The organism is Neoaquamicrobium sediminum (genome assembly GCF_013240295.1).
Classification (GTDB): domain Bacteria; phylum Pseudomonadota; class Alphaproteobacteria; order Rhizobiales; family Rhizobiaceae; genus Aerobium; species Aerobium sediminum.
Genome location: NZ_JABETK010000001.1, coordinates 1,828,334 through 2,055,997 on the forward strand (window position 1 = coordinate 1,828,334; position 227,664 = coordinate 2,055,997).

At 64.4% G+C, this 227,664-nt stretch carries 201 protein-coding genes, 28 pseudogenes and 1 riboswitch (2 of these 230 only partly in view); of the genes and pseudogenes, 105 read left to right on the top strand and 124 right to left on the bottom strand.

Annotation, left to right across the window (positions count from 1 at the left end; translation table 11 throughout):
* The 4 genes and pseudogenes from HK436_RS08910 to HK436_RS08925 all read right to left on the bottom strand — a co-directional run.
* Positions 1-126 (bottom strand): annotated as a pseudogene (locus tag HK436_RS08910) (GNAT family N-acetyltransferase); its annotated part reaches 375 nt to the left of the window's first position; the annotation flags it as partial.
* A gap of 92 nt (positions 127-218) precedes the next feature.
* Positions 219-854, bottom strand: a complete 636-nt coding sequence (locus HK436_RS08915) for a TPM domain-containing protein (protein WP_173188955.1) — start codon at positions 852-854, stop codon at positions 219-221.
* A gap of 9 nt (positions 855-863) precedes the next feature.
* A complete protein-coding gene (locus HK436_RS08920) occupies positions 864-1,709 on the bottom strand; it encodes a TPM domain-containing protein (RefSeq protein WP_173188957.1) in 846 nt (281 codons plus the stop codon).
* A gap of 19 nt (positions 1,710-1,728) precedes the next feature.
* Entirely contained in the window at positions 1,729-2,358 is a 630-nt protein-coding gene (locus HK436_RS08925; protein ID WP_173188959.1) for a LemA family protein, read from the bottom strand.
* 140 nt (positions 2,359-2,498) lie between these two features.
* On the opposite strand from HK436_RS08925, the gene HK436_RS08930 reads away from it, so the two are divergent.
* The 4 genes and pseudogenes from HK436_RS08930 to HK436_RS08945 all read left to right on the top strand — a co-directional run bounded on the left by HK436_RS08930 (position 2,499) and on the right by HK436_RS08945 (position 5,062).
* Complete coding sequence (locus HK436_RS08930; protein WP_173188961.1) at positions 2,499-2,729, top strand: hypothetical protein; 231 nt, start codon at positions 2,499-2,501, stop codon at positions 2,727-2,729.
* 4 nt (positions 2,730-2,733) lie between these two features.
* Positions 2,734-3,618 (top strand): pyridoxal kinase PdxY, encoded by an 885-nt coding sequence (gene pdxY, locus HK436_RS08935; protein WP_173188963.1) that lies wholly within the window; start codon positions 2,734-2,736, stop codon positions 3,616-3,618.
* Positions 3,615-4,372: pseudogene (locus HK436_RS08940) on the top strand (DUF429 domain-containing protein). Before pdxY ends, HK436_RS08940 begins: the two are co-directional and overlap by 4 nt.
* A 45-nt stretch (positions 4,373-4,417) precedes the next feature.
* On the top strand, positions 4,418-5,062 hold the full coding sequence (locus HK436_RS08945; protein ID WP_173188965.1) for a carbonic anhydrase: 645 nt from the start codon (positions 4,418-4,420) through the stop codon (positions 5,060-5,062).
* A gap of 4 nt (positions 5,063-5,066) precedes the next feature.
* Here the strand turns inward: HK436_RS08945 and HK436_RS08950 are convergent.
* Positions 5,067-6,295 (bottom strand): annotated as a pseudogene (locus tag HK436_RS08950) (multidrug effflux MFS transporter).
* 33 nt (positions 6,296-6,328) lie between these two features.
* Positions 6,329-6,802, bottom strand: coding sequence for a MarR family winged helix-turn-helix transcriptional regulator (locus HK436_RS08955; RefSeq protein WP_173188967.1), 474 nt, complete (start codon positions 6,800-6,802; stop codon positions 6,329-6,331).
* A 151-nt stretch (positions 6,803-6,953) separates the two neighbouring features.
* On the opposite strand from HK436_RS08955, the gene HK436_RS08960 reads away from it, so the two are divergent.
* Positions 6,954-9,011, top strand: a complete 2,058-nt coding sequence (locus HK436_RS08960; RefSeq protein ID WP_173188969.1) for a M3 family metallopeptidase — start codon at positions 6,954-6,956, stop codon at positions 9,009-9,011.
* Positions 9,012-9,015: 4 nt separating this feature from the next.
* Here HK436_RS08960 and HK436_RS08965 read toward each other — a convergent pair whose 3' ends face one another.
* On the bottom strand, positions 9,016-9,264 hold the full coding sequence (locus HK436_RS08965; protein WP_173188971.1) for a hypothetical protein: 249 nt from the start codon (positions 9,262-9,264) through the stop codon (positions 9,016-9,018).
* 253 nt (positions 9,265-9,517) lie between these two features.
* Here HK436_RS08965 and HK436_RS08970 point away from each other — a divergent pair, with 253 nt between their 5' ends.
* Positions 9,518-11,089, top strand: a complete 1,572-nt coding sequence (locus HK436_RS08970; RefSeq protein ID WP_376769155.1) for an alkaline phosphatase D family protein — start codon at positions 9,518-9,520, stop codon at positions 11,087-11,089.
* Between the two features lie 67 nt (positions 11,090-11,156).
* Here the strand turns inward: HK436_RS08970 and HK436_RS08975 are convergent, their stop codons facing one another.
* Entirely contained in the window at positions 11,157-12,044 is an 888-nt protein-coding gene (locus HK436_RS08975; protein WP_173188975.1) for a LytTR family DNA-binding domain-containing protein, read from the bottom strand.
* 138 nt (positions 12,045-12,182) lie between these two features.
* Here HK436_RS08975 and HK436_RS08980 point away from each other — a divergent pair, with 138 nt between their 5' ends.
* The 5 genes from HK436_RS08980 to HK436_RS09000 all read left to right on the top strand — a co-directional run bounded on the left by HK436_RS08980 (position 12,183) and on the right by HK436_RS09000 (position 17,766).
* On the top strand, positions 12,183-13,373 hold the full coding sequence (locus HK436_RS08980; protein WP_173188977.1) for an acyltransferase family protein: 1,191 nt from the start codon (positions 12,183-12,185) through the stop codon (positions 13,371-13,373).
* A 163-nt stretch (positions 13,374-13,536) separates the two neighbouring features.
* Complete coding sequence (typA, locus tag HK436_RS08985; RefSeq protein ID WP_173188979.1) at positions 13,537-15,363, top strand: translational GTPase TypA; 1,827 nt, start codon at positions 13,537-13,539, stop codon at positions 15,361-15,363.
* Between the two features lie 431 nt (positions 15,364-15,794).
* A complete protein-coding gene (locus tag HK436_RS08990; protein ID WP_173188981.1) occupies positions 15,795-16,460 on the top strand; it encodes a DUF1062 domain-containing protein in 666 nt (221 codons plus the stop codon).
* Between the two features lie 52 nt (positions 16,461-16,512).
* Positions 16,513-17,124, top strand: a complete 612-nt coding sequence (locus HK436_RS08995) for a LysE family translocator (protein WP_173188983.1) — start codon at positions 16,513-16,515, stop codon at positions 17,122-17,124.
* Positions 17,125-17,151: 27 nt separating this feature from the next.
* Complete coding sequence (locus HK436_RS09000) at positions 17,152-17,766, top strand: LysE family translocator (RefSeq protein ID WP_173188985.1); 615 nt, start codon at positions 17,152-17,154, stop codon at positions 17,764-17,766.
* Positions 17,767-18,244: 478 nt separating this feature from the next.
* Here HK436_RS09000 and HK436_RS09005 read toward each other — a convergent pair whose 3' ends face one another.
* Positions 18,245-18,811 (bottom strand): peroxidase-related enzyme, encoded by a 567-nt coding sequence (locus tag HK436_RS09005; protein ID WP_173188987.1) that lies wholly within the window; start codon positions 18,809-18,811, stop codon positions 18,245-18,247.
* Positions 18,812-18,935: 124 nt separating this feature from the next.
* Here HK436_RS09005 and HK436_RS09010 point away from each other — a divergent pair.
* Both HK436_RS09010 and HK436_RS09015 read left to right on the top strand, forming a co-directional pair.
* Positions 18,936-23,702: pseudogene (locus HK436_RS09010) on the top strand (NAD-glutamate dehydrogenase).
* Between the two features lie 42 nt (positions 23,703-23,744).
* Positions 23,745-25,136, top strand: a complete 1,392-nt coding sequence (locus tag HK436_RS09015) for an MFS transporter (RefSeq protein WP_173188989.1) — start codon at positions 23,745-23,747, stop codon at positions 25,134-25,136.
* Positions 25,137-25,159: 23 nt separating this feature from the next.
* Here the strand turns inward: HK436_RS09015 and purH are convergent, their stop codons facing one another.
* The 4 genes and pseudogenes from purH to htpX all read right to left on the bottom strand — a co-directional run bounded on the left by purH (position 25,160) and on the right by htpX (position 31,049).
* Positions 25,160-26,776 (bottom strand): bifunctional phosphoribosylaminoimidazolecarboxamide formyltransferase/IMP cyclohydrolase, encoded by a 1,617-nt coding sequence (gene purH, locus HK436_RS09020; RefSeq protein ID WP_173188991.1) that lies wholly within the window; start codon positions 26,774-26,776, stop codon positions 25,160-25,162.
* A gap of 230 nt (positions 26,777-27,006) precedes the next feature.
* Positions 27,007-28,500, bottom strand: a pseudogene (locus tag HK436_RS32955) (heparinase II/III family protein); the annotation flags it as partial.
* A gap of 150 nt (positions 28,501-28,650) precedes the next feature.
* Entirely contained in the window at positions 28,651-30,030 is a 1,380-nt protein-coding gene (locus HK436_RS09030) for an RsmB/NOP family class I SAM-dependent RNA methyltransferase (protein ID WP_173188993.1), read from the bottom strand.
* Positions 30,027-31,049: a zinc metalloprotease HtpX gene (htpX, locus tag HK436_RS09035; RefSeq protein ID WP_173188995.1), complete on the bottom strand. Its 1,023-nt coding sequence runs from the start codon at positions 31,047-31,049 to the stop codon at positions 30,027-30,029. The genes HK436_RS09030 and htpX overlap by 4 nt, the downstream gene beginning before the upstream one ends.
* Positions 31,050-31,157: 108 nt before the next feature.
* Between htpX and HK436_RS09040 the strand changes: the two genes are divergently transcribed.
* The 4 genes from HK436_RS09040 (at position 31,158) to HK436_RS09055 (ending at position 33,502) form a co-directional block, all read left to right on the top strand.
* Entirely contained in the window at positions 31,158-31,379 is a 222-nt protein-coding gene (locus tag HK436_RS09040; RefSeq protein ID WP_173188997.1) for a DUF1674 domain-containing protein, read from the top strand.
* A 59-nt stretch (positions 31,380-31,438) separates the two neighbouring features.
* On the top strand, positions 31,439-31,900 hold the full coding sequence (locus HK436_RS09045; RefSeq protein WP_173188999.1) for a thermonuclease family protein: 462 nt from the start codon (positions 31,439-31,441) through the stop codon (positions 31,898-31,900).
* A 214-nt stretch (positions 31,901-32,114) separates the two neighbouring features.
* Entirely contained in the window at positions 32,115-33,194 is a 1,080-nt protein-coding gene (locus HK436_RS09050; protein WP_173189001.1) for a hypothetical protein, read from the top strand.
* Entirely contained in the window at positions 33,101-33,502 is a 402-nt protein-coding gene (locus HK436_RS09055) for a vWA domain-containing protein (protein ID WP_173189002.1), read from the top strand. Before HK436_RS09050 ends, HK436_RS09055 begins: the two co-directional genes overlap by 94 nt.
* A gap of 277 nt (positions 33,503-33,779) precedes the next feature.
* Here the strand turns inward: HK436_RS09055 and acs are convergent, their stop codons facing one another.
* Entirely contained in the window at positions 33,780-35,735 is a 1,956-nt protein-coding gene (gene acs, locus HK436_RS09060; RefSeq protein ID WP_173189004.1) for an acetate--CoA ligase, read from the bottom strand.
* 314 nt (positions 35,736-36,049) lie between these two features.
* Between acs and HK436_RS09065 the strand changes: the two genes are divergently transcribed.
* Entirely contained in the window at positions 36,050-36,322 is a 273-nt protein-coding gene (locus HK436_RS09065; RefSeq protein WP_173189006.1) for an usg protein, read from the top strand.
* A 24-nt stretch (positions 36,323-36,346) separates the two neighbouring features.
* Here HK436_RS09065 and HK436_RS09070 read toward each other — a convergent pair.
* Together HK436_RS09070 and HK436_RS09075 are read right to left on the bottom strand one after the other, a co-directional pair.
* Positions 36,347-37,380, bottom strand: a pseudogene (locus HK436_RS09070) (aldo/keto reductase).
* Positions 37,381-37,418: 38 nt separating this feature from the next.
* Positions 37,419-38,614, bottom strand: a pseudogene (locus HK436_RS09075) (MFS transporter).
* Between the two features lie 120 nt (positions 38,615-38,734).
* Between HK436_RS09075 and HK436_RS09080 the strand changes: the two are divergent.
* On the top strand, positions 38,735-39,643 hold the full coding sequence (locus tag HK436_RS09080; RefSeq protein ID WP_173189008.1) for a LysR family transcriptional regulator: 909 nt from the start codon (positions 38,735-38,737) through the stop codon (positions 39,641-39,643).
* A gap of 12 nt (positions 39,644-39,655) precedes the next feature.
* Here the strand turns inward: HK436_RS09080 and HK436_RS09085 are convergent, their stop codons facing one another.
* Positions 39,656-40,318 carry a YggS family pyridoxal phosphate-dependent enzyme gene (locus HK436_RS09085; protein WP_173189010.1) on the bottom strand — a complete coding sequence of 221 codons (663 nt, stop codon included), beginning with the start codon at positions 40,316-40,318 and terminating at the stop codon, positions 39,656-39,658.
* Between the two features lie 143 nt (positions 40,319-40,461).
* Between HK436_RS09085 and leuS the strand changes: the two genes are divergently transcribed.
* The 4 genes from leuS (at position 40,462) to HK436_RS33480 (ending at position 44,771) form a co-directional block, all read left to right on the top strand.
* Positions 40,462-43,101 (top strand): leucine--tRNA ligase, encoded by a 2,640-nt coding sequence (gene leuS, locus HK436_RS09090; RefSeq protein WP_173189012.1) that lies wholly within the window; start codon positions 40,462-40,464, stop codon positions 43,099-43,101.
* Positions 43,088-43,741, top strand: coding sequence for an LPS assembly lipoprotein LptE (locus HK436_RS09095; protein ID WP_173189014.1), 654 nt, complete (start codon positions 43,088-43,090; stop codon positions 43,739-43,741). Before leuS ends, HK436_RS09095 begins: the two co-directional genes overlap by 14 nt.
* Before the next feature lie 134 nt (positions 43,742-43,875).
* Positions 43,876-44,379, top strand: coding sequence for a lysophospholipid acyltransferase family protein (locus HK436_RS33475; RefSeq protein ID WP_376769138.1), 504 nt, complete (start codon positions 43,876-43,878; stop codon positions 44,377-44,379).
* On the top strand, positions 44,376-44,771 hold the full coding sequence (locus HK436_RS33480) for a lysophospholipid acyltransferase family protein (protein WP_376769139.1): 396 nt from the start codon (positions 44,376-44,378) through the stop codon (positions 44,769-44,771). Before HK436_RS33475 ends, HK436_RS33480 begins: the two co-directional genes overlap by 4 nt.
* A 16-nt stretch (positions 44,772-44,787) precedes the next feature.
* On the opposite strand, the gene fsa is transcribed toward HK436_RS33480, so the two are convergent.
* On the bottom strand, positions 44,788-45,441 hold the full coding sequence (fsa, locus tag HK436_RS09105; protein WP_173189016.1) for a fructose-6-phosphate aldolase: 654 nt from the start codon (positions 45,439-45,441) through the stop codon (positions 44,788-44,790).
* 90 nt (positions 45,442-45,531) lie between these two features.
* On the opposite strand from fsa, the pseudogene HK436_RS09110 reads away from it, so the two are divergent.
* From HK436_RS09110 to HK436_RS09140, 7 genes and pseudogenes are all read left to right on the top strand, one after another.
* A pseudogene (locus HK436_RS09110) lies at positions 45,532-47,711 on the top strand (primosomal protein N').
* A gap of 101 nt (positions 47,712-47,812) precedes the next feature.
* Positions 47,813-48,208 (top strand): AGROH133_08824 family phage infection protein, encoded by a 396-nt coding sequence (locus HK436_RS09115; protein WP_173189018.1) that lies wholly within the window; start codon positions 47,813-47,815, stop codon positions 48,206-48,208.
* A 256-nt stretch (positions 48,209-48,464) separates the two neighbouring features.
* Positions 48,465-49,005, top strand: a pseudogene (locus tag HK436_RS09120) (F0F1 ATP synthase subunit delta).
* On the top strand, positions 49,005-50,534 hold the full coding sequence (gene atpA, locus HK436_RS09125) for a F0F1 ATP synthase subunit alpha (protein ID WP_173189020.1): 1,530 nt from the start codon (positions 49,005-49,007) through the stop codon (positions 50,532-50,534). The pseudogene HK436_RS09120 and the gene atpA overlap by 1 nt, the downstream one beginning before the upstream one ends.
* Before the next feature lie 32 nt (positions 50,535-50,566).
* Positions 50,567-51,442, top strand: coding sequence for a F0F1 ATP synthase subunit gamma (locus HK436_RS09130; RefSeq protein WP_173189022.1), 876 nt, complete (start codon positions 50,567-50,569; stop codon positions 51,440-51,442).
* 76 nt (positions 51,443-51,518) lie between these two features.
* Positions 51,519-53,123, top strand: a complete 1,605-nt coding sequence (atpD, locus tag HK436_RS09135) for a F0F1 ATP synthase subunit beta (RefSeq protein WP_173189024.1) — start codon at positions 51,519-51,521, stop codon at positions 53,121-53,123.
* Positions 53,124-53,226: 103 nt separating this feature from the next.
* Entirely contained in the window at positions 53,227-53,634 is a 408-nt protein-coding gene (locus tag HK436_RS09140; RefSeq protein WP_173189026.1) for a F0F1 ATP synthase subunit epsilon, read from the top strand.
* Positions 53,635-54,027: 393 nt separating this feature from the next.
* Here the strand turns inward: HK436_RS09140 and HK436_RS09145 are convergent, their stop codons facing one another.
* Entirely contained in the window at positions 54,028-54,552 is a 525-nt protein-coding gene (locus tag HK436_RS09145) for a winged helix-turn-helix transcriptional regulator (protein WP_173189028.1), read from the bottom strand.
* A gap of 229 nt (positions 54,553-54,781) precedes the next feature.
* Between HK436_RS09145 and HK436_RS09150 the strand changes: the two genes are divergently transcribed.
* Together HK436_RS09150 and HK436_RS09155 are read left to right on the top strand one after the other, a co-directional pair.
* The gene (locus HK436_RS09150) at positions 54,782-55,618 is read left to right on the top strand and encodes an alpha/beta fold hydrolase (RefSeq protein WP_173190060.1); all 837 of its coding nucleotides are present in this window, start codon (positions 54,782-54,784) and stop codon (positions 55,616-55,618) included.
* Between the two features lie 223 nt (positions 55,619-55,841).
* A pseudogene (locus HK436_RS09155) lies at positions 55,842-56,989 on the top strand (serine hydrolase domain-containing protein).
* A 6-nt stretch (positions 56,990-56,995) separates the two neighbouring features.
* Here the strand turns inward: HK436_RS09155 and HK436_RS09160 are convergent.
* The 13 genes and pseudogenes from HK436_RS09160 to obgE all read right to left on the bottom strand — a co-directional run bounded on the left by HK436_RS09160 (position 56,996) and on the right by obgE (position 68,022).
* Positions 56,996-57,517 (bottom strand): RNA pyrophosphohydrolase, encoded by a 522-nt coding sequence (locus tag HK436_RS09160; protein WP_173189030.1) that lies wholly within the window; start codon positions 57,515-57,517, stop codon positions 56,996-56,998.
* A 5-nt stretch (positions 57,518-57,522) separates the two neighbouring features.
* Positions 57,523-58,119, bottom strand: coding sequence for a divergent polysaccharide deacetylase family protein (locus HK436_RS33485; protein WP_376769140.1), 597 nt, complete (start codon positions 58,117-58,119; stop codon positions 57,523-57,525).
* On the bottom strand, positions 58,116-58,703 hold the full coding sequence (locus tag HK436_RS33490; RefSeq protein ID WP_376769141.1) for a divergent polysaccharide deacetylase family protein: 588 nt from the start codon (positions 58,701-58,703) through the stop codon (positions 58,116-58,118). Before HK436_RS33490 ends, HK436_RS33485 begins: the two co-directional genes overlap by 4 nt.
* 112 nt (positions 58,704-58,815) lie before the next feature.
* A complete protein-coding gene (locus tag HK436_RS09170) occupies positions 58,816-60,144 on the bottom strand; it encodes a S41 family peptidase (protein ID WP_173189032.1) in 1,329 nt (442 codons plus the stop codon).
* Positions 60,134-60,481, bottom strand: a complete 348-nt coding sequence (locus tag HK436_RS32960) for a murein hydrolase activator EnvC family protein (protein WP_312860530.1) — start codon at positions 60,479-60,481, stop codon at positions 60,134-60,136. Before HK436_RS32960 ends, HK436_RS09170 begins: the two co-directional genes overlap by 11 nt.
* Positions 60,451-61,446 (bottom strand): murein hydrolase activator EnvC family protein, encoded by a 996-nt coding sequence (locus tag HK436_RS09175; RefSeq protein ID WP_312860531.1) that lies wholly within the window; start codon positions 61,444-61,446, stop codon positions 60,451-60,453. Before HK436_RS09175 ends, HK436_RS32960 begins: the two co-directional genes overlap by 31 nt.
* A gap of 92 nt (positions 61,447-61,538) precedes the next feature.
* Positions 61,539-62,018, bottom strand: a complete 480-nt coding sequence (gene rlmH / locus HK436_RS09180) for a 23S rRNA (pseudouridine(1915)-N(3))-methyltransferase RlmH (protein WP_173189034.1) — start codon at positions 62,016-62,018, stop codon at positions 61,539-61,541.
* Positions 62,019-62,060: 42 nt separating this feature from the next.
* A complete protein-coding gene (rsfS, locus tag HK436_RS09185; RefSeq protein ID WP_173189035.1) occupies positions 62,061-62,507 on the bottom strand; it encodes a ribosome silencing factor in 447 nt (148 codons plus the stop codon).
* 49 nt (positions 62,508-62,556) lie between these two features.
* Entirely contained in the window at positions 62,557-63,861 is a 1,305-nt protein-coding gene (locus tag HK436_RS09190) for an MFS transporter (protein WP_173189037.1), read from the bottom strand.
* Positions 63,862-63,947: 86 nt separating this feature from the next.
* Positions 63,948-64,534: pseudogene (locus tag HK436_RS09195) on the bottom strand (nicotinate-nucleotide adenylyltransferase).
* A 33-nt stretch (positions 64,535-64,567) separates the two neighbouring features.
* Positions 64,568-65,854 carry a glutamate-5-semialdehyde dehydrogenase gene (locus HK436_RS09200; protein ID WP_173189039.1) on the bottom strand — a complete coding sequence of 429 codons (1,287 nt, stop codon included), beginning with the start codon at positions 65,852-65,854 and terminating at the stop codon, positions 64,568-64,570.
* Positions 65,838-66,988: pseudogene (proB, locus tag HK436_RS09205) on the bottom strand (glutamate 5-kinase). Before proB ends, HK436_RS09200 begins: the two are co-directional and overlap by 17 nt.
* Before the next feature lie 2 nt (positions 66,989-66,990).
* Entirely contained in the window at positions 66,991-68,022 is a 1,032-nt protein-coding gene (gene obgE, locus HK436_RS09210) for a GTPase ObgE (protein WP_173189041.1), read from the bottom strand.
* A gap of 100 nt (positions 68,023-68,122) precedes the next feature.
* Between obgE and HK436_RS09215 the strand changes: the two genes are divergently transcribed.
* On the top strand, positions 68,123-68,986 hold the full coding sequence (locus HK436_RS09215) for an endonuclease/exonuclease/phosphatase family protein (protein WP_173189043.1): 864 nt from the start codon (positions 68,123-68,125) through the stop codon (positions 68,984-68,986).
* Here the strand turns inward: HK436_RS09215 and HK436_RS09220 are convergent.
* The 8 genes from HK436_RS09220 to hemN all read right to left on the bottom strand — a co-directional run bounded on the left by HK436_RS09220 (position 68,983) and on the right by hemN (position 75,692).
* Positions 68,983-70,281: a TRAP transporter large permease gene (locus HK436_RS09220; protein WP_173189045.1), complete on the bottom strand. Its 1,299-nt coding sequence runs from the start codon at positions 70,279-70,281 to the stop codon at positions 68,983-68,985. The two genes, HK436_RS09215 and HK436_RS09220, sit on opposite strands and share 4 nt — an antisense overlap.
* Positions 70,281-70,745 (bottom strand): TRAP transporter small permease, encoded by a 465-nt coding sequence (locus HK436_RS09225; RefSeq protein WP_173189047.1) that lies wholly within the window; start codon positions 70,743-70,745, stop codon positions 70,281-70,283. Before HK436_RS09225 ends, HK436_RS09220 begins: the two co-directional genes overlap by 1 nt.
* Entirely contained in the window at positions 70,746-71,882 is a 1,137-nt protein-coding gene (locus tag HK436_RS09230; RefSeq protein WP_173189049.1) for a TRAP transporter substrate-binding protein, read from the bottom strand.
* Positions 71,883-71,910: 28 nt separating this feature from the next.
* Positions 71,911-72,240 (bottom strand): OsmC family protein, encoded by a 330-nt coding sequence (locus HK436_RS09235; protein ID WP_173189051.1) that lies wholly within the window; start codon positions 72,238-72,240, stop codon positions 71,911-71,913.
* A 222-nt stretch (positions 72,241-72,462) separates the two neighbouring features.
* A complete protein-coding gene (locus HK436_RS09240) occupies positions 72,463-73,053 on the bottom strand; it encodes a GNAT family N-acetyltransferase (protein WP_173189053.1) in 591 nt (196 codons plus the stop codon).
* A 123-nt stretch (positions 73,054-73,176) separates the two neighbouring features.
* The gene (gene rpmA, locus HK436_RS09245) at positions 73,177-73,446 is read right to left on the bottom strand and encodes a 50S ribosomal protein L27 (RefSeq protein WP_173189055.1); all 270 of its coding nucleotides are present in this window, start codon (positions 73,444-73,446) and stop codon (positions 73,177-73,179) included.
* Between the two features lie 81 nt (positions 73,447-73,527).
* The gene (locus HK436_RS09250; protein WP_173189057.1) at positions 73,528-74,175 is read right to left on the bottom strand and encodes a 50S ribosomal protein L21; all 648 of its coding nucleotides are present in this window, start codon (positions 74,173-74,175) and stop codon (positions 73,528-73,530) included.
* 191 nt (positions 74,176-74,366) lie between these two features.
* Positions 74,367-75,692: an oxygen-independent coproporphyrinogen III oxidase gene (gene hemN / locus HK436_RS09255; protein ID WP_173189059.1), complete on the bottom strand. Its 1,326-nt coding sequence runs from the start codon at positions 75,690-75,692 to the stop codon at positions 74,367-74,369.
* A 165-nt stretch (positions 75,693-75,857) separates the two neighbouring features.
* On the opposite strand from hemN, the gene ccoN reads away from it, so the two are divergent.
* The 10 genes from ccoN to HK436_RS09305 all read left to right on the top strand — a co-directional run bounded on the left by ccoN (position 75,858) and on the right by HK436_RS09305 (position 86,504).
* Positions 75,858-77,480 (top strand): cytochrome-c oxidase, cbb3-type subunit I, encoded by a 1,623-nt coding sequence (gene ccoN, locus HK436_RS09260; RefSeq protein WP_173189061.1) that lies wholly within the window; start codon positions 75,858-75,860, stop codon positions 77,478-77,480.
* Between the two features lie 12 nt (positions 77,481-77,492).
* Complete coding sequence (gene ccoO, locus HK436_RS09265) at positions 77,493-78,224, top strand: cytochrome-c oxidase, cbb3-type subunit II (protein WP_173189063.1); 732 nt, start codon at positions 77,493-77,495, stop codon at positions 78,222-78,224.
* Positions 78,225-78,235: 11 nt separating this feature from the next.
* Positions 78,236-78,388, top strand: coding sequence for a cbb3-type cytochrome c oxidase subunit 3 (locus tag HK436_RS09270; RefSeq protein WP_173189065.1), 153 nt, complete (start codon positions 78,236-78,238; stop codon positions 78,386-78,388).
* Position 78,389: 1 nt separating this feature from the next.
* Entirely contained in the window at positions 78,390-79,244 is an 855-nt protein-coding gene (gene ccoP / locus HK436_RS09275) for a cytochrome-c oxidase, cbb3-type subunit III (protein WP_173189067.1), read from the top strand.
* A 170-nt stretch (positions 79,245-79,414) separates the two neighbouring features.
* Entirely contained in the window at positions 79,415-80,965 is a 1,551-nt protein-coding gene (gene ccoG / locus HK436_RS09280; protein WP_173189070.1) for a cytochrome c oxidase accessory protein CcoG, read from the top strand.
* A gap of 5 nt (positions 80,966-80,970) precedes the next feature.
* Positions 80,971-81,471 (top strand): FixH family protein, encoded by a 501-nt coding sequence (locus HK436_RS09285; protein ID WP_173189072.1) that lies wholly within the window; start codon positions 80,971-80,973, stop codon positions 81,469-81,471.
* Complete coding sequence (locus HK436_RS09290) at positions 81,468-83,699, top strand: cation-translocating P-type ATPase (protein WP_173189074.1); 2,232 nt, start codon at positions 81,468-81,470, stop codon at positions 83,697-83,699. The genes HK436_RS09285 and HK436_RS09290 overlap by 4 nt, the downstream gene beginning before the upstream one ends.
* On the top strand, positions 83,696-83,869 hold the full coding sequence (ccoS, locus tag HK436_RS09295) for a cbb3-type cytochrome oxidase assembly protein CcoS (protein WP_173189076.1): 174 nt from the start codon (positions 83,696-83,698) through the stop codon (positions 83,867-83,869). Before HK436_RS09290 ends, ccoS begins: the two co-directional genes overlap by 4 nt.
* 52 nt (positions 83,870-83,921) lie before the next feature.
* Positions 83,922-85,148 (top strand): 5-aminolevulinate synthase, encoded by a 1,227-nt coding sequence (gene hemA, locus HK436_RS09300; RefSeq protein ID WP_173189078.1) that lies wholly within the window; start codon positions 83,922-83,924, stop codon positions 85,146-85,148.
* A 120-nt stretch (positions 85,149-85,268) separates the two neighbouring features.
* Positions 85,269-86,504, top strand: coding sequence for an MFS transporter (locus tag HK436_RS09305; RefSeq protein WP_173189080.1), 1,236 nt, complete (start codon positions 85,269-85,271; stop codon positions 86,502-86,504).
* Here the strand turns inward: HK436_RS09305 and HK436_RS09310 are convergent.
* The 6 genes and pseudogenes from HK436_RS09310 to hemC form a co-directional block, all read right to left on the bottom strand.
* Positions 86,470-87,249, bottom strand: a complete 780-nt coding sequence (locus HK436_RS09310; protein WP_173189082.1) for a glutamine amidotransferase — start codon at positions 87,247-87,249, stop codon at positions 86,470-86,472. The two genes, HK436_RS09305 and HK436_RS09310, sit on opposite strands and share 35 nt — an antisense overlap.
* 6 nt (positions 87,250-87,255) lie before the next feature.
* Positions 87,256-87,734, bottom strand: a pseudogene (locus HK436_RS09315) (tellurite resistance TerB family protein).
* An 86-nt stretch (positions 87,735-87,820) separates the two neighbouring features.
* On the bottom strand, positions 87,821-89,587 hold the full coding sequence (locus HK436_RS09320) for a heme biosynthesis protein HemY (protein ID WP_173189084.1): 1,767 nt from the start codon (positions 89,585-89,587) through the stop codon (positions 87,821-87,823).
* A gap of 13 nt (positions 89,588-89,600) precedes the next feature.
* The gene (locus HK436_RS09325) at positions 89,601-91,004 is read right to left on the bottom strand and encodes a phage tail protein (protein ID WP_173189086.1); all 1,404 of its coding nucleotides are present in this window, start codon (positions 91,002-91,004) and stop codon (positions 89,601-89,603) included.
* 101 nt (positions 91,005-91,105) lie between these two features.
* A pseudogene (locus tag HK436_RS33495) lies at positions 91,106-91,827 on the bottom strand (uroporphyrinogen-III synthase).
* Complete coding sequence (gene hemC / locus HK436_RS09335; RefSeq protein ID WP_173189090.1) at positions 91,824-92,753, bottom strand: hydroxymethylbilane synthase; 930 nt, start codon at positions 92,751-92,753, stop codon at positions 91,824-91,826. Before hemC ends, HK436_RS33495 begins: the two are co-directional and overlap by 4 nt.
* A 59-nt stretch (positions 92,754-92,812) precedes the next feature.
* Here hemC and tsaD point away from each other — a divergent pair, with 59 nt between their 5' ends.
* Genes tsaD through HK436_RS09360 form a run of 5 tightly spaced genes read left to right on the top strand, consistent with a single transcriptional unit; the run spans position 92,813 to position 96,289 of the window.
* A complete protein-coding gene (gene tsaD, locus HK436_RS09340) occupies positions 92,813-93,901 on the top strand; it encodes a tRNA (adenosine(37)-N6)-threonylcarbamoyltransferase complex transferase subunit TsaD (protein ID WP_173190062.1) in 1,089 nt (362 codons plus the stop codon).
* Positions 93,898-94,914, top strand: a complete 1,017-nt coding sequence (locus HK436_RS09345; RefSeq protein ID WP_173189092.1) for an NAD(P)H-dependent glycerol-3-phosphate dehydrogenase — start codon at positions 93,898-93,900, stop codon at positions 94,912-94,914. Before tsaD ends, HK436_RS09345 begins: the two co-directional genes overlap by 4 nt.
* On the top strand, positions 94,911-95,207 hold the full coding sequence (locus HK436_RS09350) for a YciI-like protein (protein ID WP_173189094.1): 297 nt from the start codon (positions 94,911-94,913) through the stop codon (positions 95,205-95,207). The genes HK436_RS09345 and HK436_RS09350 overlap by 4 nt, the downstream gene beginning before the upstream one ends.
* Complete coding sequence (locus HK436_RS09355; protein WP_173189096.1) at positions 95,207-95,632, top strand: EVE domain-containing protein; 426 nt, start codon at positions 95,207-95,209, stop codon at positions 95,630-95,632. The genes HK436_RS09350 and HK436_RS09355 overlap by 1 nt, the downstream gene beginning before the upstream one ends.
* 36 nt (positions 95,633-95,668) lie before the next feature.
* On the top strand, positions 95,669-96,289 hold the full coding sequence (locus tag HK436_RS09360) for a class I SAM-dependent methyltransferase (RefSeq protein WP_173190064.1): 621 nt from the start codon (positions 95,669-95,671) through the stop codon (positions 96,287-96,289).
* Positions 96,290-96,308: 19 nt separating this feature from the next.
* On the opposite strand, the gene HK436_RS09365 is transcribed toward HK436_RS09360, so the two are convergent.
* Positions 96,309-96,887 carry a L,D-transpeptidase family protein gene (locus HK436_RS09365; protein ID WP_173189097.1) on the bottom strand — a complete coding sequence of 193 codons (579 nt, stop codon included), beginning with the start codon at positions 96,885-96,887 and terminating at the stop codon, positions 96,309-96,311.
* 93 nt (positions 96,888-96,980) lie between these two features.
* On the opposite strand from HK436_RS09365, the gene HK436_RS09370 reads away from it, so the two are divergent.
* Both HK436_RS09370 and HK436_RS09375 read left to right on the top strand, forming a co-directional pair.
* Complete coding sequence (locus HK436_RS09370; protein ID WP_173189099.1) at positions 96,981-97,664, top strand: response regulator transcription factor; 684 nt, start codon at positions 96,981-96,983, stop codon at positions 97,662-97,664.
* 55 nt (positions 97,665-97,719) lie between these two features.
* Complete coding sequence (locus HK436_RS09375) at positions 97,720-98,175, top strand: cyclic nucleotide-binding domain-containing protein (RefSeq protein WP_173189101.1); 456 nt, start codon at positions 97,720-97,722, stop codon at positions 98,173-98,175.
* A gap of 1 nt (position 98,176) precedes the next feature.
* On the opposite strand, the pseudogene HK436_RS09380 reads toward HK436_RS09375, so the two are convergent.
* From HK436_RS09380 to HK436_RS09390, 3 genes and pseudogenes are all read right to left on the bottom strand, one after another.
* Positions 98,177-98,982, bottom strand: a pseudogene (locus HK436_RS09380) (exodeoxyribonuclease III).
* A 127-nt stretch (positions 98,983-99,109) separates the two neighbouring features.
* Positions 99,110-99,799 (bottom strand): outer membrane lipoprotein carrier protein LolA, encoded by a 690-nt coding sequence (locus HK436_RS09385; protein ID WP_173189103.1) that lies wholly within the window; start codon positions 99,797-99,799, stop codon positions 99,110-99,112.
* 110 nt (positions 99,800-99,909) lie between these two features.
* Positions 99,910-102,543: a DNA translocase FtsK gene (locus HK436_RS09390; RefSeq protein WP_173189105.1), complete on the bottom strand. Its 2,634-nt coding sequence runs from the start codon at positions 102,541-102,543 to the stop codon at positions 99,910-99,912.
* A gap of 336 nt (positions 102,544-102,879) precedes the next feature.
* Between HK436_RS09390 and HK436_RS09395 the strand changes: the two genes are divergently transcribed.
* Positions 102,880-104,079 (top strand): multidrug effflux MFS transporter, encoded by a 1,200-nt coding sequence (locus HK436_RS09395; RefSeq protein WP_173189107.1) that lies wholly within the window; start codon positions 102,880-102,882, stop codon positions 104,077-104,079.
* A 10-nt stretch (positions 104,080-104,089) separates the two neighbouring features.
* On the opposite strand, the gene HK436_RS09400 is transcribed toward HK436_RS09395, so the two are convergent.
* Positions 104,090-105,250, bottom strand: coding sequence for a serine hydrolase domain-containing protein (locus HK436_RS09400; protein WP_244648628.1), 1,161 nt, complete (start codon positions 105,248-105,250; stop codon positions 104,090-104,092).
* Positions 105,251-105,349: 99 nt separating this feature from the next.
* On the opposite strand from HK436_RS09400, the gene HK436_RS09405 reads away from it, so the two are divergent.
* Entirely contained in the window at positions 105,350-106,237 is an 888-nt protein-coding gene (locus tag HK436_RS09405) for a LysR family transcriptional regulator (RefSeq protein WP_173189109.1), read from the top strand.
* Between the two features lie 97 nt (positions 106,238-106,334).
* On the opposite strand, the gene amtB is transcribed toward HK436_RS09405, so the two are convergent.
* The 3 genes from amtB to tesB all read right to left on the bottom strand — a co-directional run bounded on the left by amtB (position 106,335) and on the right by tesB (position 109,182).
* Positions 106,335-107,717, bottom strand: a complete 1,383-nt coding sequence (gene amtB, locus HK436_RS09410) for an ammonium transporter AmtB (protein ID WP_206680494.1) — start codon at positions 107,715-107,717, stop codon at positions 106,335-106,337.
* 28 nt (positions 107,718-107,745) lie between these two features.
* Positions 107,746-108,084, bottom strand: coding sequence for a P-II family nitrogen regulator (locus HK436_RS09415; protein WP_173189112.1), 339 nt, complete (start codon positions 108,082-108,084; stop codon positions 107,746-107,748).
* A gap of 222 nt (positions 108,085-108,306) precedes the next feature.
* Entirely contained in the window at positions 108,307-109,182 is an 876-nt protein-coding gene (tesB, locus tag HK436_RS09420) for an acyl-CoA thioesterase II (RefSeq protein ID WP_173189114.1), read from the bottom strand.
* Between the two features lie 102 nt (positions 109,183-109,284).
* Here tesB and HK436_RS09425 point away from each other — a divergent pair, with 102 nt between their 5' ends.
* Complete coding sequence (locus HK436_RS09425; protein ID WP_173189116.1) at positions 109,285-110,544, top strand: ubiquinone biosynthesis hydroxylase; 1,260 nt, start codon at positions 109,285-109,287, stop codon at positions 110,542-110,544.
* Here the strand turns inward: HK436_RS09425 and HK436_RS09430 are convergent, their stop codons facing one another.
* Together HK436_RS09430 and HK436_RS09435 are read right to left on the bottom strand one after the other, a co-directional pair.
* A complete protein-coding gene (locus HK436_RS09430) occupies positions 110,545-110,850 on the bottom strand; it encodes a YciI family protein (protein ID WP_244648630.1) in 306 nt (101 codons plus the stop codon). It lies immediately after the preceding gene.
* Between the two features lie 44 nt (positions 110,851-110,894).
* The gene (locus HK436_RS09435) at positions 110,895-111,095 is read right to left on the bottom strand and encodes a hypothetical protein (protein ID WP_173189120.1); all 201 of its coding nucleotides are present in this window, start codon (positions 111,093-111,095) and stop codon (positions 110,895-110,897) included.
* Between the two features lie 170 nt (positions 111,096-111,265).
* On the opposite strand from HK436_RS09435, the gene HK436_RS09440 reads away from it, so the two are divergent.
* The 3 genes from HK436_RS09440 to HK436_RS09450 all read left to right on the top strand — a co-directional run bounded on the left by HK436_RS09440 (position 111,266) and on the right by HK436_RS09450 (position 113,542).
* Positions 111,266-111,724, top strand: a complete 459-nt coding sequence (locus HK436_RS09440; protein WP_173189122.1) for a YbaK/EbsC family protein — start codon at positions 111,266-111,268, stop codon at positions 111,722-111,724.
* 106 nt (positions 111,725-111,830) lie between these two features.
* Positions 111,831-112,256, top strand: coding sequence for an OsmC family protein (locus HK436_RS09445; RefSeq protein WP_173189123.1), 426 nt, complete (start codon positions 111,831-111,833; stop codon positions 112,254-112,256).
* A gap of 161 nt (positions 112,257-112,417) precedes the next feature.
* Positions 112,418-113,542 (top strand): Glu/Leu/Phe/Val family dehydrogenase, encoded by a 1,125-nt coding sequence (locus tag HK436_RS09450; RefSeq protein WP_173189125.1) that lies wholly within the window; start codon positions 112,418-112,420, stop codon positions 113,540-113,542.
* Between the two features lie 57 nt (positions 113,543-113,599).
* Here HK436_RS09450 and HK436_RS09455 read toward each other — a convergent pair.
* From HK436_RS09455 to ccmA, 5 genes and pseudogenes are all read right to left on the bottom strand, one after another.
* Positions 113,600-114,198 (bottom strand): annotated as a pseudogene (locus HK436_RS09455) (DsbE family thiol:disulfide interchange protein).
* The gene (gene ccmD / locus HK436_RS32340; RefSeq protein WP_173189127.1) at positions 114,195-114,365 is read right to left on the bottom strand and encodes a heme exporter protein CcmD; all 171 of its coding nucleotides are present in this window, start codon (positions 114,363-114,365) and stop codon (positions 114,195-114,197) included. The pseudogene HK436_RS09455 and the gene ccmD overlap by 4 nt, the downstream one beginning before the upstream one ends.
* Positions 114,362-115,133 (bottom strand): annotated as a pseudogene (locus HK436_RS09465) (heme ABC transporter permease). The gene ccmD and the pseudogene HK436_RS09465 overlap by 4 nt, the downstream one beginning before the upstream one ends.
* A 79-nt stretch (positions 115,134-115,212) precedes the next feature.
* Positions 115,213-115,878, bottom strand: a complete 666-nt coding sequence (ccmB, locus tag HK436_RS09470; protein WP_173189129.1) for a heme exporter protein CcmB — start codon at positions 115,876-115,878, stop codon at positions 115,213-115,215.
* 219 nt (positions 115,879-116,097) lie between these two features.
* Positions 116,098-116,709 carry a heme ABC exporter ATP-binding protein CcmA gene (gene ccmA / locus HK436_RS09475; RefSeq protein ID WP_173190068.1) on the bottom strand — a complete coding sequence of 204 codons (612 nt, stop codon included), beginning with the start codon at positions 116,707-116,709 and terminating at the stop codon, positions 116,098-116,100.
* A 278-nt stretch (positions 116,710-116,987) separates the two neighbouring features.
* Between ccmA and acnA the strand changes: the two are divergent.
* A pseudogene (gene acnA / locus HK436_RS09480) lies at positions 116,988-119,677 on the top strand (aconitate hydratase AcnA).
* Here the strand turns inward: acnA and HK436_RS09485 are convergent.
* Together HK436_RS09485 and HK436_RS09490 are read right to left on the bottom strand one after the other, a co-directional pair.
* A complete protein-coding gene (locus HK436_RS09485; RefSeq protein WP_173189131.1) occupies positions 119,678-120,157 on the bottom strand; it encodes a cupin domain-containing protein in 480 nt (159 codons plus the stop codon).
* A 79-nt stretch (positions 120,158-120,236) separates the two neighbouring features.
* The gene (locus HK436_RS09490) at positions 120,237-120,938 is read right to left on the bottom strand and encodes a ceramidase domain-containing protein (protein ID WP_173189133.1); all 702 of its coding nucleotides are present in this window, start codon (positions 120,936-120,938) and stop codon (positions 120,237-120,239) included.
* 150 nt (positions 120,939-121,088) lie between these two features.
* On the opposite strand from HK436_RS09490, the gene HK436_RS09495 reads away from it, so the two are divergent.
* Complete coding sequence (locus HK436_RS09495; protein WP_312860578.1) at positions 121,089-121,844, top strand: DUF1223 domain-containing protein; 756 nt, start codon at positions 121,089-121,091, stop codon at positions 121,842-121,844.
* A 418-nt stretch (positions 121,845-122,262) separates the two neighbouring features.
* Complete coding sequence (locus tag HK436_RS09500) at positions 122,263-122,649, top strand: DUF2794 domain-containing protein (protein WP_173189137.1); 387 nt, start codon at positions 122,263-122,265, stop codon at positions 122,647-122,649.
* A gap of 4 nt (positions 122,650-122,653) precedes the next feature.
* Here HK436_RS09500 and HK436_RS09505 read toward each other — a convergent pair whose 3' ends face one another.
* From HK436_RS09505 to HK436_RS09535, 7 genes are all read right to left on the bottom strand, one after another.
* Entirely contained in the window at positions 122,654-123,691 is a 1,038-nt protein-coding gene (locus HK436_RS09505; protein WP_173189138.1) for a DUF6925 family protein, read from the bottom strand.
* Positions 123,692-123,704: 13 nt separating this feature from the next.
* The gene (locus HK436_RS09510; RefSeq protein ID WP_173189140.1) at positions 123,705-124,478 is read right to left on the bottom strand and encodes an ABC transporter ATP-binding protein; all 774 of its coding nucleotides are present in this window, start codon (positions 124,476-124,478) and stop codon (positions 123,705-123,707) included.
* The gene (locus tag HK436_RS09515) at positions 124,475-125,476 is read right to left on the bottom strand and encodes a FecCD family ABC transporter permease (protein ID WP_173189142.1); all 1,002 of its coding nucleotides are present in this window, start codon (positions 125,474-125,476) and stop codon (positions 124,475-124,477) included. Before HK436_RS09515 ends, HK436_RS09510 begins: the two co-directional genes overlap by 4 nt.
* Positions 125,473-126,318, bottom strand: coding sequence for an ABC transporter substrate-binding protein (locus HK436_RS09520; protein ID WP_173190070.1), 846 nt, complete (start codon positions 126,316-126,318; stop codon positions 125,473-125,475). Before HK436_RS09520 ends, HK436_RS09515 begins: the two co-directional genes overlap by 4 nt.
* A 20-nt stretch (positions 126,319-126,338) precedes the next feature.
* On the bottom strand, positions 126,339-128,198 hold the full coding sequence (locus tag HK436_RS09525; RefSeq protein WP_173189144.1) for a TonB-dependent receptor domain-containing protein: 1,860 nt from the start codon (positions 128,196-128,198) through the stop codon (positions 126,339-126,341).
* 179 nt (positions 128,199-128,377) lie between these two features.
* A riboswitch (cobalamin riboswitch) is annotated at positions 128,378-128,581 on the bottom strand.
* A gap of 43 nt (positions 128,582-128,624) precedes the next feature.
* Entirely contained in the window at positions 128,625-129,749 is a 1,125-nt protein-coding gene (gene wecB / locus HK436_RS09530) for a non-hydrolyzing UDP-N-acetylglucosamine 2-epimerase (protein WP_173189146.1), read from the bottom strand.
* A gap of 30 nt (positions 129,750-129,779) precedes the next feature.
* Entirely contained in the window at positions 129,780-130,340 is a 561-nt protein-coding gene (locus tag HK436_RS09535) for an ABC transporter ATP-binding protein (protein ID WP_173189148.1), read from the bottom strand.
* Here HK436_RS09535 and HK436_RS09540 point away from each other — a divergent pair.
* Positions 130,321-131,502 (top strand): glycosyltransferase family protein, encoded by a 1,182-nt coding sequence (locus HK436_RS09540; RefSeq protein ID WP_173189150.1) that lies wholly within the window; start codon positions 130,321-130,323, stop codon positions 131,500-131,502. The genes HK436_RS09535 and HK436_RS09540 overlap by 20 nt on opposite strands.
* On the opposite strand, the gene HK436_RS09545 is transcribed toward HK436_RS09540, so the two are convergent.
* On the bottom strand, positions 131,486-132,235 hold the full coding sequence (locus HK436_RS09545) for a hypothetical protein (RefSeq protein WP_173189152.1): 750 nt from the start codon (positions 132,233-132,235) through the stop codon (positions 131,486-131,488). The two genes, HK436_RS09540 and HK436_RS09545, sit on opposite strands and share 17 nt — an antisense overlap.
* Before the next feature lie 169 nt (positions 132,236-132,404).
* Here HK436_RS09545 and HK436_RS09550 point away from each other — a divergent pair, with 169 nt between their 5' ends.
* Positions 132,405-134,549, top strand: coding sequence for a glycosyltransferase family protein (locus HK436_RS09550; RefSeq protein ID WP_173189154.1), 2,145 nt, complete (start codon positions 132,405-132,407; stop codon positions 134,547-134,549).
* A 10-nt stretch (positions 134,550-134,559) separates the two neighbouring features.
* Here HK436_RS09550 and galE read toward each other — a convergent pair whose 3' ends face one another.
* The 12 genes and pseudogenes from galE to HK436_RS09610 form a co-directional block, all read right to left on the bottom strand.
* Positions 134,560-135,552 (bottom strand): UDP-glucose 4-epimerase GalE, encoded by a 993-nt coding sequence (gene galE / locus HK436_RS09555; RefSeq protein ID WP_173189156.1) that lies wholly within the window; start codon positions 135,550-135,552, stop codon positions 134,560-134,562.
* A gap of 108 nt (positions 135,553-135,660) precedes the next feature.
* A complete protein-coding gene (locus HK436_RS09560; RefSeq protein WP_173189158.1) occupies positions 135,661-136,944 on the bottom strand; it encodes a TRAP transporter large permease in 1,284 nt (427 codons plus the stop codon).
* Positions 136,941-137,447: a TRAP transporter small permease gene (locus HK436_RS09565; protein ID WP_173189160.1), complete on the bottom strand. Its 507-nt coding sequence runs from the start codon at positions 137,445-137,447 to the stop codon at positions 136,941-136,943. Before HK436_RS09565 ends, HK436_RS09560 begins: the two co-directional genes overlap by 4 nt.
* Before the next feature lie 66 nt (positions 137,448-137,513).
* On the bottom strand, positions 137,514-138,509 hold the full coding sequence (locus tag HK436_RS09570) for a TRAP transporter substrate-binding protein (protein ID WP_173189162.1): 996 nt from the start codon (positions 138,507-138,509) through the stop codon (positions 137,514-137,516).
* Positions 138,510-138,610: 101 nt separating this feature from the next.
* Positions 138,611-140,235 (bottom strand): annotated as a pseudogene (locus HK436_RS09575) (alpha/beta hydrolase).
* A gap of 136 nt (positions 140,236-140,371) precedes the next feature.
* Positions 140,372-141,402, bottom strand: a pseudogene (locus HK436_RS09580) (NAD-dependent epimerase).
* Positions 141,399-142,757 (bottom strand): UDP-glucose dehydrogenase family protein, encoded by a 1,359-nt coding sequence (locus HK436_RS09585; protein WP_173189164.1) that lies wholly within the window; start codon positions 142,755-142,757, stop codon positions 141,399-141,401. The pseudogene HK436_RS09580 and the gene HK436_RS09585 overlap by 4 nt, the downstream one beginning before the upstream one ends.
* Positions 142,758-143,043: 286 nt before the next feature.
* Positions 143,044-143,811 (bottom strand): ABC transporter permease, encoded by a 768-nt coding sequence (locus HK436_RS09590; RefSeq protein WP_173189166.1) that lies wholly within the window; start codon positions 143,809-143,811, stop codon positions 143,044-143,046.
* Between the two features lie 51 nt (positions 143,812-143,862).
* Positions 143,863-144,867, bottom strand: coding sequence for an ABC transporter substrate-binding protein (locus HK436_RS09595; protein ID WP_173189168.1), 1,005 nt, complete (start codon positions 144,865-144,867; stop codon positions 143,863-143,865).
* Positions 144,868-144,901: 34 nt separating this feature from the next.
* The gene (locus tag HK436_RS09600; protein WP_206680495.1) at positions 144,902-145,681 is read right to left on the bottom strand and encodes a nucleoside phosphorylase; all 780 of its coding nucleotides are present in this window, start codon (positions 145,679-145,681) and stop codon (positions 144,902-144,904) included.
* The gene (locus tag HK436_RS09605) at positions 145,672-146,424 is read right to left on the bottom strand and encodes an ABC transporter permease (protein ID WP_173189170.1); all 753 of its coding nucleotides are present in this window, start codon (positions 146,422-146,424) and stop codon (positions 145,672-145,674) included. The genes HK436_RS09600 and HK436_RS09605 overlap by 10 nt, the downstream gene beginning before the upstream one ends.
* Entirely contained in the window at positions 146,421-147,221 is an 801-nt protein-coding gene (locus HK436_RS09610; protein WP_173189172.1) for an ABC transporter ATP-binding protein, read from the bottom strand. The genes HK436_RS09605 and HK436_RS09610 overlap by 4 nt, the downstream gene beginning before the upstream one ends.
* Before the next feature lie 285 nt (positions 147,222-147,506).
* Between HK436_RS09610 and HK436_RS09615 the strand changes: the two genes are divergently transcribed.
* The 8 genes from HK436_RS09615 to HK436_RS09650 all read left to right on the top strand — a co-directional run bounded on the left by HK436_RS09615 (position 147,507) and on the right by HK436_RS09650 (position 154,140).
* Positions 147,507-147,908 (top strand): TetR/AcrR family transcriptional regulator, encoded by a 402-nt coding sequence (locus HK436_RS09615; RefSeq protein ID WP_173189174.1) that lies wholly within the window; start codon positions 147,507-147,509, stop codon positions 147,906-147,908.
* A complete protein-coding gene (locus HK436_RS09620; RefSeq protein WP_173189176.1) occupies positions 147,791-148,210 on the top strand; it encodes a hypothetical protein in 420 nt (139 codons plus the stop codon). Before HK436_RS09615 ends, HK436_RS09620 begins: the two co-directional genes overlap by 118 nt.
* 23 nt (positions 148,211-148,233) lie before the next feature.
* Positions 148,234-149,301, top strand: a complete 1,068-nt coding sequence (locus tag HK436_RS09625) for a C4-dicarboxylate TRAP transporter substrate-binding protein (RefSeq protein WP_173189178.1) — start codon at positions 148,234-148,236, stop codon at positions 149,299-149,301.
* A 111-nt stretch (positions 149,302-149,412) separates the two neighbouring features.
* Positions 149,413-149,988 carry a TRAP transporter small permease subunit gene (locus HK436_RS09630; RefSeq protein WP_173189180.1) on the top strand — a complete coding sequence of 192 codons (576 nt, stop codon included), beginning with the start codon at positions 149,413-149,415 and terminating at the stop codon, positions 149,986-149,988.
* On the top strand, positions 149,985-151,304 hold the full coding sequence (locus tag HK436_RS09635; RefSeq protein ID WP_173189182.1) for a TRAP transporter large permease: 1,320 nt from the start codon (positions 149,985-149,987) through the stop codon (positions 151,302-151,304). Before HK436_RS09630 ends, HK436_RS09635 begins: the two co-directional genes overlap by 4 nt.
* Positions 151,305-151,322: 18 nt before the next feature.
* Positions 151,323-152,099, top strand: coding sequence for a cyclase family protein (locus tag HK436_RS09640; RefSeq protein ID WP_173189184.1), 777 nt, complete (start codon positions 151,323-151,325; stop codon positions 152,097-152,099).
* A gap of 36 nt (positions 152,100-152,135) precedes the next feature.
* Positions 152,136-153,074 carry a 3,5-dioxohexanoate:acetyl-CoA acetone transferase gene (kce, locus tag HK436_RS09645; protein ID WP_173189186.1) on the top strand — a complete coding sequence of 313 codons (939 nt, stop codon included), beginning with the start codon at positions 152,136-152,138 and terminating at the stop codon, positions 153,072-153,074.
* A 55-nt stretch (positions 153,075-153,129) separates the two neighbouring features.
* Positions 153,130-154,140, top strand: coding sequence for an SMP-30/gluconolactonase/LRE family protein (locus HK436_RS09650; protein WP_173189188.1), 1,011 nt, complete (start codon positions 153,130-153,132; stop codon positions 154,138-154,140).
* Positions 154,141-154,144: 4 nt separating this feature from the next.
* Here the strand turns inward: HK436_RS09650 and doeB are convergent, their stop codons facing one another.
* The 10 genes and pseudogenes from doeB to ehuR form a co-directional block, all read right to left on the bottom strand.
* Entirely contained in the window at positions 154,145-155,152 is a 1,008-nt protein-coding gene (gene doeB, locus HK436_RS09655; RefSeq protein WP_173189190.1) for a N(2)-acetyl-L-2,4-diaminobutanoate deacetylase DoeB, read from the bottom strand.
* Positions 155,153-155,157: 5 nt separating this feature from the next.
* Positions 155,158-156,338, bottom strand: a pseudogene (doeA, locus tag HK436_RS09660) (ectoine hydrolase DoeA).
* A gap of 22 nt (positions 156,339-156,360) precedes the next feature.
* Positions 156,361-157,353: an ectoine utilization protein EutC gene (gene eutC / locus HK436_RS09665; RefSeq protein WP_173189192.1), complete on the bottom strand. Its 993-nt coding sequence runs from the start codon at positions 157,351-157,353 to the stop codon at positions 156,361-156,363.
* Positions 157,350-158,347: pseudogene (gene eutB / locus HK436_RS09670) on the bottom strand (hydroxyectoine utilization dehydratase EutB). Before eutB ends, eutC begins: the two are co-directional and overlap by 4 nt.
* 8 nt (positions 158,348-158,355) lie before the next feature.
* Entirely contained in the window at positions 158,356-159,075 is a 720-nt protein-coding gene (gene eutA / locus HK436_RS09675; RefSeq protein ID WP_173189194.1) for an ectoine utilization protein EutA, read from the bottom strand.
* An 86-nt stretch (positions 159,076-159,161) separates the two neighbouring features.
* Positions 159,162-159,601 (bottom strand): annotated as a pseudogene (locus tag HK436_RS09680) (universal stress protein).
* Between the two features lie 26 nt (positions 159,602-159,627).
* On the bottom strand, positions 159,628-160,911 hold the full coding sequence (locus HK436_RS09685) for a TRAP transporter large permease (RefSeq protein WP_173189196.1): 1,284 nt from the start codon (positions 160,909-160,911) through the stop codon (positions 159,628-159,630).
* Between the two features lie 10 nt (positions 160,912-160,921).
* The gene (locus tag HK436_RS09690) at positions 160,922-161,500 is read right to left on the bottom strand and encodes a TRAP transporter small permease (protein ID WP_312860534.1); all 579 of its coding nucleotides are present in this window, start codon (positions 161,498-161,500) and stop codon (positions 160,922-160,924) included.
* 74 nt (positions 161,501-161,574) lie between these two features.
* Complete coding sequence (locus HK436_RS09695) at positions 161,575-162,591, bottom strand: TRAP transporter substrate-binding protein (protein WP_173189198.1); 1,017 nt, start codon at positions 162,589-162,591, stop codon at positions 161,575-161,577.
* 168 nt (positions 162,592-162,759) lie between these two features.
* Complete coding sequence (gene ehuR / locus HK436_RS09700; RefSeq protein WP_173189200.1) at positions 162,760-164,145, bottom strand: MocR-like ectoine utilization transcription factor EhuR; 1,386 nt, start codon at positions 164,143-164,145, stop codon at positions 162,760-162,762.
* Positions 164,146-164,227: 82 nt separating this feature from the next.
* On the opposite strand from ehuR, the gene HK436_RS09705 reads away from it, so the two are divergent.
* From HK436_RS09705 to HK436_RS09715, 3 genes are all read left to right on the top strand, one after another.
* Positions 164,228-164,719, top strand: a complete 492-nt coding sequence (locus tag HK436_RS09705; RefSeq protein ID WP_173189202.1) for an Lrp/AsnC family transcriptional regulator — start codon at positions 164,228-164,230, stop codon at positions 164,717-164,719.
* A gap of 131 nt (positions 164,720-164,850) precedes the next feature.
* Positions 164,851-166,344, top strand: coding sequence for an NAD-dependent succinate-semialdehyde dehydrogenase (locus HK436_RS09710; RefSeq protein ID WP_173189204.1), 1,494 nt, complete (start codon positions 164,851-164,853; stop codon positions 166,342-166,344).
* 19 nt (positions 166,345-166,363) lie between these two features.
* Positions 166,364-167,743 carry an aspartate aminotransferase family protein gene (locus tag HK436_RS09715; protein WP_173189206.1) on the top strand — a complete coding sequence of 460 codons (1,380 nt, stop codon included), beginning with the start codon at positions 166,364-166,366 and terminating at the stop codon, positions 167,741-167,743.
* A 77-nt stretch (positions 167,744-167,820) separates the two neighbouring features.
* On the opposite strand, the gene rpsP is transcribed toward HK436_RS09715, so the two are convergent.
* From rpsP to HK436_RS09740, 5 genes are all read right to left on the bottom strand, one after another.
* Entirely contained in the window at positions 167,821-168,249 is a 429-nt protein-coding gene (gene rpsP, locus HK436_RS09720; RefSeq protein ID WP_173189208.1) for a 30S ribosomal protein S16, read from the bottom strand.
* Positions 168,250-168,290: 41 nt separating this feature from the next.
* Positions 168,291-168,611 (bottom strand): chorismate mutase, encoded by a 321-nt coding sequence (locus HK436_RS09725; protein ID WP_173189210.1) that lies wholly within the window; start codon positions 168,609-168,611, stop codon positions 168,291-168,293.
* 7 nt (positions 168,612-168,618) lie between these two features.
* Positions 168,619-170,190 (bottom strand): signal recognition particle protein, encoded by a 1,572-nt coding sequence (gene ffh, locus HK436_RS09730; protein ID WP_173189212.1) that lies wholly within the window; start codon positions 170,188-170,190, stop codon positions 168,619-168,621.
* A 304-nt stretch (positions 170,191-170,494) separates the two neighbouring features.
* Positions 170,495-171,187, bottom strand: a complete 693-nt coding sequence (locus HK436_RS09735; protein ID WP_173189214.1) for a DUF1236 domain-containing protein — start codon at positions 171,185-171,187, stop codon at positions 170,495-170,497.
* Positions 171,188-171,307: 120 nt separating this feature from the next.
* On the bottom strand, positions 171,308-172,552 hold the full coding sequence (locus tag HK436_RS09740) for a flavin monoamine oxidase family protein (protein ID WP_194248453.1): 1,245 nt from the start codon (positions 172,550-172,552) through the stop codon (positions 171,308-171,310).
* A gap of 152 nt (positions 172,553-172,704) precedes the next feature.
* Between HK436_RS09740 and HK436_RS09745 the strand changes: the two are divergent.
* Positions 172,705-173,519: pseudogene (locus HK436_RS09745) on the top strand (lytic murein transglycosylase).
* 47 nt (positions 173,520-173,566) lie between these two features.
* On the opposite strand, the gene HK436_RS09750 reads toward HK436_RS09745, so the two are convergent.
* Positions 173,567-174,790: an argininosuccinate synthase gene (locus tag HK436_RS09750; protein ID WP_173189216.1), complete on the bottom strand. Its 1,224-nt coding sequence runs from the start codon at positions 174,788-174,790 to the stop codon at positions 173,567-173,569.
* A 210-nt stretch (positions 174,791-175,000) separates the two neighbouring features.
* Between HK436_RS09750 and HK436_RS09755 the strand changes: the two genes are divergently transcribed.
* On the top strand, positions 175,001-176,008 hold the full coding sequence (locus tag HK436_RS09755; protein WP_173189218.1) for a hypothetical protein: 1,008 nt from the start codon (positions 175,001-175,003) through the stop codon (positions 176,006-176,008).
* A gap of 4 nt (positions 176,009-176,012) precedes the next feature.
* Here the strand turns inward: HK436_RS09755 and HK436_RS09760 are convergent, their stop codons facing one another.
* The 4 genes from HK436_RS09760 to HK436_RS09775 all read right to left on the bottom strand — a co-directional run bounded on the left by HK436_RS09760 (position 176,013) and on the right by HK436_RS09775 (position 179,401).
* The gene (locus tag HK436_RS09760) at positions 176,013-176,189 is read right to left on the bottom strand and encodes a hypothetical protein (protein WP_173189220.1); all 177 of its coding nucleotides are present in this window, start codon (positions 176,187-176,189) and stop codon (positions 176,013-176,015) included.
* Positions 176,190-176,225: 36 nt separating this feature from the next.
* Complete coding sequence (locus tag HK436_RS09765) at positions 176,226-177,578, bottom strand: TRAP transporter large permease (protein ID WP_173189222.1); 1,353 nt, start codon at positions 177,576-177,578, stop codon at positions 176,226-176,228.
* On the bottom strand, positions 177,575-178,195 hold the full coding sequence (locus tag HK436_RS09770) for a TRAP transporter small permease subunit (RefSeq protein ID WP_173189224.1): 621 nt from the start codon (positions 178,193-178,195) through the stop codon (positions 177,575-177,577). The genes HK436_RS09765 and HK436_RS09770 overlap by 4 nt, the downstream gene beginning before the upstream one ends.
* Before the next feature lie 81 nt (positions 178,196-178,276).
* Positions 178,277-179,401 (bottom strand): TRAP transporter substrate-binding protein, encoded by a 1,125-nt coding sequence (locus HK436_RS09775; protein WP_173189226.1) that lies wholly within the window; start codon positions 179,399-179,401, stop codon positions 178,277-178,279.
* A 217-nt stretch (positions 179,402-179,618) separates the two neighbouring features.
* On the opposite strand from HK436_RS09775, the gene HK436_RS09780 reads away from it, so the two are divergent.
* A complete protein-coding gene (locus tag HK436_RS09780; RefSeq protein ID WP_173189228.1) occupies positions 179,619-180,260 on the top strand; it encodes a LysE family translocator in 642 nt (213 codons plus the stop codon).
* 12 nt (positions 180,261-180,272) lie between these two features.
* Here the strand turns inward: HK436_RS09780 and HK436_RS09785 are convergent, their stop codons facing one another.
* The 8 genes and pseudogenes from HK436_RS09785 to HK436_RS09820 all read right to left on the bottom strand — a co-directional run bounded on the left by HK436_RS09785 (position 180,273) and on the right by HK436_RS09820 (position 185,618).
* Entirely contained in the window at positions 180,273-180,713 is a 441-nt protein-coding gene (locus HK436_RS09785; protein WP_173189230.1) for a hypothetical protein, read from the bottom strand.
* Positions 180,710-181,940: pseudogene (gene rlmN, locus HK436_RS09790) on the bottom strand (dual-specificity RNA methyltransferase RlmN). The gene HK436_RS09785 and the pseudogene rlmN overlap by 4 nt, the downstream one beginning before the upstream one ends.
* A 173-nt stretch (positions 181,941-182,113) precedes the next feature.
* Positions 182,114-182,617, bottom strand: coding sequence for an invasion associated locus B family protein (locus tag HK436_RS09795; protein ID WP_173189232.1), 504 nt, complete (start codon positions 182,615-182,617; stop codon positions 182,114-182,116).
* Between the two features lie 252 nt (positions 182,618-182,869).
* A complete protein-coding gene (locus HK436_RS09800) occupies positions 182,870-183,244 on the bottom strand; it encodes a YkvA family protein (protein WP_173190077.1) in 375 nt (124 codons plus the stop codon).
* 66 nt (positions 183,245-183,310) lie between these two features.
* Complete coding sequence (locus tag HK436_RS09805; protein WP_173189234.1) at positions 183,311-183,889, bottom strand: tyrosine phosphatase family protein; 579 nt, start codon at positions 183,887-183,889, stop codon at positions 183,311-183,313.
* Positions 183,886-184,263, bottom strand: coding sequence for a 4a-hydroxytetrahydrobiopterin dehydratase (locus tag HK436_RS09810; RefSeq protein ID WP_173189236.1), 378 nt, complete (start codon positions 184,261-184,263; stop codon positions 183,886-183,888). The genes HK436_RS09805 and HK436_RS09810 overlap by 4 nt, the downstream gene beginning before the upstream one ends.
* A gap of 5 nt (positions 184,264-184,268) precedes the next feature.
* On the bottom strand, positions 184,269-184,865 hold the full coding sequence (gene thpR / locus HK436_RS09815) for an RNA 2',3'-cyclic phosphodiesterase (protein ID WP_173189238.1): 597 nt from the start codon (positions 184,863-184,865) through the stop codon (positions 184,269-184,271).
* A gap of 108 nt (positions 184,866-184,973) precedes the next feature.
* Entirely contained in the window at positions 184,974-185,618 is a 645-nt protein-coding gene (locus tag HK436_RS09820; RefSeq protein ID WP_173189240.1) for an arylesterase, read from the bottom strand.
* 63 nt (positions 185,619-185,681) lie between these two features.
* Between HK436_RS09820 and HK436_RS09825 the strand changes: the two are divergent.
* The 3 genes and pseudogenes from HK436_RS09825 to HK436_RS09835 all read left to right on the top strand — a co-directional run bounded on the left by HK436_RS09825 (position 185,682) and on the right by HK436_RS09835 (position 189,923).
* Positions 185,682-186,379, top strand: a pseudogene (locus HK436_RS09825) (ABC transporter ATP-binding protein).
* Between the two features lie 10 nt (positions 186,380-186,389).
* Positions 186,390-188,939: an ABC transporter permease gene (locus HK436_RS09830; protein ID WP_173189242.1), complete on the top strand. Its 2,550-nt coding sequence runs from the start codon at positions 186,390-186,392 to the stop codon at positions 188,937-188,939.
* A gap of 204 nt (positions 188,940-189,143) precedes the next feature.
* The gene (locus tag HK436_RS09835; protein ID WP_173189244.1) at positions 189,144-189,923 is read left to right on the top strand and encodes a Bax inhibitor-1/YccA family protein; all 780 of its coding nucleotides are present in this window, start codon (positions 189,144-189,146) and stop codon (positions 189,921-189,923) included.
* Positions 189,924-189,992: 69 nt separating this feature from the next.
* Here the strand turns inward: HK436_RS09835 and HK436_RS09840 are convergent, their stop codons facing one another.
* From HK436_RS09840 to HK436_RS09865, 6 genes and pseudogenes are all read right to left on the bottom strand, one after another.
* Complete coding sequence (locus HK436_RS09840; protein ID WP_173189246.1) at positions 189,993-190,820, bottom strand: universal stress protein; 828 nt, start codon at positions 190,818-190,820, stop codon at positions 189,993-189,995.
* A gap of 120 nt (positions 190,821-190,940) precedes the next feature.
* Positions 190,941-191,576, bottom strand: coding sequence for a helix-turn-helix domain-containing protein (locus HK436_RS09845; protein WP_173189248.1), 636 nt, complete (start codon positions 191,574-191,576; stop codon positions 190,941-190,943).
* A gap of 81 nt (positions 191,577-191,657) precedes the next feature.
* Complete coding sequence (locus HK436_RS09850) at positions 191,658-192,041, bottom strand: hypothetical protein (protein WP_173189250.1); 384 nt, start codon at positions 192,039-192,041, stop codon at positions 191,658-191,660.
* Between the two features lie 88 nt (positions 192,042-192,129).
* Positions 192,130-192,741: a response regulator FixJ gene (gene fixJ / locus HK436_RS09855; RefSeq protein WP_173190079.1), complete on the bottom strand. Its 612-nt coding sequence runs from the start codon at positions 192,739-192,741 to the stop codon at positions 192,130-192,132.
* Between the two features lie 6 nt (positions 192,742-192,747).
* A pseudogene (locus HK436_RS09860) lies at positions 192,748-194,252 on the bottom strand (two-component system sensor histidine kinase NtrB).
* A gap of 118 nt (positions 194,253-194,370) precedes the next feature.
* On the bottom strand, positions 194,371-194,757 hold the full coding sequence (locus tag HK436_RS09865) for a hypothetical protein (RefSeq protein ID WP_173189252.1): 387 nt from the start codon (positions 194,755-194,757) through the stop codon (positions 194,371-194,373).
* A 309-nt stretch (positions 194,758-195,066) separates the two neighbouring features.
* On the opposite strand from HK436_RS09865, the gene HK436_RS09870 reads away from it, so the two are divergent.
* The gene (locus HK436_RS09870; protein ID WP_244648636.1) at positions 195,067-195,750 is read left to right on the top strand and encodes a universal stress protein; all 684 of its coding nucleotides are present in this window, start codon (positions 195,067-195,069) and stop codon (positions 195,748-195,750) included.
* A gap of 9 nt (positions 195,751-195,759) precedes the next feature.
* Here HK436_RS09870 and HK436_RS09875 read toward each other — a convergent pair whose 3' ends face one another.
* Complete coding sequence (locus HK436_RS09875; protein WP_206680496.1) at positions 195,760-196,650, bottom strand: N-acetylglucosamine-6-phosphate deacetylase; 891 nt, start codon at positions 196,648-196,650, stop codon at positions 195,760-195,762.
* A complete protein-coding gene (locus HK436_RS30520) occupies positions 196,596-196,859 on the bottom strand; it encodes a hypothetical protein (RefSeq protein WP_206680497.1) in 264 nt (87 codons plus the stop codon). Before HK436_RS30520 ends, HK436_RS09875 begins: the two co-directional genes overlap by 55 nt.
* 101 nt (positions 196,860-196,960) lie before the next feature.
* Here HK436_RS30520 and HK436_RS09880 point away from each other — a divergent pair, with 101 nt between their 5' ends.
* The 9 genes from HK436_RS09880 (at position 196,961) to HK436_RS09920 (ending at position 204,691) form a co-directional block, all read left to right on the top strand.
* Positions 196,961-198,250 (top strand): ABC transporter substrate-binding protein, encoded by a 1,290-nt coding sequence (locus tag HK436_RS09880; RefSeq protein ID WP_244648637.1) that lies wholly within the window; start codon positions 196,961-196,963, stop codon positions 198,248-198,250.
* An 85-nt stretch (positions 198,251-198,335) separates the two neighbouring features.
* Positions 198,336-199,217: a carbohydrate ABC transporter permease gene (locus HK436_RS09885; RefSeq protein ID WP_173189254.1), complete on the top strand. Its 882-nt coding sequence runs from the start codon at positions 198,336-198,338 to the stop codon at positions 199,215-199,217.
* The gene (locus HK436_RS09890; RefSeq protein WP_173189256.1) at positions 199,214-200,074 is read left to right on the top strand and encodes a carbohydrate ABC transporter permease; all 861 of its coding nucleotides are present in this window, start codon (positions 199,214-199,216) and stop codon (positions 200,072-200,074) included. The genes HK436_RS09885 and HK436_RS09890 overlap by 4 nt, the downstream gene beginning before the upstream one ends.
* Positions 200,071-200,946 carry an ROK family protein gene (locus tag HK436_RS09895; RefSeq protein WP_173189258.1) on the top strand — a complete coding sequence of 292 codons (876 nt, stop codon included), beginning with the start codon at positions 200,071-200,073 and terminating at the stop codon, positions 200,944-200,946. Before HK436_RS09890 ends, HK436_RS09895 begins: the two co-directional genes overlap by 4 nt.
* Positions 200,943-201,686 carry a GntR family transcriptional regulator gene (locus HK436_RS09900; RefSeq protein WP_173189260.1) on the top strand — a complete coding sequence of 248 codons (744 nt, stop codon included), beginning with the start codon at positions 200,943-200,945 and terminating at the stop codon, positions 201,684-201,686. The genes HK436_RS09895 and HK436_RS09900 overlap by 4 nt, the downstream gene beginning before the upstream one ends.
* Positions 201,687-201,712: 26 nt before the next feature.
* Positions 201,713-202,507, top strand: coding sequence for a sugar isomerase domain-containing protein (locus HK436_RS09905; protein ID WP_173189261.1), 795 nt, complete (start codon positions 201,713-201,715; stop codon positions 202,505-202,507).
* Positions 202,508-202,540: 33 nt separating this feature from the next.
* A complete protein-coding gene (locus tag HK436_RS09910; protein ID WP_173189263.1) occupies positions 202,541-202,714 on the top strand; it encodes a hypothetical protein in 174 nt (57 codons plus the stop codon).
* An 8-nt stretch (positions 202,715-202,722) separates the two neighbouring features.
* A complete protein-coding gene (locus HK436_RS09915) occupies positions 202,723-203,565 on the top strand; it encodes an SIS domain-containing protein (protein WP_312860535.1) in 843 nt (280 codons plus the stop codon).
* A gap of 22 nt (positions 203,566-203,587) precedes the next feature.
* Positions 203,588-204,691: an ABC transporter ATP-binding protein gene (locus tag HK436_RS09920; protein ID WP_173189265.1), complete on the top strand. Its 1,104-nt coding sequence runs from the start codon at positions 203,588-203,590 to the stop codon at positions 204,689-204,691.
* Positions 204,692-204,698: 7 nt separating this feature from the next.
* On the opposite strand, the gene HK436_RS09925 is transcribed toward HK436_RS09920, so the two are convergent.
* The gene (locus HK436_RS09925) at positions 204,699-205,568 is read right to left on the bottom strand and encodes a bile acid:sodium symporter family protein (RefSeq protein WP_173189267.1); all 870 of its coding nucleotides are present in this window, start codon (positions 205,566-205,568) and stop codon (positions 204,699-204,701) included.
* A gap of 119 nt (positions 205,569-205,687) precedes the next feature.
* Between HK436_RS09925 and HK436_RS09930 the strand changes: the two genes are divergently transcribed.
* From HK436_RS09930 to HK436_RS09940, 3 genes are all read left to right on the top strand, one after another.
* On the top strand, positions 205,688-206,242 hold the full coding sequence (locus tag HK436_RS09930; protein WP_173189269.1) for a sigma-70 family RNA polymerase sigma factor: 555 nt from the start codon (positions 205,688-205,690) through the stop codon (positions 206,240-206,242).
* Positions 206,239-206,961, top strand: coding sequence for an anti-sigma factor (locus tag HK436_RS09935; protein WP_173189271.1), 723 nt, complete (start codon positions 206,239-206,241; stop codon positions 206,959-206,961). The genes HK436_RS09930 and HK436_RS09935 overlap by 4 nt, the downstream gene beginning before the upstream one ends.
* 151 nt (positions 206,962-207,112) lie before the next feature.
* A complete protein-coding gene (locus HK436_RS09940) occupies positions 207,113-207,673 on the top strand; it encodes a fasciclin domain-containing protein (protein WP_173189273.1) in 561 nt (186 codons plus the stop codon).
* A gap of 130 nt (positions 207,674-207,803) precedes the next feature.
* Here the strand turns inward: HK436_RS09940 and HK436_RS09945 are convergent, their stop codons facing one another.
* On the bottom strand, positions 207,804-208,682 hold the full coding sequence (locus tag HK436_RS09945) for a hypothetical protein (protein ID WP_173189275.1): 879 nt from the start codon (positions 208,680-208,682) through the stop codon (positions 207,804-207,806).
* 203 nt (positions 208,683-208,885) lie between these two features.
* Between HK436_RS09945 and HK436_RS09950 the strand changes: the two genes are divergently transcribed.
* Positions 208,886-209,605: an O-antigen ligase family protein gene (locus HK436_RS09950; protein WP_173189277.1), complete on the top strand. Its 720-nt coding sequence runs from the start codon at positions 208,886-208,888 to the stop codon at positions 209,603-209,605.
* A gap of 2 nt (positions 209,606-209,607) precedes the next feature.
* Here the strand turns inward: HK436_RS09950 and HK436_RS09955 are convergent, their stop codons facing one another.
* Both HK436_RS09955 and HK436_RS09960 read right to left on the bottom strand, forming a co-directional pair.
* Positions 209,608-210,561: an NAD-dependent epimerase/dehydratase family protein gene (locus tag HK436_RS09955; RefSeq protein ID WP_173189279.1), complete on the bottom strand. Its 954-nt coding sequence runs from the start codon at positions 210,559-210,561 to the stop codon at positions 209,608-209,610.
* Positions 210,558-212,441, bottom strand: coding sequence for a polysaccharide biosynthesis protein (locus tag HK436_RS09960; protein WP_173190085.1), 1,884 nt, complete (start codon positions 212,439-212,441; stop codon positions 210,558-210,560). Before HK436_RS09960 ends, HK436_RS09955 begins: the two co-directional genes overlap by 4 nt.
* Positions 212,442-212,748: 307 nt before the next feature.
* Here HK436_RS09960 and HK436_RS09965 point away from each other — a divergent pair, with 307 nt between their 5' ends.
* The 13 genes and pseudogenes from HK436_RS09965 (at position 212,749) to HK436_RS31295 (ending at position 226,899) form a co-directional block, all read left to right on the top strand.
* Positions 212,749-213,312 carry a sugar transferase gene (locus HK436_RS09965; protein ID WP_244648641.1) on the top strand — a complete coding sequence of 188 codons (564 nt, stop codon included), beginning with the start codon at positions 212,749-212,751 and terminating at the stop codon, positions 213,310-213,312.
* Between the two features lie 88 nt (positions 213,313-213,400).
* Positions 213,401-213,718, top strand: a complete 318-nt coding sequence (locus HK436_RS09970) for a PAS domain-containing protein (protein ID WP_173189281.1) — start codon at positions 213,401-213,403, stop codon at positions 213,716-213,718.
* A gap of 100 nt (positions 213,719-213,818) precedes the next feature.
* The gene (locus HK436_RS31285; protein ID WP_312860536.1) at positions 213,819-214,664 is read left to right on the top strand and encodes a PAS-domain containing protein; all 846 of its coding nucleotides are present in this window, start codon (positions 213,819-213,821) and stop codon (positions 214,662-214,664) included.
* 89 nt (positions 214,665-214,753) lie between these two features.
* Positions 214,754-217,537 carry a response regulator gene (locus HK436_RS09975; RefSeq protein WP_312860579.1) on the top strand — a complete coding sequence of 928 codons (2,784 nt, stop codon included), beginning with the start codon at positions 214,754-214,756 and terminating at the stop codon, positions 217,535-217,537.
* 173 nt (positions 217,538-217,710) lie between these two features.
* Positions 217,711-218,751 carry a substrate-binding domain-containing protein gene (locus tag HK436_RS09980; protein WP_173189283.1) on the top strand — a complete coding sequence of 347 codons (1,041 nt, stop codon included), beginning with the start codon at positions 217,711-217,713 and terminating at the stop codon, positions 218,749-218,751.
* A 75-nt stretch (positions 218,752-218,826) separates the two neighbouring features.
* Positions 218,827-220,197, top strand: coding sequence for a phosphate ABC transporter permease subunit PstC (gene pstC / locus HK436_RS09985; protein WP_173189285.1), 1,371 nt, complete (start codon positions 218,827-218,829; stop codon positions 220,195-220,197).
* Between the two features lie 2 nt (positions 220,198-220,199).
* Positions 220,200-221,577, top strand: a pseudogene (pstA, locus tag HK436_RS09990) (phosphate ABC transporter permease PstA).
* Positions 221,578-221,606: 29 nt separating this feature from the next.
* Complete coding sequence (gene pstB / locus HK436_RS09995; RefSeq protein WP_376769156.1) at positions 221,607-222,452, top strand: phosphate ABC transporter ATP-binding protein PstB; 846 nt, start codon at positions 221,607-221,609, stop codon at positions 222,450-222,452.
* A gap of 29 nt (positions 222,453-222,481) precedes the next feature.
* On the top strand, positions 222,482-223,189 hold the full coding sequence (gene phoU / locus HK436_RS10000) for a phosphate signaling complex protein PhoU (protein WP_173189287.1): 708 nt from the start codon (positions 222,482-222,484) through the stop codon (positions 223,187-223,189).
* 18 nt (positions 223,190-223,207) lie between these two features.
* Positions 223,208-223,897, top strand: a complete 690-nt coding sequence (gene phoB, locus HK436_RS10005) for a phosphate regulon transcriptional regulator PhoB (protein WP_194248456.1) — start codon at positions 223,208-223,210, stop codon at positions 223,895-223,897.
* A gap of 100 nt (positions 223,898-223,997) precedes the next feature.
* On the top strand, positions 223,998-225,308 hold the full coding sequence (locus HK436_RS10010) for a vanadium-dependent haloperoxidase (protein ID WP_173190093.1): 1,311 nt from the start codon (positions 223,998-224,000) through the stop codon (positions 225,306-225,308).
* Positions 225,305-226,273 (top strand): FG-GAP repeat domain-containing protein, encoded by a 969-nt coding sequence (locus tag HK436_RS31290; RefSeq protein ID WP_244648643.1) that lies wholly within the window; start codon positions 225,305-225,307, stop codon positions 226,271-226,273. The genes HK436_RS10010 and HK436_RS31290 overlap by 4 nt, the downstream gene beginning before the upstream one ends.
* The gene (locus HK436_RS31295; RefSeq protein WP_312860537.1) at positions 226,270-226,899 is read left to right on the top strand and encodes a CRTAC1 family protein; all 630 of its coding nucleotides are present in this window, start codon (positions 226,270-226,272) and stop codon (positions 226,897-226,899) included. The genes HK436_RS31290 and HK436_RS31295 overlap by 4 nt, the downstream gene beginning before the upstream one ends.
* Before the next feature lie 12 nt (positions 226,900-226,911).
* Here HK436_RS31295 and HK436_RS10020 read toward each other — a convergent pair whose 3' ends face one another.
* Positions 226,912-227,664, bottom strand: partial view of an ROK family protein gene (locus tag HK436_RS10020; RefSeq protein WP_173189289.1) — the 3' portion only. It continues 489 nt past the right edge of the window; 753 of the gene's 1,242 nt are visible here — the last part of the coding sequence; its start codon lies beyond the right edge, outside the window; its stop codon occupies positions 226,912-226,914.

Consider the following 227,664-nt stretch of genomic DNA (forward strand, 5'->3'; position numbering starts at 1 on the left):
CGCCGTCAGCGCCCGATAGGGGATGATGCCGGCGTAGGCACCCTGCCATGCTTCATGATGCACGCCGGCGATCGCGTCTGCGTCGCGTGGTTCCGCCCGTCTGATGTCGATCGTCAGTGTATTCATGATTTGTTAAGCATAAACCGGGCGGCGGCATGGCGGCAAGAGTCCGGCTGCGCGCACGATCATTTCTCACAGGGTGTTGCCGGCCTGCCGATTCACATTTCGACGACGTGGTCGTCGAGCTCGTTGGGATTGTTCGTGCCGCCCGGGAAATGTCCGGAAAGCAGGGCGCCGGCGCGGTCGACCGCGTCCGCAAGGCCCTCGGCAAGATGGTCGGCGGCCGCGGCCGCGACAAGCCGCTCGACGATGCCGTTCCACTCTTCCTGCGGCACTTTGGCGTTGATGCCGGAATCGGCCACCACTTCGGCATACCGTTCCGCAAGCGAAACAAATATCAGGATGCCTGTCCGCTGTTCGGTGACGTGGACGTTGTGGGCGAGGAACTGCTTGAGCGCGTTGTCGTGGGCGCGCAGGTAGCGCAGCCTTCGTGGCACCAGCAGGATGCGCAGCCGTGGAACGGACCACAGCAGCAGGCAGGCGACGCCAATTGCTGCGAGTTGCGACAGCACAAGCGTCAGGTGTGGCAGGCCGAGCCAGCTCCGGTCGAGCCAGACGACCACCGGCAGGCTGACGAGCATGACGCCCAGCGCAAGCATGAAGGCTGCCGGATAGGCGTAGCTGTCGCTCGCGCGTGCGACGACGCAATAGATTTCGCCCCGGGTTTGCGCCTCGGCCTGCCGGATGCGGGCGGCCAGCGATTCATGCTGTTCGGGGGTCAGCGGCTTGGTCATCTCGTCTCCCTACCAGCTTCCCGACGCGCCGCCGCCACCGGACGAACCGCCACCACCCGAGAAGCCACCCCCGCCGGACGAAGACGACCAGCCGCCGCCGGAAGATCGTCCGGAGGAGCTTCGCGATGACTGCGTGTAGTCGAACTCCATGCCTAGCCATTTGTAGCGCTTGGCGCCGATCTTGCGGCCGAAGACGGGAGCCAGAAAGGCGAACGCGAAGGCGCCGAAGAAGAGAACGCACCAGACGAGGATGAACAGCACGACAAACCACGGCATGCCGTCGTCCTGTGCCTGATTGCGCTCGGCGCGCGCCTCGAGTTCGGCTGCGTTGCCTTCGAGGACCATGATGATGTCGTTGACGGCGCGGGTGATGCCGCCGGAAAAGTCACCCGCCCGGAAAGCCGGCACCATCGTGTTTTCGATGATGAGCTTGGAATGCAGGTCGGTGAGCGTGCCCTCGAGCCCGTAGCCGACCTCGATGCGCATTCGCCGGTCGTCGCGAGCGACCAGCAGCAGAACGCCATTGTTTTCGCCGGCCTGGCCCAGGCCCCACTGACGGAAAAGCCGGTTGGCGTATGGCTCGATGGCCTCCCCGCCAAGCGATTCGATCGTGGCGACGACGATCTGGTCCGACGATTTCTGCTCGAAAGCCTCCAGCGTGGCGACCAGCGCGCTTTCGTCGGCCGGATCGATCATGCCCGCGTTGTCGACGACGCGGCCGGTGAGCGCAGGCAGCGACTGGGCGAGCGCTGGCAGGCAGAAGAGCAGCGCGGCCACGAGAAACGCTGCCGCGCACCAGCAATGCGATGACGCGGGGACTGGCGAAAGCCGGTGCCGTTGGGGCGGGACCTGCATGGTTATGTGCGTAGCCCGCCTAGCCGTCGTTGCCGAAGTTCACCTGCGGCACCTCCAGCTTGTCCTCGGCGACTGTGAAGTTCTGGAAAGGCTCGTTGTCGGTGAACCAGATCTTGGCCCATATCATCGACGGCAGGGTTCTCAGGGACGTGTTGTAGACGCGTACCGCTTCGATGTAGTCGCGCCGCGCGACCGCGATGCGGTTCTCGGTGCCTTCGAGCTGGGCCTGCAATGCCAGGAAGTTCTGGTTGGCCTTGAGGTCGGGATAATTCTCGACGACGGCAAGCAGCCGCGACAGAGCGCCGGTAAGCTGGGATTGGCTCTGCTGGAATGCCTCGAATGCTGCGGGGTCCTGCAGTAGCTCCGGCGAGACCTGCACCTGGGTCGCCTGGGCGCGGGCCTTCACCACCGCCTCAAGAACTTCGCGTTCGTGGGCCGCATAGCCGCGCACGGTCTCGACTAGATTGGGTATCAGGTCGGCGCGCCTTTGATACTGATTGAGCACCTCGCTCCAGGCGGCCTTGGCGCGTTCCTCGTTGGTGGGGATCGTGTTGAAACCGCAGGCCGAAAGCAGCGGCAGCATCAGGGCGAGAAGCAGCGCAGACAGAGCAGGCCGTGGCAGGGAAAGGGAAATGGCGCGTGACGACATGATTCGGTCCCCGAGGTTATGGAGGCAAAGACCTTAGCGACATTCGCGCGCGGCGAAAATGCGCTATCGCAAATCTGCTTGCGCTTGTGCGCGGCGGCGCCAAGCGTCTAAGGTCCGCGCAGCCAAGGAAAGGGCCGCGGATGGGCCGGGACGACGACAGGAAAGCGGAATCGCAGCGCATCATCGGGCGCGTCGGCACCGAGAGCGAACCGACGATGGCCGGTCGCGTGAAGGACCACATGACTGGACGCGACGCCGAGGAAAAGGACTGGGCCGAATTGTGGGGTACGCGCATCGGCCGATGGTTCGGGCTCGCCTTGCTGCTCTATCTCGTCTGGTGGCTGATCGACTTCACGGCAAGTGGCGGCTGAGACAATGACAAGCGAGGGACCGGGCGGGCGCAGCGCCGTCATCGTCGTTTCCAGCCACGTCGCGCGCGGCGCGGTCGGCAACCGGGCGGCCGTATTCGCCCTGCAACAACTCGGCTTCCCGGTCTGGGCGGTGCCGACTGTGGTACTGCCGTGGCATCCGGGGCATGGAGCCGCGACAAGGATCGTTCCGGACCCGGATCAATTCGCGGCGCTGGTGCGCGATCTCGAGTCATCTCCATGGATCGGCGAAGTGGGTGCGGTCCTTTCCGGCTATCTCGGCGATGCCGATCAGGCCGTCGCCGTCGCGTCGCTGGTGTCGGCGGTCAAGGCGCGCAATCCGGAAGCACTCTATCTGTGCGACCCTGTGATGGGCGATGCCGGCGGCCTCTATGTCCCGGAGGCGACGGCTGCCGCCATGCGCGACCTGCTGATGCCGCTTGCTGACATCGCCACGCCAAACCGCTTCGAGCTCGAATGGCTTGCCGGCGAGACGCTCGGCGACAACCGCGCCATAGGACAGGCCGCGCTGCGCATGGGGCCGTCGCGAATGCTGGTCACGTCGGCTCATGCGCTGATGGCCGGCTCGATCGGCAACCTGCTGGTGACGCCGCGCGAGATGGTGCTTGCCGAGCATCGCTCCGTGCCCAAGCCGCCCAATGGCACCGGCGATCTCGCCGCTGCCCTGTTTCTGGCAAGGCTGATGGAAGGTCGCAGTGCGGAGAAGGCGCTGCAGATAACGGCGGCGTCGGTGTTCGAGGTGGTGGCGCGCGCGGTCAAACGCCAGGCCGACGAACTGATGCTGGAAACCGACGCTCAAAGCCTCGTGCATCCAATGGCAATGGTGCAGATGCGACGGCTGGTGCATCCCGACGGCGAAAGGCGTGCATGAGAAGTTGCGCCGGCGTTGACGGCTGCAAAGCCGGCTGGGTCGCGGCGATCCGCCGGCCGGACAGTACGGTGGAGGTGGCGGTCTTCGGCGATTTCGCCACGCTCGTCGATTTCCTGCCGCCTGACGCGACGATTGCCGTCGATATGCCCATCGGGCTGCCGGAGACAACCGGGAGGGGTGGCAGGGGTCCGGAACCGCTGGTGCGGCGGCATCTGGGCGCGCGCCAATCAAGCGTGTTCTCGATACCGTCGCGCGCGGCCGTGTATGCGCGGACCGGTCCTTTTATGGCATCGAAGCGTGGTACGCAGCGCATCGGCAGGCAAGCGCGGTCGCGCGTGAAACATCCGATCCGCCGCGGGGAGTTTCCATTCAGGCCTTCGGCATCTTCTCGAAGATCCGCGAGCTGGACAGATTGATGATAGGTCGTCCGGACCTGCGGGCACGCGTCATCGAATCCCATCCCGAAGCCGCATTCTGGCGCCTCAACGGCGAACAGGCGATGAGCCTGCCGAAGAAGGTGAAGGGGCGGGTCAACGCGCCGGGCATGGCCGAGCGCAAGGCGCTGCTGGCACGGTGCGGCCTGCCGGAAGCATTTGTGTCGGCCTCGCCGCCGCGCGGTGCCGCGGAAGACGACTTTCTGGATGCCTGCGCGGTGCTTCTGGTCGCCGAGCGATATGCGCGGGGCGAAGCTGTTCCATTTCCCGATCCGCCGCTTGAAGATGCACATGGCATCCCCATCGCCATCTGGATCTGAGCAAGGCGATTGCACGTCCGGCGGTTTGCGGCTAGTGGCAAGGGCATGGAACATCTGCCGCAAAGACTCCTCGAAGGCTACAGCGCCTTCATGCGTGGCCGCTACGCTGCCGAGCGCGACCGCTACCGCGAGCTCGCCCGCGAAGGCCAGACGCCAGAAACGATGGTCATCGCCTGCTGCGATTCACGCGCCGCGCCCGAGACCATATTCGATACCGGACCGGGCGAACTCTTCGTCGTCCGCAACGTCGCCAATCTGGTGCCGCCCTACGCGCCGGACGGCAAGCATCACTCAACTTCCGCCGCGCTGGAATTCGCGGTGCAGAGCCTGAAGGTCAAGCACATCGTCGTGCTTGGCCATGGGCGCTGTGGCGGCATCCAGGCAGCGCTTTCGCCAACCGCGGAGCCGCTCTCGCCGGGCGATTTCATCGGCAAATGGATGAACCTCGTCGCGCCGGCGGCGGAGACGGTAGCCGGCAATGCGATGATGACGGCATCGGAGCGTCAGACGGCTCTCGAGCGCATCTCCATCCGCTATTCGATCGCCAACCTGCGCACCTTTCCCTGCGTCTCGATCCTCGAGCGCAAGGAACGGTTGAGCCTGCATGGCGCGTGGTTCGATATTTCGACCGGCGAATTGTGGACCATGAATCCCGAGAGCGGGGACTTCCAGCGACCCGAGGTCGACTGACCCGCTATTCGGCCGGAGGCGGCTGGGTCTCGGCCGTGCGGGCCAGAACGACGCTTGCCATCGCGGGTTCGGGCAGCGAGCGCCACCACGCCCAGCACAGGATCGCCAGGATCCCGAGGCCCGGCACTACAGTGGCGATCGCAGTCACCGGATCGTCGAAGAGAGCCGCCAGCAGCCCGCCAACCAACCCGCCACCCATTTGCAGGAAGCCGCCCAGCCGCGCGCCGCGCCCGCGATGTGCGGGAAGGGTGCGAGCGATGCGGTGGACATCGCGGGCAGGATAAAGGCTGCGCCGAAGGCATAGAGCGCAACGGGCCCCATCACGATGATGAACGACGGCTCCATCACCCGCAGCAGCACCGCCAGCGCGAGGCTGCCGGCCGCGATGAAGGCAAGCCCTGCCGGCATGATGCGATAGGCGCCATAAACGCCCATCGCGCGCCGCACGACCAGAGAACCGGCGAAGAAGGCTCCCGATTGAAAGAGCATGCCGAGGCCGAACTGCGTCGGCGACAGGCCCACCCGACCCATCAGGATAAAGGGCAGCACGACGGCGAGCGTGTAGAAGGCGCCAATCGCGCCGCCCAGCGCCAGACCCGACGACATGAAGTAGCCGCTGCGCAGAAGCTGGCCATAGGAGCGGACCAGCGCGCGGGGGCGGATGCGCGAGACGTCGCGAACCACCGTTTCGACGAGCATGAAATGGATGACCAGCACGATGACGATGCCGAACAGCAGCATCAGCGCAAAGATCGAATGCCAGCCGAAAAGTTCCATCGTTATGCCGCCCAGCGTCGGCGCGAAGGCCGGGCCGATGCCGAGGATCATGCCGATCAGGTTCATGATCCGGGCCGAGCGCTCGTTGGTGAAAAGGTCGCGCACGACGGCACGCGAGATGGCAACGCCGACCGCTGCGCCGATACCCTGCAGGAAGCGGGCGGCGATCAGGAATTCGATGGTCGGGGCAAAAAGGGCCAGCGCACTCGCGAGCAGATAGATGCCCATGAAGGCGAGCGCCACGGGCTTGCGCCCGAAGCCGTCGGAGAGCGGGCCGCAGACGAGCTGGGCAAGCGCGAAGCCGGCAAAATAAAGCGACAGCGTCATCTTCACAGCCGCTTCGGTGGTGCCGAAGGCGCGCACGATCTCGGTCATGGCCGGGGTGAACAAGGCCATCGATATGGGGCCGATTGCGACAAGCAGCGCGCCGAGCAGGCTGACCCGACGTTCGCTCATCAAGGGTGCGGCGACCGGGGGTCGGATGGACGTTCATGTGCTGGAACTTCCTTTCCCGAAGTCCGGGCGCATGCCGGCCAGGGTCGTGCGCATCGTTTTCAACCCGTCGCGAATCTCTTCGAGCTGCTTAGGCGCAAGCGAGACGGAGATGTCCGTGCGCAGCTCAGCGCCAATCCTCGAAATCTCCTCAAGCACCGGCTGTGCCGCTTCCGTGACCTCGACAAGCTTGGCGCGGCGGTCGCTCGGGTCGGGGTCGCGGCGCACGAGACCATGGGCTTCCAGCCGGTCAAGATAGGCGGACAGCGTCATCGCCTCCACGCCCATGCGCTCGGCGAGCACGGTCTGCCTGACCCCACCGGCGCGGGCGGCGTTGACGAGCGTGCGCGCGTCGCCCGGCGTCAGGCCGAGGCCGCTATTGGCCGTTCGGCGGTCGAATTCGGCGCGCAGCAGGCGGGCGACATCGGTGATCAGGAAGCCGATCGCGTCTGGATCGAACCTTGCGGGCATTCGTAAGATATCCTTATTATCTCGGTTTCTTATCGGCGCGGCCCTTTGCCGTCAAGGATCGGGGCGGCGCGGCGTTGCGCTTGCGTGGCGCGGCACCTAAATCAGGCACGACGTTCCAGCGCCGTTCGCGCATTCTTCTCCGAGGTTCCGCATGTCCACCGAAGCAATCGATCTTGACCGCCATCCGCTGACGCATTGGACGGCGCCTCTCGGCCTGCCTGATTTCACGGCGATCAGCGATGATCAGTTCGCTCCGGTCTTCGACGCGGCGTTGGCCGCACATGAGACCGAGATCGCAGCGATTGCCGGCAACGAGCAGGAGCCGACCATTGCCAACACGCTGGAGGCGCTGGAGTTGGCTGGCGAGGCGCTCGGCCGGGTCTCGGCGATTTTCTGGGGTCGGGCTGGGGCGCATACCAACCCGCAGATACAGGCGCTCGAACGCGAGATCGCGCCGAAGATGTCGCGCCATTTCTCGGCGATCTACATGAACGAGGCGCTGTTCGCACGCATCGATTCGCTCTACGCGCGGCGTGACGCGCTGGGGCTCGACGCGGAGACTGCACGCGTGCTCGAGAAGACGTGGAAGCGCTTCGTCAAGGCCGGTGCGAAGCTTGGAGCCGAAGATAAGAAGAGGCTGGCAGCGATCGGCGAGAGGCTCGCTTCGCTGGGTGCGCAGTTCGGCCAGAATGTGCTGGCCGACGAGGCCGAATGGGCGCTGTTCCTCGACGATGGCGACGATCTCGCCGGCCTGCCGGACTTCCTCAAGGATGCGATGGCTGAAGCTGCCGAATCGCGTGGTCAGGCAGGGCGCTTCGCGGTCACGCTTTCCCGCTCTATCATCGAGCCGTTCCTGACGTTCTCCGCACGGCGGGACCTGCGCGAAAAAGCGTTCGCGGCTTTCACGTCGCGCGGGGAGAACGGCGGCGAGACCGACAATGGCGCGATCGTGAAGGAGACGCTGGCGCTGCGGGCGGAGAAGGCGAAGCTGCTGGGTTATACCAGCTATGCCGCGTTGAAGCTCGACGACACGATGGCGAAGACGCCCGAAGCGGTGATGGAGCTGCTGGTTCCGGTCTGGGAGAAGGCGCGCGAAAAGGCAGCTGCCGACAAGGCGGAGCTGGAGCGCATCGCGCTGGCCGCAGGCAGCAACGACAAGATCGCCGCAGCCGACTGGCGCTACTGGCAGGAGAAGCTGCGCGCGGAGAAATACGCCTTCGACGAGGCCGAGCTGAAACCCTACCTCCAGCTCGACCGGATCATCGATGCGTGCTTCGATGTCGCTAACCGGCTCTTCGGGCTGACCTTTGAGGAGAAGAAGGGCATCATCGCGGCCTGGCACGAGGACGTGCGCGTCTTCGAGGTGAAGAATGCCGACGGCTCGCATCGTGCTACCTTTCTGGCCGATTATTTCAACCGGCCATCCAAGCGCTCCGGCGCCTGGATGAGCTCGCTGGAAAGCGGCTACCGGCTAGGAGATGGGGCGTCGCCGATCATCTACAACGTGATGAACTTCGCCAAGCCGCCCAAGGGGCAGCCGGCGCTTCTGTCGATGGACGATGCGCGCACGCTGTTCCATGAGTTCGGCCACGCGCTGCACGGCATCCTGACCGACGTCACATGGCCGTCGGTGGCGGGAACCTCGGTGTCGCGCGATTTCGTGGAGCTGCCCTCGCAGCTCTATGAACACTGGCTGACAGTGCCTGAAATCCTGGAAAAGCACGCGCTGCACTATCGCACCGGCGCGCCGATGCCCAAGGCACTGCTCGACAAGATGCTGGCTGCGCGCACCTTCAACGCGGGCTTCGCCACGGTGGAGTTCACGTCAAGCGCGCTGGTCGACATGGCCTATCACGCGGAAGCGGATGCCCCGGAAGACCCTGGGGCATTCGAGGCTGAGACGCTGCGCAGGCTCGCCATGCCGGACGAGATCGTCATGCGCCATCGCACGCCGCATTTCCTGCACGTGTTCTCAGGCGACGGCTATTCCGCCGGCTATTATTCCTACATGTGGTCGGAGGTTCTCGACGCGGACGCGTTCTCGGTATTCGAGGAAACAGGCGGCGTGTTCGATCCGGAGATGGCCGGCAAGCTGCGGACCTTCATCTATTCAGCGGGCGGCTCAAGAGACCCGGAAGAACTCTACACCGCATTCCGCGGCAAGATGCCATCGCCCGAGGCGATGATGGAGAAACGCGGGCTGATCTAGCCCGCTACTTCAGGCAGGGTGCTAGGCCGCTTGCCGGGTCCGCGCAGGCAGGCTTCCTGCCGTCGCGTGGGGCGAGAGGCCCGGTGACGGACGCGAAATCAACGCCCTCGGTGCCGGGGCGGTAGGTGTCGTCGCGAAGGATATCTGTCGTATCCACCCGTGGGGCGGGCGCGGAAAGGGCAACCCCCATTCCGACCATAACGGGAATGACTGCTGCTGCGGCAAGTTTGAGAACCCATGCGGGCGTCGTCATCGTGACCTCGTGTCGATCTTCGCCACGGTAACGCACAAGCGTTAAGAATGTTTCAAGCTTTCGTTAACGCAGATGCCCGCGTCGTCGTTTTGGCAAAGCAGACAGCCGGTTTGCCGGCGCGCATGCCGTTTCCAGTCAATGGCTTTCCACAGTCACGGAACAGTCAGCAAAAATTCATGCAGCGGACAAATGCCTGCAACCTTGCTCGGGGACGTTGCCGTGGTTTCCAGCCATCAGGATGAGAGCCATGAACATGATCCCCTCCCTTAACCGGCGCAGGCTTTTGAAGAGCGCCGGCGCCACCGCCGTTCTGGCAGCTTCCGGTCTCGCGATGCCGGCGCTGTCGCGGGCGAGCAGCCGCCCGGCTTTCACGCACGGCGTCCAGTCCGGCGACGTGGATACCAGTTCGGGCATGATCTGGACCCGGACCGACCGCCCGTCGCGTGTCATGTTCGAGGTTTCGACGACCGAGAGCTTCGCCAACCCGAAGCGTCTGGCGCCGCTCGACGTGCTGCCCGACAGCGATTTCGCGGTGAAGCGCCTGCTCGAGGACCTGCCTTCCGACCAGGAGATATTCTACCGCATGGTGGCCGTCGATCTTTCGGATACGAACGCGATGTCGGAGCCTGTCATCGGCCGTTTCCGGACCGCGCCGGCGGCGCGCCGCAATGTCCGCTTCACCTGGTCGGGCGATACGGCGGGCCAGGGCTGGGGCATCGACGATCAGGGCATGTACACCTATGCGACGATGGCGGGGCACGAGCCCGACTTCTTCCTCCACTCCGGCGATACGATCTATGCCGACGGGCCGATGAAGGACGAGGTCGAGCTCGCGGACGGCACCAAATGGGTCAACAAGGTGCTTATCGACGAGAAGCGCAAGGTCGCCGAGACGCTCGACGAATATCGGGGCCAGTGGAAATACAATCTGATGGACGAGCACTGCCGCGCCCTCAACGCCGTGTGCCCGACCTTCTTCCAGTGGGACGATCACGAGGTGACCAACAACTGGTCGAGCTCCAAGGACCTTTCCGGCGACGACCGCTACAGCGAGAAGTCGGTGGGGCTGCTCACCGCCCGCGCAGCGCGCGCCTTCCACGAGATGACGCCGATCCGCTTCATGCCGGCCGAGCCGGGGCGCGTCTACCGCAAGATAGCCTATGGTCCGCTGCTCGACGTCTTCTTCCTGGACCTGCGTTCCTATCGCGGCCCCAACGGGGCTTCGATGGAAGAGGAAATGACCGACGCGTCGCGAATTCTTGGCGCGGAGCAAATGCGGTGGCTGAAGCGGGAGCTGGCGAACTCGCGGGCAACCTGGAAGGTGATCGCATCCGACATGCCGATCGGCGTGATCGTGTGGGACAATTTCATGGAGAGCAGCGGCGCGGAGGCGATCGCCAATGGCGATCATGGCCCGGCCAAGGGGCGGGAGCTGGAGATCGCCGACCTGCTGCGCTTCATCAAGAATGCCGGTATCGACAATACGGTGTGGATGACCGCCGACGTCCATTACACGGCGGCGCACTATTACGATCCGAACAAGGCGCAGTTCCAGGACTTCAATCCGTTCTGGGAATTCATCTCCGGACCGATCCATGCCGGCACCTTCGGCCCGAACGATCTCGACATGACCTTCGGACCCGAGGTGAAATACGTGAAGGCCCCTACGGCAGAACAAGGCGCCAACCTGCCGCCCTCGGCCGGGCTGCAGTTCTTCGGTATCGCGGACATCGACGGGCAGACCGAGCAGATGACGGTTCGGCTGATGGATCGCGACGATAACGAACTCTACAGCGTGACGCTCGATCCCGTGCATTCGACCTGATTTCAGGGCCTTCTGCGAAGCCGCCGCTGCCGAAAGGAGCGGCGGCTTTTGTGATACTGAAGGAACGTCAGACTCCGAGCTGGTCGCGATAGCGGCGCGAGCCCCTGATCTCCGAGCCGTCGCGTAGCCGAATGCGGAAATCACCGTCACCAGCCGGAACGATTTCGGTGACCATCGAGCGGTTGACGATATGGGAGCGGTGGACCCGCACCATGTCGACGCCTGCCTCGCGGAGCTGCTGCTCCAGTGCCGTCAGCGTCACACGCGGCAGCAGGGTCCGTCCGCCCGCGCAGATCTCGGCATAGTTGCCCGCCGCGCGCGCCCATTGCGTGGTGCCGGCGTCGATGAAGAAGGATCGGCCACCCGATTTCAACGTCAGCCGCCCGGTCTCGCGGGCCTCCGCGCGCGTAGCCGCCGCCTCGCGCCTGCTTTCCTCGACGCTGCGGGACAGGGTCGCGATGGCGATGATGCCGGCATAGGGGAACAGGTCCTTGCGGAATTCATAGACAAGATCGGTGACCGGGTCGTCGAAGAACCAGTAATTGCCGCCGAGCACCAGCGGCGCCAGCAATGTGCGCAGCAGGACCATGCCGGCGATGTGCAGCAGGGAGAACGCGACGCTCCCGGCCGCCAGTATGGCAAGCGAGCGCAGCAGTTCCCCAGGGGCCAGCGGAAACCGCCTTTCAAGCAGGATGACGAGCGGCGCCAGCGCCAGGATCGCGGCGATGCTGGTGAATTCGTAGAACCATGGCTGCAGCGGATCGACCGCCAGACCGATGCGCACGGCGTCCGTCCACCAGGAGGCGGCGTTGATCGCCGCGACAAGTGGGAAGAAGGTCAGACAGATGAGGAAGACGCGGCGGCCGATCCGGCGCTCGATCTCATCGTCGCTCAACACGTCCGGCATGGTCATGACGCGACAGGTGCTCCCGCTGGCGGCCGCCGTTCGTCCCATTCGCGCCGCCGCTGGTCACAGGTGTCGAATTGCGCCGCGCCGCTCGTCCCGCCGGCCCGGCATCCGTCACCCGGCGCTGTTCGTCGCCGCGCGCTGGTGAATAGGCTCGCTCCGCAACACAGCTTTCGGAGACAATTCATGTCCGCCCTCATTTCCGTTCCGCAATCCACGCGCCGTCACGATCTCGACTGGCTGCGCGTGCTCGCCTTCGGCGCGCTCATCTTCTACCACATCGGCATGTTCTACGTGACGTGGGGCTGGCACGTGAAGAGCGATCACGCCTCACCGTTCCTGGAGCCAGTCATGTTGCTGCTCAATCCCTGGCGTCTCGCGCTCCTGTTCTTCATCTCGGGTGTCGCGCTGCGCTTTGCTGTAGACGCGCGCGGCTTCAAGGCGCTGCTGCCGGAACGGAGCGCGCGCCTGTTCGTGCCGCTTGCCTTCGGCATGCTGGTGCTGGTCGTGCCCCAGGCCTATTTCGAGCTCTGCTACAAGGGTGAATTCCGGGGCGGCATCGTCGACTTCTATCCGCGCTATCTCGGTTTCGGGGAAGGCTTCTCGATCATCACGCCGACCTGGAATCACCTGTGGTATGTCGCCTATGTGCTCGTCTATACGTTGCTGCTGGCAGGGCTGGCGCCGCTGCTGAAAACCGTCGAAGGCAATTTCGGCGGCACCGTCACCGGCTGGCTGCGGCGGCATCCTGCAACGATCCTGCTCATTGCCGCTCCCTTCGTGTTCTACTCTCTCGTGCTCAATCCGATCTTCCCGACAACCCATGCAATGGTCGATGACTGGGCGACGCACGCCAACTATCTGACCGTGCTGCTGGTCGGCTGGTTCGCGGCCCGCAACGAGACATTCTGGTCGGCGGTCGACCGTGTGCTACCGGTTGCGGGAGCGATCGCCCTGGCGCTCGGCGTCACGATCATTGTCGCGAGGCTCAACCTCGCCGAGCTTCGCCGGATCGACGGTTTCTGGCCGGTCTTCGGCGTCGTTCGCACGATTTATGCATGGACCGTTATCATAACGTTGCTCGGTCTGGCGCGGCGGTTCCTCAATTGGACCTCGCCGGCGCTGAAATACATGACCGAGGCGGTGTTCCCCTGGTACATCCTGCACCAGACGATCATCGTGGTGGTCGGCTATGCGATGATAGGTTCGGGGTTGCCGGTATGGGGCGAGGCCAGCATCATCGTGGTCGCGACCGTCGGCGGCTGCCTGATCCTCCACGAATATGTCATCCGGCGGGTCTGGTGGCTGCGGCCGTTTTTCGGCCTGAAGCGCGCCAGCAAAGGACGCGGGGCAGCGGCAGCCAGCGCGATGGCTTGAGGAAGCCAGCCCCTCTCCCGTTTTGTGCGCGGGAGGGGCGGGCCCTTCGGCTTCGAATGCCGAAGGTTCGGCAGCCCCTTTCGCATTTGCGAAAAAGCCTGTATGAGCGCGGCAACCGAAAACGCCCGTGCCCTGCCGGGCCTGCCGAACCTCCGAGAGACCTATGAAGCTCCGCAACATCGCGATCATCGCGCATGTCGACCATGGCAAGACCACGCTCGTCGACGAACTGCTCAAACAGTCGGGCTCGTTCCGCGAAAACCAGCGCGTCGCCGAACGCGCGATGGACTCGAACGACCTCGAGAAGGAGCGCGGCATTACCATCCTCGCCAAGGCCACGTCGGTGGACTGGAAGGATACGCGCATCAATATCGTCGATACCCCCGGCCACGCCGACTTCGGCGGCGAGGTGGAACGCATCCTGTCGATGGTCGACGGCGCGATCGTGCTGGTGGACGCTGCCGAAGGCCCGATGCCGCAGACCAAGTTCGTGGTCGGCAAAGCGCTGAAGGTCGGCCTCAAGCCGATCGTCGCGATCAACAAGATCGACCGGCCGGACGCACGCCATATCGAGGTCGTCAACGAGGTTTTCGACCTGTTCGCCGCCCTCGACGCTACCGACGAGCAGCTCGATTTCCCGATCCTATACGGTTCGGGCCGCGACGGCTGGATGGCGGAAGCGCCGGAGGGACCGAAGGAAGACGGGCTGGCGCCGCTGTTCGACCTCGTGCTCAAGCACGTGCCGGAGCCGACGGTGAAGGAAGGTCCGTTCCGCATGATCGGCACCATTCTCGAGGCCAATCCCTTCCTCGGTCGCATCATCACCGGCCGCATCGAATCGGGCTCGCTCAAGCCGAACCAGGCGGTGAAGGTGCTGCACCACGACGGTTCGCTGCTCGAGAACGGCCGCGTCTCCAAAATCCTCGCCTTCCGCGGGCTTGAGCGCCAGCCGATCGAAGAAGCACAGGCCGGTGACATCGTCGCCATTGCCGGGCTTTCCAAGGGCACGGTCGCCGACACGTTCTGCGATCCGTCCATTTCCGAGCCGATGCAGGCCCAGCCGATCGACCCTCCGACGGTGACGATGTCCTTCATCGTCAACGATTCGCCGCTGGCCGGCACCGAGGGCGACAAGGTGACGAGCCGCGTGATCCGCGACCGCCTGCTCAAGGAGGCCGAAGGCAACGTCGCGCTCAAGATCGAGGAATCGGCCGACAAGGATTCCTTCTACGTCTCCGGCCGTGGCGAATTGCAGCTCGCCGTGCTGATCGAGACCATGCGCCGCGAAGGCTTCGAGCTTGCCGTGTCGCGTCCTCGCGTGGTCATGCAGAAGGACGAGGACGGCAACCTGCTCGAGCCGATCGAGGAAGTGGTCGTCGACGTCGACGAGGAACATGCCGGCGTCGTCGTTCAGAAGATGTCGGAACGCAAGGCCGAGATGGTCGAGTTGCGCCCCTCTGGCGGCAACCGCCAGCGCCTCGTCTTCCACGCGCCGACCCGTGGCCTCATCGGCTACCAGTCGGAGCTGCTCACCGACACGCGCGGCACGGCGGTGATGAACCGGCTGTTCCACGCCTACCAGCCCTACAAAGGCGAGCTGCCCGGCCGCGTCAACGGAGTGCTGATCTCCAACGACCAGGGCGAGGCCGTCGCCTATGCGCTGTTCAACCTGGAGGATCGCGGCCCGATGGTGGTCGACCCCGGCGTGAAGGTCTATCAGGGCATGATCATCGGCATCCACAGCCGCGACAACGACCTCGAGGTCAATGTGCTGAAGGGCAAGAAGCTCACCAACATCCGCGCTGCCGGCAAGGACGAGGCGGTGAAGCTGACGCCACCGATCCGCATGACGCTGGAGCGCGCGCTGTCGTGGATCCAGGACGACGAGCTGGTCGAGGTGACGCCGAAGTCGATCCGCCTGCGCAAGCTCTATCTCGACCCCAACGAGCGCAAGCGCTTCGAGAAGCAGCGGACGGCTGGCGCGGCTTAATTTTCGCTCACGGGCCGCATCGCCGCCTTCCGGCGGCTGGCCCCCGCGGGGGGCGCGCCACGAGGCGCGACGCCCGGTCGGGCTTGCAGCCTTCGGCTGATCCCGTGTGCTGTTCGACGGCTCGCCGTTTGGCGAGTCGCGCGAGCGGGCTTGCCGCCGATGCGTTCAGGGCCTATTGAAGCGCTTCCGCAACGTACGGACGCCTTGAGCTTTGCCACAGTAACGACCGGTCTCATCGTCAGTCCCCAACGGGCGCGCCAACGGCCCGCGAGATCGTCTTCGTTCGTGAGGGGCGGCGGTTCGAGACCGGTATGGCATCGCCTGCCTCCGGACACGCCGTTCCGAACATCTCCTAGCGCCGCCGCACCGAGCCTCTTTCGAGGCGTCTCGCCCCGCATGCCCCGCCGGACCCTTTTCAAGGGCAAGCGTTTATGCCGGGCACGCTGTGCATCACCTGGACCATTACATCTTCCTCCTCACCCATGCCGATACTGCCTTGCGCGCGCTGCAAAAACCAGCGCGCGTTCGCGAGCAGCGGGCGATTTCGGCTCAACGCCAACGGCAAGCGTCTCGACGCATGGCTGATCTATCGCTGCACCGTCTGTGACCAGACCTGGAACCGACCGGTGTTCGAGCGCCGGGCCCGAAACACGGTCGATCCGGCGTTGCTCGACGCATTGCAGCGCAACGATCCAGGGCTTGCGTCGAAAACCGCTTTCGACACGACCAGCATCAAGCGTTGGAAACACGGTGGCGATCACGGCCTATCGGTCGCGAAGGCGGTCGTTTCAGCCTGCGTGGCTGATGCCGCACTTCTGGAAATAACCGTACGCATGCCGTCGCCGGTGCCGGGCAAACGGTGCGACAAGCTGCTGGCGCTCGGGCTCGGCGTTTCGCGAAGCGCCGTCGGAAAGCTGGCGCGAACCGGATGGCTGACGTTCGAGCCGGCGGCGGTGAATGCTCTGGCCAGACCGGTGCGCGACGGGCAGCGGGTATGGCTCAAGCTCGACGGACTGAGCGATGCGACGCTACTTCGAGCTACCGCATCCGGACGGGCTGACACTCCGATGTCAGCAGCGTCCGCGCCGGTCGATTGACAGCGTCCGGCTTCCGGCGATGATGCGGGTTTTCCATCGGGAGGCCTGCATCGTGGACCTGGCATTTCTGATTACGGCCCTGATCGTCGTCGCATCGCCCGGCACCGGCGTTCTCTACACGCTTGCGGTGGCGCTCGGTCGCGGCGGGGCCGCGTCGGTGGCCGCGGCCTTCGGCTGCACGCTGGGTATCATACCGCATATGGTGGCCGCGATCCTCGGGCTTGCGGCGCTGATGCACACCAGCGCGGTGCTGTTCCAGATCGTTAAGTTCGCCGGTGTTGCCTACCTTTTGTGGATGGCCTGGAACACGCTGAAGGAGCGCGGCCTGCTCGATGCCCAGCCGGAACGGTCCCGGCTGTCGCATTTCGCGATCGCCCGGCGCGGCGTGCTGATCAACATCCTCAACCCGAAGCTATCGATCTTCTTCCTGGCCTTCCTGCCGCAATTCGTGCCGGCTGATGCAGCCGCGCCGACGGCCACTATGGTCTGGCTCGCCCTGATATTCATGGCGATGACCTTCGTGGTCTTCGTCATGTACGGCCAGATGGCCGCACTGGTGCGCGGGCGTGTGCTGTCGAGCCCGGTCGTCATGGCGTGGCTGCGGCGGAGCTTCGCCGCCGCGTTCGCCCTGCTCGGCCTGCGGCTGGCACTGTCGACACGGTAGATGCCCGTGATCCGGGAGGGCTGAACAATGGAACTGACTTCGCTCGTCTTCTTTGCCGGTGCCCTGCTGGTTGCAGCCGGCTCTCCCGGCCCTTCGATCGCAGCGCTGGTGGCGCGTGTGATCTCCAAGGGCTTTCGCGACGTCTTCCCGTTTCTGGCCGCGATGTGGATCGGCGAGGCGATCTGGCTGTCGATGGCCGTTTTCGGCCTCGCCTTCGTGGCGCAGTCCTTTCACATGGCCTTTGTCGTGCTGAAATGGGCGGGCGTCGCCTATCTCTGCTGGCTCGCCTGGAAGATGTGGACGGCACCCGTGACGATCCGCGAAGGCGAGATGCCGCGCGCCGAGTCGCCGTGGCGGCTGTTCATGGCCGGCATGGCCGTCACGCTCGGCAATCCCAAGATCATGATGTTCTACATGGCATTGCTACCGACCATCATCGACCTAGGCACGGTGACTCTGGTCGGCTGGGCCGAGCTGACGGCGACGATGGCTCTCGTGCTGATCGCCATAGATCTCGTCTGGGTCGCGGCAGCCGTGCAGGCCCGACTACTGTTGCGCAGCCCACGCGCCATGCGCATCGCCAACCGGGTCTCGGCGACAACCATGGCGGGGGCCGCCGCCGCGATTGCCGCGCGGTCGTGATGTTCCTTATCGGCGTCCAATGGAGCCAGAAAGTTCAGACCGACTCCAAGAGATTCATACTGTCTGACGTACCAACTTTCCAACCGGCGAAGCAGCCCAGTACTCCGCACGCGGTGCACCGGGTCCCGACGTAGAGCCAGCGAATGCCGCCCCGGTCGGGATAGATTGAAAACCCGACACCCACATTGGTGGACTCCGATCCACATTCAATGCATTTCAGACGCTCCGGCTCAGCGTCGTTCCAGTATTCGCCGCTGTCACATATGAAATGCTCGGATGCACAACTCGTACACGTTCGCCGCGCGACACTCTCATTGTCGTCCGCGTCCAAGAGAAACGCTAACGATCCGCAGTTGCATTGAGCAAACCGGAGTTCGTGAACCTCATACCCTTTGGGGGCATAGGCTACCAAGAAGCCCGCGATATCGCTCGGCTCGCTGCCAACCCACCAGGTGCCTGACGTATCTATGCTCATCGTTTACCGTGCCATGGCGTGGTATTCGGCGTTGGGGCGCATGTCGATGGCGGCCGCGACGCGGTTGGACATGTTGAAGAAGGCGGCGGTCGAGGCGATGTCCCAGATGTCGCGCTCGGAAAAGCCGGCATCGCGCAGGCCCTGCCGGTCGGCCTCCTCGATCGTGTCGGGCCGCTCGGTCAGCTTCACGGCGAAATCGAGCATGGCTTTCTGCTTCGCTGTCAGATCGGCTGCGCGATAGTTCATCACCATCATCTCGCCGAGCGCCGGGTCCCCGGAGAGCTGGCGCACCGCCGCGCCGTGGGCCGTGAGGCAGTAGTAGCAATGGTTCACCGACGACACGGCGACCGCGATCATCTCGCGCTCGAGCTTGGATAGACCCGAATCGCCAAGCATCAGGTCGTTGTACATGTCGGTGAAGGCGCGCAGCTTCTTTTCGTTGAACGCATAGGCCAGAAGCACGTTGGGCACGAGGCCAAGCTTCTCCTCGCATTTGGCGAAATAGGCCTTCGTCGCATCGGAAAGCTCGCCCTCCTGCGCCAGATCTAGCGCCGTCACCTTTTCGCCCATCGCTTCATCTCCCTTTCATCGCTTGTCTGCATATTCGCCGCGCGCCGGTGGTCAACCCGGCTCGTCAAACCGTTTTTGTCTGCTACGATACCGACAAAAGTATTATTTGGGAGAGGGAATCGCCATGGTTGCGGGCACCAGGAAGCCGACCGCCACAAAGTCGAAAACGGCTGAAGTGGAGAAGCTTGCGGCCTTCCTCAAGGCAAGGGCCCCGGCCGAAGACCTTTCCGATTACGATCCCGGCGTCTTCGAACATGCAGCGGCGCTGGCCCACGCCGCCCTGAAGCGGCACAAGCGCGGCGACAGCGTGATCTCCATCGACGAGGACCCGGCGCTCCTGCGGCACGGCCGCCCGGTTTCGGCGATCACCATCGTCAACGACAACATGCCGTTCCTGTTCGATTCGATTACCGGCGAGATCGCGGAGAGCGCCGGCGAGGCGTCGCTGGTGCTGCACCCGGTCATTCTGGTCAAGCACGACAAGAACGGGGTAGCCGATCTGGTCGGCGACGGGTCGGCTGGCAAGTCCGACCCTCACGCGGACCGCGTCAGTCTCATCCATGTGCATGTCGCCCGCATGGGCAAGGAAGCGGCGGATGCGCTCAGAGGCCGGCTGGCGCATATCCTCTCGCAGGTGCGGGCCGCCGTCAGCGACTGGAAGCCGATGCTTGCCCGGCTCGACCAGGCGATCCACGATTTCCGCTACGTGCCGGTGCCGCTCGACAAGGACGAGGTGACCGAGAGCATCGCGTTCCTGGAATGGCTGCGCGACGACAATTTCACCTTCCTCGGCATGCGCGAGTTCAAATATGTCGGGGCGAGAAGAGCGGCTCGCTCGAGCGCACCAAGAAGGTAGGCCTCGGCATTCTCGCGGACCCTGATGTGCGGGTTTTGCGTCGCGGCGCCGAGCCGGTGACCACCACGCCCGAGATCCGCGCATTCCTGCACGGGCCGGAGCCGCTGCTGGTGACCAAGGCGAACGCAAAGTCGGTCGTCCACCGGCGCATCTATCTCGATTATATCGGGGTCAAGACCTTCGACGCGAAAGGCAAGCTGACCGGCGAATTGCGGATCGTCGGCCTGTTCACCTCGACGGCCTATACGCGCTCGGTGATGAAGATCCCCTATCTGCGCTCGAAGGCCAACGCGGTCATCGCGCGGTCGGGGTTCGATCCGGGCGACCATTCCGGCAAGGCGCTCATCAACGTTCTGGAATCCTATCCGCGCGACGAGCTGTTCCAGATCAGCGTTCCGATTTTGCGCAAGCATGCGGAGGCGATCCTGGCGCTGGGCGAGCGGCCGCGCGTGCGGGCACTCTTCCGTGTCGACCAGTTCGACCGCTTCGTCTCCGTCATCGTCTTCGTGCCGCGCGACCGCTACGATTCCAACGTGCGCGAGCGAATCGGCGATTTCCTCAAGACGATCTTCGACGGACGTTTGTCGGCTTATTATCCGGCCTTTCCGGAAGGCAGTCTCGCCCGCGTCCACTTCATCATCGGCCGCTCGGGGGACAAGACCCCCAAGGTCGAGACCGCGGCGCTCGAGGCGGGTCTGCGCGCCATCGTGCGCACCTGGGACGACGCTCTGCGCGAGGCGGCCGCCGATGCCGGTGTGGCGCCGGCGATGGTCGCCATCGCCAACCGCCTGCCGCAGAGCTATCGCAACTCGTTCCCGGCAGACATTGCGCTGCGCGACGCGGGCAGGATCGCGAATGTCGGCCCTGAGAACCCCATTGCGATCGATTTTTACAGGCTTGGAGACCACACGCCCTCCGATGCCGGACTGAAAATCTATCATCACGGCATGCCGGTGGCGCTGTCCAAGCGCGTGCCTCTTCTCGAAAACATGGGCTTCCGCGTCATCAGCGAGCGCACGTTCGAGATCGAGGCCGAGGAGGGTGCGGCTCCGACCTTCGTCCACGACATGGAGCTGGTCAACGGCTTCGGGCAGCCGATCGACCTTTCCGACGGCGGCGCGTTGCTGGAGGAGGTCTTCCTGTCGGTCTGGCGCGGCGAAACCGACAACGACGCCTATGCCGCGCTGGTGCAGACCGCGGGCATGGGCGCCCATCAGATACAGCTCCTGCGGGCCTACGGGCGCTACCTCCAGCAGGCCGGCATTCCGCAGAGCCAGGATTTCATCGCTGCCGTGCTCAACCGATACCCCGACATAGCGCGGGCGCTGTTCCAGCTTTTCGAGGCGCGGTTCGACCCGGCCATGCAGAAGGAGGGTGAAGTCACCGCCCTTCACATCAAGGCGGCGATCAAGGATGCGCTCGACGCGGTGCCGAACCTCGACGACGACACGATCCTGCGCCGCTACCAGAACCTTATCGAATCCTCGTTGCGCACCAACTATTTTTCGGTTTCATCCGAAGGTCCGCGTTCGCTTGCGATCAAGCTCGATTCGCGGGCCGTTTCCGGCCTGCCGGAGCCGCGCCCATGGCGCGAGATATTCGTCTACGGCTCCGAGGTCGAGGGCGTGCATCTGCGTTTCGGCGCCGTGGCGCGCGGTGGACTGCGCTGGTCGGACCGGGCCCAGGACTACCGCACCGAGGTGCTAGGCCTCGTCAAGGCGCAGCAGGTCAAGAATGCCGTGATCGTGCCGGTGGGCGCCAAGGGCGGCTTCTACCCGCGCTTGCTTCCGACAGGCGGCAGCCGCGCCGAAATCTTCGAGGCCGGCAAGAAGGCCTACATCAACTTCATCTCGACGATGCTGTCGATCACCGACAATCTCCACGGCGACAAGGTCGTGCCGCCGAAGGGCGTGATCCGCCGCGATGGTGACGATCCCTATTTCGTGGTCGCGGCCGACAAGGGTACGGCGACGTTCTCTGACACCGCAAACGCGATCAGCCAGTCGCATGACTTCTGGCTCGACGACGCTTTCGCCTCGGGCGGGTCGGCCGGTTACGACCACAAAAAGATGGGCATCACCGCGCGCGGTGCGTGGGAGGCGGTGAAGCGGCATTTCCGCGAGATGAACCGCGACATCCAGACCGAACCCTTCACGGTGGTCGGCGTCGGCGACATGTCGGGCGACGTGTTCGGCAACGGTATGCTGCTGTCGCCCTGCATCCGGCTCATCGCAGCGTTCGACCATCGCGACATCTTTATCGACCCCAACCCGGACGAGGCGAAATCCTTCGCCGAGCGCAAGCGGCTGTTCGAGAACCCGCAGCTCAACTGGCAGGACTACAACCGCGAGGCCATGTCGGAAGGCGGCATGGTGATCCCGCGCTCGGCCAAGTCGGTTTCGCTGACCCCGCAGGCCATGAACGCGATCGGGCTCGACAAGACGACGGCCTCGCCGGCCGAGATCATGAATGCCATCCTCAAGGCATCGGTGGACCTGCTCTGGTTCGGCGGCATCGGCACCTATGTGCGCGGCGCGGGCGAGATCGAACGCCGAGGTGGGCGATCGCGCCAACGACGCAATCCGCATCATCGGCGTCGAAGTGCGGGCCAAGGTTGTCGGCGAAGGCGCCAATCTGGGCATGACCCAGCGCGCGCGCATCGAATATGGCCTCAATGGCGGGCGCTGCAATTCCGACGCGATCGACAATTCTGCCGGCGTGAATTCGTCGGACGTCGAGGTCAACATCAAGATCGCGCTGGCGGCTGCCATGCGCAAGGGCTCGCTCACACGGCCCGCGCGCGACAAGCTGCTCGCCGAGATGACCGAAGAGGTAGCGGCGCTGGTGCTCGCCAACAATTACGAGCAGACGCTGTCGATCTCGCTCACCCGCCGGCGCGGGTTGGCCGATCTTGCTCATCAGGAGCGCTTCATGCAAGCGCTGGAGGGGCGGGGGCAGCTCGACCGGGTGGTCGAGGTGCTGCCGAGCAGTGCCGCACTGGCCGAGCGCGAGGCGCGCGGCGAGCCGCTGACCCGCGCCGAGATCGGCGTACTGCTCGCCTATGCCAAGATCGTCCTGTTTGACGACATCGTGGCCAGCAAGCTGCCCGACGATCCGCATTTCCATGCCGACCTGATGGGCTATTTCCCGGCCCGCATGGCCAAGAAATATGCGACCGAAATCGAAGGACACCGGCTGCGGCGCGAGATCGTCGCGACGGTGGTTGGCAACGATGTTATCAATCGTGGCGGGCCGTCCTTCATCACGCGCATGCAGGATTTGACCGGCTGCGCGGCGGCCGAAGCCGTCGCTGCCTTCTCGGTGGTGCGCGACGGTTTCGAATTGCCGGCGCTCTACAGCGAGATCGACGCGCTCGACAACAAGGTGGACGGCAACCTCCAGCTCGAACTCTACCAGTCGGTCGGGCGGCTGGTGCATTCGGCGACCACGTGGTTCCTCAAGCACGACGACAACGCCGCCCCGCTGGGCGAGCGCATCGCGACGCTGCGCGCCGCGCGCAAGGCACTCGAGGGCCGCATCGGCGCGATGTTGCCGTCCTTTACCGGAGACCGGCTGGAGGAGCGTACCCACGAGCTGTTCAAGGCGGGCGCGCCGGAGGCGCTGGCCAAGCGTGTCGCCTTCCTGCCCATCGCTGAGTTGGTGCCAGACATTGCCCGGGTCGCGCGGGATGCAAAGTCCGGCCTGGTCGAGGCGGCGCAGGCATTCTTCGCCGTCACCGACGCTTTCCGCATCGGCCGCATCTCGGATGCCGCGCGCGCGATCACCCCGTCCGACTATTATGACGGGCTGGCGCTCTCGCGTGCCACGGAGACGATCAGCACCGCCCGCAACGATATGGCCGCCGCCGCTCTCTCCCGCTTCGGCAAGCAGACCGACCCGGTTGCGACCTGGCTGGAGGCCGGTGGCGAACGCGTCGCCCGCGTACGCGACCGGCTGCAGGCACTGACCGAGGGTGGGGAGCTCACGGTCTCGCGCCTCACGGTCGCGTCCGGCCTGATGTCCGATCTGGGATAAGAGCAACCGGGCGACGTGTCCGTCAGGATATCGGGAGGGGTGATGGTCGAGGAAACGCGCGCGCCGAAGCGCGGAATCTGGGGCTGGATGCTGTTCGACTGGGCGCAGCAGCCTTTCCACACGCTCATCATCACCTTCGTCTTCGCCCCCTATTTCGCAGCCGCCGTGGCGCCCGACGCCGCGCGCGGGCAGGAACTCTGGGGGTATGCCACCGGCATAGGCGGCCTGCTGATCGCGCTGTCGTCGCCGGTGCTCGGCGCGATTGCGGACGCCAGCGGCCCGCGCAAGCCATGGATATTCGCGTTCTCGATTCTTGGCGTGATCGGCTGCTGGGCGCTGTGGTTCGCTGTGCCCGGCATGGAGAACCTGACATTCGTGCTCCTGGCGATCGCGCTGGCGGTGTTCGGTATGGAGTTCGCAGCCGTCTTCAACAACGCGATGATGCCGACGCTGGTGCCCCGCTCCGAGCTCGGCCGGCTTTCGGGCTCGGCATGGGGGCTCGGCTATCTTGGCGGTCTCATCACGCTCGTCCTCGTGCTCGGCTTCCTCTCCGCATCGCCGGAAACGGGCCGCACGCTGCTGGGCTTCGAGCCGCTGTTCGGGCTCGATCCGGCCATGCGGGAGGGGGACCGGTCTTCAGGCCCGCTGACGGCGCTGTGGTACGTGGTGTTCGTGCTGCCGATGTTCCTGTTTACGCCCGATGTGAAGCGCAAGCCTTCGGTCTCCGGTGCGGTCAAGGAAGGGCTTTCGCAACTCGGCAAGACGCTGCGGCGGCTGCCGGGCGAGCGCAGCTATTTCAGCTTCCTGATGTCGAGCATGTTCTACCGTGACGCGCTCAATGCGCTCTATGCCTTCGGCGGCATCTATGCGGCGGGCGTGCTCGGCTGGTCGATCATCCAGATCGGCATCTTCGGCATCCTCGCCAACATCACGGGGGCGGCCGGCGCCTGGCTTGGCGGCCGCGCCGACCAGCGCTACGGCCCCAAGGTCGTGGTGAGCTGGTCGATCCTGATCCTCACCTTCTGCTGCCTGCTCGTCATTTCGACCACGCAGACGCAGGTGCTCTTCATCACGGTTGCCGAGGCCGCCGGCGGTAGCGGCCTGCCGGACATCACCTTCTATGTCGCCGGGGCGCTGATCGGCGCGGCCGGCGGTGCAATCCAGGCCGCTTCGCGCACGCTGCTGGTCGACCAGGTGGACCGCGACAAGGTGACAGAGGCGTTCGGCCTCTACGCGCTGTCGGGCAAGGCCACCACCTTCATCGGCCCGCTGGCGATCGCGTTCGCCACCGCCTTCTTCGCGCAGGAAGCTTTCGGGCTATCGACCCAGGAGGCACAGCGGCTGGGCGTCACGCCGATCATCGTACTGTTCATGATCGGGCTGGTGCTGCTGCCGATGGTCAAGAGCCGGCAATATGAGGTGGCAGGGCCCTGAGGTGGAGGGGGCGTTCGACAGCCTCAATGCCGGAAGTGGCGCACTCCGGTGAAGACCATGGCGATGCCATGCTCGTCGGCCGCCGCGATGACCTCGTCGTCGCGCATCGAGCCACCGGGCTGGATGACCGCAGTAGCGCCTGCCTCGACGGCTGCGAGCAGTCCGTCGGCAAACGGGAAGAAGGCGTCGGAGGCGACCACCGAGCCTTTCGTCAGCGGCTCGCCGGCCCCGGCAGCTTCCGCTGCATCCAGCGCCTTGCGGGCGGCAATGCGCGAGGAGTCCACGCGGCTCATCTGGCCTGCGCCGATGCCGACGGTTGCGCCGCCCCGCGCGTAGACGATGGCGTTGGACTTGACGTGCTTGGCCACGCGGAAGGCGAAGCGCAGGTCGACCATCTCGGCATCTGACGGCGCGCGCTTCGTCACCACCTTGAGGTCGAGGTCATCGACCACGGCATTGTCGCGTGATTGCACCAGGAGGCCGCCTGCGACCGACTTCGCCATGATGCCGGCGGCGCGCGGGTCCGGCAGGCCGTCGGTCACCAGCAGCCGCAGGTTCTTCTTGGCCGCGACGATTGCGGTGGCTTCGGGCGATGCCTCGGGCGCGATGATCACCTCAGTGAAGGTCTTCACGATCTCCTCCGCTGCTTCCGCGTCAAGCAGGCTATTGAGCGCGACGATGCCGCCGAACGCGGAGACCGGGTCGCAGGCAAGCGCCGCGAGATAGGCCTCGCGCAGGCTATCGCCCTCGGCGACGCCGCAGGGGTTGGCGTGCTTGATGATCGCCACGGCGGCGGTGCGCGCCGGGTCGAACTCGGCGACGAGCTCGAAGGCCGCGTCGGTGTCGTTGACGTTGTTGTAGGAAAGCTGCTTGCCCTGGAGCTGGCGGGCGGTGGCAACGCCGGGTCGCTTGTCGCCGTTGACGTAGAAACCGGCCTTCTGGTGCGGGTTCTCGCCGTAGCGCATGACGGTTTCAAGCTTTCCGCCGAAGGCGCGCCAGGCCGGAGCCTCGATGTCGAGCGCTTCCGCGAACCAGCCCGAGATCGCCGCGTCATAGGCGGCTGTGCGCGCATAGGCCTTCGCCGCCAGTTCCTGACGGAAGCGGTAGGGCGTGGCGCCGTCATTCGCGGCCAGCATCTCCGTCAGAAGCGCGTAGTCGGCGGGGTCTGTGACGATCGCCACATAGGCGTGGTTCTTGGCGGATGCCCGCACCATGGCCGGGCCGCCGATGTCTATGTTCTCGACGATCGATGCGTAGTCGCCGCCGGCTGCACGGACTTCCTCGAACGGGTAGAGATTGATGACGGCGATGTCGATCGGCCCGATGCCGTGCTCCCGCATTGCCGCTGCGTGCTCCGCATCGTCGCGGATCGCGAGAAGGCCGCCATGAACGGATGGATGCAGGGTCTTGACGCGGCCGTCCATGATCTCGGGGAAGCCGGTGATGTCTGATACGTCCTTCACCGCGATGCCCGCCCCGGCGATCGCCTTTGCCGTGCCGCCGGTCGAGACCAGCTCGATGCCAGCTTCAACGAGCGTCCGGGCGAGATCGACCAGCCCGGTCTTGTCGGACACGGAAAGCAGCGCGCGGCGCGCCTTGACGAGATCGGGAGCGGGAATGTTCTTCGAGGCGACGGCCATAAGCGGCAGGCTCCATCTTGCGGCTGTGGGGATCGGCGGGCCGTAGCACAGCGGGGCTGGAATGCAAATGACCGGACGTCAGATGCGCAGGAAGCGCCAGTGGATTTCCGGGTGTTCCGAGGCGTTGTAGGCCAGCACGATCTGGCGGCTGCGGCGCGGGCCGCCGAGGCCGGCGAAAAACAGCGATTCCTCCACCTCCGGCGCAAGTTCCTCGCAGGAGAATTCCCAACGTTCCTCGTTGCCGGGGTGGCAAGCACCAGCTCGCTGCGCTTGTTCTCGAACAGCGCGACGTCGGGGTGAAGGTGAAACCGCACGACAGTCCGGTCGCGGCCGTCGGCCCTTGCGACCTCACACCCCCGTCGGAATATGCGGTCGATACCCTCCAGCACTTCGCCGCCCGCACTCAGCGCGACCTCGCGCTCGTGATAGAGGCCGAAGCGGGCGACATAGGCGTCGTGGCGCGCGACGAAAGACTGTATGCCCGCCGAATCCATGCGTTTGCACGGGACGGAGCGTGGCCCCGAAAGCAACGGCGCGCCGATGATGCCTGCAAACCCCTGGGTCAACGCGAAGCGCGCGGAAGACGTATCGTTGAGCGTCGCGGTGGAGTGGGCCGCCGTTGAGCGCGCCAGCGGCCTGAAATCGTCGGATCCGTAGGTGTCGACACCGCAATTGACGACGAAATGGCTCCTGCCGGACGACAGCTCGAAGGACAGGCATCCCGCCTGCGCGGCATGCGACACCTCCGCCGGCGGCGGCATACCCGTGTCCGCGATGACCGTCACCCCGCCCATCGAAAGCCGCTCGTAGCCTGAATAGGGCGCGTGCAGCAGCGGCGCGCCGGCGGTATCGTCGTGGTGGAGGATCGCCGCGACCCGGTCGTGACTGGTGGCGCCCATGCCGTTGAAGCGCGCGAGCGTGCCGTCCTGGTGACGATAGAAGCGCAAAGCCGGCAGCATGCGTTCGACCGCGCCAATCAACGCTTCGGGCGGCGCCTCGGCCTGATTGGAATAGGTCTGGCGCAGTGGCAGCAAGTCCGCCAGCAATTCGAGGATGGCTTCCGGATTGCGCGAGATGTGCCCGCCGTCCGGCAGGATCTGCCGCTCCAGTTCGGCTGACAGCAGGCGCGACGCATTGCGCAGGGCCGAAGGCGGGGCAGGCAGCGAGAGGGCCGCGAAGGCAAGCGCGATGCGGGCGCGCAGCTTGTCCTCTCCGTCCGGCATTTCCGGCGCGGTTGCGCGCAGATAGCGGATCTGGACGGCAAGCGACTTGAGGAAGGCGCGATAGAACGGAAACTCCGCACCCTGCAGAACGACCGCGGAATGCTGCAGCCATGCGATCACGCGGCGGGCGGTGATGGCGGGGGTCCACGCGACACCACCGATCCGACGGCCGTGCAGGGCGATCCAGTCGCTCACCAGAGCGCGGGCATTGGCGGCCGCAAGTTCCGTTTCGGCAGCGCGCATGTGGCGCAGCCAGCGAAAGCCGTGCAGCGAGGCAAGCCAGGCGGCGCTCGGTATTTCGACGGCGAAGGGCGATGCTCCGTCCGTTTCGACCATGTAGCCCGCGAACGGGAAGCGACCGTGATAGATCTCGTGGGCGATCTGCGGGTCGGCGAGCCGCAGGTCCGGCGGAGCGATCAGCACGCGCTCAGGCGTGCGGCCGGTGAACCGCCATCGGTAAACCGGGCCGACGCGCAACCTGCCGCGCAGCCTTCGCCACATCGTCGATGCGACAAGTGCCCATATTTGCGGGGAATTACCCCTCGCAACCGCCAAGTTGTCCAACCTCCGAATCGCAGCCCCGGACCGCCGAAGTTGCCAATACACTAGATGATTCAAGAATTTATGCGAAGGCTGAAATTCTCTTGGAGATCACCCGCGACGGCGCAGGCGCGCTGCGAAAAAGCCGTCTAGGCCTGACAGGGCCGGCTCGCCGAGATCGAGACCGGCCGGCGTCGTGCGCACGGTTCCATCATCGCCTAGAAACGGGTCGGCAAAGCCAAATTCGCCGGGCTTCACGGGTTCGGGCACGGTGTCCGGGTGCGTTGCAACGAAGTCTCGAAAGAGCGCCTCGCCTTCCACCGGGTCGAGCGAGCAGTTCGAAAAGACGATAAGCCCGCCTGGCTTCACCATTTCCACCGCGCGCGCGAGCATACGCGCCTGCAGCGCGGCCAGTTTTGCCACATCCTCGGGCCCTTTGGTCCATGGCACGTCGGGATGGCGGCGAACCGTACCGGTCGAAGAGCAGGGCGCATCCAGCAGCACGGCATCGAACGCGGTCGCGGGCTCGAATACGAAGAGGTCCGAAACGACGATCTCTGCCTCGAGCCCTAGCCGCTCCAGATTGGCCGACAGACGGCGCGCGCGGTTGGCCGAGATTTCAAGCGCGGTCACGCTGGCGCCGGCGAGCGCGAGCTGCGCGGTCTTGCCGCCAGGCGCGGCGCACAAATCTGCGACCCGAAGGCCGGCGATGTCGCCAAGAAGCTGCGCGGGGATGGCGGCTGCGGCGTCCTGGACCCACCATTCGCCTTCGGCAAAGCCGGGAAGCTCGGTGATAGGGCCCTCGACCGTCCCAAGCCGCACGCCGCCTGTCGGCAGGACGGTGCCGCCCAACCGCTCCGCCCAATCCTGGGGGTTCGACTTGACGGTGAGGTCGATTGGGGCCTCGATCCGGTGGGCGGCGAGGATCGCTGCCGCCTGCGTCTTACCATAGGCGTTTTCCAGCCGCTCGACGAACCATTCCGGCGCGTCGACTGCCTTGGCCAGGGCTGCCGGCAGCGCGCGCTCCTTGCGCCGGGCGATCTCGCGCAGCACGCCGTTGACGAGCGCCGCGAAGCGGCTGGTGCGAGGATCGGACTTCGCCCGCGTGACGGCGATGTCGACGGCGGCCGAATCCGGGACGTCGAGAAACAGCATCTGGGCGGCTGCGACGTGAAGCACGTGCGAAAGCGCATGCGCGTTGGCCGGCAGCGGCCGGTCGAGGCGCGCGTCGATCAGGCCCTGGATGGTGCCACGGAAGCGCAGAGCCGTCGTCAGGATCGCACGGACCAGTGCGCGGTCGTGCATGTCGAGCGCCAGGAATTGCGGATGGCCGTTCTCGTGATCCGTCAGTCCGTCGAGCGAAGTCCGCGCGTCGACAATCGCCGCCAGCAGGCGGGCAGCCGCCTTGCGCGAAGCAAGACCGGGCGTGTCGGCGAAGGGGTCTGGCTTGCGGGCGGGGCCGCCGTGAGCGCGGCGACGACCATCCGTCACGACCTGCGGCTCCGCGGGCCCGTCGGATTGCGGCCCCACGGATTTGACTGCGGTTTTTCAGGCGCGGCAGGCGGCGGTGCCGGCGTAGGCCTGCCACCCCATGGGCCGGCCCGGGTTTCATCGCGCGTCGGCCGCGGCTGCTCCTGGGCAGGTTTTGCCGGCTGGCCGCCGCCACCGAACTCCTGGGCCATCGCGCGCAGCGCGGCGATACGGTTCTCGGTATTCGGGTGGGTCGAGAAGAGATTGTCCATCCGTTCGCCCGAGAGCGGATTGATGATGAACATGTGGGCCGTCGCCGGATTGCGCTCGGCGTCTTGGTTGTGGATCGCCTTGGCGTTGCGGGCGATCTTGTCGAGCGCGGAGGCCAGCCATATCGGCTGTCCGCAGATTTCGGCGCCGCGCCTGTCGGCGGCGTATTCACGCGTGCGGCTGATCGCCATCTGCACGATCATCGCGGCAATCGGCGCCACGATGATCGCCAGCAGCACGCCGATAATGCCGAACGGATTGTTATTGTCGCGGCTGCCGCCCATGAAGAAGGCGAAGTTGCCAAGCATCGAGATGGCGCCGGCCAGCGTTGCCGTTATCGTCATGGTCAGCGTGTCGCGGTTCTGCACGTGCGCCAACTCGTGCGCCATGACGCCGGCCACTTCCTCGCGGCTCAACCGCTGCAGCAGGCCGGTGGTGGCGGCCACCGCCGCGTTCTGCGGATTGCGGCCGGTGGCAAAGGCGTTGGGCTGCGCGTTGTCGATCAGGTAGACCTTCGGCATCGGCAATTCGGCGCGTGCGGCCAGCTCACGCACGATGCCGTAATATTCGGGTGCGTTCCGCTCGTCGACCTCGACCGCGTGGTGCATCCGCAAGACCATCTTGTCGGCGTTCCAGTAGCTGAACAGGTTCATGCCGGCAGCGATGACGAACGCGATCATCATGCCGCCCGAGCCGCCGATCATGTAGCCGATGCCCATGAAGAGCGCCGTCATCAGGGCAAGGAGCATCGCTGTGCGGATCACGTTCATGCAGAACTCCGTTTCCGAAACTGGTCGTCCCGGGTCGATCCCGCCCGGCGAACCGTCTATATGATGGGCAGCGATCAAAGGAAATTCAATGTTTCGAGGGAAAGCCGCATGCGTGACGCGCCCGTGACCGAACCATCGGAAACCCGGGACGAAACCGCGCCCAGGCCGCTGAGCGATGCCGCCCGTCGGGCGCTCGCCGAGGCAGAGGCCCGCCGCGCGCAGTCACTGAAGCGCGAAGCCGAAAGACCGAAGGAGCTCGGTGGACGCGACGGGCTCGATCCCGCCCGCTACGGCGACTGGGAGGTCAAGGGCATGGCCAGCGACTTCTAGGCTCGGGTAACAACCTAGCAGGGGTGCTTGCGCACAGATCATGATAGGAATATGATCCTATGATGACCTATGCGCGGCTCATATCGATAGCCATTTGTGTTTTCTGGTTGCTCCCAGCGTCAGCTTCCGAACTCGTGGACGGGCCGGTCAACGCACGCGTGCTGCGTGTTATCGACGGAGACACCTTCGAGGCAGAAGCGCTTGTGTGGCCGGGGCACAGGGTACGGGTTGCCGTGCGTATCCGAGGCATAGACGCGCCTGAGCTGCGCAGCCGCTGCCGCGCGGAAAAGCGAGCGGCCATGCAGGCGAAGGCCGCACTTGAGCGGCTGATTGAGGGGCGGCAGGTGGTGCTCTCGCATGTCGGCGGCGGCAAATATTACGGCAGGGTCCTGGCCGATGCGGCAATCGCGGCAGGCCCCTCGATCGCGGAAGCCCTGATTACCAAAGGTTTGGTGCGTCATTACGGGAATGGGCGTCATGTGCCATTTTGCGGCAATCGCGATGCCAGCGGCGCAAGTTGATCTGAAATGAAACACATGGATTCCGGATTGCCGACGAGGCGGTTTCTTTTGTCTCAAAACGTTAACCTGTCACCAACCACACCAACAGCTTCAGCCGGTAAAAAACATGACCTTAACGTATTTCGCGCCTTATCGACCGTGATTTCGCCCGCACCGGCCCATGGGATGCAGGGCGGTGGCGAACGATGTCACTTGTTGTGAATGGAGACAGGCGATGCGGAAGGTCGGGGGTTTCGGGCGGCTCGGAGCGCGCTTCAGGCGCAATCGCCGCGGCAATTTCGGTTTGATGATGGCTGTGACGGCACCGCTGCTGGTGCTGGCATCGGGCTACGGCCTCAACGTTGCGCAGATATCGATTACGAAGTCGAACCTGCTCGCGGCGCTGGACTCGGCGGTGACGTCCACGGCCCGCGACCTGACGACGGGCGTCATCACCAAGGATGAGGCGCGGGGCGTGGTGGAGGCCTTCCTGCTGGCCAACGGGCAGCGCGCCTATGCCGAAGAAGGCCGTTTGACGCTCGACAGCATCGTTATCGATCCTGTGGCCCGGACGGTGGAAGCAAAGGCAAGCGTGGAACTCGACCTTGCCTTCGCCCTGTTCGGGACGGCAAACCATCAGAAGATTACTGCCGAATCCGCAGCGATCTACTCCGATCGTAAGATCGAGATTGCAATGGCGCTCGACTTGACAGGCTCCATGAAAAAGGCCGGATCGGACGACAAGCTGGGTGACCTCCAGAAGGCGGCAACGAATGCGGTCAACCTGCTGCTGGGTGGCAAGAACCTAGATGACCGCGTGCGCATCGCACTCGTGCCCTACTCAAACTCCGTCAATGTCGGTTCGTCCATCGCCTACAAGTCCGTCTATGTCGAAAAGAGCAAGTCGGATCGCGGCAGGAGCGTTCCCAACACCAACCTCCTCAACCTCGTCTCCGCGCTCCTGCGTCCGGACAACTGCTCGACCGAGCGAAGAGGTGCCGAAATCTACACGGACAAGGGTCCGAATGTGGCGATGGCCAACAGGGATTATTTCCTGACAGAGTTCGCAGACGGCGATGCGGGGTATACGAAAAGCGTACGCTGCCCAGCGGCGGCCCTGGTTCCGCTGACTGCCAACAAGAAAACCCTGACCGACACCATCAATAACTTCGTTGCCGACGGCGGCACCGGGGGCATGTCGGCATTCAGTGGGCCTGGTACATGCTCTCCGACAAATGGAAGGATGTCGTCCCCGCCAGCGCGGCTGCCGGCCCCTATGACGAGGAGGAGGTCGGCAAGTTCGCCATCCTCATGACCGATGGCGAGTTCAACCTGAACTTCGCCGGAGCGACGACCGCCAATCTTGCCTATGGCAATGCTGCCGCGACGCGCTCGATCCCGCATGCAAAGCAGCTTTGCACGAACATGCGCGCCGCCGGCATCAAGATATTTACCATCGGCTTCAAACTGCCGAACGCGTCGGCGAGGGACCTGATGAAGGATTGCGCCTCGCCCGCAACCAGCGGTGTTACCTTCTTCTACGACACGTCGTCGGGTTCAGAACTCGATCAGGCTTTCAAGGCTATCGTCAGGAACATCGAGAGCCTGGCTCTGACAAAGTAAGAAAACGCAAACGGCAAGAAAAAGGGCCGCTCTTTCGAGCGGCCCTCGTGTTTCCGTTCCGTGGCGCGACCCGTGGCTGCAACCGTTGCCGAAGCTCAGGTCGCCGGCCGCGCTTCACGCGCCTGTCAGGAAGACTGCTTCCCGAAAGGACGATCCGCCGGGACCACGCTACGGAACATGGAATCACTCGACATTGGATCACCTCCTTTCAGTTCGTTGAACACATGCCCAATGTGGGACAGTCAGGACGTTTTCGCAAGTCCGCGCTTACGCGACGTCACTTCTTCTTGTTTTGTCGGTTCTCGACCAGATCGTCCACCACACCGGGATCGGCGAGCGTCGAAGTGTCGCCCAGCGCGCCGAAATCGTCCTCGGCGATCTTGCGCAGAATGCGCCGCATGATCTTGCCGGAGCGGGTCTTGGGCAGGCCGGGTGAGAACTGGATCAGGTCAGGTGAGGCGATCGGGCCGATCTCCTTGCGCACATGGGCGACCAGTTCCTTGCGCAACGCGTCGGAGCCTTCCTCGCCGGCCATCAGGGTGACGTAGCAGTAGATGCCCTGGCCCTTGATGTCGTGCGGATAGCCGACGACGGCGGCCTCGGAGACCTTGTCGTGGCTGACCAGTGCCGATTCCACCTCGGCCGTGCCCATGCGGTGGCCCGACACATTGAGCACGTCGTCGACGCGGCCGGTGATCCAGTAGTATCCGTCCGCGTCGCGCCGGCAACCATCGCCGGTGAAATACTTGCCCTTGTAGGTGGCGAAGTAGGTCTGGATGAAACGGTCATGGTCGCCATAAACCGTGCGCATCTGGCCGGGCCAGGAATCGACGATGCAGAGATTGCCGTCGGCAGCGCCCTCGAGCACGTTGCCGTCATTGTCGACGAGCTGCGGCTGGACCCCGAAGAAAGGCCGCGTCGCCGAGCCTGCCTTGAGGTCGGTCGCGCCGGGAAGCGGCGTGATCAGGATGCCGCCGGTCTCGGTCTGCCACCATGTGTCGACGATGGGTACCTTCTTTTCGCCGACGACGTTGAAATACCATTCCCAGGCTTCCGGGTTGATCGGCTCGCCGACCGAGCCCAGCACCTTCAGCGTCTTGCGCGATGATTTTTTCACATGGTCGTCGCCAGCGCCCATCAGCGCGCGGATGGCCGTTGGGGCGGTGTAGAAGATGTTGACCTTGTGCTTGTCGACCACCTCCCAGAAGCGGCCGGCGGTGGGATAGTTGGGCACACCCTCGAACATCAGCGTCGTCGCACCGTTGGCGAGCGGCCCGTAGACGATGTAGGAGTGACCGGTGACCCAGCCGACGTCGGCCGTACACCAGTAGATGTCCCCGTCATGATAGTCGAAGACGTATTGGTGCGTCATCGAGGCATAGACGAGATAGCCGCCGGTGGTGTGCAGCACGCCCTTCGGCTTGCCGGTCGAGCCGGAGGTGTAGAGGATGAACAGCGGGTCTTCCGCCTTCATCTTCTCGGGCTTGCACTCAGCCTTAACCGTGCGCACCTCGTCGTGATACCAGAGGTCGCGGCCGTCGGCCCAGCCGACCTTGCCGCCCGTGCGCCGCACCACCAGCACGTTCTTGACCATGACATGGTTTCTGGCGGCGATGTCGATCGCCTTGTCGGTGTTTTCCTTGAGCGGAATGCCGCGACCGCCGCGCAGGCCCTCGTCGGCGGTGATGACGAAGGTCGATTCGCAATCGACGATGCGGCCTGCCAGCGCGTCGGGCGAGAAGCCGCCGAAAACGACCGAATGCACCGCGCCGATGCGGGCGCAGGCGAGCATCGCGTATGTCGCCTCGGGGATCATCGGCATGTAGATGGTGACGCGGTCGCCCTTCTTGACGCCGTGCTTCTTCATCACATTGGCCAGCCGGCAGACGTGCTCGTAGAGCTCGTTATAGGTGATCTTCTTGTCGTCGTAGGGGTTGTCGCCTTCCCAGATGATCGCGACCTGATCGCCGCGCTTCTTCAGGTGGCGGTCGATGCAGTTGTAGGCGACGTTGGTCTGGCCGTCCTCAAACCACTTGATCGAGACCTTGCCGGAAAACGAGGTGTTCTTGACCTTCGTATAGGGCTTGAACCAGTCGATGCGCTTGCCATGCTTGCCCCAGAACTTCTCCGGGTTCTTCACGCTGTCCCGATACCATTTCAGATAGGTGTCGTTATCGATCAGCGCGCCTTTCTTCCACGCTGGCTGGACGCGATGAAGCTTGACTTCGGACATGAATCTCTCTCCCCGGATTGTTCAGCCTTCCCACGTGCGCGGGCCGGCAGGCGAAGGATGGTCGCCATTCGCGGCGCATTATTACCAATTCGCGCCGGGCCACAACATTAGACCTTGTGGTCAGGGTGTATGGTCAGCAGCACCTGTGCCCACGGCACTTGCGGCGGACCTGTCAGCACTCGAGTTCAATTGCTGCCAAGCCATTGGAATCGCATCATAAAACTGTTGTGAAGTGATTATAGTCCGATAGACGGCTCATCGATTTCCCGGCACACTCCGATCCTGGAGGAGACAACGGCAACGGGAGATCCATCATGTCCGAAAATGGGGAAATGGAACTGATGCTCAAGGGGTACGGGCTGACGACGGCACAGATCCTCTATCACATGCCCGATCATCCGGGCCTGCTGCAAATCTTCATCTGGCAGCACTACGACGTCGCGCCCAAATTTCCCGCCCTCTACCGTTTCATCGACTTCTGGCAGGAAAAGATCGAGGGCGCGCTGCATTCGGTGGCCTACACCCACCGAAAGCTGATTGCGCCGAACGAATGGCGCAACGTCGCCGGCGAGTTGCAACTGCACTGACCGGCGACGCTCTGGGCGCTTGTTTTAGACCGCGGGCGGATTGAGGCGGGCGAAGCCCTCCTGGCGCCAGTAGGGGAAATGCGGGTAGGGGGCGGTGACCTCGCTGGCGTCGTCCAACCTTGCGACCTGCTCCGGCGTCAGCGACCAGCCGACCGCGCCGAGGTTCTGCCTGAGCTGCTCCTCGTTGCGCGCGCCGATGATGACCGACGAAACGGTCGGGCGTTGCAACAGCCAGTTGATCGCCACCTGCGGAACGGTCTTGCCCGCCTCGCCAGCCACCTCTTCCAGCGCGTCGACGACCGGAAGAGATGCTCGTCCTCGACGGGCGGGCCGAAGCTTGCCGTATCATGCAGCCTGCTGCCTTCCGGCAGAGGCTGGCCGCGCCTGATCTTGCCGGTCAGGCGGCCCCATCCGAGCGGGCTCCAGACGAGCGCGCCGACGCCCTCGTCCCGGCCAAGCGGCATGAGATCCCACTCATAGTCGCGGCCGACCAGGGAATAATAGACCTGGTGAGCCACGTAACGCGGCCAGCCATGCCGGTCGGCGGCGGCCAGCGCCTTCATGATCTGCCATCCGGAGAAGTTGGAAACGCCGACGTAGCGGAGCTTGCCGGTGCGAACCAGGGTGTCCAGCGTCGACAGGACTTCCTCGACGGGCGTGCCCGCATCGAAGGCATGAAGCTGGAAGATGTCGATCCGGTCGGTGCCGAGCCGGCGCAATGCGTCCTCGACGCCCTTGATCAGCTTTGACCGCGACGAACCGCCGTCGTTGGGGCCATCGCCCATCGGCAGCGACATCTTGGTCGAGATCAGCACGCCGTCGCGCAATCCCTTGAGAGCTGTGCCAAGCACCTCCTCGGAGGCTCCGTTCGAGTAGACATCGGCCGTATCGAAGAGGTTCACGCCCGCTTCGAGGCAGATTTCGACAAGTCGGCGCGCTTCGGTGGCGTCGGTGTTGCCCCAGGCGCCGAACAGCGGGCCGGCGCCACCGAAGGTGCCCGCGCCAAAGCTGAGGGCCGGCACCTTGAGGCCGGAGGCTCCGAGACGTCTGTATTCCATGGTTCGAACTCCTTGCTGGGTCGTTTGTAGGGGAGGGCTTATTCTGCCGGGTCCGGGCAGGCCGGCACCGGTGCGAGAGGTGCGTCGAGCCGCTGCAGCCGCAGGGCGGCGAGGGCGACGAGCAGCGCTGCAAGCGGCACGAGGCCGGCGATCCAAGGGATCGCACCGAGACCGGGACCGTGGGCGATGATAAGACCGCCGAGACCGGCGCCGATTGCGTTGCCGAGGTTGAAGGCGGCAATGTTGAAGCTCTCGATGCCAGGCCCTGACCCGCACCCTCGGCCTTCTCCAGCACCCACATCTGCAACGGCGCGACGGTCGCGAAGGCGGCGGCACCGAGCAGCCCCACTGCGATGATGGCAAGCACGCGGTTGTGGATCGCGAAGGTCATGCCAAACAGCACGACCGAAAGAACCACGAGGCTGCCAAGCATGGTCGGCACAAGGCGCCTGTCTGCAAGGCGACCGCCGAGCAGGTTGCCCACCACGAGGCCGCCACCGAAGACGAGCAGGATCGGCGAGACGGCAGAATCCGAAAAGCCGGTGATCTGCGTCAGGATCGGCGCGATGTAGGTGAAGGCAGCGAAGACGCCGACCCAGCTCAGAACCGTGGTGAGCAGGCCGAGCAGCACAGGGCCGCGACCGAGCACGGCAAGTGCGCAGCCGGTATCTGCTTCGTCCTCCGCTTGCTCGTCAGACGGCACCAGAAAGGCGATCACCGCCAGCGCCGCGATGCCGATCAGCGTCACCGCCCAAAAGGTCGCGCGCCAGCCATAGGCCTGGCCGAGCCAGGTGCCGAAGGGGACGCCGAGGATATTCGCCACCGTGAGGCCGGTGAACATGATCGCGATCGCCGACGCCTTCCGGTGAGGCGCGACGAGGCCTGTGGCGACCACCGAACCGACGCCGAAGAAGGACGCATGCGCAAAGGCGGTCAGCACGCGCGCCGCCATCAGAGACCAGTAGTCGGGGGCCAGCGCGCAGGCGAGATTGCCGAGCGTGAAGACCACCATCAGGCTCATCAGCAGCGTCTTGCGCGGCCATTTGCCAGTGAAGGCGCCGAGCAACGGCGCGCCGGCCACCACGCCGAGCGCATAGCCGGAAATGAGCAGGCCGGCCGACGAGATCGTCACGCCGAGATCGGCACTGACTTCCAGCAGCAGGCCCATGATGACGAATTCGGTGACACCGATGCCGAATGCGCCGGCGGTGAGTGCATAGAGGGCCAGAGGCATCGGACGCTCCGTTCAAGACAGGTCATGCGCCTCGGTGGGCGCGAGACCTGAAAGATCGTGACCTCAGGCTCTGTGAACCAGCCTTGCCGTTGGCATATTTTCTGTGAAATAGATTCCACAATGGCGAGACCCGAGATCAATCGCTCCGGCGAAATGGAAGTGTTCGCGCGCGTCGTGGAAACGGGCAGCTTTTCCGCCGCTGCCCGTCAGCTTCGCATGACGCCATCGGCCGTCAGCAAGCTGATTGCGCGGCTGGAAGCGCGCCTTGGCGCGCGTCTCGTCAGCCGCTCGACGCGCAAGCTGCAACTGACACCGGAGGGGGCCGGATTCTACGAGAGCGCAACGCGTATTCTGGCTGAAATGCACTTAGCCGAGCACGAGGCCGCGGCGGGTTCCGCACCGCGCGGGCGCTTGCGCGTCAACAGCTACGTGCCGTTCGGCCAGCTCAAGCTGATACCGCTGCTGCCGCACTTTCTGGAGCGCTTTCCTGAGGTGAGCGTCGACGTCGTGCTGACCGACAATGTGATCGACCTGATGGAGGAGCGCGCCGACGTGGCGATCCGCGCCGGGCCGCTCGGCGAATCAAGCCTGATCGCGCGCAAGCTCGGCCAGAGCCCGATGGTGCTGGTGGCGGCGCCTTCCTATCTGGAAAAGCGCGGCGTGCCACAAACGCCGGACGATCTTGCCAGACACAACCTGCTCGCGTTCTGTTTCGTGCGCCATATCAGCGGCTGGCCGTTCCTTGGCGCCGGCGGCGAGACGATGGTGGTCAACCTCTCCGGCAATGCGTTGGTGAGCGACGGCGAGGCGATGCGGCACATGGCGCTTGCCGGGGCCGGCATCGCGCGGCTTGCGCGCTGGCATGTCGGACCGGACATCGAGGCCGGGCGGCTGGTCGCGCTGCTTGAGCCGTTCAATCCCGGCGATAATGAAGTGACCCACGCGGTCTATGTCGGGCAGGGCAAGCACCTGCCGGCGCGCGTGCGGGCTTTCCTCGATTTTCTCGTGGAGACGGTGCGGATGACGTGAAGGTGTTGGCCTTCAGCGCGTGCCGAAGATGGCCGAGCCGACCCGCACGCTCGTCGCGCCGAAGGCTATCGCCTTCTCGTAGTCGCCCGACATGCCTATGGAGAGTTTTTCCACGCCTCCTTCGTGCGCGAGTTTTTCGAGCAACGCGAAATGCGGTCCCGGATTCTCGTCGAAGGGCGGGATCGCCATCAGCCCCTCGATCACCAGGCCATGGACGTCGCGGCAACGCTTGACGAAGGCAACCGCCTCGCGCGGGTCAATCCCCGCCTTCTGCTCTTCGAGCCCGGTATTGACCTGAACGTAGAGGCGCGGCGCCTTGCCCTGCTTGTCGATCTCCCTGGCCAGCTCTGCGGCGATCTTCTCGCGATCGACGGTTTCGATGACATCGAACAGGGCGACCGCTTCCTTCGTCTTGTTGGATTGCAGCGGACCGATCAGGTGCAGTTCCAGATCGGGGAGGTCTTCGCGCAGCGCCGGCCATTTCGACTGCGCCTCCTGCACCCGGTTTTCGCCGAAGACGCGTTGTCCCGCCTCGATCACGGGGCGGATGTCGTCGGCACCAAAGGTCTTGGAGACGGCGACGAGCGTGACCGAGCCGGCCGCGCGGCCGGCCTCTTTCTCGGCACTGATGATGTTGGCCTTTACCGCCTCAAGCCGCGAAACCGCCTCGTTCATGGTCCAAATCCGCTGTTTTCATTGCCTGCGCGCCCGCCACGGTTGACGGGTCCGGGAAACCGTGGTGAAGGCATGGCACTTCTTTCAAGTGACCTTCACTTGGCAAGTGTGAATCCCAGCGTCTTTTAGGTGAAATTCCGGACATGGCAACCGAACGATACAATCCCCGCGCATCCGAACCCAAATGGCAGAAGGCCTGGGACGATGCGAAGCTCTTCGAGACGAAGAACGACGCGCCGGGCGAGAAGTATTACGTGCTCGAGATGTTCCCGTATCCCTCGGGCCGCATCCACATGGGCCACGTGCGCAACTATGCCATGGGCGACGTGGTCGCGCGCTACAAGCGCGCGAGGGGCTTCAACGTGCTGCATCCGATGGGCTGGGACGCGTTCGGTCTGCCGGCGGAAAACGCGGCGCGCGACAACAAGGTCAATCCGCGCGACTGGACCTACGCCAACATCGAGACGATGAAGGGCCAGTTGAAGACGATGGGCCTGTCGCTCGATTGGGCGCGCGAGTTCGCGACCTGCGACCCGTCCTACTACCGCCATCAGCAGAAGATGTTCCTGGACTTCTGGAAGGCCGGTCTGGTCGAGCGCCGCAACGCCAAGGTCAACTGGGACCCGGTCGACATGACCGTGCTCGCCAACGAGCAGGTGATCGACGGCCGAGGCTGGCGCTCGGGCGCGCCCGTGGAGCAGCGCGACCTGACGCAATGGTTCTTCAAGATCACCTCTATGGCGCAGGAGCTGCTCGACGGGCTTGAGACGCTGCCGCGCTGGCCCGAGAAGGTGAAGCTGATGCAGTCCAACTGGATCGGCGGCTCCGAAGGCCTGCAGATTCGTTGGAAGCTGGACGCTGCCTCCGCGCCCGCAGGCGAGAGCGAACTGGAAGTCTACACGACACGCCCGGACACGATCTTCGGGGCCTCGTTCATGGCGATCGCCGCGGACCATCCGCTGGCGAAGAAGGCGGCCGAGAACAATCCGAAGCTGGGCTCGTTCATCGAGGAGATCAAACGCTCCGGCACGTCGGCGGCGGAAATCGAGACCGCCGAGAAGAAGGGTTTCAACACCGGTATCCGAGTCGTCCATCCGTTCGACGATAGCTGGACGCTGCCGGTCTATGTCGCCAATTTCGTACTGATGGATTACGGCACCGGGGCGATCTTCGGCTGCCCTTCGGGCGATCAGCGCGACCTCGATTTCGCCAACAAATATGGCCTGCCCGTGGTGCCGGTCGTGAGGCCGGAAGGTGCCGATGCGGCGACATTCCAGATCACCGAGGAAGCCTTCACCGACGACGGCGTGATGATCAACTCGCGCTTCCTCGACGGGATGAAGCCGGCAGAAGCCTTCGACGAGGTCGCGCAACGCCTGTCGGGTGTGACCATCGGCGGGCGGCCCCAGGGCGAGCGCAAGGTTCAGTTCCGCCTGCGCGATTGGCTGATCTCGCGGCAGCGCTACTGGGGCTGTCCCATCCCGGTCGTCCACTGCGACGATTGCGGCGCGGTGCCGGTTCCCGCCGACCAGTTGCCGGTGCGGTTGCCGGACGACGTTTCGTTCGACAAGCCGGGCAATCCGCTCGACCATCATCCGACCTGGAAGCATGCCGCCTGTCCGAACTGCGGCAAGGATGCCCGGCGCGACACCGATACGATGGACACGTTTGTCGACTCGTCCTGGTATTTTGCGCGTTTCACCGATCCCTGGGACGAGGCCCAGCCGACGGACCTCGCCTATGTGGACGGGCCGAACGGGTGGCTGCCGGTCAACCAGTATATCGGCGGCATCGAGCACGCGATCCTGCACCTGCTCTATTCGCGCTTCTTCGCGCGGGCGATGAAGGTTACCGGCCACCTCAACAGCGTGGAGGAGCCGTTCCAGGGCCTGTTCACGCAGGGCATGGTGGTTCACGAGACCTACAGGCTGGGCAGCGGCGCCAACGGAACCTGGGTGACGCCGGCGGAGGTGAAGGTCGAGGAGACCGATGGGACGCGGCGCGCCAGCATGATCACTTCCGGCGAAGACGTCACGATCGGGCCGATCGAGAAGATGTCGAAGTCCAAGAAGAATGTCGTCGATCCGGACGACATCATCGCCGGCTACGGAGCCGATACGGCGCGCTGGTTCATGCTGTCGGATTCGCCGCCCGAGCGCGATGTGATCTGGACGGAAGCGGGCGTCGAAGGCGCGCACCGCTTCGTGCAGCGCGTGTGGCGACTGATTTCCGAGATCGCACCTGCGCTCGCCGGTGTGGCGCCTGCGCCCTCGCGGGAGGGCAATGCCGCTCCCACCTCGAAGGCCGTCCACAAGACGGTGAAGGCTGTCGGCGAGGACATCGAGAAGCTCGGCTTCAATAAGGCGGTCGCGCGGCTTTACGAGCTGGTCAACGTACTGTCGCCGCAGGTTGCGGGCGCAGGCGCAGCCGACGCGACCACCAAGGCGGCGCTACGCGAGGCGGTCGAGGCGCTGGTGCGGATGATCGCGCCGATGATGCCGCACCTGGCCGAGGAGTGCTGGGCGGCGCTGGGCGGCGAGGGTCTGGCGGCGAATCAGCCATGGCCGGAATTCGACCCCGCGCTGGTCGTCGACGACGAAATCGTGCTGCCCGTTCAGATCAACGGCAAGAAGCGCGGCGATTTGACAATCGCGCGAAACGCGGATCAATCTGCCGTCGAGGAAGCAGCGCTTGCGCTGGATGTGGTGCGTGCTGCGCTCGAGGGAAAGCAGCCGCGCAAGGTGATCGTTGTGCCGCAGAGGATCGTCAATGTCGTCATCTGATCTGGGACACGCGCACCGCACGCCCGGCCTGCGGAAGCGGTTTCTAACCCTGGTTTCCGTTCTGGGGCTGGCGGTTGTCGCCGGCTGCACTGTCCGCCCGCTCTATGGCGACGTGACTTCGGCGACCGGGCCACAGGCTTTCGCATCCGCACGGCTCGAGTCGATCGAGATCGCGCCGGTGGACGACCGCGTCGGCCAGGAAGTGCGCAACCATCTCATCTTCCTGCTCGGCGGCGGAAAGGGCCAGCCGGCATCGCCCGCCTACAAGGTGCAGCTTTCCGTACGCGTGACCGACGCGCGCGCGAGTTCGATCAACACGAGCCGCGTGAACCTCGACCCGACATCGGGCATCGTCACCGTTCAGGGCTCGTATGTGCTAACCGATTCCAGCAATGGCGAACGTATTTCAGCCGGTACGCGCTCCGTTCAGGCGCCATACGATATTCCGCGGCAGGAATTCGCAGCACTCAGGGCCGTCCGCAACGCCGAAGACAGGGCATCGCGCGAGCTCGCCGAAGTGCTGCGTCTGGCGCTTGCCCAGGAGCTGGAGCAATCCACCTCCAAGGTTGCGCCTGCAGACGTTCCCGTGAGTCCCGAGGAAGCCCAGAAGCTGGGGCAGGACGAATCCGAGGAATTGTAGGGCCAGCCGTGAACGGGCTTCAAAACGAGATGGAACCTTTCCCGATGCATGGCGTTTCAGGTTGTGGGAGAGTTCGGCCTGTCACTGCGCTGTCACTTTCCTAAGCCAGTCATGGCCCGACGGAGTGGTTGCCAATGGAATTCAGGTCGATGCCCGGTTCAGTGGTCTCAGCGCTTGAGAACGAACGAGCCGGTTCGCAAGTGAAGCATATCGTCGATCAGCTTATCGCCGAGCGCGCGACCCGGCTTTCCCGCAGCCCGCTCTGGCCGGTCCTGCGGCCGATCATCTATCGCACCTTCCACTACCGGCAGGCCGTGTCCATGGCGAACGACATCGGTCCGATGTCGGGCTGGGACGCGTTCGACTATCTGAGCCGCCTGCTTTCGCTGGACGTTACAGCGACCGGCACCGAAAACCTTCCGAAAGAGGGCGCGTTCATTCTGGCGCCTAGCCATCCGACCGGCATTGCCGACGGCATCGCGGTCTTCGACCTGCTGAAGGGATGCCGGCCCGACATGGCGATTTTCGCCAACCGCGATGCGCTGCGCGTGGCGGCCGGTTTCCGCGATCTGATCATCCCGGTGGAATGGCGCCAGGGGAGAAGTCGCACTCCAAGAGCCGCGACACGCTCGCCATGACCGCGCGCGCCTTCGGCGACGGCAAGGCGGTGGTGCTGTTCCCTTCGGGGCGTATTGCCTACTGGAACGAGGGCAAGCTGACCGAACGGCCGTGGCAGGGATCGGTGGTCGCACTTGCCCGGCGCTTCGGCGTCCCGGTCGTCCCGGCCCGCCTCACGGCGCGCAATTCCGGCCTGTTCTACCTTCTGTCGAAATATTCGACCGAACTGCGTGACATGACGGTCTTTCACGAACTGCTGAACAAGAAGCAGGACGCTTTCCGCATCACCATCGGAAAGCCGATCGCGCCCGATCTGCTCGACGGCGAGCCGGGCGAGGTCGCCGCGCTGCTGCAGCAGCACACGGTCGAAAAAATGGCGGCCGACCCGGCCGCCATATTCACGCGATCATAATCCGTAGCTAACCGGCTCAGCCGATCTTCTGGCCGGTCTTTGCCCAGTCGGCGAGGAAGGCTTCCAGGCCCTTGTCGGTCAGCGGGTGCTTGACCAGCGCCTTCAGCGTTGCCGGCGGCACGGTGGCGACGTCGGCGCCGATCAGAGCGGCCTGCTTGACGTGGTTCACGGTGCGGATGGAGGCGGCGAGGATCTCGGTGTTGAAGCCGTAATTGTCGTAGATGGTGCGGATCTCGGAGATCAGCTCCATGCCGTCGACGCCCATGTCGTCGATGCGGCCGATGAAGGGCGAGATGAAGGTCGCGCCGGCCTTGGCGGCCAGCAGCGCCTGATTGGCCGAGAAGCACAGCGTGACGTTGACGAGGCGGCCGCCGGAGGTGATCGCCTTGCAGGCCTTCAGCCCGTCGAGCGTCAGAGGCACCTTGATGCAGATGTTGTCGGCGATTTTCGACAGCACGTCGGCTTCGCGCATCATCTCGTTGTATTCGGTCGCCACGACCTCGGCAGAGACGGGGCCTTCGACGATCGAGCAGATTTCTTTGGTGACTTCCGTGATGTTGCCGCCCGATTTGAGGATGAGCGAAGGGTTGGTGGTCACGCCATCCAGAAGGCCCAAATCGTTGAGCTCGCGGATTTCCTTCACATCGGCGGTATCGACGAAGAACTTCATGGTCTCTTTCCCTGACAGTCTCGCGACGGTGGCGCCGTCGCTTCGCATTGGCCCTTGCTCTAACGCAGGAAGCGGGCAAGGTCACGTCCGATGAGCGAAGATTCGTCCAGAAACAGAATCGTTCCCGTGCTTGTGCCGATGCCGGCGGAGCGGCCCTATTCCTATGCGGTGCCCGATGGCATGGTTGTCGGCCCGGGGTCGATCGTGCGCGTGCCGCTCGGTCCGCGCGAGGTGGCGGGCATCGTCTGGGATACGCCGACCGACAGGGTCGACGCGAAGAAGCTGCGGCCGATCAGCGAGGTGTTCGACTGTCCGCCGCTGGCCGATGCTGACCGCCGGTTCGTCGATTGGGTTGCGGCCTACACGCTGTCGCCGCCAGGCATGGTCGCGCGCATGTTCCTGCGCGCGCCGGCCGCATTCGACCCCGAGCCGCCGCTGGAAGGTCTGGTCTTCGCCGGGGGCGAGCCCGAACGGGCGACAGCGGCGCGGGCTCGCGTGCTGGAACTGGCGCGCGACGGCATGGCGTGGACGCGTTCAGGCCTGGCGCATGCGGCGGGCGTCTCACTCACGGTTGTCGATGGCCTCAAGGCACAGGGTCTGTTCGAGGCGGTCAAGATTCCCCCACCGCCGGTCGTCGCCGCGCCCGACCCGGCCTATGCTACGGCCGACCTGACGCTCGACCAGCGGGATGCGGCGGGCACGTTGAGCGACAAGGCGCGTGGCGGCTTTTCCGTCACGCTGCTCGACGGCGTGACCGGTTCGGGCAAGACGGAGGTCTATTTCGAGGCGATCGCGGCGGCTGTGAAGGCTGGCCGGCAGGTACTGGTGCTGGTGCCCGAAATTGCGCTGACTGCGGCCTTCCTCGATCGCTTTCACGATCGCTTCGGCGCCAAGCCCGCCGAATGGCATTCCGATCTGTCGCCGAGGATGCGGGAGCGCGTCTGGCGGCAGGTTGCGGAAGGCCGGGTACGGGTGGTGGCCGGCGCGCGCTCGGCACTTTTCCTGCCGTTCAACGATCTCGGGCTGATCGTCGTCGACGAGGAACACGACCCGGCCTACAAGCAGGAGGACCGTGTCTATTACTCGGCGCGCGACATGGCCGTGGTGCGCGGCCATATCGGGGGCTTTCCCGTGGTGCTGGCATCTGCAACGCCGGCCGTGGAGAGCCGCGTCAACGCCGATCAGGGCGATACGAGCGCGTCGTGCTGCCGGCCCGTTTTGCGGAAGCCGCGATGCCCGACCTGCGCGCCATCGACATGCGCCGCAGCCCGCCGGCGCGGGGCGGGTTCCTGTCTCCGGTCCTGCTGGGCGAGGTGGAAAAGACGGTCGCGCGCGGCGAACAGGCGCTGCTCTTCCTCAACCGCCGCGGCTATGCGCCGTTGACGCTGTGCCGCGTCTGCGGACACCGCTTCCAGTGCCCGAGCTGTTCGAGCTGGCTGGTGGAGCATCGGTTTCGCGGGCAGCTCGTCTGCCACCATTGCGCCCATACCGAGCCGCGTCCGGAAGCCTGTCCCTCATGCGGTGCGCTCGACCATCTGGTCGCCTGCGGGCCGGGCGTGGAGCGGATCGCCGAGGAGGTGGTGGGACGCTTCCCCGACGCGCGCACCATCGTGCTGTCGTCCGACATGCTGGGCGGCGTGAAGCGGCTGCGGCTTGAGCTCGACGCGATCGCCAAGGGCGAGGCCGACATCGTCATTGGCACCCAGCTCGTCGCCAAGGGGCACAATTTCCCGAACATGACGCTGGTGGGCGTGGTGGATGCCGATCTCGGCCTTGCAAACGGCGACCCGCGCGCCGCCGAGCGCACTTTCCAGCTTCTGAGTCAGGTGACCGGCCGCGCAGGCCGCACCGGTCGCAAGAGCCTCGGCCTGATCCAGACCTACCAGCCCGCGCATCCGGTGATGCAGGCGCTCGTCTCAGGCGATGCCGAATCGTTCTACGAGCGCGAGATCGCCGAGCGCGAACGCGCGGGGCTGCCTCCATTCGGCCGGCTCGCGGCGATCATCATCAGCGCCGCAACGCGCGCCGAGGCCGAAAGTCACGGTAGGGCGTTGCGGCGCGCGGCGCCGGCTGCCGCCGACATTTCGGTGCTGGGGCCGGCAGAGGCGCCGCTCGCGCTGGTGGCGGGCCGCCACCGCTTCCGCCTGCTGATCCACGGCGAAAGGCGCTCCGACATGCAGGGCTTCGTCCGTGCGATGGTGGCGGCGGCGGAAAGGCCGCGCGGTTCGGTGCGCGTGTCGGTCGACATCGATCCGCAGAGCTTCTTGTGAGGAGGGTGCCAGGACATGCGCGCCAGCATCGTGCACTCCTGCGCGACAGCGCCTCCGGCATTCGCTAATGTCGCGTCGCGATTCGATTTGAGGGGATGATCATGGAATTCGCGTTTCCGTGGCCGGTGAGCCAGGGCGAGTGGCTGGCCTGGTCGGCAGCGGCCGTTACGCTCATCTTCGGCCTGTTGATGCTGTTCGCGCCCGGCCTCACGCTCAAGGCACTGCGCCTGCAGACGATTCCCGAGCATCCGGAGGCCGTGTCCGAGGCGCGGGCGACGATGTCCGGCTTCTATCTCGGCAGCGGGCTTGCCTGCATCCTGCTCGCGCAGCCGTTGCTGTACCTGTCGCTTGGCCTGTGCTGGGGGCTGACGGCGTTCGGCCGCATCATCTCGATGCTCTCCGACGACGGCAACACGATCTATAACTGGCTGTGGCTGGTGATCGAAATCGCGCTCGCGGGACTGGCTCTGTCGTTTGCGGTTGGCTTCATCGCCTGATTCCGCGCCAGGCTCGCACCTTCGCGCGCTGACTGCGACAAAACTGCCGCAAATCCTTACCTTTCGCCTTGTTGCGAGTCGGGAAAGCCTGTGCTAGACGGCAAGCGACTTTCGGCAGGGGGATGCGGCAAGCCCATAGTTCCGGCTGAGAAATTTCAACAAGGTCAAAGATTTAGCCAGAGTCCGATGCTCCAGCGGAAAATCTTCTGACCTGTCAGGCAGAGAGAAAAGACGGTCCGTGGCACAGTCTGGCTCGATGATCTCCGGAGTGGCCGAACGCTATGCGGGTTCGCTCCATGAACTGGCTTCACAAGCCAACTCCGTGGCCAAGGTCGAATCCGAGCTTTCGCGCTTCGAAACACTGATCGAAGGCAGCGCCGATATGCGGCGACTGATCGAGAGCCCCGTGTTCTCGGCCTGACCAGTTCAAGGCGATCTCCGCCATTGTGGACAAGGCCAAGATCACTGGCCTTACCGGCAATTTCCTGCGCGTGGTTGCGCGCAACCGCCGTCTCTTCGCCGTTCCCGGCATGATCCGCGCCTTCCGTCGCATCGCGGCCGAGGCGCGCGGCGAGGTCGCCGCCGAGGTTTCCTCGGCGCACGAACTCACCGCCGCACAGCGCTCCGAACTGACTGCCGCGCTCAAGACGGTGGCCGGCAAGGATGTTGCGGTGAACCTGACGGTGGATCCCACCCTTCTCGGCGGCATGGTGGTCAAGATGGGCTCGCGCCAGATCGACACGTCGCTCAAAACCAAACTCGCTTCGCTTAAGCTCGCACTGAAAGAGGTCGGCTGATGGATATCCGCGCCGCGGAAATTTCCGCAATTCTCAAGGACCAGATCAAGAATTTCGGCAAAGAGGCCGAGGTTTCCGAGGTTGGTCAGGTTCTCTCCGTCGGTGACGGCATCGCCCGCGTCTACGGCCTCGACAATGTCCAGGCCGGCGAAATGGTCGAGTTCCCCGGCGGCATCCGTGGCATGGCGCTGAACCTCGAAGCCGACAATGTCGGCGTCGTTATCTTCGGCAACGACCGTGACATCAAGGAAGGCGATACCGTCAAGCGCACCGGCGCCATCGTGGACGTGCCTGTCGGTCCCGAGCTGCTCGGCCGCGTGGTCGACGCCCTCGGCAACCCGATCGACGGCAAGGGCCCGATCAAGGCCAAGGAGCGCCGCCGCGTCGACGTCAAGGCGCCCGGCATCATCCCGCGCAAGTCGGTGCACGAGCCGATGTCGACCGGCCTGAAGGCCATCGACGCCCTGATCCCGGTCGGTCGTGGCCAGCGCGAGCTCGTCATCGGCGACCGTCAGACCGGCAAGACCGCGATCATTCTCGACACCTTCCTCAACCAGAAGCCGCTCAACGATGGCGACGACGAGAGCCAGAAGCTCTACTGCGTCTACGTTGCCGTCGGCCAGAAGCGCTCCACCGTCGCGCAGCTCGTGAAGGTGCTCGAAGAGCGCGGCGCGCTGGAATATTCGATCATCATCGCCGCGACCGCTTCGGATCCGGCGCCGCTGCAGTACATCGCGCCGTTCTCCGGCTGCGCCATGGGCGAATATTTCCGCGACAACGGCAAGCATGCGCTGATCGCCTATGACGATCTGTCCAAGCAGGCCGTGGCTTACCGCCAGATGTCGCTTCTGCTGCGCCGTCCGCCCGGCCGTGAAGCCTATCCGGGCGACGTCTTCTACCTGCACTCCCGCCTGCTCGAGCGCGCTGCGAAGATGAACGACGACATGGGTGCCGGCTCGCTGACCGCGCTTCCGGTCATCGAGACGCAGGCCAACGACGTGTCGGCCTACATCCCGACCAACGTGATCTCGATCACCGACGGCCAGATCTTCCTCGAAACCAACCTGTTCTTCCAGGGCATTCGTCCGGCCGTGAACGTCGGTCTGTCGGTGTCCCGCGTCGGCTCGGCCGCGCAGATCAAGGCGATGAAGCAGGTTGCCGGCTCGATCAAGGGCGAGCTCGCGCAGTATCGCGAGATGGCTGCCTTCGCGCAGTTCGGCTCCGATCTCGACGCTGCCACGCAGCGTCTGCTCAACCGCGGTGCGCGCCTGACCGAGCTGCTCAAGCAGCCGCAGTTCTCGCCGCTGAAGACGGAAGAGCAGGTCGCGGTGATCTTCGCCGGCGTCAATGGCTACCTCGACAACCTCGCCATCAACCAGGTGTCGAAGTTCGAGCAGGGCCTGCTGTCGCACATGCGTTCTGACGGTAAGGCGGTGCTCGACGCGATCCGCAAGGAGAAGGCGCTGTCGGACGACCTGCGCGCCAAGCTCAAGGCCGAGATCGACGCCTTCGCCAAGAACTTCGTCTGAGGCTTGCCGGACAAAGGGGATAGGTTAGCCTCATGGCTTCACTGAAAGACCTTCGAAACCGCATCGCCTCGGTCAAGGCGACGCAGAAGATCACCAAAGCGATGCAGATGGTCGCCGCGGCGAAGCTGCGCCGTGCCCAGGAGGCGGCCGAGGCCGCGCGCCCCTATTCGGAGCGCATGGCAGCGGTGATGGCCAATATCGGTCAGGCGGTTTCGGCGTCGGATGCGCCGCCGCTGATGGCCGGCACAGGCAAGGACGACGTGCATCTTCTGGTCGTCGCGACTGCCGAGCGCGGTCTGTGCGGCGGCTTCAACTCGCAGATCGCCCGCCTTGCCCGCGATCATGCCCGCAAGCTGCTCAGCGAGGGCAAGACGGTGAAGATCATCACCGTCGGCAAGAAGGGCTACGACATCCTGCGCCGCGACTTCGCCGACAAGATCATCGACCGGGTCGAGCTGCGTGACGCCAAGCAGGTCGGCTTCGTGCATGCCGACGGCATCGCCAAGAAGGTGATCTCGCTCTTCAACGAAGGCGGGTTCGACGTCGCAACGCTGTTCTACTCGCAGTTCAAGTCGGTCATCAGCCAGGTGCCAACGGCGCAGCAGATCATTCCCGCTTCCGCCCCGGCGGTCGACGGCGAGGCAAATGGCGGCGCCGTCTACGAGTATGAGCCGGAGGCGGGCGACATCCTCGCAGACCTCATCCCGCGCAACATTGCAGTGCAGGTCTTCCGCGCGCTGCTGGAGAATGCTGCCGGCGAGATGGGCGCGAAGATGACAGCGATGGACAACGCCACGCGCAATGCGGGCGACATGATCAACAAGCTCTCGATCACCTATAACCGCCAGCGCCAGGCGCAGATCACCAAGGAACTGATCGAGATCATTTCAGGCGCGGAAGCGCTCTAGCCGCCGACAGGCGCGGGGCCGGGCGGCCCCTGCGGCGACCGGACGGACAACAGGAACACGAAAGAGGGTATTTACGATGGCTAAAGCAGCTACCCCCAAGAAGGCCCCGGCGACCACCGCCAAGGCCGCAGCAGCGCCGAAGGCGGCTGCCACCAAAGCGGCTGCGCCCAAGGCGGCTGCTGCAAAGGCTCCGGCCGCACGCAAGGCCGCTCCGGCCAAGGCGGCGGCAACCAAGACCAGCGCCGCGCCGCGCGTCAAGGCAACCGGTGCTACCGGCAAGGTCCGCCAGGTCATCGGCGCCGTCGTCGACGTATCATTCGAAGGCGATCTGCCGGCGATCCTGAACGCGTTGGAGACCGACAACCAGGGCAACCGCCTTGTGCTCGAAGTCGCCCAGCACCTGGGTGAGAACACGGTGCGCTGCATCGCCATGGACTCCACCGAGGGTCTCGTACGCGGCCAGGCGGTTACCGATACCGGTGCCGCGATCTCCGTTCCGGTCGGCCCCGAAATGCTCGGCCGCATCATCAACGTGATCGGTGAGGCGATCGACGAGGAAGGGCCGCTCAACGCGACCGAGATGCGTCCGATCCACGCGCCCGCGCCCGAATATATCGAGCAGTCGACGGAAGCCGCGATCCTCGTCACAGGCATCAAGGTCATCGACCTTCTCGCTCCCTACGCCAAGGGCGGCAAGATCGGCCTGTTCGGCGGCGCCGGCGTCGGCAAGACCGTTCTGATCCAGGAACTGATCAACAACATCGCCAAGGCGCATGGCGGCTACTCCGTGTTCGCCGGCGTCGGCGAGCGCACCCGCGAGGGCAACGATCTCTATCACGAGTTCATCGAGTCCGGCGTCAACAAGAAGGGCGGCGGCGAAGGCTCGAAGGCGGCACTCGTGTACGGCCAGATGAACGAGCCGCCCGGTGCGCGTGCGCGCGTCGGCCTCACCGGCCTGACGGTCGCCGAGTATTTCCGCGACCAGGGCCAGGACGTGCTGTTCTTCGTCGACAACATCTTCCGCTTCACGCAGGCGGGTTCGGAAGTGTCGGCGCTTCTCGGCCGAATTCCTTCGGCCGTGGGCTACCAGCCGACGCTCGCCACCGACATGGGCGCGCTGCAGGAGCGCATCACCACCACGCAGAAGGGCTCGATCACCTCGGTGCAGGCCATCTACGTGCCGGCCGATGACTTGACCGACCCTGCGCCTGCAACCTCGTTCGCGCACCTTGACGCGACGACGACGCTGAACCGCTCGATCGCCGAGAAGGGCATCTACCCGGCGGTGGATCCGCTCGACTCGACCTCGCGCATGCTCGACCCGCAGATCGTCGGTGAAGAGCACTATGCAGTTGCCCGCGACGTGCAGCAGACGCTGCAGCGCTACAAGTCGCTGCAGGACATCATCGCGATCCTGGGCATGGACGAGCTTTCCGAAGAGGACAAGCTGACCGTTGCCCGCGCCCGCAAGATCGAGCGCTTCCTGTCGCAGCCGTTCTTCGTGGCCGAAGTGTTTACGGGCGCCCCGGGCAAGCTCGTCGACCTCGCCGACACCATCAAGGGCTTCAAGGGCCTGGTTGCCGGCGAATACGATCACCTCCCGGAAGCGGCCTTCTACATGGTCGGCTCCATCGAGGAAGCGGTCGAGAAGGCACAGAAGCTGGCTGCGGAAGCGGCTTAAGCTGGGCAATAGCGAATAGGGAGTAGCGAATAGGGAACAGGCTTCTGGCGGATTGGTTCTGAAAACCATTCCCTGTTCGTCTTTCCCTGCTCGCTAATGAAACATGGCTGAACCCTACAAATTCGAACTGGTCTCGCCCGAGCGGCTTCTGATCTCGGAGCAGGTCGAGTCGGTCGTGATTCCGGGGACGGAAGGCGAGATGACGGTCATGGCCAAGCACGCGCCGGTGATGACCACGGTCAAGCCGGGCGTCGTCACCGTCAAGCCGGTGTCTGGCGCCGAGCAGCGCTACGTGGTGTTCGGCGGCTTCGCCGACATCCTGCCGGAAGGCTGCACGTTGCTGGCCGAATCGGCCGTCGCCGTGAAAGACATCGACCGCGCGGACCTCGCACGCCGTATCCAGGAAGCGAAGGAAGACGTTTCCGACGCCAGGGACGACGAGAGCCGTACTAAGGCCGAGCAGTTTCTCGCTCAGCTCACCACGCTCGAAGGCGCTATCCTGCCCGCCTGATTGCTGGCAGCAGGGACATTATTCAAAAGGCCGGCGCAAGCCGGCCTTTGCGTATGGGGTGCCGGCATTGCCGGCTCATCTTTCCTAGGCTTGTTGGTCGGGATGCCGTCGTCATGGATGTTTCCTGCCAGTCGCCAACACTGAAGACTGGACGGAACCTCCCTGCCGTCATTCCGGCCAAGTGAGCGGAGCGACCGCCGAGCCGGGACCCATTGAGCAGCGCGGCCGGGTGACGGGTTTTCTCAGCGGGGGATGATCGGCGCGACCTCCTGAACCGGGCCGCGCCACACGGTCTCGTGGCCAATGGGTCCCGGATAGCCTTCGCTGCGCTTCAGCTTCCGGGATGACGCGGAAGAGGTGGGCGCTGCCGCCGCAGGCTCACCAGTGCGCGCCTCACGCCTCCTGCGCTGCCTTCGCTTTTCGGGTCATGACGGCCTGGTAGGCCGCTTGCAGTTCCTCGCGCACGGTTGGTGAGGCTGCGGCCTGTTCACCCGGCGCGGCGCCGATATGCTCGGCGCGCAGTTCCTGCATGAAGCGTTCCCACATGACCGGCCCGCCTTCCTCCAGAAGTTGCGCCCGGATGCTCAGTTCCTCGCTGACGGGCAGGTAGCGTCGCCCCCAGGCGCCGATATGCGCGAAGATCGGCAGCAGTTCCACGCCACGCTCCGTCAGGCTGTAGATCGCCTTCTGCTTGTGGCTCGGATCGTCGCGCTTGGAGATCACACCCTGCGCCAGCAGGCGCTTGAGCCGGTCGGCCAGGATGTTCGAAGCGATGCCCTCCTCGGAGCCATGCAGCAGCTCACGGAAATGGCGGCGATTGCCGAACATCATGTCGCGAATGATCAGCAGGCTCCATTTGTCGCCGAGAATCTCGAGCGTGAGGTTGATCGGGCAACCCGACCGATGCCGTTCATTCATGCTGCTCTCCAAAACCGATTGCAATATCGCATCAGTTATGAAATAAGACAACCGATTGCGACATGCAACTGCTAAGGCGGGGGAACGACCGGCAGCGGGCTTTACTTCCAAGGTTATTGAGGCGCGTGGGCAGGCTGACAAAGGTGCGGTGCCGTCGCTTTCACTTGCCAATCGGTCGATCGGACATGCGGGCAGAGACCCAACGGAGGAGGCGAAGGCAATGACGAAGATGATCCCCAATGGCGATGCGGAACTCGCGACTGAAGCTTTCGGTGACCCGGCGGACCCGCCCGTGCTGCTCATCATGGGCGCCATGGCGTCCATGCTGTGGTGGCCGGAGGCGTTCTGCCGGGCGCTCGCGGCGCGCGGCCGCCATGTCATCCGCTACGACAACCGCGATACGGGACTTTCGACCGGCTATGAGCCGGGAAGTGTGTCCTATTCGATGGAAGACATGGCCGACGACGCGTTTGCCGTGCTCGATGCATACGGGATCGACGAAGCCCACGTCGTTGGCATGTCACTCGGCGGTATGATCGCCCAGCTTGCCGCGTTCGGCACCCCTGATAGGGTCAGCACCCTCACGCTTATCAGCACATCGCCGATGGGTGTCGATACGGCCCGCCTGCCGGGCATGAGCGAAGCATACAAACAGCACGGCGCCGACGGCGAGAAGGTGGACTGGTCCGACCTTGGCCAGGTCATCGACTATGTCGTCGAGGATACGCGCATGATCGCCAGCACCAGGCATCCTTACGATGCTGCCGCTGCGCGGCAGTTCGTCGAGCAGGATGTCGCCCGTGCGCGAAACTTTCTCAGCACGACCAATCATTTTCTGGTCGACGCCAAGCGCGACTGGTCCGGTTGCCTGGCACGGCTGCGCGTGCCGCTGCTCGTGATCCACGGAACATCCGACCCGGTGTTCCCGGTCGAGCACGGCCGTGAGATCGCGCGGATCGCGCCGCTGTCCCGTTTCGTCGCGATCGAGGGTGGCGGGCACGAGCTCCATCCGCTGGACTGGCCACGGATGATCAACGAAATCGCAGCGCACAGCGCTGCCGAATGAACCGGAATTGTGGAGCCGAGCCATGACCAGTATAGATCGTCGCAACATGTTCAAGGCCGCAGCCGCCGGCGCCTTTCTGTCCGCCCCTGCACTTGCCGCCAGTGGCGGCGAGCCGGATCGTCAGACGGGCGCGGTGTCGACAAGCAAGGGCGCTGCGGCGTCTCCAAAGTCATCAAGCAGCAATCTTTCGGCGGAAAGGCTGGAAAGGATGAAGGCCAATCTCATGGGCCATGTCGAGCGCGGCGACCTGCCGGGCTTCGTCGCACTGGTTCACCGCAACGGCGAAACGCATGTTCTTACGGGCGGCAGGCAGGCACTCGGTGGCACGCCGATGCGGCGCGACACGATCTTCCGCATCGCATCGATCACCAAGCCGGTCACGGCCGCGGCGGCCATGATACTGGTCGAAGAGGGCGTTCTGCGGCTCGACGACCCGGTTGATGTGTTGCTGCCGGAGCTTGCGAACAGGCAGGTGTTGCGCAGCCTGGAAAGCGATCTCGCCGACACCGTTCCGGCCAATCGCCCGATTACGCTGCGGGACCTCCTGACACTGCGCTTCGGGCTCGGGGCGATCATGGTCTGGCCGAGCGCATACCCGATCCAGTTCGCCATGGAAGAGCGTGGCGTGGCCCCCGGTGTCGACCTCTTCGACGGCTCGCCGGAAGAATACATGAAACGCCTTGGCGAACTGCCGCTCGCGCATCAGCCGGGCGATGGCTGGCTCTACGATACCGGCATGCATGTCGCCGGCATCCTGTTGTCGCGCGCAAGCGGAAAGCCGCTGGGCGACCTGCTTCGTGAGCGCATCTTCGACCCGCTCGCCATGAAGGATACCGGGTTCTTCGTACCTGCCGACAAGCTCGACAGGTTCGCCACCTTCTACCACAAGGACCATCAGTCGGGCCGACTGGTCGTGCACGAGGAGCCGGTGGCTGGAGATTTTGCAAGCCAGCCGCCTTTCGAATCGGGTAGCGGGGGCTGGTATCCACTGCCGACGACTATCTCGCTTTCAGCCGCATGATGCTTGCCGGCGGCATATATGAGGGCCGACGGCTGCTGTCGCGGCCGGCCGTCGCGCTGATGACGCGCGACCACCTGAGCGCGCAACAGAAGTCCGGCCCGCACGGGGCGATGTTCTTCAACGGCAATCGCGGATGGGGTTTAGGCATCGCTGTCGATCTGCGTCGCGACGAGATCGAGATGTCGTCTGGGCGCTTCGGCTGGGATGGCGGCTACGGCACCTCGGCCTATGCCGACCCCGCCGAAGGCCTGATCGGCATATTGATGACGCAGCGGATGATGGATTCGCCGACTATGCCACTGCATTTCCGCGATTTCTGGACGGGCGCCTACACCGCGATAGACGACTGACGGGGCCTATGCGGCGAGGTGCCGGAAGGCTCCTATGACCTCTTCATAGGCCTTGCGTTTGAAGGGCACGATAAGCTCCGGCAATTCGGCCATCGGCTTCCAGGCCCATGCGTCGAACTCGGCCTCGTGCCCGCCGGGAGGCGGGTTGATGGCGATCTCGCTCTCGTCGCCGTCGAACCGGAAGGCGAACCATTTCTGTGTCTGGCCGCGATATTTGCCCTTGAGCGCGATGCCGACGAGATCGCGCGGCAGGTCGTAGTTGATCCAGTCGGGCGCTTCCGCCAGCAAGGTGACACTACGCATGCCGGTCTCCTCGTAGAGCTCGCGCATGGCTGCCGGGAGCGGGTCCTCGCCCTTGTCGATGCCGCCCTGCGGCATCTGCCAGAGCCGGTCGGTTCCCGCCATTTCGCTGTCGCTCAAAGCGATGCGGCGGCCCGCCCACACGAGCCCCTCGCGGTTCAGCACCATGATGCCGACGCAAGGCCGGTAGGGAAGGTTCTCGGGGTCGACCGTCTTGTTCTTCGTCATGGAAATCAGCCTCTCTCGGGATCTTCCGCGATTGCCGAGATCGGCACGATCTCGATGCCCCGTCGTTTCGCTTCCTCGGCCCACGTGGAAACCGCGTCCACGGTAACCTCGAAAGCCGAGCCGGTCGCGACCGCGAAACCCTTGGCGCGCGCGGTGCGCTCTGCTTCGTCGAGCTTCTTGAGGATAGCGCCGCGGTCCCGTTCGCCATCGATCGCGATATCGACGGCGGCAAAGGGAACGCCCTGTCGCCGCGCGGTGTCCGGTGCGATGCTGCGCGCCGAGGAACCGTCGTCGAGATACATCAGGCCGCGCTTGGCAAGTTCGCCGAAGAAGGGCGTCATCGCCGGCTCGCTGGTGACGAAGCGTCCGCCCATGTAGTTCATCACGCCGGTGTAGTTGGTGATGCGCGAAAGCGCCCAATGCAGCCGGTCGCGGTTCTCGACCGGATCGGCCTCCACCGTCAGCGTGTTGCGGCCCGGATCCACTGACGGGTAATCGAAGGGCTCCAGCGGCACCTGCATGACGATTTCGTGGCCTTCGCGACGGGCTGACTGCATCCAGCGGTCGAGGCTGTTGCCGCCGCTGGCGAAAGCGAGCGTCACCTCCGGCGGCAGCTTGGCGATCGCCTCCTGTGTGCCGGTCTGGGAGACGCCGAGCCCCCGATGACGATCGCCACACGGGCGCCACGGGTTCCGGACCACGGGCGCGCATAGACGTCGAAGGCCCGGCGTCCGTCGGCCGCTCTTATCGGCAGCGGGCCAATGTCCGTGTCCTCTATCAGCGCCCTGTCGGGCAGATGCGCGGTGCGCGGATTCTGACCGAGCGAGGACGGGTCGCGAATGATCACGACATTGCTGCTCTCGTCTGTATCCGACGGCTCCACCTTGATGATCGAGGGGCCATCTGCGGCCGAACGATCGGGATATGCAGCGGCGGTTTCGCTGGCTGTCGCCGTTCCGGCTTCCGGCGTTTGCTCGGGCGTCGATACGACGACCTGCTGTGGTGTGCGGAAAGGATCGTCACCCAGGGCGATGAAGCCGGCAGTTCCGAACAGGCAGAGACCGGCGAGTGCCAGAACGACCTGACCGGCGCGCAGGCGACGGTGCGTTTTTCGGCCGGCACCGCGTCTCCCGCTACCCACGCCCAGCGGCTTGTCGATGTCTTTTTCGGGAGAGGCTTTGTTCACGGGCAGCGAACGTCCTTGCGCGGGTCGATTCGTAAAACCGCGCCGGCGTCCGAGGTGGAACGCCGACGCGGATAACTGGCCAGGACCGGCGGGAAGCCGGAACCGGGATACGCTACTGGTTCAGTACTGCCTGATCGGGATCCGGCGGGAACGCAGGGTCGGTCTTGACGCCGCGCAGCAGGTCGAGCGCGTAGCCAAGCTGTATGTCGTCCTTGGGATCCGGCGGGACATAAGCGACCGAGCCCGAGCCGGTCTCGTCCTCCTCAGTACCCTTGATGTGGCCCTTCAGGTCCGACTCGCCGCGCGAGACGTCGCGTCCCTGAAGCTCTTCCGGCAGCGGCTGCTCGACCTTGATGTCGGGCGTGATGCCCTTGCCCTGGATCGACGTTCCGGCCGGCGTGTAATAGAGCGCCGTGGTGAGCCGCAACAACGCGCCGTTTTCCGCCAGCGGGATGATGGTCTGCACCGATCCCTTGCCGAAGGACTGCGTGCCCAGGACGGTGGCGCGACGGTGGTCCTGCAAGGCGCCGGCCACGATTTCCGAGGCGCTGGCCGAGCCGCCATTGATGAGAATCACCAGCGGCTTGCCGTCGATCTCGTCACCAGGGCGCGAATCGAAGCGGGTGATGTTCTTCGGGTCGCGGCCGCGCGTCGATACGATCTCGCCACGATCCAGGAAGGTATCGGTCACGCTGACGGCCTGGTCGAGCAGACCGCCCGGGTTGAGGCGAAGGTCGAGCACATAGCCGCGCAGATCTTCCGCCGGCACCTGGCTCTTGATGTCCTCGATCGCCGCCTGAAGGTCGTCGAAGGTCTTTTCCGTAAAGGAATTGATCTTCAGATAGCCGACATTCTCCTCGACGCGATGGCGTACCGCGCGCACCTTGATGATGTCGCGCACGATGCTGAGCTTGATCGGCTCCGTTGCGCCCTCGCGCAGGATCGTCAGCTCGATCGCGGTGTCGACGGCGCCACGCATCTTGTCGACGGCATCGCTGAGCGACATGCCGCGGACTTCCGTGCCGTCGATCTCCGAGATGAGGTCGCCTGCCAGCACGCCCGCGCGTTCCGCCGGGGTGCCTTCGATCGGCGCGATCACCTTGACCAGCTCGCTTTCCATCGTGACTTCGATGCCGAGCCCGCCGAATTCTCCGCGCGTCTGCACGCGCATGTCCTGCGCCGCTTCCGGGTTGAGATAGGAGGAATGCGGATCGAGCGAGGTCAGCATGCCGTTGATGGCGCTTTCGACCAGCTTCTTTTCTTCCGGCGGCGTGACGTATTGCGCCCGCACACGCTCGAAGATGTCGCCGAAGATCGCCAACTGGCGATAGGTTTCCGACCCGGCCGCATTCGCCGTCGTTCCGCCGGCGCCGTAGACTACGCTCATGGCGGACGCGCCCATCAGTGCGCCGGCAAGCAGAAGCGACAACTTACGTATCATTTCCTGTCCTTCCAGAATCGCGCTCCGCCCACCATGGGGCCGGATCGACGGGTTTTCCTTCCTTGCGGAACTCTACGTAGAGTTCCGGGCCGGCGCTTGCCTCGGCGAAGGCGACGGCGCTCACCACTCTTGTCTCGCCCATGAGGCCGACCGGCTCTCCGGCGAGGACGGATTGGCCCGGTGAAACGCTAATTCTGCCCATGCCCGCCAGAACGATATGATAGCCGTCTCCCGCATTGAGGATCAAGAGTTGGCCGTAAGAGCGGAACGGACCGGCATAGAGCACCGAACCGTTGACCGGTGCGGTCACGATTGCGGCTGAATGTGTCGCAACCATGTCCCCCTGCAATGTTGAGCCGCTATCGTCGCTTTCGCCGAATCGTTTCGCGACGCGGCCGGCGACCGGCAGGACCACACGTCCCTGCATCTGCGAAAATGGCTCGGTACTGGCCTCAAAAGCCTGGCGTGCGCCGGTTCCGTTCGGCGTATCGGTCGATTCTTCGCCCAGGAGGCCATGCGGTTCTCTTCGGCCGCCTGTCGTGCGGCGATCTCGATCTCGCCTTCAAGGGCGTCGATCAGTTCGCGCAGAGAGCTGGCCTGTCCCGCCAGCTCTTCGGCGCGCTTCTTTTCCGCGGCCAGCATTTCCTCCGATGTCGCCTGCAGCCGCTGCTTCTCCTCAAGAAGAAGTGATAGCCGTCGCTGCTCGGAGGCCTGCTCCTCTATCGTTGCCAGCAGGCGCGCCTGCTCGCTCTTGATGGTCGCGACAATGCGTGAAAGCTCCCTGAGGTCGCCGATCAGCACCTCGGTCTCGCCGCGCAGCTCAGGCACCACGGCAGCCAGCAGGATGGAACTGCGCACCGAGGCGAGCGCGTCTTCCGGGCGCACCAGGATCGCAGGCGGCGGGTTCAGCCCCATGCGTTGCAGGGCACCCAGAACCTCGGCGAGCACGCCACGCCGCTCGGCAAGCGATTCACGCAAGCCGTTTTCCTGAAGCTGAAGCGTTTCCAGGCGCGCGGCGATGTCGGCAACGTCTTGGCTGAGCTTGCGCTCGGTCTTGGCGGCCTGCACGAGCGCGGCCGAAAGGGACGCGTTGTCCTTGCGTATGGATGCGATCTCGGCTGCGATCTCCGCTGCGCGTTCCTCAGACAGCGTCAATGCCTGCGATATGCGCTCGTGTTCGAGCACGCTCGCTGCGCGGCGGGTCTCCAGTTCGGCTGAATCCTGCGCACGCGCGGCTCCTGCCGCTGCGAAGAAGAGCGTCAGCGCCGTTGCAAGGAGAAGCTGTGTGGTCCTGCCCGTCATGTCTCGCATGTCGATCAAAGTTCGAAGGCTAGCGGGGCTTCGTTAACGAACCATCAACCATGTAATGGCGGACGGCTATCCACCGACGCCGTTCAGCTTCGGTGATAGGGATGACCCGCAAGGATCGTCGCCACCCGGTAGAGCTGTTCGGCCAGCATGACCCGGACGAGCTGATGCGGCCAGGTCTGCGCGCCGAACGAGATGACCATGTCGGCAGCAGCGCGCGAGGCGGCATCGTGGCCGTCAGGTCCGCCGATTGCGAACACCGCCTGCCGCCTGCCGTCATCCCGTATTCGCGCGATGCGCTGGGCCAGATCCTCCGAGGTGGGGTTCTTGCCGCGTTCGTCGAGCAGAAACAAAGCTGCGTCGCCGCGATAGGTCTCGAGCAAGGCGGCTTCCTCGCGCCGCCGCTCGTCCACACTTCTGGCGCGGCTCTCGGCAATTTCCGAGATGCCCGAAAACTCCAGTCCGATCGCCGGACCTGCCTTGGCGAAACGCCCGAAATAGCGGTCGACCAACTCCCTCTCGGGGCCGGCTTTCATTCGACCCACGGCGTGAACGCCTATACGCATGCCTGCCTTCCCGCAGGCCCCGCCCTAAGCGGACAGGGACGGCTAGTGGAGCGTCTCATCCTCCAAGTCGGGAGCCTGCCACATCTTTTCGATGTTGTAGAATTCCCGGACCTCCGGACGGAAGACGTGGACGATAACGTCGCCCGAATCGATCAGGACCCAATCTGCATTGGCGAGGCCTTCGACGCGGGGGAGGCCGAGACCGGCATCCTTCAGCGCCTTGATCAGGTGATCGGCCACCGCCGAAACGTGGCGGTTGGATCGTCCCGACGCGACGACCATGTAGTCGCCGAGGCTGGACTTGCCCTGTATGTCGATTGAGATGATGTTTTCGGCCTTTGAGTCGTCCAGACTGGCAAGGACCGTTTCGAGGGCGCGGGAGGCATCGGCGTTGCCGCTGATCCCGGCCGGCGAAGGCTTGATTTCCGCCTTCTTCCGCAGTGCTGTTCTCAGTGTCTTTCCTTTCCGACAAGAACAAGCTCGCCGCATGCATTCGTGCACCCGGCACCCCTTAGATAGGCAGAGTCGAACAACAGTTTCAAGACATCGGGCGATTCGGGGCTTCGGTATCCTGTGCGACTGTGTCTTCGGTGTCGAAACCGAGTTCGACAGGCAGGGGAACCTGCGCCGTCATCGGCGCGAAACTTCCGGTCTCGTCGGCCGGTACCGCGGGATTTCGCGCGATACGGACGACCACGAACACGCTGAAGGCAGCACCTATGACGATGGCGATGGCCATGAAGGCGGCCGTACCGAAGACGGCGGTCAGGGCGGTACCCACCGCCGGCACGATGAAGCCAGAAACCGACCACGCAAACAGCATGGTGCTCGAGAGCGCGACGAGATCGTCCTTGGTGGCGCGGTCGTTGGCGTGGGCTGACGAAAGCGAGTAGATCGATTCCGACGCGCCGCTCCAGACCATGTAGATGACGATCATGAGCGGCAGCGCGCTGCCGTCGAAAATGCCGGCCGCGATGCCGGCCACGACAACCAGCAGCGAAGCCGCGACCAGCACATAGCGCCGGTCGATGCGGTCGGACACCCAGCCGAAGGGAAGCTGGAATATCAGCGTTCCGAGCGGCATGGCAAACATCAGCGTTGCAACCTGGCTCTGGCTGAATCCGCTGGCCGTGGCGTGGATCGGCGCGAAACCGGCAATCATCATCGAAAGCCCGCCGACGGCCAGCATGCCGGCGACGCCGACCGGCGAGATTGCCCAGGCGCGTGCGAAAGCGACGGAGGCGCGCTCCGGCGGCGGGGGCGGCGGCAATCGCGTCAGGCCCACGGGCAGGATCGACAGCGCGGTGAAGGCGATGCCTATCAGCGGTATCGATGCGCCGGAAATGTCCAGCAGTCCCATGAGCCACGAGCCGACGCCGAGCCCGACGATGTAGCTGACATAGAATATCGCCATCACACGGCCACGAACGCTGTTGGCCACGGCGTCGTTCAGCCAACTCTGGCCGACGATGAACATGCCGCAGATCGCGAAGCCGTAGAGCGCCCGCGCCGCGATCCAGAGGACAGGATGGACGCCGGCGCCGATCGAGGCGTTGGACAGCACGATCAGCGCCGAGAAGATCATGAAGGCGCGCGCATGGCCGACGCGGCGGACGAGCAGGCCGGTCAGCAGGCAGCCGGCGATGCCTCCGGCCGAAAGACCGGTGAGGATCAGGCCAGCCCAGGTGGGATCGAAGCCAGAAAGGCCGAGACGCACCGGAATGTAGGCGAACATCAGCCCGTTGCCGACGGCCGCGCAGGCCATGGACACGATGACGCTCGCCACGGCGACGAGCGTCGCGGAGCGGGGAGATTCGGTGCTGGTTGCGACTGCATCGACCATGCGGCGAAACCTGCACCCGCTTGCGGGCGCTGCGCCGCAGTAAATGCGACACAAAAGGTCTGGTCCGAGACTTCGCCGGTTCTGGATCAGCCCTTTCGGGCGGCGCGGATCGCAGTCGATGACAACAGGGAGCGCGGACCGTGGATGAACGTCCATGCAGGCGGGCGCATGCGTGCCAGCGTCCCGGCCAGCCGCTCCGGTACGCGCGCATGGTCGAAGGTCTTGGCCATCACCGACGACATGAAGGACAGCGTCGAACCGGGGCGGTCGATCACCGCGATCGGCATCGTCAGTGCGATTTCACGCCAGCGCTGCCAGCGGTGGAAATCGGCGAGGTTGTCGGCGCCCATGATCCAGACGAAATCGACCCCGGATTGCGCGCCCGTACCAGCGCCAGCGTGTCGGCGGTGTAGCGCACGCTATAGGCGGCCTCGAACGCCGTGACCTTGATGCGCGGGTCGGTGGCGATCGCCTCCGACAGCGCTATACGCTCGGCGAGCGGTGCGATCTCGCGGCCCGCCTTCAGCGGGTTGCCGGGTGTCACGATCCACCAGAGCTGATCGAGGCGCAGGCTTCGCAGCGCAATCTCGGCGACAAGCGAATGGCCGGCATGAGGCGGATTGAATGACCCGCCGAACAGCCCCACCTGCATGCGCTTCTCGACATGAGGCATGCGCAGGTGGTGGGGAGAAACGCCGTCCAGCAATTACGGCCTGACCTGACCGTTGCCGCGCACGCGGTATTTGAAAGAGGTGAGTTGCTCGACGCCCACGGGCCCCCGCGCGTGCATTCTGCCCGTGGCGATGCCGATCTCCGCGCCCATTCCGAATTCGCCGCCATCGGCGAACTGAGTGGACGCGTTGTGCAGCAGGATCGCCGAATCGATCTCGTTGAAGAAGCGCTCGACGGTGGCGGCATCCTCCGCGACGATCGCCTCGGTATGATGCGACGAATATGTGTCGATATGATCGATCGCACCGGCTACGCCATCGACCAGCTTTACCGAAATGATCGCATCCAGATATTCGGTCGACCAATCTGCTTCGGCCGCGGGCACGGCCGCGGAAAATGCCGCGCGGACTTCGTCCGTCGCCCTGACCTCGCAACCCGCATCGGCAAGCGCCTGCAGGATCGGCACAAGGTGCGTCTGGGCGACGGCGCGGTCGACCAGCAACGTCTCGGCGGCGCCGCAGATGCCGGTGCGCCGCATCTTGGCGTTGACTGCGAGCGGCACGGCCATGTCGAGCTTGGCCGAGCGGTCGATATAGAGGTGGCAGATGCCTTCGAGATGCGCGAAGACGGGCACGCGGGCCTCGTTCTGCACGCGCTCCACGAGGCTGCGACCGCCGCGCGGCACGATCACGTCGACATTGCCGCCCAATCCCTTGAGCATCTCGCCGACGGCCGCGCGGTCCGTGGTCGGCACGAGCTGAATGGCATCCGCCGGCAGGCCCGCGGCCTTGAGGCCCTCGACCAGGCAGGCGTGGATCGCGGAGGACGAGTTGATCGAGTCCGAGCCGCCGCGCAGGATGACGGCATTGCCGGCCATCAGGCACAGCGCGCCGGCATCGGCCGTCACGTTCGGCCGGCTTTCATAGATCACGCCGATGACGCCGAGCGGCGTCCTGACGCGCTCGATGTGGAGGCCGTTGGGCCGGTCCCATTCGGCGATCACGTCGCCAACCGGGTCGCGTAGCTCCGCAATGGTGCGGATGCCATCCGAAAGGGCGCGGATGCGGTCGGGCGTCAATTTCAGTCGGTCCATCATCGCAGGCGAAAGCCCAGCTTCCTCACCATTGGCGAGGTCGATGGCGTTGGCTTGCAGGATGGCATCCTCGCCGTGCCGGATCGCTTCGACCATGGCGACGAGTGCGGCATGCTTGCGCTCGGCGGTCGCCAGCGCAAGCGGTCGGGAGGCCGCGCGGGCCCTGCGCCCGATCTCCGCCATCAGGGCGGTGACGTCCTCGCTCTTTGCCTCAGGCACGTTCAGCATGGTCAACCTCCACTTCGGATGCCCGCGCCATGACCATGTCGTCGCGATGCACCATGGCGGAACGGGCCTCGTAACCCAGTACCGCCTCTATCTCGGCCGTCTTCAGGCCCGCGATCCTTACGGCATCCGGGGCATCATAGGCAACAAGGCCACGCGCGATCTCGTGTCCGGCGGGGTCGAGGATCGCCACGGTGTCGCCGCGTGCAAAGCTGCCGGAAACGAGCGTGACGCCCGCCGGCAGCAGCGATTTACCGGATTTCAGCGCCCTGACGGCGCCGGCATCGACGGTGACGCGGCCGGCCGGCTCGAGATTGCCGGCAATCCACGTCTTGTAGCCGCGCACCGGCACGGATGCGGCATCGAACCAGGTCGCCCGTTCGCCGGCGTCGATCGCCGCCAGAGGGTTGAGCCTGTCGCCGGCGGTAATCACCATAGTCGTACCGGCAATGGTCGCGATCTTGCCGGCATCGAGCTTGGTGCGCATGCCGCCGCGTGAGAACTCCGACGCAGCGGCACCGGCCATTGCCTCGATCTCCGGCGTGATGCGCTCGACGCGCGGGATGAAGCGCGCTGTCGGGTCGAGCGCGGGCGGGGCGGTGTAGAGCCCGTCGATGTCGGAAAGGAGCACGAGCAGGTCGGCGCCCATCATGGTCGCAACGCGGGCGGCGAGGCGATCATTGTCGCCGTAGCGGATCTCGCTGGTCGCGACCGTGTCGTTTTCGTTGATGACGGGCACTGCGCCCAGCTTGAGCAGCGTGGAGATGGTGGCGCGCGCATTGAGAGGTAGCGCCGCCGCTCCTCGGTGTCGCCGAGCGTGACAAGGACCTGTCCGGATTTCAGGTTCCTGCGGGCGAGTGCTTCCGCCCAGGCGCCTGCGAGCTCGATTTGGCCGACGGCCGCCGCCGCCTGGCTTTCCTCCAGCCGCAAGGTGCGCGACTGCAGGCCCAGCACGGTGCGCCCCAGTGCGATCGCGCCGGACGATACGACCAGCACCTCCGCTCCCGTGGCGGCCAGCGCACCGATGTCGTCGGCAAGCGAGGCCAGCCAATCGCGCTTCAACCCTTTTGCACGGTCTACCAGCAGCGCCGAGCCGATCTTGACGGTGATGCGGCGATAATCCTTGAGCGGGCGCATCGTTACCTGACCCAGCGTGTGTCTTCGACGGGCGCTTCTTCTGAGCGGGCGTCCTCGACGACGGCGATGAGCGCGCGCAGAGTGTCTTCCACGCCTTCGCGGGTGACGGCGGAGAGCAGGATCGGCGCGTGCCCGCAGGCGCGTTTCAAGGCAGCGACCTTCTTCTTGCGCGCGTCAGGGTCCAGCGTGTCGACCTGGCTGAGCGCGACGATCTCCGGCTTCTCCGCAAGGCCATGGCCGTAGGCCTCGAGCTCCGCACGCACGGTCTTGTAGACCTTGCCCGGATGCTCTTCCTGCGCAGAGACCAGATGAAGGAGAACGCGCGTGCGCTCGACATGGCCAAGAAAGCGGTCGCCGATGCCGATGCCCTCATGCGCGCCTTCGATGAGGCCCGGAATGTCGGCAATGACGAATTCGCGCGCGTCCACCCGCGCGACACCGAGGCCCGGATGCAGCGTTGTGAAGGGATAGTCGGCAATCTTCGGCTTGGCCGCCGTGACGGTCGCCAGGAAGGTCGACTTGCCGGCATTGGGCAGGCCGACCAGCCCGGCGTCCGCGATCAGCTTGAGGCGCAGCCAGATCGCGCGCTCCTCGCCGGGAAGGCCGGGGTTGGCCCGCCGTGGGGCCTGATTGGTCGAGGTCTTGAAATGCTGGTTGCCGAAGCCGCCATTGCCGCCCTTGGCGAGCAGGAAGCGCTGGCCGACCTCGGTCAGGTCGCAGATCAGCGTCTCGTTGTCCTCTTCGAAGATCTGCGTGCCGGCGGGCACCTTCAACGTCACATCCGTGCCCTTGGCGCCGGTGCGGTTGCGGCCCATGCCGTGGGTGCCGGTCTTGGCCTTGAAGTGCTGCTGGTAGCGATAGTCGATCAGCGTATTGAGGCCGTCGACGGCCTCGGCCCAGACATCGCCGCCACGCCCGCCGTCGCCGCCGTCCGGACCGCCGAACTCGATGAACTTCTCGCGCCGGAATGAGACCGAGCCGGCCCCGCCGTCGCCGGAGCGGATATAGACCTTCGCCTGATCGAGAAATTTCATCGGATTGACAGTCTGCTTCTTCTTCTGTTCTGGAACGGACCACTAGCGCATGTAATGCGCGGAATCACGCGCGAAAACCAGCAGCGGGGGTCGAAACGGCATGAAATGCGTCAGCTACAACATCCAGTTCGGCTTCGGCCAGGACGCCCGGTTCGATCTGGAGCGCATCATTGACGCCGTGCGCGGCGCCGATGTGATCTGCCTGCAGGAGGTGACGCGTAACAGCCCGATGAACGAAGGGCGCGACCTCGTCGCCGACATACGCAGCCTGCTGCCGGACTATTTTGCCGCCTACGGTCCCAATTTCGAGGCCGAGATCGCCAGCCACGTCAAGGATGGCAAGGCTGTCGACGTGCGGCTCCAGTTCGGCAACATGATCCTGTCCAAGACGCCGATCCTCCTGTCGCGCAACCTGCTGCTGCCGCGCACCCGCAGCTACGACAAGGTCAATCTCCAGCGTGGCGCGCTCGAGGCCATGATCGATACGCCGTTCGGCCCGGTGCGGTTCTATTCGCTGCATCTCGACCATCGCGGCGCCGATGAGCGTGCTGCGCAGCTTCGATTTCTGATGGAGCGCATGCTGTCCTACCCGCTGGAAGGTGGGGCGATCAGCGGCATCTCGGAGATGGGCTTCCCCGAACCGCCGACGCCCGAGGCCTATGTGCTGATGGGCGATTTCAACATGCTCGAAGGCTCGCCCGAATATCATATCGTTGCCGGCATGCCCGACCACGAATTTGGCACGCCACTGGTTGCGCGTTATGCCGTCGATGCCGCGCTGTGCGGGGGTGGAGACAGGCAACCGACCTGCGTCAATCTTGAAGACCCGGCTGACACAAGCATGCACAAGCGCATCGACTACTGCTTCGTGCATCCGCTGCTGGCGTCGAAGGTGAGGTCCTGCCGGGTCGACACGGAAGCGGTCGGGTCCGACCATCGTCCGGTCTGGGTGGAGCTGGGTTAGCGCATCGTCTGCGGCAGCCAGGTGGCGAGCTGCGGAAAGAAGACCAGCAGGACCACGACTGCGAGCGAGGCGGCCACGAAAGGCCAGACGCCGGCGAAGATGCGGCTTGCCGGCACGCCGGTGGCACGCTCGAGCACGAAGACGTTGAGCCCGATCGGTGGCGTGAGCATGGCGATCTCCATCAGGATCGTCAGATAGATGCCGGTCCAGATCGGGTCGTAGCCGAGTGCGATGGTAATGGGCAGCACGAGCGGCAGCGTTAGGATCAGCATGCCGAACGTGTCCATGATCGCGCCGAGCAGCAGGTAGACAAGCGCCAGCGCCAGAAGGATCACCTGCGGCGACGCGTCCAGGTCGGACACGAGGCCGACCACGGCATCCGTCAGCCGGGTCTGGACGAGAAAGCGCGACAGGATGATGCCGCCGGTAAGGATCAGGAAGATCGCAGCCGAGGTGCGGATCGTTTCCTTCAACGCATCGCGCATCATCGTCAGGCCGAGGCGGCGGCTGACAAGCGCGATGACGAGGACGCTCAGAACGCCCACGCCCGAGGCTTCGGTGGGCGTGAAGACGCCGGCATAGATGCCGCCGATGACGATAACGAAAATCACGACCACCGAAACCAGCCCCACCGCATGAGCCGAAAGAGGTCGATCGGCGACGGCGGGTTCTGCCCGGGTTGCGGCGGCGTATTGGCGGCGCTGCAGCATCACGGTCGCGACGAAGGCGAGCATAAGCACAAGGCCCGGCACGATGCCGGCGATAAAGAGCGAACCGATCGAGGTCTCGCTCCAGACGCCGTAGATGACCAGCGGCACGCTGGGCGGGATGATGATGGCAAGCGTGGCGGCACTTGCCACCGTTGCCGTCGAAAGCTTGTCGCTATAGCCACGCTTGATCATCTGCGGCACGGCGATGTTGCCCATCGTCGCCACCGCGGCGACGCTGGAGCCGGTAACGGCGCCGAAGCCGGCGGAGGCAAGCACGGTCGACACGCCGAGCCCGCCGGGCAGGCGCCGCAAGGCGCGCTGGGCCAGCGAGAAGATGTCCTCGGCCAGCCCGGCGTGGAAGATGAGCTGTCCCATCAGGATGAAGAGCGGCACGGCGATGAACAGGAAGTTGGTACCGTTGTCCCACAGTGCCAGGCCGACCTGGGTGAGGGCCTGGGAGGGGCCGGAAAGCAACGCGTAGCCGATGGTGCCGGCGCCGAGCAGGGCGTAGCCGACCGGCAGACCCAACAGGACGACGACGAGCATGGCGGCAAGCACGACGATGCCGAGCGTCAACGGGTCCATCAGCGGTTCTCTTTCAGCGCGCGGACCGCGCGGACGAACTCGGCCAGCGCCGAAAGGGCGGCTGCCAGCGTGACGAAGGCGGCGAACGGCCAGAAGCTAATGGCGATCATCTCGGCACGGTCGCCATAGCGATACATGTCGAGAGCCATCAGCAGCACCGCATAGGCAATGGCAACGGCGACCATCCCCGTCAGAAGGTGGCGCAGCGCAACCCAGAGCTGGCCGGCCCGATTGCGAAACAGCCGGTCGAGCAGGCCGACGCGGATGTGCTGGTCGGCGAGGCTGACGCCCGGCAGGGCGCCGACGACGACAAGCAGCAGCAACAGCTCCTTGACGTCGTTGCCCCACCGCAGAGGCAGGTTCAGCACGTAGCGCAGCACCACATCGGCTCCCACCAGCAAGGCCAGTCCGGGCAGAAGCAGATAGGCGACCCAGCCTTCCAGGAAGTTGACGATGCGCTGCATTTACTGGGCCGCGGGCAGCAGCCCTTCGACGGGCGTGTTGACGGTCATCTCGAAGATTTCCTCAGCGCTCTTGTCACCATATTCCGCGCCGAGGCGACGGATGTCCTCGACCAGTTCGCGTGCCGGCAGACCCTCAGCCTCGCGCGCTTCGATCCAGGTGTCGAGAACCGGCTGCAGAGCATCCTGCCAGGTCTTCTTCTCCTCGTCGGAAAGCTCGATCAGCTCGACGCCGTTGTCGGCATAGGTCTTGAGTGCCTGTTCGCGGAACTCGACGCCGAGGCGCTGGCTCACCGCATGGGCGATACTCTGCTGGAACTGGCCGAAGACCGGCTTCAACGCATCGGGCAGGCCGGCATAGGCGTCACGGTTGATGCAGGTGTCGATGTGCTGGGCGGTGAGGCCGAGGCTGGTATGGTATTTCGCCAGTTCGTAGATCTTGAACGGCACGAAACCCGGATCGACCCAGATCACCGCGTCGGCGATGCCCTGCTGGAAAGCCGTGTAGATTTCCGGGAAGGGAATGTTCAGCGTGGTGATGCCGAGCGCCTCGGCGGCCTCCGGCGGGAAGCCCTGGGCGATGACGCGCAGGCCCTTCATGTCTTCCGGCGTGCGGATCGGCTTGTTGCTCATGATGTCGGAGACGCCGGCGATCACGGTGTATCCGTAGAGCACGCCGCGGCCTTCCCATTCCGACACGAAATATTTCGGCGCCAGCTCCTGGATGATGCGGGTGGCCGCCACCGGGTTGGACGGCGTCACGAAGGGCATCTCGATCGCCTTGTGCAGCGGGAAGCCGCTGCCCTCATAGGAGGTGTAGCAGGCCGCATAGTCGCTGACCCCGTTGCGCACGGCGCGCCAGCCGTCCGCAGCGGCATGCAGGGTTCCGCCGTGATATTCCTCGATCGTCAGCTTGCCGTCGGTCGCCTCGTTCAGCCACTTGAAGCCCTTGGTCCAGACTTCCGGCACCAGCGATGCGGCCGGGTTCGGCGAGGAGAATTTCATCGTCACCGGATCGCCGTCATAGGCGATTTCCGGCTCGGCGGCCGGCACCTCGTGCGCCAGCCATTCGGCGACGGTGAACGCATGGGCGGGCGCGGCCGACAACGCCAGCGCGAGGGACAATACGAAACGACGCATGGGGAACTCTCCTGTAATGGCGTGCTGCCTATGCCCGGCGGCCGGCTACGACAGTGTCGCCGGCGCGGAGCGTGTTGCTGATGGTGCAGATGTCTTCGGCCGCGTGGATCAGGCGATCCTGAACGTCGGTGTCGAGCGGATCGGAGAAGGTGACGGAGGCCTCGAAGCGGCCGAGCCGGCTCGGCTCGCCCTCGGCCTTGATCGCCTCGACCTCGACGTCGATCTCGCCCAGTTGCCCCACATCCATGGCGCGGGCGGCGATGCGGATGCTTGCCGCGATGCAGGCGGCCAGTGCCGCTGCCTGGATTTCGAGCGGCGTGAAGCCGTCGGCCTTGGGTGAGAAGACCGCCTCGATCACCTTGTCGCGGTCGTTGGTAACGGTGCAGGAAGCGGCCGTGGCGCTATGCGCGCGGACTTTGCGGATTTGACTGCCACGATGGCCTGTTCCCTTGTTCGAATGTCAGCGGGATAGCAGGCATAGGTCTACAGGCAGAAGAAAAGAAATTCCACGTCCGAGACAATGTTTGGCACACCGTCAGCGTAAGTGTGCCCCGGCCGCGTGAGCGGCCGGGGCGATTGCTCAAACCTGTCCCCAGCTCCTGAGGCTGACCCAGGTGGCGCGGTCAAGCGCGTAGCGCTCGGTGGGTACGCGCCCGGCATAGACGGATTCCAGCATGCCCTGCCCGGAATACTGGAAACCGCATTTGTGGATCACGCGCCGCGACGCGGAGTTGATGACGCGGCAGGAGACGTACAGACGGTCGATCAGCGTAGCCCGGAAGGCGAGATCGACGAGCGCATGGGCTGCCTCGGTCGCGTAACCGCGGCCCCAGTAGGGCTCGCCGATCCAGTAGCCGAGCTCGAGCCCCTGGCTGCGCGGATGCAGGCCCGCACATCCCAGGAACGCACCGTTATCGGCCAGCGTGACGGCATAGGTGCAGCCGGCGATCGCGCCATTGCGGGTGCCTTCCAGGAAGGTGTGGGCGTGGTTCTGGGTGTAGGGGTGGGGCATGCGCCCCAGCATCTCGGCGAGTTTGCGGTTGTTGGCGAGTTCGACCAGCTCCGGCACGTCGTCCTTGTGCGGCGGGCGCAGCACGAGGCGCTCCGTCACCAGGACCGGGCAGTCTATGTGCAGACTCTCGTCCTCGACGTCTTCCTTCTCGGCAACCATGGGTCAGTCCTCCAGATGAAAATGAAAAAGGGGAGATGGCGACCCATCTCCCCTGTTCCTTTTTCCGGACTGTCCGGACACCGGTCCCGAGATGGGGCGCCGGTGTCTTGGTGCGGATCCGGCTTACTCCGCTGCTTCCGTAATCGGGTTTACCGACACGTAGGTTCGGCCATTTGCTTTGCGTGCAAAGGAAACGGCGCCTTCCTCGAGTGCGAAAAGGGTATGGTCCTTGCCCATGCCGACGTTCACGCCCGGGTGCCACTTGGTGCCGCGTTGACGGATGATGATGTTGCCGGCCACGACCGATTCGCCGCCGAACTTCTTGACGCCAAGGCGCTTGGACTCGGAGTCGCGACCGTTGCGCGAAGAACCGCCAGCTTTCTTGTGTGCCATCGTAGTGCTCCTTTGCGCCCTGACGAGCGCCTCAATCTCTCAATGCCCGCTTTCGCGGGAAATTTCAATCACCAGGCGAAATTACTTCGCCAGCTCCTTGGCCTGCTCGCGCCAGTCCTTGATCTGGTCGGCGCTGAAAGGCATCGCCTCGTCGATGCGGACGATGTCCTCGTCGGAGAGACCGGCCACCTGCTTGAAGGTGGTGATGCCCTGCTCGTTGAGCTGGCCGGCAGCCACCGGGCCGATGCCCTTGATCTCCGTCAGGTCGTCGCCCTTGCCCTTCGGCGCCTTGAACAGGGGCGCCGCGGCAGCGGTCTCGGCCTTGGCGGCTTCGGCCTTCGGAGCCTCGTCCTTCTTGGCGTCCGCCTTCGGTGCTTCCTTCTTGGCGGCAGCCTTCTTCGAGGGCTTCGCGCCGTCGGTCAGGATTTCCGAGATGCGCACCGTGGTGAGCAGCTGGCGATGGCCGCGCGTGCGGCGCGAGTTCTGGCGGCGGCGCTTCTTGAACGCGATGACCGTCGGAGCCTTGCCCTGCGCAACGACTTCGGCGGCAACCGAAGCGCCATCCACGAAGGGCGCGCCGATGGTCACGTTCTCGCCTTCGCCGAAGGCCAGCACGGAGCCGATCGTTACGATATCGCCGACTTCGCCGACCACCTTCTCGATCTTCAACACATCGTCGGCGGCGGCGACGCGGTACTGCTTGCCGCCGGTTTTGATGACTGCGAACATTATTCTGCCTTTCGCTGTTCGTCCGGCCTCCAGCGACCGCAATGCGGTCCGGCCGTCTTTTTGTCAGTCGGTTTCGGGAGTGCGTCCCACAGCGCCATGTTCGCGCAAAGAACGACCGGCGCGGAGAGACTCCACGCCGGATTTGCGGTCCCGATACAGGAGGGGCCACAGGGAGTCAAGATGAAGACGCTTCAGACGGCGGCGGAATGCCGTGCCGTGCCGCTGGCGAAATAGCGGTCGAAGCGCGCGGCGGCAAGCCGGACCAACGGGCGGCGGGCGGAAGGGATGACGAACCTCTCGCCGTCGCGCAGCAGAAGCGGTTCCGGTTCCTGCGCCATCGCGGCCGCCTCGGCAAGGATGGTTCTTGCGGCAGCGCCGAAACGCGTGGTGGCTTCCGGTACGCTGAAGCCGAAGTCGCACATCAGTCGCTCGATCGTCCAGGCGCGCAGGCGGTCGTCTTCCGAGAGGGCGATGCCTCTGGCGATCGCGAGAGAGCCCCCTCGCGCGCGCCGTTCATATTCTGCCGTGGCGGGCACGTTCTGGGCGTAGCCTTCGCGGAAGTGGCTGACAGAGGACGGGCCAAGCCCAATCAGCGTCTCGCAGTTGTCGTCGGTATAGCCCTGAAAATTGCGGCGCAGCGATCCGGCCTTTGCGGCAGCGGCAAGCGAATCCTCGGGCAACGCGAAATGGTCGAGGCCAATCGGCACGTAGCCCGCACGCTCGATCAGGCGGGCGGCCAGTTCGCATTGTGCGAGCCGTTCACCACTGTCAGGCAGCGTCGCCTCGTCGATCATCGTCTGGTGCTTCTTGAACCAAGGCACATGCGCATAGCCGAAAAGCGCGATGCGGTCGGGATGCAGTGACAGCACCTTGTCTACGGTTGCGGCGAGGCTTTCCCGTGTCTGGTGCGGCAGGCCGTAGAGCATATCGAGATTGACCGAACCAACGCCGCGATCGCGCAAGCCGTCGACCACCGCACGCGTCGCCTCGAAGCTCTGTTCGCGGTTGATCGCCTTTTGCACGCGCTCGTCGAAATCCTGGATGCCAAGGCTGGCGCGGGTCAGGCCGATCGCGGCAAGCGCATCGAGCCTCGGCTCGTCCATGTCGTTGGGATCGATCTCGACGCTGATCGAGGCGTCGGCCCCAAAAGCGAAACTCTTCCGCAGAGCCGCCATCAAGGCAACAAGGTCGGTGGGTGTCAGCAGCGTCGGAGATCCGCCTCCGAAGTGGAGCGCGGCGACCTGGGTATCGTTACCGGCCAGCGCGCCGACGGTCTCGATCTCCTTGTGCAACGCCTCGAGGAAGGCGGCGACCGGTTCGTAGCGACGTGTCTGCTTGGTATGGCAGGCGCAGAACCAGCAGAGGCGATCGCAGAACGGGATGTGCACGTAAAGCGACAGCCTTTCACCCGAAGGCAGTGCGGCGATCCAACCCTTCACCTCGTCGGCGTCCACGCCTGCATGGAAATGCGGGGCTGTGGGATAGCTGGTGTAGCGGGGCGCTGTATCTGTCTGCATGGCGCGGACCTCCGTTCGACCGCAGATGTCGCGTCACCGCCAATGCCGCGCCTTGACCTGGATCAAGGCGGCGGCAGACGCGTCAGGCGATGGGTGACAGCCGGACGCTCGCGCCATGGGTGCAGCAGCGTTCGCATGTTCATGCCGCCGACGGGGGTCCAGGGAATGAGATTCGGAGCTGCAATACCAGGGATCGGGCTGTTCGCCTTCGTAGCCCTGATAGGGGCCGCCTTCGGCGTTGACGCGCCGTTCAGGCAGCATATGTGGGTGCTGTTCTTCACGCTTGCCGCATTCACGGTGATCCTGATGCGGCGCACCAGCTTCGAGCCGGCCGTGCCGGCCGACCCGTCTACCTATATGGACGAGCCGATCCGCTACGGTTCGATCGCGACGATGTTTTGGGGCATCGTCGGGTTGCTGGTCGGCGTCGTTGTGGCGCTGCAGCTCGCCTTTCCTGATTTCAACATCGAGCCGTGGTTCAATTTCGGCCGGATGCGTCCGCTGCACACCTCGGCGGTCGTGTTCGCCTTTGGCGGCAACGCGCTGATCGCCACGTCCTTCTATGTCGTGCAGCGCACATCGCAGGCCCGCCTCTTCGGCGGCAACCTCGTCTGGTTCGTTTTCTGGGGCTACCAGCTCTTCATCGTGATGGCGGCGACCGGCTATCTGCTGGGCATCACCCAGAGCCGAGAATATGCCGAGCCGGAATGGTACGTCGATATCTGGCTGACGCTTGTCTGGGTCGCCTATCTCGTGGTGTTCCTCGGCACGATCCTGAAGCGCAAGGAACCGCACATCTACGTCGCCAACTGGTTCTACCTCGCCTTCATCGTGACGATCGCGATGCTGCATGTGGTCAACAACCTGGCGGTGCCGAGCTCGCTCCTGGGCTCGCACTCCTACTCGGCCTTCGCCGGCGTGCAGGACGCGCTGACACAATGGTGGTACGGCCACAACGCGGTCGGCTTTTTCCTCACCGCGGGCTTCCTCGGCATGATGTATTATTTCGTGCCCAAGCAGGCGAACCGGCCCGTCTATTCCTACCGGCTGTCGATCATCCACTTCTGGGCGCTGATCTTCCTCTATATCTGGGCCGGGCCGCACCATCTGCACTACACCGCGCTGCCCGACTGGGCGCAGACGCTGGGCATGGTGTTCTCGATCATGCTGTGGATGCCCTCCTGGGGCGGTATGATCAACGGCCTCATGACGCTTTCGGGCGCCTGGGACAAGATCCGCACCGATCCCATCATCCGCATGATGGTCGCAGCCATCGCCTTCTACGGCATGTCGACCTTCGAGGGCCCGGTGATGTCGATCAAGGCGGTCAATTCGCTCAGCCACTACACGGACTGGACGATTGGCCACGTGCATTCCGGTGCGCTGGGCTGGGTGGGTCTGATCTCGTTCGCCGCGATCTATCACATGGTGCCCAAGCTGTGGGGCATGCCGCGGCTCTACTCCGAACGGCTGGTGATCTGGCACTTCTGGCTCGCGATGATCGGCATCGTCATCTACGCGGCCGTGATGTGGGTGTCCGGCATTATGCAGGGTCTGATGTGGCGCGAGTACGACGGGCAGGGCTTCCTGGTCTACTCGTTCGCCGAAACCGTGCAGGCCATGTTCCCCTACTACGTCATGCGGGCGGCGGGCGGCGCGCTCTACCTCGCCGGCGCGCTGGTGATGGCCTTCAACATCGCGATGACCATCCTTGGTCACCAGCGTGAGGAGGAGCCCATCGGCGGCAGGGCCGCAAGACCCGCGCCAGCACTCCAGCCTGCCGAATAAGGAAAACGCATCATGGCTTTGATGGACAAGCACGCGATACTCGAACGCAATGCCACGCTGCTGCTGGCGGGTTCGCTCTTCGTCGTGACGATCGGCGGCATCGTCGAGATTGCGCCACTCTTCTACCTCGAAAACACGATCGAGAAGGTGGAAGGCATGCGGCCCTACTCGCCGCTCGAGCTGGCAGGTCGCAACATCTACGTGCGTGAAGGGTGCTATGTCTGCCATTCGCAGATGATCCGCCCCTTCCGCGACGAGGTCGAACGCTACGGCCACTACAGCCTGGCGGCGGAATCGATGTACGACCATCCCTTCCAGTGGGGATCCAAGCGCACCGGGCCAGATCTCGCCCGCGTCGGCGACCGCTATTCGAACGAGTGGCATGTGCAGCATCTGATCGAGCCGCGTTCCGTCGTGCCGGAATCGGTGATGCCCAGCTACGCCTTCCTGAAGGACACGCGGCTCAAGGTGGAGGATTTCTCCACGCATCTCGTCGCCAACCGGCGCGTGGGCGTGCCTTACACGGACGAGATGATCGAGAATGCCGAGGCCGACCTGAAGGCACAGGCCGACCCCAATGCGTCCACGTCCGACCTGGAAGCGCGCTATCCGAAGGCCAAGCTCGGCGACTTCGACGGCAATCCTGCGGCTCTCACCGAGATGGATGCGCTCGTGGCTTATCTGCAGATGCTTGGCACTCTGGTCGACTTCTCGACCTATGACGAAGCCGCCGGTTATCGCTGAGGGAGGGCGCGATGGACACCTATACCGCGATGCGTTCGTTCGCCGATTCCTGGGCGCTGCTCGCAATGACACTGTTCTTCATTGGCGTCGTCGTCTTCGCCTTCCGGCCGGGGAGCCGGAAACAGGCCGACCACGCCGCCCGTATTCCCCTCAAGGACGATTGAGATGAGCGACAAAAAGATCGACGACGTCACCGGCATCTCGACCACAGGCCACGAATGGGACGGGATCAGGGAACTCGACAACCCGATGCCCCGCTGGTGGCTGTGGACGTTCTACGCGACCATCGTGTGGGCGCTTGCCTACACCATCGCCTATCCGGCCTGGCCGCTCATCTCGTCTGCAACGAACGGCATGCTCGGCTATTCGAGTCGGGCCGAACTGCGCACCGAGCTCGACGGCGCCGTGGCCGCGCGCGCCGATTATGCGGCCGCCGTTGCCGCCGCGCCGGTCGAGGATATCATCGCCGACGAAGCGCTTCGCCAGTTCGCGACTTCGGCAGGTGCCGCGGCCTTCAAGGTGAACTGCGTTCAGTGTCACGGTTCGGGAGCTGCCGGGTCCGCCGGCTATCCGAACCTCAACGATGACGAATGGCTGTGGGGCGGCACGCCGGAGGACATTCGCGTCACCATCGCCCATGGCATTCGCTTCGAGGCCGACGGCGAAACGCGGTTTTCGGAGATGCCGGCCTTCGGGGGCATGCTCGGCCGTGACGAGGTGACTGCGCTGGCAACGCATGTGAAGGCGCTTGGCGAGGGCGGTGACCTTTCCGGTCCTGGCGCGGAGCTCTTCGCCAACAACTGCGCGTCCTGTCATGGCGAGGCCGGCAAGGGCGACATCACGCTGGGCGCGCCAGACCTCACCGATGCGATCTGGCTCTACGGTTCGACCAGCGCCGACATCGCCGCCCAGATCCGTGCGCCGCGGCACGGCGTGATGCCGGGCTGGATCGATCGCCTTGGCGAAACCACGGTCAAGGAACTCACCGTCTACGTCCATTCGCTCGGCGGTGGGCAGTAGGCCCCACCTTGGCCATCGCCGAGTGGGGAGCGGGTCCGGCAGGTCGCGGGGGCCTTGCCGGACCCGAGCCTTTTCGCAGGTGCGGCAAACGCTTCGCCGTTGACGTGGATCAAGGCTGTTTCGGTACAGACGCGGCATCTGGTGGGCTGCAATGCCACCGGGAGAATAGAATGTCGGGCACGATAGAGGTCGAGCGGCACGAGGCCGAAGCCGTCAACTCGGCCAAGCTGCGTCAGCCGCTCTATACCGCGCGCCGCAAGATATTCCCGAAGCGGGCATCGGGTTCCTATCGCAGCTTCAAGTGGCTGGTGATGGCGGTGACGCTCGGCATCTACTACCTGACGCCGTGGCTGCGGTGGGACCGGGGGCCGCACGCGCCGGACCAGGCGGTGCTGGTCGATCTCGCCAACCGGCGCTTCTATTTCTTCTTCATCGAGATCTGGCCGCAGGAATTCTTTTTGGTTGCCGGCCTGCTGGTCATGGCGGGGCTGGGGCTTTTCCTCGTCACGTCGACAGTCGGGCGCGCATGGTGCGGCTATACGTGTCCACAGACCGTGTGGGTGGACCTTTTCCTGGTCGTCGAGCGCGCAGTCGAGGGCGACCGCAACGCGCGCATCAAGCTTGATCAGGCTCCGTGGAGTGCGCGCAAGCTGGGCCTGCGCCTTGCCAAGCACGCGATCTGGATCGCGATTGCGGTCGCGACCGGCGGCGCATGGATATTCTACTTTGCCGATGCGCCGACGCTTTTCGTCGAGCTTTTCACGGCCCAGGCGGCGCCAGTTGCTTACATCACCGTCGCGATCCTCACCGCGACTACATACACGTTCGGCGGCCTGATGCGCGAGCAGGTCTGCACCTATATGTGCCCGTGGCCACGCATCCAGGCGGCGATGCTGGATGAGCATTCGCTGACCGTCACCTACAATGACTGGCGCGGCGAGCCGCGCTCGCGCCACGCCAAGCGCGCGCAGGCGCAGGGCATCGCCACCGGCGATTGCGTCGACTGCAATGCCTGCGTGGTCGTCTGCCCTATGGGTATCGACATTCGTGACGGCCAGCAGCTGGAATGCATCACCTGCGCGCTCTGCATCGACGCCTGCGACGGCGTGATGGACAAGCTCGGTCGCGAGCGTGGCCTGATCTCCTACGCTACGCTTGCCGACTACAACGCCAATATGGCGCTAGCCACCGGCAACGGCGCGCATGCGATCGAGCCCGCCAAAGTGCGCGATGCCGGCGGGGCGCTGTCGGAGGCGGTCGCGCATTTCCACCTTCGCAAGATCTTCAGGCCGCGCACCTTCATCTATTTCGGCGGATGGGCGCTGGTTGGGCTGATGCTGATTTACGGCCTCGTCACACGTGACAGGCTCGAGATGAACGTTCTGCACGATCGCAACCCGCAATTCGTCGTGCTGTCGGATGGGTCGATCCGCAATGGCTACACGGTCAAGCTGCTCAACAAGGTGCCAGAGGTGCGGACCGTGCTCGTCAGCCTGCACGACCTTCCGGGTGCCACCATGAACGTTGTGGGCATCGACCTGCCGGACAGCGTCTCGGTTCCGGTGACGCTCGAACCCGACCGTACGAAATCGCTCAAGATCTATGTGCGCCAGCCGCGCGAACTGGGTGCCGGCGGGGTGCAGGCACTGCGCTTCACGGTGGAGGACAGGTCGACGCTTGAGGCGGCCGACTACACCACGAGTTTCGAGAGCCCGGAGTGAATGCGATGAGGACAACCGACAGCGGCAGCCAAGGCGGGTTCACAGGCTTCCATATGCTGGCAATCATGATTGCGTTCTTCGGCGTCATCATCGCCGTCAACGTTACCATGGCAGTGACCGCAAGCACGAGCTGGACGGGGCTGGTGGTGAAGAACACCTACGTCGCCAGCCAGGAGTTCAATCGGAAGGCCCAGGAAGGCCGCGCTCAGGCCGCGCTCGGCTGGACGGCCACGCTGACGGTCAGGGACGGCGCGGTGCGTTTCTCGCTTGCGGATACTGACGGTGCGATGAAGCCGATGCAGGGTGGCACCGCTACCTTTCGCCGGCCGGTCAACGATGTGGAGGACACCGTCGTAACACTGGCCGCGGAGCCCGACGGTAGCCTCAAGGGGCCGGTCGCGCTGGCGGACGGGGCATGGATCGTCGAGGTGCAGGCCGAAGCGGGGTTGGCGCATCCCTATCGCGAAACCCGCCGCCTGAACGTACGCGACGGAGCAGTCAGATGAGCTGCTGCGCACCGGGGGCCGAAGACGTCGCTGCGATCCGGGTGGCGCTGCCGTCCGAGGAGGAGCTGCGTTTTGGCGCGCGCGATCTCGGGAACGGGGTCCGCCAAGTGGAGCTGTCGGTTCCGTCAGTCCATTGCGGGGCTTGCATCCGCACCGTCGAACACGCGCTCGACGCGCTGCCGGGGGTCGAAGGCGCGCGGGTGAACCTATCGACAAAGCGCGTCAGCATTCGCTGGCGCGGCGAGACCTTGCCGCCGATCGTCGACGCACTGGCGCGGGTTGGCTATCCGCCGAACCTCTTCGATGACGGCAGGGAAGAAAAGGACAACACGCTTTCCGAGCTGCTGCGTGCGGTGGCGGTCTCCGGCTTTGCGGCCGGCAACATCATGCTGCTTTCGGTGTCCGTATGGTCCGGCGCGGAGGGCGCGACGCGCGACCTCTTTCACTGGGTCTCGGCGCTGATCGCGCTGCCTGCTCTGGTCTTTGCAGGGCGCATCTATTACCGTTCGGCCTGGAGCGCGCTGCGGCACGGGCGGATGAACATGGACGTGCCGATCGCCATCGGCATTACATGCGCCTACGCGCTCAGCCTCTATGAAACCGTCAATAGCGGCCATCATGCCTATTTCGATGCAGCGGTGACCCTGCTGTTCTTCCTCCTGATCGGCCGCACGCTCGACCATGTCATGCGCAACAGGGCGCGCACGGCGGTGATGGGCCTTGCGAGGCTGTCGCCGCGCGGCGCGCTCGTGCTTAATGCGGATGGCAGCCGGGACTACAGCCCGCTGGAGGAAATCGAGCCCGGCATGCGGCTGCTGGTGGCTGCGGGCGACCGTATTCCGGTCGATGCGAGGATCGTGCAGGGAAGCTCCGATCTGGATTGCTCGGTGGTGACCGGCGAAAGCGCGCCGCAGGCGGTGTCGGCGGGCGAGAGCGTGCGCGCCGGCATGCTCAACCTTAACGGACCGCTGACGCTGGAGGCCACGGCACGCGCTGCCGATTCGTTCCTCGCCGAGATGGTCCGCATGATGGAAGCGGCCGAAGGCGGTCGCGCGCGCTACAGGCGCTTGGCGGATCGGGTTTCGGGCCTCTATGCGCCCGTCGTACATCTGGCTGCACTTGCCACCTTCATCGGCTGGATGATCGCTACGGGCGACTGGCACCGCGCCACCACGGTGGCGATCGCGGTGCTCATCATCACCTGCCCGTGCGCGCTCGGGCTTGCCGTGCCGATCGTGCAGGTGATGGCGGCACGGCGGCTCTTCGAGCAGGGCGTGATGGTTCGCGACGGCGGAGCGATGGAGCGGCTGGCCGAAGCAGACACGGCGGTGTTCGACAAGACCGGCACGCTGACCCTTGGCGAACCGGTGCTGACGAATGCCGCCGCGATCGAGCCCGGCGTTCTGGCCATGGCGGCGTCGCTTGCGGCCCATTCGCGCCATCCGCTGTCGCGGGCGATTGCCGTGCACGACCGCAGCGTCGTCGCCTTCAGCGATGTCGTCGAGCATCCGGGTTTTGGCGTCGAAGGGCGGGCGGATGGCCGGCTATGGCGGCTCGGACGGGCAGGCTGGGCGAGCGAAGCCGGGGAAGGCACCGTGCTTTCGCGCGATGGTGTCGCTGTCGCCGCTTTCGCCTTCGAGGACCGGCTGAGGCGGGATGCGGCCGAGACGATCTCTTCGCTCGAGGACCGGCTGGGGCCGGTAGAGATGCTGTCCGGCGACACGGAAACCGCCTGCCGTGCCGTCGCGAGCCAGCTCGGTTTAACGAAGATGTCGGCGGGGCTCTTGCCGGCCGGCAAGGTGGCGCGTATCGATGAACTTGCGCGACAGGGGCGCAAGGTGCTGATGGTCGGCGACGGCCTCAACGACGCGCCGGCGCTGGGCGCGGCCCATGTTTCTTTCGCGCCGGCGAGTGCGGCCGATGTCGGGCGCAACGCCGCCGATTTCGTCTTCCTGCGGGAAAGCCTTTCGGCGATCCCCATGGCACTCGACGTGTCGCGCCGTGCCGGCACGTTGATCCGGCAAAATCTCTTCCTGGCCATCGCATACAATGTCGTTGCGGTGCCGATCGCGGTTCTGGGTTATGCGACGCCGCTGATCGCAGCCGTTGCGATGTCGAGCTCATCCATCATCGTGATTGCCAATGCGATGCGGCTTGTCAGCCCGAGGGCCGGGGCGCGCGTCGCCGGTCGGCCGGGCATGTTCCCCAATGCGGAGACCCCACGATGAGCATGCTCCTGTATCTGGTGCCGGTGGCGCTGTTTCTGGGCGGATCGGCGTTGCTTGCCTTCCTGTGGGCGCTGCGGGCCGGCCAGTATGACGACCTCGACGGGGCGGCCGAACGCATCCTGTTCGATGACGACAGCGACGCTCGGCCGCACGGCAACAACCCCTTGTAGCTTGACCCGAAGGCCGCGTGGAACCAAAGTGGCCCGATCACAGGGATCGGCGATGAACTTCGAAGCCTTTTTTGCCACGAAGCTGGACCTTCTGCGCGAGGAAGGCCGCTATCGCGTGTTTGCAGAGCTTGAGCGCAAGGCGGGGTCTTTTCCCTCTGCGAGACGGTTCGACGGCAAGGGCGGCGGCGCGCCGGTGGGCGAGGTGTCGGTATGGTGTTCCAACGATTATCTCGGCATGGGCCAGCATCCGGACGTGATCGCCGCGATGCATGAGGCGCTGGATGCCTGCGGTGCGGGCGCCGGCGGTACGCGCAACATCTCAGGCACCAATCATTATCACGTGCTGCTGGAACGTGAGCTGGCCGACCTGCATAGCAAGGAGGCAGCACTTCTGTTTACGTCGGGCTACGTGTCCAACTGGACGAGCCTGTCGACGCTCGGCGCAAGTATACCGGGCTGCGTGATCTTTTCCGATGCCGGCAACCACGCTTCGATGATCGAGGGCGTACGCCACTCGAAGGCGGAAAAGCGCATCTGGAAGCACAATGATGTCGAGGACCTCGACCGCCTGCTTTCCGAATACGGCCCGGAGCGACCGAAGATCGTGGCATTCGAGAGCGTCTATTCGATGGACGGCGACATTGCGCCGATCGCCGATATCGTAGCGGTGGCCGAGAAGCATGGCGCGATGACCTATCTGGACGAGGTGCATGCGGTCGGCATGTACGGCCCGCGCGGCGGCGGCATTGCCGAGCGCGAAGGGTTGATGGACCGCATCACGCTGATCGAGGGCACGCTGGGCAAGGCGTTCGGCGTGGTCGGCGGCTACATCACCGGTTCGGCTGCACTGTGCGATTTCATCCGCTCGTTCGCGAGCGGATTCATCTTCACAACCGCGCTGCCGCCGCATGTGGCGGCCGGCGCGCTTGCCTCGGTGCGCCACCTCAAGCGCAGCGACGTCGAGCGGATGGGCCAGCGCGCGGGGGTGAAGAAGGTGCGCGCGCGGCTCGACGCGATCGGCATTCCGGTGCTTGCCAACCCCAGCCACATCGTGCCGGTGATGGTGGGAGATGCTGCCAAGTGCAAGTGGATCAGCGACCTTCTGCTCGACGAGCACGGCATCTACGTGCAGCCGATCAACTATCCGACGGTGCCGAAGAAGACCGAGCGGCTGCGCATCACGCCGACGCCGCTCCATACCGACGCTGAGATCGATCGGCTCGCAACCGCGCTATCAAGCCTCTGGTCGCGCTGCGCGCTGGCGCGGCAGGTGGCATAAGGCTTCCTACGGGGCTTTCGGCCAACGTGCCTGTCCGTCCATTGGTCCAGAGGGCAGAAAGTCGCGCGCAGGCGGTCAAGATGCGCTAAGTGAGAGCGTCTTTTCCTGCTTTCCGCGCCGATGACCTCCGTTTCAGCATCAGACGACCGCTTCGCCGCCTTTCGCCATTCGTCCTACCTGCGGTTCTGGGCGGCGCGGTTTCTCACGACCTTCGCCACGCAAGTGGTCTCGGTCGCCGTGGGCTGGCAGGTCTATGATTTGTCGCGCAACCCGTTCGACCTCGGCCTGGTCGGCCTGATCCAGTTTGCGCCTTCGCTGCTGCTTGTGCTGGTGACTGGCGCGGCCGCCGATCGCTTCGGACGACGGCTCATCATGTCGCTTGCGATCCTGCTGGAAGCGCTGTGCGCGGCAGCACTGCTGGTGCTGACCTTGCGCGGGCTGACCTCGGTGTCGCAGGTCTTCGTCGTTCTCGCGGTCTTTGGCATTGCCCGCTCGTTCTTTGGTCCCGCTTCCGCCTCGCTGGTCGCCAATCTCGTGCCGCCCGAGGATTTCGCCAACGCGGTGGCGTGGAACTCTTCGGCCTGGCAGACGGCCACGATCGTCGGTCCGGTCGCGGGCGGCCTGCTCTACGGTCTCGCGCCGGAAGCCGCCTACGGAGTTGCTGCCGCGATGATGGTTTCCGCCGGCGGCCTGATCCTGTCGATCCCGAAGCCGCAGCAGCATACAGAAACGGAACGCCCGTCGCTTGCCACGATATTCGCGGGCTTCAGATACATTCGCAGCGAGAAGATCGTGCTTGGCGCGATCTCGCTGGACCTGTTCGCAGTGCTGCTTGGCGGCGCGGTGGCCCTGCTGCCGGTCTATGCGCGCGACATACTGGAACTCGGGCCGTGGGGCCTGGGTCTTCTACGCGCCGCGCCCGGCATCGGCGCCATCGTCGTGGCGGTATGGCTGGCGGGGCACCCGATCCGCGACCACGCCGGTCTCGTCATGTTCTTTTTCGTCGGTCTCTTTGGGCTGTTCACGGCCATCTTCGGGATATCGACGATCCCCTGGGTGTCCATTACCGTCCTGGCATTGCTGGGCGCGGCCGACATGATCAGCGTCTATATCCGCGAGACACTGATCCAGCTCTGGACGCCGGACCGGGTGCGCGGCCGGGTCAATGCCGTCAACATGGTCTTCGTCGGTGCTTCAAACGAACTCGGCGAGTTTCGCGCCGGATCGATGGCGGCGCTCGTTGGCACCGTGCCGGCCGTGGTATTTGGCGGGATCGGGGCGATCGGCGTTGCTGCGCTGTGGGCCTGGCTGTTCCCCGAACTCAGGAAGGCTCGCCGTCTCGACGGTCGGGTGTGACGTTCGTCGCCACAGCGTGGGCGGTGGCGGGCATGCGCTGCGGCTGCCGGCCCTCGAACACCAGCCCGAGGAAATCCTCCAGCCAGCGCTTCAGCCTGATGTCCCACAGCATGCGGCCGTTCAGATGGTCGCGACCGACCTGCGCACCCGGCAGCACGAAGCGGTGTGCGCCGCGCACCACCCAGCGCTGCATCATCACCCGCGTCAGCTCGGCATGGAACTGGATGCCCCAGGCATTGCGGCCATAGCGGAAGGCCTGGTTCGGGTAATGCTCGGCTTCGGCCAGCAGGGTTGCGCCGGACGGCAGCGAGAACCCCTCGCGGTGGAACTGGTAAACCATCTCCGGCCAGTCGATCAGCCCGCTGCCGGCCTCGGTCGGCCGGATCGGATACCAGCCGATCTCAACCAGGCCGTCGTCATGCCCGGCGACCGAGCCGCCAAGATGATTGACCAGCATCTGTGCGCCGAGGCAGATGCCGAGGAAGGGCTTGTCCTCGGCCAGCGGCACCGCCAGCCAGTCTGTTTCGCGTCGGACGAACTCGCTGGTGTCGTTGGCGCTCATCGGGCCACCGAACACCACTGCGCCAGCGTGGTCCGTCAGAGTGTCGGGGAGCGGGTCGCCCAGCGGCGGCCGCCTGATGTCGAGGTGGAAGCCCGATTCGACCAGCAGCTGGCCAACCCGGCCAGGGCTCGACAGCTCCTGGTGCAGGACGATCAGGATTTTGCCCTTGTCGCGCGCCAGCATCACCCTTCAATCGCCCTGTTCGTCCTCGTCGGCGTCCTGTTCATCGCGCACGCGCTGGCGCATGAGCACCCTGTCGCGTTGCGACACGCCGATCAGCTCGGCGGTGCGCCAGACGATGTTGTCTTCCAGTTCGTGGATTTCGCCGTCGGCGTAAACCATCTCCCAAAGAATGCCGATGAATTCGATCTTCGCCGTCTCGTCTAGGCTTCGATTGAGCACACTGGTAAAGGCGAACAGATCGACCGCCTCGTTGTGGGCTTCGTCGCCGGCTTTCACGATCTCGTCGAGCTCGTTGCCGGATAGCGCATAGGAAGCGGCCAGCACCTCGCGCAGCCGTGCCCGTTCCGTCTCGTCGCGCACGCCGTCCGCATCGATGACGAAAACATCAAGGCGGCGGCGGCCACGCGCGGATCATCGGCCTTGAGGCCTCCGCCGCGCGGCTTTTCCGGCAGTGCGCTGAAGAACGACTTCAGTCTTTCGAGCATAGGCTATCGCATCCTCGCGGTGTCAGATCGGCGGTGAGGGCGGTGAGCCCCCGCCGCCTATTCCATTCCTAGCGCGAACCTGCCGGTCAGAACAACCGGAAGCGCTGCGGCTCAACTCGGTCCGCATCATCCGGATCGACACCGGGATCATCCGGAAGGCGGATGGTCTTCTGATTTGCCTCCTCCTCATCCGGCGGTGGCGCATCGAGGACGGGCGCTGGCGCGACCACGGCTGGACCGACGACCGCACTGTCCTTCTTCTCGGGCGCCGGTTTGGCTGCGGCAGGACCGGTCGCCGACGCGGGCTCCGCCGGCCTGGCGGTGGCGGAAACAGGCTTGTCTGCCGGTTCTGTCGACTTCTCGGGCTGCGGGCTTTCCGCGGACGCCTCCGCAATCGGCTTGGGAGCGGCCGGGATCGGCGCGGGTGGCGGCTCGACGACTGCGTCCTCGACCTGGTCGTCGACGGTTTTCGGAGCCTCCCTGACGGGCTCGGCCGGCGCTATGGCGCGGGGCGCGGGGCGGGGCGGTTGCGGTTCGTCGTGGAGCGATTCGACAAGCTGCGCGAGACGTTCGGCCGGCACCTTCCACTCGAAGGCGTCGAGCCGGCCGGTCACCGGCGAAACCGGAGCCCAGCGTTCGGCGACAACGCCGTCGGCTACCCATGCCGGGTCGCGCGGCGCGCGCACAGCCTTGCCGAGCAACTGGCGCACCTTGCCCTGGTCTCCTGTTTCGGCCTCCTCGACATCGGCCAGAAGGAGCCAGGACGCCTCTCGCGGATCGAGCCGTGCAGCAGCCTCGGCCTCGCGCCGCGCCAGCTTGAACTCGCCCGTATCGAGCGCCGCACGGGCAACGGCAAGGGCCGATTCGACATGGTTCTGCCGCAGCGACTGCAGCTTTTTTGCCCTCGTGAGCCGGTCATGGGTCGAATCGCCCGGCCGGGCGTGGACGTAGATGTCCGCGATCTCGGGATGTGGGTCCTTTTTCCAAGCGGACTCCAGTATCTTGGAGCCCTTCCGGATATCGGCGAGGCGGAACAACGCCCTGGCGGCGGTCGTCGCGGCCGGCACAAGCTCAGGCGCCAGGCGGTTAGCCTCGAGCGCGGCGGTCTTCGCGCCTGCGGGATCGGCATCGAGGGTTGCCATCGCCTTGGCCGTCAGGAGGACGGCCTTGCGGCGGTTCGCCGCCTCGCGCTCGATCTGCCTTGTCGACTTCTGCGCGCTGACGAGGCGCAGCGCCTCGTCCCATTCGCCGGCCTCGGTCTTTTCCTCAAGCGTCGACTCCGACGCCCATTCAAGCTGGGGTGCCGCCTCTGTCGCCTTGGCGGCATAGTGGCGCGCGGCAGTGCGATCGCCCAGTCGCTCTGCCTCCAGATAGAGCCCCCGCAGGCCGAGAAGCCGCGTCTCAGGGTCTTCGAGCATCGCCTCGAACTTGCGCCGCGCCGCCTCGTGGTCGCCTTCCAGCAGCGAGGCCTGCGCGTCGAGCAGGTGGATGAGCGGCTCCTGATCGGCGCTGATGAGCTTCATCGCCTCCTTCTTCTTGCGCCGTGCAAGCCCGGCATCTCCGGCGCCGGCGGCAATCATACCGGTCGACAGCGCCTGGTAGCCGCGATCGCGGCGGCGGACGCGGAAATAGCGGGAGACGGTGTAGGGGCTGTACCAGATGCTCTTGAGCAGCCACCACGAAAGCATCACCGCAAGCACGATCGCAGCGACGATGACAGCCGCGACCATCAGCGTGACCTGATACTGGTAGCCGCCGAAAGTGATGACGAGATCACCCGGCCTGTCGGCCAGCCAGGCAAAGCCAAGCCCCATAAGGAAGACGAGGCCGAGGAAGAAAAGGATACGCAGCATCGGATTTCCTTCCTTACTTCGCGAGCGCGGCGGCGAGCGCCTCGTCGTCGATCAGCCGGTCGGCGTTCTGGCGCGCGCGTACCTTTTCGATGAAGCCGGCGCCGGCGGCCCTGGATGGCTCCGGCAAGGCGTCATACTCGGCGAGCGCGCGTTCGTAGTCGCCTGCCTGAACAGCAGCGTCGAGCCGGGCGACGATCTCCGGCACGCCGTCGCCTTCGACCATGCCGACCGGGCGCACCTGGACGAGGCTCATCGCACTGCCCATCAGCCTGTCGATGACGCCTGCCTGCGGATCGACCGGCCGCGCGGCCGCGATCATCGCATTGGCTGCCGCATCCGCTTCTTCCGCGATCTGAGCGCGCGTCGGCACACCGTCGACTGCCAGTGCGCGCAGATCGGCGATCTGCGGTGCCTGGGGAGCAAGCGCTGCAAGGGTATCGAGTTCGGCCGTGAAGGGCACGCCGCGTTCGATCGCGGCCTTGAGCGCGGACGCGGCGATGATGACCGCCGTGGCAGGCGTTTCGGCGGCTTCGTCGACGCGGCCGCTGAGGTCTCCGATGGACTTTTCCACTGCATCGAGCCGCGTGCCCGCCGCCGCCTGGGCTTCACGAGCGGCGGCGATTTCGTCACCCAGCGCCGTCAGCCTCTCCTCCACTGCCTGCGACGGACCGGCGTCGCCAAGCGCGCTTACGGTGCCTTCAAGGGTGGCAAGCCTCTCTTCCAGCGGGGAGAGATCGACAGGGGCAGCGGCCTCGCCGCCGGGCTCCCGCGCGATGCCCGCCACTTCGCCGCTCAAGCTCTCGATCTGAGATGCGAGCGCCGCGACGCGGTCCTCGGCCTGGGATACGCGACCGCCAAGTTCGGTGCCGGAACCAGTCGCACCGCCGATTTCGCTGCGGAGTGCCGCGATTTCCTGCTCCAGGGCGTCGATGGAGGCTGTTGGGTCAGCAGGTTGCTGGCCGCTGCTGCCGGGCGCCGGCAGCAACCCGGCAAGCTGAAGCCCTCCGGCAAGCACCAGCGCGATCACGCCACCGGCGACGCCAGCGGCGAGCGCACTGCTGCGCCCGGATGAGGATGGCGCGGCGGGTGCCGCCGTGTCCTTTTCCTTGCGGCCGAAGGTCTGGCTGCTGCCGGTCGCTGCCGCTCCCGGCTTCTGCTGACTGCTTGGGGCTGCGGGTTCGGGTTGCGACTTTGCGCTGTGCGTATCCGCGCCGGAAGCTGCGCTGCTCTGGTTCGCCGGCTTGGAATCTTCGGGCTTCGGGGTTTCTGCCTTCGCGTGCTGCGGTGTTTCGGACTGCTTCACCGGATCGGCCTTCTCGGCCTCCGCCTTGGCGCGCGAGACTTCGCCGGGCGCAAGATCGATGGTCACCGGCTCCTTGCTGGTCTTCGAGTGGCGGGTTCGGGGCGTCTTGACCATTCCTGATTTCCTTCAGCCGCTGTTCGGGCAGGCGATGCCGCCGGCTCCTTCTGATCTAAAGGGCTGGATAGAAACTGAAAAGGGTTGGAATGCGACGAGGCCTACCGCTGCGACGAAAGCAGCACCATGACGCTGTCTTCGGTGGGCTTGTCGCTTACACTTGCTCGGTCGCCTACCGTCGGCTCCAGCACCTGCGCAACCTTCCGCGAAATGCAGAAAAACCGTGTTTCTTCAAAGGTATGCGAGAGTTCTCGGTTGGCCACCAACTCGTTTAGAAAGACTGCACCACGCGTCGAGAGGACTGGACACCCCCATATCCGACGCCCGGCGAAGGTCTCTATCAAAAAGTCAGTGATGTAACTGACTTTTTCAGCGCCATAGACCTCGATTACCCTCACGCTGAAGCCTCTGTCATACAGTGCTTCTGCAAAACCCCTGTGCGCTCCCTGCCGGCGAGGTGAAGGATGTGGGAGCGGATGGGCATCCGTGTCTCAATAGCCGCGGCGAGATCAATTGCGGTTCCGGCCGCGGACGTTACGAAAGCAAATCCCGACTGACGCGCCGCTTCGGCCGTTGCATCGCCGACTGCGAAAACCGGTTTGGCCGAAAGGGCGGCAAGCATTGCCGGTGACGCGTGCCGCAGGGCGTTGACGCTGGTCACCGCAACCGCATCGACGGCGTGCGGATCCGGCGCGGGTCCTGCATCCAGTGGAACGATGTGGGTCAAAGGCAGGACGACGGTCTCGAAACCGAGCGCCTCGAGGCGCGCCACCGTCTCGCTCGCGCCGGGTTCCGGCCGCGTGACGAGAACGCGCCGTTTCACGACCAGCCGTCGAAGAAGCCGGTGCCCGCTTTGGCGCGGACGCGTTCGCCGGCATCCGCGCCGAGGCTCGCCGCCTCGCTGGTCGGTCCCGAGGCATCGACTTCGTGCGCCTCGCGCCCGTCGGGTGTCAGAATCATCCCGTTGAAGGAAAGGTTTCCGCCGTCGATGCGCGCGTAGCCCGCGATCGGCGTGCGGCAGGAGCCGTCGAGTGCCGCCAGGAAGGCGCGTTCGCAGGCCAGTGCCTGCGCGGTCGGCAGGTGGTTGATCGGGGCGAGCATGGCGGTCGTGGCTGCATCGCCGATCCGGCTTTCGATGCAGATCGCGCCCTGGCCGGGAGCGGGCGGGAAGGTCTCGGCCGGCAGCAATTCGGTGATGATGTTCGCCAGACCGAGCCGGCGCAGCCCGGCGTTGGCGAGCAACGTGCCGGCCACCTGTCCCTCATCCAGCTTGCGCAGCCGCGTCTGCACGTTGCCGCGAAATATGACCACGTCTATGTCCGGCCGCAGCCGGCGGATCAGCGCCTGACGACGGAGCGACGAGGAGCCGACCACCGCGCGTTCCGGCAGGTCGGCCAGCTTTGCTGCGGCCCGGCCGATGAAAGCGTCGCGCACGTCCTCGCGCTCGAGAAAGGCGGACAGCTCCAGCCCTTCCGGCAGCGCTGTCGGCATGTCCTTGGAGGAATGGACGGCGATGTCGATGCGACCGTCGAGCAGCGCTTCCTCGATTTCCTTGGTGAAAAGGCCCTTGCCGCCGGCCTCCGAAAGCGGCCGGTCCTGAATGCGGTCCCCGCTGGTGGATATGACGACGATCTCGAAGGCTTCTTCGGGCATGGCGTGCGCCGCCATGAGCCTTGCGCACGTTTCGTGCGCCTGCGCCAGCGCCAGTGCGCTGCCGCGCGTTCCGATCTTCAAGACATCCGTTTGCATGTGCCGCTTCGTCCGTGATAGTGCCGGCCAACTCCTATCGAGGAATGACCACCACAGCAATGATCCGCATGCTCGGCATCGAAACCAGTTGCGACGAGACGGCCGCCTCCGTGGTCGAGCTTGGCGACGACGGCGCGCCCCGCATTCTATCCAACGTGGTTCTGAGCCAGATCGAGGATCATGCCGCATTCGGCGGCGTCGTGCCGGAGATCGCGGCGCGTGCGCATGTCGAGACGCTGGACGGCGTGATCGATGCGGCGCTGGACGAGGCAGGCGTGCCCCTGGGCGCGGTCGACGGCATTGCGGCGACGGCCGGACCCGGATTGATCGGCGGATTGATCGTGGGGTTGATGACGGCCAAGGCGGTGGCGGCAGCGGCCGGCAAGACGCTCCTCCCGGTCAACCATCTCGAAGGCCATGCGCTTACCGCGCGGCTGACAGACGGGCTCGATTTTCCGTATCTCCTGCTGCTGGTCTCCGGCGGCCACACGCAGGTCGTGCTGGTGCGCGGCGTTGGCGACTACGAGCGCTGGGCGTCGACCATAGACGATGCGCTGGGCGAGGCGTTCGACAAGACCGCGAAGCTGCTGGGCCTGCCCTATCCGGGCGGACCGAATGTCGAAAAGCAGGCGGCTAACGGGGATGCCGCGCGCTTTTCCTTTCCGAGGCCTCTGAAAGGCGATGCGCGGCTCGATTTCTCGTTCTCCGGCCTCAAGACGGCCGTGCGGCAGGCGGCGAGCGCCATCGCGCCGCTGTCCGAACGCGACGTCGCCGACATCTGCGCGGCTTTCCAGCTTGCGATCACCGAAACGCTGGAAGAGCGTGTCGGCCGCAGCCTCACGCGATTTCGTGAAGCATTTCCGGATCTTGCGCGGCCGGCGCTCGTGGTCGCCGGTGGCGTTGCCGCCAACAAGGCGATCCGCGCTGCGCTGGATGAACTATGCGAGCGGCACGGCATGAACCTCGTTGCGCCGCCGCTGCATCTGTGCACCGACAACGCCGCCATGATCGCCTGGGCGGGTATCGAGCGGATGCGGGCCGGATTGGTAGAGGATGACGCGATGGGCTTTGCGCCGCGATCCCGCTGGCCGCTCGATACCGGCGCGCCACCGGTCATCGGTTCGGGCAAACGCGGAGCCAAGGCATGAGCGCGCCCAAGAAGATCGCAGTGCTCGGCGGTGGGGCGTGGGGCACTGCGCTGGCCGCCACGATGGTGCGGGCCGGCAACGCGACCGCCTTGTGGGCGCGGGATGCTGAGATTGTCGCTTCGCTCAACCAGTACCGAGAAAATCCGCGCTACCTGCCGGACATCGTGCTGGAAGCGGGCATCAAAGCGACCGAAAGCCTCGATGAGGCAATCGACGGCGCGGATTGCGTGCTCGCGGTCGTGCCCGCGCAGGCCATGCGCGGTCTCCTCGCTTCACTCGCCGACCGCCTGCCGTCCGGCGTGCCGCTCGTGCTCTGCGCGAAAGGCATCGAGCGCGACAGCGGCCTGCTTCTGTCTCAGATCGCCGCCGAATTGCTGCCGCAGACGCCGATTGCTGCCCTATCGGGGCCGAGCTTTGCCACCGACGTCGCGCGCGGCCTGCCGACAGCGGTGACGGTCGCCGCCGCCGACCCGCAGCTTGCCTCGTTGCTGGCGCTGCTGCTGTCGGCGCCCGCCTTCCGCTGCTATTCGAGCGCGGATCTCACCGGCGTCGAAGTGGGCGGGGCGCTTAAGAACGTGCTGGCGATCGCCGCAGGTGCGGTATCAGGCGCAGGCCTTGGCGCCAGCGCGCAGGCAGCGATGGTGACGCGAGGCTTTGTCGAACTGCGCCGTGTCGGCGCGGCTTTCGGAGCCGAGGCGGAGACCCTGATGGGCCTTTCGGGGCTCGGTGACCTCATCCTCACCTGCGGGTCACCCCAGTCGCGCAACTTCTCATATGGTCTGGCGCTTGGGCGTGGTGAAAGCCTGGAGGGCCGGCCGCTCGCCGAAGGCGCGTCGACTGCCGGGATCGCAGCGCGGATCGCGCGCGAGAAGGGCGTGGACGCGCCGATCATTGAGGCTGTCGACCGCATCCTTCGCGGTAAGGCCAGCATCGCGGAGGCCGTGGCAGCGTTGCTGTCGCGGCCGCTCAAGAGCGAACAGGAACAACGTCAAGGCAACGGAGACCACCGATGATCTTCACTTTCATCTGCAAGGACAAACCCGGCCAGCTCGACGTGCGGCTCGCCAACCGGCCGGCGCATGTCGACTATCTGATGGCGCTGGATCGCGAGGGCGCGCTCAAGTTCGCCGGGCCGTTCCTGGGCGAGGACGGCAAGCCGATCGGCAGCCTGGTCGCGGTCGAGGCACAGGATCGCGCCGGCGCCGAGCAGATCGCGGCGGGCGATCCTTATGCCAAGGCCGGGCTGTTCGAGAGCGTCGAGATCCTGCCGTGGAACTGGATGTTCAAGGCTCCGGAGGCGAAGTGATGGCTTACTGGCTGTTCAAGTCCGAGCCCGACGCCTGGTCGTGGGACCAGCAGAAGGCCAAGGGCAAGGCCGGCGAGGAATGGACCGGCGTGCGCAACTACCAGGCGCGCAACAACATGCGCGCCATGCAGATCGGCGATCTCGGTTTCTATTACCACTCCAATGAGGGCCTGGAAGTGGTCGGCATTGTCGAGGTCTGCAAGCTGGCGCATCCAGATTCCAGCACCGACGACCCGCGCTGGGAATGCGTCGACATCCGCGCGGTGCGCGACATGCCGAAGCCGGTGACGCTCAAGGACGTCAAGGCCAATCCCAATCTCGCCGACATGGCGCTCGTGACCTCGATGCGGCTTTCCGTGCAGCCGGTGAAGCCTCACGAATGGGAAGAGGTCTGCCGCATGGGAGGTCTCGTTCCCGCGCCGTGACGCCGCCGATTTTCGCCTGGCCGGGCCGAGGCCTTCATCCGGGCGAACACGGCCCTCATCGCGCCGCCGCATGTGCCCGAAATCCGGTTGCATCTGGCCGACGAGGCCCACGACCTGTGGCAGCGGACGGAGGAAGAGCTGGAGGCGATCGGGCTGCCGCCGCCTTTCTGGGCGTTTGCCTGGGCCGGCGGGCAGGGGCTTGCACGTCATGTGCTCGACAATGCCGGGCTCGTGCAGGGACGCAAGGTGCTCGATTTTGCGAGCGGCTCCGGGCTGGTGGCGATCGCTGCGGCAAAGGCTGGCGCTGCGCATGTGCTTGCCGCCGATATAGATGCGTTTTGTGCCGCAGCCGTGCGGCTCAACGCCGCCGCCAACGGCGTGGCAGTCGATTTCACCGACAACGATCTGGTGGGGACGTCCGGGGCATGGGATGTGATCCTGGCCGGGGATGTCTTTTACGACCGGGCTTTCGCAGATCGGCTGTTGCCGTGGTTTGCGCAGATGCGGATATGTGGCTGCGAAATCCTCGTCGGCGATCCCGGCCGAGCCTATCTGCCGAAAACCGGTCTCGAAGGGCTTGCAACCTACGAGGTCCCGGTCACGCGGGCGCTCGAGGATACAGAGGTCAAGAAAACGACCGTCTGGCGATTCGGCTGATCCGTTTTGTCTCCGCAGGTCAGCGCGACACCACTATCACCGTCCTTGGCGAAAGATGCGGCAGCATCCGGGCCATGACGCGCGGGGTTATGGCCACGCAGCCCTCGGTGGGCCGAAAACCATCGCTCGCGATGTGAAAGAAGATGGCACTGCCCATGCCGCGCCTGCGCGGGGCTATGTTGTAGTTCAGCACGATGCAGCAATCGTAGAGGTTGTCGTTGCGCTGCATGCTTTCGCAGCTTGCCGGGTAAGGCAGCGTGACCGCGCGATTGTAGTTGCGGTCGCCCGGGGCGTCGCACCAGCCGTCACGCGGGCCGATTCGTCGAAGCGCAAGGCCTGAGCGCAGGTTTGCGAGCCTGCCGTGGCGGAACCATCCGTCGATCAGCCGCATCCGGCCGAGAGGCGTGGCGCCGTCGCCCTCGCGCTTGATCGCGCGGATGCCGCCGCGTCCCAGCGCGCAGGGAAACACCGTGCCGCGCCAGACGAGCAGACCTTGCGTCGGCTTTCCCGGACGCGGTCGAACCACGATCGGTGCGTTGCGCGCAAGGCCGCTTTTCGCCGCCTCATTGCGTCCACGATATTTGGGGTATGATGTCACTGTGGAACAAATCGTCGTGATATTCTTTTTCGGCGCTATGCTTCCGCATAAACCGAGGTGCGGTCAACTGCCGCCTCCAGCTACGGATAGAACATGACGTCACGCACCATCCTCATTGTCGACGACGACGCCGATCTGCGCGAAACGCTTGTGGAACAGCTTTCGCTCTACGAGGAATTCGAAGTGCTTGAGGAGGCCACCGCCGGAAAGGGCGTTCAAACGGCGCGCGGTGGCATTATCGACCTGCTCATCATGGATGTCGGCCTGCCTGACATGGACGGCCGCGAAGCGGTGAAGCTGCTGCGCAAGGGCGGGTTCAAGGCGCCGATCATCATGCTGACCGGACACGATACCGATTCGGACACGATCCTGGGCCTTGAGGCCGGGGCCAACGACTACGTCACAAAACCGTTCAGGTTCGCGGTACTGCTTGCGCGCATACGCGCCCAGCTTCGCCAGCACGAGCAGAGCGAGGACGCCACCTTCTCTGTGGGCCCTTACGTCTTCAAGCCGAGCCAGAAACTGCTCACCGACCAGAAGGGCGGCAAGGTGCGGCTTACCGAAAAGGAAGCGTCGATCATCAAATATCTCTACCGGGCCGACCAGAAGGTGGTGACCCGCGACATCCTGCTCGAAGAGGTATGGGGCTACAACTCCGGCGTCACCACGCATACGCTCGAAACACACGTCTATCGCCTTCGCCAGAAGATCGAGCGCGATCCCTCGAATGCGGAAATTCTTGTGACGGAAAGCGGCGGTTACAAGCTCGTCCCTTGACTGTTTTCCCATCGCGGCGGAAGAACCGGGTGGGGGCGCAACCGGGGACCGCGATTTGGCGCTTGACGACGATATCCGCATTTTGTCCGGCGTCAGCCTGTTTTCCGGACTGAGCGCGGAGCAACTGAGACTGCTGGCGTTCGGCGCGGAAGCCGTACGCTTTCAGGCCGGGCGCGAGATTTATCGCGAAACCGCCCCGGCGGATTGCGCCTATATCGTCATCTCCGGCAAGGTCGTTCTCTATCGTGATCACAATGGCGAATCGGTGGCCGTCTCGCGTCTGGGGCCGGGCGCGATTCTCGGTGAACTCGCATTGATCGCAGATAGCAGGCGCCTGACCTATGCCGCGGCGGAGACCGATGTGGAGATGATCAGGCTCAACCGATCTCTGTTCCGGCGCATACTGGAAGAATATCCGGAAGCCGCCGCCGACCTTCATCGGCGCATGCTCGAAGATCTCCAGGAGTTTCTCAAGAAGATCGAGCGTCTCGGCGTCAAGTTCGCCGACTAGTTTAATCCAGATCGAACGAGGCGATGACGGGCACGTGGTCCGACGGCCGCTCCCAGCCGCGGGCATGGCGTAGCACCTTGATGCCGGTCAGCGCCGGCGAAAGGTTGGGTGACGACCAGACATGGTCGAGACGCCGACCGCGATCGGAAGCCGCCCAATCCTGCGCCCGGTAGCTCCACCAGGTGTAGAGCTTTTCTTCCGGGGGATCGCCTGGCGCATGAGGTCGACCCAGTTGCCGGCGCGGCGCATCGCCTCGAAGCTGGTTGTCTCGATCGGGGTATGGCTGACCACGTTGAGAAGCTGCTTGTGCGACCAGACGTCGGTTTCCAGCGGTGCGATATTGAGATCGCCGACGAGTACCGAGGAGAGGTTGTCGGCTTCCAGCGCCGGCACGTCGTGCATCTCGGCTACGAAATCCAGCTTATGACGGAATTTCGGGTTGATCTCGGGGTCGGGCTCATCGCCTCCTGCCGGTACGTAGAAATTGTGCAGCAGGATGCGCCGGCTGCCGGCCTCGACGTGGACGGACAGATGGCGGCAGTCGCCATTGTCGCAGAAGCGGCGCTTCTCGACGATCTCGATCGGCCGCCGGGCAACGGTTGCGACCCCGTGGTAACCCTTCTGGCCGCTGATCGCGACGTGCTCGTAGCCAGCCTTGCGAAAAGCAGAGAGCGGAAAGAGGTCGTCCGGGCATTTGGTTTCCTGAAGGCAAAGCACGTCCGGCTGGTAGTCGGCCAGAAACTGCGCGACCAACGGCATCCGCAGCCGCACGGAGTTGATGTTCCAGGTGGCAATGGAAAAAGGCATGGCGGGAATCGAGTCTCAGGCAATCGGGTGCCGGACCCTGCCAGTCGAGCGCCGACAAGACAAGCCACGGCTGCGTAAGCCACCGGCCTCGGGCGCTATTCCACAGAAAGCGCAGCTTGTGCGTTCGTCAGCGGTTGTGGCTGCGCTGCTGCATCTCCTGCACCTTGCGGTGGTCGATGGCGAACACCGAAGGATCAAAAACCACGCCCTGCTCGACGTTGAAGATCATCACCGTCGTGTCCTTGCCTTGGGCATCAGTAATGGTCCACTGCCGCAACTCGAAGCTGGCAGGGTCGAACATCATCGTAATGGTCGAATCACCGAATACCGACTTGTCGGCAAGCTGGATCGTGGTCAGGTCGTCCTCTTCCTTGACGGCGCGCACCTTGTTGCCGGAGAGGTCGATGCGGTCGTCCAGCAGGAGCTTTAGCGGGGTGCGTGACAGCGGATAGATGTCTGCGGTCCGGAGCTTTGTGTTTTCAAGCACGACGGTCGTGCCGTCGGATGTCACGCGGAAGTTCGACGGCGCTTCGTAGTTGAACCGCACCTTGCCCGGACGCTCGATGTAGAACTTGCCGCCGGTCTGTTCGCCGCGCGGGCCGAACTGCACGAATTCGCCCATCATTGTGCGGACGCTGGCGAAATGGTCGGCTATGCGCTGTGCGGTCGCGGCCTGTGCGTCGGCCGTTGAAACGAACGGCCCGGTGACCTGTGCCAATGCGAGCACGCCAATGCCCAGCGCCGCGGCGCCGAGAAAGCTGCGACGCGTCATGCCAGATACCGGTTGAGCGGCAATGGTCTTCGCCATGGTGTCCATCGTATTCCGTCCTTGCTTCATGCCTTTTCAGCTAGGCGTTCAGTTGGGCCGAAATTGGGCCAGCCCGTTCCGCCCTCAAACGGGGACCGGGCCCACCGGGTTGCATCGATCTAGAACTTGTCTTCTTCCGTCGGCACGAGGATCTCGCGCTTGCCGGCGTGATTGGCTGGGCCGACGATGCCCTCCTGCTCCATTTTCTCGATGATAGAGGCGGCGCGGTTGTAGCCGATGCCGAGCCGGCGCTGGATGTAGCTGGTCGACGCCTTGCCGTCGCGCAGCACCACGGCCACGGCCTGGTCATAAGGATCTTCCGAATCCTCGAAGTTGCCGCCGGACGAACCGCCCTTGCCGCCACCACCGTCGCCATCGTCCTCGTCGTCATCTTCGGTGATCGCGTCGAGATATTCCGGCACACCCTGAAGTTTCAGGTGCCCGACCACCTTCTCCACCTCGTCGTCGGAGACGAAGGGCCCGTGGACGCGCTGGATGCGGCCACCGCCAGCCATGTAGAGCATGTCGCCCATGCCCAGGAGCTGTTCGGCGCCCTGCTCGCCCAGAATCGTGCGGCTGTCGATCTTGGAGGTCACCTGGAAGGAGATACGGGTCGGGAAGTTGGCCTTGATGGTGCCGGTGATGACGTCGACCGACGGGCGCTGGGTCGCCATGATGACGTGGATGCCGGCAGCACGCGCCATCTGGGCAAGGCGCTGCACAGCGCCCTCGATGTCCTTGCCGGCGACCATCATCAGGTCGGCCATCTCGTCGATGATAACGACGATATACGGCATCGGATCGAGATCGAGGTGCTCCGTCTCGTAAATGGCCTCGCCGGTCTCCCGGTCGAAGCCGGTCTGCACCGTGCGGGTGATCTGCTCGCCCTTCTTCTGCGCCTGCGCGACCCGCTGGTTGAAGCCGTCGATGTTACGCACGCCGACCTTCGACATCTTGCGATAGCGGTCTTCCATCTCGCGCACGGTCCATTTCAGCGCGACGACGGCCTTCTTCGGATCGGTGACGACCGGGGTCAGCAGATGCGGGATGCCGTCATAGACGGACAGTTCCAGCATCTTCGGGTCAATCATGATGAGGCGGCACTGCTCCGGCGTCATGCGGTAGAGCAGCGAAAGGATCATGGTGTTGATCGCGACCGACTTGCCCGAGCCGGTGGTGCCTGCGACCAGCACGTGCGGCATCTTGGCGATGTCGGTGATGACGGCCTCGCCGTTGATGGTCTTGCCGAGCGCCAGCGCCAGTTTGCACTTGGTCTGCTCGAAATCGCGGCTGGCCAGGATCTCGCGCAGGTAAACCGTCTCGCGCTTGACGTTGGGCAGCTCGATGCCGATCGCGTTGCGGCCCGGAACCACGGCGACACGGCAGGCAATAGCACTCATCGAGCGGGCTATGTCGTCGGCAAGGCCGATAACGCGGGAGGACTTGATGCCCGGTGCGGGCTCCAGCTCGTAGAGCGTGACCACCGGACCGGGCCGGACATGGATGATCTCGCCCTTGACGCCGAAATCCTCCAGCACGCCTTCGAGCAGTCGTGCATTCTGTTCAAGCGCGTCCTGTGACAGCGATGGGTCCCGGGCGACGTTCTTGGCCTCCGACAGGAAATGCAGCGACGGCATTTCGAAAGCGTCGGTGCCGATCAGCGAGCGCTGCGCCTCGCGCTGCACGCGGGCTCCCTGCTGCGGCCGCGCTGCCGGCGCTTCGACGCGGGTTGCCGCATCGGAGCGGAACTGGCGCACCTGGGCCTGAGCGTCGCTCGCCGGTGGGGTCGGGCGGATGACCACGTCGTCGTCGAAGTCGTCATCATATGCCTGATAGTCGTCGGAATTTCCGACGTCGAAGGGCGGTTCGACCTCGTCGAGGCGGGGCGCATTGTCGAAGCCGGGTTCGATGCGGTCGGCCCGCCGCGCGACCACAGGCATTTCCGGCATATCGTCTTCATTGTCATAGCGATCGAGAACGCGCGGGCGCGGAATGCCGGCCGTGTGACGCCTGACGAACGCCCGCGTCGACAGCCACCAATGCGTGACCGCGCCAAAGGCCGCGAGCAAGCCGCCGCGCTCGTCTTCGTCTTCCTCGAGATCGTCTTCTTCTTCCACTTCCTGCGCGCGGCGTTTGCGGGCGGGACGGCCCGAGGCTGCCGGAGCGTCTTCGTCAACGGGTCGGCGGATGATCGCCGCGCCGAAAGCAAGCAGCCACAGGGTCGGCACCGCATAGAGTGCGATGGTCAGGATCGCAGCCGCACCTGTCGGATAGCCGCCGGCGAACCAGGACGGGATCGCGAGCGCGACATCGCCGACTACGCCGCCGAGGCCGGAAGGCAGGGGCCAGGTGGGCGGCGCGCCGATGCATCCGACGATGCCGGCGGCCAGGGCCGCTCCGCCTGCCCATGCCGCTGCACGGCGCGGCATGCGGTCGACACGGCGGGCCATCAGAAGCCACGTGGCCCAGGCAAGGCCCGGCACCAGCGCGACCACGGACGAAAGGCCGAAAAACTGCATCAGCAGGTCGGAGACAACAGCGCCGGGATACCCCATCGCATTCGTGACGGGATTGTCGGTGGCATGGCTGAAGCTTGGATCGGCGACACTCCATGTGCCCAGGCTGGCGAGGCAGAAGGCAATCGCCGCCAGTCCGCCGAGCCCCGCAGCCCGCGTCAACTGGCGATGAAAGAAACCTCGCAGGCCGTAACCCGCATCGCCGATGGTCATCTGCGCTGACGCACCCGAACGCATGAGAACTCCCCGTCAAGCATGGTTTGCGCAGGCCAGGACGGCCGCGCGGAATCGAGTGCAGGTTAGGCGGTGGAGGTTAAGGCGGCATTAACCATGCGCCACCGCGCGGTGCGGTGTTGAGACCGGTCTGTTCCAGTGCGCTGACGATGTTGACCGCTCGCCGATTCCCGTCTAGCGGGTAAGATCATGAGTAGCGACATGGTTTCGATCGTAGTGGGAAGGCGCGTGGGCAAGGTGGCTTAGGCTGCCTGGCGAAAGCACCCATGCGCGGTAAGCCGGCCCCGGATGGGGCCTTTTTTATGCCTCTGAACTTGTCCGCTCCCGAAGCCGATCGTCATGTCGAAAACAACAAACGCACCACACCTCGTCACGCTGATCTTGTTGTCGGCGCTTGGAATCATCCCCATCAACATCTTCCTCCCGTCCTTGCCTGCGATGGCTGCCGAGTTCGGGGCGGGCTATGGCGTTGTCGGTCTGGCGCTGGCCGCATACGCCGCCGTTTCGGCGTGCCTGCAGGTGGTGATGGGACCGTTGTCGGACAGGTTCGGTCGAAGGCCGGTGATCCTGTGGGGGCTTGCCGTCTTCATTGTGGCCACGATCGGTTGCATCATGGTTTCCGACGTCCGGACGTTCCTCGCTCTTCGTATGGTGCAGGCCGTGATTGCGCCGACCTATGCGGTGGCGCTGGCGGCCATCCGCGACACGACCAGCAGGGAAGATGCGGCAAGCAGGATCGGTTATGTGGCGATGGCCTGGGCGCTGGCGCCCATGCTCGGCCCCAGCCTCGGTGGTTTTCTCGACCAGATGTTCGGATGGCGGGCGAGTTTCTGGTTCCTCGCAATCTTCGGCATCGGCGTGTTCGTCCTGTGCTGGTTCGATCTGCGTGAAACCAACTCCAACCCGTCCAGCACACTTGCCGAACAGTTTCGCGCCTATCCCGAATTGCTCGGGTCAAACCGCTTCTGGGCCTATTCGCTGTGCATGGCCTTCTCGATAGGCGCCTTCTACGCCTTTCTGGCCGGGGCGCCGCTTGCCGCTGCCTCTTTCGATCTGTCGCCGACGACACTCGGTCTCTACATGGGCTCGATCACGGTCGGGTTCATGTTGGGAAGTTTTATTGCAGGGCGCTTTGCGCATCGCTTTCAACTGACGACCATGCTCGTTTGGGGACGAATGGTGGCCTGCGCCGGTCTTCTTCTGGGCTTGGTCCTCTGGGCGGCTGGAGTGGCTCATGTCTGGGCACTGTTCGGTCCCTGCATGTTCGCCGGCCTCTCGAACGGCCTGTCGATGCCGGCGGCGAATGCAGGCGCGATGTCGGTTCGGCCTCATCTGACTGGCAGTGCGGCCGGTCTTGCGAGCGCCATTGCTGTGGCCGGGGGCGCCGCCATGGCGTCGATCACGGGAGCCGTTCTGACGCCGGACAATGCCCGTTACGGGATGCTGGTCGTCATGCTGGGTTCCGCGGCAATTGCCTTTGCCGCGGCCTTGTACGCAGGCCGGCTGGAGTGCGCTTCGGCGGCAGCCAGCCTTCAATAGGCTGGTTCGGTCACATAGCCGCGGCGGCGGCGATGTCCCTTGCGAATTCACCGATCATGCCTTCGTAGGCCGTGTTGGTCAGCGAGACGACTGTTCTCTTTCGTGTGAAATCGATGCCCCACCAGTTTCCGTAGACACCGCCCCACGAAACCGATCCCGGGCTCCAGGCGCTGCCCGCCGTGCCGGGATCGACCAGCACGGCACCGAGCCAGGAGGCGCCCCAGCCCGGTCCGGCCATCTGCGCCTCCGCGCCGGTGCGAGGGAGCCGGGCGGCCTGGCGGAGATCGTCGTGCAGGAAATTGCCGGTTCGGTAAGCTTCCAGGAGGGTCAGTACGTCGCTGGCGCGGCCGGCCATGCCGGCGCCGCCGGAGGGCCACGCAGTGTGCAAGTGGATGCGCCCGGGATCGAAGCGGACGCCGGGGCCCTCGACGAACGGCAACGGGACTTCCACCGGCCCGGTCATTCTCGCGGGCTGCGGGTCGGCGTCGTAATACGGAATGGCGAGATCGTCGCCGGGCCACGCAAAGGCTGCATTGAGCCCCAATGGACGGCAGACCAGTTCACCGATCGCCTTGTCGAGCGGCTCGCCAACGACTGCCTCGATCACCGCGCCAAGAACATCCGTTGCCACTGAGTAGCGCCAGCCTTCACCGGGCGCCTGATCGAGCGGCACGCTCGCAATCCGTTCGAGGTTTTCTGCCAGCGAGCCCCTGCCATCGTCGAGACCGTCGGAAATGCCCGCGCCGGCGTAGGTGCCGTCTGCCTGCTGGTTGAAGCCGTAGTCGAGCCCCGCCAGATGCGCCATCAGGTGGCTGATCCGCATATCGGCCACGGCGCCATTTGCTAGGCGGGGGCGGAAGACGGGCAGATGATCGGTCACCCTGTCCTCGGGCGAAAGGCGGCCGGCCTCCATCAACTTCAACGCCGCCATCGTCGTGAAGGGTTTCGTCACCGATGCAAAGCGGAAAGCGGTGTCGAGTTTCATCGGCAGGCCCGCTTCGCGATCGGCGTAGCCGGCGGCGCGCTCGTAAACCAGCTCACCGCTATCGGCCACGAGAACCACGCAGCCCACGATCCTTTGCTCTGCAAGGGCTTTCTCTATCGCAACGTCGATACTGTCGCCGAACCGCTGCTCCGGGTCCGGCATTTTCGGATTGGTCATCCCGGTCATTCGTCACTCCATCTTCTGAAAGGGAATGAGCGATAGATGGCGCGGCTTGATCGTGAAGTTGAGCCGATGCATTCTTCAAGCGTCATGAAGAGATGCTAAATGATTGTTCCGGAAGTCTTCCCTCTTCTGCCTGCTTTCCGAATGGTGGCTTCGGCCGGCGGCTTCACCGCGGCTTCCGGCCGGTTGGGCATGACGCCTTCGGCGGTATCCCAGAAAATCCGCCAGCTTGAAGGCATGGTTGGCGTCAGGCTCTTCGAACGCACCAGCCGCAGTGTGCGTTTGACGGAGGCAGGCGAACTTCTGTTGCGGGATACCGAAAGGGCTTTCGGTGACATTACCGACGCGCTCGACCGGGTCCGCACCGTTGGCAAGAGGCCAGCCGGCAATTTGCGCATCAACCTGTCGCGGCTGGCCGCGCAGGTCTGCATTCTGCCAAGGCTCGCAGCTTTCATCAGGGCCTACCCGGAAATCACCCTGGAGCTGACGACCGACGACCGACTGGCCGACATCGTGGCCGGCGGCTACGACGCGGGTATCCGGTTTCCGAATGCGCTGGAAATGGACATGATCGCCCGCCCCATCGGGCCAACGCTTCGACGGGTCATGCTTGCTTCGCCGGGCTATCTGGAGATCGCGGGCATTCCCGATGTGCCGGGCGACCTCGAAGGCCACCAGATCATCCGCTATCGGCTGCCGGGCAGCCAGCGGCTGGAGCCACTGACCTTCAACGTCGACGGCCAGGTGCTGCGGATCGATCCGAATCCGCGGCTGGTGCTGGACGACAACGACCATATGGGCCTGGCGGTGCGCGAAGGACTTGGCATCGCTCAACGCTTCAGGGCAACGGAACTTTCGGCTATCGAAGCGGGCGAACTGGTCGAAGTCCTGTCACGGTTCGAGCCTGCACCGGACCGTTTTCAGCTTTACTATCCGTCGCGCGGGCAGCCGCCCAAACTGCAGGCATTCATCGACTGGTTCTGCGGCTGACGGTCTCGGCGATCGACAAAAATGAGGCCCGGCGGGAACCGGGCCTCAAAGGTGCGGCGGCCTTTATGACCGCCGCTACGGGATGGGTTTCGGCGCGTCAGCGGCCCGCCGAGAACTCCGGATAGGCCTCCACGCCGATCTCCGCGAGATCGAGGCCGGCCATTTCGTCTTCGGGGCTCGCACGCAGGCCGATGGTGGCCTTGATGATGAACCAGACAACGAAGGAGGCGACCAGGGTGAACAGGCCCATGGCGACAATGCCGACGATCTGCGTGCCGAAGCTTGCGTCCGCGTTGGTGAACGGAACGACGAGCGTGCCCCAGATGCCTGCGAAGAGGTGGACGGGTATCGCGCCCACGACGTCGTCGATCTTGAACTTGTCGAGCATCGGCACGGCAAGCACAACGATGACGCCGCCAACGGCACCGATGAGGATCGCGGCGAACGGCCCGGGGGCGAGCGGCTCGGCGGTGATCGACACCAGACCGGCCAAAGCGCCGTTGAGCACCATGGTGATATCGACCTTCTTGTAGAGGATCTGGGTCAGAACCAGCGCGGCGACCACGCCCGCTGCCGCGGCAAGGTTGGTGTTGGCGAAGATACGGCTGATGTCTGCCGCGTCACCGATCGTGCCCATGGCAAGCTGGGAGGCGCCGTTGAAGCCGAACCAGCCGAGCCACAGGATGAAGGTGCCGAGAGTCGCGAGCGTCATGTTGGAGCCCGGAATGGGCTGCACGGAGCCGTCGGAGGCGTATTTGCCATTACGCGCGCCGAGCAGGATCGCACCGGCAAGGGCTGCCCAGCCGCCGACCGAGTGAACGATCGTGGAGCCGGCGAAGTCGGAGAAGCCCATCTGGCTCAGCCAGCCGCCGCCCCAGGTCCAGGCGCCGGTGATCGGGTAGAGGATGCCGGTGAGGATGACGACGAAAGCGAGGAAGGGCCACAGCTTGATGCGCTCGGCGAGCGTGCCGGAGACGATCGATGCGGCGGTCGCCACGAACACCATCTGGAAGAACCAGTCCGAGGCGGTCGAATAGCCGGTTTCAAGCAACGCCGCCGTGTCGGCGCCTTCAAGCCCGACCGGATCGAAGCTGTATGGAGCAAACGTGCCGAAATAGCTGCCGACGTCGACATACATGAGGCTGTAGCCAATGACCCAGTACATCAGGCCTGCAATCGCGTAGAGGGCGATGTTCTTGGTGAGCTGGATCGAGACGTTCTTGGTGCGCACCATGCCTGCTTCAAGCATCGCGAAGCCAGCAGCCATCCACATCACCAGGAAGCCACCCATCAGGAAGAGCAGCGTGTTGAAGATGAATGCAGTGTCGGCCGCGGCGGCAAATTGCGGCGCAGCCTCTGCGGCCTCTTCGGCCGCACCCTCGGCGGCGTCCTGCGCCCAGGCGGGCATCGCGGTGAACGCGGTCAGCGCCAGCATGCCGGCGCTCGCGCGGGCAGCTGAAACGAAGGTTGGAATTTTCATAGCAATCTCCATGGATGGTCCGTGCCGCTCAGAGCGCGTCGGTGTCTGTTTCGCCGGTGCGGATGCGCACGGCCTGATCGATGCCGTAGACGAAGATCTTGCCGTCGCCGATCTGCCCGGTCTTGGCCGCGCCGGAGATCGCCTCCACGGCCTTGTCGACGAGATCGGTGCTGACAGCGACCTCGATCTTCACCTTGGGAAGAAAGGAAACGGCGTATTCCGCGCCGCGATAGATTTCCGTGTGACCCTTCTGCCGCCCGTAGCCTTTGACTTCGGTGACAGTCAGGCCCTGGATCCCGACGGCGGTTAGCGCTTCGCGCACCTCGTCGAGCTTGAACGGCTTGATGATTGCCATCACGATTTTCATAAGGTTTCACCCTTCGCTTTTGCGGGTCCCCCGCGTTTGCCGTGACATCGCCGGTCTGCCTGGGCAGCCGAGGAGTGCCAAAGGTGAATCAAGCCGCGTGCCAGTTGCCCCGGCGCGCAGTTAACTGATTGTAAATACGTGAAAAATTCTGAGACCGGCCGACCGCCGTTCGCAGGTGCAGCAACACAATTGCCTATAAATTAGGCAATTGCACAGTATCGACTATTTCTCGCGCGGCGTGCGAAGGCGCACCAGCCCTTCCTGGGCGGTGGAGGCGATCAGCGCACCGTCGCGCGCATAAAGAAAACCCCGCGAGAAGCCTCGGGAGCCGATCGAATTGGGGCTGTCCTGCGTGTAGAGCAGCCAGTCGTCGAGCTTGTGCGGGCGATGGAACCACATTGCGTGGTCGAGGCTCGCCATCTGGATTTCGGGATCGAAGCCGATGCGCCCATGGGCGAAGGTCGACGTGTCGAGCAGGGTCATGTCCGACAGGTAGGCGAGGATGGCGGCCTGCAACCGCCGGTCGTCCGGCACCTCGCCGCTGGCGCGCACCCAGACATGCTGGCGCGGCGGCAGCTTGTCGCGCGTGGTGTAGTGCTCGATGTTGACGGGCTTGATCTCCAGCGGCCGCTCGCGCGCCCAGAACTTGCGCACCGATTCCGGCACAGTGTGGCCGGTTTCCTGAAGCAGCTCGATCTGTGAATGCAACTGTTCGGGGCCGGGTACGTCGAGCGGCATCGGCATCTGGTGCTCGAGCCCGTGCTCCTCGATCTGGAACGAGCATTCGAGCGAGAAGATCGCATGGCCGTGCTGGATCGCAGTGACGCGCCTCGTGGTGAAGGAGCCGCCGTCGCGCAGGCGGTCGACCTCGTAGACGATCGGTACCGCAGGATCGCCCGGCCTCATGAAATAGCAGTGCAGGGAGTGAACATAGCGCTCGCCATCGACGGTGCGCTGGGCTGCCACCAGCGCCTGCCCGATGACCTGGCCTCCGAATACGCGCTGCCAGCCGACCTTATGGCTGCGACCACGATACAGGTTGTGTTCAAGCTGCTCGAGGTCGAGTATGTCGAGAAGCTCCTGCATGGCCTGCGTCATCTGGTCTGTCCCCGGCAATGAAAGTCATCCGGGTTTCGACAGTTCGGCGGAACAAGTCAAGCGCGGGAGGGTTCCTGCGGATGGAAACGGAAGGGATGCGCGATGCCGGCTCGGCCCAGAAAAGATGACGACGCCCGCCTCGACGTGATCGTCGCCGGCGCCGGCTATGTTGGGCTCGCGGTCGCGGTCAGTATTGCACAGGCAAGCCCGCACCTTGCGATCGCAGTGGTGGATGCGGCCCCTGCCGGGGTCTGGCAGAAGGACGGTCGCGCTTCGGCGATTGCCGCGGCCGCCACCCGCATGCTCGGGCAACTTGGGTGCTGGGACGAGATCGAGCCCAATGCACAGGCCATGACCGAGATGGTCGTGACCGATTCACGCACTGCCGATCCGGTGCGGCCCGTATTCCTCACCTTCGACGGCGAGGTGGCGCCCGGCGAAGCCTTCGCGCACATGGTCGCGAACCGGCACCTCAATGCCGCCCTTCGACGCCGCGCTGCCGAACTCGGCATCGACATCATCGAAGGGGTGGGCGTTTCCGGCTTCGAGGCGGGTGCGCAGGAAACGCTCGTGCATCTTGCCGACGGCGTGACGTTTCGCACGCGGCTGCTGGTGGCCGCCGACGGTGTGCGGTCGCGGCTGCGCGACATGGCCGGCATCAGGACGGTGAACTGGGAGTACGGCCAGTCGGGCATCGTCTGCACGGTCGAGCACGAGCGGCCGCATATGGGCCGCGCCGAAGAGCATTTTCTGCCCGGCGGGCCATTCGCCATACTACCGCTCAAGACCGGCGAAGACGGGCGCAACCGCTCTTCCATCGTCTGGACGGAGCGGACGCAGGACGCAGAGCGGCTTGTATCCGAGGACGAGATCGTCTTCGAGGCCGAGCTGGAACAGCGCTTCGGCCTCAAGCTCGGCGAGATCAGGGTTGCGGACAAGCCCCGCGCATGGCCACTCGGGCTGACGCTGGCCCGTGATTTCGTGAAGCCGCGATTCGCGCTGGCGGGCGATGCCGCGCATGGCATCCACCCGATCGCCGGGCAGGGCCTCAATCTCGGCTTCAAAGATGCGGCAGCACTTGCGGAGGTCGTGGTCGAAGCCGACCGGCTCGGGCAGGACATCGGCGCGCTCGACGTGCTGGAGCGCTACCAGCAGTGGCGGCGCTTCGACACGCTGCAGATGGGTATTACCACCGATGTGCTGAACCGGATGTTCTCCAACGATTTCGGCCCGCTGCGCGCGGTGCGCGATTTCGGGCTGGGCATTGTCGAGCGCATGCCGCGGATGAAGGACTTCTTCATCCGCCAGGCGTCTGGACTGTCGGAGCACGCGCCGCGCCTTCTGCAGGGCGAGCCGATCTGATCAATCGTGGATGGAATAGGCTTCGCGCACCTCCACGTGGCCGGTGCGGGCCAGCGGCAACCTGCCTGCGATCTGGACAGCCTCCTCCATATCCCGCGCCTCGATCACGATCAGGCCGACAATCTGCTCCTTGGTTTCCGCGAACGGCCCGTCGGTGATCATGGGCTTGCGGCGACGGCTGCGCACCGTCTTGGCCTCATCGGGCAGGCGCAGCGCCTGTGCCAGGAACAGTTTGCCCTGGTCCATCAGTTCGCGGTCATAAGAAAGCGAATCGGCCTGCATAGCGCTGTGTTCGGCCTCGCTCATCTGCGCGAAGGCTTCCTGGGTATGATGGATCAGGCAAACGAATTTCATCGTGCATCCTCCGTTGTCGGCGTTGCATTCACGCGCGACAGCCGACCGTCGCCATCGTGTAATATCGATGCCAGCGTAAATCCCAGCAGCGCGAAAGCGAGAATCGCGAGACCAGTTCCGGCAAAGTTCCTCCGGTGGGCGCCGCGTGGTTCCTCAGCCAGTTTCCGCAAATGATCAGTCATCGGCAACAGGTCCATGATGTCGTCTCCCTTTTGCCGCGCCGGAATGGCGCGCCTGACTGGAGACGAGGTGACGCGGGACGAGTCGACATTTTTGCACGAACATTTTTTGGTGCTTGCGCGCCACCGCCGACGATTGCGATGACCAACGGGTTGCGGGGAGGCGCGACCTTGGCTAACCGAAAGCCATGAGCCTCGAATCTGTCAGCACCTTCTTCGCCGAAAAAGCCCCGGACATTTCCGTCATCGTTACCGAGCAGAGCTCTGCGACGGTCGATCTCGCAGCGACCGCGCATGGGGTCGAGCCAGCGCAGATCGCCAAGACCATCTGCCTGCGCGTGGGCGAACAGCCCATGCTGGTAGTGGCTGCCGGAACCGCGCGGCTGGACAACAAGAAGGCCAAGGCCGTTCTTGGCGGCAAGCCGCGCATGCTGGGCGCGGAAGAGGTCGTCGCCCTGACCAGCCATCCCATCGGCGGCGTCTGCCCGTTCGGGCTGCCACAGCCCTTGCCGGTCTACTGCGACGTATCGCTCAAGCGCTTCGAGGAGGTCGTGCCTGCTGCCGGCGCGATCAACGCGGCGGTGCGCATCGCGCCGGACCGGCTGGCCGCCCTGACGGATGCGCAATGGGTCGACGTCTGCCAGTAGGCAAGTTTCTGTCGCATCATGGAACGCCGGGGCCTGCTGCCCTATGTTGAAGCGGAACCGTCGCGTCCGCGGCGGCAACGCAGCTCAATTTGCCAGGGAGACCACCATGGATCGACACGCAACCGCGGTATGGAAGGGTAATCTGAAGGAAGGCACGGGTGCCATCGACCTTCAGAGCGGGGCCTTCTCAGCTCACCCATATTCATTCAAGGCCCGTTTCGAGGACGAACAGGGCAAATCGGGCACGAATCCCGAGGAACTGATCGCGGCTGCCCATGCCGGCTGCTTTGCCATGCAGCTTTCGCATTTTCTGGCGGAGAACGGCACCCCGGCTGAAAAGCTGGAGGCGAAGGCCGTCGTCACCCTGGTACCCGGCACCGGCATTACCGGCAGCGCGCTGACGCTTGTCGGCGCGGTTCCAGGTATCGACGAGGCCAAGTTCAAGGAGCTGGCAAACAAGGCCAAGGAAGGCTGCCCGGTTTCCAAGGCGCTTGGCGCCATCGACGTCACCCTCGACGCTCGCCTTGCCTGACCGATCTCGCGGGCGCGGCCGTCGGCTGCGCCCGCGACATATTCGGCAATGCTAATCGGTTGGTCCCGCAACGTAAGAACGTCTTTCCGGGCCACTTCGAAACCAAAAACCGTGCTGCCGCGCTAGAATTACACCGGAAACGCAACATCCGGGAGGAACGTATGCTGCAGACAAGGGAGGCGCGCACGCTGCGCCCAGCCACTGCTTCGTCGTCATTGAAACTGACCGACATCACCGCGAAGGCCGCGCGGCTTGCCGCCTTCGACGATCACGAACAGATCTGGCTCGGTCAGGACGACGAACGTGGTCTCACCGCCATTGTCGCGATCCACAATACCGCGCTTGGACCTGCATTGGGTGGCACGCGGGTGTGGCCGCACGCGACGTTCGACGCCGCACTCACCGACGCGCTGCGGCTTTCGTGCGGCATGACCTTCAAGTCTGCCATCGCGCGCATGCCGTTCGGCGGCGGCAAGGCCGTCATCAAGGCGGATTCGAAGACTGAAAAGACCCCGGCAACGCTCGAGGCCTATGCCGAGATGCTGGCGGCCCTGAACGGCCAGTACTACACCGGCGAAGATGTCGGGCTGACGCTGGATGACGCCAACTTCCTGCGTGAACGCACGCCGAATGTGTCCGGCACCACCGTTGGCGGCAGCGGCAACCCTTCGCCCGTTACGGCGCTCGGGACGTTTCTAGGCGTCAAGGCTGCGTTGAAGCACGCGCGCGGTTCGGATGCCGTTTCAGGCCTGCGTATCGCCGTCCAGGGGCTGGGCTCCGTTGGCTGGTCGCTCTGCGAGCAGCTTCACAGCGAAGGCGCGTCGCTGATAGTCGCCGACATCGATGCGGCGCGCGTAGCCAAAGCCGGGGAGGCTTTCGGAGCCGAGGTGGTGGAGACGGAGACGATCGTCGCGGCTGAGGCCGATCTTTTCGCACCATGCGCGCTGGGCGGCGTGCTTTCGGCCGACACGATCCCGCATATGAAGGCACGCATTGTCGCAGGTGCGGCCAACAACCAGCTCGCACGCCATGAGGATGCGGCCCATCTGATGCGGCGCGGCGTGCTGTACGCGCCCGACTACGTCATCAATGCCGGCGGCCTCATCAACGTGGCCGCCGAGCTTGCGCCGGAAGGCTACGACCGTGCGGAGGTCATGCGGCACGTGGCGCTTATCCCTGAGACACTGACAGACATTTTCCAGCGCGCCGAGGCCGAACAGCGGCCCACCAACGACATCGCGCAGGCAATTGCCGAAGAGCGTATCGCGCAGGCGCGCGCGGCCTGACAAATTCGTTCAGGGGAACCGGACGGGTGACCGCACACAGAAGGCGGCCCCGGACGGTCATCTTTTGTTCGTGACTATTCTGTCGCGAGTGCTTTTCCGGATTTCCGGCATCAGGCCGGTGACGATCGAATCCGGCGTGAACGGGCCGACATGCTTCCAGGCGATGCGGCCATCCTTGCCCACGAGAAACGTCTCCGGCACGCCGTAGACGCCCCAGTCGATCGCGGCTCGGCCATTGCCGTCGACTCCGATCTGCGCGTACGGATTGCCGAGTTCGCCCAGAAAGCGCCGGGCGTTTTCCGGTCTGTCCTTGTAGTTGAGGCCGGCTACGACGATGCGGGGATCCTGCGCCATCTGCATCAGCAGCGGATGCTCCTGCCGGCAGGGCGCACACCACGAAGCCCAGACATTGACCAATGTCACCTTGCCCTCGAACCGGGTCGAATCGAGACCGGGCAGGCCGGTACCGTCCAGCGGGGGAGGGACGTTTGCGGCGCCTCGGCGCCGATGAGTGCTGACGGGACCACTGAGTTGTCGCGGCCGGAAAGAAGCTGGGCGAGAAAGATCGCAGCAAGCGCCATGAAAAGCCCAAGCGGCAGCAGGGCCAGCCAGAGCCGCCGCGACCTGGGCCGGGCGCTTTCCGTTTCGGTGCTCATTGCGCGGCCGGCCTCGCGTCAGAGCGGCGGCGGATGCCTGCCGCCTCGAGCCGGGACAATTCACGCTTGCGGTTGCGCTGGTCGATCAGAATCCAGCCGATCAGGCCAAGGATCACCAACGCGGAGATACCATAGGCGGCAGAGACGTAGAGGGCATGCGCGCTCACGAAGCGGTCCTTTCCGCGTCGGCCGACCGGACTGCCAGCCGCCGCATCGCGATAACCCGGCGTCGCCAGATTTCCGTTCGCATTGTCATCATGTGCAAGGTGAAGAACAGCAGCGTGAAGCCGAGCGCACAGACAAGCAGCGGCCACAGCAGCGTCGGATGGATCGTCGGGCCGTCGAGCCGGATGACGGACGCCGGCTGGTGCAGCGTGTTCCACCAGTCGACCGAGAACTTGATGATGGGAATGTTCACGAAGCCGACCAGCGTGACGATCGCCGCAGCGCGCGCTGCGGGAAGGATCGTCGAGCGCGCGCGTCAGCGCGATGATGCCCAGATACATCAGGAACAGGATGAAGACGGAGGTCAGGCGCGCGTCCCAGACCCACCATGTGCCCCACATCGGCTTGCCCCAGATCGAACCGGTGGCGAGTGCAAGCAGCGTGAACGCGGCGCCGACGGGTGCGGCTGCCTTCAGCGAGACGTCGGCCAACGGATGCCGCCAGACCAGCGTGCCGAGCGCCGAGACGGCCATCAGCGAGTAGCACATCATCGCCAGCCACGCGAACGGCACATGCAGGTACATGATCCGTACGGTTATGCCCTGCTGGTAGTCTTCGGGTGCTGCGAAACCCATCCAGATGCCGGCCGCCAGTGTCAGCGCCGAAAGCGCTGCCAGCCACGGCACGAGCCGGTCGGCCAGCGCGACGAAACGGGTCGGGTTGGCTAGGTCGATCCAGCGTGTTGTCTGTGCGGTTGCGGTATCGCTCATGCGCTTTTCTTAGGCTCACGCTCGGGCGCTTGCAATTGCGGCGCATCAAACTCGCGTGAGTGTCTTCGCCGCACGGTCGTCAGTCGGACCCGCCCTTGAGAGCCAAAGCGGCTGCAAACGGCCCGATCACGGCGAAGAACAACGTCAAGGCGGCAAGAATGAGGAAGGGAGGGAGGAATGGATCGGGATCGTTGACCGCGCCGTAGGCTGCGGACACCCCGAAGATCAGCACGGGTATGGTCAGCGGCAGGACAAGCACCGATACAAGCAAACCGCCGCGCGGCAGAGCGACCGCGACCGCGGCTCCGACCGCGCCGATGAAGGCGATGGCCGGCGTGCCGACGAGCAGCGTCAGCGTCGTCGCACCGATCCCCAGCGGGTCCATGTTCATGAACAGGCCAAGCAGAGGCGAGGCGACCACCAGCGGCAGCACCGCCGCCGTCCAGTGCGCGAGGCATTTGACGAAGACGCTCAGCGCCAGCATGTGACGGCCTTCCGCCAACAGGATCACGTCCAGCGCGCCGTCCTCGCGCTCTGCCTGAAACAAACGGTCGAGGCCGAGCAGCGAGGCCAGAAGCGCGCCGATCCACAGGATGGCGGGGCCGATGCGGGCCAGCAGGTTGAGGTCCGGTCCGACACCGAACGGAACGACGGCCACCACGGCGAGGAAGAACAGGATGCCGACCAGCGCCCCGCCGCCGGCCCGGATGCCAAGGCGAAGATCGCGGACGAAGAGGGCTAGCATGGGGCTTCATGCCCTGGTCTGGGTAGGCAAATAGCAGCCTTGAGCCCTATGTTGCCCCCTCTGTCCTGCCGGACATCTCCCCCACGAGGGGGAGATCGGCAGCTTAGCGCGCACCGTTCCTACTGCAACGCCGGCGATTGGCGAAAGCCGCGCGGCCGGCTGATCTCCCCCTCGTGGGGGAGATGTCCGGCAGGACAGAGGGGGCAACGTAGGGAGCCGTCATTCCCGGTGCTCTCCCATCTTCAAAGCCTTCGCCCCTTCGAGCCCCAGCGGCAGGTGGGTGGCGGCGAGGATGATGCCGCCGTCCTCGAGATGCGCCCGCATCAACGCGGCGAATTGCCCTTCAGAAGCCTTGTCGAGCCCTGCCGTCGGTTCGTCTAGCAGCCAGACCGGACGGTAGCTGACAAGCAGCCTGGCAATCGCGATGCGCCGTTTCTGTCCGGTGGAGAGGTAGCCGTAAGGCAGGTGGCCGATCTGCGGAAGGCCCACCATGTCCAGCGCTTCGTCGATCGGAAGATGCGGCTCGCCGGCAAAGTCCTGCCAGAAATGCAGGTTCTCATCCACGCTCAGCGCTGTCTTCATCGCGTTGGCGTGGCCGAGATAGTGGCAGGCCGAGGCTATGTCTGGCCATTGCTCGCCGCCACCGTCCAGCCGAATCAGGCCGCCGCTTGCCGGCAGGAGGCCGGCGACAATGCGCAGCAGCGTCGACTTGCCGGCGCCGTTCGGGCCGGTCACGACGAGGCCTTCGCCCTCTCCGATGGCAAAGCTTACATCGGAGAAAACCGGCTCTCCGCCGCGTTCTCCCGCCAGGTTCTCGGCAATCAGCCGCATGCCTTCCAGTTCTCCGGCTGCGCCGGACCACCCGGTGCGATGCAGCAAATTCACCCCAAAGCGCTCTAGAACTATTCTACGAAATTCTCTATATGCGGGGCAACCGTGCCAGCGGTCGGCACGGGAACCATATTGCGCCGAACCAGCGCGCGCGCCGCCTTGAACGGCCGGGTCGCACGGGAACGGACAGCGGAAATGACCGTACCCGCACCTTTGCGCGTGATGAGCATGCACTGGCGTCCGTTACCCAATCGGCAACCGAACGTTAGGGATCGCACGTGTCACAATCACTCGACAGCTTCAATTGCCGCAGGACGCTCAATGCGGGCGGTGCGGAATACACTTATTTCAACCTCGTCGAGGCCGAAAAGAATGGCCTGACCGGCATTTCCAAGCTGCCCTTCTCGATGAAGGTGCTGCTTGAGAACCTGCTGCGCAACGAGGACGGCCGCTCGGTCACCAAGGAGAGCATCTCGGCGGTTGCCGCCTGGCTTACCGACAAGGGCACGGCCGGCGTCGAGATCGCCTACCGGCCGGCGCGCGTGCTGATGCAGGACTTCACCGGCGTTCCGGCCGTCGTCGACCTTGCCGCGATGCGTGACGCGATGGCCTCGCTGGGCGGCGATCCGCAGAAGATCAACCCGCTCGTTCCCGTCGATCTCGTCATCGACCACTCGGTCATCGTCGACGAGTTCGGCACGCCGCTGGCGTTCGCCCGCAACGTCGAGCTCGAATACCAGCGCAACGAGGAACGCTACAAGTTCCTGAAGTGGGGCCAGCAGGCGTTCCGCAACTTCCGCGTCGTACCGCCCGGCACCGGCATCTGCCACCAGGTCAACCTCGAATATCTTGGCCAGGTCGTCTGGACCAAGGATGAAGAGGGCGAGACGGTCGCCTACCCTGACACCTGCGTCGGCACCGACAGCCACACCACCATGATCAATGGCCTCGGCGTTCTTGGCTGGGGTGTGGGCGGCATCGAGGCCGAGGCTGCCATGCTTGGCCAGCCGGTTTCCATGCTGCTGCCGGAAGTGATCGGCTTCCGCCTCACCGGCAAACTGAAGGAAGGCGTGACCGCGACCGACCTCGTGCTGACCGTCACGCAGATGCTGCGCAAGAAGGGCGTCGTCGGCAAGTTCGTCGAGTTCTTCGGTCCGGGCCTGTCCTCGATGACGCTGGCGGACCGCGCGACGATCGGCAACATGGCGCCGGAATATGGCGCAACCTGCGGCTTCTTCCCGGTCGACAACGAAACGCTGCGCTACCTGACGACCTCGGGCCGCGACGAGGATCGCATCGCGCTGGTCGAGGCCTACTCCAAGGCTCAGGGCATGTGGCGCGAGGACGGCATTGCCGATCCGGTTTTCACCGACACGCTGGAGCTCGACTTGGGCGCCGTGGTGCCGTCGATGGCCGGCCCCAAGCGGCCGGAAGGGCGCATTCCGCTGGAAGACATCGCATCCGGCTTCGCCAAGTCGCTGGAGACCGAATACAAGAAGACCGTCGACGTCTCCAAGCGCTATGCCGTCGAGGGCGAGGATTTCGACCTCGGCCACGGCGATGTGGTGATCGCGGCGATCACCTCCTGCACCAACACATCGAACCCTTCGGTGCTGATCGGCGCGGGCCTGCTTGCGCGCAACGCCAACCGCGTCGGCCTCAAGCAGAAGCCGTGGGTCAAGACGTCGCTCGCGCCCGGCTCGCAGGTGGTGGCCGAGTATCTCGAAAAGTCCGGCCTCCAGAAGGAGCTCGACCAGATCGGCTTCAATCTCGTCGGCTTCGGCTGCACGACCTGTATCGGCAATTCCGGCCCGCTGCCGGTGCCGATCTCCAAGACCATCAACGACAAGGGCCTTATCGGCGCGGCCGTGCTCTCGGGCAACCGCAACTTCGAAGGCCGTGTGTCGCCCGACGTGCAGGCGAACTACCTCGCCTCGCCGCCGCTGGTGGTCGCACACGCGCTTGCCGGCACGGTGACCAAGGACCTGACCACCGAGCCGCTCGGCGAGGGCGCCGACGGCCAGCCGGTCTATCTCAAGGACATCTGGCCGACCACGCAGGAAATCCAGGAGTTCATCGAGAAATACGTCACGCGCGAAATCTTCGCCACGAAGTATGCCGACGTGTTCAAGGGCGACGAGAACTGGCAGAAGGTTCAGGCACCGTCCGGCGAGACCTATGCGTGGGACGACCAGTCGACCTACGTGCAGAACCCGCCTTACTTCGTGGGCATGGGCCAGAAGGCGGACGCGACAGCTCCGGTCAAGGGCGCTCGCATTCTGGGCCTCTTCGGCGACAAGATCACCACCGACCACATCTCCCCGGCCGGTTCGATCAAGGCTGCGTCGCCGGCTGGCAAGTATCTCACCGACCACGGCGTCGGCGTTGCCGACTTCAACCAGTACGGCACGCGCCGCGCAACCATGAGGTGATGATGCGAGGCACCTTCGCCAATATCCGCATCCGCAACCACATGCTCGGCGAAAACGGCAAGGAAGGCGGCTTCACGATCCACTATCCCTCCAAGGAGGAGATGTCGATCTACGATGCGGCCATGCAGTACAAGGCCGAGGGCGTGCCACTGGTGATATTCGCCGGCGTCGAATACGGCAACGGTTCGTCGCGCGACTGGGCTGCCAAGGGCACCAACCTGCTCGGCGTTCGCGCCGTGATCGCGCAGTCGTTCGAGCGCATCCACCGCTCCAACCTCGTCGGCATGGGCGTCGTGCCGTTCACGCTGGACGAGGGCACGAGTTGGGCGTCGCTGGGCCTGAAGGGCGACGAGACCGTCACCATTGACGGGCTCGAGACCATCAAGCCGCGCCAGAAGATGGTGGCCAAGGTGACCTATGCGGACGGCACGGTGAAGGACGTTCCGATCCTTTGCCGCATCGATACGCTCGATGAGCTGGACTACTTCAAGAACGGCGGCATCCTGCAGTACGTTCTGCGCGATCTCGCCGCGTAGTCACCAGCCGGGAAACGAAACGCCAAGCGCCTCGGTTTCATCGTTGATGATGCCGAGGCGCGCTTCCATCGCCGCAATTTCCTCCTGCGTGATGGTCCTACGGGCCTCGATCTCCAGGAACAGCTGCTCCAGGCCGCCCGGCGTCACGGTGGCGAACATCTGGCCTTCCTCGTCACTGATATTCACCCAGCCATGACGCACATGCGGCGGCAGCACCACAACCGAGCCGGGTGGCGCGTCGAACTCGTCGTCACCGCAATGGAAGCGATAGAGGCCGCGGATCACACGAAAGACCTCGGTCTCGCGCGTATGTGTGTGCGGTGCGGGGCCTTTTCCGGGTGGCGTGAACGTCTCCCACATGCCGAAGGCGCCGTCGGTCTCGGCAGCAGTGGCATGCACGATCATGCGCGCGCCGAAGGGCGTTCGCCCAATGCGCTCACTGCCCGGTATCGATACGACTGCGCTTGTGAAGCTGGACATGGGAACGACCTCTCCGTGTCATCCCCGATCATACCATAGTTGCGGCAAGGCGACGCTTACTGCAAAGGGGCCTGCAGGTTCATCCGGCCGACTGAATGGGTGGCCGTGCGAGCCGGGCATCGCCTGCGGCTCCATATCGCGCAACGGCTGCCAGCAGCACGCCCAGAAGGAGCCCGTTGAGCGTGTGCCAGAGGAAATGCGTGCCGAGCGGCATGGCTTCGCACACATGCGGGTCGAGTGCACGGAAGCTGACGGATACGACGAAGATGCCGGCGGCTGCCAGGTTGTACCAGCCGGCCGGGTGTCCGCTTCGCAGAACCAGCAGACCGAACACGAATAGCGCCAGGAAAGGCGGCAGATAGCCGGTCGAACCGTTGGAGGCGTCACGCAGCCAGTCTGGCACGAGCGCCGTGAAAACGCCGGCTACGACATAGAACGCCACGAACGCCATCAGTGACGACAGCCAGGGCAGGCCCATGAATCGGCGCAGGTTGAACAGGGTATAGGCAAGCGTGAAGCCGGCTATCGGCAGGATGTCGGCCCACATAGTGAGCCGGGTGGCGAAGGTGTGGAACAGGAAGGAGCCGACGCCGATCGCCACTACCCACCAGCAAAGCAATTCCGAGAAGGCGTCTTTCCCGCGCCGCCGCGTTGCGTAAAGGCCCCACAGCCCGGCCATCACGAAAGCGAGATTGGTCAGTGCATTGACGGGCTCTGACCAGAATTCCGGCCCGGTACGTTCGCAATAGAGGTCGAAACGGATCTGCAGATCGTCAAACATTCGCGGCTCCGAAGCACAGCATTGAAGATTGGTACAAAAATTTCACCGCAACGTGACTTTCCGTTGAGGGCTGCGATGCCTAATCTGCGCAGCCATCAAGAAGGGTCCGGTCGGGGACCCGACAGGGAAATTCGGAAACAACCATTGGGCGTGAACCTTCTCAGGCTGGCGACGGCCGTGCTCCTGCTTGCATTGCCCTATGGCGCGCTCGCCGAGGAAAATGTCAAGCGGCCGAAGGCTGTCGTGGAGCTCTTTACAAGCCAGGGCTGCAATTCGTGTCCGCCAGCGGACGAGACGCTAAGTCGCCTTGCGCTAGCCGGTGACGTGGTGGCTCTGGCCTACCACGTCGACTACTGGGACTATCTCGGTTGGCGCGACACGCTCGCCAGCGCCGACAACACCGCGCGCCAGCAGGAATACAACCGCGCCTTCGGGAACCGCTCAGTCTACACGCCCCAGGCGGTCGTCAACGGCCGCCAGCAGATGAATGGCGCCAAGCGCGGCAAGGTCGAGGCGGCCATAGAGCGCATGTCGGGTACCGCGGAAGGCATGGTCGTTGACGTCAAGGTCTCCTACAGCGGCGATTCGGTCATCATCGAGACCGGCGAATTGCCGCGTTCGGTCGACGAAGCACATGTCGTGCTGGTCTATTTCAATGCGGCGAGCGAGGTGGAAATCACCCGCGGCGAAAATCGCGGCCGCAACTTCACTTATCTGAACGCCGTGTCGGGCTTTCACTCGGCAGGCATGTGGCACGGCAAGAAGGCGCGGTTCGAATTGCCGATGAGCGAAGTCGCCAAGAAGGGCGCCGGCGGCTGCGCCGTGCTCGTGCAGGAGATGGTGTCGGGTGGACTACCCGGCCCGATCCTGGGCGCCGCGATCGTTACCCGTCCCCCAAACTGGTGAAGACACCGTCAGACGGTTCCCGTAAAAACAAAAACCGGCACTGGGACCAGCGCCGGTGATTGCTTGCTTTGGGATCGTCGTGCCCTTGACGTCCGGGCGTTCACCCGGAGTTGGTTCGATCCGACCTTGCCCCGTGGGCGGGGGCTTGGGGTTACAGGGCCTTGCCGGACCGAACCGTCTCAGGCAACAGGTGGATGGTCGCCACACAATGGGGCGTCAGCTTGGATAAAATGCGGCGACAATAAGGCGAGCCATCACCAATCACGACACGCCGTGGCACTTTGTGATGCAATGTGACGGAACTTTTTCGACTTCACATCGAACCCTGACGTGACCCGCGCTGGGCAACGGGGCTTGCATTTCCGGTCTGGAAGCGCGACCTTCGTATTGTCGTCGAACTGTCACGAAAGGCCACTGCATGACCGATCACGGCACCGGAGCGGAGGGTAAGGACGATTCCGCAATATTGATCCCGCTCCACGAAAGGCGGCGCGAGCGGGATGAGCTTCCGGTAACCTTTCATCGGCGAGAGCTCGATCAGATCCTGAAAATCTACGGCACCATGGTCGCGGCAGGCGAATGGCGCGACTACGCCATCGACCATCTGCGGGACCGTGCAGTGTTCTCGGTCTTTCGGCGCACCAGCGAAGTGCCGCTCTACCAGATCGTCAAGACGCCGGCGCTGGCGCGACGACAGGGCGCCTTTTCGGTGGTCGCCGCGAGCGGGATGATCCTCAAGCGCGGACATGAACTCGGCCGCGTTCTTGCCGTTTTCGACAAGCCGCTGAAGCTGGTGGGTACCTGAACGCCTAATGACCGGGCGCGTCGTCGTCGGTGTCGGCCTCGTTGCCGCCCGCCGGCTCGATCGCGGCAATCCAGCGGTTGATTTCGGCATGCGCCGCGGTATCCGAAGCCTCTGCCGTCACATGGGCCTGCTGGCGCAGGGCCAGTCGCATCGCGACGCGGCCGAGGCGCGTGCGCGGCAGACCATAGCTAGTCGGTTCGTCGGCACGTGAAACCGCCTCCAGCACCCGCGTCTTTTCGGCGACGGCTTCCGTCGATCCGAAACGGACGAGCATCTGCTGGAAGGCTTCATGCAACGCGGCGTCGAACGGGCGGTCTTCGCCCATCGCGCCGATCACGGGATTGCCGGGATGAAGCGAGCCGAGCGGCAGCAACCCTTTCGGTATCGGCGTGTTTGCCGAGTGCGTGCGACCGGTGGCGAGCAGTTTGGGTAGCAGGTGGGTGTGGGGTCCGGGCGGGGAGACGCCGCCCGTGTCCGGCCCTCCGATCTTCTGATAAACCTCGACGCGACCGATATTGGTGATCGCCACGCGGTGCGGATGGGCCGCGAGGATGGCCGGCATCGCCGGATTGCCGGGTTCGAACAGCGAGCGCCCTTCGGCCTGCCGCAAGGTTTCGAGCAGCGCCGGATCGGCAGTCCTGATGCAGAAATCGCATTGCGGCAGCGAAAGCCCCATGTCGAACAGTACGCCATCGCGGTCCTGCGGCCGCACAGCGTCGGTGTCAGGCCCTAGCTCGGTGAGAACGGTGCGGGCGGTGCGGCGTGCCGCGTGTTCCGGCAAACACAATGCGACCGCCTGCGTCCAGCGATGGGCACGCGGGCTCAGGGTTTCGTAGGCGATGGGCACGATCTCGGCGACACCGTCGGCATTGATGCGGATACCGCCTCTCGATGTAGCTCTGGCAAGGCCGGCTGCGTCGTCAACCTGCGGCTTTTCCCCTTCGTCGTGATGGAACTCGGCGATCGCGCCGAACGTGCCCATGCTCCAGCCGGAGCGCCAGTCGCAAAGATGTTCGGCAAGGAGTTGCGGCAGCTGCGTCATTGTCTTCGCCTCGTCATTCGGCCAGATCGAGCGGGTGGACGACGAGGCCGCCGCCGTCTTCGCCCAGATAGGCCTGGATGCCATATACGTCGCGCAGACGCGCGGCGGTGAGAACGTCCCGCGGCGGGCCATCGGCGACGATCGATCCGTCGGCCAAGAGAACCAGCCGTGAACACCAGCGTGCGGCGAGTCCAAGGTCGTGCAGGCACGCGATGACGCTCCGTCCCTCCTTGGCGAGCCCGGCAAACACGCGCATCAGCGTGATCTGGTGCGCGGGATCGAGCCCGGCCGTCGGCTCGTCGGCCAGCATCAAGGGCGCCTCCTGCGCCAGCGCGCGGGCGATCAGCACGCGCGCCTTCTCACCGCCTGAAAGCTCGGTGGCGCGGCGGGTTGCGAAGTCTTCGACATCCATACGCCGCATAGCCTCACGTACCGCCGCTTCGTCCGCCGCGCCGGGACGGGCGAAAGGCGGCAGGTGGGGCGCGCGGCCGAGGCCGACAAGACGCTCGACGGTTACCGGCCAGGCGATCTCGCGCTCCTGCGGCAGGTAGGAGACGAGCCTGGCGCGTTGCGCCGCGCTCATCGATGCTGCAGCCTGGCCGCCAAGCTCGATATTGCCTTGGGACGGCGTCAAGCCGAGGATGGTGCGCAGCAGGGTCGACTTTCCGGCCCCGTTGGGCCCGATAAGGCCGACGAATTCACCTTCCTCGACCGTTAGTGCCACGTCGCGCAGCACGGTCTTGCCGCCGAGTTCCGCCGACAGACTGGAAAGGGAAAGCAGCGTCACAGCATCCGCCTCCGGGTGCGCCAGACGAGCCACAGGAAGAACGGCGCGCCGACGATGGCGGTCAGCACGCCGAGCTTTAGGTCACGGCCGGGCGCGATCAGGCGGACGAGTATGTCTGCTGCAAGAAGCACTGCAGCTCCACCCAGTGCGCTGGCTGGCAGCAGGCGGGATGGCACGGCACCAACCAGCGGCCGCAGCACGTGGGGCACCACAAGTCCAATGAAGCCGATCGCGCCGGCGATCGCGGTAGCGGCGCCGACAGAAGCCGCCGTGCCGAACACGGCGAGGAACTGGACCCGGCGCATGTCGACACCCATGCTGGCGGCGGCATCCGAGCCCAGCGTGAGAACGTCGAGCGGCCGCGCCAGCATGCCAAGCATCACCCAGCCCGCCACCATGAAGGGCGCCGACAGCCACAGATGGGTCATCGAGCGGTCGGTGAGCGAGCCCAGCATCCAGAATACGATTTCGGTAGCGGCGAAGGGGTTGGGCGACAGGTTTAGCACCAGCGATGTCATTGCGCCGGCAAAGGCCGAAATCGCGACGCCTGCCAGGATGATGGTGAGCGTACCGCCGCGCTCGCCGGCCATGACGCGCAGCAGCAGCACGGCCAGCACGGCGCCCGCCAGGGCTGCAAGCGGCAGGCCGAGCGGAAAGGCAACCGAGATACCGGTGTAGATGGCGACGACGGCGCCCAGAGAGGCCGAAGCGCTGATGCCGAGCAGGCCAGGCTCCGCAAGCGGGTTGCGCAGATAGCCCTGCAGTACCGCGCCGGACAGGCCGAGGGTCGCGCCGATCATCAACCCCAGCAGCGCGCGGGGGAGGCGTATCTCACGCATCACCAGGGTCAACAGGTCGGCGTCGCCGGAGACAAGCGCCCTGATGCTCTCCCCGAAGCCGACATCCGCCGGTCCGGTGGTCAGCGAGACGAAAAACAGCGCAAGCGTTGCCGCCGCAAGCGCGCCAAGCACCGCCGCATAGCTGATGCGATCGCTCATCGCGCGGCCTCTGCATGGGCATTCGCCGCATCGCGCAGGAGTCGCGCCGCCTCGAGCGTGAAGGGCGCGCCGCATATCCAGTAGCGGTCGGGAATGCGCACCAGCCGGTCCTGCGAGGCGATCGCTGTGAAGGCGGGATGCCGGAAATTCTCATGGGCGAGGGCCGGCCGGTCGTAAGTACGTTCGCCGAGCACGACCAGATCCGGGTTGGAAAGCACGAGCTGTTCGAGCGGAAGGCGCTGGACGCCGACGATGCCGAGCCGGTCGGCGATGCTTTGCAGGCCTGCAGCCTCAATCACGGCGTTGGACAACGAGCCGTCGCCGGACGTGTAGCTGTTGGCGGAGTAGAGAGCGACTGAAAGTGGCGGTGTCGGCTCACTTGCCAGTTCCGCCAGCCCGGCATCGAGCTCCCCTATCAATTCATCCGCGCGCTGCTGCCGCCCAAGCAACTCGCCCATGCGGCGTATGTTGGCCCGCACGCCCTCGAACGTGCCTTCGGGGGCGAATTCCTCGACCCGAAAGCCCAGGCGCCGCAACATGTCGATGGTTGCCCGCGTGGTGAAAGTGCCGGCAATCACCAGGTCCGGCTGCATCAGGAAGATTTCCTCGCCGAGCCCGTGATTGACGACATAGCGTCCCGCCTCGTCGGCCAGCACGGACACGCCCGGATCGCCGGCAAGGTGCGAAACGGAATGGAGCTGCCCCTCCGCGGCCAGCAGCATGGCGAGCTGATCCGTGCAGACATTCATCGAGACGACACGGCTTGGTGCGCCGTCGGTCGCCCACGCCGGCGAGATCCCCGCAGCAATTGTCAGGGAAACGGCAAGTATGGCGCGGGCGATGAACACGACGCGTTTCCCGATCAGAATTGCCGGGTCAGGCTCAGATTGACCGTCCGGCCCAGCGCGCGGTAGCCCGCAACCGTCTCGTACGTCTCGTCGAACAGGTTCTCGACCGAGAACTTCATCGTCGACTTTTCATCGAAGCGATAGCTGGCGGACAGATCGACCGTAACATAGTCCGGCGCCCTGGTGGTGTTGGCCACGTTCGAGTGCCTGGAAGCGACGTAGAGCACCTTGGCCGACAGGTCGAGCCTGTCGGTGGCGGCAAAGTTCAGCTCCGCGCCCGCCTTGAAGCGATCGCGGTTCGGGATATGGAGCCCGTTATCGAGATTGACCGGATCGCGCACGTCGAGGGTCACCTTGCCGCTCCAGCGCTCGTCGAAAGCGTGCCAGACCGATGCTTCGAAGCCGGTGATGCGCGCACGCGCGACATTGAACGGGATATAGGTCGGCGGCATGGAGGCGATCGCGTCACGCAGCCACGTCTGGTAGAAAACGAGATCGACGCTGGTATCGGCGTTCGGCTGCCAGGCTAGCCCGACCTCGTAGGTCTGCGACTTCTCCGGGCGCAGGTCCGGATTGGAATAGCCAGGGTAATAAAGGTCGTTGAAGGTCGGGGCGCGGAAGCCCGTACCATAGGATGCGCGGCCGACGAGGCCCGGCACGAACTCGTAACTGGCGCCGATATTGTAGGTGGTCGCATCACCGAACTGCTCGTTGTAGTCGTGGCGGATGCCGCTATCGACGGTAAGCGCGCCATAGTCGAGCGAGTATTGGGCGAAACCGGCTGCAAGCGTGCGGCCCGTGACGGCTAGCGGCAAGGTGGTGTCGACGCTTTCGCGATAGACCTCGAAGCCGCCAAGCAGCGTGTGGTCGACCAGTCCAGTCGTGAAGCTCTTTTCTGTCGATGCAAGAACGCCATAGCGGGTTGTGTCAAATTCGTCCTCGCCAGGCACGCCGTCACGGAAATTCGTGCTCAGGTCCACGCCGCTCGAAAATTCAACCGTCGACGACCAGTCGTCGGTGTGGTCGAAGGTTGTACCGGCCTTGCCAGCGAAAGTCGTGGTGTCGACCTCGTTGAAGCCGGGCGCGGTGGCGTCATACTGGCTGCGGCCACGCGAGAAGAGACCGTCGGCATAGAGCCGGCCCCAGTCGAACTGCTTCGACAGCGAGAAATTGAACGAGCCCTGCATGAACCCGTCATCATCGGGTTCGTGCCCCCAGGTCGTCGGCAGGGTGAAGTCGTAGCCACGCGTGCCAAGGATGCCGCCGCCGACCGAATATTCGAGGCCGTCCACCTCGCCACGAAGGTCTGCGGATAGCTGCGCGCCCCAGGGATGGCTGACGCCCGCCGTCACGCTGCCGCAGAAATTGCGGCCGTCACCGCAGGCACCGCCGCGCTTGGTGATGACGTTGATGACGCCGCCCATCGCATCGGCGCCGTATTGCGACGAATGCGGCCCCTTGGCGATCTCGATACGCTCGATCGCCGACAGAGGAATATTGAAAAGCGAGCTGGTGCCGCTTGTTGCCGCTGCGGTGCGGACGCCATTGACCAGCACCAGCGTCTGGGTCGAGGACATGCCGCGAAGTTGCACGTTGGACGAAGCGCCCTGGCCACCGTAGCTGGTTATCGAAACGCCGGTGTAGCGCTTGAGCAGAGAGGGCAGGTCGGCGGCCGCCGAGCTTGCTATCTCGGCCTCGTCGACAACCGTCACCGACGACGTCGAACGGATCAGCGGCGTCTCGCGCCGCAGCGGCGTCGTCACCACGATCCTGTCCAGAAGTGTTGCGTCTTCGTCGGTGCCAGGTGCTGTCTGCGCCTGTGCCGTCCCACATGCGAGCGCCAGCGCGCTTGCCGTCAAAATCCACTGTCTCATGTCTGTCCCCGCTTCCAGGCAAGGGCGCTACGCGCCCCGGTTTCATCAGAACCGCAGACGGTTTCAGGCTTGAGGCTTATGACGGGCGAATGCACATCGAACCCCGGCCGTTTCCGGCATGCGGCAACTTTCGATGTCACCGCGACGGACGACCGCGCTAGGACACACCCCGTATCCTGGCTTGGGTGACTGGAACGGCAGGTCTCCTGGCTCCCGTGTCATCGCCTCCTTCCACCTTCCCGGCCGATCGAGGCCAGTGGCATGTCCGGTAGTTGGCTCAACGGTTACAGTTGCGGGGGCAGCCGCGGCATTGGCCCGCAAAGGCCGCACCGCGTTCCCATTTTCATCCGCCTCGCGGCGGAACCAGTTCCAAGATCGTGCTATCGCGTGCGAAGCCGCTCGTCAACGCAGTTGGATGCCGTTGGATCAACGGGTGTTGCCGACCCTGATCGCTTCGAGGATCCGCTGGGCGGCCTTGCCGTCCCCGTAGGGGTTGCTGATTTCGCTGACACGCCGGTAGGCATCGGGAGAATCGAGAAGCTTCTCCGCCTCGCGCACGATGACGTCGGGATCGGTTCCGACCAAACGTGCGGTGCCGGCTGCCACCGCTTCCGGCCTCTCGGTCACATCTCGGGTGACGAGCACAGGCTTGCCGAGCGACGGCGCTTCCTCCTGGATGCCGCCGGAATCGGTGATGATGAGGTGCGACCGACGCATCAGGTAGATAAACGGCAGATATTCCAGTGGATCGATCAGGAAGACGTCGTCTACGCCGGACAGGGTCTCGCGCGCGGCCTGCTGTACGTTCTCGTTCAGATGGACCGGATAGACGACCTGCACGTCGCCGCGTCGCGCCAGTCTTGCGAGCGCCTCGCACATGCGGCGCAGGCCGCCGCCGAAGTTTTCGCGGCGATGCCCGGTCACAAGCAGGAGACGTTTGGCCGGATCGAGATAGGTGAAATCCGAGGCGATCGCATTTTGCCTCGCCGCGTCGCCCTCGATCAGATCGGAGGCCATCAGCAACGCGTCGATGACGGTGTTGCCGGTAACGGCGATGCGCGAACCGTCGATCCGTTCGTCGAGCAAGGCCTGGCGCGCCTGCGGCGTCGGGGCGAAGAGCCAGCGTCCGACCACGTCGATGACGCTGCGGTTCATCTCCTCCGGCCACGGGCGCATGATGTCGCGCGTACGCAGACCCGCTTCGACATGGCCTACCGGCACCTGATGGTAGAAGGCCGCCAGCGCCGCCGCCATGGCCGTGGTCGTATCGCCATGGACCAGAACGACGTCCGGCCTGTGCTCGCGGATCACCTTTTCCATGCCCTGCAGCACACGCACGGTGATGTCGGTGAGTGACTGGCCGGGCGTCATGATGTCGAGATCGATGTCAGGCTCGATCCCGAAGATGCCGAGCACCTGATCCAGCATCGTGCGATGCTGCCCGGTCACGCAGACGAGGGTCTCGAAAGCGGAATCGGCGCGAAACGCCGCCACGACGGGCGCCATTTTGATGGCTTCCGGGCGGGTTCCGAATACGATTGCTACCTTCAAGTGCTGCTCCGCCTTTCTAGCGCCGTATCATCAGGCAGCGGGCTGCTCGGCGGATGGGTCGTCTCCGGTCGCGCCGCCGGTCTCGCTTGCCGTGAAGAAGGCGGATGCCTTCGGCACGGACCCCCTGAACGCGATCCTGCCCTTGCGCATCACGACGGCCCGTGTGCAGAGCGCGGACAGGACGGCGGTTGAATGGGAGGCCACCACGATGATGCCGCCGGACGCTGTGAACGCTTCCAGCCGCTTTTCCGCTTTCGAATGGAAACGCTTGTCGCCGGCCCCGATGACCTCGTCTATGAGGAGAATGTCGGCCTCCAGCGCGGTCATGAAGGCGAAGCCAAAGCGGGCACGCATGCCGGCGGAATAAGTGCCGACCGGCAGATCGAAGAAGTCGCCCAGCTCGGTGAATTCGACGATGTCCTCGACGACGTCGGGGATCCGCTTCGGGTCGAGCTGGTGGAGAGCGGCAAGCCGCTGGACGTTTTCCAGGCCGGTCAATCTCAGGTCGATGCCGGCGACGGGGGCGGGGTCAGGGGCTAAGAGACCGCGTCGCCCACACAGCCGGGATTTCATGTCGCCACCGCAGGTCATCGTCGCATCCGCGCACCCCTACATGCCGGAGATGCGGCTGGGTACCTCCTATCTCGCCGAGGCGCTTGCCAACCGTGGCTGGGACGTCCTTTACCTCGACCAGCCAACCTCGCTGCTCCATCTCGTGCACCCGAGATCGAGCGGCATCGCTCGCAGGAAGCTGAGAAGCGCGGCCGAAACGGCGCGCGGCCGCGAGCAGGTGTTCGCCACGCCGGCCGGCGGCAGCGTCAGGCTCCTGAGCGTCGCGGCTTGGTGGCCACATGTGAACGTTCCCGTTTTTCGCAATGCGTTCATCCTCGATCGCTGGTGGCGCCATACCTACCCTTCGATCACGCGCTACGTGGCGGCCAGCGGCTTCTCGGACGCGCGGGCCCTGCTGTTCGACAGTCCCTATTTCCATTCGCTGGGCGGCGCACTGGGGGTGCCGACGGTCTATCGCTACGCCGATCGCATCCAGTGCTTTCCCGAGGTGACGCCGGCTCTGGTGGAGAAGCAGCAGGAGGTGTTCCGCGACGCCGCGCTTGTCGTGCACACGTCCAAGGCGCTGCTCGACGATCTGGGTGGTCGCGAGGGCAAGACGCTTTACCTGCCCAACGGCGTCGACATCGACCGGTTTTACGGCTCGTGGGACGAGCCGGAGGAGTTGCGGGGCATCGCCGGGCCGAGGATCATCTACGCCGGCACGATCGGGCCATGGTTCGACTGGACAGCATTGCTGGCGGCCGCGCAGGCCTCTCCTGATCTGCAATTCGTGCTGCTGGGTAAAGTCACGACCGATCTGCCGCAGGCCTTGCCGGGCAACGTCCATCTGCTTGGCGCGGTGCCTTTCGCACGGATCCCATCGTTCCTCGCCAACTGCCAGGCGGGTATAATTCCGTTCGACGTTTCCGCCATGCCGGAACTGGTGAACGCGATAAATCCGCTCAAGCTCTATGAATACTGCGCCGCCGGCCTGCCGGTGGTGAGTTATGCATCAGCCGAGATCGAGGCGGCCGCCGGCCACGTGCGGCTTTACCGGACGCCCGGCGAATTCGCGGAAGGTGTCAAAGCGGTACTCGCCGAGGAAACCGCGCCGGCACGCGAAGCGCGTCGCGCATGGGCGGACGGAACGTCCTGGCGACGGCGTGGCGAAGAGCTGGAGCGCGCTATTCTGGCGCTGTGAGGGCCTCGCTTGCGGCCAGGCGATCGATCGCAACATCGTCACGCTCGAGCACCACGTCGAAAAGCGGCTTTGCGCGCGAAAGCAGCGGAAAACGGTTCGGCTGTGACGGCTCGACCAGAACCGTTACGAGCCCCTGCCGCCGCGCCTTGTGAAGCATGGCTGCGGCCTCGACGGTAGCGGCTGGATCGCGCAGCGTGAAGACGTGGTGCCAGCCGGGCTGGCGAGCCAGTTCATCGGTGTCGATGACGAGATGGGTCGGCTCCAGCGTTCTCCAGTCGCCATCCCACCGGTCATAGGCGAGGCAGGCATCCTTGACTGCGCCGCCCCACCTCGTGGCGATGTCGGGTCCGATCACGCCTACGAGGCGCAGCAGATCGGCACTGGTCCCGTGCAAGGTCGCTTGCCGGATGATCCTGGTGCCGACAGGCGATTCCTCGACCCGCTTGCGCAAGAGGTCGGAACCCGACGCGCCCAGCATATCGTAAAATTCGTCAGGCCGCTTTGGCAGGGCAGGCGCGTGCGCCTGCATAGGGCGCATCGCCTGCCTGATCTGGCGCAGCAACTGCGGAATGCCGCCGATCCGGCGGTTCTTGGCGAAAGCAACGAAGGCGTTGCCGAGGCGGTAGCTGTGGGAGACGCGCAACTGCGTGTTCTCGGTGGCGAGTTGGCGATTGACCTTTTCCAGCTCCCGGAGATAGCCGCCGATTTCCCGCATGCCGTTGTCGGAGCTCATCAATACAACGTCCTTCAGCGCTACCGCCGTGCGCGCATCGCCCGAACGGGCCGCATTGCGACCGGATACCGGTCCCGCGCGAAGGCAGGGGAGTTCCTTGCATCCTCGGGATGCTCTCTCTAGAGAGGCTGATGTCGCAGACATTCCTAGCGAAATCAAGAAGGCTCCCATGAAGGTCCTGGTCTACGCCAGCGTCGGACTCAACCTCATCGACGGCTCGACCATATGGGTCCAGAGCATCGTGGAAATCCTGTCGCAACAGCTCGGTTGCGAGGTGATCGTGCTCAGTCGCGACCCTCTGGCCGGCAAGGGCGTCTTGCCGGCGCTCGAGCGGCTCGAGAATGTGCGCATCGTCTGCTACGGCGACTTCGAGGCAATCGCTGCGGAACATCCGAACCCCGGCGACAGCGCCGGAATCGCGAAGATCGTCGAGCATATCGACCAGCAGGAAGGTCTGGACCGGGTCGTAGTGCGCGACATGGAAACCGCGCAGGCGCTCGTGCGCGTCGGTGGCCTGCGTGCGCGGGTCTGGGCTTATCTACTGGAAAGCCCGTCGCTCGATCTTGACGATGACCGTTCTGCACTGGCGGAACTGACGGAGAAAGCCGGAGGGCTTCTGGTCCAGTCCGATACGCAGCGGGGCCTTCTGGAAGCGGTCTTCAACGGCGCGGCAAACAAGGTGTCGGTCCTGCCGCCGATGGTGAAGCCGGTGGCGACCGAGGGGCGCCCCGCCGCATCGGGCCGCCAGCCCGTGCGCCTTGTCTATTCCGGCAAATATTCGGCCGACTGGAACGTAGAGGCATTCTTCGACATTCCGACCGCATGCCGGGCAGCCGGGCTGGAAGCCACCGTGTCGATGATCGGCGACAAGGTCCACAACGAAAAGGACGATCCGGGCTTTCGTGCCCGCATCTTGGAAAAGTTCAAGTCGACGCCAGGCATCACTTGGCACGGTGCGATGGATCGCGAGGTCGCGATGCGGGAATCCGCAGGCCACGATCTCGGCCTCTGCTGGCGTACCGACGCGCTCAACGATTCCCTTGAAATCTCGACGAAGTTCCTGGAATTCGCGAGCGTCGGCGTGCCCTCCGTCGTCAACAGGACCGCCGCCTACGAGGCACTCCTGGGCGCCGACTATGCCTATTTCGCCGAGACTATGGGCGATGTGATTTCAGCCGTGCGTGGCGTTGCCACCGATCCGGGCCGGCACGACGCGATGCGGCAGCGCTGCCTGGACCTTGCCGCAGCCTTTACCTACGAGGCCGCCGCGCAGCGCCTGCGTAAAGCTTTGCTGCTCGAAAGGCCGCGCCGCGCCGTCGGCCAGGCAAAGCCGAAGGTGATCGTCGCCTCGCATGATTTCAAGTTCATCGACACCGCGCTGAAACGGCTCGCGGAGGCCGGCGACTGCGACATCCTGCGCGATCACTGGTATTCGGCCTCGACCCATGACGAAGCCTACAGCCGCTCGCTGCTGCGCGATGCCGACATCATCTTCTGCGAGTGGTGCGTGGGTCAGGCGGTATGGTACAGCCGCAACAAGCAACCGCACCAGAAGCTCTATGTGCGGCTTCACCGCTTCGAGGCGTTCAGGCCGTTTCCACGCGAGGTGGTCGGCGACGCGCTCGACGGCGTCATTGTCGTCAGCGACCATTTCCGCGACATCTGCGTGCGGGAATTCGGCTGGAGCGGCGAGCGGATCAGCGTGCTGCCGCAATATTGCCTGGCCGATCAGCTTCGGCGTGACAAGAATCCCGGCGCGGAAAAGACGCTCGGTTTCGTCGGCATCAATGGCTATCACCACAAGCGTTTCGACCGAGCCCTCGACATCCTGCGTACCGTTCGCCGCAGCGATCCGGAGTTCCGCATGCGCGTGCGTTCCGCAATGCCGTGGGAGTTCGAGTGGATCTGGAAGGACAACGCTCCTGAGCGCGAGGCTTTCGAAACGCTTTTCCGTCGGCTGAATGCCGATCAGGATCTGCGGGACGCGGTGATTTTCGACCGGCCGGGCGCCAACATGGCCGAATGGTATCGCAATGTCGGGTTCATCCTGTCGACGTCTGAAAGCGAGGGCTGCCACACCTCGGTCGCGGAAGGCATCTGTTCCGGAGCGGTGCCGATCGTCATCGACTGGCCCGGCGCGCGGTCGGTCTACGGCGACGCGGCGGTCTTCGAGACCGTCGAGGACATGGCGCGCGCCATTCTGGCTGTCGATGCCGGCGCGCGCGCGGGGATGACCGCGATGCAGGAGACGGGTGCGCGCGATTTCGACATCGCCCGTACGGTTGACCATCTGGCGGGATGGTTTCGCGGCTGACGGGCCGCCGTCAGTCCCGTTGGTTGCGGCGTGACAACGCGCTTTCCCATGAAAGCGCATGTCCGACGATCGTGTCGAGATCGTCATAGGCCGGCTTCCAGCCGAATTCAGCACGGGCAAGGCTGGAATCGGCGACGACGGCCGCGGCGTCGCCCGGCCGGCGTGGGCCCATCTCCACGGTAAAATCCTCGCCGGAAACGCGACGCACCGCGTTGATGACTTCCAGCACGGAATAGCCGTGGTTGTAGCCACAATTGGCGATGAGGTTGCCGCCCCCGGACCGCAAGCGCTGCAGCGCCAGAAGATGCGCAGCCGCCAGATCCGACACATGGATATAATCGCGCACGCAGGTGCCATCCGGGGTCGGGTAGTCGTCGCCAAAGACGGTCAGTGCCGGCCGCTTGCCGAGCGCGGTTTCGCTGGCGACCTTGATGAGATGGGTGGCGCCGGGCGTCGACTGGCCCGTGCGTCCGCGCGGGTCCGCGCCCGAGACGTTGAAGTAGCGCAGCGCAGTGTAGGTGAAATCATGTGCGACGGCAGCGTCCCGCAACATCAGTTCGCTCATCAGCTTGGAGGTGCCGTAGGGCGATTCAGGCGCAAGTGTTGCGTCCTCGCGCACCGGCTCCAGGCCGGCTGCGCCATAGACGGCCGCGGTCGACGAAAAGATGAAGTGCTTGACCCCGCCGCGAACGGCAGCTTCGAGCAGGTTGCGGGTTTTGCAGGTATTGTTGGCGTAGTAGCCGAGCGGGTCGCTCACGGATTCGGGAACCACGATCGAGCCCGCGAAGTGGATGATGGCGTCGACGGCATGGGTTTCGATCAGCGACGCGACCAGTTCCTGGTCACCAATATCGCCGACCACCAGCTCCGCTTCCGGGGCCACGGCCCATCGAAAGCCGGTTGAGAGGCGGTCGAGAACGACCACTTCCTCGCCCGCATCGACCAGCGCCCAGACCATGTGGCTGCCGATATAGCCGGCACCGCCCGTCACCAAGACTGCCATTCGTTCAATCCTCGCCCACAGGGCTTCCACGCGCCATCGATGTCGCCGCCATGCAAATGCGGCCGGCCCGTTATGACAACACCCGATTTCGGCTGAGTTAACGGCGCATCAGAAACCGCTGATATGCGGCAGCCAGGTCGAAACGGCCGGCACGAAAGTCAGGATTAGTAACACGATGACATGAGCGATGAAGAAAGGCGGCATTTCGCCGACAAGCTCGGTCACGCGCAGCTTGACGGCGGATGAAACCACGAACAGCAGGCTTCCGACCGGCGGCGTGATAAGCCCAAGCGTCAGGTTCACGATAACGACGATGGCGAAATGGACCGGGTCGATGCCGAGCGAATGGGCGATCGGCGCGAGAATCGGCACCAGCACCATGACCCCGGGCAGCGGATCCATGAAGAGGCCGAAGGCGAGGAGCAGAACGTTGATCGCAAGCAGGAAGACGATCGGGCTCAGTTCCCAGCTCACGATGACCGCCGCAAGGGTCTGCGGCACGCTCTGGATTATGAGCACCCATGCAAAGGCGCGCGCCGCTGCGAGGATGATGAGGACGGCGATGCTGACGAGGGCCGCGCGATAGATGATGTCCGGCAGATGACGCAGCTTGAGCGAGCGATAGACGAACATGCCGCAGAGCAGGGCATAGAAGACCGCGACGACGGACGCTTCAGTGGGAGTGAAGATGCCGGTGCGGATGCCGCCGATGATGATGACGATCAGGAAGAGTGCGGGCAGCGCGTAGAGCGTGGTGCGAAGCATTTCGCGTGCGCCCGGCCGTGGCTCCGTGCTGCGGTAGCCGCGTTTGCGGCAGATGTACCAGTTGGCCGCGCACAGCATGAGCATGATGAGAAGACCGGGCAGGATGCCGGCCATGAACAGCGCGCCGACGGACACCTCCTCCACCTGCATGGCATAGAGGATCATGATGATGGAGGGCGGGATGATCGGCCCGATCACGGCTGCCGAGGCGGTGAGTGCGCCGGCATAGGACTTGTCGTAGCCGCCCTTTTCCATCATGCGCACCATCATGGCGCCGGGACCCGCGGCATCGGCCAGCGCCGAGCCGGAAATGCCTGCGAACATGGTCGAGGACAGCACGTTTGCGTAGCCGAGGCCGCCGCGCAGGTGGCCTACGAACTGCGAGGCGAAGCGCAGCAGGATGGTGGTCATCGCACCGCCGGACATCAGTTCGGCCGCGAGGATGAAGAACGGCACTGCCATCAGCGGGAAGCTGTCGAGGCCGGAGAACATCTCCTTGACCACGACGATCAGCGGGTAGCTTGAGCCGAAATAGACGGCGAGCGCTGCGGCAATCGCCATCGAGAAGGCGACCGGCACGCCGATGACGAGAAGCACGAAGAAAGAGCAGAAGAGGATCGCGATCATCCGGCGGCCCCCTCCGTCGGAACATTATCGGTCGGCAGATCCTCGCCGAGAATGTAGCTGCGCGCGATCAGCAGGAAATGCGCGATCATCAGGGCGAAGCCGATCGGCATGGCGGCATAGATATAGCTGAATGGAATGCGGGTTGCCGGCGTGAGCTGGCGGCCCATGCGGTTCATGTATTCGTAGCCGATCCACATCATGGCGACGAAAAAGCAGATCAGCAGCAGGCCGATGAATGCGCGCAGGGCGCGCTGGGGCCGGGTACCCAGGAAGTCATGCAGGTTGGTGATGGCGACATGCCCGCCGATGCGCAGCGACAGGCCCGCCCCGAGGAATGTCATCCAGATCATCAGATAGCGGGCGACTTCCTCGGCCCAGGTGATCGAGAAGTTCGAGAGATAGCGCAGCGAGACGTTGGCGAAGACGATCGACGACATCGCCGCCAGCAGCAGCACCACTACCCATTTGTTGATTGCAACGAAGATACGCTCGAAAGTGTGCATCGGCTCCCCTCCCAAAGGCCGGCGCGGATGGCCCGCGCCGGTCAGCCTGTCACGGTCGGTGGCGACCTATTTCGTCGCGATGATCCGGTCGATCAGTTCCTTGCCGTAGGTGCCGTAATACTGCTCGTAGGCGCTGCCGAGCGCGTTCTGGAACATCGCCTTCTGCTCGGTGCTCAGCTCTCCGACGTCCATTCCGGCTTCCTTGAGCTGCGCGACGCCGGAGGTCTCGACGTCGTCGACGAAGCCGCGCATGGCGGTCACGGCTTCGGACGCCGCGTTGCGGAAGATCTCCTGGTCCTCTTCCGACATGCCGTCCCAGAGCTGCTTGGAGACGAGCAGCATCGCCGGCGAATAGACGTGGCCCGACAGCGTCAGGTACTTCTGCACTTCCGACAGCTTGGCGGACGTGATGACCGACAGCGGGTTCTCCTGGCCGTCGATGGTGCCCTGCTGCAGCGCGCCGATCACCTCCGGCCATGCCATCGGGGTGGGAGCCGCGCCCAGCGCCTCGAAGGCGGTGATGTGGGTCGGGTTTTCCATCGTGCGCAGTTTCAGGCCGGCGACGTCGGCAGGCCCTGCAATGGCGTTGCGGTTGTTGGTGATGTGGCGGAAGCCCTGCTCGCCCCAGGCAAGTGCGACGAGGCCGACATCGTCGAACTTGGCCAGGATTTCCTGGCCGATCGGGCCGTCGAGCACGGCGCGGGCGTGGGCAAGGTCACGGAACAGGAACGGGATGTCGAAGACGCCGGTCTCCGGCACGAAGTTCGACAGCGTGCCGGACGAGACGATGGTCGCCTCTACGGTGCCGAGCTGCACGCCCTCGATGACCTCGCGCTCGCCGCCGAGGCCGGAGGAGGGGAAGTGGCGGAACACGTAGCGGCCATCTGTCTCGGCCTCGACGACCTCCTGCCACTTCTCGGCAGCCACGCCGTAATGCGACGTCGTCGCCAGAGCGTAGCCGAGCTTTACCTCCTGCTGCGCGTAGGCGGCGCCTGAGAAGCCGAAAACGGCCATACCGAGCGCCATGGCGGCGGGCGCAAAATGTCTGGTGAATAGGGTCATTGCCTCTTCTCTCCCTGATATGCGGGCTATGCCGCCAAGAAACCTCGACCGTTGGCTTTTCACGGTACGGTGATGGCTTATGCCAGCTTAGCAACCGAGGTTCAACGTGCTGCGAACAGTGCTTTAAGCCTTTCGACCTCGGAGGGCTGCCAGCCTTCGGGTGCGGTTACCTGCATCCACGCGTCGATATAATGTTCGGGGGCATAGACATGGCCGTAGCCCATCGGCGTGGTGGTCGCGAGGCTCATGTCGAGCGCGAGCTGCAGCAGCGTCACTATCGGATACCAGCGCAGCTCGGTCGATACGTCAGGCCCGCGTGGCCCGCGCATCCATGCAGGCTCCCGATAGACCGAAGCGGGATCGAAGAAGGTGACGGGGTCGCTGGCATATTGCAGATAGACGATGCGGATCGGCCCCCACTGCGCGCCGGGTCGCTGCTGTTGCATGCCGTTCTGGTTGGCGAACCGGATCGCGGAACCGTCTCGGAAGCGCGGCAGCCAGGCGGGCGATTGCGGGTCTCGTCCAGCCGTTGCAGCACGCCACGTCACACTGGGAAACGGGGGCCGCTCCAGAGCGCGCCCTGGAAGGGATCTCCGACGATATCGAAGATGTTGAAGGACAGGTCGGAATTGAGCGCACCGAGGCTCAATCCATGCAGGTAGAGCTTCGGGCGGGCATCGGTCGGCAGGCTGGTCCAGTAATCATAGACGACGTTGAAGAGCGCGCGTGCGGTATCCGCGCCGTAACCGGGTTCGATCAGCAGCGACAACCAGCTTGTCAGGTAGGAATACTGCACCGCCACGCTCGCGACGTCGCCGCGATGCAGATATTCGAGCATGTCCATGGCTGCCGGATCGATCCAGCCGGTGCCGGTGGGCGTTACGATGACGAGCGCGGAGCGCTCGAACGCACCGGTGCGTTTCAACTCCTCGAGCGCGAGAGTTGCCCGCTCCTCGACCGTGTCGGCCGAGTTGAGGCCGACAAACACCCGGATCGGCTCCAACGCTGCACTGCCAGTGAATGTCGCCAGGTCGGTGGCGTTCGGACCGGTCGAGACGAACAGACGCCCGGCGCGCCCCAGTTCCTCCCAGCCGATGGGCGAAGCGGCGCTACCGGTCTTGAGCGGGTCGGCAGGCGGCGCAATATCGCTTTCGATCAGTGCGTCCAGTCGCTGGAACGAGCTGTCGGCGAGACGTAAGCCATAGCGCAGCATCACGCCGTCGGCCACCGACCAGAACAGCAGGATCGCCACGGCCGCACCAAGCACGTTGGCGACACGGCGCGGGATGTAGCGCTTCAGCCATTCGGAGACGATATGGAGCGTCAGCTTGAAGAGCCGCGCCAGCATCACGATGACGATGAAGACGGCGAGCGCGATCACACCGACTTCCAACGGGCGCGAGCCTTCCACCGGCTCAAGGCCCATCAGGGCATGGATCGAATTCTGCCAGTCGGACGCGCGCCACAGGAAAGCAAACGCGGTCGCGAGCGACAGCACCGTGGCAACGGCCTTGACGATGAGCTCGACATGCGGCGCCGGTGAAGGCAGCTCCAGATAACCCCAGAGCCAGCGCGCAAAGACACCGATGCCGTAGCCTGCGGCAAAGGAAACGCCCGACAATACACCTTGAAGCGCGTAGTCCCGTGGCAGCAGGCTGGGCGTAAGGGATGCGGCGAAGAAGAGCGTGCCGAGCAGGAGGCCCACGGTGCAGAACGAGGCTACCAAAGCGAGTAATTGGCCCTGGAGCGCGGCAACTACGGTTCGTCTGTCGGTGTCCGGCGCAGTCATGCGACCATTTAAACGCCGGGGGCGCTGTTTCCTAGAATAATCGGCGGAGGTCGATGTCGCAGGGTGGCCCGGCTCAGGCGTGCTGGAGCTGGTAATAATCCATGTACCAGTCCACGAAGGCGTTGATGCCGTTCTCTAACGACGTTCGCGGTGCGAAGCCCACAGCCGCTGCAAGATCTTCGACATCGGCATAGGTCGCGTGGACGTCGCCAGGCTGCATCGGCAGCATGCGTTTGACGGCGCGCTGGCCAACGGCATTTTCGATGACGGCTATGAAGCGTTCGAGCGGCACCGGCGTATGATTGCCGATATTGTAGACGCGGTGTGGCGCAGGTCTCGTGCCTGAAGCATCTCGCGCCGGCTGAGGCGGCCGGCCGACGAGGGCTACAATGGCGTCGACGACGTCGTCGACATAGGTGAAGTCGCGTTCCATCCGGCCTTCGTTGAAGACGTCTATCGGCTCTCCCGCCGCGATCTTGCTGGTGAAGGAGAAATAGGCCATGTCCGGCCTCCCCATGGCCCGTAGACCGTGAAAAAGCGCAGGCCGGTGGCTGGAATCGCGAACAGGTGCGAATAGGCATGCGCCATGAGCTCGTTGGCGCGTTTCGTCGCTCCGTACAGCGAAACCGGATGGTCCGCCTTGTCCGCCTCGGAGAAGGGCAGTTTGGTGTTGGCGCCATAGACCGAGCTCGACGATGCGTAGATCAGGTGCTCGACCGGATGTTCGCGGCAGGCTTCCAGCACGTTGAGAAAGCCGGTCAGGTTGGCGCTGGCATAGGCTTGCGGGTTGGTCAGCGAATAACGAACGCCGGCCTGGGCCGCCAGATGAATGACGGCATCGGGCTTGAACGCCGCCATTTCCCGCATCAGGCCGGCTGAATCGGCGATGTCGATCCTGGCAAAGGCGAAGCCGGGACGGACGAGGCGATCCAGCCGCGCCTGCTTGAGCGAGACGTCGTAATAGTCGTTGAGATTGTCGATGCCGAGCACCTGAACGCCGGTGTCGAGCAGCCGGCGCGCAACATGGAACCCGATGAAGCCGGCCGCGCCGGTGACGAGGATGCGTCGGCCGCGTAGCGCCGCCGACTGTATGCCGGCATTCATTCGGCCGCGATCCCCATTCCTTCGCCGATTTGACCATATGGTGCCATATCGGTGGGGCGGCCGATGCCGACATAGGTGAAGCCATGTCGCTGTACCTCATCGGGCGGATAGACGTTGCGCAGGTCCACCAGCACGGGCGTGTGCAGCAGGGTCCGCAGCCGCGCGAGGTCGAGCGCGCGGAAGGCTTCCCATTCGGTGACGATGACGATCGCATCGGCGCCGTCCGCACAGCTATAGGCATCGGCGAAATAGGTGACGTCGGACAGGAGTTCTCGCGCCTGGCTTTCACCTTCGGGGTCGTGCGCGTGCACGATCGCGCCCCCATCCTGCAAGGCGCGGATGATCGAGAGGGACGGCGCCTCGCGCATGTCGTCGGTGTTGGGCTTGAAGGTAAGGCCCAGTACGGCGATTCGCTTGCCGCGCACCGAGCCGCCGCATGCAGCAACCACCTTGCGCGCCATCGCCCGCTTGCGCTGGTCGTTGACAGCAACGACTGCCTCCACGACGCGCATCGCGACGCCATGGTCGTTGGCGCTCTTGACCAAGGCGAGCGTGTCCTTGGGGAAACACGAGCCGCCATAGCCCGGCCCGGCATGGAGGAATTTCGGCCCGATGCGCTTGTCCAGACCGATGCCGCGCGCCACGTCCGACACATTGGCGCCGACCTGCTCGCAGAGATCGGCAATCTCGTTGATGAAGGTGATCTTGGTGGCCAGAAACGCGTTGGCTGCGTATTTTGTTACCTCCGCCGTCGGTCGTGACACGAAAACGAGTGGTGCTGCATTGAGGTAGAGCGGTCGGTAGACCTCGCCCATGACTGCCCGGGCGCGCGCATCGTCGGTGCCGATGACAATCCTGTCCGGCCGCTTGAAATCGTCGATGGCCGCGCCTTCGCGCAGGAATTCGGGATTGGAGACAACCGCGATCGAGGCTTCGGGGCGGAGTTCGCGGACGATCCGCTCGATCTCGTCGCCGGTGCCGACGGGCACCGTCGACTTGGTTGCAATGACGCCGTTTTCCGCCATCAGCGGCACGATCTCGCGCACCGCGGCGTAGATGAACGATAGGTCGGCGAATCCGTCGCCGCGCCGCGACGGTGTGCCGACGGCCAGAAAGACCACGTCGGCGCCGGGAACGGCCGATGACGCGTCGGCCGTGAAGGACAGCCGACCGGCGCGTACGTTGCGCTCGACGAGGTCCGCCAGGCCCGGTTCAAAGATCGGAATGCGCGCCTGTCGCAGCGCGGCGATCTTGCTTTCGTCCTTGTCGACGCAGATGACGTTGTGGCCGAAATCGGAAAAGCAGGCTCCGGAGACGAGGCCGACATACCCCGCGCCGATCATCACGATCTGCATCCATTCCCTCCTGGCGTCTCCACCGGGCAAAACCCGGCGCGGCAGTCGTCGCTCAGTCAGCCATCCGAACCGAGCGACAGACAAGCCGACCATCCTGATGCGTCAGGTGATTAAAGCGGCAACGGATCAGCCTTCCGCATGATGCCTTCAGGCGATAGTCGATGCGGACGAAACTTCGATGACAGGCGAAGCCGGCGCACGGGTTCCGCGCGCCGGCTCGCAGGAAACGAATGGGAAATGTGTGTCGAGGCCGAGGGTTGGCCCCGAAACAAGGGGTTGCGCCGGGTCAGCCTTCGACGGCTGGCGCCGCGCTTGCCCGGCTTTCGTGCCAGCCGAGAAGGCGCCGTTCGGCAGCGCCCAGCGCGACGTAGAGCAGGTAGCCGATCAGCGAAAGCAGTATGACAGCGACGAGTACGAGCGCGACATCCGCGGTTTCCTGGCCGAGGCTGAGCAGATAGCCCAGGCCGGCGCGCGCACCCATCAGTTCGCCGATCACCGCGGCCGTGACGGCGAGCGTGACACCGACCTTCATGCCGGCGAAGAGGAGCGGCAGCGCCTGGGGGAGCTCTATGCGCCACAGGCGCTGGAATGCGTTCATCTTGAGGATGCGGGCAAGCGCTCCGTAGTTCGGATCGATCGAGCGCAGCGCGCTCAGCATGTTCGACAGAACCGGGAAGAAGCTGACGATGGCGACAAGCACGATCTTGGGCGTCGCGCCGAGGCCGAGCCACAGCAGCAAAAGCGGCGCGATCGCAATCTTGGGCGCTGTCTGGATGAAGATGATCAGCGGGTTGAGGACCACTTCCACCATCGGGAAGCGCGTGAACAGGACCGCCGCGGCCACGCCCACCACCGTCCCGATGACGAAACCGACGACGATTTCCATCACCGTCACCGGCACGTGGCCAAACAGGCCTGCCTGCGTCGTCAGGAACCAGAATTTCTCGGCCAGTTCCAACGGTGAGGGAACCAGGTAGGAAGGCACGTCGAACAACGCGACCAGGCCCCACCAGGCAAGGATGAAGCCTGCAAGCGACAGCAGCGTTCGGATCATGACGTGTTCCTCAGAAGGAGGACCCCGGCGAGCCGGGGTCCGGTTCGCGGATCAGAGTTCGGACGGCTTTTCGACGACGAGGTCGGCAGCGTCGAACTTCTCGGGGATCGCCTCATATTCGAGAGCGGTGTCGATGGTCGTCTGCCAGGATTCGAGATTGCCATAGCCGAAGCCGTTGGCTCTGGTGTCGTCGCTCTGCCACAGCGTCTTGACGAACACCTCGTTGATGATCTCGGTGACGATCTCTTCCTGGCCGGCGAAGGTCGGCGAATATTCCTTGATGGCCATCGCGACCTCGGCGGCGACGTCACCTTCGACGATGTGCTTAAGCGCCTTGTCGAGGGCGGCGATGAAGGCCTTCACCTGCCCGGTGTTGGACGCGAGATAGCTTTCGGAGGTGACGAGCACGTTGCCCTTGGAAGGCAGGTAGTCGTCGGATGCGATCATGCCGACATCGACCCCTTCGGCCTGCAGGGCGTAGTAGCGCAGCATGGAGAAGACGATGGCGTCGACCTGGTCGGACTTGAGCGCGTCGAGGATCGCGCCGGTGCCGACGATCTCGACGTTCACGTCGTCGATCGACTTGCCTGCCTGCGCCATCATCACCTGAAGCTGGATGTAGTTCGGGCTGCCGTAGCTGGTTACGGCGACCTTCTTGCCTTCGAGGTCGGCGGGCGATTCGATGCCGCTAGACGTCTTGAAGAGCACGGCGCCGATGCCGCGCTGATAGGTCGAATGAACAACCTTGACCGGCAGGCCGTTGGCGCGGGCGGAAATCACCGCGTCGCCGTTGGGGAAGCCGAACTGGACGTTGCCGGCCGCGATGTTGTTGAGGATGTCGGCGGCGTTTGCATAAAGGAACTCGACCTCGAGGCCCGCTTCCTTGAAGTAGCCATAGTGGTCCGCGACGAACATCGGCAGGTAGTAAGGCACTGCCGCGCCGTCGATCTGGATCGTCACCTTCTCCTGGGCCTGCGCGGCGCCGAGGCCGAGCGCAAGCCCGGCGGCGACGAGCGCGCCCCTTGCGAATGCGTTGATTGTCGAAAACAGTTTCATTTCAATTCTCCTCTGGTCCTTTGCATTCAAGCTTCTATCGTCCGGCAACCGCGCGGGCGGCAGCCATTGCACCCAGACGCAGCAGGTCGCGCTGCGTCTTGTCATAGTCTTCGAGCCAGCCGTCGCTGAGGCGATGGGCGTGGACGGCAAGCACCGCCCCCGTCCGCATGCCGAGCGCATGGCCGGCAGCAAGCACGATCTCGGCTTCCATCTCGACACCGTCGGCGCCGAGCGCGGCGAGCTGGTCGAGGATCGCGGGCGTGCCGTCGCCGTCGGGGCGATCCGGTCGGCCCTGTGCCCGATAATAGCCATCGGCGGTCGCGCAGGTTCCTGGACGACCGGGCAGCCCAAGTTTGCCCCTTGCAGTATCGAGCAGCGTCACGATGCCGATGTCGGCCAGCACCCGTTCGCCGGGTTCAGCATAAAAGGCAGCAACGCCGCTGTTGCGGATCGCCTCGACGACGACGAGGAAGTTACCCAGCGCAAGGTCCGGCGCGAGCGCGCCCATGCCACCGGTGCGGATCGCGACCTCGACGCCGAGCGCGGCGAGCTCGACCATGACGATCTCGGTCGACGCGCCGCCTATGCCGGTCGAGCAGATGCCGACCGCAACGCCATCCAGCGTGCCGACGCCCATGCGGAACTCGCGGTTCTGGCCGACAATCTCGAAGTTTTCGAGCACCTCGGCAGCCTTGTCGACGCGGCCGGGATCGCCAGGCAGCAGGAATGCCTTGGGCATGTTGTCGGGGCGCGGCAAATGAGGCGGCACGTCGCCCTTCCACGGCCAGATCGCGGAGCGCTCCTTCATCGCCATGACAGCAGCCACTTCTCGGTAAGCGCGAGCGCCTGATAGACGGCGATGCCGAGCAGCGAGGTGACGAGCACCATCGCGAACAGCAACGGCGTCTTGTAGGTGGTGCCGGCGAAGACCATGAGGTAGCCGAGGCCGGTGCCGCCCGAGAGCCATTCGGCAAGGATCGCGCCGATTGTCGCCTGCACTGCCGCGACCTTCAGGCCGGCGAAGATTTCCGGCACGGCCGCGGGCAGTTCCACGCGCAGCAGCTTGTCGCGCGGCGAGAGTTTCAGGATGGCGCACAGCGCATGAAGGTTCGCCGGCATCGATCGCAGGCCGAGCATGGTGCCCACCATGACCGGGAAGAACACCAGCGATACCGTCAATACGATCTTGGAGGTGAGGCCGAGGCCAAACCACAGGATGAAGAGCGGTGCGAGCGCGATCTTCGGGGCGGTCTGGAAGAAGAAGAGGTAGGGTCCGACGATCCGCTCCACACGCGGCCATTTGCCAAGCGCGAAACCGAGCGCGAAGCCGGCCGCCGAGCCGATGGCGAAGCCGGCGACGATGATGCCGACCGTGTGCGCGAGATGCGGCCAGATGGTGCCGCCGGCAAACAATCGCACCAGCTCCTCGAACACCGCATCCGGCGGTGGCAGCACGAAGCGCGGCACGTTGAACAGCTCGACGTACCCCCACCACGCGGCGATCAGCAGCAGCGGGGTCGCGACCGTGAAGATGCGTCGCAGCGCCGTGTCGTTCACCGCAGTTCCTTTCGCAGCGTCGAAAGCCACTGGTAGAAGCGCGGATCGTCCTTGATCGCTTCCGAGCGCTGCGGCCCGAGATCGAGGTGGTGAATGGCGCTGATGCGGCCGGGGCGCGCCGACATCACCGCCACGCGGTCGGAGAGGTAGGCCGCTTCCTCAATCGAATGGGTCACAAAGACGATGGTCGAGCCGGTCTCGGCCTTGATGCGCAGCAGTTCGTCGTTCATGCGGTCGCGCGTCAGCAGGTCGAGTGCGCCGAAGGGCTCGTCCATGAGCACGATGCGCGGGCTGTAGACCAGCGCGCGGGCGATCGCGGCGCGCTGTCGCATGCCGCCCGAAAGCTCCTTTGGCAGCGACTTTTCGAAAGCCCCGAGGCCCACCAGCGCGAGCATGGCGCGCGCGCGCTCGTTGGCCTCGGCGCGCGACGTGCGAAAGACATCGAGCGGGAAACGAACATTGTCGAGGATCGACAGCCACGGCAGCAGCACCGGTTCCTGGAAGACGAAGCCGACATCGGAGCCGGCGGTCGGGGGTCCGTCGCGCCACTTCAACGTTCCGCCGGTCAGCGGCTCAAGGCCGGAGAGGATGCGCAACAGCGTCGACTTGCCGCAACCCGAGGGGCCGATGAGGCTGAGAAATTCGCCTTCGTGGATGTCGAGCGTCGTTGGTGCCAGCGCTTCGACGCTGTCGCCATGGCGCGAACGGTAGATCTTCGTCACAGCCTGCGCGCTGACGAGAACCGGAAGGCTGCTGGTCTTTTCGGCCGGTTTCAATTTTTCGACTTTATGCCCCATTGTCTCAATTATGCGACGATGCTTGCAAAATTGAACTGCCGCGTCAAATGCGTTTGCGCAGGGCCGTTCATATTTTTGTCGCGATGCAGAGCCGCATAAGCCGCGGAAATGCTGGCTTTTGCACGCCTCGCGCGAAGCGCGGTGCGACGGTGAGGCGGATTCTGCAAATCGAATCAAGCGAATCGTTGGCAGCCGCGTGCAATCACCGCGCGCATGCGACCCCGTTGACATTCGATAGCTTGGTCATATGATTTAATCAATTGACCAGTCTCTCTGGGAGGAGAAATGCTGCAGCCCGCTGCCAATGCGGAGCGCCGCGATGCCGCGGACGCGATCCTCGACGCCGCGGAAGCGGTGTTTGCGGATCACGGCTTCGCCGCGGCCACCACGCGGGCCATCGCGGACCTCGCCAAGGTCAACCTGGCGCTGATCCACTACTATTTCCGGACCAAGGAGCAGCTTTTCGAGGCGGTCTTCGTGCGCCGCTCGGACGAGATCAACGATCGTCGACGGAGAATTCTCGCGGAACTCTTCTCCGGAGATCGGAGCCAGCACTGGAGCAGATTCTGGTGGCGCTGCTGCGTCCGACCATCGAGGTCGGCCGCATGTCCAATGGCGGCGGCTTTCACTATGCGCGCATGGTGGTCAACGTCGCCAGCGGTCATGACGAGCGCTCCACCCGCCTGACCGGCATGCAGTACAACGGCATCGCCCGCGAATTCATCGATGCGATCCAGAAGGTCATGCCGGGCATCTCGCGCGAGATGGCGGTGTGGTCCTACATGCACGCCATCAACATCGCGATGCCGCTGATGGCGCGCAATCACCGCCCCGCAGTGCTTTCCGACGGGCTTTGCCGCGACGACGATCTCGACGCGGTGATCGACAACGCCGTCACCTTCATCGCCGCCATTCGCGCGCTGGCGATATCGCATGCCGTGGACGAGGCCGGCAGGCTCCGTTCCGGAAACAGCAGCACGCCCGCCTGAAGGGCTGCAAACCAGGAGGAAACATGAACACCCATCTGCGTCGCGCCCTCGTGGCCGCAACTTTCCTTGCTTCGACCGGCGTCTCCGCCCAAGCCCAGGAGGAGATCAGCGTCACGCTGGTCAACGGTCATCCGCCGGTCTTCCTGTGGGTCAAGCACCTGACCGAGACCTACATCCCCACCGTCAACAAGGCGCTGGAAGGCTCCGGCTACACGATTGCGTGGAGCGAAGCCTATGGCGGCACGCTGGCGGCCGTCGGCGGCGAGCTTGAAGCGCTCGAGGACGGGCTTGCCGAAGTCGGCGTCGTGCCGACGGTCTTCGAGCCGACCGCTTTGCCGCTTCAGAACGTCTCCTATTTCACGCCGTTCAGCACGCCGGATCCGCGCCTGGTGCTGGAAACGGTCAATGCGCTGCATGAGAGCGTGCCGGGCATGGTCGATAGCTGGGAGCGCTACGACGTCGAATATCTCGGCGGCGGATTCGCGCTCGACAACTACCTGCTGATGACCAACTTCCCGGTCGAGTCGATCGACGACCTCAGCGGTCGCCGCATCGCCGCGCCCGGGCCGGCGGTCAACTGGCTGGAAGGCACCGGCGCGGTCGGCGTGGCCGGCAACCTCACCACCTACTACAACGACATCCAGACCGGCGTGTTCGACGGCGTGATCGTGTTCCCGACGGCGGCGGCTCCGGCCAAGCTGCAAGAGGTGGCGCCGCACATCACCATCACCGACTTCGGTGCGCAGTATGCCGGCTCGGTCGTGGCCAACAAGCCATGGTTCGACGAGCAGCCGGAGGCCGTGCAGGCGGCGCTGCGCGAAGGCGCGAAAGCCTACACCGAAGCCTATCTGCAGGAGCAGAACAGCCGCGTGGAGGCTGCCCTTGCCGGCATGCAGGAAAACGGCGGCACGCTGACCACGCTGTCCGACGAGGAGAAGGCCCGCTGGGCAGCGGCGCTGCCGCAGATCGCCGACACCTGGGCCAAGGCAGCCGAGGCTGACAACCTGCCGGCGTCGGAAGTGCTGGACGCCTATATAGGCGCGCTCAAGGAAGCCGGCGCACCGCTGCCGCGCGACTGGTCGCAACGCTAGGTCGCACTGAGAGAAGCCTTCTCGACGAAGGCTTCTCCTTGCCTGTTGCCTGCCGGGCCTGTCCCGGCAGGTCTCCGCTGATCATTTCAAACCCGTTCGACAGGTGAAGACATGCTTCCCGCAACGCTCGGCGAACTGCGAACCGGCTATCGTCCGGTCGACCTGGCCGCGAGGCTGCTCGACCGGCTGACGGTGGCGATGAGCGTCGTTGGTACGCTGGGCATCCTCGCCATCATGGTGCTGATCGCCTGCGACGTCATCGGCCGCGGCATGTTCGGCAGGCCGATCATGGGTGTGCCGGAGATCATCTCGATGTCCATCCTTGGCATCGTCTTCCTTCAGCTCGCCAATACGCTGGCGCGCGGAAAGCTGACGAGGGCCGATGCGCTCATCAACCAGCTTGCGCGCCGCGCGCCGCGTGTCGGCCTGTTCGTCGACGCCGTGATGCACGCCGCCGGTGCGCTGTTGACCGGCGTACTCGTCACCGCCTTCTACCCGCTGTTCCTGCGCAGCTATGGCCGCAACGAGACCGTCGGCACCGTCGGGCAGTTCATCGCGCCGATCTGGCCGGTCCATTTCATCGTGCTGGCCGGCGCGACCGTGCTGTGCGCGGTTTTCGTGATGCGTGCGGTGGCACTCTTCATCCTGGCGTTTCAGTCTGCGGCCCAAGAACGGAGTGAGTCATGAGCGGCGTCGAGATCGGTCTCGCCTCGCTCGCGGCGATCCTCGTCCTGATCTATTCGGGTTTGCATGTGGCGATCTCGCTCGCCCTCGTCAGCTTCGTTGGCATCTGGCTTTTGCGCGATAATGCCGACCAGGCGGCACGCATCCTGTCACTGGCGGCACGCGAGAGCATTTCGAGCTACCTGTTCGGCGTCGTGCCGCTGTTCGTGCTGATGGGGCTGGTGGTGAGCCGCGCCGGCATCGGCCGCGATACGTTCGATGTCGCCAACCGCCTGTTCCACAAGGTGCGCGGCGGTCTCGGCATGGCGACAGTCGGCGCCAACGCTATCTTTGCCGCCATCACCGGAATTTCCATCGCGTCGGCCGCCGTCTTCACCAAGGTCGCCGTGCCGGAGATGATACGCATCGGCTACACGGCGCGCTTCGCCACAGGCATCGTTGCCGGCAGCTCGGTGCTTGGGATGCTGATCCCGCCGAGCCTGCTGCTGATCCTCTACGGCATCATCGCCGAGCAGTCGGTCGGCGCGCTCTTCCTTGCAGGTGTGGGGCCAGGTGTCCTGCTTGCGCTGGCATATTGCGCCGGCATCTGGGCGATGGTTCGCTTCTGTAAGGGTTTCACCGGGACGCCCAACGAACTGACCGCCGAGATGCCCGAAGAGCAGTCGTCGGTTGCCTCGGACACCGTTTCCAAGCTGATGCCGATCCTCCTGCTCGTGGCGCTGGTTCTCGGCGGCATCTATGGCGGTCTGTTCACCCCGACCGAGGCCGGCGCCATCGGCGCGCTGGGGGCGATCGTGATCGCAGCCGCCAAGCGGCGCATCGGCCCGCGCACGCTGTGGGACGTCTCGCTCGAGACCGGCCACATCACCGCGTCGATCTGCTTCCTGATCATCGCGGCCACCATGTACAGCCGCATGCTGGCGCTGTCCGGCCTGCCCGCCTTCCTGACGGAATGGGTGATCGCGCTCGATATAGGCGTCTACGGCTTTATCGCGCTGTTCGTGCTGGTGCTCATCGTGCTCGGCACGATCCTCGATTCCTCCTCGATCATGCTGATCACGCTGCCGCTGGTCCTGCCGGTTGCCACTTCGATGGGGATCGACCTGATCTGGTTCGGCCTGATCACTGTGCTGGCGGTCGAGATCGGATTGCTGACGCCGCCGATGGGGCTCTCCGTCTACGTCATCAAGAGCACGCTCGACGATCCGTCGATCGGGCTCAATGACATCTTCGCCGGCGCGGCTCCGTTCGCGCTCATCATGCTGCTCGTCTTGCTTGCCGTGGTCGCCTTCCCCTGGATCGCGACGGGCATTCTCTAACCCCGCAAGGACTGAAACATGGCACGCCGCATCATCGACCTGTCCGTTCCGCTGGAGGCGGGCATCGCCTCCGACCCGCCCGGCCACGAACCGAAGATCACCTATCTTCCGCACAAGGACACGGCAGGACAGATCACCGGCTTCTTTCCCGGCCTGAAGGCGGAAGACCTGCCCGGCAAAGAGGGCTGGGCGATCGAACTGCTTCAGATCACGACGCATAACGGCACTCATCTCGACGCGCCCTACCATCACCACTCGACCATGGATGGTGGCAAGCGCGCGATCACCATCGACGAGGTGCCGCTCGACTGGTGCTTCCAGCCGGGCGTGAAGCTGGACTTCCGCCATTTCGCCGACGGCCAGATCGTCACCGCGGATGATGTGAAGCGCGAGCTCGAAAGGATCGAGCACACGCTAAAGCCGCTGGAAATAGTCGTGGTCAACACATCCGCCGGTACCGCCTATGGCCAGCCCGACTACACGCATCGCGGCTGCGGCATGGGCCGCGAGGCGACGCTGCATCTGCTCGAGCAGGGCGTTCGGGTGACCGGCACCGACGGGTGGAGCTGGGATGCGCCGTTCTCGCATACGCGCAACCGCTTCGCCGAAAGCAAGGACCCCTCGATTATCTGGGAAGGCCACCGCGCCAGCATGGAGATCGGCTACTGCCATATCGAGAAGCTGACCAACCTGGAGCAGCTTCCAGCCACCGGTTTCCAGATTTCCTGCTTCCCCTTCAAGATCCGCGCCGCTTCGGCGGGCTTCGTTCGCGCCGTCGCCATCATCGAGGACTGACGGCCCTTCTTCCGACCTTCACGAGGACATAGACACATGAGCAAGAACACCGGGAAAGTCATCATAAGCTGCGCCGTCACCGGCGGCATCCACACGCCGTCCATGTCGGACGCGCTGCCCTACACACCGGACGACATCGCCCGCCAGTCGATCGAGGCGGCAGAGGCCGGCGCAGCAATCCTGCATCTCCACGCGCGCGACCCGGAGACCGGCCGGCCGACGCCGGACCCGGCCGTGTTCATGCAGTTCCTGCCGCGCATCAAGCAGGCGACCGGCGCGGTGGTGAACATCACCACGGGCGGCGGGCTCGGCATGTCGCTGGAAGAGCGGCTGGCAGCCCCCATGCAGGCTGCACCGGAGATGTGCTCGCTCAACATGGGATCGATGAACTTCGGCATCTTCCCGATGGCAGCCAAGGAGCGCGACTGGAAGTTCGACTGGGAAAAGCCCTATATCCTCGGCACGGACGACTTCATCTTCCGCAACACGTTCCGCGACATCGAATACATCCTCAAGAATCTCGGCGAGAAGCACGGCACGCGCTTCGAGCATGAGTGCTACGATGTCGGCCACCTCTACAATCTCGCTCATTTCGTCGACCGCGGTCTCGTCAAGCCGCCCTTCTTCGTACAGATGATCTTCGGCATCCTCGGCGGCATCGGTGCGGCGCCGGAAAACCTGATCTTCATGAAAGAAACGGCCGACAAGCTGTTCGGCGACGACTATCAGTGGTCGGTTCTGGCGGCGGGCCGCCACCAGATGCCGATTGCCACGCAGGCCGCGTTGATGGGCGGCAACGTGCGGGTCGGGCTGGAGGATTCGCTCTATATCGGCCGCGGCAAGCTTGCCGAATCGAACGCCGAGCAGGTGCGCAAGATCAGGCTCATTATCGAGGAACTCGGCTTGGACATCGCAACGCCTGAAGAGGCCCGCGCCACGCTGGCCCTCAAGGGCGGCGACCGGGTTTCGTTCTAGCACCAGCACAATAGCAATGGAGCCGCCCCGCTGCGGGGCGGCGGGGAGGAGCGTGATGGCGGGCAATCCGATAGACGGCTTCGAGGTCGATCCTGCAACGGTCGGCTTCATTGGCGAAGGGCTGCAGCGGCCCGAATGCATTCTGGCCGAACGTGACGGGAGCCTGTGGAGCGCCGATGCGCGTGGCGGGGTGGTTCACATCCGGCCGGATGGCTCGCAGCACCTTGTCACCCAGCAGCTCGACGAGCGCTTTTCTGCCAATGCCGACGAGGCTGAGCGCTTCACCACCGGCACGCTGCCGAACGGCCTCGCCTTCGACCGCGACGGCTCCTTCCTCGTCTCCAACTTCGGCACCGACAGGCTGGAGCGGATGACCCGCGAGGGCCAGACCGCGGTGCTGGCGGATACGCTGGACGGGAAGCCCATCGGCAAGGTCAATTTCGTCCTGCGTGACAGCAAGGGCCGGGTCTGGCTGACGATCTCGACCCGCATGGTCAACTGGATGCAGGCGATCAGCCCCAACCTCGCCGACGGCTATGTCGCCGTGTTCGACGAGCAGGGCCTGCGCGTCGTCGCCGACGGCTTCCGCTTCACCAACGAGATTCGTTTCGATGCGGCGGAGGAATGGCTGTACGTCGTGGAGACGACCGGCCGGCGCGTCACGCGGCTGCGCATCGACGACCGCTGCGAAGTGACTGCACGCGAAACCTTCGGGCCGGACGACACCGGCGGGTTCATCGACGGCATCGCCTTCGACAGCCATGGCAATCTGTGGGGCACCCACGTGATGTCCGACCGCATCTTCGCGATCACGCCGGAAGGCGACTTCCGGGTGATACTCGACGACGACAACCCCGCACCGTCGAAGGTGCTCTATGACGCCTTCGCGCGCGATGCCGTGACACCGGACCTGATGCTGGCCTGCGGCGGCAAGCTGGCACCCTGGTTCGCTTCCGTGACGTTCGGCGGACCGGATCTCAGGACGGTCTATATCGGTTCGCTGCGTGGAACCCGGATACCGTTCTTCCGGTCACCCGTTGCCGGCCTGCCGATGTCGCACTGGTAGGCGATCAGCCGGTCGGCACCGCAACGACGGCGGCGCAGTCGCCGGCCTTGACGAGGCCGGGAAAGTGGCGCGCGGCGAGCAGCCCGTCCATCTTTGCGCGGATTTCCTGCGGCGCCGTACCAGTGCGGCCGACGCCGTGAATGCGCGCGACGACCATGCCCTGCTCGACCCTGTCGCCCAGATCGATCATCGTCTCGATCATGCCGTCGTCCTCGGCGAAGGAGAAACAGTCGCTTGACGGCATGTCGAGCCAGGCGGTCGGGGACTGCTCGACCGCGCCGGAGACGATGCCGGCATGGCGCAGCACGTTCATGACACCACGCCGCGCGATCCTGACGGTGCGCGCGCGGGAGGTTCCGCCACCGCCCAGCTCGGTGGTGACGAAGGTCTTGCCCATGTCCTCGGCCGCGGTGTCGAACATGCCGACCGCGTCGATCTCCAGCATCTTCACAGACCACGGCGCAGCGAAGGCCTCCACGGCCGCAAAGGCGCGCGCTTCCTGCACCTTGTCGGGCAGGACGTGCGCGGCGCAGAACGGCACGAAGTCGAGCGTGCGGCCGCCCGAATGGAAGTCGAGAACGATGTCGGCGCGCGGCAGCAAATGGCGCTGCACGTAGTCCGCGATCTTTTCGGTCACCGTGCCGTCGGGCTTGCCGGGGAAGCTACGGTTCATGTTGCCCTTGTCGATGGGCGACGTACGGGTGCCCGCCTGGAAGGCCGGGTAGTTGAGCGCGGGCAGGATAATGACCGTGCCCGACACGTCCTGCGGATCCAGCGTGCGAGCCAGATCGTAAAGCGCCAGCGGTCCCTCATACTCGTCGCCGTGGTTGCCGCCCGTCAGCAACGCCGTGGGTCCGCGGCCGTTGCTGATCACCGCGATTGGCACCATCACGGAACCCCACGCCGAGTCGTCCCGGCTGAAGGGCAGTCGCAGGAAACCATGCTGTGCGCCGGATCCGTCGAGGTCGATCGTCGGCACGATGGGAGAGGGACGAAGGTTCTGGTCGAGCATTGCGCTCAGTCCTTGACGAAAAGCTGCCTCGGCACATTGGCCAGGCAGTCCACACCGGTTTCGGTAATCAGGATGGATTCGGTGATCTCGAGGCCCATGTCCTCGAGCCAGAGGCCGGTCATGAAATGGAACGTCATGCCGGGTTCGAGCACCGTCCGGTCTCCCGGGCGCAGGCTCATCGTGCGCTCGCCCCAGTCCGGCGGATAGCTGATCCCGATCGGATAGCCCGTGCGGTTGTCCTTGACGATGCCGTATTTCTTGAGAACCGCGAAGAAGGCGTTTGCGATGTCCTCGCATGTGTTGCCGGGCCGCGCTGCCTCGAGACCGGCTTCCATGCCTTCGAGTGTCGCCTTCTCCGCATCAAGGAAGGCTTCGGTCGGCTTGCCGAGGAACACAGTGCGCGACAGCGGGCAGTGATAGCGGTGATAGCACCCGGCAATCTCGAAGAAGGTACCTTCATTGGCCTTCATCGGCCGGTCGTCCCAGGTCAGGTGAGGTGCCGAAGCGTCCGCGCCCGACGGCAGCAGGGGCACGATGGCGGGATAATCGCCGCCGAAATCGTCGACACCACGAATGCCGGCATCGTAGATTTCGGCAACGAGATCGCATTTGCGCATGCCGACTTCCGCCTTGTCGAGAATGCGGGCATGCATCGCCTCGACGATGCGCGCCGCCTTGCGCATATAGTCGATCTCGGTCGGGCTCTTGACCGCGCGCTGCCAGTTGACGAGCGCTGTGACATCCACGAAGCGTGCGTTGGGCAGCCCTTTCTGGAGTGCTGCGAAGGCTGCGGCCGAGAACCAGTAATTGTCCATCTCGATGCCAATCGCCAGACCGTCGAGACGACGGTCGCGCAGCACCTGCGTGAGGAAATCCATCGGGTGGCGCTCGGTGGACTGCACGTAGTGGTCGGCATAGCCGATGATGTTCTCGTGGCCGAGATAGGCCGTGCGCTTGGCGCCGTTGGCATCCTGGCCCGTCCGTACCAGATCGGCTCGCCCTGCGGCGGCACGATCACAGCCTGGTGCACGTAGAACGACCAGCCGTCATAGCCGGTTAGCCAGGCCATGTTCGACGGGTCGCTGACGATGAGAACGTCGATGCCACGCCGTTCCATCGCGCGGCGCGTCTTGGCCAGACGCTGGGCATATTCCTCACGCGTGAACTTGAGATTAGGCGAACTCATGAAGTGGGGGTTCCTCGCTTGGTCAGCTTTCGAAAATCGTTCCTGCCCGGGCCGCCGCCGCGCGCTGCCGGGCAAGTGTGGCGATGGCGGTGTCCTGCGCACCGGTGCCTGTCAGGTCGCAAAGGGTGATCGCCGTCGGCGACCGGCGCCCGCGCATCTTACCTGCCACGATTGCCCCTAGTTCGGGGAAGGCGGCATCGCCGGCAACCGCGCCCGCCTCGATGGCGTGGTGCAGTTCGCCCAACCGTCTGGTCTGTTTCAGGCTGTCCGCGACATAGGGTTCGGCGCGCTTGACCACAGCCGGGTCGATCTCGTTCTTGTGCTCCGCATCAGAACCCATGGCCGTGACATGCTGGCCGGGAGACAGCCAGTCGGCATTGATGAGCGGCTGCTCGGAGGGCGTGGTCGTTACCAACACATCTGCACCCGATGCCGCCTTCTTCGGGTCGGCTTCAGCGCGAACAAGGATACCCAGTTCCTCGCGCAGCCTTGCTGCCAGCGCCTCGGCCCTGGTCGCGTCTCGCGCCCAGATGCGCGCCTCGGCGATCGGCCGCACCAGCATCAACGCCTTGAGCTGCAGGCGCGCCTGCACGCCGGCTCCGAAGATCGCCGCGACGGTCGAATCCGCCCGCGACAGGTGCTTTGCAGCGACCGCACCGGCCGCCGCCGTGCGGATGTCGGTCAGGTAGCCGTTGTCGAGCAGCAGCGCTTCGGTCAGTCCGGTCTTTGCCGAGAGCAGGACCATCATGCCGTTGACGCTCGGAAGACCGAGCTTCGGATTGTCGAAGAAGCCGGGGCTGATCTTGATGGCGAAGCCGTCGACACCGGGAACATAGGCGGTCTTTACATCGACCTCCCCGCGATGCTCGGGAATGTCGAGCCGCAGGATCGGCGGCATGGCGACCGGCAGGGTGGCCAGCGCGCGGAAGGCGTTCTCTACGCAGTCGACGGCTTCCAGGTCGAGCGGCACGAGGTTCCGCAATTCGGCTTCGGTGAGGATGGTCATGCGGGTCATGCTGCGGGCTCCCCGGCAAAGGGGTTGTCGCCGCAGACGATGCGGCGGTGAAGTTCCATGTCGATGTTGCGGCCGGACAGGATAAGAACCGTCGGTCCGGCCGGCTTCACCCTTGCCGACAAAAGCGCCGCTATGCCGACGGCACCCGCACCTTCGACGATCTCGCGCTCTGCCTCATAGGCATGCGCTATGCCCGCGGCGATCTCTTCCTCCGACAGCAGCACAACCTCGTCGAGCAGGTCGCGGCACATGGCGAAGGTCAGCCGGTTGTCGAGGCCGATGCCGCCGCCGAGCGAGTCGGCCAGCGAGGCGACTTCCTCGACCTGCACCGGCGCGCCCGCGTCGAGGCTCGCCTTCATGGCCGCGCCCCGCGTCATCGAAACGCCGATCACCCGTGTCGATGGCGACCTGCCCTTGACGGCGGCCGCGATGCCTGCCGCAAGCCCGCCGCCCGAAAGCGGCACCAGCACTGTCTCGACCTCTGAAAGCGCGTCGACGATTTCGAGGCCGAGCGTTCCCTGACCCGCGATGACGCCGGGATGATCGAAGGGGGCACCATCGTCATGCCTTCATCGGCAACGAGGCGCTCCACCTCGACCTGGGCATCATCCTGGCTGTTGCCGACAATGCGGATCTCCGCACCCAGCCTGCGGATTTCGGAGACCTTGTTGTCGGGCACGAGGCGCGACATGCAGATCGTGGCGCGGATGCCTTCGGCCTTCGCTGCATGGGCAAGCGCGCGGCCGTGGTTGCCGGTGGACGCCGCCACGACACCGTGTTTGCGCTCTTCTTCGCCGAGCAGCGTTATCGCATTGGTCGCGCCGCGCAGCTTGAAGCTGCCGGTCGTCTGCCGGTGCTCCAGCTTCAGATGGACAGGAACGCCAAGGGTCTCCGACAGTGTCGATGACGTCACGAGCGCGGTTTGCTCGATCCTGCCGGCGATGCGTTCGCGGGCGGCGAGAATGTCGGAGAGGCTGATTGCGGCCGGGGTCATGGCGCGGCTCAGCGGGTAGGCAAAGGCAGCGTCATAAGACGCCCGTATTCGGGTTTGGCGGTTTCGTCACCGCAGAGGCGCAGGCATGTCCATGCCGTCGCCTGATTGCTGGTGACGACCGGCCTGCCGATCGCATCCTCGATGCGGGCAGCGACAGAGGCCGAACGCAACGCCGTGCAGGAGATGAACAGCGCCTCGGCGTCGGGCGCAGTGGCCTGCCTTGCCGCCTCCACGATCGAATCCAATGCGATCCGCGCCATCTTGCGATCGTCCTCGTAGCCGAGGCAGGTGAAGCTGGCAATGTCGAAGCCGTGCGCGGCAAAATAGTCCGCCATCGGCCTGCTGGTCTCGACGGTGTAGGGCGTAAGCACGCTGATGCGGCGCGCGCCGAGCGCTGCAAGAGCGGCCACCGCTGCAGTTGTGGGCGTGACCACTTTCGTGCCGGGCTTGCCGGCTGCGATGGAGTGCTCGATCTCGGCATCGCCGATGACGACCGACGCCGATGTGCAGGAATAGCAGATCGCATCGAGTGGTTCGTCCGGCAGGATCAGGGCGGCCGCTTCGCTGAGCGCCGGCTGCATGGCGCGCAGGTTCTGCGGCGTCGTCGGATTGGCATATGCGACGCGCGCGACATAGGTGCCGATGCCAGGGCCGGCGACCATGCGCGCGAAGTCCGGCTCGGTCGTGTGATCAGTGGCGAGAATGATCAGCCCGACCCGCCTTTCCATCGGCTCGGGGTCGATCGAAACCCGTCCGTAGGCAAGACGGATCGGTGCTGCCTTCGATGATCGAAGACTGCGAACGCATTAGTGGCTCACTTCACGGTAAGGCAGGGGCAGGAGGCAAGGCTCGTCACCTTGTGCGATACGCTGCCCAGCAGGAAACCTTCTACATCTCCCAACCCGCGGCTGCCGAGCACGATCAGATCGAAATTCTCGTCGCGAGCGACGTTCACTATGGTGCGCGCAGGGGGCCGCGCTTGACCATGGTGCGCACCTTGCTTACGCCCAGCCGCTCCAGTTCTTCGGCAGCGACGCGCACCACCTCGCGTGCATGCTCTGAGAGTGCCTTGTCTGGCGGGGATGGATCGGTAGCCCTCACCATAGACAGCGAACTTTCCAGCGGGCTGTGGTGTCGATAGACGCAGATCACGGCCATCTCGGCGTCGTAGCGGCCGGCGACATCGGCAGCCACGGCGAGCGCGCGCATGGCCGGCTCGGAGCCGTCGACCGGGAGCAGGATCTTGTTGAACATGGCCGTTTCCCCCTTCCTTTTACCTACTAGCGGAACGCCAGGTCACGCAGGAACAGCGCGATCTGCGGGAAGAAGATAAGCGCCACCGACACGCCCAGAAGCATGATGATGAAGGGCGGAGTGCCGCGAACGACTTCGAAGTAGGGGCGCTTGAAGACCGCAATCGCGGTGAAGATATCGCACCCGAAGGGCGGGGTCGCCGAACCGATCGCAACCTGTAGCGTGATGATCGTGCCGACGAGCACCGGATCGAGACCGACCGAATCCACCACCGGAGCAAAGATCGGCACAAGGACGAGGATGACCACGATCGGGTCGACGAACATGCAGCCGATGAAGAATGCAATCGAGATGACGAACAGGACGCCGATCTGGCCCATGTCGGCGATGCCGACGGATTCGAGGATTTGCTGGGGGATTTGCGCGAACGAAATGACCCACGAGAAGGCAGCTCCCGCACCAACGAGGATGAAGACGACCGCCGTGATCAGGCCCGTCGACTTTGCCGTCGCATAGACCTCCTTGAGGCCCATCGTCCGGAAGATGACCAGTTCGAGGATCAGCGCGTACAGGACACAGGCCGCCGCTGCCTCGGTGGGGCTGAACACGCCGCCATAGATGCCGCCGACGATAATCGCGGGGAAGCCGAGCGGCCACAGCGCCTGCTGGACGGCCGTCGCGCGTTCGCCCCAGCTTGCCTTCGGCTCGGTCGGCACATTGTGGCGCGTCGCATAGATGACCGCGTAGATCGAGAAGATCGCCAGGATCAGAAGGCCGGGGCCGATGCCCGCAATGAAGAGCTCGGCTATGGAGGTGCCCGACACCACGCCATAGATGATCATGCCAATCGATGGCGGGATCAGGAAAGCGATGTCGGACGAATTGACGATCAGCGCCAGAACGAAGCTGTCCTTGTAGCCGGCCTTGAGCATGCGCGGGCGCAGCGGGGTGCCGACGGCGACGACGGTCGCCTGGGTGGAGCCGGAAACGGCGCCGAACATGGTGCACGCGGCGGCGGTGGAGACGGCGAGACCGCCGCGGATGTGGCGCACGAACGCCATCACCATGTCGATCAGTCGCCCGGCGGACGTGCCGCGTGTCATGATGTCGGCGGCGAATATGAACATCGGCACGGCGATCAGCGAGGCCGGGCGGATGCCGGCCAGCATCTGCTGGACCATGGTCTCCAGTTGCCCGAAGCCGCCGAACAACACGAAGAAGCCAGCGAAGGCGGCCGCGATAAGCGGGATCATCATCGGAAAACCGATGAGGAGCAGCACGATCATGATGAGGAAGATGGTGAGTGCCATGTCGGGATCCTCAGACCTGATTGTCTTCCTCGTAGCCCTCGAGCACGAGCGTCGAGAGCCAGATGTCCTTTTCTGTCAGGTTCTTCACTGCAGTCAGCGCATATTGCGCGCCGGTCATGAAGAAGCCGACAGGCACCCAGACGTACATCCACCACACAGGTATCTGCAGCGCAGGCAAAAGCCTGCCGCGTCCGGCCAGCGTGATGACGTAGCCGGTGGCATACCAGCACAGACCGAACATGAAGATCGCAGTGACCACGGCGATCAGCACCATCGCGGCCCGGCGCGCGGGCGCCGGCAGCGTGTCGAAGATCGCCGACATACGGATATGGCGCCCGTGCCGCGCGGCATAGCTGATGCCGGCGAACGTGATCAGCACGATGAGGATCGAGTTGAGTTCCTCGGAAAAATAGATGCTCCTCTGAAGGACGAAGCGGCCGATCACATTGGCGATCGTGTTCGCCGCCATGAGCAGCACGCCGGCCGCAAGCATCACGGCTTCGATGCGCGCGATGGCTGTATCGATCACGCCGAGGAGGCCCGGCAGGTTTGATTCAGTCTGCGTGCCGGTGACTGTCTGGTCGCTCACGGCGCTTCTCCACGGCGAGAGTGGACGGAATGCGGCGCGTCCGGAACGCTAGGCCCCGGACGCGCAACGAGCCTCTAGTCAACCGCTGCGAGATCGGCCTTCATCTGGTCGAGGATCGCCTTGCCGCCGTCGCCGGTCATGCCGATAAATTCCTTCTCGACTTCCGCCGCGGCTTCCATGAACGGCTTGCGCTCTTCCTCCGACAGGATGTTGATCTGCATGTCGGGCTTGGCTTCCTTGATCTTCTCAAGCGACTCCGCCTGGAGGCCCTTCTGGTAATCCAGGATGTAGTCAAATGCCGACTGGGTCGCGGCCTGAACCAGTTCCTGGTCTTCCGCGCCGAGGCCGTCGAAGAAGTCCTTGTTGGCCATCATCGCCGTCGTGAAGTTGTTGTGGCCGAGACAGGTGATGACGTTCGTCACCTCGTACATCTTGGTCGATTCTAGGAAGAAGCCGGGATTTTCCTGGCCCTGGATGATGCCGGTCTGCAGCGCGCCGTAGACCTCACCCCAGGGCAGCGGCGTCGGCGTCGCGCCCCAGGCGGCATAGGCTTCGACCAGAAGCGGGTTGGTCATGACACGGAACTTGACCTCGTTGAGATCGGCCGGCGACTTCACCGGCTCCTGCGTGGTCAGGCAGACCTCGCCTTCCGGGAACATGGTCAGCAGCTCGAGACCCTGCTGGGCGTAGAGCTCAGGGAACATCTCGTTGATCGCCTTGGACGTGCGGAAGAACTCGAACAGCTTCGTCTCGTCCTGTGGCAGCAGGTAGGGCACGAAGAAGACCTGCGCCTCGGGGATCAGCGCGCCGGTGAAGCCCGGCGACTGGTCGACGAACTGCAGGATGCCGGCCTGCGCCTGCTCCATGATATCGGCCGACTCGCCCAGCGTGCCGAACGGGAACAGCGTCACGGTGTGATCCGAGTTCTCCTCGATGTACTCCTTGAACTTGGTCGCGTAGACGCCCTGGACCTCGTTCAACGCTTCCTCGAACGCGTAGCGCCACTCGTCCGCATGTGCGGAAAGCGGCATTACCGCGAGCGCGACGCCGGCAAGCAGGCCGCGTGAAATGGTCTTCGAAAGATTGCGCATGAAGGTTCCCCTTGTTTTGGCCGAGTCTGATGCCGTTCGGCTTGAAACGCCCGCTCGGCGTGCCGATCGAGACATGGCCTTACTTCAGGGAAGATTGTAAATCATGTCAATCAGAAAATAATATCATGACAATTATTGCTTAGCCGCACAATTGGCGGGCAACAGCGCCTATATCGCGAGCAGAAGATGCTCGGGGTCGGCGAGCAGAAGTTTCGCGACAACGCCTAGACCGGTCCGCAACTCTGCCTCGTCGGTCGAGCCGAGCGAAATGCGGACCGCGGGCGCCCATGGCGCTTCGGAGGTGCGGAAGGAAAGGCCGGGCGCTATCGCAACGTTCTGTAGCCGCGCCTGCGATACGAAGCTTTCCTCGCTGCGGCCGGGCGGCAGGGGGAGCCAGATGTGCAGGCTTTCAGCATGTGAATGGAACCGTGCATCCGCCAGCACCTCGGCGGCGATGGAGTGGCGCTTGCGGATTGCCGCGCGCTGCCACTCGACAAGCTGCATCGCCGTGCCGTCCTGAACCCATTTCGTGGCGATCTCGGCGACGACGGGCGTCGCCATCCAGTTGGAGACGAGGTGGCGGTTGGCAACAGCGGCAACGAAGCGGTCGGGCGCCGCCAGATAACCGATCCTGAGACCCGGAACGGTGATCTTGGTGAAGCTTGTGACGTAGAGCGTGCGCTCCGGCGCGAGTGCTGCGAGCGGCGGCGGCCGGTCTTCTATCAGCGGCCCGAGAACGTCGTTCTCGATGATGGTGATGTCGTGCCGTCGCGCCACCTCGATGATCGCGGCGCGGCGCGCCTTGCTCATCAGCGTTGCGGTCGGGTTGATGACCGAGGGCTGAACGAAGACGGCGCGGATGTCTGAGTGCCTGCAAAGCTCGTCGAGCGCATCCGGTATCAGCCCGTCTTCGTCGATCGGCAGGCCTTCCAGATTGAAGCCGAGATAGGTCGCGAGCGGTACGAGCGTATGGTGGCCGATGGCCTCGGCCGCGACGGTGGAGCCGGGCGGAGCAGCAGCCATCAGCGCCACCGTCATGCCGGCGGTCGCGCCGTTGGTCACGCTGACGTTGAGTTGCGAGGTTTCCAGACCGCAATGGCCCAGCCACTCGACCGCAGCGGCGCGGTGGCGCGGGAACACGACATTCGGGCGGAAGGACAGTGCCGCGCTGGCCGGCAGGTTCTCGGCGAGCCAGCCAAGCGCCTGCTTCATCTTGTCGTGATGCATCGTCTCGCAGACGGGTTTCAGGATCGAGAGGTCGATCACTTCTCCCAGCCGCTCGGGCAGATAGGGTGGGACGGGCTCGGGCTTGCGCGTCTGCACGAACGTACCGCGGCCGATCTCGCCTGCCACCAGGCCGCGGCGGATCAGCTCCTCATATGCGCGGCTGACGGTCTGCACAGAGAGGTGCAATTCGTCCGCGAGCCGCCTGTGGGTCGGCAGGCGCGTGCCGTTTTCCAGCCGCCCGTCATGGATCGCCCGCGCGAACTGGTCTGCAAGCGATAGATATGCAGGGCGTCGTATGAGGGCAGGATCGGGGCGCCAGATTGTCATGACTTCATTAGAGAACACAATCAGTGCAATTGACAATCGAAATCGCGCGCCATCATGGTGTCGCCGCAACAGGCTCGCATCCATGACCGCATCCAGACTCGACGCAATCGACCTCAAGATCCTCGACGCGATCCAGCGCGACGGGCGGATCACGAAGCTGGCGCTTGCGGAAAAGGTGGGGCTTTCGCCGACGCCTTGCTGGATGCGGCTGCGGCGGCTTGAGAAGGCCGGCATCATCTCGGGCTATCACGCGAGGGTCGATTTGCGACTGGTCGCGCCGGTGGCGACGGTGCTGGTCGAAGTGACGCTCGCGAGCCACCGGCAGGCCGACTTCGACCGCTTCGAACGCGCGGTGCGCGGCAGCCCGGAAGTCATCGCCTGCTGGTCGGTCGGCGGCGGTATCGATTACATGCTCAAGGTCGCCGCGCGCGACATCGACGCTTATCAGCGCTTCATCGATGCCATGCTGGAGCGCGAGATCGGCATCGACCGCTATTTCACCTACATCGTCACCCGCACGGTGAAAGAGGAGATCGCGCTGCCGGTGGCCACGTTGCTGCCGCCCGAGGCATGACAGGGTAGAGAGAATCTCCCCTTCTGGTCGTTCCACACAGACGATCTGTCTGCGCGGCGGCACAGGAACAGTCTCACTCTCTTCCTCTTCGTGGCTACCGTTGCCGTCGAACCCTATCGAGAGGCTCGACCATGTCCGCCCGTTTTGCTCCCACATTGCGTCACGACGCACTCGACAGTCTGGCCGACCGTCGGCTTCACCGGGAACTCGCTTATGTTGATGGCCACTGGACGGCGGGGGATGCCGGCGAGACGTTCGAGGTCACGGACCCCGCCACTGGTGAAAGCCTGGCATGGGTTGCATCGCTTGGCGAAGCGGAAACCGGTCGCGCGATCGACGCGGCATCTGCGGCGTTGTCCGTCTGGCAGGCGAAGCTGCCGCAGGAGCGGGCGGCAGTGCTGCGAACGTGGTTCGACCTGATCAAAGTGGCACGGGATGACCTTGCCCTGCTGATGACGCTCGAACAGGGCAAACCCCTGCAGGAATCTCTTGGCGAGATCGACTACGCCGCCTCCTTCGTCGAGTGGTACGGCGAGGAAGCCCGGCGCGTGAACGCCGAGAGCGTGACCAGCCACCTGCCCGGCGCGGAGATGATGGTGCGGCGCGAGCCACTGGGCGTCGTCGGACTGGTGACACCCTGGAACTTCCCTTCGGCAATGCTGACGCGAAAGGCCGCCGCTGCTCTGGCCGCCGGTTGCACGGTCGTGGCGCACCCGTCTTCCGAGACGCCGCTTTCGGCGCTCGCGCTGGCGGAGCTGGGCGAACGCGCGGGTCTGCCCGCCGGCGTGTTCAACATCGTTACCGGCGATGCTGCGACGATCGTTGGCGCACTATGCGCCGATATGCGCGTCCGGGCGCTGAGCTTTACCGGATCGACGGAGATCGGACGGCTGATCGCGAGCCAATGCGCGTCGACGATGAAACGGCTCGTGATGGAGCTCGGCGGCCATGCGCCGCTGATGATCTTCGACGATGCCGACATCGACAAGGCGGTGCGGATCGCAGTGGATGCGAAGTTCGCGACGTCTGGGCAGGACTGCCTTGCCGCCAACCGCATCTATGTGCAGCGCTCGATCTACGGGCGTTTCTGCGAGGCCTATGCAGCGCGGATCGACGCGCTCAAGGTTGGGCACGGGCTCGATCCAGGCGTCGAGATCGGACCGCTGATGCACGAGCGCGCGGTGCGCAAGGTCGAGGAGCAGGTGGCGGACGCGATTGCAAACGGTGCGCGGCTGCTTGCCGGCGGTGAGCGTGGCCAAGCCGGATCGCTTTTCTATCACCCGACGCTTCTGGTCGATGTTCCCGACAGCGCCGCGATCATGCGCGAGGAAACCTTCGGCCCCGTTGCGGCGGTGACGCCCTTCGACACCGAAGCCGAGGTCGTGGCCCGCGCCAACGCGACCGAATACGGGCTCGTGGCCTATGTCGTGACCGAGAACGGCGCGCGCCAGCTTCGCATGGGCAGGGCGCTCGACTATGGCATGGTCGCGATCAACCGGGTGAAGATCACCGGCGCGCCGGTGCCGTTCGGTGGCGTCAAGCAGTCCGGCCTCGGCCGCGAAGGCTCCCGCCACGGGCTCGAAGCCTTTACAGAACTCAAATATCTCTGCCTCGACGCAGCCTGAAGAAGAAGGAAGAAAGACGATGCTCGACCGCTCCAACGAACTCGCAGCCTGGGACCGCGACCATTTCTTCCATCCCTCCACCCATATGGGTATGCACGCGCGGGGAGAAGCTCTCAACCGCGTGATCGCCGGTGGCGAGGGCGTCTACATCACCGATGCGAACGGCAAGACGAGCCTCGATGCCTTTGCCGGCCTCTACTGCGTCAACGTCGGCTACGGGCGCCAGAAGATCGCCGATGCGATCGCGGAGCAGGCGCGCGAGCTTGCCTATTACCACGCCTATGTCGGCCACGGCACGGAAGCCTCGATCCGGCTTGCCAAGATGATCATCGACCGGGCGCCGGAAGGCATGAGCCGCGTCTATTTCGGCCTTTCCGGTTCCGATGCCAACGAGACCAACATCAAGCTGATCTGGTACTACAACAACGTGCTGGGGCGGCCGGAGAAGAAGAAGATCATCTCGCGCTGGCGCGGCTATCACGGCTCGGGCGTCATGACCGGTTCGCTGACGGGGCTCGAACTCTTCCACAATGCTTTCGACCTGCCGCGCGCGCCGATCCTGCACACCGAGGCGCCCTATTATTTCCGGCGCGAGGACCGCTCGATGTCGGAGGAGCAGTTTTCACAGCAATGCGCAGACAAGCTCGAGGAAATGATCCTCGCCGAGGGGCCGGACACGATTGCCGCCTTCATCGGTGAACCGATCCTTGGCACGGGCGGTATCGTGCCGCCGCCGGCCGGCTACTGGGAGAAGATCCAGGCGGTGCTGAAGAAGTACGATGTGCTGCTCGTCGCCGACGAGGTCGTCACAGGCTTCGGCCGGCTGGGCACCATGTTCGGTTCCGACCATTACGGGATGAAGCCCGACCTCATCACCATCGCCAAGGGCCTCACCTCGGCCTATGCGCCGCTCTCCGGTGTGATTGTCGGTGATCGTGTCTGGAAGGTGCTGGTCGACGGATCGGACAAGCTGGGTTCGCTCGGCCATGGCTGGACCTACTCGGCGCATCCGATCTGCGCGGCGGCGGGCGTCGCCAATCTGGAACTGATCGATGAACTCGATCTCGTCACCAATGCCGGAGAGACGGGGGCCTATTTCCGGGCCGCGCTTGCGGATGCGGTCGGCGGGCACGCGAATGTCGGCGAGGTGCGCGGCGACGGGCTGATGGCGGCGATAGAGTTCGTCGAGGATCGCGACGATCGCAAGTTCTTCGATGCGTCGCGGAAAATCGGGCCGCAGGTTGCAGCCGCGCTGCTCGATCGCGGCGTCATCGGCCGGGCCATGCCGCAGGGCGACATACTGGGCTTCGCGCCGCCGCTCTGCCTGACGCGCGAGGAAGCCGACATCGTGGTTGCCAAGACTGCCGAGGCGGTCAAGAGCGTGTTCGACCAGGGCTGAACCCAGGTTCAATCACCAGATAATAAAAATGGCGGGCCGAGGCCCGCCATTTGCTTATGCAGCAGTGAAAACCGCGATCAGGAAGCGGCTTCTTCCGAAGCTGCTTCCTCGGCCGGAGCGGCGGCGGCTTCGGCAGCAGCAGCGGCCTCTTCCGCGGCCTTTGCGGCGGCGGCTTCCTCTGCCTGCTTGGCGGCTGCGACGCGCTCCTGCGCCTTCTTGCCGGGCTGCGCCTTGGTCGGGTTGTTGCGTGCGTCGCGCTTGGCGAGGCCGGCTTCGTCAAGGAAGCGGGCGACGCGGTCGGTCGGCAGCGCGCCGTTGGCGAGCCAATGCTTGATGCGCTCCTCGTTGAGCTTCACGCGCTCGCCGTCCTTGGGCAGCATCGGATTCCAGGAACCGATCTGCTCGATGAAACGGCCGTCGCGGGGCGAGCGGACGTCGGCAACGACGACGTGGTAGTAAGGGCGCTTCTTGGAGCCCGCGCGGGCAAGACGGATTTTCAGTGCCATGTCATTTCTCCTAAAGTTTGGCCTGCGGCGTTCGGTTGATTTCAGGTTTCGGCATCCGCACCGGAGGCGATCGCCTCGTGGTGGCGGATGACCTCGCGGATGACGAAGTTCAGGAACTTCTCCGCGAAATCGGGGTCGAGGTTTGCATCGTGAGCAAGCTGACGAAGGCGCGCGATCTGCTGGCTCTCGCGCGCAGGGTCGGCCGGCGGCAGGTCGTGCTTCGCCTTGAGAACGCCGACCGCCTTGGTGCAGCGAAACCGCTCGGCAAGCATGTGGATCAGCGCCGCATCGATGTTGTCGATCGAGGCGCGGTATTCGGCAAGCTGCGCGCGGGCCGCGTCCATGGGTGTCGCGTCGTTCATCCTCGCCTCACTTCTTCTTGCCGCCGGGCAGCCCTGGAAGCTTCATGCCGCCTGGAAGGCCCGGCAGCCCTCCACCCGGCAGGCCGGGCAGACCGCCCGGCAGACCTTTCGGCATGCCGCCACCAAGACCGGCGGCTTCCGCCTGCTTCTGCAGCGCTTCGAGCTGCTTGGGGTCCATCTTCGACAGGTCGGGCATGCCGCCGCCCGGCATCATGCCGCCGAGGCCCATCTTGTTGGCCATGCCGCCCATCAGGCCGCGCATCATTCCGCCGCCCTTACCCTTGCCGCCCATGGCCTTCATCATGTCGGCCATCTGGCGGTGCATTTTCAGAAGCTTGTTGATCTGCGCCGCGTCGGTGCCCGAGCCGGCCGCGATGCGCTTCTTGCGCGAATGCTTGAGCAGGTCGGGATTGGCGCGCTCGGCTTTCGTCATCGACTGGATGATGGCGATCTGGCGGCCGAACATCTTGTCGTCGAGGCCCGCGGCGGCGATCTGGTCCTTCATTTTGCCCATGCCGGGCATCATGCCCATGATGCCGCCCATACCGCCCATCTTCTGCATCTGGCGGAGCTGGTCCGCGAGGTCGTTCAGGTCGAACTTGCCCGACTGCATCTTCTTCGCCATCGCCGCGGCCTTTTCCGCGTCGATGGTTTCGGCTGCCTTCTCGACGAGCGAGACGATGTCGCCCATGCCGAGGATGCGGTCGGCGATGCGCTTGGGGTGGAACTCCTCCAGCGCATCCATCTTTTCGCCGGTGCCGATGAGCTTGACCGGCTTGCCGGTCACCGCGCGCATCGACAGCGCTGCGCCGCCGCGGCCGTCGCCGTCCATGCGGGTCAGCACGAGGCCGGTGACGCCGACTCGCTCGTCGAAATTGCGGGCGAGGTTGACGGCGTCCTGACCGGTCAGCGAGTCGGCGACCAGCAGAATTTCGTGCGGGTTCGAGACCTTGCGGATATCCGCCATCTCGACCATCAGCGGCTCGTCGATATGCGTGCGGCCGGCGGTGTCGAGGATGACCACGTCGTGGCCGCCGAGCTTGCCCGCCTGCACGGCGCGGCGCGAGATGTCGACGGGGGTCTGGCCGGCGATGATGGGCAGCGTGGCAACGCCCGTCTGCTCTCCGATCTGGCGAAGCTGTTCCTGCGCGGCGGGGCGGCGCGTGTCGAGCGACGCCATCAGGACCTTCTTGCCCTGGCGCTCGGTCAGCCGCTTGGCGATCTTGCCGGTGGTGGTGGTCTTGCCCGAGCCCTGCAGGCCGACCATCATGATGACGACCGGGGCGGGCGCGTTGAGGTCGATGGTCGCGCCTTCGGCGCCGAGCATCTCGACGAGTTCGTCGTGGACGATCTTGACGACCATCTGGCCGGGCTTGATCGACTTCAGCACCTCGGCGCCGACGGCCTTCTCGCGCACCTTGTCGACGAAGGAGCGGACGACCTCGAGCGCGACGTCGGCCTCGATCAGCGCACGACGCACCTCGCGCAGCGCTGCCGAGACATCGGCCTCCGACAGCGCGCCGCGGCCGGTGAGGCCGTTCAATATCGAACCGAGTCTTTCCTGTAGGCTCTCAAACATCCGCTTTTCCCGTTCCCTGACTTTTTCGTTCGCCAGAGAGGTAGTGCCTGTGCTTCGACATGCCAAACGCCAAAACCGAAAAGCACCCGGGGGCGCATCGCGCTGCCGGGTGTTGACCTCCGGGATCAGCCTGCTTTGAGCAGGTTTCGCCCCGGTCGGCGGCTCGGAGTTGTCACTCGTCGCTGATTTCAGCGCGCTCTAGACAGGAAAAGTGCTTCGGAGTCAAGGAGAATGCCTTGAAACGGGAAGGGCCGCCTGCTTTCGCAAAGCGGGCGGCCCAATATCCCATTGGTGGTTCGTGCAATTAGCGCACGATGTAGACGACGCGGTTCGTACCGGGTTCGACGAGGACCGGCTGTCCGTTCACATAGACATAGCGATACTCGTAGTCCGGAATTTCACGAACCTCGACGGTCTCGGGCAGTGTAGCACCTACCACGACCTCGCCTTCCAGATAGACCGGCTCCACGGGATTCTCCTCGACGTAGGTGCGGACCTGCGGAGCGGGGTCGATAATGCTGCCCGTTACGCCGCCGCCAGCCGCGCCGGCTATACCGCCAACCGCCGCGCCGACCGGGCCGCCGATGATCGCACCGGCGATCGCGCCGGTCACACCACCGGTTACGCCACCCACGGTACCGCCATCGGCAGGCGCAGGTTCAGCGGGGCGCTCATAGACTGCAACCGGAACCTGCATTTCGGCCGGGCGCTCGGTGACGATGACTTCCACGCCGGAATTGTCGGCGATCAGATAGTCGGAGTAAGCCCAGCCGGAGAGGTCTCCGTAGCTCACTTCACACCATTTGCTGCCCTCGATGCAGCCATTGAGCGTTGCCTGGTCATCGACTGCAATAGCGCCCACCACCGGATACTGGGGGCCGGGGCCGGAGCGGACGTTGAGGTCGGTGGTTGCCACGACGGATGTCTGAGCCGCAGCCAGAGAAGCGGAGGCCAGAAGCGCGCCGGCTGCTACCGACAGAAAAAGACGAGATTTCATAGCGATGTTCTTTTTGAGGTTTTCCCCTTCGGCGGCAATAACGAGCCAGGAACGGCAACGTTCCAAAATCTTGACCGCACCGGGATCACGATTCCCTACGGCGCTTTGCCGGATATGAAGTCAGGAAAGGTGGGCGATGACCTTGTCGGCCACATCTTCGCCTGAAAGACGGGCGCCGCCGCATGTCTGGATGAGCGGTCCTGCCAGATGTTCGCCAGCGAACCAGATGCGTTCGCCGACAGGGGCGGACAGTGCCGCGCGCGCGGCGGACTTGCCGGGCCGGGCCGCTGCATATGCGCCGCGTACATAGCGCTCGCCGCTCCAGCGCGTCATCGTCGTGCGCCCGACATATTTGCGCGCATCGTTGCCGAACATCGCGCAGAGCCGGTGCACAACATAGTCAACGCCCGCATCCTCGCCCGCCGCTTCCATTTCCCAGGCAAAATCGCCGCCGACGAAACCGACCATGAGGTCGATGTCGAACGGAAAGCACAGAAAGAAGAGGTCGTGGCGGGCATGACCTTCGATGAGAAGGTCATCGAACGGGCTCAATCCGAAGCGGCCGCCGCTGATCTCGACAGGGATCTTGGTCAGCATGCCCATCGGCAAGTCGAAGATCGCTTCGCGGTGACCGAGCGGCAGGCCCGGCAGGAATTCGATCTCGTCGAAGGCCAGCACTGCTGGAGAAGCTGTCACGATCACGGCGCGGGCACGTATGGTGCCACGGTCGGTGCCGACGGCAACACCCGGACCGCCCCAGCGAATGTTGCGTACCGGCGTCGACAGCTCGACGGATATGTCCGCGCCAAAGCGGGCGACGAGCGCGCCGAAGCCCTCGCGGGTGAAATAGTTGGGGTCGAGGCAGGCGGCGGCCTTGAAGTCGGCGATTGAAATCTCGTCGTCGTCCTTGCCGAAGTCCATCGGCCCGGAGAACGTGGTCGCGGCGCGCAGCGCGTGGCCTTGCCGCAGCAACGATGAGAGGCGGTCTTCCGGTACCGCGTGGGCCTCGATGAGCGCCTGCATCTCCAGGTCGGCGGCCTTGACAGCCTCGACTTCGGCGACGCTGGCAGCCCGGTCGTCGAAATAAAGCCGATCCAGCGCCATGTCGTGATGGAACAGGGTCCATCCGGCGTCCTGCGCTTCCTGGAAGTACGGGTTGCGGTCGGCTGCGTGAAGCCAGGCGCAGCCGATGTCGAAAGGAATGCCGAAATGTTCGCTCGACGTGAAGGCGCGTCCGCCGATGCGGTCCATGGCCTCCAGCACCGTGACGCTCTTGCCGGCCGCTCGCAACCGTCTGGCGGCGGCCAGTCCGGCAGAGCCCGCGCCGACGATCACCACATCGACATCGCCCACAGCCCCCTCCATGTAAGGCTCCGGTAATAATGGCAGGTTATTGAAGTTCAGCGCCCTGCGCCAGCGTTTTGCATTTCGCGAGAACTTAGCTGTGCAGGTGACAAGGCGCCGTCAGGCTGGCAAAGTCGCTGGCAACGTAGAATCGTTCTATCAAGGAGAAACGAATGGCGGCCAAAGCTAAGGGCAAGGTGCTGGCTGTGTTGATGCTGGCTCTGGGGCTGTCAGGCGGCGTCGCGCATGCGCAGCAATGCGGCAACAATGCCAACGGCTTCAACACCTGGAAAGCGGAGTTCCGTCAGCAGGCGGCGGCCCGCGGTGCGGGGCAGCGCGCTCTCGCGGCGCTTGAAGGCACCCGCTACAACAACGCCACGATCAAGGCGGATCGGGGCCAGAAGAGCTTCAAGCTCTCGCTCGACCAGTTCATGCAGCGCCGCGGGCGCCGGCGATCGTGCGCAAGGGACGCCAGCTCAAGCAGCAGAACGCGCAGCTTTTTGCCAGCATCGAAAGCCGCTACGGCGTGCCGCCCGGCGTGCTACTCGCAATCTGGGGCATGGAGACGAATTTCGGCGGCTTCATGGGCAACCAGAACATCGTCTCGGCGGTTGCGACGCTTGCATATGACTGCCGGCGCTCCGAGTTCTTCACCCGGCAGCTTCATGCAGCGCTGCAACTCGTGGATCGCGGCTCGCTGCGGCCCGATTCCATCGGTGCGGCTCATGGCGAAGTCGGCCAGACGCAGTTCCTGCCGGAAAACGTCGTCAAGTTCGGCGTTGACGGTGACGGCGACGGTCGCATCGACCTGATCCGCAGCAAGGCCGATGCGCTTCACTCGACCGCCAACTTCCTGCGCGGCCATGGATGGCGGCCGGGCGGTGGCTACCAGCCCGGCCAGGCGAACTATCGTGCGATCCAGGGCTGGAACGCCGCCAGCGTCTACCAGCAGGCAATCGCCATCATGGCGGCCGATATCGACGGCTGACCTATTGTTGATTTCCCTCCCTCCCTCGCGCGAGGGAGGGAAGTCGCTCAGCTCTTGCGCTTGCGGGCAGCGAGCGTGCGCAGCCGCAGCGCGTTCAGACGGATGAAGCCTTCGGCGTCCTTCTGATCGTAGGCGCCCCGATCGTCCTCGAAGGTCACGAGCGCGTCGGAATAAAGCGACTTCGGCGAACGACGGCCCGTGACGATGACATTGCCCTTGTAGAGCTTGAGGCGCACCTCTCCCTCGACATCGTCCTGGCTTCTGTCGATCAAAGCCTGCAGCATCTCGCGCTCGGGCGAGAACCAGAAGCCATTGTAGATCAACTCGGCATAGCGCGGCATCAGCTCGTCCTTCAGGTGTGCGGCACCGCGGTCGAGCGTGATGGATTCGATGGCGCGGTGCGCCTGCAGCAGGATCGTACCGCCCGGCGTCTCGTAGACGCCGCGCGACTTCATGCCGACGAAGCGGTTCTCGACGAGATCGAGCCGGCCGATGCCGTTGTCGCGACCGAGATCGTTGAGCTTTGCCAGGAGGGTCGCCGGAGAGAGTTCTTTGCCGTCGATCGCGACGGCATCACCCTTGCGGAAGGAAATGACGAGCTCGGTGGGCGTGTCGGGCGCGTCCATCGGCGAAATTGTGCGCATGTGGACGTATTCGGGCGGCTCCTGCCACGGATCTTCCAGCACCTTGCCTTCCGAGGAGGAGTGCAGAAGATTGGCGTCGACGGAGAATGGTGCCTCGCCCTTCTTGTCCTTGGCGACGGGAATCTGGTGTCGTTCGGCGAAGTTGATCAGGTCGGTGCGCGACTTGAAGGTCCAGTCGCGCCACGGCGCGATCACCTTGATGTCGGGATTGAGCGCATAGGCCGAAAGCTCGAAGCGGACCTGGTCGTTGCCCTTGCCGGTGGCGCCGTGCGCAATGGCGTCGGCGCCCGTCTCCTCTGCGATCTCGACAAGACGCTTGGAGATCAGTGGGCGCGCAATCGACGTGCCGAGCAGGTACAGGCCCTCATATTGCGCGTTGGCGCGGAACATCGGGAAGACGAAGTCGCGCACGAACTCTTCGCGTACGTCCTCGATGTAAATCTCCTTGATGCCGAGCATCTCGGCCTTCTTGCGTGCCGGCTCCAGCTCCTCGCCCTGGCCGAGGTCCGCGGTGAAGGTCACGACCTCCGCGCCAAGCTCGGTCTGCAGCCACTTCAGGATGATCGAGGTATCGAGGCCGCCCGAATAGGCCAGCACCACCTTCTTGACGTCTTTCAGTTTGGACATATCGCCCCCGGTTCGTTTCATGCGCGGCGGCAGGCCGCCGCGCGAGGATCGGCGGCACTTTTATCAGGAATGCAGGGCCGGGCAAGCGCGCTCGCGCAATCGGGACCCAAGCCGTTCATCCGATTGTGAGATAGCGATGTCTTGCCGCCCGTTTTGCCATCGATAGACTTGCCGGGGCTGATTCTATGCGTTGAAGAGGGGAAGGAAGACTTGTCGTATCAAGCAGGCGGCGTTGCGCGTATGCAAGGGCTGGTCGGCAATGCGTGGCGCCGACGACTGGCACTGTCCTGCGCGGCGCTGGCCGTTGCGATTGCCTGGCAGCCCGCTACGGCACAGCAGCCGGACCGCTGGGTTGCGGACGAGACGCTGGCGCGCGCGACGCTGCCCGCGCCGAGCACCGGCGAAGTGGTGTCCGCCACGCTTTCCTGCGAGGCGCAGCGCTGGTCTCTGGTGCTAGATCTGGGCGAAGACGCGAATGCCAAGTCGGGATCTGCAAGGATCTCGGTCGGCAGTCAGCGGTACGAACTCGATATGCGAGCGGACGGCAATCTGCTGACGGCAAGGCTGCCGAGGGAGGCGCTTGAGCCGCTCAAGAACGGCTCGCGGCTGGAACTGGCGCCGGCGGCGACTTCGGGTGAGGAGGCTGCGCCGCTGGTCTTTTCGCTGCGCGGATCGAAGCTTGCCATCACCAGTGCTCAGGAACGATGCAGCCTGCGCGACATGTCGGCCTATCAGCCGGTGACCTTCACGCCCTATTCCTCGTACATCAATCTCGCCAGGACGCTGCGCGCAGCCGATATCGCCGCATTCGCGCAAGCGACCGCATCGCAACCGAAGCTGGACGTGGCGATGGTGGAACTGGACGACGGCAGGCGCGTGCTGTTTGCCCGGCTGTGCGGTTCATCATGGTATTACGGTCTGTCCGGCTGCAACATAACCGGCTTCGCGCCGAAGCCAGTAGGGTCGGCAGAGGGTGGCGAGGACGATCAAGCTGCGGAAGCCGCGTGGCAAACAGTCTACGATACGGAGAACGTGCTCCTGTATCTCGACCAGAACTCGCTTTCCCATGGCTGGCCCGACGTCGTCACGCTGCCGGCCGGAACCCCGGGCACCGGCCTTGTCTGGCGCTGGGACGGCTGGTCCTACGCCCTGAAGGGCGAGCTTCCCGAAGAGGCGGACGATTTCGACCCGCAAGCGCTGCGGCAAGGACGCGATTGAGGCTCTAGCGACGAGCTGAACGCCTTTTGAAAAGTTGCGTTCCGAAATCGTAGGCCGCAAGCGCTATGCCGATCAACGCGACGACGATCAGCATGGGGTGCGCAACCGAGACGACGATCACGCCCAGGAAGCCCGCGAAGAACAGGAAGGCGATTGCCGCCATCATGCGGTCCGCTGTCATTTTCTTCTCCTTGCCTTCCACATCGCGCCAGACCTGCTAGCGGCCATACATCAACTGCGGCAGCCAGTAGATGATGGCCGGCACGTTGTAGACCACGATCATCGTCAGGAACACCATCGCCACATAGGGCAGCGAGCCGGAGAAAATCTCCGTCAGCTTCACATGCGGCGGCGCAATACCCTTGAGGTAGTAAGCCGACATCGCCATCGGCGGCGTAAGGAACGATGTCTGGAGGTTCAGCGCGATCAGGATACCGAAGAACAGCGGATCGATGTCGAACAGCGGCAGCAGCGGCAGGAATATCGGCACGAAGATGATGATGATCTCCGACCATTCGAGCGGCCAGCCAAGCAGGAAGATGATAAGCTGCGCGAGCAGCAGGAACTGCAACGGGGTCAGTGACAGGCCTTCGACGAACTCGCGGACAACCTGCTCGCCACCGAGATAGGAAAAGACCGAGGCGAAGACCCAGGATCCGACAAACAGCCAGCACACCATCGCTGTCGTGCGTACGGTGAGATAGACGGATTCCTGCAAACGCGCCCAGGTCAGCGCGCGGTAGGCGGCTGCAAGCAGCAGCCCGCCCAGAGCGCCGATGGCGGCAGCTTCCGATGGTGTTGCCAGCCCGAAGAGGATCGCTCCAAGCACCGACAGGATCAGGATTGCCAGCGGGAAGAACGATGTCAGCATCATCCACAGGATGTGGGTAACCGGCACCTTTTCGTCGCTCTGAGGCGGGCGCGGCGCAAGGTTTGGCTGCAGCGTGGCCCGGATGATGATGTAGACGAGATAGGACCCGGCCAGCAGGAAGCCGGGCAGAAGCGCACCGGCATAAAGCCGGACGATCGATACGCCGGACGACGCCGCATAGACGATCAGCATGATCGAAGGCGGAATGAGAATGCCTAGCGTGCCGCCGGCGCAGATGACGCCCGACGCGAAGCGGGAATCGTAGCGTGCCTTGAGCATCGCGGGGAAGGCAAGCAGGCCCATCAGCGTGACGACCGCGCCGACGATGCCGGTCGCGGTTGCGAACAGCGCGCAGGTGATGAGCGCCGCAACCGCCATCGAGCCGGGCAGGCGGCGCGTGGCGACGCTCAGCGTCTCGAAAAGCCGGTCGACGATATTGGCGCGTTCGACGATGTAGCCCATGAACAGGAAGAGGGGGATCGCCGTCAGCACGTCGTTCGCCATGACCGAATAGGTCTGATTGACGAACAGGTCGAACACGCGGTTGTCGAAGATGTGCCGCATGCGATCGGCATCGAAATAGGCGTAGTAGCCGAAGCCGATGCCCATCGCCATCAGCGTGAAGGCAATGGGGAAGCCGAGCATGATGATGAAGATGAACAGACCCAGCATCAGGATCGCGATTTGCGGATCGGTCATCGACGCGGCTCCCTCGGCTCGACCACGTCTATTGCTTCGCTGCCATGCGCGATGGCCGAAAGTCCTTCCTTCTGCAGCACGGCTTCCAGTTCCTCCACGTCGTCATCGGGCTTCAGCCACTCGCCGGTGCGGATCGCCAGGATGCAGCGGAACACCTGGGCGATGCCCTGGATGACCAGCAGCACGCCGGCGGCGACAATGACGCTCTTGAATTGATAGATCGGTATGTTTGCCGGGCTCATCACGCTGACCTCGAGGTAGCGCCACGAGCGGCCGGCATAACGCCAGCCGGCGAAAACGAGCGCCAGCACGCCGGGAAAGAAGAAGATGAAGTAGAGCACCAGTTCGACGGTGGCCTGCGTGCGGATCGACCAGAGGCGATAGACGAAGTCGCCGCGGACATGCGCGTCGCGCGACAGCGCGTAGGCGCCCGCCATCATGAACATGGTGCCATACATCATGTAGGTGAGATCGAAGGCCCAGGCCGTGGGCCTGTTGAAGAGATAGCGCGCGAAGACCTCGTAGCCGACGCCGAGGGTCATCACCATCACGCACCAGGCGAAAGCCTTACCGAACCATGCAGAAAGCTTGTCCGCCAGTCGAATATAGCGTTCCATACTGTCCTTCACCGCACCTAGGACGCTGAGAACGGGGCAGTCAAACCGCCCCGTTCATTCATGCGTGACGCTTCCAGGCGATCAGATCTTGCCCGGGAAGTAGTGCTGGTAGGCGAGCCTGTAGTCGGGTGCATTCTGGAGGGTGTAGAATACCACCCGCTCGCACCACGCCTTCTGGCTCTCCACAACCTTGGCGAAGAATTCATCTTCCATCAGCGGCGGCAGGATCTGGTCCCAGGCAGCGAGCTGCGCCTTGAGGACGTCGTCCGGCGTGCGCATGACGTTAACGCCGGACTCGTTCTGCAGCTTGGCTAGATCGCTGGAGTACTGGTCCATCGCCAGCGCTGTGTTCGACAAATGCACCGATTCGACGGCGTATTTCAGAATCGCCTGCAGGTCGTCGTCGAGGCTCTCGAACTTGTCCTTGTTGAAGATAAACTCGAACGATTCCGACGCCTGATGGTAGGAGGCGAGCATGTAGTTCTTGGCCACGTCCTGCGCGCCGAAACGCATGTCGGAGGTGGGGTTGTTGAACTCGAACGCGTCGATGACACCGCGCTCCATCGCTGGCACGATTTCGCCGCCCGGCAACTGCGCGACGGCGCAGCCCATAGCCTGGAAAAGATCGGCGGCGAGGCCGACCGTGCGGTATTTGAGGCCGGCGAGCTGGTCGGCGCTCTCGATGGGGTTCTTGAACCAGCCGAGCGGCTGGGCCGGCATGCCGAATGCAAAGAAGCCGACGACATTGAGACCGAGAATGTCCTGGGTCAGCTCGCGATAGAGCTCGTTTCCGCCGCCATGATACATCCAGGCAATCATCTGCGTGGCATCGGCGCCGAAGACCGGACCGGTGCCGAAGAGCGAGGCAGCCTTGTTCTTGCCGTACCAGTAGACCGGAACGTCGTGCGCGGCGTCGAGGACGCCGTCATGGCAGGCGTCCTGCACCTGGAACGCGCCGACGACCGCGCCGGCAGGCAGCAAGTCGATCTTCAGCCGGCCGCCGGACATCATCTCGACGCGCTCGACATATTGTTGCGCCATCTCCTGGAACACGTCGGAAGACGGCCAGGACGATTGCATGCGCAACAGTACCGGTGCCTGCGCCAGCACAGCAGGCGCGGCCAGTGTGGTTGCTGCAGCGGCAGCACCCGCACCCAGGGTCGAGTTGCGCAGAAACCTGCGGCGAGAAATCGCAGCTTCACTCATTCTATCTATCTCCTCCCAAATAAGCTGAAACTTATATTTTTTGTGAATTCAGCCTGCATACATTATGACATCTTGTTGCTGTTGCAACCGTTTTCGACTCGTGTGATTTCAGAGGTAGTGCTGCCCCAGTCGAGGGCGCTTTCGTGATCCTGGCGCACGCATTGCCAAATGCGCTATCAGCAAGGCTCAACGTCGCCCAAAAGAAGAAGCCCTGCCGATGGCATACATTCCGGAGTTCGCGATCATCGCGCAGTTCGCGCTCGCCACGCTCATCATTGCGATCACGCCCGGTCCCGACATGACGCTGTTCGTGGGCCGGACGCTTTCGCAGGGCCGCGCGGCGGGCCTTGCCTGCATGGCAGGCGCGATGAGCGGCATTCTCGTTCACACGCTGCTTGTTTCACTGGGGCTCTCGGCGCTGATCGTGGCTTCGCCGCAGGCCTTCCTCGCGCTCAAGATATTCGGAGCGGGCTATCTGATCTGGCTGGCGGTGCAGGCGATCCGCCGGGGTGCTGCGTTCTCGCCGGAAAAGGCCGCAGGGCCGCGGCGGTCGCTGGCGGGCAACTGGGCGATGGGCATCGCCATCAACCTGCTCAATCCGAAGATCGTGCTGTTCTTCATGACCTTCCTGCCGCAATTCGTCTCGGCAACCGATCCTTATGCGCCGCAGAAGCTTCTCTTCCTGGGTCTGCTCTTCATCCCGATCTCTTTGCCGGTCACCGTGCCGATGGTGCTTGCGGCAGACAGCTTTGCCTCGATGCTCAAGCGCATGCCGCGCGTCATGCGCGTCGTCGACTATCTTTTCGCGGGGATATTCTCGGCCTTCGCGCTGCGGATACTGACCGCATCGGCCCGATAGCAGCGGCGCGGTTTAGCGACCGTGCAGCCAGACGCCCGAAGAGCGTCCCGCCACGGCCCAGTAGGCGATTCCGGCCACCAGGCCGCAAGCAACCATGATCAGGAACGGCCACGTGTCGGCGCTCGAGACGGGAACGCTATGCTCCCAGGCCAGCAGAGCGGCGGCGGCTGCCACGCCGGCACCCGCAAGCGCGTGAAACAACCAGTCGCGGCGGCCAAGAAGCTCGGCGACCAGGATGGCGGCCAAGGCCGGGGCAAAGGCATAGTAGGCGAACAGGGCGGCCAGCACGGACACCATCAGGTAGAACGGGCCGTCCAGCACGGGCAGCGGGCTGTCCGGTTCTCCGCTTCCGGCAAGCAAAACCGCGCCGAAGGCGCTTGCGACAAACGCGGCAAAGGCAAAGCCAACGATGATGACTGCGAAGCGCCAGAGATAGCCCAGTACGCGGCTCACGCTTCGCCGTGTCCGGCGATCATCATCGCTTCGAGCGCAAGGCGCTCGGATTTGCGCATGCGCTCCGATTCCGACTTAAGCTGGCCGCAGGCGGCCAGGATGTCGCGCCCGCGCGGGGTGCGGATCGGCGATGCATAGCCGGCCTGGTTGATGTAGTCGGCAAATTTCTCGATCGTTTCCCACTCGGAGCACTGGTAGTTTGTGCCCGGCCACGGGTTAAAGGGGATCAGGTTGATCTTGGCGGGGATGCCGCGCAGCAACCGCACCAGTTCCTTCGCGTCGTCCAGCGAATCGTTGACGTCCCGCAGCATCACATATTCGAAGGTGATGCGGCGCGCGTTGGAGAGGCCCGGATAGTTGCGGCAGGCGTCCATCAGCGCTTCAAGCGGATACTTCTTGTTGATCGGCACCAGCATCGCGCAGGTCGTCGCGCACGGCATGCAGCGAAATTGCCAGCATCACGCCGATCTCTTCGCCGGTGCGCGCGATCTCGGGAACCACGCCGGAAGTCGACAGCGTGATGCGCCGCTTCGAAAGCGAGAGGCCATCGCCGTCGGATGCAATCAGCAAAGCCTTTTTGACATTCTCGAAATTGTAGAGCGGTTCGCCCATGCCCATCATGACGATGTTGGAGACCTTGCGACCCTCGGCCGGGACGATCGCGCCGTCGGGCGTATCACGCTCCGGAAAATCGCCCAGGCGGTCGCGTGCGGTCAGCAACTGCGCGAGGATTTCCTCGGCGGTGAGATTGCGCACGAGCTTCTGGGTGCCGGTGTGGCAGAATGAGCAGGTGAGCGTACAGCCGACCTGGCTCGAGATGCACAGCGTGCCGCGCCCTTCCTCGGGAATGTATACCGTTTCGACCTCGACAGGGCGCCCGGCGCCGCGCGGGGGAAAACGGAACAGCCACTTGCGGGTGCCGTCGTTCGAAATCTGCTCTTCGACAACTTCTGGTCGGGCTACCGTGAAATGGCGGTCGAGTTCGGAACGCAGGTCCTTCGAGATGTTGAACATCTGCGAGAAATCGGAAACGCCGCGCACGTAGAGCCAGTGCCAGAGCTGCTGCACACGCATGCGACGCTGACGCTCCGGGATGCCGGCGACGGCCAGGGCCTTGGCCATCTCCTCGCGGCTGAGGCCGACGAGCGAGGGCTTTTCAGGCGTGCGCGCATTGGCGCCGAGAGCGGCGCGGGTCTGCGCGGAGGTGAGGTCGAGCGTCAGTGTCATGATCGGAAAGAGATAGTGGCGGCCGTGGCCGCGCGCCAGTGTTGGGCGCGACATAGCAGAAGAAGCCCGTCACGTCACGGGGGCGGGCGCTTCATGCCGTTCGCCAAGGCGGCCAGGGCTGCAAACGAAAAGGCCGGGCGCATGGCCCGGCCTTTCGAATCCCGTTCTGCCCGCTACTGGCAGTTCTGGATCGAGTTGAGTGCTGCGGTAATGCCGCGCAGCGAGAACGTATAGCTGGTCGCGTTGCCGCGCCCGGACGTGGCCTGAATCCGCATGTCGGCGCCGGCACGCATCGAAGCGATGAGCTGCGGTTCCTCTGCGGCGTTTTCCATCCAGGCCGACTTGCCGCGCGTGAACATCGAATAGTTCTTGTCGCCGATCGTGACCTGCACCTTCGAATTCGACTGGAAGTCGTAGGACGCGATGAACTGGGGCTCGTAGGACACGTTCTGCCCCGGCTTCTGGCTGACGAAGAAATAGATGTCGCCGTGATCGAGGCTGGCGGGCTGCTTTTCGGTGGGCACCGTCAGCACGTAACAGACCTTGCCGTTGTTGGCCTGGTAGGAATAGGTGCCCCAGGCATTGTGCTGGCCGATCTTGGTTGCCGATTGGGCTACCGCCGGCGTCGCCGCCGCCAGCATGGCGAGGCAGGAGATTGTCAATATTGTTCCGCGCATCGTCGTAGCGTTATCCCTGTGCGTGGTCGTGTACGGGTGTTCGAACTGGTTCCAAATCAGGTTCCAATCGCTTCATGTTAATTTAATCAGGGTTACCAAAGCGTGAACCGCACCGATCCGCAGCGCCCCGAAACTTTGCCACCCGACTGCCACACGAACCCATTGCAGGCCCGTGACCTGGCTGCCTCATCCCTTGCACTGTTTTGAAAAGGGGAAAAGCGGCGAGAGTTTGACTTGATCCGACTGGAAAGATCAGTCCAGTTCCCGCTCCAGCGCCTCGCGGGCAGCAGCGCGGTGCGTGGGCTTGATGTGCCCCTGGATGGCCGTTACGGCTGCGGTCAGCACCGCCAGATCATCGGTAAACCCGAAGCCGATCAGGAAGTCCGGGATCATGTCGACCGGCATCACGAAGTAGGCAAGCGCGGCCAGCAGGATGCCGCGCACTCTCGTCGGCGTATTGCGGTCGGTGGCCGCATAGTAGCTCGCCACCACGTCTTCCATGAACGGGATATGCCGCGCAGCGCGTTTTGCCGTGCGCCAGAAATTCTCGCGCACGCGCCGTTCCCGCTGCCGGTCTTCATCGGCGGAAACCGGCTTGAGAATCTCTCCGACCTTGGCCTGGCTGATGACGCTCTTGTTCATAACCTTGAGATGGGCGGTCTTATCTTGCGTTGCAAGAGCCGCCCCGCTCTGTCAGGCCGCCATCTCCACTTCGCGGGCGCGCCCGATGGTCCTGATCCACTCTGCGAATTCCGGGCGGGCCTTCGCCTGATGGCCGTAATGGCGGCGCAGGGCCGCGACCAGCCGGCCTTCGCGTCCCAGCATGTCGTCAGCCATGCCGACCATGACCGAATTCGGCCACGCCTGAGACCTGATCTCGCGCAGGCGTGCGAAGAGGACATCCTCGTCGGTGTCCGGCTCGGTCTGCGCCATCAGCGTGAGCATCGCGGCGGTGGAGCGCGATATGCCCATATGGCAGTGCACCAGCAGATGGCCGTTCGGGCCTTCGCCGCGCCAGCCGCGCAGCCCCGTCCCGAAATCGAGGATCGCTCCCACATGTTCGCGGGCCGGCATCACCATGCCGGCGGCCGGGTCGATGATATCGTGAAAGTGCAGCGTCGTGCGATGATGGTCGCCATAGGCGGCGAAGGCATCGATCTCGGCGCGGCCAGGATCGAGCACCGAGAGCACATGCGATACCGAGCGCGAACCCTGGGCGGGCAGTTCGTCGATGCCGCAGATCGTCAGGACGGAAATGGAGGCGGGGATCATGGCTCGGCACCTGTCGCTGGAGGAATCGCGGAGAGGTCCCTACACCAGAATTGCCGATTCGGGCAGGTCTGCCCGGGTTCAACTTCCGCGACGCGGTCCATTCGGCGCGCCAGATCGAAATCGAGCCCGGTCAGCCCGCCTGCGTCATGCGTGGTCAGGCGCACGTCGACTTTGTTGTAGACGTTGAACCATTCCGGGTGATGGTCGAGCTTCTCGGCGGCCAGCGCCGCCCGTGTCATGAACCCGAACGCCTCGCTGAAGGTCTTGAACGCAAAGCGCTTCTCGATCGCGGCGCCGTCTTCGGTCCGGGTCCACCCATCGAGCCCGGCAAGGGCCTCCGCGATCAATGTTTCGTCCAGTTTTTCGCGCGCCATGACCGCTACCGCATGAATTGCGATGCGTCGAAGGCTTCTTCGCCCGAACCTGGACGGGTGGTGTCCCGACCCAGCAGCGGCCATGCCTCCTCGACTATGTAAGGGCCGCCGCCAACCGAATCGCGCGAGGACATCAGCACGAAGCGACCGACCTTGAATGGCATGGCGGCAAAGTTCCCGCGCGAGGACAGGTATCCTGCGACCTCGATCGGGCTCGGATTGCGCAACCGCGCAAGCGTCACATGCGGAACGAACTTTCGTGGATCCGCCGGCAGGCCGAGGCGCTGGCAGATGCGTTCGATCTCGCCTTGGAGGGCGGCAAGATCGGGCGACGCGACGACGCCTGCGTAAAGGGAATGCGGTTTCTTGGAGCCGAAGGCCCCAACACCGGAAAGTGTCAGGCTGAAGGCCGGACGGCGCACCCTGTCCAGCGCATTGGCGACCTCGTCGGCCACGTGGCCTTCAACATCTCCGATGAAGCGCAGTGTCAGGTGGTAGCTTTCGACGTCGATCCAGCGTGCGCCCGGAAGGCCGCCACGCAGGAGCGACAAGGAAAGGGCGGCGTCGCGCGGTATCTCGAGGGCGGTGAAAAGTCGCGGCATTGCTACCTCCTCGAATCGACTGCTCAAGGGCAGCGAATCATCGATCGGGCCGACGGGCAAGCGCTTTTGTGAGCACATGCCATTCCGTTGGGGAATTGTTGCTGCGGATCAACTTCCCTGCCCGGCGCCGGCGAGCGTGGTTTCCATCAGCGGCATAAACTCCTCGACCATGCGGTCGACGCCTTCCGCGTTCGGGTGCATCCCGTCTCCCAGCAGCAAGGAGCTCTGGGCCGCTACGCCTTCCAGAAAGAAGGGATAAAGCGGCAGATCGTAGGTTTCGGCCAGGCGCGGGTAGATCGCTTCGAATGCCTCGCCATAGTCGCGACCCAGGTTAGGTGCCGCCAGCATGCCCACGAGCAGCACGTCGATGTCGCGTTCCTGCAGCCTCTCGATCATTGCGACGAGGTTCTTTTCGGTCAGTTCCGGCGAGATGCCGCGCAGCATGTCGTTGGCACCGAGTTCCAGAATCACGAGGTCGGTTTCGTCGGGCACCGACCAGTCGAGCCGCGAAAGGCCGCCAGCCGTGGTGTCGCCGGAAACGCCGGCGTTGGCTATCACGACATCGTGACCGTTGGCCTTCAGCGCCGCTTCAAGCTTTTCGGGGAAGGATTGGCCCGCTTCAAGCTGGTATCCGGCCATCAAACTGTCACCGAAACCCACGATTCGCACGGGATCGGCGGCACTTGTCGTCACTACCAGCAGCAACAGTGTGCCCGTTGTAAGCAAAAGGTCCCGGAACCGTTTGAAAGCCATGTTATCCAACCCATATCTGACCGACGCCGTCGCCGACGATCACACATATAGGAAAGCTGCCCCGTGACAGAAACCGTCATCCAGATGAAGGACGTATCGCTGACCCTGGGTGAAGGGGCTTCCTCGGTACATGTGCTGAAGGGCGTCAGCCTCGAGGTGCTGCGTGGAGAGGCGACCGGGATCGTGGGCCCGTCCGGTTCGGGCAAGTCGACGCTGCTGATGGTGCTGGCGGGTCTGGAGAAGGTCGATGCCGGCGAAGTCTGGATCGCGGGTGAACGCATCGACGGGCGCAGCGAAGATGCGGTTGCGGCCTTCCGGGGACGCAATGTCGGCATCGTGTTCCAGTCGTTCCATCTGATCCCGAACATGACGGCGCTGGAAAATGTCGCTGTGCCGCTGGAACTCGCCGGCCATGCCGATCCGTTCGCAGTTGCACGGGAGGAGCTTGCCGCCGTCGGGCTTGCAGAACGGATAACGCATTACCCGGGCGAATTGTCGGGGGCGAGCAGCAGCGTGTGGCCATCGCCCGTGCGCTTGCACCCGACCCGAAAATACTGATCGCCGACGAGCCAACCGGAAATCTCGACCAGGCGACCGGACGACAGGTCGCGGATCTCCTGTTTTCCAAGGCGCAGGAGCGCGGTATGACGCTGGTACTTGTCACGCACGATCCAAGCCTCGCCGCACGCTGTGCACGGCAGATCGCGATGCGCTCGGGCCGCATCGAGACATCGTCGGCGCTTGCCGCCGTGCCGGCCTGAGTCACGGCGCATGGGGGCTTTAGACACGCTTCGCCTTGCCGTTCGTTTTTCACTTCGCGAGATGCGGGGCGGGCTTTCGGGATTCCTGATCTTCATAACCTGCATCGCCTTGGGCGTGGCTGCGATCGGCGGGATCAACTCGGTCGCGCGCGCCATTACCGTCGGCGTCGAATCGCAGGGGCGGGAACTGCTCGGCGGCGACATACGCTTCCAACTCATCCACCGCGAGGTCGATGAGCGGGAGCGCGCCTTCCTCGATGAGCTGGGCACGGTGGCGCAAAGCGCCAATATGCGTTCTATGGCCCGGCTGGCGGACGGTTCCGACCAGACGCTGGTCGAGGTCAAGGCGGTGGACGGGCTCTATCCGCTTTACGGCACGTTCGTGGCTGAGCCAGCCATGCCGCTCGACGAAATCCTGGCGGAAACCGACCGCATCCATGGTGCTGCGGCGGCGGATATCCTGTTCGACAGGTTGGGCCTTTCCATCGGCGACCGGGTGAGTTTGGGCAATGCCGAATTTGAGCTGCGCGCGCAGGTGGTCAGCGAGCCGGACGCGATCTCCGATGGGTTCGGCCTTGCGCCGCGCCTTCTGGTTTCGCTCGACGGGCTACGCGCTTCGGGGCTGATACAGCCGGGAAGCCTCGTGGAACATGCCTACAAGGTGAAGCTGCCGGAGCCGACGAGTGAAGCCGCGCTGCGCCAGATCGCCGAGCGCGCGACCGAAGCGTTTCCCGAGGCCGGCTGGAGCATACGTTCGCGCACCAATGCCGCGCCGGCGCTATCGTCCAATGTGGAGCGGTTCTCACAGTTCCTGACGCTGGTCGGGCTGACGGCGCTGGTTGTCGGCGGTGTGGGCGTCGCCAACGCGGTGCGCGCCTATCTCGACAGCAAGCGCGGGGTGATCGCGACGTTCAAGAGCCTCGGTGCTTCGGGGCGTTTCGTTTTCACCGTTTATCTGGTCCAGATCCTGGCTATCGCGGGTATCGGCATCGCCGTCGGCCTGGTGCTGGGCGCATTGATGCCGCTGGCGGCCAGCGCGATGCTGTCGTCCGTGCTGCCGGTGCCGGCCGCGGGTGGTCTTTATCCAGGCGCACTGGCCCTTGCAGCGCTGTTTGGGGTGCTGGTGACGCTGGCCTTCGCCCTGCTGCCGCTGGGACGCGCGCGCGACGTGCCGGCCACGGCGCTGTTCCGCGAAATGGGGTTCGATCCCCGCGGCCTGCCGCGTCTGGTCTATGTCTTTGCAACACTCGCGGTCGCGGTCGCGCTGGCGGCGCTCGCCGTGTGGACGTCGACCGACCGGCGCATCGCGATCATCTTCGTCGGCGCCGCGATTGTCGCGTTCCTGGTGCTGCGCCTCGTCGCATCGCTGGTGCAATGGCTTGCCCGCCACAGCCCGCGTGTGCGCTCCACCGCGTTCCGGCTCGCCATCGGCAACATCCATCGCCCCGGGGCGCTGACGCCATCCGTCGTGCTGTCGCTGGGGCTGGGGCTTACGCTGCTCGTCTCGCTCGCGCTGATCGACGGCAATCTGCGGCGTCAGATCGCGGGCAACCTGCCCGAACAGGCGCCGAATTTCTTCTTCGTCGATATCCAGAGCGGCGACGTGGATGCGTTCGCCGATCTCGTCCAGGCAGAATCGCCGGAAGGAAAGCTCATTCGCGTGCCGATGCTGCGTGGCCGGGTGATGGCGCTCAACGACGTCGATGTGCGTGAGCTTCAGGTGCCGCCGGAAGGCGCCTGGGTGCTGCGCGGCGACCGCGGCATCACCTATGCGCGCAATGTGCCTGAGAACTCTACGCTGACGGCCGGCGAGTGGTGGCCCGACGGATATGAGGGCGAGCCGCTGGTCTCCTTCGCTGCGCAGGAAGCGGGCGAGCTCGGGCTGAAACTGGGTGATACGGTCACCGTCAACGTGCTTGGGCGCAACATAACCGCGCGTATCGCCAATTTGCGCGAGGTGCAGTGGGAATCGCTCGGCATCAACTTCGTGATGGTGTTTTCGCCCAATACGTTCGCAGGCGCGCCGCATTCCTGGCTCGCCACCCTGGCGGACGAGCAGGCGACATCCGCCGACGAGGCGCGGTTGCTGAATGCCGTCACGCGTGCCTTTCCGGGCGTGACCAGCGTGCGCGTCAAGGACGCGCTCGAGATCGTCAACACGATCGTCGCGCAACTTGCGGTGGCGATCCGGGCGGCGGCGGCGATTGCTCTTGTCGCTTCCGTGCTGGTGCTTTCCGGTGCGCTGGCAGCCGGAAATCGTGCCCGGGTCCACGATGCCGTGGTGTTGAAGACGCTGGGCGCGACACGGCGCACGCTAATCCAGGCTTTTTCGCTGGAATACACGATCATCGGCCTCGCGACTGCCCTGTTCGCGCTTCTGGCGGGTGGTGCGGCCGCGTGGTTCGTCGTTTCCCGCATCATGACGCTGCCTTCCGCCTTCCTGCCGGAGGTCGCTGTCTCGACAGTTGTGATCGCGCTGGTGCTTACCGTCGGATTCGGCTTGATCGGCACGTGGCGGGTTCTGGGCCACAAGGCAGCACCCGTGCTGCGCAATCTGTGAGGCGGGCGATTGCGTTAACCTTCGGCGCGGTTCGATGTCGCAGATGAACGCTTTGTGAGCCTCACGAAGCGTTTCCGCGTGCAATTGCTCTTGTCCGAACGATGGGGAATGAGCATATTTCATGTCAGGCATGCTGGAGTTCCGCCAGCGGCGCCTGGGCGTATGCCCGACACCCGACGGAACATGAGCAGAAAAGAGGAAATTATGGCTGACCTTCGCAACTATCAGGCTCGCGTGGCGACCGCCGGTTCGCGCGCTGACGCCTCGATCGACGAGGGGCTGCGCGCTTACATGATCAGGGTTTACAACCTGATGGCGCTGGGCCTCGCGATCACCGGCATTGCCGCACTCGGTACCGTCATGCTGGCAACCACGAACGACCCGTCCGCTGCCGTCGCGCAGCTCGGCAACGGCAAGATGCTGACCGGGCTCGGCACCGCGCTCTACGGCTCGCCGCTGCGCTGGGTGGTTATGCTCGCCCCGCTGGCGATGGTGTTCTTCCTGTCGTTCCGCGTGGAAAAGATGAGCCTTTCGGCCGCACAGACCACGTTCTGGGCCTTCGCCGCCGTGATGGGCATCTCGCTGTCGTCGATATTCCTGGTCTACACCAGCGCTTCGATCGTGCAGACGTTCTTCATCACCGCCACGGCGTTCCTGGCGCTGTCGCTATTCGGTTACACCACCAAGCGCGACCTGTCGGGCATGGGCTCGTTCCTGATCATGGGCGTCTGGGGTCTGATCCTGGCGTCGATCGTGAACATCTTCCTTGGATCGTCCGCGCTTCAGTTCGCCATCTCGGCGATCGGCGTGCTGGTGTTTGCGGGCCTCACCGCCTACGACACCCAGCAGATCAAGGAGATGTACTACGAGGGCGATGGTGCTCTGGTCGCTGGTCGCAAGGCGATCATGGGCGCCCTGCGGCTCTATCTCGACTTCATCAACATGTTCATGTTCCTGCTGCAGTTCCTGGGCAACCGCGAATAGCAGTCGGCAGAACCAAAAAAGAAAGGGCGGCTCTCGAGCCGCCCTTTTTCTTGCCGGTGTTTCCCGCGCTCAGTGCGACAGCAGCGTGGGGCGAAGCGGGTTCTTCAACACGTGAGCGGTAGCGCTGCCGAGGAAGAAGTCGCGGATGCGCGAGTGCCCGAACGCGCCCATGACGAGCAGATCTGCGTCCGCCGCCACCTTGTCGAGGGTCTTGCCGACCGTTTCATTGCCACGATCGACATGCTCCAGCGTCACCTTCACGTCATTGCGCGCAAGATGGGCGGCCAGCTCAGGCCCGGTTGCATTGTCGGGCATGGCCTTGTCCTTGTTGACCGTGACGAGGCGCACATCCTTTGCGCGCCGCAGCAGCGGCATGGCGTCGCCGATCGCGCGCACCGATGCCCGGCTGGCATCCCAAGCCACCACGACGCTGTCGAGGCTGAACGTGTCCTGCTTGCCCTCCGGCATCAGCAGCACCGGCCTGCCTGACTCGAAGACCAGCGCCTGCACCAGATCGATGCAGGCCTGACTGTCCGAGATGGCGGGCACCACCGTCAGATCGCGCATGCGTGCGTAGTCCATCGCGGGATGGGAGCTTCCTTCCGAAACTTTGACGATGATGCCCTGGCGGGCGATGCCCGCGCGTTCCGCCTCTGCCTCGAAGGCGTCGAGCTGCGCCTGGGCAACCGTATGAACTTCGCTCTGCCGGGTCTTCAGCTGCGTTTCCAACTCGGTGCTGAACGGATGGAAACCCACCGGCATGGGCACCGCGGTCTCCACGACCAGACCTGTCAGGTGCGCCTCCAGCAGCCTGGCCATGTCCACGGCCCGTCGCAACTCGTTGGGAGACGCGGTCTTGGGGTAGGAGGGCAGTGGCAGCAGAATGTCTTTGATCATGTCGTCCTCGATTGGGCTTTCGAACGTTCGGCCGCCATTATCAGAGGCCGAAGGCCTGCTGTCACCCTCGCCTGTGGCCAGATGCGAAAATTAGGGTCAGCATCGACACTGCGACGTCGCCTATTCGCTCATTTCACGCAAGGCATGCCACCTTACGATCTCGACGCAACGCAGGCTTGCAAGCCTGATGACGCCCTTTTCCTTCAGCTTGGTGAAGACGCGCGACACGGTTTCTATGGTGAGGCCCAGATAGTCGGCGATATCCATGCGCGACATCGGCAGGTCGAACCGAGTGTCGCCGCCCTGGCGCTCGGCCATATCGACGAGAAAAGCCGCGACGCGCTCCGGCGCGTGCTGCCGGCCAAGCACCAGAAGATGCTCCTGGGCCCGCACCAGACTCTTCAATGCCAGCGGCAGGAGCGCTCGTGATACGTCGCCGGCCGAGGCCAGCCGCATGATGCGGATACCCGTTGTGCCGATCGCCTCGGCGAAGAAGTGGTGGGAGCCGTCGGTCTCGAACCCGAACACCTCGCCAGCCATATGAAATGCGGCGATCTGGCGCCTGCCGTCGGCCAGCAGGCGATAGACCCGTACCGCCCCGAATTCCACCTGGTAGAGGCAGTCGGCCTTTTCGCCCTGCGCATAGATTTCGGCTCCGGGGTCAAAACAGGTGACCGGCTGCAGCGCGTTGCCGGAGGCATCGGCGACAGCGAAGGGAAAGGCATCGAAGCCTGTGGGCAGCGGGTGGATGGTCATGGCGGTTTCCCCATCTGTATCGTGAGACAGAGATCGCGCGGATCGCGCCGTGGCGAAATTCGGTTATGTCCCTACGGGAAACTACGTAGCGCTGGCCTTTGGCTCGTTGCCGACCAGAGCTACCACCGTGTCGACGAGCCTTCGGCCGAGCAGGGGCTTGGTCAGGATCGCGATTTGCGATGTGGTCTCTGGTACGTTGCGCAGGCGATCGACCAGGAGCACGATCGGTCGCGGGACCGGGTCCAGCCGATCCGCAATGCCGCTGCGGCCGGACACGGCATTCTCATCCACCACGCTGCACACCATCTGCCCGGCTGTTGCCGCCTGCAACGCTGCAGCGAGCAGGGCGTGCGAATCGACGCGGAATCCCTCCGCCTCCAGCGCAAACTCCACCGATCTGCGCAGCTCCGGATCTGGAACAACGACGAGCACTTTATGCTGCGGATGCAACGCGACCTTCTCCACGGCAATCGGGATGGCTGATCCATCCAGCGTGCCCCTCACTAGGCCGTGTCGCGAGCCAGCGCTTTGCGCGAGGTCAAATTGTCGCGGCTCAAACCGGGCCGAAGCCGGCGGCCAACGCCATGCGCACCAGTTCCGGCAGGCTGCGCGCCTCCATCTTGAACATCACGTTGGCGCGATGGACCTCGACAGTGCGCGGGCTAATGTCGAGATCGTAGGCGATCGTCTTGTTGGGCAGTCCCGCGACGACACCGGAAAGCACTTCGCGTTCACGCTCGCTCAGTCGTTCGAGGCGGGTCCGGATGGCGGCTACGTCTTCTCCGCCCGGCTCGCTGGAAAGCTTCGCGGCGGCACGTTTGATGGCCTCGATCAGCACCTCGTCCTCGAAGGGCTTTTCGATGAAGTCGAGCGCGTCGGCTTTCATGGCTGCAACGGCCATCGGTACGTCGCCATGCCCGGTGATGACGATCGAGGGGATATGCGCTGACATGGCGCCAAGCTGGCGGAGCAGTTCCACACCGCTCATGTCGGGCATGCGCAGGTCTGTAACCAGGCAGCCTTTGCGGATCGATGGCGCGGCCTCGACGAAAGCGGTCGCCGATTCGTGGACCCGTACGGTGAAGCCGGCCATGGTCAGCAGGAAGGCCAGCGATTTTCGAACAGGCTCCTCGTCATCCACTATGTGGACGGTGTAGTCTGCGATGTCCATTCAGCTCTGCTCCTCGTATGCGGGCAGGGTAAAACGGAAGGTGGCGCCCCCGTTCTCGTTGCGGACCACGTCGATCTCGCCGCCATGCGCCTCGATGATGCGCTTGGACAGCGAGAGGCCTATGCCCATGCCGCCTGCCTTGGTGGTGACGAAGGGGCGGAAAAGCTGGGGGCGACCTCCTCCGAAACACCCGGCCCGGTGTCCGCGACTTCAACCACGATTTCGCCCGGCGTGCCCGGCGCGACGCGCACATTGAGGTTGCGGCGCTCGCTGTCGCGCATTGCGTCCATGGCGTTGCGCATCAGGTTGATCAGCACCTGCTGGATCTGGACCCTGTCGGCCATCACTATCTCGGCGCCCGGTTCGAAATCGAAAACCGAACGCACGCCGCGTTCGCGCGAGCCGACCAGGGCCAGCGCGCCGGCTTCCTCGACCAGTTTGCGGATGTCTTCGGGCGCCTTCTCGGTTTCTCCGCGCATGACGAACTCGCGCAGGTGGCGGATGATGCGCCCGGCGCGCAGCGATTGCCGTGAAATCTCCTCGAGCGCCTCGCGCATGCGTACCGATACCGCTTCGTCCATGTCGCGAAGCAATCTGGTGCAGCCCTGGGCGTAATTGGCGATCGCCGAAAGCGGCTGGTTGAGCTCGTGGGCGAGGGTGGAGGCCATCTCCCCGAGTTCGTTGAGGCGCGCCAGCCGCGCCAGTTCACCCTGGATTTCCTCCAGGCGTGCCGCAGATTCCTGCCGCTCGGTGAGGTCACGGATAAAGCCGGTGAAATAGGTGGTTCCGCCGGACGACACCTCGCCGACCGCGAGCTTCATCGGAAAGGTGGAGCCGTCCTTGCGGCGACCCACCACGACGCGGTCTATGCCGATGATGCGCTTCTCCCCGGTCTCCTGATAGCGCTGGATGTAGCCGTCATGGCCACTGCGGTAAGGCTCCGGCATGAGGATGTTGACGTTGCGGCCGATGACTTCCTGCTCGGTGTAGCCGAACTGGCGCACCGCTGCGGCGTTGAAAGACGATATGCCTCCCTTGGCGTCGATAACTACCGTGGCGTCGGGCACCGTGTCGAGTATTGAGCGCAAATGCGCCTCGCGATCCACCAGCGTGACCCGCGTCTCCTCGATCTGGCGTGCAGTCCGATGAAACGCACCGCCGATCCAGACGATCATGGCGCCGGCAAGCGCGAACAGTCCGAGTTCCAGGATACTCGCCAGCGTTGCGCTTGCAGGGCCGCGCGCATAGACGGACGCGGCAAGCGACAGTGCCAGCGAAAGCAGGCCCGCGCCCGAACCACCGGCGACAGCCGCGATCAGGATCGCGGGCGCAAACAGCACGAATACCGCGTGGTCGTTCAATATGCCGCGCAGCAGAAGCTGCGCAGCCAGCGCGATCGCGACCACGACAATGGCCAGGCCATAGCCCGTCCACCCGCCGAATCGGTTGGCAAGCACAGCTTCGAAAAAGCGGCTTGAAGGTCTCGCGTTGGAATGGTCGAGCATGGGCGGGCATCGATGGCTGAAGCGGGCGTTGCGGCCACGCTTGCGCGACCGTCACGCGAACCTTAGCGATGAGCCCAGTTAGCGCAAGCGCGGCGGCATGCCGCGCCGGACAGACAACTCAGGGTTTCTCGACCCGCGACACCTGATAGGTATGCATTTTACCAGCGCGACCGATCGAAACATATTCGCCGGTGACGAAGCGCTCGTCGCCGAGCTTGAAGCCGATCTCGTCGTCCTGCTCGCCCTCGACATAGTCGAAATACCAGGTTCCGCCGGGCTTGCGACGCAACCGGCCGACCTTTTCGGTGTTGCCGTTGCTGAAGTGCCGGACCCGGCAGGCGGCCTGATGGGTTTTCCAGTCTCCGGCATCCAGACGCCCCTCGCCATCCAATGGAACGAGCAGGTCGTAGCCTTCCTCCGTGTCGCCGGCGGGATGGCCGCTTTCGCGGGCCAGCAGCAGCCGTACGTGGCGGAAACGCGGTGTGAGGTCCTTCATCTCTGTCATGGGGTGCTCCAATCGTTGCCTGTTGGCTATCCCAGTGGACAGGATCGGGTCCTTGATCACGATCAAGGCGGCCAGGGCCACCTTACCGCATTGGTGGCACGACGGTCCTGCGCGGGAGCCTCCGGGCCTGATGAATTCGGCTCGACAAAGGAGATCAGCCGTGAAGATGGAAGCCTTCGTTCCCCTCGTTACTTATCTCGATCCCAATTCCGACGCGGTCGCCGCTAATGTCGTGGCGATGGCCGGTCATCTCGAGCAACGCTTCATGCGCTTGCGATCAACGCGGATATTCCGCCGGTCTCCAATGCCTTGTCGCATTTCCTGCTCGACGTGCCGGAAATGATCCGCGAGGCGGAGAAGCTGAGCCGGGAGCGCGGGGATCACCTGCTCACGCTCATTGTGGAGAGGGCGCAGGCGGCCGGTTTGACCGCCTCCACCAACGCGATCGCAGTCAAGCCCGCGCTGCTGGCCGAAACGGCCGCCGTCCATTCACGCTACCACGACATAAGCCTGCTGGGCTGGGAGGCTGGTAATCCGACGTCACGCCTTACCGCCGAGACCGTCATCTTCGGCGCCGGCCGTCCGACCGTTCTGTTGCCCGAACTCTCACCTGTTGGCGCGCTTGAACATGTTGCCGTCGCCTGGGATGGCAGCCGTGTGGCCGCGCGCGCGGCCGCAGATGCAGCGCCGCTGCTGGCTCGCGCCACGCGCGTCTCCGTTCTTTCGGTTGTCGACGACAAGCCGTCCAGCCGCGACGCGGCAGAGCGTTTTGCCGGCGGGCTCGTGCGCCGAGGCGTCGAGGCGGCGGCAATTCCGCTTCGCGCGCAGGGCGCGCCAATCGCCGAGACGTTGCAGCAGACGGCGCTGGAACGCGGCGCCGGCCTGCTGGTCATGGGCGGCTATGGGCACTCCCGACTGCGCGACTTCGTGCTTGGCGGCGCGACGAAGGGCGTGCTGGACGATCTTCTGATGCCGGTTCTGCTCTCGCACTGACCCGTTGCATCAACCGCGCGGTTTTCCGCGCAGGATGACCGAGCGGAGTTCCAGGTTGCGATCGAGCACGACGAAGTCTGCTACCGCGCCCGGCGCGATCCGCCCGCGATCCGTCAGGCCGAGATAGTCCGCGGCGATCGTGGCCGTGCGTCGCGAGGCTTCGTCGATGCCAAGACCGATCGAGACGAGATTGCGGAAGGCTTGAAGCATGGTGAGGCTGCTTCCGGCCAGCGTCCCGTCGGCGAGGCGCACGCCGTTGCCGCATTTCTTCACATGCTGGGTGCCAAGCCGATAGTCGCCGTCGGGCATGCCGGATGCCGGCGTGGCGTCCGTCACGGCGTAGAGGTTGGGGATGGCGCGCAGCGCGGCGCGGATCGCACCGGGGTGCACGTGGAGGAGGTCCGGAATCAGCTCCGCATGCTCGGCATGGGCAAGCGCCGCGCCGACGATGCCCGGCTCGCGGTGATGCAGGCCGGACATGGCGTTGAACATGTGCGTCACGCCGTGGCGTCCGCTCTCGAAACAGCGTGCCGCCGTCTCATAGTCGCAGGACGAGTGGCCGATCTGCACACGCACGCCGCGTTCGTTGAGATAGCGGGTGAGTTCCCCCTCCGGATCTGCTTCCGGCGCAAGTGTCACCACGCGGATGCGAGCGAGGCCCATCAAGTGCTCCATCAGGGCCGTGTCGCCGTCGATAACGAAATCGGGCTGTGCGCCCAACCGGCTGCGGCTGATGAAGGGACCTTCGAGGTGGACGCCCAGAACGGCCGCTTCGCCGTCGCCTGGCTCGAGTGCTGCGCGGTTGGCGGCTGCCAGCGCCTGTTCGATGTCGGGCACCTCGGCCGTCATCGTGGTGGCGAGCAGGGCCGTCGTGCCTGCTGCCGCATGGGTCGCTGCCACTGTATGCGGCGCGTTGCCGGCCTCCATGATGTGTCGGCGCCGCCGCCGCCATGACAATGCAGGTCGATGAAGCCCGGCAGCACGATCGCGCCGTCATTGCCAGTATCCGTCTCCTCCACCGCCTCGATCCGCCCATCCCGCCAGCGCACGCGCCCCTCGATCCAACCGGTTGGCGTCAGCACGCGGCCTGCGATCTCACCTGTCTGCATTTCCGATCCGTTCCATGATTGCCAAATGGATTATGATGTTATAACCAATTCTCCGCGAGGATACCACATAACTCTGACACAGAGGCTTCCGGAGGTTGATCATGATGAAACTGACGCGACTGAAACTGGCGCTTGCCGCAGCCGTTGCGCTGCCCGCCTCGGCATTCGCCGAGCCCGTGAATATTTCCTACCTGACCCATTGGTCGCCCGAGACCGTCGCGCTGCTCGAAGCTGCGGCGGCCAGCTACAGCGAGGCCAATCCCGATGTCACGATCACCGTGCAGGCGGTGCCGTTCGGTGACCTGCTGACGACCATCCGCTCGCAGGGCGGCGGCGCGGGTGGACCGACCATTGCCAGCATCTACGATCTGTGGCTGCCGGAACTCGCGCGCGATGGTCTTGTCGAGAAGGCGCCCGAGGCGGTCTCCGGTGACGTCGGCGCCGCATGGCCGGCGGGCATTGCCGCAGCCGCCAGCGTCGACGGCGCGGTCTACGGTATTCCCAACGAGATCAACGTCTACGCGCTGAACTACAACAAGGCGCTGTTCGAGGAGGCGGGCATCGCCGAGCCGCCGGCCACCTGGGATGCGCTGAAAGAGGCCGCCGCCGCAATCACCGCCAGCGGTGAAGGCCGCCAGGGCTTCGGCATGATCAACTCGTGGGCTGCCGGTGTCGTACATCCGTTTTCATCGCTGCTGGTTTCCAATGGCGGCGACCTCGTGGTCGACGGCAAGCCGGCGCTCGACAGCCAGGCCGCTGGCGAGACGTTCGCGCTCTACGAGGAAATGATCAAGGAAGGTTATACCGATCCTTCCATGGGCACGGCCGACGCCAACACCACCGGACCGTTCCTCGACAATTTCGTGTCCGGCAACACCGGCATGATCATCATGGCCAACTGGTGGGAAAGCGCGCTGCGCGCCGGCATGGGCGACCGCTTCGACACGATTGGCACCGCGCCGATCCCGGTCGGACCCAGCGGCGACACCGCCCGCTCGATCTCCTATTCGTGGCTGACCGTGGTCAATGCGGGCGCGGCCGATGCGGAGCGCGAGGCGGCATGGGATTTCCTGTCCTGGCTCAACGGTGCTGAATCCGGCGAGAACGGCGCGTCGGCGATGTCGGGCATCCTGATGTCGATGGGCATCCTGCCGTCGCGCAGCTCCGACGTCGAAGCCTATCAGGACGATCTCGGCCGAGACTTCCTTGCCGGTTATGTCGATGTGCTCGAGAATGCCAAGGCATTCCCGGTCGTGCTTGGCGGGCAGGAGTTCTCCGAGGCCCTGCAGCAGGTGATTGAATCCCTGCAGTACGGCCAGGTCGACGCCCAGGAAGCGCAGGCCAACGCACAGGCCGACGCCGAGTCGATCCTGGAGCGGGCCAAGCAGTAGCAATGAGAATAGCCGGGTGCGGCGGTGCCGCATCCGGCTAGATACCCGCCTTCGTCATGGATTTGCGTATCTCCATATGGCCACGATGACCAGAAGCACGATCACGGTGATGCTCGCGCCGGCGGTGACGCTGATCGGCGTGTTCATCCTCGTGCCGATGGCGCTGACCGTCTGGCTGTCGTTTCACGACTGGTCGACGCAGACCGGCTTCGAGACGGCGCGTTATGTGGGGTTGCGCAACTATCAGGACATCGTCGGCCCGATCTCGGTGGGCCGCGATTTCAAGCGCGCATTCGTCAATACGGCGATCTACACCGCGCTGTCGGTCGCCATCATCCTGCCGCTGTCGGTGATGCTGGGCCTGCTCGTCTACCAGACGCGCGTGCGGGGCGGGCACCTGCTGCGGGCGGTGCTGTTCTCTACCTATATGGTGCCGATGGTCGCGGTCGCGCTGGTGTGGTCGAAGCTCTATTCGCCGGCCGAAGGGCCGATCAACCAGATGCTCGGTTGGGTGGGCGTGGCGCCCGGCACTTGGCTTTCCTCGCCGGATACGGCGCTTGTCTCGATCGTTTTCCTCAATGTCTGGCAGCAGGTCGGTTATTTCACGGTGCTGATCATCGCCGGCCTGACCCAGATACCCAACGCCCTCTACGAGGCCGCGCGCATCGACGGCGCGAACCCGGTGCAGGAATTCTTCGGCATCACGCTACCGCTGCTGCGGCGAACACTGCTTTTCAGCGCGGTCATCGCCGTCATCAACGCCGTGCAGGTTTTCGAGCCTGTGGCGCTCATCACGCAAGGCGGGCCGGCAGGGTCGACCAACGTGCTGACCTATCACATCCGCCGCGTCGGCATCGAGCGGGCGCAGGGCGGGCTGGGTTCCGCCATGGCTGTCACGCTGATGCTGTCGCTGATCGTCGTCGTCGTCGCGCTGTTCGCGTTTGCCCGCAAGGGAGAGCGCGAATGAGCGGTACGACAAAACCCTTCCGGCGCAACAATCCGAGCGGCTTCGACGCCCTGCTCATGCTGCTGATCGTCGTCGCGGCCGTGGTTGCGGCGTTCCCCCTCGTCTGGATGGTGCTTTCCAGTTTCAAGACGCCGGCCGAAAGCATGCAGGTTCCGCCGGTCTGGCTGCCTAAGACGCCGAGCCTCGATTCCTATGCGGAGGTCGCGGGTGTCATCAATGCCGGACGCTCGTTCTGGAATTCGGCCGTCATCGCCACGGTGACTACGGCGGGCATTCTCGTTACCAGCCTGATGGCCGGCTACGCCTTCGCGAAATATCGCTTCCGCGGCCGCGATGCGCTGTTCGCGCTGCTGATCGCGACGATGTTCCTGCCGCCGATCGTGACGCTGATCCCGCTCTACCGGCTGGTGAGCTATATCGGACTCAACGGAAGCCTGTTCGGCGTCATCGTTCCGCATTTGGCCAATGCCTTCGGCATCTTCCTGATGCGCCAGTTCATCGCCGGCGTGCCGGACGACCTGATCGACGCGGCGCGCGTCGACGGGGCTTCGGAGCTGCGCATCGTCTTTTCGGTGGTGGCACCAGCCGTCGTGCCGGCGCTTGCTGCGCTGACTCTGTTCGCCTTCGTCTATCACTGGAACACCTATCTGTGGCCGCTCACCGTGCTGCAGGGCAATACCGACGACTACCCCATCGTCATCAGCCTGAGCCGGCTCCTCTCCTACAATCGCGGGGCGATGAACACGCATCTGGTGATGGCCGGCGCAACGCTCGCCGTACTGCCGCCGCTGGTCATGTTCGTGCTGCTGCAACGCTTCTTCGTCGACAGCATCGTCAGTTCGGGGGTCAAGGGATGAGCCGGCTGCTAGCGCTCGACCTCGGCGGCACCAACCTGCGCGCGGGCGTGGCCGATGCCGGCCGGCCCAGCGTCGTCGAATCAATCGGCCACTGGCCGGCGCCGGCGAACCTGGCCGGTTTCGAGACCCTCTTGCGTGAGCTTGTCGAGAGGGATGACCCGGCCCGCATTGGTATCGCGATCCCGGGGCTCGCCACTGGCACCACCTGCACCTGGGTGCCGAACCTGCCGTGGCTGGATGGCGTCGACGTTGCCGCAATGTTTCCAGGCCTGCCGCTTGTGCTTGGCAACGACGCCCAGCTTTCATTGCTGGCCGAAGCAACCGGAGGCGCGGTTTCGGAACTCGAAGACGCGATCCTGCTGGCGATCGGCACCGGCATCGGATCGGCCGTTCTATCCGGCGGCCGTGTCGTGCGTGGCGCAGGGGGTGGCGCGACGTCGTTCGGCTGGGCCTGCGCCGACCCTTCCGATGCAGGGGACGACCGGGACGGCTGGCTGGAGCGCCATGCGTCCGGGCGCGCCCTCGATCGGCTCGCGGCAACCATCGGGCTTGCCGATGGAGCCGGGCTGATAGAGGCGGCACGCGGAGGCAATGCGCAGGCACAGCACCTTCTCGAAGGGCCGGCATCTGCACTGGGCACTGCGCTGGCCGGTGCCGTGGCGCTGCTGGATGTGCGCGCCATCGTCTTCGCGGGCGGGGTGGCCACGGCGCTCGATGTTCTGGAGAAGCCCATCATTGCCGCGCTGCAACGACAGCTTCCGCCGCATCTGCGCGCTGTCAGGTTGCTAGCCGGTCAGTATGGGCCGGGGGCCGCGCTGGCCGGCGCTGCCATTGCCGCAGCAGGAAGTACGCTTTGGAAGGATCGGAAATGACCGAAATCGCACCGATAGCCAAACCGGACCGCAACCGCCCCGAACCGCTGTGGCATCAGGCCGAACAGGCGCTGCGCGGGTTGATCGCAGACGGCACCTGGACAGACGGCATGCAGATCCCCAATGAGGAACGGCTGAGCACGATGCTTGGCGTCAGCCGCATCACCATCCGCCACGCACTGCGCAACATCGAGGATTCCGGCCTGCTGCGACGCGAACACGGGCGCGGCACTTTCGTACGTTCATCTACGGTCATTGCCGGCGTGCGCGGGCTGACCAGCTTCACACAGGAGATGGCGGGGCTCGGCCTCATCGTCGGTTCGCGCATTCTCGAACGCGACGAGCAGGCCGCCTCGGCCGAGGTGGCGAGCGCGCTGGAAATCCGCCAGGGCGAACCGGTCGTGCGGCTGCGTCGCCTGCGCATGGGCAATGACGCGCCGATCGGCGTCCAGACGGCGTACATGCCGCTGGCGCGGGTTCCCGGATTTCTCGCACTGGAGCCATCGGCATCACTCTATCAGACGCTGAGCGCGCATTTCGGCATTGCGCCGCGCGAGGCCCGGGAGGTCTATCGCGTCGGCACCGTCGCTGCGGAGGACGCCGCCCTGCTTGGCATCGAAACCGGCAGCCCTGCCTTCGTCGTCGAACGCATCACCTCGGACGCCATCGGGCCGTTCGAATTCGTCCACTCCATCATGCGGGGCGATCGCTACGAGATTCGTTCCCGTCTCCACATCTGATCCCAAGCGAAAGGCAGAACATCACCATGTCGACCCTCTATATCAGCCGTCTCACCAAGCTTGCCGAAGAGGCAGCACAGACCAACGAAGCCGCGTTCGAGACCGTCTCGACGAAGCTCGCAGATTCGCTGCAGGGCGGCGGTCTGGTGCACCTCTACGGTTCGGGCCACTCGGTGCTGCCGTGCCAGGAAACCTTCCCGCGCTACGGTTCCTATGTCGGCTTCAACCCGCTGACCGACCCGCGCGTGATGTGGCACAACGTGCTTGGCGCCGGCGGCGTGCGCGAGCTTCTGTGGCTGGAACGCACCGAAAACTACGCGGAGAAGTTCCTCGACCATCAGCCGTTGAATCCCGGCGATTCGATCATCATCTTCGGTCATAGCGGCCGCAATGCATCTGGCATCGATACCGCGCTCTATGCCAAGAAGCGCGGGTTGTTCGTCACCGCGATCACCTCGACCCACAATCTGGACAAGCCGGCCACCCATTCTTCGGGCAAGCGGCTTGCCGACGCCGCCGACGCGGTCATCGATACGCGTTCGCCGATCGAGGATGCGGTGGTGCCGGTGGAAGGCTGGTCGCGCCCCGTGGCCGGGTCTTCGACAGTGCTCGCGATGATCCTGATGCACGAGCTTGTCGCGCGCACCGCGCAGAAGCTTGGCGAGCGCGGTGTGGAACTGCCGACCTTTGCCTCACCGACCATCGCCGGCGTGACGCTGCACGACACGGACGTCATCTACGGCAAATATCGTGAGCGCATGATCGACGCCCAGCAGAAGCATCTGGACTTCTTCAAGGGAAGGATGCAGGGCGAGGCCTGATCAGCAAACGGGCATGACAGGGAGACACGAACAATGACGCAGACGATGATGGCGCGCGAGATCGCGGAGATACCGGCAGTGACCGCGCGTCAGCTCGGCGAGGGCCTTTCCGCCTATCAGGCCATCGGCCGGATCCTGCGTGACCGTGCCCCCTGTTTGCCGCTACATCGGCGCGCGGCACGTCGGACCATGCCGCGACCTACCTGAAATATCTGGTGGAAACGCGGCTCGGTCTGCCGGTCGCGTCCATCGGGCCGTCGGTGGCCTCGATCTACAAGGCGCCGCTGCATCTGGAGCAGGCGGCACTGTTTGCCGTCTCGCAATCCGGCGCCAGCCCGGACCTGCTGGCGCTGCTCGAGGCCGGGCGGAAGAGCGGAGCCGTCACCGTCGCGCTGCTCAATGCCGAGGGCTCGCCCGCCGCGAGCGTCAGCGAGCATGTGGCGCCACTGCTGGCTGGTCCGGAAAAGGCGGTCGCCGCCTCCAAGAGCTATGTCGCTTCGCTCGTTGCCATGGCGGCGATCGTCGCGGAATGGACCGGTGACGAGGAGTTGACGCGCGCGCTTGCAATGCTGCCCGACGCTTTCGCAGACGCTTTGCGCTGCGATTGGAGCGCGGCGGACGAGGCCTTTGTTGCGGCGGAGTCCGCATACTGCCTCGGCCGTGGCCCGGGTCTGACGATTGCGGCAGAGGCAGCACTGAAGTTCAAGGAAACCTGCGCGCTCCACGCCGAGGGGTTCAGCAGTGCGGAGGCAATGCACGGTCCGCTGGTGCTGGCTGGCGAGGGGCTGAAAGTGCTCACCTTCGTACCCGGCGACGTCGCGCGCGCTGGCGTGCTCGACACCGCGCAAAAGATGGCGCAGGCCGGCGCCGACGTCTGGCTTGTCGACCAGGAGCAGGCGGAGAAGAATTCGCTGCCGGCGGCACGCGCACCGCATCCGGCGCTAGTGGCTCCGGTGCAGGCGGTGTCCTTCTATGTCTTTGCCGAGCGGCTGTCACGCCTGCGCGGCCACGATCCCGACCGGCCGATGCATCTCAAGAAGGTCACCGAGACCGTCTGACGAACACAGGGATTATTGCCGCATGGCGACGCTGCAGCTCAGCAACATCGAGAAGACCTATGGCTCGGTCGAGGTCATCAAGGGCATCGACCTCGACATCGCGGATGGCGAGTTCGTGGTCTTCGTCGGCCCGTCCGGCTGCGGCAAGTCGACCCTACTGCGGATGATCGCGGGGCTGGAGGAGATCAGCGGCGGCGATCTGTTCATCGACGGTGAGCGCTGCAATACGCGCGCGCCGAAGGATCGCGGCATCGCCATGGTGTTCCAGTCCTACGCGCTCTACCCGCACAAGACCGTCTATCAGAACATGGCGTTCGGCCTGAAGCTGGCCGGGCGGCCGAAAAGCGAGATCGACACGAAGATCCGCGAGGCCGCCCGCATCCTGCAGATGGAGCACCTGCTGGAGCGCAGGCCGCACCAGCTTTCAGGCGGCCAGCGCCAGCGGGTGGCGATCGGCCGCGCCATCGTGCGCAATCCCAAGGTGTTCCTGTTCGACGAGCCGCTTTCCAACCTCGACGCGGCGCTGCGGGTAAGCACCAGGCGCGAACTCGCCAAGCTGCACGCCGACCTCAAGGCGACGATGATCTACGTCACGCACGACCAGGTCGAGGCGATGACGCTCGCCGACCGCATCGTCGTGCTCGACGGCGGCGTCGCCCAGCAGATCGGCAGCCCGATCGAGCTCTACGAACGTCCGCGCAACCTGTTCGTGGCCGGTTTCATCGGCTCGCCGAAAATGAACTTCATCGCCGCAAGCGTTGTCGGGCGCGACGGAAGCGGCCTGCGGGTGACAAGCGAGGAGACCGGCGAACTCGTCGTTCCGGTCGAGGATGGGACACATCTCGCAGAGGGCGCTGCCGTGACACTCGGCATTCGACCCGAACATCTCGTTCCAGCCGGTGCCGGGGATTGCGCCATCGACGCAGCGGTCGAACTTGTCGAAAGGCTGGGAGACCAGAGCCTGCTTGAACTGCGGACCACGACAGGGACGATGATCGTTGCCCGTGCGGAAGCAAGCTCGCCCATCAAGGTCGGTGACGCGATCAGGGTCGGCTTTCCGCTCGACCGGGTTCATCTGTTCGGGACGGACGGGCAGGCGCTGCGGGCATGGCCGCGCAACGCCTGATCGCCCGCTACAGTGCCGGCTGCCGCCGGTTCATGATCCAGACCGCGATGCCGCCGACGATGTAGGCGACGAGCCCGTATGCGGCAGGCGGAATGGCGAGCTCGGGATCGTTGAGCATGAATTCGCTCATCGCCAGCGCGATGACAAGCGCGGCATTGCGGATGCTCATCGACATGGAGAGCGCGACGGCCTGGCGTCGTTCGACGCCCAGCAAGCGCGGCAGGAAATACCCGACTGCCAGCGCGATCAGGTTGAAGGCAACTACGACAGTGCCGACGGTCGGCCCCCAGGAGGAGAGCAGGCTCCACTGGCTGATGAGCGCGAAGATCACGACCAGAGCCAGGAAGATCGTGGCGAGCGCCTTCACCGGTCGGTCGAGCTTTGCGGCGAGGTCTGGGTACCGGCTGCGAATGAAAACGCCGATGAGTGCCGGCACGATTGCGATGGCGAAAATCTGCAAGACCTGCACGATTTCCAGCCGGACATCGGTCGTTTCATTATAGAAAGCGAAAAGCGACAGGTTGACGATGACCGGCAGCGTCAGCAGCGCCAGCATCGAGGTGAATGCCGCCATGGACAGGCTGAGGGCGACGTCGCCGCGCGCGAGGTGCGTGTAGAGAGCGGCAGATGTGCCGCCGGGGCTTGCCGCCAGCAGCATCATGCCCATGGCGACGGCCGCGGGCACGCCGGCGACCTTCACGAGCGCGAAACAGAGTGCGGGTAGAAGCAGGATATGGCAGAAAAGGCCGATGACGACCGGCCATGGCCTGGCGAGGACGCGCGTGAAATCCTCGAGCCTGAGGGACAGCCCGAGCCCCAGCATGATAATGACGAGCGCCGCCGGCAGGCCGACACTCAAGGCCAGACTGGATTGCATATGACCATCCCCGATTTCGGCGCGAATATTAGCGGAAAGTCATCTATGAAGTCTTACCATGCGGCGAATGCACAGCGGACCATTGCAATGACGGCGGGACGCGCTAGCTTGATCATCCGATGACGTCACCCAGGCCCACCTCGCAGGACATCACCAAGCTTATCGTTCGCGTGTCCATGAAGGACAGGGCGGCATTCGATTTGCTTTACCGACGAACGAGCGCGAAACTCTTCGGCGTTTGCCTTCGTGTCTTGAGCGACCGGGGTGAGGCTGAGGAAGCGTTGCAGGACGTCTACGTCAAGATATGGACCAAGGCGGATCGTTTCGCGGTATCCGAGCTGAGCCCGATCTCGTGGCTCGTCGCGATAGCGCGGAACCATTCGATCGACCGGATACGCGCGCGTCGTGAGCGGACGACGGCGATCGATGCCGCGCTCGAGGTGCCGGACGAAAAGCCGGACCCGGAAGCGGAGGCGGTTGCGGGCGGCGAGCGGGATAGAATTCATTCCTGCCTCCAGGAGCTGGAGCAGGACAGGGCAGCGGCTGTGCGAGCAGCCTATCTGAACGGCGATAGCTATGCAGAGCTTGCCGAGCGTTTCTCGGTGCCGCTCAACACGATGCGAACCTGGCTGCGACGCAGCCTGATGAAGTTGAAGGAATGCCTGGAGCGATGACGCCGGCTGACGACAGAGATCTGGAACACGGAGGCGACGATGCACTCGCCGCCGAGTACGTTCTGGGCGTGTTGCCTGGCGACGAGCGGCTGGCCGTCGCGCGGCGTATCGAGGAAGACGCAGCGTTTTCCATCCTCGTTGGCGCCTGGGAGGAGCGGCTTTCGCCCCTTAACGCGGGGTACGAGGATGTTGAGCCGCCTGCCTCGCTCAAGACGCTTGTCGACGCTCGATTGTTCGAGCGGCCGGATCGTAAGCCGAAGCCTAGGCCCAGTTTCTCTGAGAGCCTTGCCTTCTGGCGGGGCCTTGCCGGTGCGGCTGTAGCTGCTCTTGCCATCGCGATCGCCCTGCCGTTTTTGCAGCCTGCGGCAGTGCCAGAGGCTGCGCCACGTCTTGTGGCGTCGCTGGCAGATGACGGGACCGACGTGCGCTATCTTGCGGTTTACGATGGACACTCCGGCGACATCGGCCTGTCCCATGTGACAGGCGACAGGGCGCAGGGGCGCGATTTCGAACTCTGGTTGATCGAGGGCAATGCGGCTCCGGTGTCGCTCGGTGTGGTGCCGGTCGGTGCCAGCGTGCATGTTCCCGTGGCGCCGGCGCACCGTCAGATGATTGCGTCCGGCGCGCTCTTTGCGATCAGCCTGGAGCCGGAAGGCGGTTCGCCGACCGGCCAGCCGACGGGACCGGTCGTGGCGGCGGGCGACCTGCGCTCCATCTAAGCGACTTAACGTCTTTCCGGCTGCTGCCTGTCGCGCCCGAGATCAATCGCCCGCATCTTTTTTCACAATGTCTGAAACTTCCGGAAAGTGGTGTCCGTAGCTCTGTGCGTCCCCATCAGAGGGATTGAAAATTCGAGAGGAGTATCAGGACATGCACAAGATCACATCCACCATCCTCGCTGGCGCATTTGCCGCCACTTCGGTTGCAGGCTTCGCCTTCGCCAAGGACAACCCGATGGTCGGCGGTGCCGCCATGTATGCGGACAAGAACATCGTCGAGAACGCGATGAACTCGGCCGACCACACCACGCTCGTCGCAGCGGTCAAGGCCGCCGGCCTCGTCGAGACGCTGCAGGGCGAAGGACCGTTCACGGTTTTCGCGCCGACCAACGAAGCTTTCGAAGCACTTCCGGCCGGCACGGTCGATGAACTGCTGAAGCCCGAGAACAAGGACCAGCTCGCCAAGGTTCTGACCTGCCATGTCGTGGCTGCGGATGCGATGTCCGACGCAATCGGCAAGATGATTGCCGACGACAATGGCGATCACCCGGTGAAGACGGTGGGCGGCTGCACGCTGCAGGCCAAGATGGACGGCGACAAGATCACGTTGACCGACGAGACCGGCGGTGTGGCCACCGTCACAATCGCCGATGTGGACCAGTCCAACGGCGTCATCCATGTCATCGACAAGGTTCTGCTGCCCGCTGGCTAATTGCGGGGGTCGCAGGCCGGCGGAGCGTCGCTACCCGACCCTTCAGCGCCGCAAATCAAGCCGGCAGATACCTGCGCGATGACAGGAAGAGGCCCGGGACGCTGTCCCGGGCCTTTTCTGTATCCGATTTCTATTTGACGTATCTGCGCTCACTGGTCACGTGCGGCTTGCAACCGCGATGATGGGCAGCGTTGTCCCACAGGCGGATCGGCGGTGCGAGGCTGACCAACTGCGACGAACCACCCTGCAGCAGAACGCGGTAGGGTCGCATGCCCGGATAGCCACCGTTGATCGCTTTCGAGTTGACCATGCCACACACGGTCACGTCGCCATAGGCATTGTCGCGCACTGCGATCATGTGGCTCCAATGGGCGGAGCGCGGGTCGAGAAGATGGCCGGAAACGGTTGCTTTCGTCACTTCGATGTCTGCCGGTGTCAATTCGTGAATCCAACCCGTTTCGACGGTTGAGCAGCCGCTTAGCGCAAGCAATGCCGCAGCGAGCGTGGCGTTCTTGAATTTTCCCATTAGGCCGGTCCTCGAAGTTGCAGCGTCATTCTCCCATGGAATGGCTTGCGCAAGGCTGGTCAGTTCCGTAATGACGCCAGAGGGGCCGATTGCAATCGAAGCTGCCTGGCCGCGACAGGGTGGCATGTCACGGGCGGGAAGACAGGTCGTATCGGAAATAGCTTGACGTACAAGAATGCCTTCGAGCGCAACAACGCGATCTCGGTCTTTCTGATGGGCGCACTTCCCGCGGTCGCCGGCAGTGCGATCTCGGTGATGCTCGTCAGCTTCATGGTCTGGGCTGTCATATCCCTCGCATTCCGGCGGTTCGAGTTTCATCTCACTCCCGGTGACCGGCTTGTCGCGTGGACGTTTACCGCCTTCGTTGGGCTGGTGCTTGCAACCGCTCTGTTCGGCGAGAACCTGGAGCAGATCCCATGGCATACGCTTTGGCTGCTGCCGTTTCTTTCGGTCTGGGTTGTGATACGCGGCTGCGAGCCACACCCGATCTTGATTATCTGCACATATTCGCGGTTGGAGCCGCGGTTGGCGCGGTTGGAGCGCTTATTATCGGTCTCGTCCAGGTCGTGGGGTTCGATCAACGGGCCGAAGGAGGAGCTGGGAACGCGGCCGTCTTCGGCATCATATCTCTATGCCTTGCCGCAATCGCGAGCCTCAACCTTGACGATCCACGCAGGAACTACCGCATGCTGGCCGTCGCGGGCATCGTTGCCGGTCTGCTTGCGGTCGTTCTGTCGCTGACGCGAGGGGTGGCCATCGTGGCTATCGGCGTGCTGATCGTCATCGTCATCTATGCGCCGCGTCAGCGGTTGACCAATGCTACGCGGGTGGCTTGGCTTGGCCTTGCCGTCGCCGTCGCCGCCGCGCTCTATGGCGCGGCCGACCTTATCGCCGACCGCCTGTTGCTTACCGTCGAAGAGCTCAACAGCGTGGTCTCCGGCGAAAACTCGGCCAATATCGGCGAGCGGTTGCGTCTGTGGATCGCGGGATGGAGTGCAATAGGCGAGTCGCCGCTTTGGGGTCACGGCATCCAGAATCGCATGGCGAAGGTTTCCGAGCTGCTGCTGCGCGACGGCTTGCCTGTCCAGCATTATAGCCACGCCCACAATGCATTTATCACCTTTGCGATTGACGGCGGAATCGTCGTCCTTGGCGCGGTGATTGCGGTGCTGATCGTGCCGGTCTTCGTTGCGTGGCGCGCCCCGCGGGACATACGTCACCGCAAGCGCTTTTTCCTGGCGTTGCAGGTCAGCCTTATATTCGGTCTGTGCGGCCTGACCCAGATCATGTTCAAGCACGACATCATGGATGCCTTCTACATCTTCTCCGCCATTCTGGTGGCAGCCAGCATTACGGATATGCGGGTGCGAGACGGTGCTAAGGCCCCGATGCCGTCCGAGGACTGAACTCAGTTCGCCTGCCGCCCGGCCATGTATGCCGCAAGGCGTCTGCTGGTATCGTCGGCCGGCTGCCACCCCGTCGCTGCCAATCGATCCGGTGAGACTACCAGCGGTCCGGACAGCCGCTGCCATAGGTCGCGCCGCCCGACCATTGCCGACAGACCCGCAAGCAGAGGCTCGGAAACCGTGAAAATGCCAGGGCTCCGCCCGTTCCCCTCGCGCATGGTGGCAACGATCCCGGCTAATGTGAGTGGACTGCTGTCGCTGACGATGTAGTTGCCGTCGGCGACCGGGTTCGACAGACAATGTAGGACCGCCGCGCCGAGCCGTTCGACGTCGAGCAAGGATCTGCGAGCCTGGATCCCGCCGAGCGGAAGCGGAAAGGGTGTATGTGCGAGGCGAAGCAGGCCGGCAAGCCCGCCGCGCATGCCTTCACCATAGACCGCGACCGGTCGGAACGTAACGAGCTGTCGGCTGTCGGCGGCGAAGATTTCAGCGAGCTTCTCCTCCGCCTCGAGCTTCGAACGCCCGTAGTCGTCACTGGGCCGGGCAGGGGAACTCTCGGTCAGCACTTCCGGGGATGTCGGGCCAGTGATGGCGCGGATCGACGAGAGAAAGACAAATCGCCCAGGCACATGGCGCCGAGCCGCCTTTGCGAGTTGAACTGAAAGATCGACATTGGCGACGCGATAGTCGTCGTATCCCAAACCGGCCGATGCATCCGCAATGCCGGCACAATGGACGACGTGGTCGACGCCGGAAACAAGCTGATCCCATGCTCCGGCGCCGTCTTTTGCGGCCGGCATCAGCGCCCGGTCTTCCTGCGGCAGGTCGAACTGATCGGGGTTCCGCGAGGCGGCGCGTACCTGATAGCCGCCGCTTCGCAGATGCGCTGTCACGGCACGTCCGATGAAGCCGCTGGCCCCGGTGACAAGCACCTTCTCGGACCGGTCTCCGCTCATTTTTCCGTATATCTGAACAGAACCTCGACGGCGGCCTTGCGGTCCGCGTTCGCCACGGCGCCGCTCAGTTCGGCCAGCATGTCGGGAACGGTATCGCCACTGCCGTTCATCCTGTGCGCGCGCAGGATCTTCGAGTGAGCGGTCGGTGTCACACCCTCGGGATTGTAGAAAAGCTCCTCATGGAGCTTTTCGCCCTCGCGCATGCCGATTGTGACGATCTCGATATCGCCCTCGGGATTGCGCGCATCGCGCACACTGAGGCCCGCAAGGGCAATCATATCCTCGGCAAGATCCCGGATGCGGATCGGATCGCCCATCTCCAGGAGCAGGATGTCGCCGCTCTCGGAGAGCGCGCCCGCCTGCACGATCAATTCCGCCGCCTCGCGCACGGACATGAAATAGCGGGTCATCTTCTCGTCGGTGATCGTCACCGGGCCGCCATTGGCGATCTGTTCCTTGAATAGCGGGATCACGGACCCGCTGGATCCGATCACATTGCCGAAGCGGACGCAGGCGAAATTCCGTTCATAGGGCTTATCCAGCGTCCTCACGCCATGATAGCGGACGATTTTCTCCGCCCAGCGCTTCGTCGCGCCCATGACGCTCGCCGGGCGCACCGCCTTGTCCGACGAGATCAGGATAAAGTTGCGGACGCCGCAATCAGTTGCCGCCCTAGCCAGCGATTCCGTGCCGAGCACGTTGTTGCGGATGCCTTCGAGGCTGTTCTGCTCCACGAGATGAACATGCTTGTAGGCGGCGCAATGATAGATCGTCTCGATGTCGTTCTCGCGGATGATGCGACGAACAAGGTCGCCATCCGTAATCGAGCCGAGCACCGTCACCAGCGGGAAGAGCGCCTCGCGCTGCAACTCCCGGCCTATCTGGTAAAGGCCGTGTTCGTTGGTATCCAGCAGAACCAGTCGTGCCGGCTTGAGCTGCGCTATGATGCGGCAGAGAGCCGAGCCGATGGAGCCTGCCGCACCCGTCACCATCAGCGACCGCCCCTCGATCATGCCTCGCAGCAGCGCCGGGTCGGCCGGCACCTGCGAGCGGCCGAGCAGGTCGTCTATGTCGATGTCGCGAACACGGCTGACGATATATTTGCCTTCCGCCAGGTCGACGATGGACGGCAGGATCCTGATGTTGACGGGGGCAGTGCCGATCTCGGCAATCAGTTCACGACCGTCCTGCCCCGCAAGGGTCGGCGTGGTGACGATGATTTCCTCGACGCCGATATTCGTCACCAGGCGCTTCAGTTCGCTAGGCGCGTAGACGCGGATGCCGAGCACGTCGAGGCCATGCAGCGAGGCATCCTTGCCGATGAAGCCGATGACCTCGCGCTCGCCCGCCGAACGTAACGCTCCTGCGAGCTGCGTCGCGGCATCGCCTGTGCCGTAGATCAGCGTCTTGGTCAGCCCCTTGCTCGCGCGGCTGGTCCGCCAGATCAACCACTTGGCGCCGAAACGGCTGCCCGTGATCGTCAGGATCGAAAGGACCCAGAACACCGCGGGGATGCTGCGGGGAACGCCAGGTGCCCCGGTCATGGCCGTCAGGAACGCGAGTGCGACCCAGCTCAGCACAGCCAGCGTCACGACCTGCATGATGGTCCATACGGCGCGGTCGGGAAGATATTTCAGCACCGCTCGATAAAGGCCCATGCGCGCGAAAATGGGTATCGCAAGGGCTGGAGCTGCGAGGATGATGAAGACCTGAGAGGGGTTTGGCCGGAAAGGCTCGCCAAAGCGCAGCGAGAAGCTGAGCCAGCACAGAAACGTCAAGGCGACCGCATCGAAGAGGATCAGCACCCAGCGCTTGCGGTTGCGCGAGCTTCGCGAAATCCGATCCCGCAGGCGGTTCAGCGCTGGCGATACGGCAAACATCTTCATGCCCGGGCTTCAGCTACTCGTATCGCGTTCTGATCACGCCGTTCAACCATCCCCAAGGACGGCCAGGCACTTGCCACCTCGATAAAGACGGCAACTCCTTGCTCAAGTCGCGCACCCACCGTCACGCCCCCGAAAGCCTTGAAATTGTGCGATGCCGCAGCGTTTCGCGATCATCTTCCTTGGCTTCCTCCACCTCGCCAGATAGCCAATTCACAACAGGAAGGCAACAACGGCGGTCCAGGCAGCGTCGGGCTGCTGTACGGGCCTGTGCTATATGCATCATTGCTGCTATGGCGAGACGATGAAGGAAGCCGCAGTTCAGATGGACCAGCCCGCTCTCGTCAAGCGCATGTTCGACCTCGCTCTGGCACTGCCGGGTCTTGTGGTCGCGGCGCCGATCGTGCTGGTGGCGATGGCGTTGATCCGTGCAACATCGCAGGGACCTGCAATCTTCGCCCAGGAACGGGTCGGCCGGCACGAGCAGCCATTCCGCTGCTATAAGTTGCGGACGATGTATGTGAACACACCGCATGTAGCTACACATGAGGTCGCCGTTTCCGCCATCACACCGCTCGGCGCGTTTCTCCGGCGCTTCAAGATCGACGAATTGCCTCAACTTTGGAATGTGGTGATCGGGCAGATGAGCATGGTCGGCCCGCGCCCGTGCCTTCCTGGACAGGAAGAACTGGTCCGCCATCGCAGGACGCTGGGGATCTTTTCACTCAGGCCAGGCATTACCGGCCTCGCCCAGGTGCGCGGCATCGACATGTCCAATCCGCAACGCTGCGCGGAGACCGATGCTGAATACATGCACGCGATTTCGTTGCGCGAAGACCTGCGGCTGATCGTGCGCACGATCCTTTAAGTCACCGCCATATTTATGGTTAGCATCTCGTTAAGCCTTCCGGTGCAGAATTCACCCTGCATCAATCTGCGTACGGAGAGCTCTACCGGTGGTAGTACGGGAGGGGCGGGGCGCACCCGAGACGACTGAAGCGGCGAGCAGTAGCGGCGGGCCCGGCGAAAACGCCGGGACGGATGCCGTTGCGCTCCTTTCGCTGGAGGCTGACTGGTTCTGGGAGACCGATGCGCAGCACCGGATCACCCATCTGTCGGAAGGCTATCGCGAGGCGACCGGTATCGATCCGGCTCGTGTACTTGGCCGGTCGAGGCTCGATCGCTGCTTGAAGGTACTCGGGCGGACGATCAACATGGCAGCCAGCTTGACGATCTGCGAGCCAAGCGGCCGTTTGCGGGCTATGTCTATTTGATCCGCGACGCCGGCGGCAACCGGCGATTGCTTTCCATTTCAGGCGTGCCCAGGGCTGATACGGATGGGACTTTCGTCGGCTACCGGGGGTAGGACGCAATGTGACCGCATTGGCTGAAACGCTGGGCGGCGCGACCCCACCCGGCGGAGCCGATTCGGCTCTGGATGCCGCGCGTGTGGAGGCCGAGCAGGCACGAAGCCGTATGCAGGCTGCCATCGACGCGCTGAGCGACGGCTTTGTCATATGGGACAAGTCCGACCGGCTGCTGGCGTTCAACACAGCGTTTGCAAGGCAGTTTGCATTCCTACCCAATCTCCGGACTGGGCGCGGTTTTCGCGAATTGCTACTCGACTTCGCGCAGACTGGAATTGTCGAAGAAGCGAAGGGACGCGAGGAGGCGTGGGTCGAGGAACTGGTCGTCAACCGCTCTGCGGAACTCGGGCAGGATATTGTCTTCCAGACCCATGACGGCCGCTGGATGCTGCGGCGCGACATCCTTGCCGAGAATGGCGACCGCGTCGGCATCCGCAAGGATATCACCGAATTCAAACGCCGCGAGGCTGAGCTCGATAAGGCGAAGAAGCAGGCTGAAACCCTGCTTGGCGACTTGCAGAGCACGCTCGACTCTCTGGATATGGGCGTGGTTCTGCTCGATCCAGAGCTCAACGCGGAGATGATCAACAAGGCCTTTTACGACATCTGGAAACTTACGCCGGACGATGTTTCCGTCGGGAGCCCGTTTCGTGCCCTTATGGACATCAACCGGCATACAGGGATTTACAAGGTCGCCGATCAGGAGTGGGAGGATTATGTCGCCTACCGTCTCGACGAGATCAGGGGCGAAGGGGTAGAGCCAAGGGAGTTCCAGCGTGGCGACGGCCAGACACTCATCTATTCGGTGACAATTCTTCCGGCGGCAAGCGACTTGTCTCCTATTTCGACATAACTGCGATCAAGGATCGTGAAGAACAGCTTGCCAAGGCGCTGGAGCAGGCGCGCCTGGCCGAGGCAGTCATCAACAGCGTTCCCAATCCGATCTTCGTCAAGGACGAAAAGCTCAATTTCGTAATGGTCAACGAAGCCTTCGCGGCGTTCCATGATGCGACGCCCGGCGAACTGATCGGACGGGGCGCCGCGGATATCGTTGGCGCCGACAATGCCGGATTGTTCGAAGATAGCGAAAAGCAGGTCTTGAGGACCGGCGAAATCTACGAAGTCCAGGAGGACTTCGACGTCTCGGGCAGCGAGGGCTCGCGGATCGTGCGCAAGAACCGGGTGCGCACCGCCAGCGGTCGCGACTACATCGCCGGCTCGATTTTCGACGTGACGGAGATGAAGCGGCGCGAGCGGGAGAGCCAGAAAGCGCGCGACTACCTCGCTGGTGTGCTGGAATCGTTCCCCGCCGGCGTCATCATCTATGACAGCAACGACCGGTTCGTGCTTGCCAACCGAATGCTGCAGGACATGCTTCCCGAACTGGTGCCGACGTGGCAGCGCGGGTGCACCTATCGCGAGGCCATCGAGCTCGGACACAGCTTCGGCTATTTCCGTGCGTGCGGCGATCCGGAGGTCGATGCTCTTTACGACAGCGACTACGAGGGATGGGTCGCAGGATACATGCGACGCCATGAGCTTCCGCATGCCGTCTTCGAGCGCCGGAACCCGGACGGGCGCTGGTATCAGGCGCTCGATACGCGGATGCCCGATGGATCGTTCATTGGCATCCGGCTCGACATCACCGATCTGAAGGATCGCGAAGCCGCGCTCAAGGCGAGCATGGAGCAGATCGAGCTTTTCAAGCATGTACTCGACGACTTGCCTGTTTCCACCTACGTGAAAACGGATGCGCTCGCGTTCGAATTCGTCAACAAGGCCTGGTGCGAGATCACCGGTGTTGCCAAGGAAGAGGCGCTTGGCAAGACGGACCGGGACTTCTTCGGCGAGGAGGGCGAGGGGTTCGCCGGTCGTGACCTGAAGGTGCTCGAATCCGGCATAATGGATGAGACCGAGGAAATGCTTACGCGGCGAGACGGCACGGTGCGCCAGCTTATCGCGAAGAAAAGCCGGCTTGTCGGGGGCAACGGCAAGGTTCACCTCATCGGGTCGAGCACCGACATCACCGAACTCAAGCAGCGCGAGGCCGAACTGCAGGAGGCGCAGCGCAAGGCCGTGCTGGCCGATCGCGCGAAATCCGAGTTTCTCGCCAATATGAGCCATGAGATCAGGACGCCCATGAATGGCGTGCTGGGCATGGCCGAACTGCTTGCCAAGTCCGACCTGGATTCGCGCCAGAAGACATTCACCGACATCATCGTGAAATCCGGCAATGCGCTGCTGACGATCATCAACGACATCCTCGACTTTTCCAAGATCGATGCCGGGCAGCTGGTGCTCGATCCCGCGCCGTTCCATCTGGCCGAAGCGATCGAGGATGTTGCGACGCTGGTTTCCGCACGCGCAAAGGAAAAGGATCTGGAGCTGATCGTGCGGGTGCAGCCGGGGCTGCATGATCATTACGTCGGCGATGTCGGCCGGATCCGTCAGATCATCACCAATCTGCTCGGTAATGCAGTCAAATTCACGGATTCGGGCCACGTGCTGGTCGATGTCACCGGCGAGGAAGCCGGTAACGATACGACGCTTCGCGTGTCGGTGACTGACACCGGTATCGGCATTCCGGAAGACAAGCTGGCTCAGGTTTTCGACAAATTCAGCCAGGTCGATGCGTCCTCGACCCGGCGGCATGAAGGCACCGGTCTGGGCCTCGCCATCACTTCGCGCCTCGTTGCGATGATGGACGGCGAGATGGGAGTGAACAGCAGGGAAGGCGAAGGTTCAACATTCTGGTTCACGATGATGCTGCCGCGGGCCGGAAAATCCGGAAAGGAAAGGGCCATGCCGATCGATGTTTCCGGGGCGAGGGTCCTCGTGATCGACGACAATGCGGTGAACCGGACGATTCTGCTTGAGCAGCTTGGAAGCTGGGGCTTCGACGCTTGCGCGGCTCAAAGCGGTCAGGAGGGCATCTCCGTGCTCAACGCCGTGGCGGGGTTGGGGCTGCACGTCGACTGCGTTGTTCTCGACTACCAGATGCCTGGCATGACCGGGGGCGACGTCGCCCGCGTGATCAGGGCAACGCCGCAGATCGCCGGAACGCCTATCGTGATGCTGACGTCGGTCGACCAGTCGCTCGGTCAGGCGACATACCGCAGCCTCGACATAGACGCACATCTCATCAAACCCGCCCGGTCGTCTGCATTGCTTGAAGCGCTCGTGTCGGCGATCCAGAAATTTCGGGGACACGCCCCAGATCCGGCAGCAGAGGCAGCTCCTGCGCCTGCACTGGAAGCAGCGGTCCCCGCCGTGGCGGCCCCGCGGCCCGAACTGCGCATCGCGCGCCGACCCGCAACTGGTGAACACCGCATCGACATTCTCGTTGCCGAAGACAACGAGGTGAACCAGCTCGTCTTCACCCAGATACTCGGTGAAACCGGCCATAGCTACGAGATCGTCAGCAATGGCAAGCAGGCAGTCGAAGGCTATCGCACCCTGAAGCCGTCCATGATCCTCATGGACGTCTCCATGCCCGAAATGAACGGCCTGGAAGCCACGGCCAAGATCCGGGAGCTCGAGGCCTTGTCGGGCGAGCATGTGCCGATCATCGGCGTGACCGCACATGCGCTCAAGGGTGACCGCGAACGTTGCCTCGAAGCCGGCATGGACGACTATCTTTCCAAGCCGATCAGCCCCAAGACATTGATGCAGAAGATCGAGCGCTGGATGGGCGGAACGCTCCAGGCGGGTCATCTGGCCGGATAAATCCTTCGTCGGCTATCCGGCGGCGGCGTTCTTACATTTTTCGAGCTTTCCGCGCGGCGGTCGGGGTTTAATCCGACTGACGCAAAACTGTCATCCGACTGTCATACAGGGCCGTTATTGCCACTCCCGACGCGTCAAGGCGTCCAACCGAATTCCGAGCAGGAGTAGGCCCTATGAATAAATTCTTCCTCACGGCGTCGGCGGCTTCGATCGCTGTTGCCGCATCGGTCGGCGTTGCTGCGGCGCAGTCCCGCGACACGATCCAGATCGCCGGTTCATCCACCGTTCTTCCCTTTGCCAGCATCGTGGCAGAAGAGTTCGGCAACGCGTTTCCCGAGTTCAAGACCCCTGTCGTCGGCTCCGGCGGTTCGTCGGGCGGCCTTCGTCAGTTCTGTGGCGGCGTCGGCGAAAACACCATCGACATCGCCAACGCGTCGCGCCGCATCCGCGCCGGCGAGATCGAGGCCTGCAACGCCGCCGGCGTCAAGGACATCCGTGAAGTCATGATCGGCTATGACGGCATCGTGTTCGCCACCGGCGCCGACAAGGAAGACTTCGCGCTCGAGCCGGTCCACGTCTTCAAGGCGATCGCCGCCAAGGTGCCGGTCGACGGCGAGCTGGTCGACAACCCCTACACCACCTGGAACGAAGTCGACGAGTCGCTGCCGAACCAGCCGATCGCCGTCGCGATCCCGGCTTCCAACCACGGCACCCGCGAAGTCTTCGAAGAGCGCGTCGTTCACGAAGGCTGCGAGAATGCCGGCATGCCGGAAATGGAAAAAGAGGCTCTCGAGGCTGCCTGCCTCGCGCTGCGCCAGGATGTCGTGGTCGAGATCGCCGGTGACTACACCGAGACGCTGGCCCGCCTGCAGGCCAATCCGGACACAATCGGCGTGTTCGGTCTGAGCTTCTACGACCAGAACCGCGACTCGCTCAAGGTTGCGACCATGTCCGGCGTGACCCCGTCGCTCGAGACCATCGCCGCCGGCGAGTATCCGGTTTCGCGTCCGCTGTTCTTCTACGTGAAGGGCGAGCACATCGGCGTCATCCCCGGTATCGAGGAATATGTCGAGTTCTTCTTGTCCGACCAAATGGCGGGCCTCGGCGGCACGCTTGAAAGCGCCGGCATGATCCCGGCTCCGGCCGAAGAGACCGCTGAGGTTCTCGCCGCGTTCCGCGAGGGCAAGTCCCTTACGGCTGCCGACCTGCAGTAGAGCCTGCAATGGGCGGGGCGCTTCCATGGCGCCTCGCCCTTTCAGCCTTTCGATGATGTCTGGGGCACGAATCCGGTGAATACAGCTCTCGTTGCCGCCCTGCTGCTTGTGTTGCTTGGCTTCGCCTACCAGATGGGCTGGTCGCGCAGCCGATCGCTCGTCACGGGTGGAAGCAAACTCCATTCGCGCCCCTCCTACCACGGCTCCCTCGCAGCCATATGGGCCTTGCTGCCCGCCCTCCTCATTCTCGGTCTGTGGGCGCTGCTCGGCACCACTGCCACACGGGCATACATCATTGCCCAACTGCCGCCCGAGATCGCATCGCTGACCGGAGCAGACCTTGCAGGCGCGATTGCGCGCATCCGCCAGATCGAGACCGGCTTCGGTGTGCTTGGCGAAACCGCGCCGTGGGAAAATGCCGCGGCGCAGGCGCTGCGCGAATTCCGGTTGCTCACCTATGCCGTGGTGCTTGCCGCCGCAGCGGGTACCGGCGCGCTTGGCCTCTTCATGGCGCGGCGGCGCATTACCGCGCGGCTCCGCGCCCGCAACGAGGTCGAGGGTGTCGTCCGTGTGCTGCTGATCGGCTGTTCCGTGGTCGCCATCCTGACGACAGTCGGCATCGTTGCCTCGCTGCTTTCAGAGGCGATCCGCTTCTTCACCTTCGTCAGCCCGGTCGACTTCTTCTTCGGCACGGTGTGGAATCCGCGCTTTTCTTCCGTGGGTTCGGGTTCCGGCGACTACGGGCTGCTGCCGCTGCTCTGGGGTACGCTGATGGTTGCGACCATCGCGATGATCGTCGCGCTGCCCATCGGCCTGATGACCGCGATCTACCTGTCGCAATACGCACCGCCAAAGGTGCGCAGCACGGTCAAGCCGATTGTCGAGGTTTTGGCGGGCATTCCCACCATCGTCTACGGCTTCTTCGCGCTGGTGACGGTCGGTCCGTTCCTGGCTGCCATCGGCAACACGCTCGGCATCGATATTCGCGCCACCAGTGCGCTGACGGCCGGCGTGGTGATGGGCATCATGATCATCCCGTTCATCTCGTCGCTGTCCGACGACGTGATCCGGCAGGTGCCGCGCGCCATGCGAGACGGCTCGCTGGGGCTCGGCGCGACGCAGTCGGAGACCATCAAGCGGGTGATCCTGCCCGCAGCGCTGCCCGGCATCGTCGGCGCGTTCCTGCTGGCAGTCAGCCGCGCCATCGGCGAGACCATGATCGTGGTGCTTGCGGCCGGCAACAGTCCCTATCTTCGCCTCAATCCCGGCGAGCCGGTTTCGACCGTCACCGTCACCATCGTCAATCAGCTCACCGGCGATACCGATTTCGCGTCGCCGCAGTCGCTCGTCGCATTCGCACTCGGGCTGACGCTGTTTGCGATGACGCTCGTCCTCAACGTTGTCGCGCTCTACATCGTGCGCCGCTATCGGGAGCAGTACGAATAGCCATGGCCGACATCATCTCCCGTCCGACCGCTCCGGCTGACGACGCCGACGCAATCCGCCTGAAGAAGATCAAGGACGGACTGACCCGCCGGCACGCCCGGGAACGCCGCTTCCGTGCCTATGGCGTCGCGGCCATCGTCGCAGCTATCGGCTTCGTCGTGATCCTCTTCTCGATGATCCTCTACAAGGGGCTGCCGGCATTCACCCAGGCCGAACTGTCCCTCAACGTCTATTTCGATCCCGAAGTGCTCTCCGCTGACGAGCCGCCGGTTCAGGGAGAGGGACAATCCGCCGCCGAGTACCAGCGTGCGGTGCTTGGCTGGCAGCGCCAGGTCACCATGCTGAACTGGAACCGGCTGATCGAAGCAGCGATTATCGAAGCCGCTCCCGACGCGCAGGTCGACACGCGCTCGGCGCTCTCCATCGTGGAAACCAGTGAGCGCTTCGTTCTGCGCGACATGTTCGTCGAGAACCCCGGCCTGCTCGGGCAGACAATACCTGTTTCGCTGCTCGCATCCGCCAATGCCGATAACTGGCTGAAGGGTAATATCGACCGCTCGCTGCCTGACAGCCAGCAGCAGCTTTCGGCCGATGCGCGCGCGCTGGCCGACCGGCTGCTTGAAGAAGGCAAGATCCGCTTCGCCTTTGCAGGGCACATCTTCACGAATGTGGATTCGCGCTCGGCGCCGGCATCGGCCGGTCTCGCGGGCGCCTTCGTCGGTTCGCTCTACATGATGCTGGTCGTCATCGTGCTGGCGGTGCCGATCGGCGTGATGAGCGCGGTCTATCTGGAGGAATTCGCGCCCAAGAACCGGCTTACGGACCTGATCGAGGTCAACATCAACAACCTCGCAGCCGTGCCGTCTATCGTGTTCGGTCTTCTGGGCGCCGCCGTCTTCATCAACTATTTCCGGCTGCCGCTGTCGGCGCTGGCCGCTGGTTGGCGGCCTGGTTCTGACGCTGATGACGCTTCCGACGATCATCATCGCTACGCGTTCGGCCCTGCGTGCCGTGCCGCCGTCGTTGCGACAGGCAGCACTCGGCCTCGGTGCGTCGAAGACGCAAACCGTGTTCCACCACGTTCTGCCGGTCACCTATCCTGGCATCCTGACGGCCACCATCATCGGTGTCGCGCAGGCGCTGGGTGAAACGGCACCGCTGCTTCTGATCGGCATGAACGCATTCGTTGCACAGATACCCGGGACGCCCATGGACCAGTCCTCTGCGCTGCCGGTCCAGATCTATCTCTGGCAGGGCAATGAAAACCGCAACTTCTTCGAAGCGCGCACGTCGGCCGCGATCATCGTTCTGCTAGGGCTGATGCTGACGCTCAACGCCATCGCGATCTTCCTGCGGTCGAGACTGGAGAGACGAAATTGAACGAACATCTGGAAGCGGAGGCCAAGGAAATGCAGATGCCATCCGAGAAGATTGTCGCCAGCACGGACCTCTATTCGATGAAGTCGTCCACGATCCGGACTCCGGATGCCGAGGCACGCCCCGTCCGGGTCAAGGCGCGCGAAGTCTGCGTCTTCTACGGCCCCAAGCAGGCGCTGTTCGACGTGTCGATCGACATTCCCGAAAAGGCCGTCACCGCCTTCATCGGCCCTTCGGGTTGCGGCAAGTCGACGTTTCTGCGCTGCCTCAACCGCATGAACGACACCATCGAAGGCGCGCGCGTCACCGGCCGCATCGAACTGGACGGTGACGACGTCTATGACGCCAGCCTCGACGTCGTGGAACTGCGCGCGCGTGTCGGCATGGTGTTCCAGAAGCCCAACCCCTTCCCGAAGTCGATCTATGAAAACATCGCCTACGGGCCGCGTATCCATGGCCTCGCCGCCTCCAAGGCGGAGATGGACGGAATCGTCGAATCGAGCCTGCAGAAGGCAAGCCTCTGGGACGAGGTGAAGGATCGTCTGCAGGAACCTGGCACTGGTCTTTCGGGCGGCCAGCAGCAGCGCCTGTGCATCGCGCGCGCCATCGCCGTGTCGCCGGAAGTGATCCTCATGGATGAGCCGTGCTCCGCGCTCGATCCGATCGCGACCGCCAAGATCGAGGAACTGATCGACGAACTGCGCGAGAACTACACGATCGCCATCGTCACGCACTCGATGCAGCAGGCCGCGCGCGTCTCGCAGCGCACCGCCTTCTTCCATCTCGGCAATCTCGTCGAGGAAGGCCCGACTGACCAGATATTCACCAGCCCCGCCGAAAAGCGGACGCAGGACTACATCACCGGCCGCTTCGGCTGACGATCCCGGAAGAGCCCGAGGAGGCAAACATGGGTGAGCACACGGTCACGTCGTTTGACGACGATCTCGGCCATATCGACCAGTTGATCCGCGATATGGGCGATCTCGCCGGCGCGATGGTCGCCGCCGCGACCCGGTCGCTGTTGCAGAACGACACCGCGCTGGCGCAGCGGGTGATTTCGGATGATGTGGTGATGGATGCCCGTCAGCGCGAACTGGATGACCGCGCGATCACGCTGATCGCCAAACGCCAGCCGATGGCGCAGGATCTGCGCTCGGTCGTCGGCGCGATCCGCATGGCGGCAGACCTGGAACGTATCGGCGACCTGGCCAAGAACATCGCCAAGCGCGTCAACGCGGTGGGCGAAGGCTCGGCGCCGCGCGGGCTTTCCCATTCCATTGACACGATGGCCCAGATGGTGATGGACCAGGTTGGCGCGGTGATCGCCGCCTATGAAGCGCGCGATGCGCAAAACCTGGTGAGCCTGCGCGAAGACGACGAGAAAATCGACGTGCAGTACACGGCCGTCTTCCGCGAGCTGCTCACCTACATGATGGAAGACCCGCGCAACATCACCGCCTGCACGCATCTGCTGTTCTGCGCCAAGAACCTGGAGCGCATCGGCGACCATGTGACGAACATCGCCGAAAACGCGTATTATATCGTGACCGGCCAGCAATTGCCGCTGAACAGACCGAAGCTGGACGAGACGTCTGTGACAGTCGACAGTGAGTGACCGCAGAGAGACCTGTAGATGATTGCACCCAAGATCATGGTGGTGGAGGACGAGGAGCCGTTGGGGGTGCTTCTCAAATACAACCTGGAAGCCGAAGGGTATCAGGTCGAGGTGATCGGCCGCGGCGACGAAGCGGAGATCAGGCTGCGGGAAAGCACACCCGACCTGCTGGTGCTCGACTGGATGGTGCCCGGCATTTCCGGGATCGAGCTGTGCCGGCGGCTGCGCATGCGCCCTGAGACCGAGCGCCTGCCGATCATCATGCTGACCGCGCGCGGCGAGGAAACGGACCGGGTGCGGGGCCTGTCGACCGGTTCCGACGACTATCTGGTCAAGCCGTTCTCGACGCCGGAGTTCATCGCCCGGGTCCGCGCGCTGCTGCGCCGCGCCAAGCCCGAGGTGCTTTCATCGGTGCTGAAGGTCGGCGACATCGTGCTCGACCGCGAGACGCATCGCGTGCATCGCGGCAAGTCCGAAATCAGGCTCGGCCCGACGGAGTTCCGCCTGCTGGAATTCATGATGCAGCATCCCGGCAGGGTCTTCTCGCGTGGGCAATTGCTCGACAATGTGTGGGGCGAGACGATCTACATCGACGAGCGCACCGTGGACGTGCATGTCGGCCGGCTGCGCAAGGCGGTCAACAATGGCCGTCTGCCCGACGTGATCCGTACCATACGCGGCGCGGGCTACGCGATCCGCGAGGCATAGCGGCAGATACTCCTGCGCTTCGGTTCCGCTTGCAGGCGGCAGGTGCGCCATGCTTTCCTGCCTTCACTGAGGGAGGAGCGGGCAGGGCCCGTAATCGGTGATGCGTTTTCTTGTCCATGTCGTGCTGATCGCGGCTGTTCTGGGTCTTGCGGGACCCGTCCGCGCGCAATCCGACGAGAGGGCCGTGGAAGTTGCACGGACCTGGTACCGGCTCACGCTCGAGCTGGTGCGCCATACGCCGACCTATTCGCCGCCCGTCGCCAGCCGGTCCCTGGCATATCTGGGCGTTGCCGCGCAGGAAGGGCTTGCCGGCGGGCGGCCGTCGACGCGCTCGTTTGCAGGCCAGCTCAACGGGCTCGAAGCCTTTCCTCCACGGTCCGAGGGCGTCTACGACAAGGCCGTCGTTCTGCAGAGCGCGCTCACGATCTCGACGCGCCACTTCTTCAGCAATACCGGGCCGACGGGCCAGCGGGCGATGGATGCCATCGGGAAGCGTCTCGACGCTCTGGTCTCGGAGGGCGCCGATGCGGACGTTCTTGCGCGGAGCCTTGCGTATGGGCGCGTGATTGCCAGCCATGTGATCGAATGGTCCGCCGACGATGGTGGGGCTGTCGTGGAGAACATGGGCTTTCCGCACGACTATGTTCTGACGAAGGGGCCACAACATTGGGTTCCCACCAGCCTCATCGCTCAGCAGCAGGCGCCTTTGCTGCCTAACTGGGGCACCAACCGCACGTTCGCCATGCCCGACGGCGCCACATGCGGCGTCCCGCCACCGCCCGATTACAGCGAGGAGCAAGGCAGCGCGTTCCATAACGAGGCCGTGGAAGTCTACGAAGCGGCCAAGGGGCTGACGCCGGAGCAGCGGGAGATCGCCCGGTTCTGGTCGGATGATCCGATGCTGTCGCCGACACCGCCCGGCCACTGGATTTCGATTGCGCTGCAACTGCTCGAAGCGGAAGGTGCGGATGCCGAGCGCACCGTCGACGTGCTCGCGCGGCTCGGCATCGTTCTCGCCGATTCCTTCATCGGATGCTGGGAAGCCAAATACCGCTACGATCTCGTGCGACCGGTGACGTATATCCGGCGTCACATCGACGCGAAATGGCAGCCCGACCTGATCACGCCGCCGTTTCCCGAGTATCCCAGCGGCCACAGCACGCAATCGGGCGCTGCGGCCATCGTGCTGGAGAATCTGTTTGGTGCGACGTTTGCCTTCGAAGACGAAACCCATGTCGATGACGGGCTGCCGCCCCGGCATTTCGAAAGCTTCCGAGAGGCGGCCGAGGAGGCAGCGATCTCGCGGCTCTATGGCGGGATCCATTATCGAGCTGCCATAGAGCGCGGGCTGGAGCAGGGCTACTGCATCGGCGCCTATACTAACGGGCTGGTGACGCGGGGATCGGAATGATGCGCCACGTCGTTTCAGCGCTCTTTCTTTCGGTCGGCATTTGCGTACCCGTGCTTGCCGCAGACGGACCGACCGTGCCGAATTTCGTCGAGGAGACGGCGACTGCCGGTGTCAACGCGGTTTACGAAGGTGACTGGGAATTCATGGTCGGCGGCGGTGTCGCGGCATTCGATTGCAGCGGAGACGGTTTTGCCGATCTCTATGTCGCCGGCGGCGCCGCGCCGGCCCATTTCTATCGCAATGTCAGCCACGTGGGCGGAACGCTGCGTTTCGAGCGCTTCGAGGCCGGCCTCGAACTTGAAGGCGTGACGGGCGCCTATCCGATCGACATCGACAGCGACGGCATCACCGACCTCGCAGTCCTGCGTGTCGGTGAAAACGTATTGATGCGCGGGCTTGGCGGATGTCGTTTCGAGCGTGCAAACGAGACCTGGGGTTTCGATGGCGGCGAGGCTTGGTCGACCGCTTTCGCCGCGACCTGGGAACGCGGGGCTTCCTGGCCGACGTTGGCTGTCGGCAATTACATTGATCGCAAGGAGGAAGGCTTTCCCTGGGGCTCCTGCACGGATAACTGGCTGCACCGTCCCGCCGCCGGCGCGAATCGGTTCGGCACGCCGCTTGCGCTGAAGCCCAGCTACTGCGCGCTTTCCATGCTCTTCACGGACTGGAACCGGTCGGGCACGCCGTCGCTGCGCGTCTCCAACGATCGCGAATATTACAAGGGCGGCCAGGAACAGCTCTGGCGCATCGAGCCGGGCGCAACGCCATTGCTGTACACGGTAGAGGAAGGCTGGGAGCGGCTGCGCATCTGGGGCATGGGCATCGCGTCCTACGATCTCGATGCCGACGGCTATCCCGAATATTTCCTCACCAGCATGGCCGACAACAAGCTGCAGGCGCTTGCCAGTGGCGAAGGTCCGTCACCGCGCCCACTTATGCCGACACCGCCTTCGCCAAGGGCGTGACGGCGCACCGCCCCTATATCGGTGACAATCTGCGGCCAAGCACGGCGTGGCACGCGCAGTTCGAGGACGTCAACAATGACGGCCTTGCGGACCTCTTCGTCGCGAAAGGCAATGTCGCGAAGATGCCTGATTTTGCCGAGGAGGACCCGAACAACCTCCTGCTGCAGCGGCCCGACGGCACGTTCGAGGAAGCCGGCGACCGGGCCGGCGTTGCCAGCACGAAGATAGGGCGTGGCGCGGCGTTGGCCGATTTCAACCTCGACGGGCTTCTAGATCTGGTGGTCGTCAACCGATGGCACACCGCTCAGACCTGGCGCAATGCGGGTGGCGAGACCGGGCGCTGGGTGCAGGTCCGGCTGGAGCAGGATGCGCCCAACCGCGACTCTCTCGGGGCCTGGATCGAGGTTCGCTGCGGCGACACGGTGTTGCGACACGAGGTGTCGTCAGGCGGTGGGCATGCCGGCGGCCAGAGCGGCTGGCATCATTTCGGGCTCGGAGACGAGGCGAAGGGCGAAATCCGCGTCATCTGGCCGGACGGCGACGAAGGCGCATGGCAGGATTTCGACGCCGACGGCTTCTATGTGCTGCGCCGCGGTGCTGCTCCAACAGCCTGGACGCCGGAATAGCTGGCGCGTTCTTCAGGCCACGGCCTTGCCGGCGGTCTCGACGGCGGTGCCTGCGGCGAAAATGTCCTGATCGACGAAGGTCAATGCCTGGCGTGCGCAGCCGTCACGTATCAGTGGCGTCTCGTCGGGTTCGAGATCGAACGAGATCGCGGCGTTATGCTGGCCGCCGGCGGTTTTCGAGATCGCGTCGCGCAGTGCCGGCTCGATCACGTCGAAGGCCGAGGATCCAAGCCCGACGATTGCCACCGGCGCGGGATCGAACAGGGCAAAGAGGCTGCCGAGGCCGAAGCCGATCGCCTCGCCAGCCTTGCGGAAGGCTTCGCGTTCGCGGCCATCGTGATCGCGTGCGGCAGCCGCCAGCGCCAGCATTGTCGCGTCGTCGATGTCGGCAGCAGGCTGGGCGTATTCGCTTTCGCCGCGCGCATGCCGGAATATGGCGTAGTTGCCCGCATAGGCCTCTATGCAGCCGCGCCGGCCGCAGCGGCACTGCGCGCCGTCTGGCACATGGATCATGTGGCCGAACTCGCCGCCCGAGGAGTGCGAGCCGGTAAAGAGCTCGCCGCGCAGCACCAGCCCCATGCCGATGCCGTTCGACAGGAGGATGGTGAAGAAGTTGTCGCGGTAGCGGTCGGGCGCACGGCCGCGCAAGGCCACGGCGATCATGTTGCAGTCGTTTTCCACGGTGACCGGAATGCCGAAGGCGGTTTCCAGCGCATCGGCGAATTGAATGTCGCTATGCGGCGTGATCGGCGACCACATCAGCTT

What these genes read in the sequence shown, in the direction of transcription:
- HK436_RS31290 (WP_244648643.1), top strand. Translation starts at nt 225,305, where the DNA reads ATGATGCGCCACGTCGTTTCAGCGCTCTTTCTTTCGGTCGGCATTTGC.
- HK436_RS09810 (WP_173189236.1), bottom strand. Translation starts at nt 184,263, where the DNA reads ATGGCGCGCGAAAAACTGGACGAAACATTGATCGCGGAGGCCCTTGCC.
- HK436_RS08955 (WP_173188967.1), bottom strand. Translation starts at nt 6,802, where the DNA reads ATGCCCGCAAGGTTCGATCCAGACGCGATCGGCTTCCTGATCACCGAT.
- HK436_RS09685 (WP_173189196.1), bottom strand. Translation starts at nt 160,911, where the DNA reads ATGGCACTCACCATCTTCCTCATCATGATCGTGCTGCTCCTCATCGGT.
- HK436_RS09795 (WP_173189232.1), bottom strand. Translation starts at nt 182,617, where the DNA reads ATGCGCGGAACAATATTGACAATCTCCTGCCTCGCCATGCTGGCGGCG.
- pdxY (WP_173188963.1), top strand. Translation starts at nt 2,734, where the DNA reads ATGACAAGCGAGGGACCGGGCGGGCGCAGCGCCGTCATCGTCGTTTCC.
- HK436_RS09240 (WP_173189053.1), bottom strand. Translation starts at nt 73,053, where the DNA reads ATGGTTGCCGAGAAGGAAGACGTCGAGGACGAGAGTCTGCACATAGAC.
- HK436_RS09935 (WP_173189271.1), top strand. Translation starts at nt 206,239, where the DNA reads ATGACGCCGGCTGACGACAGAGATCTGGAACACGGAGGCGACGATGCA.
- HK436_RS09320 (WP_173189084.1), bottom strand. Translation starts at nt 89,587, where the DNA reads ATGCTGCGTATCCTTTTCTTCCTCGGCCTCGTCTTCCTTATGGGGCTT.
- HK436_RS09705 (WP_173189202.1), top strand. Translation starts at nt 164,228, where the DNA reads ATGACCGCATCCAGACTCGACGCAATCGACCTCAAGATCCTCGACGCG.
- HK436_RS09225 (WP_173189047.1), bottom strand. Translation starts at nt 70,745, where the DNA reads ATGCAGCGCATCGTCAACTTCCTGGAAGGCTGGGTCGCCTATCTGCTT.
- HK436_RS09650 (WP_173189188.1), top strand. Translation starts at nt 153,130, where the DNA reads ATGGCGGGCAATCCGATAGACGGCTTCGAGGTCGATCCTGCAACGGTC.
- rpsP (WP_173189208.1), bottom strand. Translation starts at nt 168,249, where the DNA reads ATGGCACTGAAAATCCGTCTTGCCCGCGCGGGCTCCAAGAAGCGCCCT.
- HK436_RS09250 (WP_173189057.1), bottom strand. Translation starts at nt 74,175, where the DNA reads ATGTTCGCAGTCATCAAAACCGGCGGCAAGCAGTACCGCGTCGCCGCC.
- HK436_RS09190 (WP_173189037.1), bottom strand. Translation starts at nt 63,861, where the DNA reads ATGGTCGATGCAGTCGCAACCAGCACCGAATCTCCCCGCTCCGCGACG.
- HK436_RS09885 (WP_173189254.1), top strand. Translation starts at nt 198,336, where the DNA reads ATGACCAGAAGCACGATCACGGTGATGCTCGCGCCGGCGGTGACGCTG.
- HK436_RS09400 (WP_244648628.1), bottom strand. Translation starts at nt 105,250, where the DNA reads ATGACCGGGATGACCAATCCGAAAATGCCGGACCCGGAGCAGCGGTTC.
- eutC (WP_173189192.1), bottom strand. Translation starts at nt 157,353, where the DNA reads ATGACCCGCATGACCATCCTCACCGAAGCCGAATTGCGGAACCTCGTG.
- HK436_RS09960 (WP_173190085.1), bottom strand. Translation starts at nt 212,441, where the DNA reads ATGTTTGCCGTATCGCCAGCGCTGAACCGCCTGCGGGATCGGATTTCG.
- ccmA (WP_173190068.1), bottom strand. Translation starts at nt 116,709, where the DNA reads ATGCGGCTGATTGCCGAGAACCTGGCGGGAGAACGCGGCGGAGAGCCG.
- HK436_RS09770 (WP_173189224.1), bottom strand. Translation starts at nt 178,195, where the DNA reads ATGGAACGCTATATTCGACTGGCGGACAAGCTTTCTGCATGGTTCGGT.
- HK436_RS09345 (WP_173189092.1), top strand. Translation starts at nt 93,898, where the DNA reads ATGAGCGCGCCCAAGAAGATCGCAGTGCTCGGCGGTGGGGCGTGGGGC.
- ccoS (WP_173189076.1), top strand. Translation starts at nt 83,696, where the DNA reads ATGAGCATGCTCCTGTATCTGGTGCCGGTGGCGCTGTTTCTGGGCGGA.
- HK436_RS09950 (WP_173189277.1), top strand. Translation starts at nt 208,886, where the DNA reads ATGCTGGCCGTCGCGGGCATCGTTGCCGGTCTGCTTGCGGTCGTTCTG.
- HK436_RS09170 (WP_173189032.1), bottom strand. Translation starts at nt 60,144, where the DNA reads ATGATACGTAAGTTGTCGCTTCTGCTTGCCGGCGCACTGATGGGCGCG.
- HK436_RS09230 (WP_173189049.1), bottom strand. Translation starts at nt 71,882, where the DNA reads ATGCGTCGTTTCGTATTGTCCCTCGCGCTGGCGTTGTCGGCCGCGCCC.
- HK436_RS08970 (WP_376769155.1), top strand. Translation starts at nt 9,518, where the DNA reads ATGATCCCCTCCCTTAACCGGCGCAGGCTTTTGAAGAGCGCCGGCGCC.
- HK436_RS08960 (WP_173188969.1), top strand. Translation starts at nt 6,954, where the DNA reads ATGTCCACCGAAGCAATCGATCTTGACCGCCATCCGCTGACGCATTGG.
- HK436_RS09740 (WP_194248453.1), bottom strand. Translation starts at nt 172,552, where the DNA reads ATGGAGGGGGCTGTGGGCGATGTCGATGTGGTGATCGTCGGCGCGGGC.
- HK436_RS09005 (WP_173188987.1), bottom strand. Translation starts at nt 18,811, where the DNA reads ATGGGCGAAAAGGTGACGGCGCTAGATCTGGCGCAGGAGGGCGAGCTT.
- HK436_RS09595 (WP_173189168.1), bottom strand. Translation starts at nt 144,867, where the DNA reads ATGAAACTGTTTTCGACAATCAACGCATTCGCAAGGGGCGCGCTCGTC.
- HK436_RS10010 (WP_173190093.1), top strand. Translation starts at nt 223,998, where the DNA reads ATGCGTTTTCTTGTCCATGTCGTGCTGATCGCGGCTGTTCTGGGTCTT.
- HK436_RS09130 (WP_173189022.1), top strand. Translation starts at nt 50,567, where the DNA reads ATGGCTTCACTGAAAGACCTTCGAAACCGCATCGCCTCGGTCAAGGCG.
- HK436_RS09055 (WP_173189002.1), top strand. Translation starts at nt 33,101, where the DNA reads ATGCTCTCCGACAAATGGAAGGATGTCGTCCCCGCCAGCGCGGCTGCC.
- HK436_RS09695 (WP_173189198.1), bottom strand. Translation starts at nt 162,591, where the DNA reads ATGCGCAATCTTTCGAAGACCATTTCACGCGGCCTGCTTGCCGGCGTC.
- HK436_RS09515 (WP_173189142.1), bottom strand. Translation starts at nt 125,476, where the DNA reads ATGAGCGATCGCATCAGCTATGCGGCGGTGCTTGGCGCGCTTGCGGCG.
- HK436_RS09150 (WP_173190060.1), top strand. Translation starts at nt 54,782, where the DNA reads ATGATCCCCAATGGCGATGCGGAACTCGCGACTGAAGCTTTCGGTGAC.
- HK436_RS09015 (WP_173188989.1), top strand. Translation starts at nt 23,745, where the DNA reads ATGGTCGAGGAAACGCGCGCGCCGAAGCGCGGAATCTGGGGCTGGATG.
- HK436_RS09385 (WP_173189103.1), bottom strand. Translation starts at nt 99,799, where the DNA reads ATGGACACCATGGCGAAGACCATTGCCGCTCAACCGGTATCTGGCATG.
- HK436_RS32960 (WP_312860530.1), bottom strand. Translation starts at nt 60,481, where the DNA reads ATGGTTGCGACACATTCAGCCGCAATCGTGACCGCACCGGTCAACGGT.
- HK436_RS09920 (WP_173189265.1), top strand. Translation starts at nt 203,588, where the DNA reads ATGGCGACGCTGCAGCTCAGCAACATCGAGAAGACCTATGGCTCGGTC.
- rpmA (WP_173189055.1), bottom strand. Translation starts at nt 73,446, where the DNA reads ATGGCACACAAGAAAGCTGGCGGTTCTTCGCGCAACGGTCGCGACTCC.
- HK436_RS09805 (WP_173189234.1), bottom strand. Translation starts at nt 183,889, where the DNA reads ATGATCCCCGCCTCCATTTCCGTCCTGACGATCTGCGGCATCGACGAA.
- HK436_RS09905 (WP_173189261.1), top strand. Translation starts at nt 201,713, where the DNA reads ATGTCGACCCTCTATATCAGCCGTCTCACCAAGCTTGCCGAAGAGGCA.
- HK436_RS09325 (WP_173189086.1), bottom strand. Translation starts at nt 91,004, where the DNA reads ATGGTCAAGACGCCCCGAACCCGCCACTCGAAGACCAGCAAGGAGCCG.
- HK436_RS09390 (WP_173189105.1), bottom strand. Translation starts at nt 102,543, where the DNA reads ATGCGTTCGGGTGCGTCAGCGCAGATGACCATCGGCGATGCGGGTTAC.
- HK436_RS09415 (WP_173189112.1), bottom strand. Translation starts at nt 108,084, where the DNA reads ATGAAAATCGTGATGGCAATCATCAAGCCGTTCAAGCTCGACGAGGTG.
- HK436_RS09440 (WP_173189122.1), top strand. Translation starts at nt 111,266, where the DNA reads ATGAGCCTCGAATCTGTCAGCACCTTCTTCGCCGAAAAAGCCCCGGAC.
- HK436_RS09200 (WP_173189039.1), bottom strand. Translation starts at nt 65,854, where the DNA reads ATGCTGAACGTGCCTGAGGCAAAGAGCGAGGACGTCACCGCCCTGATG.
- HK436_RS09940 (WP_173189273.1), top strand. Translation starts at nt 207,113, where the DNA reads ATGCACAAGATCACATCCACCATCCTCGCTGGCGCATTTGCCGCCACT.
- HK436_RS09925 (WP_173189267.1), bottom strand. Translation starts at nt 205,568, where the DNA reads ATGCAATCCAGTCTGGCCTTGAGTGTCGGCCTGCCGGCGGCGCTCGTC.
- HK436_RS09115 (WP_173189018.1), top strand. Translation starts at nt 47,813, where the DNA reads ATGGAATTCGCGTTTCCGTGGCCGGTGAGCCAGGGCGAGTGGCTGGCC.
- HK436_RS09845 (WP_173189248.1), bottom strand. Translation starts at nt 191,576, where the DNA reads ATGACCATCCACCCGCTGCCCACAGGCTTCGATGCCTTTCCCTTCGCT.
- amtB (WP_206680494.1), bottom strand. Translation starts at nt 107,717, where the DNA reads ATGAAAATTCCAACCTTCGTTTCAGCTGCCCGCGCGAGCGCCGGCATG.
- HK436_RS09525 (WP_173189144.1), bottom strand. Translation starts at nt 128,198, where the DNA reads ATGAGACAGTGGATTTTGACGGCAAGCGCGCTGGCGCTCGCATGTGGG.
- eutA (WP_173189194.1), bottom strand. Translation starts at nt 159,075, where the DNA reads ATGGAAAGGCGGGTCGGGCTGATCATTCTCGCCACTGATCACACGACC.
- ccoG (WP_173189070.1), top strand. Translation starts at nt 79,415, where the DNA reads ATGTCGGGCACGATAGAGGTCGAGCGGCACGAGGCCGAAGCCGTCAAC.
- thpR (WP_173189238.1), bottom strand. Translation starts at nt 184,865, where the DNA reads ATGCCGCGACTTTTCACCGCCCTCGAGATACCGCGCGACGCCGCCCTT.
- atpA (WP_173189020.1), top strand. Translation starts at nt 49,005, where the DNA reads ATGGATATCCGCGCCGCGGAAATTTCCGCAATTCTCAAGGACCAGATC.
- HK436_RS09725 (WP_173189210.1), bottom strand. Translation starts at nt 168,611, where the DNA reads ATGAACGACGCGACACCCATGGACGCGGCCCGCGCGCAGCTTGCCGAA.
- doeB (WP_173189190.1), bottom strand. Translation starts at nt 155,152, where the DNA reads ATGCTCGACCAGAACCTTCGTCCCTCTCCCATCGTGCCGACGATCGAC.
- HK436_RS09310 (WP_173189082.1), bottom strand. Translation starts at nt 87,249, where the DNA reads ATGCTGGCGCGCGACAAGGGCAAAATCCTGATCGTCCTGCACCAGGAG.
- HK436_RS09640 (WP_173189184.1), top strand. Translation starts at nt 151,323, where the DNA reads ATGGCACGCCGCATCATCGACCTGTCCGTTCCGCTGGAGGCGGGCATC.
- HK436_RS09435 (WP_173189120.1), bottom strand. Translation starts at nt 111,095, where the DNA reads ATGGACCTGTTGCCGATGACTGATCATTTGCGGAAACTGGCTGAGGAA.
- HK436_RS09500 (WP_173189137.1), top strand. Translation starts at nt 122,263, where the DNA reads ATGACCGATCACGGCACCGGAGCGGAGGGTAAGGACGATTCCGCAATA.
- HK436_RS09600 (WP_206680495.1), bottom strand. Translation starts at nt 145,681, where the DNA reads ATGGCGATGAAGGAGCGCTCCGCGATCTGGCCGTGGAAGGGCGACGTG.
- obgE (WP_173189041.1), bottom strand. Translation starts at nt 68,022, where the DNA reads ATGAAATTTCTCGATCAGGCGAAGGTCTATATCCGCTCCGGCGACGGC.
- HK436_RS09085 (WP_173189010.1), bottom strand. Translation starts at nt 40,318, where the DNA reads ATGAACGAGGCGGTTTCGCGGCTTGAGGCGGTAAAGGCCAACATCATC.
- HK436_RS08915 (WP_173188955.1), bottom strand. Translation starts at nt 854, where the DNA reads ATGACCAAGCCGCTGACCCCCGAACAGCATGAATCGCTGGCCGCCCGC.
- htpX (WP_173188995.1), bottom strand. Translation starts at nt 31,049, where the DNA reads ATGAACGTGATCCGCACAGCGATGCTCCTTGCCCTGATGACGGCGCTC.
- HK436_RS09490 (WP_173189133.1), bottom strand. Translation starts at nt 120,938, where the DNA reads ATGTTTGACGATCTGCAGATCCGTTTCGACCTCTATTGCGAACGTACC.
- HK436_RS09765 (WP_173189222.1), bottom strand. Translation starts at nt 177,578, where the DNA reads ATGACCGATCCGCAAATCGCGATCCTGATGCTGGGTCTGTTCATCTTC.
- HK436_RS09350 (WP_173189094.1), top strand. Translation starts at nt 94,911, where the DNA reads ATGATCTTCACTTTCATCTGCAAGGACAAACCCGGCCAGCTCGACGTG.
- HK436_RS09585 (WP_173189164.1), bottom strand. Translation starts at nt 142,757, where the DNA reads ATGCAGATCGTGATGATCGGCGCGGGGTATGTCGGCCTCGTCTCCGGA.
- HK436_RS09540 (WP_173189150.1), top strand. Translation starts at nt 130,321, where the DNA reads ATGTCGCCACCGCAGGTCATCGTCGCATCCGCGCACCCCTACATGCCG.
- HK436_RS09980 (WP_173189283.1), top strand. Translation starts at nt 217,711, where the DNA reads ATGAATAAATTCTTCCTCACGGCGTCGGCGGCTTCGATCGCTGTTGCC.
- ccmB (WP_173189129.1), bottom strand. Translation starts at nt 115,878, where the DNA reads ATGCTAGCCCTCTTCGTCCGCGATCTTCGCCTTGGCATCCGGGCCGGC.
- HK436_RS09535 (WP_173189148.1), bottom strand. Translation starts at nt 130,340, where the DNA reads ATGACCTGCGGTGGCGACATGAAATCCCGGCTGTGTGGGCGACGCGGT.
- ccoN (WP_173189061.1), top strand. Translation starts at nt 75,858, where the DNA reads ATGAGATTCGGAGCTGCAATACCAGGGATCGGGCTGTTCGCCTTCGTA.
- HK436_RS08990 (WP_173188981.1), top strand. Translation starts at nt 15,795, where the DNA reads ATGCCGGGCACGCTGTGCATCACCTGGACCATTACATCTTCCTCCTCA.
- HK436_RS09000 (WP_173188985.1), top strand. Translation starts at nt 17,152, where the DNA reads ATGGAACTGACTTCGCTCGTCTTCTTTGCCGGTGCCCTGCTGGTTGCA.
- HK436_RS09625 (WP_173189178.1), top strand. Translation starts at nt 148,234, where the DNA reads ATGAACACCCATCTGCGTCGCGCCCTCGTGGCCGCAACTTTCCTTGCT.
- HK436_RS33475 (WP_376769138.1), top strand. Translation starts at nt 43,876, where the DNA reads ATGGAATTCAGGTCGATGCCCGGTTCAGTGGTCTCAGCGCTTGAGAAC.
- hemN (WP_173189059.1), bottom strand. Translation starts at nt 75,692, where the DNA reads ATGCAGACAGATACAGCGCCCCGCTACACCAGCTATCCCACAGCCCCG.
- HK436_RS08975 (WP_173188975.1), bottom strand. Translation starts at nt 12,044, where the DNA reads ATGGGACGAACGGCGGCCGCCAGCGGGAGCACCTGTCGCGTCATGACC.
- HK436_RS09615 (WP_173189174.1), top strand. Translation starts at nt 147,507, where the DNA reads ATGCTGCAGCCCGCTGCCAATGCGGAGCGCCGCGATGCCGCGGACGCG.
- HK436_RS09290 (WP_173189074.1), top strand. Translation starts at nt 81,468, where the DNA reads ATGAGCTGCTGCGCACCGGGGGCCGAAGACGTCGCTGCGATCCGGGTG.
- ehuR (WP_173189200.1), bottom strand. Translation starts at nt 164,145, where the DNA reads ATGACAATCTGGCGCCCCGATCCTGCCCTCATACGACGCCCTGCATAT.
- HK436_RS08965 (WP_173188971.1), bottom strand. Translation starts at nt 9,264, where the DNA reads ATGACGACGCCCGCATGGGTTCTCAAACTTGCCGCAGCAGCAGTCATT.
- HK436_RS30520 (WP_206680497.1), bottom strand. Translation starts at nt 196,859, where the DNA reads ATGCAGACAGGTGAGATCGCAGGCCGCGTGCTGACGCCAACCGGTTGG.
- HK436_RS09505 (WP_173189138.1), bottom strand. Translation starts at nt 123,691, where the DNA reads ATGACGCAGCTGCCGCAACTCCTTGCCGAACATCTTTGCGACTGGCGC.
- HK436_RS09610 (WP_173189172.1), bottom strand. Translation starts at nt 147,221, where the DNA reads ATGGGGCATAAAGTCGAAAAATTGAAACCGGCCGAAAAGACCAGCAGC.
- HK436_RS33480 (WP_376769139.1), top strand. Translation starts at nt 44,376, where the DNA reads ATGACCGCGCGCGCCTTCGGCGACGGCAAGGCGGTGGTGCTGTTCCCT.
- HK436_RS09450 (WP_173189125.1), top strand. Translation starts at nt 112,418, where the DNA reads ATGCTGCAGACAAGGGAGGCGCGCACGCTGCGCCCAGCCACTGCTTCG.
- HK436_RS09445 (WP_173189123.1), top strand. Translation starts at nt 111,831, where the DNA reads ATGGATCGACACGCAACCGCGGTATGGAAGGGTAATCTGAAGGAAGGC.
- HK436_RS09545 (WP_173189152.1), bottom strand. Translation starts at nt 132,235, where the DNA reads ATGAGCTCCGACAACGGCATGCGGGAAATCGGCGGCTATCTCCGGGAG.
- HK436_RS09570 (WP_173189162.1), bottom strand. Translation starts at nt 138,509, where the DNA reads ATGACCCTATTCACCAGACATTTTGCGCCCGCCGCCATGGCGCTCGGT.
- HK436_RS09040 (WP_173188997.1), top strand. Translation starts at nt 31,158, where the DNA reads ATGCGTGACGCGCCCGTGACCGAACCATCGGAAACCCGGGACGAAACC.
- HK436_RS08980 (WP_173188977.1), top strand. Translation starts at nt 12,183, where the DNA reads ATGTCCGCCCTCATTTCCGTTCCGCAATCCACGCGCCGTCACGATCTC.
- HK436_RS09775 (WP_173189226.1), bottom strand. Translation starts at nt 179,401, where the DNA reads ATGAGTGAAGCTGCGATTTCTCGCCGCAGGTTTCTGCGCAACTCGACC.
- HK436_RS09430 (WP_244648630.1), bottom strand. Translation starts at nt 110,850, where the DNA reads ATGAGCGAGGCCGAACACAGCGCTATGCAGGCCGATTCGCTTTCTTAT.
- HK436_RS09965 (WP_244648641.1), top strand. Translation starts at nt 212,749, where the DNA reads ATGAAGGAAGCCGCAGTTCAGATGGACCAGCCCGCTCTCGTCAAGCGC.
- HK436_RS09140 (WP_173189026.1), top strand. Translation starts at nt 53,227, where the DNA reads ATGGCTGAACCCTACAAATTCGAACTGGTCTCGCCCGAGCGGCTTCTG.
- HK436_RS09735 (WP_173189214.1), bottom strand. Translation starts at nt 171,187, where the DNA reads ATGAAATCTCGTCTTTTTCTGTCGGTAGCAGCCGGCGCGCTTCTGGCC.
- hemA (WP_173189078.1), top strand. Translation starts at nt 83,922, where the DNA reads ATGAACTTCGAAGCCTTTTTTGCCACGAAGCTGGACCTTCTGCGCGAG.
- HK436_RS09370 (WP_173189099.1), top strand. Translation starts at nt 96,981, where the DNA reads ATGACGTCACGCACCATCCTCATTGTCGACGACGACGCCGATCTGCGC.
- HK436_RS08930 (WP_173188961.1), top strand. Translation starts at nt 2,499, where the DNA reads ATGGGCCGGGACGACGACAGGAAAGCGGAATCGCAGCGCATCATCGGG.
- HK436_RS08925 (WP_173188959.1), bottom strand. Translation starts at nt 2,358, where the DNA reads ATGTCGTCACGCGCCATTTCCCTTTCCCTGCCACGGCCTGCTCTGTCT.
- HK436_RS09630 (WP_173189180.1), top strand. Translation starts at nt 149,413, where the DNA reads ATGCTTCCCGCAACGCTCGGCGAACTGCGAACCGGCTATCGTCCGGTC.
- HK436_RS09395 (WP_173189107.1), top strand. Translation starts at nt 102,880, where the DNA reads ATGTCGAAAACAACAAACGCACCACACCTCGTCACGCTGATCTTGTTG.
- HK436_RS09890 (WP_173189256.1), top strand. Translation starts at nt 199,214, where the DNA reads ATGAGCGGTACGACAAAACCCTTCCGGCGCAACAATCCGAGCGGCTTC.
- HK436_RS09215 (WP_173189043.1), top strand. Translation starts at nt 68,123, where the DNA reads ATGAAATGCGTCAGCTACAACATCCAGTTCGGCTTCGGCCAGGACGCC.
- HK436_RS09485 (WP_173189131.1), bottom strand. Translation starts at nt 120,157, where the DNA reads ATGTCCAGCTTCACAAGCGCAGTCGTATCGATACCGGGCAGTGAGCGC.
- HK436_RS09080 (WP_173189008.1), top strand. Translation starts at nt 38,735, where the DNA reads ATGGCGAGACCCGAGATCAATCGCTCCGGCGAAATGGAAGTGTTCGCG.
- HK436_RS09590 (WP_173189166.1), bottom strand. Translation starts at nt 143,811, where the DNA reads ATGATCCGAACGCTGCTGTCGCTTGCAGGCTTCATCCTTGCCTGGTGG.
- HK436_RS09930 (WP_173189269.1), top strand. Translation starts at nt 205,688, where the DNA reads ATGACGTCACCCAGGCCCACCTCGCAGGACATCACCAAGCTTATCGTT.
- HK436_RS09550 (WP_173189154.1), top strand. Translation starts at nt 132,405, where the DNA reads ATGAAGGTCCTGGTCTACGCCAGCGTCGGACTCAACCTCATCGACGGC.
- phoB (WP_194248456.1), top strand. Translation starts at nt 223,208, where the DNA reads ATGATTGCACCCAAGATCATGGTGGTGGAGGACGAGGAGCCGTTGGGG.
- HK436_RS09050 (WP_173189001.1), top strand. Translation starts at nt 32,115, where the DNA reads ATGCGGAAGGTCGGGGGTTTCGGGCGGCTCGGAGCGCGCTTCAGGCGC.
- HK436_RS09355 (WP_173189096.1), top strand. Translation starts at nt 95,207, where the DNA reads ATGGCTTACTGGCTGTTCAAGTCCGAGCCCGACGCCTGGTCGTGGGAC.
- HK436_RS09560 (WP_173189158.1), bottom strand. Translation starts at nt 136,944, where the DNA reads ATGATCGCGATCCTCTTCTGCTCTTTCTTCGTGCTTCTCGTCATCGGC.
- HK436_RS09305 (WP_173189080.1), top strand. Translation starts at nt 85,269, where the DNA reads ATGACCTCCGTTTCAGCATCAGACGACCGCTTCGCCGCCTTTCGCCAT.
- HK436_RS09175 (WP_312860531.1), bottom strand. Translation starts at nt 61,446, where the DNA reads ATGACGGGCAGGACCACACAGCTTCTCCTTGCAACGGCGCTGACGCTC.
- HK436_RS09270 (WP_173189065.1), top strand. Translation starts at nt 78,236, where the DNA reads ATGGACACCTATACCGCGATGCGTTCGTTCGCCGATTCCTGGGCGCTG.
- ffh (WP_173189212.1), bottom strand. Translation starts at nt 170,190, where the DNA reads ATGTTTGAGAGCCTACAGGAAAGACTCGGTTCGATATTGAACGGCCTC.
- galE (WP_173189156.1), bottom strand. Translation starts at nt 135,552, where the DNA reads ATGGCAGTCTTGGTGACGGGCGGTGCCGGCTATATCGGCAGCCACATG.
- HK436_RS09840 (WP_173189246.1), bottom strand. Translation starts at nt 190,820, where the DNA reads ATGATCAAAGACATTCTGCTGCCACTGCCCTCCTACCCCAAGACCGCG.
- rsfS (WP_173189035.1), bottom strand. Translation starts at nt 62,507, where the DNA reads ATGCGGCGAGCTTGTTCTTGTCGGAAAGGAAAGACACTGAGAACAGCA.
- HK436_RS09565 (WP_173189160.1), bottom strand. Translation starts at nt 137,447, where the DNA reads ATGCACACTTTCGAGCGTATCTTCGTTGCAATCAACAAATGGGTAGTG.
- HK436_RS09285 (WP_173189072.1), top strand. Translation starts at nt 80,971, where the DNA reads ATGAGGACAACCGACAGCGGCAGCCAAGGCGGGTTCACAGGCTTCCAT.
- HK436_RS09160 (WP_173189030.1), bottom strand. Translation starts at nt 57,517, where the DNA reads ATGACGAAGAACAAGACGGTCGACCCCGAGAACCTTCCCTACCGGCCT.
- HK436_RS09835 (WP_173189244.1), top strand. Translation starts at nt 189,144, where the DNA reads ATGGCTGACCTTCGCAACTATCAGGCTCGCGTGGCGACCGCCGGTTCG.
- HK436_RS09710 (WP_173189204.1), top strand. Translation starts at nt 164,851, where the DNA reads ATGTCCGCCCGTTTTGCTCCCACATTGCGTCACGACGCACTCGACAGT.
- pstB (WP_376769156.1), top strand. Translation starts at nt 221,607, where the DNA reads ATGCAGATGCCATCCGAGAAGATTGTCGCCAGCACGGACCTCTATTCG.
- HK436_RS09895 (WP_173189258.1), top strand. Translation starts at nt 200,071, where the DNA reads ATGAGCCGGCTGCTAGCGCTCGACCTCGGCGGCACCAACCTGCGCGCG.
- HK436_RS08920 (WP_173188957.1), bottom strand. Translation starts at nt 1,709, where the DNA reads ATGCAGGTCCCGCCCCAACGGCACCGGCTTTCGCCAGTCCCCGCGTCA.
- HK436_RS08945 (WP_173188965.1), top strand. Translation starts at nt 4,418, where the DNA reads ATGGAACATCTGCCGCAAAGACTCCTCGAAGGCTACAGCGCCTTCATG.
- HK436_RS09635 (WP_173189182.1), top strand. Translation starts at nt 149,985, where the DNA reads ATGAGCGGCGTCGAGATCGGTCTCGCCTCGCTCGCGGCGATCCTCGTC.
- HK436_RS09750 (WP_173189216.1), bottom strand. Translation starts at nt 174,790, where the DNA reads ATGTCCAAACTGAAAGACGTCAAGAAGGTGGTGCTGGCCTATTCGGGC.
- phoU (WP_173189287.1), top strand. Translation starts at nt 222,482, where the DNA reads ATGGGTGAGCACACGGTCACGTCGTTTGACGACGATCTCGGCCATATC.
- HK436_RS09095 (WP_173189014.1), top strand. Translation starts at nt 43,088, where the DNA reads ATGTCGTCATCTGATCTGGGACACGCGCACCGCACGCCCGGCCTGCGG.
- rlmH (WP_173189034.1), bottom strand. Translation starts at nt 62,018, where the DNA reads ATGCGTATAGGCGTTCACGCCGTGGGTCGAATGAAAGCCGGCCCCGAG.
- fsa (WP_173189016.1), bottom strand. Translation starts at nt 45,441, where the DNA reads ATGAAGTTCTTCGTCGATACCGCCGATGTGAAGGAAATCCGCGAGCTC.
- HK436_RS09425 (WP_173189116.1), top strand. Translation starts at nt 109,285, where the DNA reads ATGCCGGCTCGGCCCAGAAAAGATGACGACGCCCGCCTCGACGTGATC.
- HK436_RS09045 (WP_173188999.1), top strand. Translation starts at nt 31,439, where the DNA reads ATGATGACCTATGCGCGGCTCATATCGATAGCCATTTGTGTTTTCTGG.
- HK436_RS09880 (WP_244648637.1), top strand. Translation starts at nt 196,961, where the DNA reads ATGATGAAACTGACGCGACTGAAACTGGCGCTTGCCGCAGCCGTTGCG.
- purH (WP_173188991.1), bottom strand. Translation starts at nt 26,776, where the DNA reads ATGGCCGTCGCCTCGAAGAACATTCCCGCTCCCGATCTCGTCAAGGCG.
- acs (WP_173189004.1), bottom strand. Translation starts at nt 35,735, where the DNA reads ATGTCCGAAGTCAAGCTTCATCGCGTCCAGCCAGCGTGGAAGAAAGGC.
- HK436_RS09715 (WP_173189206.1), top strand. Translation starts at nt 166,364, where the DNA reads ATGCTCGACCGCTCCAACGAACTCGCAGCCTGGGACCGCGACCATTTC.
- HK436_RS09145 (WP_173189028.1), bottom strand. Translation starts at nt 54,552, where the DNA reads ATGAATGAACGGCATCGGTCGGGTTGCCCGATCAACCTCACGCTCGAG.
- HK436_RS09780 (WP_173189228.1), top strand. Translation starts at nt 179,619, where the DNA reads ATGGCATACATTCCGGAGTTCGCGATCATCGCGCAGTTCGCGCTCGCC.
- ccoO (WP_173189063.1), top strand. Translation starts at nt 77,493, where the DNA reads ATGGCTTTGATGGACAAGCACGCGATACTCGAACGCAATGCCACGCTG.
- HK436_RS09220 (WP_173189045.1), bottom strand. Translation starts at nt 70,281, where the DNA reads ATGGACCCGTTGACGCTCGGCATCGTCGTGCTTGCCGCCATGCTCGTC.
- HK436_RS09405 (WP_173189109.1), top strand. Translation starts at nt 105,350, where the DNA reads ATGATTGTTCCGGAAGTCTTCCCTCTTCTGCCTGCTTTCCGAATGGTG.
- kce (WP_173189186.1), top strand. Translation starts at nt 152,136, where the DNA reads ATGAGCAAGAACACCGGGAAAGTCATCATAAGCTGCGCCGTCACCGGC.
- HK436_RS09830 (WP_173189242.1), top strand. Translation starts at nt 186,390, where the DNA reads ATGGGGGCTTTAGACACGCTTCGCCTTGCCGTTCGTTTTTCACTTCGC.
- leuS (WP_173189012.1), top strand. Translation starts at nt 40,462, where the DNA reads ATGGCAACCGAACGATACAATCCCCGCGCATCCGAACCCAAATGGCAG.
- HK436_RS09760 (WP_173189220.1), bottom strand. Translation starts at nt 176,189, where the DNA reads ATGACAGCGGACCGCATGATGGCGGCAATCGCCTTCCTGTTCTTCGCG.
- hemC (WP_173189090.1), bottom strand. Translation starts at nt 92,753, where the DNA reads ATGCAAACGGATGTCTTGAAGATCGGAACGCGCGGCAGCGCACTGGCG.
- tesB (WP_173189114.1), bottom strand. Translation starts at nt 109,182, where the DNA reads ATGACGCAGGCCATGCAGGAGCTTCTCGACATACTCGACCTCGAGCAG.
- atpD (WP_173189024.1), top strand. Translation starts at nt 51,519, where the DNA reads ATGGCTAAAGCAGCTACCCCCAAGAAGGCCCCGGCGACCACCGCCAAG.
- tsaD (WP_173190062.1), top strand. Translation starts at nt 92,813, where the DNA reads ATGATCCGCATGCTCGGCATCGAAACCAGTTGCGACGAGACGGCCGCC.
- ccoP (WP_173189067.1), top strand. Translation starts at nt 78,390, where the DNA reads ATGAGCGACAAAAAGATCGACGACGTCACCGGCATCTCGACCACAGGC.
- HK436_RS09955 (WP_173189279.1), bottom strand. Translation starts at nt 210,561, where the DNA reads ATGAGCGGAGACCGGTCCGAGAAGGTGCTTGTCACCGGGGCCAGCGGC.
- HK436_RS09820 (WP_173189240.1), bottom strand. Translation starts at nt 185,618, where the DNA reads ATGGCTTTCAAACGGTTCCGGGACCTTTTGCTTACAACGGGCACACTG.
- HK436_RS09865 (WP_173189252.1), bottom strand. Translation starts at nt 194,757, where the DNA reads ATGACAGAGATGAAGGACCTCACACCGCGTTTCCGCCACGTACGGCTG.
- typA (WP_173188979.1), top strand. Translation starts at nt 13,537, where the DNA reads ATGAAGCTCCGCAACATCGCGATCATCGCGCATGTCGACCATGGCAAG.
- HK436_RS09900 (WP_173189260.1), top strand. Translation starts at nt 200,943, where the DNA reads ATGACCGAAATCGCACCGATAGCCAAACCGGACCGCAACCGCCCCGAA.
- HK436_RS09065 (WP_173189006.1), top strand. Translation starts at nt 36,050, where the DNA reads ATGTCCGAAAATGGGGAAATGGAACTGATGCTCAAGGGGTACGGGCTG.
- HK436_RS09910 (WP_173189263.1), top strand. Translation starts at nt 202,541, where the DNA reads ATGACGCAGACGATGATGGCGCGCGAGATCGCGGAGATACCGGCAGTG.